The organism is Streptomyces sp. NPDC036813 (genome assembly GCF_055609245.1).
The window spans coordinates 78,787-287,269 of record NZ_JBVJPV010000013.1 but is presented as its reverse complement, the minus strand read 5'-3'; the positions used below and the strand labels follow the sequence as shown (position 1 = coordinate 287,269).

Here is a 208,483-nt window from a genome sequence, read left to right as displayed (position 1 = left end):
CCCTGCCGGCTCAACGTCGACGCCAGCGCCCCGCCCCAGCCCACCGTCGACAGTGACGTCTTCCCCGAAGCCACCCCGGACGGGCAGACCTGGTCGAAGGTGAAGTTCGGCAGCACCGGCGCGGTCACCTTCACCTCGCCCGGCGCAGCCAAGTTCCGCTGGTCCATCGAAGGCAACAACCCCGTCGACGTGACCGCCGCCAACGACACCGCCACCGTCAGCGCGCTGCCCCCCGCTCACGCCGGCCCCAACACACTCCAGGTGTATGCCTACGACGCCTCGGGCAACGCCAGCAAGCGCACCGACTACACCTTCTACGTGCCGCCGCGCGACACCGCCGACGGCCCGATGGACGCCACCGGTGACGCCAAGCCGGACCTGGTGATCGTCGACGCCAACGGCAACCTGCGAAACTGCGTCGGCGGTGACGACGGCGACCTCTACAACTGTCTGGTCGCCTCCTACGACGCCGACAAGAAGACCGACCCGGCCGGCTACTGGTACGACGCCGCCACCGGCAAGGCCGCCCTGATCACGCACTACCAGGACACCTACCCCGGCGACGGCTCCACCGACCTGTTCGCGGTCGCCCCCGACGGGCACTTCTACCTCTACCCCGGCGACGGCTACGGCAGCTTCGACGTCAGCCAGCGCCTCGAGGTCCGCCTCCCCTCCAACGCCCCCGCACCCTCCACCTGGACCCAGATCAAGGCCGTCGGCGACATCACCGGCGACAAGCTCCCCGACCTCGTCCTGCGGGCCGGCCCCGCGTTCTGGACGCTGTCCGGCTACACCGGCGCCACCTTCCAGACCGCCACCCTCATGGAAGGCACCGCCTGGGCCCGCCGCGAGATCGTCAACGTCGCCGACATCAACGGCGACAACACCCCCGACCTTCTCTGGCGCAACCTCGACAACGGCAACATGTACCAGCGCGACGGCAAGCCCGGCACCGTCGCCGGCAGCACCGACCTCGAATCCATCAAGGTCGCCGCCAACAGCCTGACCGGCAAGGACGAGGCCTACGGCACCAGCTGGACCGACGCCAACGTGCCCACCGCCATCGGCATCCCCGACGTCAACAACGACGGCATCCCCGACATCTGGGCCCGCCTCGCCTCCGACGGCTACACCCGGATCTACCACCCGTCCCGGACCAACACCAACGCACCCGTACGCGTCGTCCTGTCCGTGGACTGGAACGCGATCAAGGCCTTCGGCTGATCGACAGGAGCACCGCGCCACAATGACCGGGCCCCGGCCACCCCTTCAGGGCGGCCGGGGCCCGGCCGTTGGTCAGTGCACCCGCAGCAGCAGCACCGACCGCCCGGGCACGGTGATCGCCGTGCCCGCCGGGTGCGTCACCTCCGGCGCCCGCGCCTGCTCCTCCCGCGCGGTGTCCACGACCACCTCGTACCGCTCCGCCCACGGCGGCCCCGGCAGCACGAACTCCACCGGGCCCTCCCCGGCGTGCAGCACCGCGAGGAAGCTGTCGTCGAGGATCGGCGCCCCCCGCTCGTCGCGGCCCGGGATGTCCCGCCCCGAGAGGTACATGCCGAGGGTCGCGGCCGGCGCGTACCAGTCCCGTTCGGTCATCTCGGTGCCGCGCGCGGTGAACCAGGCCAGGTCCCGCAGCCCGTCCGCCGCCTGCGGCCGGCCGGAGAAGAAGGCCCGCCGGCGCAGCACCGGATGCCGGTGGCGCAGGGCGATCAGCCGGGAGGTCAGGTCGAACAGCGCCTTCCAGCCTGGCTCGTCCAGCAGCCGCCAGTCCACCCAGCCCAGCTCGTTGTCCTGGCAGTAGGCGTTGTTGTTGCCGCGCTGGGTGCGCCCCATCTCGTCGCCCGCGACCAGCATGGGCACACCGGTGGACAGCAGCAGCGTGGTCAGCAGGTTGCGCAGCTGCCGTCTGCGCAGGGCGAGGATGCGGGGGTCGTCGCTCTCGCCCTCCGTCCCGCAGTTCCAGGACCGGTTGTCGTCGCTGCCGTCCCGGTTGCCCTCGCCGTTGGCCTCGTTGTGCTTGCGCTCGTAGCTGACCAGGTCGCGCAGGGTGAAGCCGTCGTGTGCGGTGATGTAGTTGACCGACGCGTACGGCCGCCGCCCGCCCCAGGCGTACAGGTCGCTGGAGCCGGACAGCCGGTAGCCCATCTCCCGCACGTCGGGCAGGGCGTGCCGCCAGAAGTCCCGCACGGCGTTGCGGTAGCGGTCGTTCCACTCCGTCCACAGCGGCGGGAAGGCGCCCACCTGGTAGCCGCCGGAACCCACGTCCCAGGGCTCGGCGATCAGCTTCACGCGCCGCAGCACCGGGTCCTGCGCGATGACCGCGAGGAACGGGGACAGCATGTCGACGTCGTGCATCGAGCGGGCGAGGGCCGCCGCGAGGTCGAAGCGGAAGCCGTCCACCCCCATCTCGGTGACCCAGTAGCGCAGCGAGTCGGTGATCAGGCGAAGCACGTGCGGCTGCACGACGTGCAGGGTGTTGCCGCAGCCGGTGTAGTCGGCGTACCGGCGCGCGTCGGACTGGAGACGGTAGTAGCCGCGGTTGTCGATGCCCTTCAACGACAGCGTCGGGCCGTACTCGCCGGCCTCGGCGGTGTGGTTGTAGACCACGTCGAGGATGACCTCGATCCCGGCCGCGTGCAGCGCACGCACCATCCGCTTGAACTCCCCGACCTGCTCACCGGTGGTGCCCGAGGCGGCGTAGGCGGCGTGCGGGGCGAAGTAGCCGATGGAGTTGTAGCCCCAGTAGTTGCGCAGGCCCCGCTTGAGCAGATGGTCCTCGTGGGCGAACTGGTGCACCGGCAGCAGCTCCACCGCCGTCACCCCGAGCCGGGTGAGATGCTCGACGGCCGCCGGGTGCGCGAGGCCCGCGTAGGTGCCGCGCAGTTCCTCGGGGATGCCCGGGTGCAGTTTCGTGAAGCCGCGCACGTGCAGCTCGTAGATCACCGAGTCGGCCCACGGCGTCTTCGGGCGCCGGTCGTCGGACCAGTCGTCGTCATCGTGGACGACGACCCCCTTCGGCACGTACGGCGCCGAGTCCCTCTCGTCGCGAACGGTGTCGGCGACGTGCTGGTCCGGCCAGTCCCGCACATGCCCGTACACCTCCGGCGGCAGTCGGCTGTAGTCGTTCCCCTTGGCTCCGTCCACCGCGCGGGCGTAGGGGTCGAGCAGCAGCTTCGCCGGGTTCCAGCGGCCGCCGGTCCACGGGTCCCAGCGGCCGTGCACCCGGAAGCCGTAGCGCTGCCCGGGCAGCACGCCCGGCACGAAACCGTGCCAGATCTCGTGGGTCAGCTCGGTCAGCTTCAGCCGCGTCTCGACGCCGTCGTCGTCGAAGAGGCACAGCTCGACGCCCTCCGCGCCGCCCGCCCACAGGGCGAAGTTCGTCCCGGCCACCCCGTCCGGGCCGACCCGGTAGCGGGCGCCCAGCGGCGTCGGCGCACCCGGCCACACGGGCAGGCGCTGCATCCCGTTCACAGCGGCGGCCGGGCGCCCCTGCTCAGCGGCGCGCCCTGCCGTCACCGCCTCCTGCTCGGCTGCGCTGGACACCGTTCAGCCTCCCGCGGCTCATGGCGAGACCCGTTCAGGGCGTACGGCGTCCCAGGCCGCTCCCCGTCGTGTCGTCGTCCTCCCCACAGTTCTGCCCAGACCGTGGCTCGCACTCACGTTTCCCCGGGGCGGCCCCGCTCGTTGGGCTGCTCGTGAGGCACGTACACGGGCGCGCGCGGCGCGCGGGGGCCGCGCTGGCCGCCGTACTGACATGGGCAGGACTGCTGGCGGGAGCCGCCGGCTGCACGTCGGACGGCTCCGGCGGTCCGGGCGGGATCTTCGGCAAACCGGGCGCGTCCGAGGACGCCATCCGCATCTCCCCGGACGACGGCAGCAAGGGGGTACGGCCCGAGCGGAAGCTGCGCGTCACGGTGCCCGACGGCCGGCTGGAGTCGGTCAAGGTGGTCGCCTCCCAGGACGCCCAGGACACCCCGGTGCCCGGCCGGGTCTCCGCCGACGGCCTGACCTGGCGCCCCGACGACGACCGGCTCGCCCTCGCCGCCCGCTACACCGTGGACGTGGTCGCCGTCGACGGTGACGGGGACCGCTCCGCCCGCCACGCCACGTTCACCACCTACGTCCCCGGCGAGCGCTTCATCGGGTACGTCACCCCGGAGAACCGCTCGGTCGTCGGCACCGGCATGATCGTGTCGATCCAGTTCAACCGTGAGCTGGAGAACCGGGCCGCCGTCGAGCGGGCCATTCGGGTGCGCGCCGAGCCGGCCGTTCAGATCCGCCCGCACTGGTTCGGCAAGGACCGCGTCGACTTCCGCCCCGAGCGCTACTGGCAGCCCGGCACCAAGGTCACCGTCGACCTGGCGCTGCGGGACGTGGAGGGGGCGCGCGGGGTGTACGGGCTGCAGTCCAAGTCGTTCTCCTTCACGATCGGCCGCAGCCAGGTGTCACTGGTGGACGCCGCCGACCACACCATGGAGGTGCGCCGCGACGGTGCGCTGCTGGCCACCGTGCCGATCACCGCGGGCTCGCCGAAGAACACCACCTACAACGGCAAGATGGTGGTGATGGAGATGCTCGAGGTCACCCGCATGAACGGGGCGACGGTCGGCTTCAAGAAGACCGACGGCAAGGGCGAGTACGACATCCCGGACGTGCCGCACGCCATGCGGCTGACCGACTCGGGCACCTTCCTGCACGGCAACTACTGGGCGGACGAGGACGTCTTCGGCCAGACCAACGTGAGCCACGGCTGTGTGGGCCTGCGCGACGCCAAGGGCGGCGGCTCCGACACCCCGGCGGGCTGGTTCTTCGACCGCAGCCTGATCGGGGACGTCGTCGAGGTGATCAACAGCAAGGACAAGACGGTGGCGCCCGACAACGGTCTCGGCGGCTGGAACCTGAGCTGGACCGAATGGAAGGCGGGTGGCGCGGTGCGCTGAGCGAGCCCGGTGGGAGTTGGGACGGAACGGTGACATTCCGAGGCCGTCGGCGCTCCTGACCGGGCAGTTAATATGCGCTTCATGCGCGCGCGGCGCGCGGGGCGTGTGGGCCTGGCACAGGCCCGGGGGAGGGAGAAACAACTTGAACATCCGGCCGATATCGGGGGCATCGGTTGCGGGGCGCGGGCGGGGCCGCGCGGGGCTCGCGCTGGTCGCGGGCGCCGTGCTGTTCGCCGTCACGGCGTGCGGCGGGGGCGGGGGCTCGAACGCCGAGGAGGGCAAGGGGGGTGACGCCTCGGCCGCCGCGGACAAGCAGTCCGAGGCGGTCGTCACCGTCGCGCCGAGGGACGGCGCCACGGCCGTCGACACCAGCGGCGCCCTCAAGGTCAGCGCGGCCAAGGGCAAGCTGACGGAGGTCGTGGTCAAGGACGCCAAGGGGACGAAGGTCGACGGGGCGATATCCGCCGACGGCTCCTCCTGGACGCCGGCCGCGCACCTGGCCGCCGCCACCCGTTACCAGGTGCACGCGGTCGCCAAGGACGCCGAGGGCCGTACGGCGGCCGAGGACTCCGCGTTCACCACGCTGACCCCGAAGAACACCTTCACCGGCACCTTCACCCCGGAGGACGGTTCCACCGTCGGGGTCGGCATGCCGTTCTCGCTGCGCTTCTCGCGGGGCATCACGCACCCGCAGGACGTGGAGAAGGCCGTCAAGATCAAGACCGAGCCGGCGGTCGACGTACAGGGCCACTGGTTCGGCAACGACCGCCTGGACTTCCGTCCCGAGCAGTACTGGAAGTCCGGCACCAAGGTCACCGTCACGCTGAACCTGGACGGCGTCGAGGGCCGCCCCGGCGTCTACGGCAAGCAGAAGAAGACGGTGTCCTTCACCATCGGGCGCAACCAGGTGTCCTACGTGGACGCCAAGAAGCACACCATGCAGGTCACCCAGGACGGCAAGGTCGTCAAGACCCTGCCCGTCACCACCGGCAAGCCCGGCTACGACACCTGGAACGGCCAGATGGTCATCAGCGAGAAGCTGACCGTGACCCGGATGAACGGCGAGACGGTCGGCTACGGCGGCGAGTACGACATCAAGGACGTCCCGCACGCCCTGCGCCTGACCACCTCCGGCACCTTCCTGCACGGCAACTACTGGGGCGGCGACGCCTTCGGCAACTACAACGCCAGCCACGGCTGCGTCGGCCTGCGCGACGTGCGCGGCGGCTACGACAGCTCGGTGCCGGCGGCGTGGTTCTTCAACCACTCGCTGATCGGCGACGTGGTGGTCGTGAAGAACTCCCACGACGAGACGGTCGCCCCGGACAACGGCCTCAACGGCTGGAACATGCCGTGGGCGGAGTGGACGAAGTAGACCCGCGGATCTGACGGGGCCCGGTGCTGTGACCTACGGCACCGGGCCCCTTGCCGTTGGTCCCCGCGCTGTGCTTCTCCGGGGGGCAACCCCCGGACCCCCGGCTTGGTGTGAGTGAGCGCATCTCTTCGGTTGCCGTTGGTTCCCGTGCTGTGCTTGCCCGGGGGGCAACCCCCGGACCCCCGGCCGGTGTGAGCGAGCGCACCTCTTCGGTTGCCGTTGGTTCCCGTGCTGTGCTTGCCCGGGGGGCAACCCCCGGACCCCCGGCCGGTGTGAGCGAGCGCACCTCTTCCGTTGCCGTTAGTCCCCGTTAACCTGCTGGCATGACCGTACATCTCGAAGTCGCCGAAGGCGTCGGCACGCTGCGCCTCGACCGCCCGCCGATGAACGCGCTGGACGTCGCCACGCAGGACAGGCTCAAGGAACTCGCCGAGGAGGCCGGCCGCCGCGACGACGTGCGCGCGGTCGTCGTGTACGGCGGCGAGAAGGTGTTCGCGGCGGGCGCGGACATCAAGGAGATGCAGGCCATGGACCACACCGCGATGGTCCTGCGCGCCCGCGCCCTGCAGGACGCCTTCACCGCCGTGGCCCGCATCCCCAAGCCGGTCGTCGCCGCGGTGACCGGTTACGCGCTCGGCGGCGGCTGCGAGCTGGCCCTGTGCGCCGACTACCGCATCGCCGGCGAGAACGCCAAGCTCGGCCAGCCGGAGATCCTGCTCGGCCTGATCCCCGGCGCGGGCGGCACCCAGCGCCTGTCCCGGCTGATCGGCCCGTCCAAGGCCAAGGACCTCATCTTCACCGGCCGCATGGTGAAGGCCGACGAGGCGCTGGCGCTCGGCCTGGTCGACCGGGTGGTGCCGGCTGCCGAGGTGTACACCGAGGCGCACGCGTGGGCGGCGAAGCTGGCCCAGGGCCCGGCGCTCGCGCTGCGCGCGGCGAAGGAGTCCGTCGACACCGGTCTGGAGACGGACATCGACACCGGCCTGGCGGTGGAACGCAACTGGTTCGCGGGCCTGTTCGCCACCGAGGACCGCGAGCGGGGCATGAAGAGCTTCGTGGAGGAGGGCCCGGGCAAGGCCAAGTTCCTCTGAACCCACCGGGGCCCGACCGGAGCGAAGTGTCCGCGAACACACCGCCACGCACTTGCAATTGACGTCGTGTCTGATGCGGGGTCCCTCGATGGGGCGGTTTATGGGAACCTTTGGGCAACCTTAAGCCTGCCTTGTCGAGGGAGCCTGTCGATTGCCTTCGGTCGAGCCGTCGCCGCAGGTCAGCGGGGCTGCGGCGGCCCCTGAAATGCCTGGCGCATATGCCGTTCGCCAGCGGTGGAACGGGGGCGCCAGGGGGGCGTATTCCAGCAGAACGGCCCCCGACGATCCCTCGGACGGCCATGATGGGGGCATGGCGGGGCTGGAGGGCATCGAACAGCCGCGGGGACACGGCCGTGCTGTGGCGGCGCGCTGGTCGCCTGCGGTGGAGGACGAACGAGCGCTCAAAGCAATGGAGTTGTTCGGCAACCCGGCGGAACAGGATGTGCCGTTGCCGTCCCGCCCCGAGTCCGCGGCCACCGCGCGCCGGCTGACCCAGGTGGTGATCCTGCGCCACTGGGGCCTGACCCCCAAGCTCGCCGAGGATGCCGTCCTGCTCGTCTCCGAACTCGTCGGCAACGCCGTCCGCCACACCGGCGCCCGCGTCTTCGGTCTGCGCATGCGCCGGCTGCGCGGCCGTATCCGCGTCGAGGTCCGCGACCCCTCCCGCGGACTGCCCTGTCTGATGCCTGTCCGTGAGACGGACATCAGCGGCCGCGGCCTGTTCCTGGTCGACAAGATCGCCGACCGCTGGGGTGTGGACCTGCTGCCCCGGGGCAAGACGACGTGGTTCGAGATGCGGGTGGGCGACCGCTAGGGCAGGCCCTGGGGGCCCGCCCGCGGTGCCCCTGCGAGGGGCGACGCGGCACGCCCGGAGGCGGACCGCCGGACCGTCACCCGGAGGCGGACCGCCGGACCGTCACCCGGAGGCGGACCGCCGGACCGTCACCCGGAGGTGTCCGTCCGGGACGGTGCCGGCGGCGACCCGCGCCCCCTGTGGCGACCGGGTGAATAGCCCGATTTTCGATGGTTCGCCCCTTTAAATGGTCACGTGACCGCACCCGACCGCCGCACGGCCCTGCGCGCCGGTACCGGCCTCCTCGCCGGCGCCGCACTCAGCTCCGCCTGCTCCCAGCCCGGCGGTGCCGTCCGGCCCGCCGCGGCCCGCCCCGCACCCCACTCGTCACCGGCCGCGGCCCCCGCCCCGCGCCGCTACCCCGGTGTGCCCGCCCAGATCACCCACGGCCCCCGCACCCGCCCCCGCGTCGCCCTCACCTTCCACGGCCAGGGCGATCCCGCGATCGCCCGCGCCCTGCTCACCGAGGCCGAGCGGCACGGCGCTCACCTCACCGTCCTCGCCGTCGGCACCTGGCTCGACGAGCACCCGGAGATGGCCCGCCGCATCCTCGACGGCGGCCACGACCTGGGCAACCACACCCAACACCACCTGGGCATCAACACGATGCCGGAGGCCGAGGCCCGCGAGGAGATCACCGCCTGCGCCGACCGGCTGAAGAAGCTCACCGGCTCCATCGGCACCTGGTTCCGCCCCTCGCGCGCCCCCCGGGCCTCCGCACTCGTCGCCCGTCTCGCCACCGAGGCCGGCTACCCGCACGTCCTGTCCTACGACGTCGACTCCCTCGACTACACCGCGCCCGGCGCCGCCGCCGTCACCCGCAAGGTCCTCGGCGAGGTCCGCGACGGATCCGTGGTGAGCCTGCACTTCGGCTACCCGGACACGGTCGCCGCGCTCCCCGCCGTCCTCGAAGAACTCGACCGCCGCGGTCTGCGCGCGGTCACCACCACGGAGCTGATCGGCTGATGCACCTGAAGCGAACGTCCCGCACCCTGCTCGCCGGCGCCGCCCTCGCCGCCCTCGCCGCCTGCGGCAGCCCGGGCGCCGGCCACGGCGCCGCCGAGACCACCAAGGCGGCCCTGCCCGCCCCGGCGAAGAAGCAGCACACCGTGCCCGGGCTGCCCGGCATGCCGCCCGTCCTCGACCCCAAGGACGTCTACGCCGCCGACCGCCCGAACAAGCTCTCCCCGGTCGTCAAGGACTTCCCGTCCCGGGTGTACGTGCCCAACACCGAGTCCAACACGGTGAGCGTCATCGACCCGAAGACGTACCAGGTGATCGAGACGATCCCGGTCGGCCGCCAGCCGCAGCACGTCGTGCCCTCCTGGGACCTGAAGACGCTGTGGGTCAACAACGACCGGGGCAACACGCTCACCCCCATCGACCCGCGCACCGGCAAGGCCGGCAGGACGGTCGACGTGCACGACCCCTACAACCTCTACTTCACGCCCGACGGCAAGTACGCCGTCGTCATGGCCTCCCTCGACCGGGAACTGGTCTTCCGCGACCCGCACACCATGAAGCGGATCAAGACCGTCCCCGTCTCCTGCTACGGCGTCAACCACGCCGACTTCTCCCTCGACGGCCGCTACTTCATCGTCTCCTGCGAGTTCAGCGGCGAACTGCTGAAGGTCGACACGGCGTCGATGAAGGTCATCGGACAGGAGAAGCTGCCGTTCCGCGGCGCGATGCCGCAGGACGTCAAGATCTCGCCCGACGGCAAGCGGTTCTACATCGCCGACATGATGGCCGACGGCATCTGGGTCCTGGACGGCGACAAGTTCACCAAGCCCACCCTGCTGCCCACCGGCAAGGGCGCCCACGGCCTGTACGTCAGTCGCGACTCCCGCGAGATGTACGTCTCCAACCGCGGCGAGGGCACCATCTCCGTCTTCGACTTCGAGCAGAACAAGCTCACCAAGAAGTGGCGCCTGCCCCAGGGCGGCAGCCCCGACATGGGCGGCGTCTCCGCCGACGGCAAGGTGCTCTGGCTCTCCGGCCGCTACAACGCCGAGGTGTACGCCATCGACACCCGCACCGGCGAACAGCTCGCCCGCATCAAGGTCGGCAGCGGCCCGCACGGCCTCGCCGTCTACCCGCAGCCCGGCCGCTACTCGCTCGGCCACACGGGCATCTTCCGCTGACGGCCTCTCACCGGGCCCGCAGCAGCGCCTCCGCGCCGACCTGCCGGTAGCCCGCCGCCTGGAACGCCCGCGCACTGCGGGCGTTCCCCGGTGAGACCTGCGCCCACAGCGGCTCCCCGGCCAGCTGCCGCGCCGCCGTCACCAGGGCCCGGCCCAGCCGCCGGTGCCGTGCGTCCTCGTCGACCTCCACGGACACCTCCAGCCGTCCGGCCACTCCCCGGCCCAGCACCACCACCCCGCCGTCCGCCGCCCAGGCGCGCACGTCGTCGCGGCGGCGGCGGGCGTAGGCGATGCGGGGGTGGTCGCCGGCCATCTCCTTCAGCGCGACCTCCGGCTCGCCCGGCAGCGGGGCGGCGACCAGCAGCGCGTCGATCGTCTCCGTGGTCCGTCCGGTGCGGCGCAGGAACGCGGCGAGGAAGAGCGGGTTCAGCGTCGCCGCCAGCGGGTCGCATCCCGTCGCCTCCAGGGCGGCGTACACCCAGGCCGGGTCCTCGTCGGTGAAGACCACCGAGTGCGCGGTGAAGGACAGCACCCCGGCGTCCCGGGCACCCTCCTGGGGCACGACCGTGGTGCCGCCGTCCGGCGGCGGGAAGACACCCCGCGCCGCCGCGTCGAGGATGTCCCGCAGGATTCCCATCACCGCTCCTTGAGTCTCCACCCGCTGGAAGGCCCACACTCCCAGACATGATCGAGAACGGCACCGGTCTTTTCACCATCGGAGCGCTGGCCCGCGCCACCGGCCTGACCGTGCGCACCATCCGCTACTGGTCCGACGAGGGTGTCCTGACCCCGGTGACCCGCTCGTCCGGCGGCTACCGGCTCTACGACGCCGAGTCCACCGCCCGCCTGGAACTGATCCGCACCCTGCGCGAGCTGGGCCTCGGCCTGGACGACGTCCGCACGGTGCTGGCCGGGGAGCGGACGGTCGCCGAGGTGGCGGCGGCGCACGTGGCGGCGCTGGACGCGCAGATCAGATCGCTGAAGGTGACCCGTGCGGTGCTGTCGACCGTGGCCCGCAGGGGCTCGAGCGCCAAGGAGACGACCCTGATGAACAAACTGGCCCGGCTGTCGGCGGCGGAACGGAAACGGATCGTCGACGATTTCATGGAGGAGATCTTCGACGGGCTGGACGCGGCGGACCCCGACATCCGGCGGCGCCTGCGCTTCATGACCGCCGACCTGCCCGACGACCCGACGCCGGAGCAGGTGGACGCCTGGGTGGAGCTGGCCGAGCTGATCCAGGATCCGGATTTCCGGGCGCTGATGCGCCGGATGGTGCAGTTCAACGCCGCCGACCGGGGCCCGGACGTCCCGGCGGGCACATCGCTGTGGTTCATGAGCCGTCTGGTGCAGCTCGCGGGGGAGGCGCGCGAGCGCGGCATCGCTCCGCAGGCGCCGGAGGCGGAGGACGTGCTGCGTTCACTGCTCGGCGACGCCGACCCCTCGGCGGTGCTCGACCGGCTGACCGCGGCCTCGAACGCGCGGGTGGCGCGCTACCGGGAGCTGTCGGCGATCGTGAACGGCCTGGGACCTCAGCCGTCGCACGAGGAGGACTTCGCCTGGGTGGTCGCCGCACTGCGTGCGCGCGCGGGCCGTTAATCTGACCTGCGGCACTACGCCGGCACGAGTAAGAAACGCGACAAAAAGGGGCGGATCGGTGGCGGACATCGAGGAAGCACGCAAGCAGTTCCAGCGGATCGACGCGGACGGTGACGGTTTCATCACCGCTGCCGAGTTCAAGAGCGCCCTCGCCCAGGAGGGTGACTGGAACGTCACCGAGTCGGTCGCCGAGGCCATCATCAAGTCCCGTGACCTCAACGGCGACAAGGTGCTGTCCTTCGACGAGTTCTGGGCGCACCTGAACAAGTGACGTGCACCACAAGGGGCGCCCGCCGGTCACCGGCGGGCGCCCCTTCGTCATGCACGGCACCGGATCCGCACACTCCAGCGGCCCTCGTGCCGCTGCGGAGCCAACGGCAGGTCGAAGCACTTGCCCGGCCGGTCGCCGGTGAGGGCCTCGTCCGCCGGACCCTGGTCGAGAGCGCGGTCGTCGCGCAGCAGCAGGGCGGGCGTGGTGGGGCCGCCGAGGCCGGCCCACCCGGCTGCGCCGGGCCGCGGTCACCGGCGTCTACGAGGTCCGCACCGCCGTGGAGGTGCACACCGCCCGCCTAGGACGCCCGCCTCCGGTAGGGCCCCGGCTGCTTGCGGTACTGCCCCGGTGCCACCCCGTACTCCCGCTTGAACGCCTTGGCGAAGGCGAACTCCGAGGTGTAGCCCGCTCGTTGGGCGACCTGGCGCAAGGGGAGGTCCTCCGCCCGCAGCAGCCGGCCCGCCGTCGTCATCCGCCACCACGTCAGATATGCGAGCGGGGGCGTGCCGACCAGCGCCGCGAACCGGCGGGCGAACGCGGCCCGCGACAGGCCGCCCCGCGCGCCCAGTTCCTCCACCGTCCAGGGGCGGGCCGGGTCGGCGTGCAGGGCGTGCAGCGCCGCAGAGACGGCCGGGTCGCTCAGCGCGGCCGCCCAGCCGCCCCGGTGGGCGGCGTCGCGCGGCTCGCGCTCCCACCAGGCGCGCAGGATGTACAGCAGCAGGGTGTCCAGCAGCGAGGTGACGATGGTGTGCGAACCGGGCCGGCACTCCGCCAGCTCCCGCCCCAGCAGCTCCACCGCCGCCCGCAGCGACCCGTGCACGCCGACCCGGGCGGGCAGATGAACCACCTCCGGCAGCTCGGTGAGCAGCGGGTGGGCGCGGCTGCGGTCCAGCAGATAGGCCCCGCACAGCATCAGGGTGTCCGGCTCGGGCGCACCGGGCGGCGGAGGCGGCGGGTCGGGCCAGCGGCCGTCGGCACCGAGGCCGACGTCCTCCAGGGGCGCGTCCAGCCCGCTCGCCAGCGCGTGTCCGCGTCCGTGGGCGAGGAAGACCACATCCCCGGGCCCGAGCGCCACGGGTTCCCCCTGCGCCGGCAGCAGCCACGCCGACCCGCGCAGCACCACGTGGAATCCGGCCCCGTCCGTGGCCCGGAAGCGGGTCCCCCAGGGGCCGTACTTGTACCGCAGGCCGGAGTGCGGCCGCCCGGTGCGCATCGCGGCGACGGCGTCGCTGAGTACGTCCATGCCCCGCACCGTAACGCCCCGCGGCCGCGGGCGAGACGTACGGACAGAAAACCGAGACAGACAGGCATGGATCGTCTCGCCGCATGGCCATAGCGTCGACGGCATGCCAACTCCCGCACTCAGCGTGCTCTTTCACGAGACCGGCGGTCCCGACGTCCTCGTCGTCGAGGAGACCGAACTGCCCGACCCCGGCCCCGGCGAGGTCCTCGTCCGCGTCGGAGCCGTCGCCCTCAACCGCGCCGAGGCCCTCCTGCGCTCGGGCGGCTACTTCTACCAGCCCACCCTGCCCGCCGCCCGCAACGGCTACGAGGCCTCCGGCACCGTCGAAGCGGTCGGCCAGGGCGTCACCGCCTTCGCGCCCGGCGACCCGGTGCTGACCGCGGCCAACTTCAGGCTCGACACCCACGGCGTCTACGGCGACCGCGTCCTGATGCCGGAGCACACCCTCGTCCCGCGTCCCGACGGCGTCGACGAGGTCACCGCCGCCGCGGCCTGGCTGACGTACACGACGGCGTACGGCGCGCTGGTCGAGCGGGCCGGGATGGCGCCCGGCGACCATGTGCTGATCACCGGGGCCTCCAGCGGCGTCGGCACGGCCGCGATCCAGGTCGCCCGGCGGGCCGGCGCGGTGCCCGTCGCCACCACCCGCACCGAGGCCAAGCGGCAGCGCCTGCTCGACCTGGGTGCGGAGCACGTGATCGTCACCGACGACGAGGACGTCGTGAAGGAGACCCGGCGGCTCACCGGCGGCAAGGGCGCCCGGATCGTCCTCGACGCGATCGGCGGCCCCGGCTTCGCCACCCTCGGCGCAGCGGCCGCCGAGGACGGCTACCTGATCTGCTACGGCTGGCTGGAGGGACAGCCCACGGTCCTGCCGATGCAGTGGCCCCTCACCGTCCACGGCTACAGCAACTTCACCCTCACCGAAACCGCCGAGGGCCGCCGCCGCGCCGCCCACTACCTGGGCTCCGGCCTCGCCGACGGCACGCTGCGCCCGGTGATCGGCGAGGTCCTCGACGGCCTGGAACGCATCCGCGACGCCCACCGGCTGATGGAGTCCAACCGGCACACCGGCAAGATCGTGGTACGGATCTGACGCCGCTCCCCGTTCGGCGCACAACCGGGAATAGCCGGAGGGAACGCACGGTTTCCGCCCCGAGACCGGACCATGCGCAGCATCTCAACCGAAGGGCTGAGCCATGAAGATCGGCATCATCGGCGCGGGCAACATCGGCGGCAACCTGACCCGGCGGCTCACCGCCCTCGGGCACGACGTGTCCGTCGCCAACTCCCGCGGCCCGCAGACGCTCACCGAGCTGGCCGAGGAGACCGGTGCGACGCCGGTGCGGGTGGAGGAGGCCGCACGGGACGCGGAGGTCGTCATCGTCACGGTTCCGCTGAAGGTGGTGCCGGACCTGCCGAAAGGGGTGTTCGACGAGGCCGCCGAGGGGGTCGCGGTCATCGACACCGGCAACTACTACCCGCAGCAGCGTGACGGCCGGATCGCGGCGATCGAGGACGAGGGCGTGACGGAGAGCCGCTGGGCCGAGCGGCAGCTCGGCCACCCGGTGATCAAGGCCTTCAACGCCACCTTCGCCCAGGACCTCCTGGAACGCCCGCGGCCGGCAGGCGACCCCGACCGCATCGCGCTGTCGGTCGCCGGGGACGACGCGGCGGCCAAGGCGAAGGTGAGGGCCCTGATCGAGGAGATGGGCTTCGACACCGTCGACACCGGTGGCCTCGACGACTCCTGGCGCCAGCAGCCCGGCACCCCGGTCTACGGCATGCGCGGCGACGTCGAGGCCGTGACGAGGGCGCTCGAGGCGGCGACCCCGGAACGCCCGGCGGACTTCCGCGGCTGAGCCCCGCTTCCTCTCAGACGATCTCCAGGGGCCGGTGCGGCCCGTCCGGCAGCTCGACCGCGACGCTGTCCCCGGGCCGCACCACACCCCCGGCGACGACGACGCCCATGATCCCGGACCTGAAGCGCGGCCGCCCGTCGGCCCCCCGCCCGACGACCTCCTTCAGCAGCCCCTTCTGGAAGCCGTCGATCTGCGCGCACGGATTGCGCAGCCCGGTCACCTCGACCACGGCGTCGTCCCCCAGCAGCAGCCGCGCCCCCGCGGGCAGCCCGAGCAGATCGACCCCACGGGTGGTGACGTTCTCCCCGAGCTGCCCGGCCGCCACCTCGAACCCGGCCGCCCGCAGCTCCTCGAACAGTTCCTCGTGCATCAGGTGCACCTGCCGCAGATTGGGTTGCGAGGGATCCTTCGCCATCCGGAACCGATGCTTCACCGTGGCCCCACCGTGCACGTCACCCTCCACCCCGAACCCGGCCAGCAACCGGACACTCGGGCGGTTGGGCTTGGTGAACGAGTAGACGCCGTTACTGCTGACCGCGGTGATGGTGCCGTTCATGTGGATCTCCCTAGGGTGTGGCCCAGTCACGCAGCGCCGCACGGCTGGTGAAGTTCGCCACGTCCTTGTCGTGCGGGTCGTCGGTGTACTGGTGGAAGCGCCACGCCGCCTTGATGCGCGGCTTTCCGGCGGTGACGTAGTCGGCGATCCAGAGGCCGTCGCCGGCGTACGAGGTCGTGTCGACCGTCAACCAGAAATGGCGGTTGCAGTAGAGCACGACCCGGTTGTGCGGGCGCATCTGCTTCAGGGTGCGCAGGAAACGGTCCTTCTCCGCGTTGCTCGCGTGGGTGCCCTCTCCCGTCGTCTCCCAGTCGACGGCCAGGATGTCGCCGGGCTTCTCCGGGGTCTTGCTCAGGAAGTACTCGGCCTGGGCCGTGAGGTTGCCGGGCCACAGGAAGTGGTAGAAGCCGACGACCAGGCCGGCGTCACGGCCGTGCCTGGTCTGCGCGGCGAGTTCGGGGTTGACGTACGAACGCCCCTCCGTCGCCTTGATGAAGACGAAGGAGAGGCCGTCCGTGCCGTAGGCGGAGGACTGGTAGGCGCTCACGTCGATGCCGCGCAGCATGGGGGCTCCCGACAGGTGTGGGGGGACGGGAGTTGTTGATGCCCCGGATCGGCACTCGCTCAACCGCCTGAGCGGAAGCGCTCGTTCAGCACTCGATGATGTTCACCGCGAGACCGCCGCGGGCCGTCTCCTTGTACTTCACGCTCATGTCCGCGCCCGTCTCCTTCATGGTCTTGATGACCTTGTCCAGGGACACCTTGTGCGAGCCGTCGCCGCGCAGCGCCATCCGCGCCGCGGTGACCGCCTTGACGGCGGCCATGCCGTTGCGTTCGATGCACGGGATCTGGACCAGGCCGCCGACCGGGTCGCAGGTCAGGCCCAGGTTGTGTTCCATGCCGATCTCGGCGGCGTTCTCCACCTGCTCCGGCGATCCGCCCATGACCTCGGCGAGCGCGCCCGCCGCCATCGAGCAGGCCGAGCCGACCTCGCCCTGGCAGCCGACCTCCGCGCCGGAGATCGAGGCGTTCTCCTTGAAGAGCATGCCGATCGCGCCCGCGGCCAGCAGGAAGCGGACCACGCCGTCCTCGTCGGCGCCCGGCACGAAGTTGATGTAGTAGTGCAGGACCGCCGGGATGATGCCGGCCGCGCCGTTGGTCGGGGCGGTCACGACCCGGCCGCCGGCCGCGTTCTCCTCGTTCACGGCCATCGCGTAGAGCGTGATCCACTCCATCGCCAGGGCCTTCGCGTCACCCTCGGAACGCAGCTTGCGGGCGGTGGTCGCCGCACGGCGGCGCACCTTCAGTCCGCCCGGCAGGATGCCCTCTCGGGACATGCCGCGCTCCACGCACTCCCGCATCACCCGCCAGATCTCCAGCAGCCCGGCGCGGATCTCGTCCTCGGTGCGCCAGGCCCGCTCGTTCTCCAGCATGAGGGAGGAGATCGACAGGCCGGTCTCCTTCGTCAGGCGCAGCAGTTCGTCGCCGGTGCGGAAGGGGTACTTCAGCACCGTGTCGTCCAGCTTGATCCGGTCCGCGCCGACCGCGTCCTCGTCGACGACGAACCCGCCGCCGACCGAGTAGTACGTCTTCGACAGCAGCTCCGTGCCGGCCGCGTCGTACGCCCAGATCGTCATGCCGTTCGCGTGGTACGGCAGGGCCTTGCTGCGGTGCAGGACCAGGTCGTCGTCGAAGGAGAAGTCGATCTCGTGCTCGCCGAGCACGTTCAGACGGCCGGCCGACTTGATCGCCTCGACCCGCTCGTCGGCCGTCTCGACGTCCACCGTGCGCGGGGAGTCGCCCTCCAGGCCGAGCAGGACGGCCTTCGGGGTGCCGTGGCCGTGCCCGGTCGCGCCGAGGGAGCCGTACAGCTCGCAGCGCACGGAGGCGACCGAGCCGAGCACGTCCTCGTTGCGCAGACGGCGGGCGAACATGCGTGCCGCGCGCATCGGGCCCACCGTGTGGGAGCTGGACGGGCCGATGCCGATCGAGAACAGGTCGAAGACCGAGATGGCCACGGGGTAACTCCTCAGAACGGGGGTGGTGCGGGGCGCGGGCACCGCGCACACCGGTACTCCCAGTGTGCGCGGTGCCCCGCGGGGCGTTACTTACTTGTTCAGACCCGGGTAGAGCGGGTGCTTCTCCACCAGTGCCCGGACCCGGGCCTTCAGCGCGTCCGCGTCGTAGGACGGCTTCAGCGCCTCGGCGATCACGTCCGCGACCTCGGCGAAGTCCTCGGCCGTGAAGCCGCGGGTCGCCAGGGCGGGCGTACCGATGCGCAGGCCCGAGGTGACCATCGGCGGCCGCGGGTCGTTCGGGACCGCGTTGCGGTTGACCGTGATGCCCACCTCGTGGAGGCGGTCCTCGGCCTGCTGGCCGTCCAGCTCGCTGTCGCGCAGGTCGACCAGGACCAGGTGCACGTCGGTGCCGCCGGTCAGGACGTTCACCCCGGCCTCACGGGCGTCCGGCGAGGTCAGCCGCTCGGCGAGGATGCGGGCGCCGTCCAGCGTACGACGCTGGCGCTCCTTGAAGTCCTCGGAGGCCGCCAGCTTGAAGGAGACCGCCTTGGCCGCGATCACGTGCTCCAGGGGGCCGCCCTGGAAGCCCGGGAACACGGAGGAGTTCAGCTTCTTGGCGAAGTCCTGCTTGGCGAGGATGATGCCGCCGCGCGGGCCGCCGAGCGTCTTGTGCGTGGTGGAGGTCACGACGTCCGCGAACGGCACCGGGTTCGGGTGCAGCCCGGCCGCGACCAGACCGGCGAAGTGCGCCATGTCCACCCACAGGTACGCCTCGACCTCGTCGGCGATCCGGCGGAAGGCGGCGAAGTCCAGCTGGCGCGGGTACGCCGACCAGCCTGCGATGATCACCTTGGGGCGGTGCTCCTTGGCGAGCCGCTCCACCTCGGCCATGTCGACCAGGCCGTCGTCGTCGACGTGGTAGGGGACGACGTTGAACTGCTTGCCGGAGAAGTTCAGCCGCATCCCGTGGGTGAGGTGGCCGCCGTGCGCCAGGTTCAGGCCCAGGATGGTGTCGCCGGGCTGGGCCAGCGCGAACAGCGCGGCCTGGTTGGCGGAGGCGCCCGAGTGGGGCTGGACGTTGGCGTACTCGGCGCCGAACAGCTCCTTGACCCGGTCGATCGCGATCTGCTCGGTGACGTCGACGTGCTCGCAGCCGCCGTAGTAGCGGCGGCCCGGGTAACCCTCGGCGTACTTGTTGGTCAGCACCGAGCCCTGGGCCTCGAGGACCGCCACGGGGGCGAAGTTCTCGGAGGCGATCATCTCCAGGGTGGACTGCTGACGGTCCAGCTCGGCGTCGACCGCGGCGGCCACGTCCGGGTCGAGCTCGTGCAGGGGCGTGTTCAGAAGCGACATGGGATTCCTGCGACCTCTCAGCCGGCGATGAAGGCGTCGTACTCGGCGGCGGAGAGCAGGTCGCCCGGCTCGCCCGTGACGCGCACCTTGAACAGCCAGCCGCCCTCGAAGGGGGCCGAGTTCACCAGCGACGGGTCGTTGACGACATCCTCGTTGACCTCGGTGATCTCACCGTTGACGGGGGAGTACAGCTCCGAGACGGACTTGGTCGACTCCAGCTCGCCGCAGGACTCGCCCGCGGTCACCGTGTCGCCGACCTCCGGGAGCTGGACGAACACGACGTCACCGAGCGCGTTGGCCGCGTGCTCCGTGATGCCGACCGTCGAGACGCCGTCCTCGGCGCCCGACAGCCACTCGTGCTCCTTGCTGTAGCGCAGCTGCTGGGGGTTGCTCATGGCCTGAATTCTCCTGTACGCGGGTCTGTGCTGATGAATGGGGGACTGCGAAGACGCGCGTGACCAGGGGCGATGTGCCCCATGTCACGTCGGAGGGCTTACGACAGTGTCACTTCTGCCGCTTGTAGAACGGCAGCGCCACGACCGCGTACGGCTCATGGGTACCGCGGATGTCCACGCCGACACCCGGCGTGCCCGGCGCGGCGTGCGCCGCGTCCACGTAGGCCATGGCGATCGGCTTGCCCAGCGTGGGGGAGGGGGCGCCCGAGGTCACCTCGCCGATGACCTTGCCGTCCGCGACGACCTGGAACCCGGCGCGCGGGACCCGGCGGCCCTCGGCGACCAGGCCGACCAGGACGCGCGGCGGGTCGGACTCGGCGCGCTCGGCGGCCGCGGCGAGTGCCTCGCGCCCGACGAAGTCACCCTCCTTCTCGAACTTGACCACCCGGCCCAGCCCGGCGTCGAAGGGGGTCAGGGCGGCGGTCAGCTCATGCCCGTACAGCGGCATGCCCGCCTCCAGGCGCAGCGTGTCCCGGCAGGACAGGCCGCACGGGACGAGGCCCACGCCCTCGCCGGCCTTGGTCAGCGCCTGCCACAGCTCGACGGCGTGCCCCGGCTTCACGAACAGCTCGAAGCCGTCCTCGCCGGTGTAGCCGGTGCGCGCGATCAGCGCGGGCACCCCGGCCACGGTGCCGGGCAGCCCGGCGTAGTACTTCAGGCCGTCCAGGTCGGCGTCGGTCAGGCTCCTGAGGATCCCCGGGGACTCGGGGCCCTGCACGGCGAGCAGCGCGTACGCGTCGCGGTCGTCGCGCACCTCGGCGTCGAAGCCCGCGGCGCGCTCGGTCAGCGCGTCGAGGACGACCTGGGCGTTGGAGGCGTTGGCGACGACCATGTACTCGGTCTCGGCGAGCCGGTAGACGATCAGGTCGTCCAGGATGCCGCCGTCGGCCTGGCAGATCATGGTGTAGCGGGCGCGGCCGGCCTTGACCGCGCCGATGTTGCCGACCAGCGCGAAGTCGAGGAGGGCGGCGGCCTGCGGGCCGGTGACGGTGATCTCGCCCATGTGGGAGAGGTCGAAGAGCCCGGCCTTCGTGCGGACGGCGTTGTGCTCGTCGCGCTCGGAGCCGTAGCGCAGCGGCATGTCCCAGCCGGCGAAGTCGGTCATGGTCGCGCCGAGCGAGCGATGCACGGCATCGAGCGCGGTGTGACGGAGTTCGGTACTGCTCATCGGTCGGTCGTCTCCCAGGGGAAGGACAGGGCGAGGAAGTTCCTCCCCATCTGTCATCGGAACCTGAGAGGTTCGCCATGACCGCGCGCGGTCCTGGCTTGCACCTTGGGTGGGGCCGCCGACGTGGACGGCCCGCTTTTCAGATGTGCCTCGCCCGCGCGGTAACGGGGCCTGAGAGATTCAAGGGAGGGACTTGCTCCTTCGGCGCCCCAGCCTTCGGCTGGGAACTCTCCCGCGCGGATTCAAACGGCCGGTATGCAGTTGGCGGGCTCATCATTGCACGCCGCGCCCGATGACGGCAGGCCGCATCTGTAACCGGGTTGTGGCGGTACGCACACGAAAACACGAGACAACCGGCATTACCTTCTCTTTACCTACGTTGGGCAGGTCTTCACCTGACCCCAGGGGAGGACGATGACGGTGGACAGGATCACGGCGTACGCGACGACCCCGGGCCTCACGCTGCCTTCGCAGCCGGGGGCGCCCGCCCTGGAGGCACAGCCCGGCCCGGTGGTGCGGGACCTGCGCGAGCGGGCCGGCCGCAGCCCGCACGCCCTGCTCTTCGGCCCGCGCGACCTGGTGGTCGTCACCGGGCTGCCCGGCTCCGGCAAGTCCACGCTCATGCGCCGCGCGGTGCCGGGCATACGCGTCGACTCCCAGGACACCCGGGACCGCTACGACGCCCGACTGCCCCGCCTGCTGCCCTACGCGCTCTACCGCCCACTGGTCCGCCTCGCCCACTACGCCGCCCTGCGCCGCGCGCTGGCGAGCGGCGAGGGCGTCGTCGTGCACGACTGCGGCACACAGTCCTGGGTGCGCGGCTGGCTGGCCCGCGCCGCCCGCCGCCGCGGCGGCACCCTGCACCTGCTGTTGCTCGACGTCGACCCGGACACCGCCCTGACCGGCCAGCGCGAACGCGGCCGCGGTGTCTCGCGGTACGCCTTCCACCGCCACCGCCGCGCCACGACCCGGCTGCTGTCCGCCGTCCAGCGGGGCGACCTGCCGGCCGGCTGCGACTCGGCGGTCGTGCTCGACCGGGACGCGGCAGACGCCCTGCGGCGGATCGCCTTCACCGGCTGAACCACCGTGCGGTTAGCCTTTCAGCCACAGCAGCGGTTCGAAGCACATGGTGGAGAGATGGACTTCCCTGCCGACCTTCCGGCGGACTTCCCGGCGCAGACGCACCCCCATCCGCACGGCGGATGGCCCGGCAACGAGCTGGAGGAGGTGCTGTCGGCCTCCCTCGGCGTGCCGGGAGCCGGCGGCCGGATCGTGGAGGTGCTCGGCCGCAGCTTCCTGTGGATCCCGCTGCCGGGCGGCGGCGGCCCGCACAGCGGCCCCCTCGACCTGCCCACCACCGAGATCGACGGCCAGGCCTACGTCCCCGTCTTCAGCTCCGAGGAGCAGTTCCGATCGGTCGTCGGCTCTCACATGTCGTACACCGTCGCGCCCGCCGTGGAGTTCGCGCGCGGGCTGCCCGCGCAGGTCGGCATCGCCGTGAACCCGGGCGGCCTGGTCGGCATCCCGCTGCCGCCGGACGCGGTGGCCGAGGTGTGCCGGGCCGGCCGCACCCCGCTGGACGGCCCAGCGAGCGGCGGCCGGGTCCGCCTGTACGAGCCGGACTGGCAGGACGACCCCGTCGACTTCCTCTCCACGGCCTCCGCCGAGTTCGAGGCGACCGGCACCGTCCTGACGGCCCGCCGCTGCCTCGCCGCGATCGAGACGGCCGACCCGGTGATGTTCGTCGGCGTCGAACTCTCCCAATGGGAGGGCGACCTGCGCAACGCCCCCCTGGACGCCCTGGGCCGGGCCCTCGGCACCACCCCGGCCCCCTGGCCGGTCAACCTGATCCTGCTGGACCTGGCGGGCGACGACCCGGTGGCGATCTGGCTCAGGGAGAAGGTGCGGCCCTTCTACACGAGGGGCGGCTGACCCGCCCGCGGTCGCGCATCGTTCTCCCCGGTCCTCCCCACGCACCACTTAACCTGGTTTCATAGCTCGGTCGAGGGTGTTGTACGAAAGGGCGATTCGAAGTGAGCGCGAGCGGCACGGCCGCGACCGGCCAGGTCGAGCACATGCTGCGCCAGGTGACGCCCGGGCGGTACGACGCCTACGAGGCGCTGCTGCGCGCGCTCGCCACCCCCGCCACCGGCCAGGTCTGGATGCTGCTGTGGCACGGCCAGGCCGGTTCCCCGGACGCCCAGTACGGCACGATGGAGGTCGACGGCCACGGCTACGCCCCCTGTGTCACCTCCGCCCAGGAACTGAGCGCCAGCGGCTGGAACCGCTCGTACGAGGTGGTCGACGGCCTCGAGGTGGCCCGTGCCCTCTACCCCGACCACCACGGCCTGTGGCTCAACCCGCACGCCCGCGGCGGCGGCCTCGGCATCCCCTGGCTCGACCTGCGCCGCATCGCCACCGGCCTGGACCGCCAGCCCGCCGGCCCGCTGCGCCTGACGGAACCGGCCATCGAGATCCCGCAGTTCTACGCCCTGCTCGCGCAGAACGCGCACCGCACCCCGCCCCTGCGCGCCCTGCGCCGCGCCTGGGTGCAGCCGGCGCTCGGCGCGCCGTACCTCGCCATCGGCCTGGACGTCTACGACACCTCGCCGGCCGCCGTCGACGCCGTACGGGCGATGATGCAGCAGTCTCTCGGCGCGGTGCCGGACGGGCTGCCGGTGTCGACCGTGGCGATGAGCGACGACCACGACCCGGTCGTGCTGTGGATGCGCGCCAACGCGCGTCCGTTCTACGACCGTGAGGCCCACGCGGCCGCCGCGCCCCCGGCGTCGGCGTCCGGCTACGGCTTCCCGCCCGCCCCCGGCCGGTACTGACACCCGCTCGGCTCGCCGCGCCCTCCGGCACACTTCTGCGCGCGTAGATCACGGCGTATGACCCCGACCTGCCCGAATTGCCCCAACTGGCCCCCGTCCGGCCCGCGCTACCCACTGTCCGGATAACGGAAGTCCCCAGACCGCATCACGTTTACGCATCCTTTCCTCACCAAGTCTGGCAACTGCTCGCCAATGCGTTGAAGACTCCCGCTCCAAGGGGCCGCTCGCCCCTGTGTACGACTTCGTACGACGGACTGACCATGCCGCCACAGCGGCAAGTGCGGGCCGGCTACCGCCGGTTGAGAGGGGTCCCTGCCAGATGACGGCACCATTGCACGAGCCGACCGCGGAAGCGGCCCCGAGCGCGGCCGAGGAAGCGGCGGTTGCGACCACCGGCGCCAAGGCCGTCCAGGGCCGGTCCCTGGGACGGATCGCCTGGGAGCGCCTGAAGCGGGACAAGCTCGCCCTCGCGGGCGGCGTCGTCGTGCTGCTCCTCATCGTCGTCGCCCTGCTCGCCCCGGTGATCACCAGCGTGGTGGGCCAGGACCCGAACGACTATCACGAGAACCTGATCGACCCGCTGTTCGGCACCCCCAAGGGGTCGCTGGGCGGCATGAGCGGGGACCACTGGCTGGGCGTCGAGCCCGTCAACGGCCGCGACATCTTCGCCCGCATCCTCTACGGCGCGCAGATCTCCCTGCTGGTCGGCTTCCTGTCCGCGATCGTCGCCGTCGTCCTCGGCACGGTCCTCGGCATCCTGGCCGGCTTCTTCGGCGGCTGGGTCGACTCGCTGATCAGCCGGGTGATGGACGGCCTGCTGGCCTTCCCGCAGCTGCTGTTCACCATCGCGCTGGTCTCCGTCATGCCGAACAACATGCTGGGCCTGTCCGGCACCGGCGTGCGCGTGTTCATGATGGTCGTGGTCATCGGATTCTTCGGCTGGCCCTACATCGGACGCGTGGTGCGCGGCCAGACGCTCTCGCTGCGTGAGCGCGAGTACGTGGAAGCCGCCCGATCGCTGGGCGCAGGGCGGCTGTACATCCTGTTCAAGGAACTGCTGCCCAATCTCGTGGCGCCGATCATCGTCTACACGACGATGATGATCCCCACCAACATCCTCACCGAGGCGGCACTCAGCTTCCTGGGCGTGGGCGTCAAGCCGCCCACGGCCTCCTGGGGCCAGATGCTCTCGAGCGCGATCGACTACTACGACTCGGACCCCATGTACATGGTGGTGCCCGGCGTGGCGATCTTCATCACCGTTCTTGCCTTCAACCTCTTCGGCGACGGCGTGCGTGACGCGCTCGACCCCAAGGGCTCCCGCTGAAGTGCCGTACCCCAAGCGACCCGTGGCAGCACCTGGCACGGGGTCTCTCATCAAAACCGGAGGATCCGAGATCGTGACTACGCAACGCACCTCAGGGCGGCACAAGCAGGCCATGGCCGCCGCCTTCGTGGTCGCCGGGCTGCTGACCACGGCGGCGTGCGGCGGCGGCGGCAGCGACGACGGGGGCTCGAAGTCCGGTGCCGCCGGCTTCGACGCCGCCAACAACAAGGTCGCCCAGGCCTCGCTGGCGAAGAAGGGCGGCACGCTGAGGTTCGGCGCCGCCCAGGACGCCGACTCGTGGGACACCACGCGCGGCTACTACGGCTTCATGTGGAACTTCTCCCGCTACTACAGCCGCCAGCTGGTCACGAACAAGCCGGCCCCGGGCAAGGAGGGCGCCACCCTCACCCCGGACCTCGCCACCGGTCTCGCCAAGGTCACCGACGACGGCAAGACCTACACGTACACGCTGCGCGACGGGATCACCTGGGAGGACGGCAAGCCGATCACCTCCAAGGACCTCAAGTACGGCATCGAGCGCATCTGGGCGCAGGACGTCCTCTCCGGCGGCCCGACCTACCTGAAGGACGTGCTCGACCCCAAGAACGAGTACAAGGGCCCGTACAAGGACACCTCCGCGGACCACCTCGGCCTGAAGGCGATCGACACGCCGGACGAGAAGACCATCGTCTTCCACCTGCCGAAGGCCAACTCGGACTTCGAGGAGATGCTGGCCCTCACCTCGGCCTCCCCGGTCCGCCAGGACATGGACACCAAGTCCAAGTACGGTCTGAAGCCGTTCTCCTCGGGCCCGTACAAGTTCCAGTCGTACAACCCGGGCAAGGACCTCACCCTCGTCCGCAACGCCAACTGGAAGCAGGCCTCGGACCCGGTCCGCAAGGCGTACCCGGACAAGATCACGGTCACGTTCTTCTCCAACGCCAACGAGCTGGACCAGCGCCTGATCAATGGTGACCTGGACCTGGACATCAACCAGACCGGCATGTCGCCGCAGGGCCGCCAGACGGCGCTCAAGCAGCACAAGGGCAACCTGGACAACCCGACGTCCGGCTACATCCGTTACGCGGTCTTCCCGCAGAGCGTGAAGCCGTTCGACAACATCCACTGCCGCCTCGCCGTGATCTACGGCGCCGACCACGTCTCCCTGCAGACCGCGCGCGGCGGCCCCCTGGCCGGCGGTGACATCGGCACCAACATGCTGCCGCCGTCCGTCGCGGGTGGCGAGGGCCAGAAGTACGACCCGTACCAGCTCGCCGGCGCCAACAAGAACGGCAACGCCGCCAAGGCCAAGGAAGAGCTGAAGGCCTGCGGTCAGCCGAACGGCTTCAAGACCACCATCGCCGTGCGCAACAACAAGCCGGTCGAGGTGGCCACCGCCCAGTCCCTGCAGGCGTCGCTGAAGAAGGTCGGCATCAACGTCGACATCGACCAGTACGACGGCTCGCAGACCACCGGCATCATCGGCAGCCCCTCGAACGTGCAGAAGAAGGGCTACGGCATCATCATCATGGGCTGGGGCCCGGACTTCCCGTCCGTGCAGGGCTTCGGTCTGCCGCTGTGGGACAGCAAGTACATCCAGCAGAGCGGTAACAACAACTACGCCCTGATCAAGGACAAGACGATCGACGGGCTGTTCGACAGCTACGTGAACACGCTGGACGACGCCGGCAAGACCAAGATCGCCACGGAGATCAACCACAAGGTGATGGAGGGCGGCTACTACCTGCCCTTCGTCTTCGAGAAGTTCATCAACTGGCGCGGCGACAACCTGGCGAACGTCTACACCACCGACGGCTACAGCGGTACGTACGACTTCGTCAACCTCGGTCTGAAGAACTCGAAGTAAACCCGGCACACCCGCCGTACGGCACGAAAGGCAGGTGAAGGCCGGCGCGGCGTGACCGCGGGCCCCCGGACGACCTCCGGGGCCCGCGGTCCCGCGGCGGGCCGTAAGCTGTGCTCGCTTACCTCATCAGGCGGTTGTTCGCCGCCGCAGTGATGCTCGTGGTCATCATCCTGGCCGTGTTCTGCATCTTCTTCCTGATCCCCAAGTGGGCGGGCGTCGACATCGCCCTGAGCTTCGTGGGCAAGCAGGCCGACCCGGCGGCCGTGGAGGGCGTGCGGGAGAAGCTCGGCCTCGGCGACCCGATCTACCTCCAGGTCTGGGACTTCTTCAAGGGCATCTTCGCCGGCCGCACCTACTCCGGCGGCGGCGACGTGATCCACTGCTCCGCACCGTGCTTCGGCTACTCCTTCCGCAGTGAGCAGGCCATCTGGCCGGTCCTCACCGACCGTTTCCCGGTCACCCTCGAGCTCGCCCTCGGCGCGGCCGTGCTGTGGCTGGTCTTCGGCATCGCGGCCGGTGTGCTCTCCGCGCTCAAGCGGGGCAGCCTGTGGGACCGCGGCGCCATGGTCGTCGCCCTCGCGGGTGTGTCCCTGCCGATCTACTTCACCGGTCTGCTCAGCCTGGCGATCTTCGCCTTCGGGCTCCATTGGATCGACGCCAAGTACGTGCCCATCGGCGAGAGTTTCACCGGCTGGTTCGGCGGCATGATCCTGCCCTGGGTCACCCTCGCCTTCCTGTACGCGGCCATGTACGCCCGTATCACCCGCGCCACCATGCTGGAGGTGCTGGGCGAGGACTACATCCGCACCGCCCGCGCCAAGGGCCTGGGCGAGCCGGTCGTCATCGGCAAGCACGCCATGCGCTCCACGATGACGCCCATCCTGACCATGCTCGGCATGGACCTCGGCGCCCTCATCGGCGGCGCGATCCTCACCGAGTCCACGTTCAACCTGCCCGGCCTCGGACGGGCCGTACTCGACGCGATCCGCAACGTCGACCTGCCGATCATCCTCGGAGTCGTCCTGATCACGTCCCTCGCGGTGCTGATCGCCAACCTCGTGGTCGACGTCCTGTACGCCGTGATCGACCCCCGAGTGAGGCTCTCATGACCGAACTGAGCAAGACCGCGGCGGCCGTGGGTGAGCCCACCCCCGCCTCGACGCCGCCGTCGGCCTTCCTCGAAGTGCGCGACCTGAAGGTGCACTTCCCGACCGACGACGGCGTGGTCAAGTCCGTCGACGGGCTCAGCTTCCAGCTGGAGAAGGGCAAGACCCTCGGCATCGTCGGCGAGTCGGGCTCCGGCAAGTCGGTGACCTCGCTCGGCATCATGGGCCTGCACACCGCCGGCCAGTACGGCAAGCGCAAGGCCCGGATATCCGGCGAGATCTGGCTGGACGGCACCGAGCTGCTCTCCGCCGACCCCGACCACGTGCGCAAGCTGCGCGGCCGGCAGATGGCGATGATCTTCCAGGACCCGCTGTCGGCGCTGCACCCGTATTTCACGATCGGTCAGCAGATCGTCGAGGCCTACCGGATCCACCACGACGTCGACAAGAAGACCGCCCGCAAGCGCGCGGTCGAGATGCTCGACCGGGTCGGCATCCCGCAGCCCGACAAGCGCGTCGACAACTACCCGCACGAGTTCTCCGGCGGTATGCGCCAGCGCGCGATGATCGCCATGTCGCTGGTCAACAACCCCGAGCTGCTCATCGCGGACGAGCCGACCACCGCGCTGGACGTGACCGTCCAGGCGCAGATCCTGGACCTGATCCGCGATCTGCAGAAGGAGTTCGGCTCCGCGGTCATCATCATCACCCACGACCTGGGCGTCGTCGCCGAGCTGGCCGACGACATCCTGGTGATGTACGGCGGCCGCTGCGTCGAGCGCGGACCCGCCGAGAAGGTGTTCTACGAGCCCCGCCACCCCTACACCTGGGGCCTGCTCGGCTCGATGCCTCGCCTGGACCGCGAGCAGCAGGAGCGCCTGATCCCGGTCAAGGGCTCCCCGCCCTCCCTCATCAACATCCCGTCCGGCTGCGCCTTCAACCCGCGCTGCCCGTACGCCGACGTCCCCAAGGACAACGCCACCCGCACCGTCCGCCCCGAGCTGGCCGAGGTCGGCAGCCGGCACTGGGCCGCCTGCCACATGAGCGCGGAGCAGCGGGAGCGTATCTGGACCGAAGAGATTGCGCCGAAGCTGTGAGCGAGAACTCCAAGGACACGGACGTGACCCTGCCCGCGCAGAGCGACGGCACCCAGACGAGGGCCGCCGGCGCGGCCACCCTCACCAAGGACGCCGAGCACGGTGACGTCCTGCTGAAGGTGACCGGGCTGCAGAAACACTTCCCGATCAAGAAGGGCCTCCTCCAGCGGCAGGTCGGCGCGGTCCACGCGGTCGACGGCATCGACTTCGAGGTGCGCCGCGGCGAAACCCTCGGCGTCGTGGGCGAGTCGGGCTGCGGCAAGTCGACCATGGGCCGGCTGATCACCCGGCTGCTCGAACCGACCGGCGGAAAGGTCGAGTTCGAGGGCAAGGACATCACGCACCTCGGGGTGACGGGCATGCGCCCGATGCGCCGCGACGTGCAGATGATCTTCCAGGACCCGTACTCGTCGCTGAACCCGCGCCACACCATCGGCACCATCGTCGGCGCCCCCTTCCGGCTCCAGGGCGTCACGCCCGAGGGCGGCATCAAGAAGGAGGTGCAGCGGCTGCTGTCGGTGGTCGGGCTCAACCCCGAGCACTACAACCGCTACCCGCACGAATTCTCCGGCGGCCAGCGCCAGCGCATCGGCATCGCCCGCGCGCTCGCGCTCAGCCCCAAGCTCGTGGTGGCCGACGAGCCGGTCTCCGCGCTGGACGTGTCGATCCAGGCCCAGGTCGTCAACCTGCTGGACGACCTCCAGCAGGAGCTGGGCCTGACGTACGTGATCATCGCGCACGACCTGTCGGTCGTCCGGCACGTCTCGGACCGGATCGCGGTGATGTACCTCGGCAAGATCGTGGAGCTGGCCGACCGCGAGCAGCTGTACCGGTCGCCGATGCACCCGTACACCAAGGCCCTGATGTCGGCGGTGCCGATCCCGGACCCGCGGCGCAGGAACGCCAAGAGCGAGCGCATCCTGCTCAAGGGCGACGTGCCCTCGCCGATCTCGCCGCCGAGCGGCTGCCGCTTCCACACGCGGTGCTGGAAGGCGACGCAGATCTGCGCGACGACCGAGCCGCCGCTGGCCGAGCTGCGGCCGGGGCAGCGGGTGGCGTGCCATCACCCGGAGAACTTCGAGGACCAGCAGCCGCAGGACACGGTCCTGCTGACCATCGCCAAGGAGGCGGCGGAGCTGGTGGCCGACGAGGTCCTCGCGGAGTCGGCGGCGACGTCGGCGGCGGTGGCGGCGGAGGTTGCGTCGACGGACGCTTCTGCGGACGGCGCCGAGGGGGTGTCGACGGACGCTCCTGCGGAGGCTGTTGAGGTGGCGTCGGCGGAGGCTTCGGCGGAGGACGCCGAGGTGGCGTCGGCTGAGGCTTCTGCCGAGGGCGCTGAGGCGGCGGAGGTTTCTGCCGGCAGTGCTGAGGCGGCGTCAGCCGGGGCTTCCGCGGAGAGTGCGGAGGCGGCCTCGACGGAGGAAGCTGCCGAGGGCACAAAGCAGCCGTCCGCCGGGAGTGCCGGGGGCACGGAGCCGGCGTCCGCCGGGAGTGCCGAGGCGGAGGAGCCCGCGGAGGCGTCGGCCGGCGCCGAGGAGCAGGACTCCCCGGACAGCTCCAAGAAGTAGCGGCTCGAGGGGCGTGGCCTGGCTTTGCCAGGTGCACGCCCCTCGAGACGTCAGAATGTTCGGGTGATCCCCCAGCTCTTCAGCCCCTCCGTCCAGCACACGCTCGACCTGGTCGGCATCTTCGTCTTCGCCATCTCCGGCGCGCTGCTGGCCGTGCGCAAGAACTTCGACGTCTTCGGCATCGGCGTCCTCGCCGAGGTCACCGCGCTGGGCGGTGGGCTGTTCCGGGACCTGATCATCGGCGCGGTACCGCCGGCCGCGTTCACGGACCTCGGCTACTTCGTCACGCCGCTGCTCGCCGCGCTCGTGGTCGTCTTCCTGCATCCGCACGTCGAGCGGATCCAGGCGGCGGTCCTCGTCTTCGACGCCGCCGGCCTCGGCCTGTTCTGCGTCGCCGGGACGACGAAGGCGTACGCCTACGGGCTCGGCCTGACCGCGTCGGTCACCCTCGGCCTCGCGACCGCGGTCGGCGGCGGCGTCCTGCGCGACGTACTCGCCAACGAGGTGCCGTCGCTGCTGCGCTGGGACCGCGACCTCTACGCGGTCCCGGCGATCGTCGGCTCCACCATGGTGGCCCTGTGCATCCGCTACGACGCGCTCACTCCGCTGGCCAGCGGCCTCGCCGCGCTGACGGCGTTCGTCCTGCGCCTGCTCGCGATGCGCTTCCACTGGCGCGCCCCACGAGCCTGGAACCGCCGCTCGACGGTACGCGAGGAGTGACCGACGACCGACGGTGCCGCGTCCCACCGGGGCCCGGAGCCGACGACCGACGCTGCCGTCCCCCCCACGGGCGCGGGGAACTGCGCGACCAGCCCCGACGCACCCGCAGACGACTACGGCCTCCTCGGCTCCCCCGCCGGAAGCACCCCGCGGCGAAACGATCCTTTTGCGCAGGCCTGCCGGAGGCTCACTGCTTGCGGCCCGTCGTGGCTCCCGAGGGGGCGCCGCTGGCCAGCTCGGCGCGGGTGGAACCCGTCTTCCGGGTGGCCGGGGGAGCGGAGGCGGTGGGGTCCTTCACGCCGTGCTTGCCCATCTGCACCGACAGCCAGCGGAAGACCGCGTCGACCTGCGGCTTCCACAGGGCCATCGTGTGCCCGCCCGCGGTGCGCGGCAGATAGACCACGTGGACGGTGGTGGGCGCCTTGGCGACCTGCTTCAGGGCCATGGCCGCCTCGTAGCCGTCGCGCGGCTGGCCGGACAGGTAGAGGGCGATCTGCGGCGGCACCTTCGCCTTGCGCAGCAGCATGTACGGGTTGTTCGCGTCGCGCAGCGCGCGGGTCTGTGCGGCGAGGGAGTTGCTCTCGCCGATCGGGTCGTTGTAACCCGACAGGCTCACGGCGGCCCGGTAGCGGTCGGGGTGGGCGACGGCCAGCTTGGCCGCGCAGTGCGCCCCGGCGGAGTAGCCGGCGACCGCCCAGCCGCCCGGCGCGGGCTGGGTGCGGAAGTTGTCCGTGACCATCTTCGGCACGTCGACGCTCAGCCAGGTGTCGGCGTTGACCGTGCCGGGGATGTTGGCGCAGCCGGTGTCCACGCCGGCCAGCAGGTTGGTGCGGGGCGCGACCAGGATGAACGGCGCGACCTCACCGGAGCGCATCAGCGGCAGCAACTGCTCGTGGGCCTTCATCGACCCGAACCAGGCCTTCGCCGAGCCGGGGTAGCCCGGCAGCACCTCGACGACCGGGAACTTGTAGTGCCGCCAGCCGGGCAGGTGGTACTGCGGCGGCAGCCAGACGTAGACCTCGGCGTCCACCCCGGACACCTGTCCCTTGAGCTGGGTGACCTGCACGCCGCCGGCGGCGCGCATGCCGGGTCCCGTCGCCGGGCTGAACTTCTGCTTGACCTTGGGCAGCTTGTCCAGCGCGATGTTGCCCGTGCCGTTCGCCCCGAGGTCGGCGGCCTGGTGGACGTGGTCGCCGGTGCCGAGCAGGTCGTCCCAGTTGTCGTACAGGTTGTTGGAATTGTTGACCAGGACGAACACCAGGGCGACGGCGGTGCCCTGGGCGAACAACAGCATCAGCAGCCGGGCCGCGGCGCGCAGGGCCTTCGGTCCGCGCAGCCGTGACCACAGGACCAGAGGAACGAGCACGGCCACGACGGCCAGCACGATCAAGAGGTAGAGGAACGGAGTCCCGGTGAGGCTCATATCCCTAGAGAGGGCGATAACGCCCACAAGGTTTACGGACCGATACGGACACTTACCGTTTAATTGCCGAAGCCTCACCTGGGCGGCGGTGCGCGCGGGGTCACAGAGCAGAAAAGCTACCGCTTAGTAGTTACCTGTTGTACCGTTCATGGCATGCCAGAAGCAGCTTCCGCAGCGGCCCGCCGGGCCGTGATCGGTGACAGCGAGTTCGACCGCGACACCGCCGTCACCCGCCGCGCCCCCGGTGTCTACGACATCGACCTCTCGGCCGGCTGGACGATCATCAACGCCGTCAACGGCGGCTACCTGCTGGCCGTCCTCGGCCGCGCCCTGGCCGACGCCCTGCCGCACCCCGACCCCTTCACCGTCTCGGCGCACTATCTCACCGCCTCCCAGCCGGGCCCCGCGGTGATCCGCACCGACGTCGTCCGCACCGGCCGCACCCTCTCCACCGGCCAGGCGTCCCTCTTCCAGTACGACGACGAGGGCCACGAGGTCGAGCGGATCCGCGTCCTCGCCTCGTACGGCGACCTGGCCGAGCTGCCCGACGACGTGCGCACCACGGCGAAGCCCCCGGCCATCCCGCCGATGGAGCAGTGCTTCGGCCCCCAGGACAGTCCCGCCCCCATCCCGGGCAGCTCCGCCATCACCGACCGGCTGATGATCCAGCTCGACCCGGCCACCCTGGGCTGGGCGCTCGGGCAGCCCTCCGGCAACGGGGAGATGCGGGCCTGGTTCGGCCTCGCCGACGGCCGCGACGCCGACCCGCTCTCCCTGCTGCTCGCGGTGGACGCCCTGCCGCCCACCGCCTTCGAAATGGGGCTCAAGGGCTGGGTGCCCACGGTCGAGCTGACCGTGCACGTGCGTGCCCGCCCGGCCGCCGGTCCGCTGCGGGTGGCCATCACCACGCGCAATCTCGCCGGCGGCTTCCTGGAGGAGGACGCCGAGGTCTGGGACAGTGCCGACCGACTGGTCGCCCAGTCCCGGCAGCTGGCCCGCGTCAGGCTCGGCTGAGGGGTTCGCGGCCCAGCCAGGCCGCGAGCCGGGTGTAGGCGTCCGCCCCCTCGGGGGCGGACCGCACCCGCTCGAACGGCGTGTCCCCGCCACGGCGCGTCGCGGGAAGCACGCGCTCGGCCGTGGCCAGGGCGAATTCGGCCAGTGGGGCGTCGAGGGGGAGCGGGTGGCCGAGCGCCTCGGACAGGTCCCAGGTGTGGGTGACGATCTCCATCACATATCCCGAGAGCGCCTGCCGCCCCGGCACCTCGCCCCACGGGACCCGCACCGGCGCGTCCATCCGCTCGTCGGACTCCCACGCCTTCAGCGCCCGGGTGCGGACCTCGTCGTACGCCTCGGGCCAGCCGGCATCCTCCACACCCTCCGCGAACGGCCGTACGGCCATGCCGTCGCCGCCCTCGCCGACCACCGCGATCCGCAGCGTGCCGCCGACCATGTGGCTCAGCAGCCGCCGTACGTCGAACTCGGTGCACGGGGTGGGCCCGTCCAGCTGCCGGGGCCGGACGGTCCGGATCAGGGCGGCGGCCTGCTCGGTGGCGCGGGTGTACACGGGGCGCGGGTCGATGGCGTTCATCGGGTACCTCTCTCTCGGTCGGTGCCCCGAGGTTCGGCCCATAACCTGACAGTTTCCGTCAACATTTGCACCGGGGTTTCCGGGGGCGCGATGCTGAGGCCGTGAAGTCCGACCGCCTGCTGTCGATCCTGCTGCTGTTGCAGACCCGCGGCCGTGTGCCCGCGCACGAACTCGCCGAGCGGCTGGAGGTGTCGGTGCGCACCATCTACCGCGACATCGAGGCCCTGTCCGCCTCCGGCGTCCCGGTCTACGCCGAACGCGGCCGGCACGGCGGCATCCAGCTCCTCGCCGGTTTCCGCACGGACGTGACGGGCCTGACCGCGGACGAGTCGCGCGCCCTGTTCATCCTGGCCGCCGAGGGCGCGCACGCAGCGCTGGGGCTGGACGCCGCGCTGGGTTCGGCCCTGCGCAAGGTGATGGCGGCGCTGCCCGCCCCGTACCGCCCGGCCGCCGAGGTGACCAGCCGGCGCATCCTGGTCGACGCCACCCGCTGGCGCGGCGGCCCCCGGCCGGCCGTCGACCTGGACGTGCTGCAGGACGCCGTCTTCGCCGACCGCCGCCTGAGGCTGCGCTACCGGCACAGCGGCGAGCCCGAGCCGCGCACCTACACCGTCGACCCCTACGGCCTGGTCTCCAAGGCCGGCGTCTGGTACCTCGTCGCGGACCGGCGCGGCCGGCCGCGGCTCTTCCGCGCCGACCGGGTGCGCTCGGCGAAGCTGCTCGACGAAGAGGTTCGGCGCCGGCCCGGGGTCGAACTCGCCGACGCCTGGGAGGTGCTGCGCCGTCAGGTCGAGGAGCGGCCCGGCGCCCTGGAGGTGGTGGTGCGCGTCCGGCGCGACCGGCTCGACATGTTCCAGCGCATGATGGCGTCCACGCTCGTCGGGCTCCCCGGCGACGACGGCCACGGCGACTGGGTGACCGCCCGTCTGTCGTACGGCGTCGTCGCCGAGGCCCGCCAACTGCTCGCGTTCTCCGACCGCGTCGAGGTGCTCTCCCCGCCCGAGGTGCGCGAGGAGCTGGCCCGCGCGGCCGCGTCCGTCGCGCAGCTGTACGCGCCCGGATGAGGCGGCTCAGTCGAGCCAGTGGTGGCGGCCGACGCTGATCAGCCGCATCTGCCGGGTCGCCACCTGGGTGACCCGCTCACGCTCCGCCTGCGACGCCTCCAGGGACTCCAGGAAGAGCGAGGCGGTGATGAGCATCTGGTCGACGTAGAGCGTGGCGAGCATCAGCAGGTCGTCCTCGCTCCAGCCCGCGGAGACCGGGTCCTTGGCCAGCTCGGCCTTCACCTCGGCGGCGAACCGGGCCAGCTGCTCGCGGATCGCCTCCCGCACCGGCTGCACCCCGCCATGTCGCTCCCGCGCGATGAACCGGACGTGTGCGGGGTACGCGTCAACATGACGGGCGATCAGTTCGACGGCGCGCACGATGCGTTCCTCGTGGTCGCCCGCCGTGGACACCGTCGTCCTGATCATCGGGTGCAGGCTGCCCAGCGCCTCCTCGACCAGCGCCACGCCCAGATCCTCGATGGAGCGGAAGTGGCGGTAGAAGGCGGTCGGGGCGACGCCGACCGCGCGGGTGACCTCGCGCAGACCCAGACTGCTCAGGCTCTGCCCCTCCAGCAGGCCGAGCGCCGCGTCCAGGAGGGCTTGGCGGGTCTTGAGTTTCTGGGCCTGCCGGACGCCGAGGGTGTGACTCATACCATGCAGTTAACAACTGTTCTCCGGAATTGAAAAGCCGTGGAGCGCGCTAGACTGGGTAGTCAGTGAACAAGTGTTGCTACAACCGTTCACCCAAACTTCACGAGAGCATCTCGGAGGGGGCTTCATCCCATGCTCTTCCTCGTCGCCGCACTTCTGCTGCTCGGTGTCGTCATGGGCACCGTGGCCCACGCGCCGCTGTCCTTCACGGCGATCGCGGCTGTCGTCATCGCCGTCTGGCTGGCCGTCTTCGCCGTCCGCGAGCGCCACGCCCGCCGGCGCGGCACGCCGGCCCGGTGACCGCCCGCACGTCCCACCACGACTTCGACCGTCGGGAGCCGACCATCATGCAACTGACCGCACCGGCCAACCGCCGCACCGGACTGCGCGACACCGACGGCATGGCCGTCGCCTCGTTCATCCTCGGCCTGCTGGGCCTGCTCGTCCTCAACCTCTTCCTCGGCCCGATCTCCATCGCCCTGGCCTCCGTCGCCCTGTGGCGCGGCACGGCCCGCCGCGGCCGCGCGTACCTGGGCCTGGCACTGGGTGTGGCCGACCTGGTCGTCCTGTTCGGGTTCATGCAGGCGGACCACTCGGTCTCCTGGAGCTTCTGAGGGGGCATGGTCGCGCCCCGCAGCTGTGGAGGGGTACGGCCGCTCGTGCCGCCGTGGGCGGGCGTGGGGTGATCCGGCGGACCTGGAGCCGAGGGCGCCCGCACGGGCCCCGTAGAATCGGCACACCATGGCTTACCTCGACCACGCGGCGACCACGCCGATGCTCCCGGAGGCGGCAGAGGCCCTGACCGCCCACCTGGGCGTCACCGGCAACGCCTCGTCCCTCCACGCATCCGGCCGCAGGGCACGCCGCACCGTCGAGGAGGCCCGCGAGACCCTTGCCGAAGCGCTCGGCGCCCGCCCCAGCGAGGTGGTCCTCACCTCCGGCGGCACCGAGGCCGACAACCTCGCGGTCAAGGGCCTGTACTGGTCCCGCCGCGACGCCGACCCGGCCCGCACCCGGGTTCTGGCCAGCCCCGTCGAGCACCATGCCGTCCTGGACGCCGTCCACTGGCTCGGCGAGCACGAGGGCGCCACCGTCGAGTACCTCCCCGTGGACCGTCACGGCCGGGTCCACCCCGACGCCCTGCGCGAGGCGATCGCCCGCGACCCCGGCGACGTCGCGCTGGCCACCGTCATGTGGGCGAACAACGAGATCGGGACACTGCAGCCGGTCCGGGAACTCGCCGAAGTGGCCGCCGAGTCCGGCGTCCCGCTGCACTCCGACGCGGTCCAGGCCTTCGGTCAGGTCCCCGTCGACTTCGCCGCATCAGGCCTCGCCGCGATGACCGTCTCCGGCCACAAGATCGGCGGCCCCTACGGCATCGGAGCCCTGCTTCTCGGCCGTGAGTACAGCCCCGTACCCGTCCTGCACGGCGGCGGCCAGGAGCGTCACGTCCGCTCCGGCACCCTCGACGTCCCCGCGATCGCCTCCTTCGCCGTCGCCGGCCGTCTCGCCGCCGAACAGCGCGAGTGGTTCACACGCGAGATCGGCGCCCTGCGCGACCAGCTCGTCGACGCGGTCCGTGCTGCCGTGCCGGACGCGATCCTCGGCGGCGATCCCGCGCCCGAGGGCCGGCTTCCGGCCAACGCGCACTTCACCTTCCCCGGCTGTGAGGGCGACTCCCTGCTGCTCCTGCTGGACGCCCAGGGCATCGAGTGCTCCACCGGCTCCGCCTGCACCGCGGGCGTCGCCCAGCCCAGCCACGTCCTGCTCGCCACCGGCGTCGACCCCGACCTGGCCCGCGGCACACTGCGCTTCTCCCTCGGCCACACCTCCACCGAGGCCGACGTCGAGGCCCTGGCCAAGGCCATCGGCCCGGCGGTCGAGCGGGCCCGCGCGGCGGGACTGACGTAGGGCAGACGGCCTTCGGCGTACAGGGCGGCCCTGCAACCGCGGGGGCGCACAGAAGGGACCTACGAAGCGGGTTCCCTTCGCCGGCATGGTCCGGATCAGGTACTGGGGGTCGCCTTCCGGCCGTGAACTGCACCTTCCGGCCTCTCAGCCCGACCGTCGACGTCGGCCTCAGCGGAAGCCGGGGCTTCTCGCTCAAGTCGGCTACTCCGGTCGAACTCCCTCACTCGCCTCGTAGGCCTGTAACCAGGATAGAACGCGTGTACCGGGAGGGAAGGGGGCAATCCTAGATTTTTGCCTCAGGCCGGTGCCGTCAGCGCCCGCCGGACCAGAGCCAGGTAGCGGTCCCAGTCCCAGTGCGGTCCCGGGTCGGTGTGGTCCGTGCCCGGCACCTCGACATGGCCGATGATGTGCTCCCGGTCGACGGGTATGCCGTACCGCCGGCAGATCCCGGCCGTCAGCCGCGCGGAGGCCGCGTACATCGCCGCCGTGAAGTCGCCCGGCCGGTCCACGAACCCCTCGTGCTCGATGCCGACACTGCGCTCGTTGTACTCCCGGTTGCCCGCGTGGAAGGCCACGTCCAGCTCGCGGATCATCTGCGTCACGTGCCCGTCCCGCCGGACGATGTAGTGCGCCGCCGCCCTGTGACCCGGGTCCTGGAACACCTTCACGGCGCTGCGGTAACTGCCCTGCGTGACATGGACGACCACCCGGTCGATCGGGTAGTCGTCGGGCCGGTCGGCCCTGCGGTAGTTCGCCGTGGAGGCCGCCACCCACAGCGCGCCCCGGAAGTCGACCGCGCCCGCCACCCGCGGTCTCTCCACGCCTGGCAGCCGCCACCACAGATGCGCCAGCTCGTCACGGGCCAGCACGGCCGTGCCCGCGGCGGCCGCCGCACCGCCGATCAGCAGGGCGCGGCGCCCGATCCGCCGGTCCGCGTCACTCTTCGCATCCCCCATGTGGTCGTCAACGCATATCCAGCGGTCCCGGTTCCCGCGCCCCGTACCCTGGAAGGGCTATGACTGACACCCCGCAGCGCTCCCGCCCCCTCCGCGTCCTCGCCGCCATGTCGGGCGGCGTCGACTCCGCCGTCGCCGCGGCCCGCGCCGCCGAGGCGGGCCACGACGTGACCGGCGTCCACCTCGCGCTCTCCGCGAACCCCCAGTCCTTCCGCACGGGCGCGCGGGGCTGTTGCACCATCGAGGACTCCCGGGACGCCCGCCGCGCCGCGGACGTCATCGGCATCCCGTTCTACGTGTGGGACCTCGCCGACCGCTTCCGCGAGGACGTCGTCGAGGACTTCGTGGCCGAGTACGAGGCCGGGCGCACCCCGAATCCGTGCCTGCGCTGCAACGAGAAGATCAAGTTCGCGGCGCTGCTCGACAAGGCGCTCGCCCTGGGCTTCGACGCGGTCTGCACCGGTCACTACGCCAAGGTGATCGTGCGCGAGGACGGCTCCCGCGAGCTGCACCGCGCCTCCGACATGGCCAAGGACCAGTCGTACGTCCTCGGTGTGCTGGACGAGCAGCAGCTCGCGCACGCGATGTTCCCGCTCGGCGACACGGTCACCACCAAGGAGGAGATCCGCGCGGAGGCCGAGCGGCGCGGGCTCGCCGTCGCCAAGAAGCCCGACTCGCACGACATCTGCTTCATCGCCGACGGTGACACCCAGGGCTTCCTCGCCCGGCGCCTCGGCAAGGCGGAGGGCGACATCGTCGACGAGGCCGGCAACCGGGTCGGCACGCACGAGGGCGCGTACGGCTTCACCATCGGCCAGCGCAAGGGCCTGCGCATCGGCACCCCGGCCCCCGACGGCAAGCCGCGCTACGTCCTCGACATCTCCCCGGTGACCAACACCGTCACCGTCGGCCCGGCCGCCGCCCTGGACGTGACCGCCCTGACCGCGATCAAGCCGCGCTGGTGCGGCACGGCGCCGGCGGGCCCCGGCACCTACACCGCCCAGCTGCGCGCCCACGGCGACGAGACCGAGGTCACCGCCGAACTGAGCGACGGCGAGCTGCGCGTGACCTTCACCGAACCGGTCCGCGGCGTCGCCCCCGGCCAGGCGATCGTCCTGTACGACGGCACGCGCGTGGTGGGCTCGGCGACGATCGCGACGACCACGCGCGTGACGGCGAGCGTGGCCTGAGCCGGGGGGCGCCTCACCCCAAAAGGATCGAGCGCCCCTCACCCCCGGAAGACCCGAGCGCGCCTCACCCGCAGAAGACGTCCGTCAGCACGGGGCCCAGGACGTCCGGCTCCACCATGTGGGTCTGCCCCTCCAGAACCCGGTGGTCGCTGCGCGGCGCCGCCTCGGCGACCGCCCTGTTCGCGTCCAGCATCCACGCCGGGCTCGCCCCGCCGGCCACCACCAGCAGCGGCACGGAGATCGCGGCGACCCGCGCGCGGGGCAGCAGTCCGTCGCCCATCACCGCCGCGTCGTACGCCAGGCTGGGGGCCACCGCCTCCATGCCGGCCCACATGGGGGACTGGCGCGCGCCCCGGATCACCTCCTCGCCGAGCCCGGTCAGGCGCAGGAACAGCTCCACGGCGTCCCCGCGCCGGTCTTCGGCGAGCGCCGCGGTCAGGTTCCGCACATAGGTGGCGTGCCACTCGGCGCCGTCCGCCAGGAAGTCCGCGTACGGCACCTCGTACACGCCCGCCTGACGGACCGGCAGGCCGCTCGCCGCCGCCTCGAGCACCAGAGCGCCGCCCGAGGAGACGCCGAACAGGGCCGCCTCACCGCCCACCGCGTCGATCAGCGCGGCCAGGTCCTCGACCTCCCGCTCCACCGCGTACGGCGCCGTGTCACCGCTCTCGCCGCGGCCCCGGCGGTCGTACACCACGGCCGTGCAGTGCCCGGCGAGCCGCTCGGCCAGCGGGGCCAGCGTGCCACCCGTGGACATCGCGCCGCTCACCAGGATCACGGGCGGACCGTCGCCGTGGCGCGTACCGGCGATGCGGGTGCCGTCCCGCGACACCACCGTCAGCCTGCTGTGACCGTCCTGCTTCTCCTGCTTCTCCATGGCAGAGCAGACTGCCGCAGATGACGCGGCGGAGCGGTCACGACACTTCCACCTCGTAGAAGCAGAGGTGGTTCTTGATCTGCGCGACGTCCGGCTTCGGGTCCGGATACGACCACACCAGGTCGGGGGCGCCGGGCAGCGACCAGTAGGACGCCGTGCCCTTGAACGGGCAGTGGGTGTGCGTGTCGGAAGGGGTGAGGAGTTCGAGCCGCACGTCCTCGGCGGGCAGGTAGTAGCGAGGCGGACAGCCCGTCTCGTGCAGGACGAGCGGGCGGTCGCTCGCGGCCAGGACCTGACCGTCGTGCACCACGCGCACGTGCCGGTCGCTTCGCTCGACGGTGATGGTGTGTCCTCGGGTCATGTCCGGGAACAGCGTTTTCCGGGCGCCGGTTCTTCCCGCGTACGGTGGCGTCATGCGTATCTGTGTCTTCCTCTCCGCCGCCGACCTCGACGACCGCTACACCCGTCCCGCGCGCGAGTTCGCCGAGCTGCTCGGCAAGGGCGGCCACACGCTCGTCTGGGGCGGCTCGGACGTCGGCCTGATGAAGGTCGTCGCGGACGGCGTGCAGGAGGCCGGCGGACGGCTGTGCGGGGTCTCGGTGGACTTCCTGGCGGCCAAGGTCCGCCCGGGCGTCGACGACATGGTGATCGCCAAGGACCTCGCCGAGCGCAAGAGGCTGCTGCTGGAGAAGGCCGACGCGGTGGTGATCATGGTGGGCGGCACGGGCACGCTCGACGAGGCCACCGAGATCCTGGAGCTGAAGAAGCACGGCCACACCGACAAGCCGGTGGTGCTGCTGAACACCGCAGGCTTCTACGACGGCCTCAAGGAGCAGTTCCGCCGCATGGACGACGAGGGCTTCCTGCCCCGCCCGCTCACCGACCTGGTGTTCTTCGCCGAGGAGCCGGTGGGCGCGCTGGCCTACCTGGAGGAGAGCCAGGGCATCGTCTGACCCTGCGGTGATGCGAGCATGGCGGGCATGGCTACACATGTGATCACCGGAGCCGGTTCCGGCATCGGCGCGGCCGTCGCCCGCCGTCTGCACGCGCGCGGGGACGACCTCGTGCTGCACGCGCGCGACGCGGGCCGCGCGAAGGAGCTGGCCGCCGAGTTCCCCGGCGCGCAGACCCTGGTCGGCGACCTCGCGGACCCCGACAAGCTGTCCTGGGCGCTGTCCCACCAGTCGCTGCCGGACCGCGTGGACTCGCTGCTGCACATCGCGGGCGTCGTCGACCTCGGTCCGGTCGGCGACCTGACCCCGAAGTCCTGGCGCCACCAGCTCAACGTCAACCTGATCGCGCCCGCCGAGCTGACCCGCCTGCTGCTGCCCCAGCTGCGCGTCGCCCGCGGTCACGTGGTGTTCGTCAACTCCGGCGCCGGCCTGAACGCGCACGCCGAGTGGGCGGCGTACGCCGCGTCCAAGCACGGACTGAAGGCCCTCGCCGACTCCCTGCGCCAGGAGGAGCACGCGAGCGGCGTCCGCGTCACCTCCGTCTACCCGGGCCGCACCGCCAGCCCCATGCAGGCCAAGGTCCACCAGCAGGAGGGCAAGGAGTACGACCCGTCCCGCTGGATCGACCCCGAGTCGGTCGCCACGACGATCCTGATGGCGATCGACCTTCCCGAGGACGCGGAGGTCAACGACCTGACGGTGCGGCCGGGGCGCTGATCCCCCGCGCGGGGTCCGCGCGGACGGCGCCGGGGCGACCGGCGACCGGCAGTCGGCGACGGACCCCCGGTGAGCCTTACGTAGGCTTCAGGCGTGAGCGAAAACAGCCAGTTCAGGTTCGGGAGCGCCACCGGGGTCGGGTCGATGCCCGGAGGTGACGCCCGGGAGGCCGCCAAGACCGTCACCGGGTCCTTCGAGGACTTCCCGTTTCTGCCGGAGCTGCCCGCCCGCGGTCCCGGCGCGGACATGATCGGCCGGACCGCCGGCATGCTCGTCGAGCTGTACGCGCGCGTGGAGCCCAGCGGCTGGCGGCTCGGCGACCGGCCGGGCCGCGACACCAAGCGGGCCCGGTCCTGGCTCGGTGAGGACCTCGACGCGCTGGAGGAGTTCACACAGGGCTACACCGGGCCGCTGAAGGTGCAGGCGGTCGGGCCGTGGACGCTCGCCGCGAGCGTGGAGCTGAGGAACGGCGAGGCCGCTCTCTCCGACGCGGGCGCCTGCCGCGACCTCGCCGCCTCCCTCGCCGAGGGGCTGCGCCTCCACCTCGCCGAGGTGCAGCGGCGCGTCCCCGGCGCGCAGCTCGTCCTCCAGCTCGACGAGCCGTCCCTCACCGCGGTCCTGCGCGGACAGGTGAGGACGGCCAGCGGCTACCGCACCCACCGCGCCGCCGACCGTCAGGTCGTGGAGGCCACCCTGCGGGACACCGTCGCGGTGCACACCGGCGGCCCCGTCGTGGTCCACTCCTGCGCGCCCGACGTGCCCTTCGCGCTGCTGGGCCGGACCGGCGCGGCAGCCGTCTCCTTCGACTTCTCCCTGCTCACGGAGCGTGACGACGACGCGATCGGCGAGGCCGTGGAGGGCGGCACCCGGCTGTTCGCCGGTGTCGTGCCGGGCACGGACGTCCCGTTGTCAGACCCTGCCGGTAGCGTCATGGGTGTCAGGACGCTGTGGCGCAGGCTGGGCCTGCACCCGGGGCTGCTCGCTCAGGCGGTCACGGTGACGCCGGCGTGCGGGCTCGCGGGCGCCTCCCCGGCGTACGCGCGCCAGGCGCTCGCCCATTGCGTCCAGGCGGCGAGATCCCTCGCGGACAACCCAGAGTAACGGGAGGACAACACGGTGGCCGGCGACAAGCAGCAGGCGGAGACGGCAGTGCCCGCCGAAGCACGTGAGAAGCACGCGCAGCTCGCTGAGCAGATCGAGGAGCACCGCTTCCGGTACTACGTGAAGGACGCTCCCGTCATCAGCGACGCCGACTTCGACAAGCTCCTGAAGACGCTGGAGGCGCTGGAGGAGCAGTATCCGGAGCTGCGCACCCCGCAGTCCCCGACGCAGAAGGTCGCGGGGTCCTACGCGACGGAGTTCACCGCCGTCGAGCACCGCTCCCGCATGCTCTCCCTGGACAACACCTTCAACGACGACGAGCTCGCGGGCTGGGCCGACCGCATCGCGCGCGAACTGGGCGAGCAGAAGTACCACTTCCTGTGCGAGCTGAAGGTCGACGGCCTCGCCGTGAACCTCACCTACGAGCACGGCCGCCTCGTCCGCGCGGCGACCCGCGGTGACGGCCGCACCGGCGAGGACATCACCCCCAACGTGCGCACGATCGCGGAGATCCCGGACCGCCTCGACGGGGACGAGGTCCCCGACCTCGTGGAGATCCGCGGCGAGGTCTACTTCCCCGGGGAGAAGTTCGAGGAGCTGAACGCCCGCCTGGTCGAGGCGGGGGACAAGCCCTTCGCCAACCCGCGCAACGCCGCCGCCGGCTCGCTGCGCCAGAAGGACCCGCGCGTCACCGCCACCCGCCCGCTGCACATGGTGGTGCACGGCATCGGCGCCCTGGAGGGCTTCGAGGGCCTCACCCGCCTCTCCCAGGCGTACGACCTGCTGAAGACCTGGGGCCTGCCCACCTCCCGGCACAACAAGGTGGTCGACGACCTCGACGGCGTCCGCGAGTTCATCGCCTACTTCGGCGAGAACCGGCACTCGGTGGAGCACGAGATCGACGGCGTCGTCGTCAAGCTCGACGAGATCCGGCTCCAGGGCCGCCTCGGCTCCACCGCGCGGGCGCCGCGCTGGGCCATCGCGTACAAATACGCGCCGGAGGAGGTCAACACCAAGCTCGTCAACATCCGCGTCGGCGTCGGCCGCACCGGCCGCGTCACGCCGTACGCCCAGGTCGAGCCGGTGACAGTGGCCGGCTCGGAGGTCGAGTTCGCCACGCTGCACAACCAGGACGTCGTCAAGGCCAAGGGCGTCCTCATCGGTGACACGGTGGTGCTGCGCAAGGCCGGTGACGTCATCCCCGAGATCCTCGGGCCCGTGGTCGACCTGCGCGACGGCAGTGAGCGCGAGTTCGTGATGCCGAGCGAGTGCCCCGAGTGCGGCACGCCGCTGCGGCCCATGAAGGAGGGCGACGTCGACCTGCGCTGCCCCAACGCCCGCACCTGCCCGGCCCAGCTGCGTGAGCGCCTGTTCTACCTCGCGGGCCGCAAGGCCCTCGACATCGAGCACTTCGGTTATGTCGCCGCGGCCGCCCTCACCAAGCCGCTGGAGCCGGCGGACCCGCCGCTGAAGGACGAGGGCGACCTGTTCGACCTGACCGTCGAGCAGCTGCTGCCCATCAAGGCGTACGTCCTCGACCAGGACAGCGGTCTGCCCAAGCGGGACCCGAAGACAGGCGAGGAGAAGATCGTCACCGTCTTCGCCAACCAGCAGGGCGAACCGAAGAAGAACGCCCTGGCCATGCTGGAGAACATCGCGGCGGCCAAGGAGCGCCCGCTCGCCCGCATCCTCACCGGCCTGTCGATCCGGCACGTCGGCCCGGTCGCGGCCGAGGCGCTCGCCCGGGAGTTCCGCTCCATCGACCGCATCGAACAGGCCGACGAGCTGGAGCTGGCGAACACCGACGGCGTGGGAGCGATCATCGCCGCCTCGCTCAAGGAGTGGTTCGCCGAGGAGTGGCACCAGGAGATCCTGCGCAAGTGGAAGGCCGCCGGCGTCCGCATGGAGGAGGAGAGCACCGGAGAGGACGAAGGACCCCGCCCGCTGGAAGGGCTTACCGTCGTCGTCACCGGCACCCTGGAGCACTTCACCCGGGACGGGGCCAAGGACGCCCTGCAGAGCCGCGGCGCCAAGGTGACCGGTTCGGTGTCGAAGAAGACCTCGTTCGTCGTTGTGGGGGACAACCCCGGATCGAAATACGACAAGGCGATGCAGCTCAAGGTGCCCGTCCTGAACGAGGAGGGCTTCAACGTCCTGCTCGACCAGGGACCCCAGGCCGCGGCGGACGTCGCTCTTTCGGCCGAGGAGTAGCGGTTGAAGGCCACCCGATCGGCGCATATCAGATGCATAGGGGTGGCCGGGGCGCATTCGGGCAACCGTCGGCGACCGCTGCCCGAGGAAGGCGTCCGCGGCCTACTGTTGAGATATGCGCCTGCCGTGCCCAGCTGCGGTCGGGGCATCCTCGTGCTCGCGCATGAGCAGGGGGAAGGGTTTTCCGACGCGGAGCCGTTAAGGGAAGTCGGGCATCGGGCCGCGAGGCGTGGGCACCGCCGGCTGTGAGAGGGACGGGAATGGAACCGACCGAGAGCACCGCCCCCGGCTCACGGCTGCGCCTGCGCCGTGTGGCGGGCGCGTGGCGGGGGAGCCGGTGGGTGACACGCGTGACAGGGCGCGGCGGCGTACGCGAGCGGGCCCTCCCTGTGTACCCCGGCGCCGACGGCATGGACTCCGCCCGGCTGAGCGCCGGCCTGACGGGGGCCGACGGGCACGACGCCACCCGGCTCGACGCCGGGCTGGGCCGCCCCGACGGACTCGGTCCCTCCCGCCCCGCCACGGCCCTGCCCGGCGCCGACCACGAACGCCATCTGTCCTGGCCCCCGCTGCCCGCCGCGGTCGTCGCGGCCGCCGGGTTCGTGCTGGGCGCCGGCTTCTACCGCGCCTTCACCGGCGGCCAGGCCCTCTTCCCGTCCGGCACGGTCGGCTGGTCGCTGGCCCTGCTCACCGGCATCATCGTCGGCCACCTCGTCATGCTGGGCCGCGCCCGCTGGTGGGGCGGCACCGGCTCCGGCGCCGCCCTCACCCTCGCCGTCCTGCTGCTCTACGGCTGGGTGCCGGCCGGCATGGTCAGCCTCACCGTCGTCGTCCTGGTCGGCATAGCCCGCCGCCACCGCTGGCGGCAAGGCGTGCTGCACGGCTCTGTGGACCTGCTCGGCATCGGCGCCGGCGCCCTGGTGCTGGCCGCCTTCGGCGCAGTACCGACCGTCGAGGCGCCCTCCGACCCCGGCGGCTGGACCTTCTACACCGCCCCCGAGGTGGTGCTCGTCGCGGTCGCCTATCTCGCCGTGACCCGGATCCTGCTGTGGTACCTGCACGCGCCGCGCGCCGGCGGGCTGCCCACGGTCGCGCGGACCGCGCTGGTCAGGCAGGGCCTGGTGGCCGTCGCCCTGCTCGGCATAGCCCCGCTGGTGTGCGTGGTGGCCACCGCCAAGCCGGTGCTGCTGCCGCTGTTCTCCATCCCGCTGATCGCCCTGGACTCCACCCTGTGGATAGCCCGGGCCCGGGCGGAGGAGCAGCTGCGCGACCCGCTCACCGGGCTGCCCAACCGCCAGTGGCTGCTGGAACGCATCTGGACCGCGCTGGACGACGCCGAGCGCATCGACGCCCGCGCCGCCCTCGTGCTGATCGACCTGGACCGTTTCCGATCGGTCAACGACACCCTCGGTCATCTCGCCGGGGACCGGCTGCTGCTCCAGATAGCCGACCGGCTGCGGCTCGCCCTGCCGCGCGGCGCGGAGGTGGCGCGGCTGGGCGGTGACGAGTTCGCCGTGTTACTGCCGGTCGCCGACTCCACGACCTCCGCGATGCGCGTCGCCCGTGGCCTCGTCGCCGACCTCAGCTCCCCGCTCGACCTCGACGGGCTCACCCTGGTGCTGGAGGCCAGCGCCGGCGTCGCCGTCTTCCCCGACCACGCGCTGGAGGCCGAGGGCCTGCTGCGCCGCGCCGACGTGGCGATGTACCAGGCGAAGCGGGACCGCACCGGCGTCGAGGTCTACGAGTCCAAGCGCGACTCCAACACCCCCGACCGGCTCGGCCTCCTCGGCGATCTGCGCCGGGCGCTGGACGCCCACGAGGTCCAGCTGCACTACCAGCCCAAGGTCCGCTTCGACGGCCAGGTGGCCGGGCTCGAGGCGCTGGTGCGCTGGGTGCATCCCGAGCGCGGCAAGGTCCCGCCGGACGAGTTCATAGCGATCGCCGAGTCCTCCGGCCTGATGCCGCACCTCACCGAGTACGTCCTGGACACCGCGCTCGCCCAGGTCGCCGTGTGGCGCTCGCAGGGACTGTTCGTGCCGGTCGCCGTCAACGTCTCCCCGCGCGACGTGCACACCCCTGGCTTCGCCGGCTCCGTCGCCGCCCGGCTGGCCCGGCACGGGGTCCCGGCCGGGTCGTTGCAGCTGGAGATAACGGAACACGTCCTGCTGGAGGACCCGCAGCGCGCCGCCGACACCCTCGCGGGACTCACCGGCCACGGCGTGAAGATGTCCCTGGACGACTTCGGCACCGGCTACTCCTCCCTGGTGCACCTGCGCCGCCTCCCGGTCAGCGAGCTGAAGATCGACCGCTCCTTCGTGGCCCGGCTCGCCGTGGACACCGAGGACGCCGAGATCGTGCGCTGCACCGTCGACCTCGCCCATTCGCTGGGTCTGCTGGTCGTCGCCGAGGGCGTCGAGGACGACGAGACCTGGGAGCGTCTGCGCGACCTGGGCTGCGACGCCGTCCAGGGGTGGCTGGTCGCCGCCGCGATGCCGCCGGAGGAGACGACCGCCTGGCTGCGCGCCCGCGGCTCCCGAGGCTGGCAGCGCCCCGCGGCGGCCCTCCCCGCCGCCACGGTGGACGACCCGGGCCGGGTCAGCTAGGGCCCGTGGCCCGGCACACAGTCACCTGACGGCGAGCGGCCACGTGATCGTCACGCCGCGTCGTCGAGCCGCCGTGTCGTCGTACCGCCGTGTCGTCGTCAGCCGCGCAGAAGTCACCGGGATGTCGGCACTTTGCCCAGGTACGGCCGGGGTCGCGATCCCGTTGAAGTCGTCGGGAGCGCCCCCACCTGAAGCGACGCGAGCCGTCCGCCCCACAGTGAAGCGACGCGAGTCACCGCCCCACGGTGAAGCGACGCGAGTCACCCACCCCGCCGTGAGGCGCCGAGCGTCGTCCCCCGCCGTGAGGCGGCCGAGGCGTCGTCACCCCGCGGCGAAGCGGCCGGAGTGTCGCCCTCCAGCCTCGACGTGGCCGGGGCTGTCTCACGCCGCCGTGATGTGGCCGATCAGCAGGGACAGCCGCCGCTCGTGTGCCTCCGCCGGCAGGCGGCCGCTGCGCATCAGTGTCACCAGACCGTGCAGGCTCGCCCAGAACGTCTCCGTGAGCAGGCCGGGGTCGTCGTCCTCGCCCGCGATCGGCTCGACGGCACCCAGCAGCTCGCCGAAGGCCTCCTGGAGCGCCGCCGGCGCCTCGGGCGTGGCGAACGGCAGGTCCACGGCGTGCGTGAACATCGCGTCGTACAGCGCGGGCCGCCGCCGCGCGAAGGCGGTGTAGGCCGCGCCCACGGCCGCCAGCGCCTCCCGCGCACCGCCCGCCGCCGCGCGGGCGGTGCGCAGCTCCGCGGCGAGATCCGCGCAGCCCTGCACCGCGACCGCGGCCATGATCGCGTCCTTGCCCTTGAAGTGGCTGTAGAGGACCGGCTGGCTGTACTCGATCTCGGCCGCGAGCCGCCGGGTCGTCACCGCGTCCCAGCCCTCGGCCTCGGCCAGCTCCCGGGCGGCCGTGACGATCAGCCGCTCACGCTCCGCTCGGTGGCGCTCCCGGCGCGTCTGGATCGTCACAGCAGGGATTCTAGCATCGCTAGCTAATCTGTCGGCGTTCGTGCTAGCGTGGCTCTTGTTCCTAGCGCTGCTAGAAATCCATCTCGGGGGGATTCCATGACCATCACCGCCTACAGCCTGGCCGTCCTGCTCGACCTGTTCTGTGTCTTCCTCGGCTACCGCTTCTGGTTCCGGCCCGCCTCCGCGGCGGCCGGCTACGGCGTCCCGGCGGACGCGCACGGCGACGCCCGCGCCTATCTGTCGGTCAAGGGGCTCAGGGACGGCACCTTCGGACTGATGGGCCTGGCCCTGCTCGCGTTCGCCGGAGCCCGCGCCGAGGCCTGGTTCATGGTCTGCGTGGCGCTCGTCCCGCTCGTGGACACGCTGATCGTGCTGCGCAACGGCGGTGCGAAAGCCGTCGCTTTCGGGATCCACTTCGCCACCGCGATCGTTGTACTGATCAGTGCCGCGCTGCTCTTCGCGGTCTGAGCACTCCGAGCACTCCGAGTGCTCCGAGTACAGAGAAAAGAGGGGGGTACGTCATGTCGCTGTTCGTGCCGAAGTTCGACGAGACCGTGCTGGTCCGGGACACCGAGGCGGAGGTCGTCGGGGGTGACCCCGTCGCCGTCAAGCTGCTCGCCGACAGCAGCGCCAGCGGCGGCGCGCTGTCCACCGTCCGCGTGACGCTCGCCGAGGGCGCCGACGGCGCCAAGCCGCACGTGCACCACCACTCCGCGGAGATGTTCTACCTGCTCGACGGCGCCCTGGACGTCCTGTCCGGCGACGACGTCGTCACCGCCGAGCGTGGCGACCTGATCATCGTCCCGCCGGACCGCCCGCACGCCTTCGCCGCCGTCCCCGGAGCGTCGGCGGACCTGCTGATCGTCATCACCCCGGGAGTCGAGCGCTTCGAGTACTTCCGCCACCTGCAGCGCATCCGGCTCGGCGAGGTCCCGCTGGGGAGCATCCTCGAGGTGCAGGAGACGTACGACAACCACTTCCTGCACAGCGAGGCCTGGGAGAAGCGCCGCAGCTGACCCGGTGCGGGGCCGCCTCGCGCGGCCCCCCGGCAAACCGTTTAACAGGCACGGCCCGCTGCCCCATAGGATTGGGCCAAACCACACACACTCACCCCAGAGGATCGCTGCATGCCTGGCATCACGCGCGAGGAGGTCGCCCACCTCGCCCGGCTGGCGCGTCTGGAGCTGAAGCCCGAAGAGCTCGACCACTTCGCGGGACAGCTGGACGACATCATCGGCGCGGTGGCCCGCGTCAGCGAGGTCGCCGACCAAGACGTACCGCCGACCTCGCACCCGCTCCCGCTGACGAACGTCATGCGGCCGGACGAGGTCCGTCCCTCGCTCACCCCCGAGCAGGCGCTCTCCGGCGCCCCGGCCCAGGAGCAGCAGCGTTTCAAGGTGCCGCAGATCCTGGGGGAGGAGTGACCACCATGACGGACAACATCATCAAGCTCACGGCCGCGCAGATCGCCGAGAAGATCGCCTCCGGCGAACTCACGGCCGTCCAGGTCACCGAGGCCCACCTGGCCCGGATCGAGGCCGTCGACGAGAAGGTGCACGCCTTCCTGCACATCGACCGCGAGGGCGCGCTCGCCCAGGCGCGTGCCGTGGACGCCAAGCGCGAGCGCGGCGAGAAGCTCGGCCCGCTGGCCGGCGTCCCGCTCGCGCTGAAGGACATCTTCACCACCGAGGGCGTGCCCACGACCGTCGGTTCGAAGATCCTCGAAGGCTGGATCCCGCCGTACGACGCGACCGTCACGCGCAAGCTGAAGGCCGCCGACGTCGTCATCCTCGGCAAGACCAACATGGACGAGTTCGCCATGGGGTCCTCCACCGAGAACAGCGCCTACGGCCCGACCGGCAACCCGTGGGACCTCACCAAGATCCCCGGCGGCTCCGGCGGCGGTTCCTCCGCCGCGCTCGCCGCCTTCGAAGCCCCGCTCGCCATCGGCACCGACACCGGCGGCTCCATCCGCCAGCCGGCCGCCGTCACCGGCACCGTCGGCGTGAAGCCGACCTACGGCGCGGTCTCCCGCTACGGCATGGTCGCCTTCTCCTCCTCCCTCGACCAGGGCGGCCCGTGCGCCCGTACGGTCCTGGACGCGGCCCTGCTGCACGAGGTGATCGCCGGTCACGACCCGCTGGACTCCACCTCCATCGACGCCCCGGTGCCGCCGGTCGTCGAGGCCGCCCGCAACGGCAGCGTCGAGGGCATGCGCGTCGGCGTCGTCAAGCAGTTCCGCGGCGAGGGCTACCAGCCGGGCGTGATCCAGCGCTTCGACGAGTCCGTCGCGCTGCTGAAGGACCTGGGTGCCGAGATCGTCGAGCTGGACTGCCCGTCCTTCGACCTCGCGCTGTCGGCGTACTACCTGATCGCGCCGTCCGAGTGCTCCTCCAACCTGGCCCGCTTCGACGGCCTGCGCTACGGCCTGCGCACGGGCGACGACGGCAGCCACTCGGCGGAGGAGGTCACCTCCTTCACCCGCGAGGCCGGCTTCGGCCCCGAGGTCAAGCGCCGCATCATGCTGGGCACGTACGCGCTGAGCTCCGGCTACTACGACGCGTACTACGGCTCCGCGCAGAAGGTCCGCACGCTGATCAAGCAGGACTTCGACAAGGCCTTCGAGCAGGTCGACGTGATCGTCTCCCCGACGACCCCGACCACCGCCTTCGCGATCGGCGAGCGCGCCGACGACCCGATGGCGATGTACCTCGCGGACCTGTGCACCATCCCGACCAACTTGGCGGGTAACGCGGCCATGTCCCTGCCCTGCGGTCTCGCCCCGGAGGACAACCTCCCGGTCGGCCTGCAGATCATCGCCCCGGTGATGAAGGACGAGCGCCTGTACAAGGTGGGTGCCGCGGTCGAGGCCGCCTTCGTGGAAAAGTGGGGGCACCCGCTCCTGGAGGAGGCTCCGTCGCTGTGAGCAAGCTGTCCAAGGCCAAGGACTTCAAGAAGTCCAAGTCCGGTACGTACCTGTCGATGGCCACCACCGCGTTCGGCGCGCTCGGTGTCGCCAAGCAGATCAAGAAGGCCCGCGCCGAGCAGGACACGCTGCGGCTGATCGACGCCACCGTCTCCGCGGTCGCGATCGTCACCGGCCTCGCCATCCTGTACCGCGAGCTGAAGCGGCTGGGCGACGACGACGTCCTGCTGGGCTGAGAGGGAAGTTTCACCGTGACCACCACGACCGACCTGGTGTCGTACGAGGACGCGCTGGCGTCGTACGACCCCGTCATGGGCCTCGAGGTCCATGTCGAACTCGGCACCAAGACCAAGATGTTCTGCGGCTGCTCGACCTCGCTCGGTGCCGACCCGAACAGCCAGACCTGCCCGGTCTGCCTCGGTCTGCCCGGCGCGCTCCCGGTCGTCAACGCGACCGGCGTCGAGTCCGCCATCAAGATCGGCCTCGCGCTGAACTGCGAGATCGCCGAATGGTGCCGCTTCGCCCGGAAGAACTACTTCTATCCGGACATGCCGAAGAACTTCCAGACCTCCCAGTACGACGAGCCGATCGCCTTCAACGGCTACCTCGACGTGCAGCTGGAGGACGGCGAGACCTTCCGCGTGGAGATCGAGCGCGCCCACATGGAGGAGGACACCGGCAAGTCGACGCACGTCGGCGGCGCCACCGGCCGTATCCACGGCGCGTCCCACTCCCTGCTGGACTACAACCGCGCCGGCATCCCGCTCATCGAGATCGTCACCAAGCCGATCGTCGGCGCGGGCGAGCGCGCGCCCGAGGTGGCGAAGGCGTACGTGCGTGAGCTGCGCGAGGTCATCCGTGCCCTCGGCGTCTCCGAGGCCCGCATGGAGATGGGCCAGATGCGCTGCGACGTGAACCTGTCGCTGCGCCCGAACGGCACCGAGAAGTTCGGCACCCGCAGCGAGACCAAGAACGTCAACTCGCTGCGCTCGGTGGAGCGTGCGGCCCGCTACGAGATCATGCGCCACGCGGCCGTGCTCTCCTCCGGCGGCACGATCGTCCAGGAGACCCGCCACTTCCACGAGGACACCGGGTCCACGACCTCGGGCCGCGTGAAGGAGGAGGCCGAGGACTACCGGTACTTCCCGGAGCCCGACCTGGTTCCGGTCGCGCCCTCGCGCGAGTGGGTCGAGAAGATCCGCGCGGCCCTGCCCGAGATGCCGCTGGCCCGCCGCACCCGGCTGCTCACCGAGTGGGGCATCACCGCCACCGACATGCAGGCGATCCTCAACGCCGGCGCGCTGGACCTGATCGTCGCCACCATCGACGCCGGTGCCGACGCGGCCTCCGCCCGCAAGTGGTGGATGGGTGAGCTGGCCCGCAGCGCCAACGAGTCCGGCACCTCGCTGGACGAGCTGGCGATCACGCCGCAGCAGGTGGCCCGGGTGACCGAGCTGGTCGCCAAGGGCGACCTGAACGACAAGCTCGCCCGTCAGGTCATCGAGGGCGTCCTCGCCGGCGAGGGCACGCCGGACGAGGTCGTCGACAAGCGCGGTCTGAAGGTCGTCTCCGACGAGGGCGCGCTCACCGCCGCCGTCGACGAGGCCATCGCCGGCAACCCGGCCATCGCGGACAAGATCCGCGGCGGCAAGGTGGCCGCGGCCGGCGCCCTGGTCGGCGCCGTCATGAAGGCCACGCGCGGCCAGGCCGACGCGGCCCGGGTCAAGGAGCTGATCCTCGACAAGCTGGGCGTCAGCGAGGGCTGAGCACCGCACGGCGCACACGGCAGGCCCCGGGGACGACGTCCCCGGGGCCTGCCGCATGTGAGTGACGCCACAACAGGTGACAGAGTGCCGCCGACTGTCCTGTGACCTCGCTCCCAACACCTGTGAACAAGGCCACGAAAGCCGCAAAGGATCTTTTCCGCCTGTAAGAGTGGCTAGGCGTTGCTCATGCGTTCTTTGCGGGCTGTTCGGTTAATGGACCACTGTTCCCGGTCAAAGATCCACAATTCAGTCACTCTGGGAGCAGGTTCGTGGCAGCCCTTGCACGCTGGTGTGTCCGACGGCGCCTGATCGCCGTACTGCTGTGGCTCCTCGCCTTCGGCGGGGTCACCGCTGCCGCCGCCGTGACCGGCTCCGCCTACTCCAACGACTACGACGTCCCCGGCACGCAGGCCGGCCACGCCGCCGAACTGCTCGCCGAAGGCTTCCCCGGAATGAGCGGCGACAGCGACACCGTCGTCTGGCACACCACCTCCGGCACCGTCCGGGCCGCCGACGTCGAGCAGACCATGACCCGCACGCTCGAGAAGATCGACGACCTGCCCGGCGTGGTGGCCGTCAGCGGCCCCTACAGCGGCCAGGGCGCCGGCCGGATCAGCGCCGACGGACACACCGCGTACGCCACCGTCACCTTCGCCGACACCGTCGAGCACATCACTCCCGCCGAGGCGCAGGCCGTGGTGCACACCGCCAAGTCCGCCGAGGGCGACGGGCTCCAGGTCGAGCTGGGCGGCAGCGCCATCGCGCTGACCAAGACCTCCGGCGGCCACCTGGCCGAGGTGGTCGGCGTCCTCGTCGCCGCGGTCGTCCTCTTCCTCGCCTTCGGCTCGCTCGCCGCCTCGCTGCTGCCCATCGCCACCGCCCTGGTCGGCGTCGGCACCGCCTACGCGGGGATCGAACTGCTCGGGCACGCCATGACCGTCGCCGACTTCGCGCCCATGCTCGGCATGCTCATCGGGCTCGGCGTCGGCATCGACTACGCGCTGTTCATCGTCACGCGCCACCGGCGCGGACTCAAACGCGGGCTCAGCGTCACCGAGGCGGCCACCAACGCCGTCGCCACCACCGGACGCGCCGTCGTCTTCGCGGGTGCGACCGTGTGCATCGCCCTGCTCGGCATGCTGATCCTGCGCCTGAGCTTCCTCAACGGCGTCGCCATCGCCGCCTCGCTGACCGTGGTGCTCACCGTCGCCGCCTCCGTGACCCTGCTGCCCGCCCTGCTGTCGTTCATCGGCATGCGCGCCCTCAGCCGCCGCGAACGGCGCCGGCTGGCCGAGCACGGCCCGCAGCCGGAGCTGCCGACCGGGTTCGCCGCCCGGTGGTCGGCGTTCGTCGAGCGCCACCCCAAGAAGCTCGGCGGCCTCGCCGTCGCCGTCATCGCCCTGCTCGCACTGCCCACGCTCTCCCTCCACCTGGGCACCTCCGACCAGGGCAACGACCCGCAGACCACGACCACCCGCAAGGCCTACGACCTCCTCGCGGACGGCTTCGGCCCCGGCGTCAACGGCCCTCTGACCCTGGTGACGCGCGTAGAGGGCGCCCAGGACAGACTCGCCCTGGACAACCTCGACACCACCCTGCGCGGCACCCACGGCGTCGCCTCCGTGACCCCCGCGACCTACGGCCCCGGCGGCGACACCGCGTACCTCACCGTCGTCCCCGAATCCGCCCCGCAGTCGCAGGCCACCAGCGACCTCGTCGACCGGCTGCGCACCGACGTGCTGCCCCGCGCCGAGGGCGGCACCTCCCTCGACGTGTACGTCGGCGGGGTCACCGCCTCCTACGACGACTTCGCCGGGGTCATCGTCGGCAAGCTGCCCCTCTTCGTCGGCGTGGTCATCGGCCTGGGCTGCCTGCTGCTCCTGCTCGCCTTCCGGTCCGTCGGCATCCCGCTCAAGGCCGCCGTGATGAACATCGCCGCCGTCGCCGCCGCGTTCGGCGTCGTCGTGGCGATCTTCCAGTGGGGCTGGGGCAGCGAACTGCTCGGACTGGGCCGCGCGGGCCCCATCGAGCCCTTCCTCCCCGTGATCATGGTGTCGGTCCTCTTCGGGCTCTCCATGGACTACCAGGTCTTCCTGGTCAGCCGGATGTACGAGGAGTGGCTGGAGACCGGGGACAACCGACGCGCGGTGCGCATAGGGCTCGCCGAGACCAGCCGGGTGATCAACTCCGCGGCGGTCATCATGATCTCCGTCTTCCTCGCCTTCGTCCTCAGCGGCGACCGGGTCATCGCCATGTTCGGCATAGCGCTGGCCTCCGCCGTCGCCCTGGACGCCTTCGTCCTGCGCACCCTGCTGGTGCCCGCCCTGATGCACCTGCTCGGCGCCGCCAACTGGTGGCTGCCGCGCAGCCTGGACCGTGTCCTGCCCCGCATCAGCATCGAGCCGCCCGAGTGCCGGGCCGCCCATGAGAGGCTGGCCGCTGCGACGGACGCCGAGGTGGCGGACGTACTGGCGAAGGAGCAGCAGCAGGATGTACGCGATATCCCTGGGTGACGACGGAGCGCAGTTGCGGCCGCTGGAGCCCTGGCACGCCGAGGAGTTCCTGGCGCACCTGGAGCGGGGACGCGACTTCATCAACCAGTACGTCCCCTTCGGCTCCAAGGCCGTCGACGTCCCCACGGCGCGCGAGGCCCTCCAGCGCTACGCCGACATGCGCGCCGCCGGCACGGCCTCACTGCACGGACTGTGGCTGGACGGCACGCTCGTCGGCGGCGTCCTCACGCTGAACTTCGACGCCGAGAACGGCACCTGCGAGGTCGGCTGCTGGCTGGAGCCGGCGGCGACCGGGCGCGGGCTGATCACCCGGGCGATGCGGGTGCTCATCGACTGGGCCGTCGAGGAGCGCGGCATCCACCGCGTCGAGTGGGTCGCCTCCGCCGGCAACGTCCCCAGCATCAACGTCGCCCGCCGCCTCGGCATGACCCGCGACGGGGTCAGGCGCGCGGCCTACCTCCACCACGGGGAACGGCACGACCTGGAGATCTGGTCGGTGCTCGCCCCCGAATGGCGCGCCGCACGCGCGTGACGCACGCCGGCGGCCCGTGACGATCATTAAGGGACCTCTCAGACTCCGTCCGTACGGTGCGGAGCATGGCTACCAAGACTGAGCACGAGGCCGCGGCGACGCAGGCCGACGAGGCGACCGGGACCGAGGAGGAGACGCAGACCGAGCAGGACACGCAGGCCGGGCAGGAGACGCCCGAGGCGGAAGCGCGGGAGGCCGAGCAGCAGGAGGGCGGTCCCTCGGGGGTCGGCCAGGGCGCCGGCGCCGTCGTCGCCGCCGGGCTGGGCGTCGTCTCGCTCACCGGCAGCTGGACCGGCACCGTGGCCTCCGCGCGCGAGTCGCTCATCGGCCAGCTGCACACCTCGTCGTCCTCGAGCGTCGCGACGATGGTCAAGGAGGGCTACGGCGACGCCTGGCAGGCCACCGCATTGTGGGCCGGCCTGTTCGCGCTGGCGGCGCTGGTCGTGGGCGTGGTCGTGCTCGCCCGGCCCGCGTTCGGCGCACCCGGCCGGCCGCAGGCACCGTGGATCAAGTCGGTCGCCTGGGCGGGCGTCTCGCTCGGCGTGATCGGCCTGCTCCTGGCCGTCCTGAAGTACACGGACGTACTGCTGGGCCTGCCCGCCACGAGCTGAACGACCGCCGGTCCGCGCGGGCCGTCGTAGGTCCCGCGAGGAGTCTTCTTAGCTCCGGCGGTCGTCTTAGGCCCCCCGCGCGGTGCCTTACGGCGGACCCGGGGATCCCCGACCGGCGTCTAAGGCCCCCCACCGCGCGCAAGATGCGGAAGTCTCCCGATGTGGCGGACCCCCCTGGGAGACGAAAGTAAAGGCATCGCAGAAAGCGAGACCTCGACTCTCTTCCCGCAGGGGGACCACATGTACGAGTACGACGTCCAGCAGGCCCGCACCGCCGAGCTCATCCGCCGGGCCGACCAGGAGCGCCTGGCCCTTGAGGCCGTCCGCGCCGACCGCGCCGCCCGCCGTGAAGCCGCCGCACGCACCAGCGAGGCCGAGGCGCATACCGGCCGCCCGCGCCGCCGTTGGTCCACCCGGGCCGCGTGAGCGGCGCGGCGCCGGGTGCGGGGAACGGCCGTACGGGGGTCGGCCGCCCGCACCCGTCGACATCGACGCCGAAGAAGGCATCCGGCACCACCGACACCGGCCTCCCGACGGGGCCGGTGTCCGGCTTTCCGGCGCCGGAGCGGACGGTGCCCGCGGGGCCGAAGGAGCTGTCCGTGCGGGCGTCCGGACCGGTCAGCGCGGCCGCTCCCGTCGTGGTTCTCCCCCTTCCGGCCGAGGACACCGCGAGCCCCACCGCCGGCGCGGTCGCCGCCTCGCCGGCCGGCCCCGGCGGCCCGGCGGCCGCTCTGCCCCCGGCGAAAACCGGTGCCCCGTTGTCAGAGCCCCGTGCGATGCTCTCCGGCGTGGAGACCAGGTCCGTCAGTCCGGTGTTCGTCGGTCGCGCCGACGAGTTGGAGGCATTGCACGACGCGCTCGCCCGCGCCGCCACGGGCGAGCCGCAGGCGTTGCTCATCGCGGGGGAGGCCGGCGTGGGCAAGACGCGGCTGGTGGAGGAGTTCGCCACCGCCGCAAGCCGGCGGGGCGCCGTCGTCGCGCTCGGCGGCTGCGTCGAGATCGGCGCCGACGGCCTGCCGTTCGCCCCGTTCTCCGCCGCCCTGCGCGCGCTGCGCCGCGAACTGCCCGCCGACGTCGCCGCAGCGGCCGCCGGCCAGGAGGACGAACTGGCCCGGCTGCTGCCCGAACTGGGTGAGGCCGGCCCCGGCCGGCACGACGAGGAGGGCATGGCCCGGCTCTTCGAACTCACCGCCCGCCTGCGCCAGCAGATCGCCGCCGAGCGGACCGTCGTCGTCGCCCTGGAGGACCTGCACTGGGCCGACGCCTCCACCCGTCACCTCCTCGCCTACCTGCTGCGCACCCTGCGCGCCGGGCGCCTCGTCGTCCTCGGCACCTACCGCTCCGACGACATCCACCGCCGCCACCCGCTGCGCCCCCTCCTCGCCGAACTGGACCGGCTGCGCACCGTCCGCCGCCTGGACATCGCCCGCTTCACCCGCGACGAGGTCTGCCGCCAGGTCGCCGGCATCATCGCCGGTGAACCCGACCCGGACCAGGTCGACGACATCTTCGAACGCTCCGACGGCAACGCCTTCTTCGTCGAGGAACTCGCCGTCGCCGCCCACGCGGGCTGCTGCACCGGCCTCACGGACACCCTGCGCGATCTGCTCCTGGTCCGCGTCGAGGCGCTGTCCGAGAGCGCCCAGCGGGTCGTCCGGGTCGTCGCCGAGGGCGGCTCCACCGTCGAGTACCGGCTGATCGCCGCCGTCGCCTCCCTCGCCGAGGACGACCTCATCGAGGCGCTGCGCGCCGCCGTCAACGCCAGCATCCTCATCCCCACCCCGGCCGGCGACGGCTACCGCTTCCGTCACTCCCTGGTCCGCGAAGCCGTCAGCGACGACCTGCTCCCCGGCGAGCGCTCCCGCCTCAACCGCCGTTACGCCGAGGCCCTGGAGAGCGACCCCACCCTCGTCCCCGTCGATCAGCGCGTCATGCGCCTGGCCAGCTACTGGTACCACGCGCACGACCCCGCCAAGGCGCTTCCCGCCGTCCTGGACGCCTCGGTCACCGCCCGCCGCCGTCACGCCTACAGCGAGCAACTCGGCCTGCTGGAGCGCGCGATGGAGCTGTGGGAGGCCGTCCCCGAGGACGTACGGGCGCGCCTGCGGCCGCACGACCACGCCGAGGCCTATCCGGCATGCGGCTGCGACCCCGCCGCCACGCCCCTGCGCTACCTCGACCTGATGGCCGAGGCGGCGGTGGCCGGACGCCTCTCCATGGAACGCGAACGGGCCCTGAAGATCACCAAGCGGGCGCTGCGGCTGCTGGAGGACGACCCCGACCCGCTGCGCGCGGCCTGGTTCTGGAGCCAGCGCTCCCGCCTGGTGCAGTCCCTCGCCCGAGGCGACGGCTGGGCCGAACTGGCCACCGCGCAGGAACTGGTGCGTGGCCTGCCGCCGTCCACCGTGCACGCCGAGGTGCTCACCGCCGTCGCCGGCTGGTCGATGCTGCACCAGCCGGGCGCCGAGGCGCTCGCGGCCGCCGAGAGGGCGGTGGAGTACGCGCGCATGGTGGACGCCCGGTCCATCGAGCTGAACGCCCGGCTCACCCTCGGCGGGCTCATGGTCGACTCCGGAGCCGTCGAGGACGGCCTCGCCGAGATGCGCCAGGTCTTGGAGCGGGCGATCCAGGAGGGCGTGCCACCCGTCGCCGGCCGCGCGTACATCAACCTGCCCTCCGAACTGGAGTCGGTCGGCCGCTCCCGGGAAGCCGCCGCCGTACTGCGCGAAGGGACCGCCTACGCCCGGAAGTTCGGGCTGCTGGACTCCGAGTCGTGGGTGTGGGGCAACCTCTCCGACTCGCTGTACTCGCTGGGGGAGTGGGACGGCGCCGCGCAGGCCGCGGAGAACGCCCTGCGCCGCGGACAGAGCGCCAAGCCGCAGGGCACGGGCGCGCTGTGTCTGGCCCGTCTCGCGCTCGCCCGGGGGGATCTGGCCGAGGCGGAACGCCAACTGGACGCGTCCCGCGGCCACTTCGGTTCGCACGACCCGATGCCCCAGCAGCGGCTGCCGCTGGCCCGCATCGCCCTCGGAGTGGCCGCGGCCCAGGGCCGCCTCCTCGACGCCCGCGCGGAACTCGAAGGCGCCCTGGACGCCGGGACGCCGCCCGGCACCCAGCGCTACGCCTGGCCCCTGCTGCTGGCGGCCGCCACCGCCGAGGCGGACGCGCTCCCCTCACCCGCGGCCGAGCAGGGCCGCGAGCGGACCCTCGCCCGCATCCTCCAGGCCGTCAAGAAGCTCACGACGGCGGCCCCGATCTGGCACGCCCACGAGCAGTGGGTGCGCGCCGAAGTGCTGCGTGCCGAGGGCCGGGCCACCCCGGACACCTGGTCACCGGTCGTCGCCGCCTTCGAGGCCCTGGAACGCCCCTACGACCTCGCCCGTGTCCGCCACCGCCTCGCCGAGGCCCTGGTCACCGCCGGCGGCGACGACGAGCGTGCCCGGGCCACCGAGCTGCTCCGCCTGTCCCACGCCGTCGCCGACCACCTGGGCGCCCGCCCGCTGGCCGACGCCACCGCCCTGCTCGCCCGCCGCGCCCGGCTGTTCCTGACCGGCCCCGCACAACCGGACGGGGATTGCGTCGACCCGGTCGAGGCCCTCGGCCTCACCACCCGCGAACGGGACGTACTGCGGCTGGTCTCGGCCGGCCGCACCAACCGCCAGATAGCCGAGGAACTGTTCATCTCACCGAAGACCGCCAGCGTCCACGTGTCCAACATCCTTGCCAAGCTGGGCGTCTCCGGACGCGGAGAGGCGGCGGCCGTGGCACACCGGCTGGGCCTGTACGCCGAGGCCCTCCCTGTGCGGGCCGGGCGCTGAGACGTAGGGTGGAAGGAACCGGCAGCGGGGAGGGGCGATGTTCAACGTCTTCGAGGAAGTGTTCGCGCCCGGCCGCAAGCACACCCGCGACGAGCAGAACCGGCTGGAGCTGACCCGGGAGGACGTCGGCGACGGCGACCCCGGGCGCGGCCCGATAGACCTGGCGTCCGGCAAGGTGGTCGTCCGGCCGCCCAGCCCGGAGCAGGACGAGGAGTGAACCCCCTCAGCCGACCCGCACCTCCAGGATCCGGTCGTCCCCGCTCTTCGGCTCACCGCGGCCGTCGGTGTTGCTGGTGGTGACCCACAGCCTGTCCCCACCGGCCGCGACCACCGTGCGCAGCCGCCCGTACGCACCCCGCAGGAAGTCCTGCGGCGCGGCGGACGCCTGCGTGCCCTTGAGGGGGATCCGCCACAACCGCTCCCCCTTGAGCGCGGCCATCCACACACAGCCGTCCGCGTAGGCGATGCCGCTGGGCGAGGCGTCGTCGGTGTGCCACTGAGCGATCGGATTCACAAAGGCACGATCACCGGACCGCCCCTCGGCGCTCGGCCACCCGTAGTCGCCCCCCGGCTTGATCACATTCAGCTCGTCCCAGGTGTCCTGCCCGAACTCCGAGGCGAACAGCCGCTGCTTGCCGTCCCAGGCGAGCCCCTGCACGTTGCGGTGCCCGTACGAGTACACGGGGGAGTCGGGGAACGGATTCCCCGGCGCCGGCTCGCCCTCCGGCGTGATCCGCAGGATCTTCCCGCCCAGCGACTTCCGGTCCTGCGCGAGCCCCCGCTCGCCGGTCTCGCCGGTACCGGCGTACAGCATCCGGTCCGGTCCGAAGGCGATCCGGCCCCCGTTGTGAACGACACCCTTCGGAATGCCCTTGAACACCGTGTCGGGCGCCCCCAACTGGTCGCCCGCCGGCTTCTTGGCGTCGTAGATCATGCGGGCGATGCGGTTGTCCGAGGCGGAGGTGAAGTACGCGTAGATCATGTGGTCCGAGGCGTAGTCCGGGGACAGCGCGATGCCCAGCAGGCCGCCCTCGCCCTCCGCGGCGACCCCGGACACCTCGCCCAGCTCGGTCTTCTTCCCGGTCCTGTCGTCGACCCGGCTGATTGTCCCCTTGTCCCGCGACGCCACCAGCAGACCGCCGTCCGGCAGCGGAGCGAGCCCCCACGGCGAGTCCAGCCCGGTCGCGACGGTACGCACGACCGTGACGGTGCCCTTCGCGGGCGCGGCGGACTCCCCGGGCGCCGTCGGCGACGCCACCGCGCGGCTCGGCGAGGCGGCCGTCTCAGGCGATCCCCCACCGGAGGAACAACCGGCAGCCCCCACGATCACGACGGTGCCCAACAGAGCCGCCCCAACTCGCCCCTGCACGCTCCACTCCCTTCACCGCCCCATAGTTCCTACGCGGCCCACCCGTCCAAGGTTCCCGCACCCAGGAACTGAACGCGTGAGTTCGACCAGAAAGCGATCTGACTGGCCCGCCGCAGGTACGGCAGCACGGCGGCCGTACCACGGCGCTCCCGCACCCGCGTACGGCGGGAAGGGCCGGGGTGGGGGGTGTCCGCCCGCAGCGTCCGGCACCGGGCAACAGCACCGGCGTCGGAAACGGGCGGCCGGACCGAGGACGGACACCCCCCACCCCGGCCCGACCCACAACGCACCGCAGGCGCGCACCGCAACCGACCACGCACCGCAACGGGCCGCCGCAGGCACCAAAGGGGCGCGGGGAACTGCGCGACCGGCCGGCCACCGGGCCCGCGGGCAACACTCACCCGCGTCGCGCGACCGGCCGGCCACCGGGCCCGCGGGCAACACTCACCCGCGTTCGCGCGACCAGCCGGCCAGAGGCCCCGCAGGCAACACTCACCCTCGTCCGAACAGCTCTCCATACGACGGCCACCCACCCACCGACTCGGCCGCCCGCACCGCCCGCACGATCGCCCGCGTCACCACATCCGCCCCCGCCGCAAGCAGCGCGTTCAACGCCAGCGGATCCCCCGCCGGCAACGCACGCGCGCCCGTGGCCAACGCGAACACGCTGTCCCCGTCGTTGAGCAGATGCACCGGCCGCACGGCCCGCGCGATCCCGTCATGCGCGGTCCCCGCCACCTTCTGCGCCTGCGCCTTCGACAGCACCGCATCCGTGGCGACCACGGCCAACGTCGTGTTCATCGGCGGAGCCATCCGCACAGCCGACAGCTCCCCCAGACGCGCCCGCGCCGCCTCGGCCACCTCCGTCGGCGGATACGCCACCCGCCGCCCCCCGAACAACTCCGCGTACATCTCCCCGTACAGCACCCCCGTCCCCGGATCCACCACCGATCCCGCCGCGTTCGCCACGACCAACGCCCCCACCGTGACCCCGCAGTCGAGCACCACGCTCGCCGTCCCGATCCCGCCCTTCAGCAACCCCACGGCCGCCCCCGTCCCGGCCCCCACGCACCCCTCCGCGACAGCCGCCCCGACCGCACTGTCCGCCGCCGCCTCGACCGCGGCCCGCCCCATCGCCGCGTCCGGCCGCGCCCGGAAGTCACCACCGCGCCCGAGGTCGAACACGCACGCCGCCGGTACGACGGGCACGACATGCGTGGGATCCGGCCCCACCCGCACCCCCCGCCCCCGCTCCTCCAGCCACGCCATCACCCCGGACGCCGCGTCGAGCCCGTACGCGCTGCCCCCGGTGAGCACCACGGCCTCGACCTTCTGCACGAGGTTGCGCGGATCGAGGGCGTCGGTCTCCTTCGTCCCCGGCCCGCCGCCGCGCACGTCCACGGCGGCCACGGCGCCCCCCTCCGGAGCGAGGACGACGGTGGTCCCGGTCAGCCACCCGTCACCACGGCGCGTAGCGTGCCCGATCCGCACCCCGATGACATCCGTCAGAGCGTCAACTGTCATGCGCCCCAGTGTGACCCGCCATCGCGCCACCCACCCGTGCCACCCGAATCCGCGCCGCCGTGCCACCCGCCCGCGCCACCCGACACCGCGCCACCCCCACCCCCCGCCACCCGATCCACTGCCCCCACCCGCACCCCCACCCCCACCCCTGGCACCCGTGCGCGCAGCGCGCTCCCATCACCCGACCCCATGCGCGGAGCGCGCCCGCGCTGTCAGCGTCACCCCGACCGCCACCGCGAGCCCCGACACGATCCCCGCCGCGAGCACCGCCCACTCGCCGAGGAAGGTGCAGCAGATCACGAGCAGCGCGGTGACCGGCAGGACCATCTGCTGTGCGATGCCGACCTTGAAGTGACGGGCGTGCAGCGCCCATACGGTCAGCAGATACAGCGCCGTCGGCAGCGTCACCGCCGCCGAAGCGGCCGTCGTGGAGATGTGCGCCGAACCGACCGCCTGCTCGACGGCCACCTCCAGCCCCGCGCCGATCGCCGCAGCGGAGGCGAAGATCAGGTAGTGCCCGTAGCCCCACACGAACGCCTGCCGGCTGGAGCGCAGGTGCCCGTGGATCGGTACCACGAAGTAGATCCACCAGGCGGCGAACACGATCAGCAGCCCGCCCGCCGCGATGGGCAGCAGCTCACCGAGGGCGTCGTGCTCGTCCACGGCCGACTTGACCGCGACCGTGGCCGCGGCGATCGTCTCGCCGAGCACGATGATCGTGAACAGTCCGTAGCGCTCTGCGATGTGGTGCGGATGCCAGGCCGTGGTGAAGGACCTCTCCGCGATCAACGGCACCGACAGCTCGGCGAGCACCATCACCAGGAACACCCAGGGCCGCGCGGGCTCCGGCAGCACGATCAGGCCGACCCACCCGACCTGGCAGAGCAGCACCCCGCAGGCGTACCGCACCGCCGCGGTCCGCTCCGCGTCCTCGGCCGATCTCGCGGCGCGCAGCCACTGTGCGACCAGGGCCAGCCGCATGATGACGTAGCCGAGCCAGACGACGAAGAAATCGTGTTCGTCGAAGGCCCGTGACACCCCCGCCGCGAGCACCAGGACACCGGCGATCTGCAGGAGGGTGACGACCCGGTACAGCACGTCGTCGTTGTCGTACGCGGAGGCGAACCAGGAGAAGTTCATCCAGGCCCACCAGATGGCGAAGAAGACCATCGCGTAGTTGAGGATGCCCTGGCCCGCGTGCCCGTCGGCGAGGAAGTGCACCAGCTGGGCGCCGGCCTGGGCGATCGCCACGACGAAGCACAGGTCGAAGAGGAGTTCCAGCGGTGAGGCGACGCGATGGGCCTCGTCGCGGCCGCGGGCCGTGAGCCTGCGCAGGGGCCGGTGTCGGGCAGGCGCGTCGGAGTGCGCGTCGGAGTGCGCGGGGGACTGGCTGGAACTCGGCGTCATAGGTCCCAGCACACCAGATAACCGGACGAAAATCTTCGGGCCGAGGCCGCGGCGTAACCTGGAGACATGAGCACCGCTTCCGCCCCCGAGCCGCGTGACCCGAAGGCCGCGCTGGTCTTCGACGACCCGCTCGAGCTCCAGTCCTCGGACGACACCGACGGCGGGTGGGGCGAGCGTCCCGCGACGACCGGCGACAGCGCTGCCGACCTGAAGCGCTTCCTGGACGAAAAGCCGCCCCACCACATCTGACCAGCGGGGCAGCCCGAGCGGCCGGACCGGCCCGAGCCCGCCCGACCATCCGAGCTCACGGAGCCGGGCCCCGCCGGACCATCCGAGCTCACGGAGCCGGGCCCCGCCCGACCACCCGAGCCCACGGGGCCGGGCCGCCACCGCGGTCGGCTCCGCCCTCCGGTGAACGGCTCCCCGCGCGGCTTCCCCCGCCGCTCCTACTCGCCGCGCCCCGCGGTCCGCTGGGCGACCAGCGTGTCGCGGATCTCCTTGAGCACTTCCAGCTCGCTGACCTCGACGATCTCCTTCGTCCCCTCCCGGGCTGCCTTGCGGTCCGCCTGGCGGGCCAGGTACTTCGCCATCGGCAGGACCATCAGGAAGTAGACGACCGCGGCGGTGATCAGGAAGTTCAGCGTCGCACCGAGGACGGAGCCCCACATGATGCGGATGCCCTCGTCCTTCGTGCAGCTCGCCGTCAGGCAGGAGCTGTAGTTGTCCAGGCTCTGGGTGCCGATCGCCCCGACCACGGGATTGATCACGCCCTTCACCACCGAGTTCACGATGCTGGTGAAGGCGGCGCCGATGACCACCGCTACTGCCAGATCGACGACATTCCCGCGCATCAGGAAGGCCTTGAAGCCCTCCCAGACACTCGGCGCCTTCTTCTCGCTCACCTCGAGGCCTTTCCTCGTCCGTACGGCATGTGGAGTAAATCGCTCCGCAACCTACGTCAGGCCAAGGGAGGCATGTCCAATCCGGTAACTCGATCGTGCCACTTGACAAACGATCGCTCAGACGCCGTGTCACGCGGCTCACCCCACCGTCACCGCGAGCCGTGCCGTCGCGCTCGCCCCGACGAGCCGCGCCGCCGTGGCCCGCGGCACCGACAGCACGACGAGGGTGCCGCCGCCCGGGACGTCGTCCGTGACCTCGGGCAGCCGGGCCACGCGGGCACCGCGGGCCACGACCCGCGCATCCCCGCCGCCCGTGCCGTCCTCCGCGGCGATGACGTCCACCCGGTCGCCCGGCCGCAGCAGGCGCACCGTGCCGGCGTCGGCGATCCGCACCGGCGCCGCGACCGTCCCTCCACCCGCGCGGCCCGGCGGATGCCCGCGGACCCGGTCGTGCCCGGTGGTCTCCCGTGGCCCCGCCGCCACCAGCGCGGCCGCGGTGACGACCAGACCGGCGGCGACAGCCCGCCTGCGGTACCGGGCGAGCCGGTGCACCAGATGGCGGACCCCGCTCACCCGCACCGGCGCGAAGTGCGGCACCTCGCACGTGGGCGGCACGTCGTCGCCGGGTGGCCGCGGACACGACAGCGAGGGAGCGGAAGCGGCGGGGACGGACACCGGGACGGGGACGGGGACTGCGCCGGGCGCGGGACAGGGCACCGGGACGGAGAGGGACACGGACACAGGACCACCACCTGCGACGAGGGCTTCGGCTTGCGCACCCCACGATGAGCCCTCGCGCCGCAGCCCGCGGACGCCCGTGGACTACCCACGGGTTGTGGAAAACCCCGTCACCCGTGCAGGACGCGCTCCCACGCCGGCGACCCCCTCACGGCCGCGCAAACCCCCTCAACGCCGCGCGACCCCCGTCACCGCAGCGCGACCCGCCCCGGCAGCGCGACCCGCCCCGGCAGCGAGCGCACCCCCCGTCACGGCAGCGTGAACCCCGGATCCATCCCCCCGAGCGCCGACGTGCACAGGCAGTCCCGATCCTCGTTCGCCGGCAGTGCCGCCACCGCGTCGAAGAGCACCCCCCGCATCCGGTCCACGTTGGCCGCGAACACCCGCAGCACCTCGTCGTGGGAGACGCCCTCGCCGGTCTCGGCGCCGGCGTCCAGGTCGGTGACCAGGGTGAGGGAGGAGTAGCAGAGCTCCAGCTCACGGGCGAGCGCAGCCTCCGGATGACCGGTCATGCCGACCACCGACCAGCCCTGCGCCTGGTGCCACAACGATTCGGCGCGCGTCGAGAAGCGCGGCCCCTCGACCACGACGAGCGTGCCGCCGTCCACCGGCTCCCAGCCGCGCCCCCGCGCCGCCTTCAGCGCGACCGCGCGCCCGACGGGGCAGTACGGATCGGCCAGCGACACGTGCACGACGTTCGGGACGGTGCCGTCGGGCAGCGGCAGCCCGTCGAAGTAGGAGTTCGCCCGGGCCTTCGTACGGTCCACGAGCTGGTCCGGCACCAGCAGCGTGCCCGGACCGTACTCGGGGCGCAGCCCGCCCACCGCGCAGGGCCCGAGGACCTGGCGCACGCCGACCGAGCGCAGCGCCCACAGGTTGGCTCGGTAGTTGATGCGGTGCGGCGGCAGGTGGTGGCCGCGCCCGTGCCGGGGCAGGAACGCGACCCGGCGGCCGGCGATCTCACCGAGGAAGAGGGAGTCGCTGGGCGGACCGTAGGGGGTGTCGACCTGGACCTCGGTCACGTCGTCCAGGAACGAGTAGAAACCGGAGCCGCCGATGACGCCGATCTCTGCGTTCGCCTTGTTCGCCATGCCCGCACCCTAACCGGCGGCGCACATGCCGAGGACCCTGGCGTCGGGTGACGACAGGGTCCGGCGAGAGTTCGTGGAGCAGCGCGCCTCAGGCGGCGGTGGTGCTGCTGCTCGAAGAGCCGCTGGAGCTCGACGAGGAGCCCGCGTCCGAGGAGGACGAGGAGGAGGTCGTCGTGGAGGACGAGGACGACGACTTCGACGACGCCGGCGAGCTGCTCGACGAGGAGCCGCGGCTGTCGTTGCGGTAGAAGCCGGAGCCCTTGAAGACGATGCCGACCGCGGAGAACACCTTCTTGAGGCGGCCCTGGCAGTTGGGGCACTCGGTCAGGGCGTCGTCGGTGAACTTCTGCACCGCCTCGAGGCCCTCGCCGCACTCGGTGCACTGGTACTGGTAGGTGGGCACTGTCTTCCTCCTGGCACTCTCACTCGATGAGTGCTAACGACGAACCATAGTGACGTATTCCCGGGCGTCAGTCCACTGTCACCGGCACGCGGTGACCCACGCCACGCGCGACGGTACGGCCCCGGGCGGGCGACACCAGCCGGGAGCGCAGCGCCAGCAGGGTCACCAGGGCGAGCAGCGTGCCGCCCATCGGCACCAGGAATCCGGCGCCGCCCCAGAAGCGGTCCTCCAGCTGGCCGGCGATCGTGACGGCCGCGGCTTGGCCGAGGGCGACCGCGCCGGTCAGCCAGGTGAACGCCTCGGTGCGGGCACCGGCCGGGACCAGGCCCTCGACGAGGGTGTAGCCGGTGATCAGGGCGGGCGCGATGCACATGCCGACCAGCAGCCCGAGCGCGGCGAGCAGCAGCACCGAGTGGGCGGTCCACAGCGCGGACGCGGCCAGCGCGAGGGCGGTGTAGCCGACGACCAGGCGGCGCTGCGGGGCGACCTTCCAGGCGATGGCACCGCAGACGACGCCGGAGATCATGTTGCCCGCGGCGAAGACGCCGTAGAGCACGCCGTTCAGGCCGGGCTCGCCGATCGACTCGGTGAACGCGGCCAGCGAGACCTGCATGCCGCCGAAGACGGAGCCGATGCCCAGGAACGTCACGATCAGCACCCGCACGCCGGGGACGCGCAGTGCGGAGGCGTGCTGCACGCGTGTGTGCTCGCCGCCGGTGTGGATCTGGGGCTGGGTGCTCTTCTGCGCGGCGAAGAGCAGACCGCCGATCAGGGTCAGTGCTGCCTCGGTCACCAGACCGGCGGCGGGCGCCACCGCGGTGCACAGGGCGGTCGCCAGCAGCGGGCCGACCACGAAGGTCAGCTCGTCGGTGACGGACTCGAAGGCGGCGGCGGTGCTCATCAGCGGGGAGCCCTTGAGCTTCACGCCCCAGCGGGCCCGCACCATGGGCCCGACCTGCGGCACCGAGGCGCCCGTTGGTACGGCCGCCACGAACAGCGCCCACAGGGGGGCGTGCGCGAGGGCGAGCGCGGTGAAGGTGAGACCGGACAGGGAGTGCACGATCACGCCGGGCAGCAGAACGGCGCGCTGGCCGTACCGGTCGGCGAGGCGGCCGCTGTAGGGAGCGAACAGGGCCATCGACACGCCGGTGACGGCCGCCGCGGCGCCGGCCGCGCCGTAGGAGCCGGTGGTGTGCTGCACGAGCAGCACGATGGAGAGGGTCAGCATCGCGAACGGCTGTCGTGCCGCGAAGCCGGGGAGCAGGAAGGTCCAGGCGCCGCGGGTGCGCAGCAGCTGCCCGTAGCCCGGGCGGGCGGCAGTCGCCGCCTTCTTCTTCTCCGAGGTGACCGTGGACGCCACGGCCCGTGCCTTTCTGCCGCCTGGTAGCGCGGCGCCCTTGTAAGGGCACCGTGCGCCGAGAGCTGTCCTCTTGCGCGGACTGCGGTAGATGCCGGGGCCCGCGGTGGGGGGCTGCTCGGCCGCCATACGGTCGCGCCAGCTCTGCGTCAGGCAGAGTTGGTTCGATCAGGGGTGCGCCTTTATCGTACAGGGTTTCCGCAAGGCGACCCTGTGAAAACGAGCACCATCAGCTTGGTCACCTGTGATTGGCCGGGGCGGCGGAGCGCGGTCGTGTCGCTGTCACCGCCCCCGGGCCCAGCCGGTCGGCCGTCACCGCTCCTCGCCCCCCGGGCCCAGCCGCCAGTCGGCCGTCACCCCTCCTGGCCCCCCGAGCCCAGCCAGTCGGCCAGCTTGCCGCCCTGGGCCACCGCGCGCAGCCTGCGCTCGGCCGCGTCGCGCACCGGGTCGGTGGTGACGACGAGCAGTTCGTCGCCGCGTCGCAGCACGGTCGTGGGCAGCGGCACGAAGGAGGTGCCCTCGCGCACCACGAGGGTGACCGCCGCGCCCGGCGGCAGGCGCAGCTCGTTGACCTCGACGCCGTGCATCCTGGAGCCCTCGGGGATGTTCACGGACAGCAGGTGGCCGCGCAGCCGTTCCAGGGGCGCGGACTCGATGCCGAGGTCGGCGGTCTCGGTGCGGTCGCCCAGCCGCAGCAGACGGGCGAGCCAGGGCAGGGTCGGGCCCTGGAGCAGGGTGTAGACGACGACCAGGACGAAGACGATGTTGAAGACGCGGCGGCTGCCCGCGACGCCGTTCACCATGGGGATGGTCGCCAGGATGATGGGGACGGCGCCGCGCAGTCCGGCCCACGACATCAGCGTCTGCTCCCGCCAGGGCACCCGGAACGGTGTGAGGCACAGCACCACGCTCAGGGGCCGCGCCAGCATGGTCAGCACCAGCCCGATGACGAGCGCGGGCCACACGTCGTCGCCCAGCTCGTGCGGGGTGACCAGCAGGCCGAGCAGGACGAACATGCCGATCTGCGCGATCCAGCCGAGCCCTTCGGCGAAGCCGCGGGTGGCGGGCCAGTGCGGCAGCTTGGCGTTGCCGAGCAGCATCGAGGCGAGGTAGACGGCGAGGAAGCCGCTGCCGTGGGCGAGGGCGCCGGCCGCGTAGGCGGAAACGGCGATGGCCATCACGGCGATCGGGTACAGACCGGAGGCGGGCAGGGCGACGTGCCGCAGGCCCCAGGAGCCGACCCAGCCCACCGCCAGCCCGACGGCCGCGCCGATGGCCAGCTCGAGGGCTATCTCGCCCACCAGGACGTACCAGTGCTCGACCGGGCCGGCCGTGGAGAAGGCGACGACCAGGATGACGACGGGGGCGTCGTTGAATCCGGACTCCGCCTCCAGCATGCCCGTCACGCGCGCGGGCAGCGGGATCCTGCGCAGCACGGAGAACACCGCCGCCGCGTCCGTGGAGGACACCACCGCACCGATGATCAGTGCCTGGCGCCACTCCAGGCCGACGAGGTAGTGCGCGCCCGCGGCCGTCACCCCCACGCTCACCGCGACCCCGGCCAGCGCCAGCGCGGAGGCGGCCGGCAGGACCGGTTTGATCTCCTTCCACTTCGTGCCGAGTCCGCCTTCGGCCAGGATCACGACCAGGGCGGCGTACCCGATGACCTGGGTCAGCGCGGCGCTGTTGAAGTGGATGTGTCCGACGCCGTCCTGGCCCATGAGGATGCCGATGCCCAGGTAGACGAGCAGGCTGGGCAGCCCGCTGCGCGAGGAGATCCGGACTGCTGCCACGGCGACGAGCAGGACGAGCGAGCAGACGAGCAGGAGCTGGTTGAGGTGGTGAACAGTCAGCGGCCGTTCCTTCCTGCGATCTTCCGATTACTTCGTTACCTTACCTAACTCTTGACGATTTCTTGACGCTGGGCGAGGCAAGATCGATCGCCTGCCCCGGCTGGTTGCAGACTCCGCGTCAAGTGCCACCGGGCCCTGCGCCTATGGTTGCTCCAGCGCTCAGTTAAAAGCACAGCCGAACCTGCCGCTCGCGTTAGGACAGCAAGGACAGCGATGCCCCCGAACACCACCGCCACAACGGGTCACAAGCCCGGCAAGTCCGGCAGGAAGAAGGGGCGCAAAGCCCGTCTTATCGTGCTCGTCCTGGTGCTGGCGGTCATCGGCGGCATCGGCTGGGGCGGGTACTGGTCGGTCAGCACCGTCCGGGCGTCGTTCCCGCAGACCAAGGGGTCGATCACGCTGCAGGGCCTGTCCGGCCCCGTCGACGTCAAGCGCGACGGCTACGGCATCCCGCAGATCTACGCCTCCTCCGACGCGGACCTGTTCATGGCGCAGGGCTTCGTCCAGGCGCAGGACCGGTTCTACGAGATGGACGTGCGCCGGCACATGACCTCCGGCCGCCTGTCGGAGATGTTCGGCAAGAGCCAGGTCGACAACGACGCCTTCCTGCGCACCCTGGGCTGGGACCGCGTCGCCAAGCAGGAGTACGACACCAAGCTGTCCGCCTCGACGAAGAAATACCTCCAGGCGTACGCCAAGGGCGTCAATGCCTACCTGGCGGGCAAGGACGGCAAGGACATCTCCCTGGAGTACGCGGCGCTGGGCTTCAGCAACGACTACAAGCCCGCGCAGTGGACGCCGGTCGACTCCGTCGCCTGGCTGAAGGCGATGGCCTGGGACCTGCGCGGCAACATGCAGGACGAGATCGACCGCGCCCTGATGACCAGCCGCCTGGGCCCCCAGCAGATCGCCGACCTCTATCCGCAGTACCCCTACGACCGCAACAAGGCGATCGTGCAGGAGGGCGGGTACGACGAGGCGACCCACTCCTTCGGGCAGGGCAGCGGCTCGGGCGGCGGCAGCGGCTCCGGCGCCTCGCTCAACGGCACTGGCAGCAGCAGCACCGGGAGCGGGACCGGTACGGGTACGGGCACGGGGACCGGCACCGGTGGCGGCACCTCCTCCGGCGCCGGTCTGCAGAGCCAGCTCGCGGGCCTGTACAAGGTCCTGGACGACGTCCCCACGGCCGTCGGCGTCAACGGCAACGGCATCGGCTCCAACTCCTGGGTCGTCGGCGGCGACCACACCATCACCGGCAAGCCGCTGCTCGCCAACGACCCGCACCTGTCGGCCTCGCTGCCCTCCGTCTGGTACCAGATGGGCCTGCACTGCCGCAGCGTCTCCAGCGCCTGCCGGTACGACATCACCGGCTACACCTTCGCGGGCATGCCCGGCGTGGTCATCGGCCACAACAAGGACATCGCCTGGGGCATGACCAACTCCGGCGTCGACGTCACCGACCTGTACCTGGAGAAGGTCACCGGCGACGGCTATCTGTACGGCGGCAAGGTGAGGCCGTTCGTCACGCGCGAGGAGACCATCAAGGTCGCCGGCGGCGAGACCAAGAAGATCGTCGTCCGCCAGACCCAGGACGGCATGCCCCTGCTGTCCGACCGCGACGACGAACTGGTCAAGGTCGGCAAGAAGGCCACCGTCGACACCGCGGCGCCCGACCGGGGCGACGGTTACGCCATCGCCCTGAAGTGGACCGCCCTGCAGCCCGGCACCTCCATGGACGCCGTGTTCGCGATGGACAGGGCGGCGAGCTGGAAGGACTTCCGCGACGCGGCGAAGCTGTTCGACGTGCCGTCGCAGAACCTGGTCTACGCCGACAGCAAGGGCGCCAAGGGCGACATCGGCTACCAGCTCCCCGGCAAGATCCCCACGCGCGGCAAGGGCGACGGCTCGCTCCCCGCGCCGGGCTGGGACCCGAAGTACCGCTGGACCGGGTACATCGACTTCGACAAGCTGCCCTACGAGTACAACCCCGAGCGCGGCTACGTCGTCACCGCCAACCAGGCCGTGGTCGAGGCGGACAAGTACCCCTACACGCTGACCACCGACTGGGGCTACGGCACCCGCAGCCAGCGCATCGCCGACCTGATCGAGTCCAAGATCAAGGGTGGCGGCAAGATCTCCACCGACGACATGCGCCAGATGCAGCTGGACAACAGCAGCGAGATCGCCAAGCTGCTCGTGCCGACGCTGCTGAAGATCGACGTCGGCGACAAGGACGTCCGCCAGGCGCAGGAACTGCTCGAGGGCTGGGACTACACCCAGGACGCCGACTCGGCGGCCGCCGCGTACTTCAACGCCGTGTGGCGCAACGTCCTGAAGCTCGCCTTCGGCAACAAGCTGCCCAAGGAACTGCGGGTCGAGGGCCAGTGCCTGTGGGTCGACCCGGTCAGCACCACCGGCCCGGTGGACGACACCGACAAGGTGCGCGAGTGCGGTCAGCGCGACGCCGACCAGGCGCAGCCCGACGGCGGCGACCGCTGGTTCGAGGTCGTGCGCACCCTGATGGACAAGCCGGACAGCGACTGGTGGAAGGCGCCGAGGTCCGGCACGCGCCCGGCGGCGCACAACCGCGACGAGCTGTTCAAGCGGGCCATGATCGACGCCCGCTGGGAGCTGACCGCCAAGCTCGGCAAGGACATCGACACCTGGAGCTGGGGCCGGCTGCACCGCCTGTTCCTGAAGAACCAGACGCTCGGCACCGAGGGCCCCGACGTCCTCAAGTACGTCCTCAACCGCGGCCCGTGGAAGCTCAGCGGCGGCGAGGCGGCGGTCAATGCCACCGGCTGGAACGCCGCCGGCGGCTACGGCGTCATCTGGGTGCCCTCGATGCGGATGGTGGTCAACCTCGACAACCTCGACAAGTCGAAGTGGATCAACCTCTCCGGCGCCTCCGGTCACGCCTACAGCGCCCACTACACCGACCAGACGGACAAGTGGGCCAAGGGCGAACTGCTGCCGTGGTCGTTCTCGCCGAACGCGGTCGACCAGAGCACCAGCGACACGCTCGTCCTGAAGCCGTGACCGGCTGAGCAGAAGCGAAGGGCCCTCCACGCGCGTGGAGGGCCCTTCGGCGTCCGCGGGCCGGTCCTGCGGCCTGCGCCGCTCAGGGCGCCGAGAAGCGGCGCACCCCGGACGGGGTCACCACCGCGTGCACGGGCCGGTCGTGCGGCTCCTCGGGCACGCGCGTGACGACCTCCGTGTCGTACAGCAGCACCACCAGCGCGGGCCGCGCGCCCGCCCGCTCCAGCCGGGCGAGCACCCGGTCGTAGGAGCCGCCGCCGCGCCCCAGGCGCATCCCGCGCGCGTCGACCGCGAGTCCCGGCAGCAGGACGACGTCGGCGCCGGTCACGGCCTGCGGGCCGAGCCGCTCGCCGGCGGGTTCCAACAGAGCCATCTTTCCGCCATGTTGCACGCGCGCGAGGGAGTCCTCGCCGCTGTACTCGCCCCAGTCCAGGTCGTTGTCGTCGAGCAGAGCGGGGAGCAGGACGCGCACGCCCCGCGCGCGCAGCGCGTCGAGCAGCGCGAGGGTGCCGGGTTCGGTGCCCACGGAGACGTACGCCGCGACCGTGCGCGCGTGCGCCAGCTCCGGCAGGTGCAGGGCGCGTTCGGCGAGGGCGGACGCGGCATTCGTCACATCGGCCGGGGTCAGGGCGCCCCGGGCCGCCAGGAATCGCCGTCGAACGGCCCGCTTGTCCGGCTCCATGACCGGCCCGATTTCGCCCACTTGTCGCTCCCGTACCGTTCTCTTGTGCTCATATGAGCGCTGATGTCCGGGAGTCGCGGGCCGCCCCTCACACACCGGTTAAGGTGGCGGGCATGACCCAGTCGCACCCCAGGATCAACAAGGCTGTCATCCCGGCGGCAGGCCTCGGCACCCGGTTCCTGCCGGCCACCAAGGCCACTCCCAAGGAGATGCTGCCGGTGGTCGACAAGCCGGCGATCCAGTATGTGGTCGAGGAGGCCGTCACCGCGGGCCTCGACGACGTCCTGATGATCACGGGCCGCAACAAGCGCCCGCTCGAGGACCACTTCGACCGCAACTACGAGCTCGAGTCCGCGCTCGCCGCGAAGGGCGACACGGACCGGCTCGCCAGGGTGCAGGAGTCCCAGGACCTCGCGACGATGCACTATGTGCGTCAGGGCGACCCCAAGGGCCTCGGTCACGCCGTGCTGTGCGCGGCCCCGCACGTCGGCAACGAGCCGTTCGCCGTGCTCCTCGGCGACGACCTGATCGACCCGCGCGACCCGCTGCTGCAGCGGATGATCGAGGTCCAGGAGCAGTGCGGCGGCAGTGTGATCGCCCTCATGGAGGTCGCGCCCGAGCAGGTCCACCTCTACGGCTGCGCCGCCGTCGAGGCCACCGAGGACGGCGACGTCGTCAAGGTGACCGGCCTGGTCGAGAAGCCCGACCCGGCCGACGCCCCGTCGAACTACGCGATCATCGGCCGCTACGTCCTCGACCCGGGCATCTTCGACATACTGCGCAAGACCGAGCCGGGCCGCGGCGGCGAGATCCAGCTCACCGACGCCCTCCAGCAGCTCGCCGAGGACGAGAAGGCCGCCGGCCCCGTGCACGGCGTCGTCTTCAAGGGCCGCCGCTACGACACCGGCGACCGCGGCGACTTCCTGCGGGCCATTGTCCGACTGGCGTGCGAACGTGAGGACCTGGGCCCGGACTTCCGGACCTGGCTCCGCAGTTACGTCACCGAGGAGATGTAGCCACCTTGAGCAGCGCCGCGTCCCGCACCCCGGGCCCCGACCACCTGTGGTCGGTGGACGAGCACCTGGAGGACGTCCTCACCACCGTGCGCCCCCTGGAGCCGATCGAGCTGCAACTGCTCGACGCCCAGGGCTGTGTCCTGGTCGAGGACGTCCCGGTGCCCGTGTCCCTGCCGCCGTTCGACAACAGCTCGATGGACGGCTACGCGGTGCGGGTCGCGGACGTGGCGGGCGCGAACGAGGAGTTCCCGGCGGTCCTGGAGGTCGTCGGGGACGTCGCGGCGGGCCAGGCCGACCTGCTCCATGTCGGCCCCGGCCAGGCCGCCCGCATCATGACCGGCGCCCCGCTGCCGCCGGGCGCCGAGGCCGTCGTCCCGGTGGAGTGGACCGACGGCGGGCTCGGCGAGGGCCCCGTGACCGGCATGCGCGCCCGCGCGCTCGCCCCGGAGGGCGCCGAGGGGCACGTACGCGTGTACCGGCCCGCCGAGGCACGCGCGCACGTGCGCGCGGCCGGCAGCGACGTCCGGGCCGGGGACCGCGCCCTGGCGGCGGGCACCGTGCTCGGCCCGCCGCAGATCGCCCTGCTCGCCGCCATCGGCCGCGGCACGGTCCGTGTGCGCCCGCGCCCGCGCGTGGTCGTGCTGTCCACCGGCAGCGAACTGATCCAGCCCGGTGAGCAGTTGGCGCCGGGCCAGATCTACGACTCCAACAGCTTCGCCCTCACCGCCGCCGCCCGCGACGCCGGCGCCATCGCCTACCGGGTGGGCGCCGTCGCCGACGACGCCGAGACGCTGCGCTCCACCATCGAGGACCAGCTGGTGCGCGCCGACCTGATGGTGACCACCGGCGGGGTGAGCGTCGGGGCGTACGACGTCGTCAAGGAGGCGCTGTCGCACGTCGCCGACCAGGACGAGGCGGGCGGCGGTGTGGAGTTCCGCAAGCTCGCCATGCAGCCCGGCAAGCCCCAGGGCTTCGGCTCCATCGGCCCCGACCACACCCCGCTGCTCGCCCTGCCGGGCAACCCGGTGTCGTCGTACGTCTCCTTCGAGCTGTTCGTCCGGCCCGCCATCCGCACCCTGATGGGACTTCAGGACGTGCACCGGCCGAAGGCGACGGCGACGCTGTCCGCGCAGAAGCCGCTCACCTCCCCGAAGGGCCGCCGGCAGTTCCTGCGCGGTGCCTACGCCGACGGCACGGTCACCCCCGTGGGCGGCACCGGCTCGCATCTGATCGCGGCCCTCGCGCACGCCAACGCCCTGATCGTGGTGCCCGAGGACGTGGAGTCGGTCGCGCCCGGCAGCGAGATCGAGGTCGTCCTGCTCGGTTGAGTCCTGTCGGCCCGAGGTACCGTGTCGCGCACAACACAGGCCCGCGCGCCGCACCGCGCCGGGCCCGGACCGGGAGCGCCACCACCATGACTGTGCCCAACCGGGGGGAGACCCCCGGACAGCCCGTGCAGGACCGCCTGACGCACATCGACGACGCGGGTGCCGCCCGTATGGTCGACGTGTCCGGCAAGGAGGTGACCGCGCGCACCGCCCGCGCCAGCGGCCGCGTCCTCGTCTCGCCCCGTGTGATCGAGCTGCTGCGCGGCGAGGGCGTCCCCAAGGGCGACGCCCTGGCCACCGCGCGGATCGCCGGGATCATGGGAGCCAAGCGCACCCCCGATCTGATCCCGCTGTGCCACCCGCTCGCGGTGTCCGGTGTGAAACTGGACCTGTCGGTCGCGGACGACGCCGTGGAGATCTCGGCCACGGTGAAGACGACGGATCGTACGGGCGTCGAGATGGAGGCCCTCACCGCGGTCTCCGTCGCCGCGCTCACCGTGATCGACATGGTCAAGGCGGTCGACAAGGGAGCGGTCATCACGGACGTGCGGGTGGAGCACAAGACGGGCGGCAAGTCGGGCGACTGGAGCCGGGCATGAGCTACCGGGCGCTGGTCGTCACGGCCTCCAACCGGGCCGCCGCGGGTGTCTACGAGGACCGGGGCGGGCCGTTGGTCGCCGACGGCCTGAAGCGGTTCGGCTTCGACGTCGACGGCCCGCGCGTGGTGCCCGACGGCGACCCGGTGCGCGATCAGCTGAGGGCGGCCGCCGAGGACGGCTACGACGTCGTGGTGACCACCGGAGGCACCGGGCTCTCGCCCACCGACCGCACGCCGGAGGCCACGCGCGCGGTGATCGACTACGAGGTGCCGGGCATCGCGGAGGCGATCCGTGCGTTCGGCCGGGGCAAGGTGCCGACCGCCGCGCTGTCGCGCGGACTGGCCGGTGTCGCCGGGCGGACCCTGATCGTCAATCTGCCGGGATCGACGGGCGGCGTGAAGGACGGCCTCGCGGTCCTGCAGCCGCTGCTGGTGCACGCCGTCGACCAGATCCGCGGCGGCGACCACCCCAGACCCGACGCCGGAAGTGGGGGTGCGAGCTGAACGGCTCATCCTGGCCCGTGGTGCTGGCCGAGGGCGATGTCGTCCTGCGGCCCATAAGGATGCGCGACCAGAGCGCCTGGCGCGAGGTCAACCGGCGCAACCGGGACTGGCTTCGGCCGTGGGAGGCGACCATCCCGCCGCCCACGCCGACCGGGCCGATCGCGCACCGGCCGACCTACCGGCAGATGGTGCGGCACCTGCGCAGGGAAGCGCGCGCGGGCCGGATGCTGCCGTTCGTCCTCGAGTACCAGGGCCGGCTGGTCGGGCAGTTGACGGTCGCCGGGATCACCTGGGGATCGATGTGCTCGGGCCATGTCGGCTACTGGGTGGACGAGGCGGTGGCCGGCCGTGGCGTGATGCCGACGGCCGTGGCGCTCGCGGTCGACCACTGTTTCCGCAACGTCGGCCTGCACCGCATCGAGGTGTGCATTCGCCCCGAGAACGTGCCCAGCCGCCGGGTGGTGGAGAAACTCGGATTCCGCGAGGAGGGACTGCGGCCCCGCTATCTGCACATCGACGGTGCCTGGCGCGACCATCTCGTCTTCGCGCTGACGGCCGAGGAAGTCCCGGAGGGGCTGCTCGCCCGCTGGCGGCGCATCCGGACCCGGAACGGCTCGTCGCAGCGCCCGCAGAACACCCCGGGCAATCACGGTTAGGCCGGAGGAAACGCGGCTGGTCTCCCTCGCCCGGGAAATTGAATATATGTTCGAAATTGATCGCACGATGACCGTCTCGGGACGCTGAATTCCGCCTCGGAGTGGCCCGCTGATCGCATCGATCACAAAAAAAGTTCGAAATATCAGCCAGATCGTGCGACACACCGGCCCAATTGGCGGATGGCCTCACGCAAACCCCTCTACCGTGTGAGACGTGAGCAGCAGCGGCCTCATCTACGCAGTCATTGTCGGGGCCTGGGCCGCCTACTTGGTGCCGATGTGGCTCCGTAGGCAGGACGAGCTGAACGAGGCCCGTCCGACGGAACGCTTCAGCACCGCCATCCGGTTGCTGTCCGGACGGGCGGGCATGGAGCGCCGATACGCCAAGGACCTGCGGGCGCGCTCCGCCGACGAGGAGGAGCCCGACCTCGCTGACCCGGACGCCGTCACCGACACGGTGGACGTCCGGGCCTTCGCCGTGCCTCCGACCCGCCGGCACACCCAGGCGGCGGCCCGGGCGCAGGCGTACGAGCACGACGAACCGGAGCACGAGCCGGAGAGTGAGCCGGTGCACGAGCCCGAGCTCGCACCGGCGCGCGGCCGGGTACCGCAAGCCCGGCGCGCGCCGTCCGCCGAGGCGGCCGCCGCACGCGCCCAGCGCTCCAAGGTCCTCGCCCGCCGTCGGCGCACCACGGTGATGCTCTTCCTCGCCTTCACCCTCGGCGCGATCGTCGCCGCGGTGGGCGGGCTCGCGCTGCTGTGGGCGCCCGGCGTACCCGCCGTCATGCTCAGCGCGTACATCGTCTACCTGCGCCGGCAGGAGCGCCGCCGCTTCGCCTACCAGATGGACCGCCGCCGGGCCGAGGTCGCGGCCCAGCGGCTGCGCGAACGCCAGCCGCGCCGGCGCACGCCCGTCGGTACGGGCGCGCCCGCCGACGCAGAGGAGCCGGACGCGGGGCACGACACCGACCCCGGACTGTCGGCGCTCGCTGCGGACCGGCGCGCCCTGGTGGAGCAGACCGACCACGCCGAGTGGGTCGACCAGCAGCGCGAGCGGCAGCGGCGCCCCGGCCACGGCGACAGCTGGGACCCGGTGCCGGTGCCCCTGCCGACCTATGTCACCGCGCCGGTCGCCCCGCGCGCCACGGCGGACGTCGACCTCGGCGCCCCGGACGCGTGGAGCTCGGCCCGCTCCAGCGCGGTCGCCCCGGAACTGCGGGACGAACAGCCCGCCGCGCAGGACGCACCCGCCGGTCCGGAGGACCGGTCGGCGGACGACGGCCGCAGCGACGCGCGCCGTGCGGCCTCCGCGCGCCGGGCCCGCGAGCGCGGGCGCACGCCCCTCTTCGACCAGTACGAGGACGGCGAGCGGCCCCGCGCGGCCAACGAGTGACCCCGGCGCTCGCCCTCCCGGAGCGGATTTCCGAGCACGCCGTGGGGGATGCTAAAGTTTCACTCGTTGCAAGGGCCTGTGGCGCAGTCCGGTAGCGCACCTCGTTCGCATCGAGGGGGCCAGGGGTTCAAATCCCCTCAGGTCCACGCAATGAGGGCCCCGGCGATCATCAGATCGCCGGGGCCCTCGATCATTCTCCGGGCCCTGTGCCCCGGCTCCTGCTCTCACCGCCGCAGCTGCTCTCAGCGCCGCAACGCCGCCATCGCCGTGGCCGTCGACGACACCACCGCGAGCAGCGCGCACCCGGCCGTCGCCGCGCCCAGCGCCGGCCATGCCATCACGAGCCGCACCGGCGCCGACAACAGCCCCAGAGCGGCGCCCGTCCCGGCCGACGTGACGAAGGTCACCAGCACCCCGAGCAGGGCGCCCGCCGCCACCACCGTCAGCGACTCCAGCGCCGCCAGCCGCAGAAGCTGTCCGCGCGTGGCACCCGCCAGCCGCAGCGCCGTGAACTCCGCGGCCCGGCCGGACGTCGACATGGTCAGGGTGTTGGCGAGCGACAGACCCGTGTAGAGCAGGGCGATGCCGAGTACCAGGAAGAGACCGAGGCGGGTCGTCCCGGTCGTCCCCGGCCGGGACGCACGCAGCCACTGCGCGCGCGTGAGGACCTGTACGCCGTCCCCGGGACGGGCCGTGGCGCGCAGGGCCTTCGCGACCGCGGCCGGGTCGGCGCCCGCCCGCACCCGGACGTCGAGCCGTTCCACCGGCGCGCCGGGGGCGTTGGCCGGGGTGACCCACACGCCGTTGTCACCGGTGCCGGTGGCCAGGACGGCGGCGATACGCAGCGTCCTGCGCGTGCCGTCGCCGAGCCAGACGGTGACCCGGCGGCCGACGGTGTGCTCGTCCCACTCCTCGTTGACGACGATCGACGCGTCGTCCAGGCCGGCGATCCGGCCGGCCGTCACCGGCAGCCGTACGGTCGCGGCCAGCAGCCGAGGATCGGCGGCGCGGGCGTCGGAGGTGACGAGCGCGACGCCGTCCTCCAGGGTGTGGACGGCTGTGCCGCGGACGGGGGAGACGGTGACGCCCGCAAGCGACCGCAGCCGGTCCACCGTCGCCGTACCGATCCCGGCGGAGGCGTCCACGCGCGCGTGGCCCTCCGGCACCACCACGAAGTCCGCCACCGCCGCCCGGCCCGCCTCTGCCGCCCGCGCCTGCTCCAGCGCCGCCGGGGTGCCCAGCAGACAGCCCGTCAGGGCCACCGTGGCCAGCACCGGCGCGGCGACGGCGGCCGTGCGGCGCAGACCCGTCGCGGTGTTCTCCCGGGCCAGCATCCCGAGGGCGCCGGGCAGCCGGGCGGGCAGCCAGGCCAGCAGCCGCACCAACGGCCGCAGCAGCGCGGGGCAGAGCAACGCGAACGCGCCGATCAGCAGCAGCGGGCGGCTGACGTAGGTCTTGCGGTGCAGCAGGTCGCCCGGGTCGGTGAGCAGCGTGTGGGCGAGCGTCGCGGCGGCGGTGAGCAACAGCGCCGTACCGCACACTCGGCGCCCCCACGTCAGGGCGCGGCCGTCCACCGTCGCCTCGCGCAGCGCCTGCGTCGGCGCCGTTCGCCCCGCCCGCCAGGACGCGGCGGCCGCCCCGCTCAGCGCGACCAGCAGCCCTGTCCAGAAGGCCAGTTGGTACGGCCACGCGTGCCAGGGCAGATCGGCGAGGGCGAACCAGCCGGGTGCCAGGCCGCCCTCGACCACGCGCGTGACGAGCAGCGGCGCGCCGTACGCCCCGAGCGCGCAGCCTGCCGCCGAGGCAGCGGTGCCCACGAGCAACGCCTCCGCCAGCACGGTGCGCCGCACCTGTCCCGGTGTCGCTCCCGCGGCGCGCAGCAGGCCGAACTCCCGGCTCCGCTGGGCGGCCGTGAAGGCGAAGGTGGACGCCACGACCAGCACGGACACGAAACCGCTGACGCCGCCGGCCGTGCCGAACAGGGCGTTCAGCGCCGTCAGCGCGCGGGCGTCGCGGCCGGGGTCCGGGTCCGCGAGCCGCCGCGCGTCACCGGTCAGCACCCGCACGCCCTCCGCACCGCCCACCGCCCGCCGTACGGCCGCCGGGTCGGCGTCGGCGACCAGCTGCACGACGCCGGGGGCGAGGCGGGCGGCACGCGCGTCGGTGAAGAACACCGGGTTCTCGGTGCCACGGCCGCGGACCGTGCCGACCACCCGCAGCGTGCCCCGGTCGCTGCGCAGGTGCCGGCCCACGGCCGTCCAGCTGCCGGAGGCGACCACCTCGTCGGCGGCGCGGGGCGCGCGTCCGGCGGCCAGCCGGTACGGCGCGAACCGGGCGACCGGCCACGGGTGCCCCACCAGATCGCCGGGGCCGCCCTCGACGCGTACGGCGAAGGAGCGGTCCTCGACGACGTCACCGACCGTGCGCAGCGCGGCCACCGTCGCCGCCGGCAGCGCCCGTGGCGAGGTGAGCGGGCGGGTGCGCACGCCGGCCGGGGTCCGCACCCGCAGCGTGTCCTGACCGCGGACCACCGCCGGCGCGGCGGGGAAACGCTCCGGGCGCTGGGGCGGGCCGTCGAGCGTGGCGTCGAGGGCGAGGCCCATCACCGTGAGCAGCGCCGTGCCGAGGCAGAGGGCGAGGAAGCTGCCGACGAAGGACACCCAGCGGCTGCGCAGCGTGCACACGGCGAGACTCAGCACGGGAACACCCCCGGCACGCACGCGTGCGGCCGGCGGCCTGCTTCGGCGCCCACGCGTGCGTGCGGCGCGCCCTCGGCAGGGGTGCCCGCCTCCGCCTCCAGGCCCGCCAGGTGCGCGGCGATGTCGCCCGCCGGCGCCCCGCTCAACTCGCCGTGCACGCGGCCGTCGACCAGGAAGACGACCCGGTCGGCGTAGGAGGCGGCCACCGGGTCGTGCGTGACCATGACCATGGTCCGGCCCTGCGTGTCGACCATGCCGCGCAGCAGCCGGAGCACCTCGCGACTGGTGCGCGAGTCCAGCGCGCCGGTCGGCTCGTCCCCGAACAGGACCTCGGGGCGGGTGATCAGGGCGCGGGCCAGGGCGACGCGCTGCTGCTGCCCGCCCGACAGCTCCGACGGCCGGTGCCGGGCCCGTGCGCCGAGGCCGACCTCCTCCAGAGCCGCACGCACGCGTGCCGCGGAGGGGCGACGGCCGGCCAGCCGCAGCGGCAGCGCCACATTCTGGGCCGCGGTCAGGGACGGCAGCAGGTTGAACGCCTGGAAGACGAAACCGATCCGCTCACGGCGCAGCAGCGTCAGCTTCCGCTCACTCAACGCGGTCAGCTCCGTCCCGCCGAGCCGGACCGAGCCCGAGGTGGGCCGGTCGAGTCCGGCGGCGCACTGCAGCAGCGTCGACTTGCCGGAGCCCGACGGGCCCATCACGGCGGTGAACGTGCCGTGCCGGAAGGCAAGCGTCACCTGCTCCAGCGCCGCCACGCCGTCGGCCGGTGTGCCGTATCGCCTGCTCACGGCGGTCAATTGGATCGCGTCGGTGGTCATCTGCCCTTCCGTCCCCACTCGTTCGAATCGCACAGGGACCAGCCAACCCGGGGAGGGCGTCCGGGTCGGTCGGGCGGGGGCGAGACTTGGGGTAGGGCCAGGCATACCCCCCGCCCACCCGCTGGACCGATGGCGGCGACAGGCCCGTCGCTCCTACCGTGACCGGCATGCAGCCCCGCACTCTCTGGCAGGCCCTGGCCCGCCCCCGCTATCTGCTGACGCCGTGGCCGTGGCGTGCCGCCGCCTACCTGGTGTCGGGCGTGGCCCTCGGGGTCGCCGTACTCGTGTCGCTGGTGACCCTGCTCGCGGTCGGCGGCGTCCTGGCACTCGTCATGGTCGGGCTGCCCCTGCTCGCCGTCGTCGCACTGGCCGGGCTGCCCGTGGCCGCGCTGGAACGGCACCGGCTGCGCCTGGTCGCCGACGGCCCGGCCCCGCCAGGACACCCCGCACCCCCCGAGCCCGGGCTGCGCAGCTGGCTGACCACCCGGTTGCGGGAGCAGGCCACCTGGCGCGAACTCGGCCACGCGCTGCTGTGCGCGGCGCTGCTGTGGCCGGCCGAGGCGCTGGTGGTGACTGTGTCGCTCCTCTTCCCGGTCGCGATGGCGGCCACCCCGCTGCTGATGGCGACCACCGGCGACGGCCGGGAGGCGAAGGTGCTCAAGACGTGGACGGTGACCGGCTGGCCGGCCGCGTGGGGCGTGGCCGTCCTCGGCGTGCTGCTGCTCGCCGCCGGCGCGTACGTCCTCGGCACGGCGGCCGGCGCCCGGGCCGGCCTCACCCGGCTTCTGCTGGCACCCCGCGAACCGGAACTCGGCGCTCGCGTCGCCGAACTGGCCCGCTCCCGCAGCCGGCTGGTCGACGCGTTCGAGGCAGAGCGGCGCCGCATCGAGCGGGACCTGCACGACGGGGCGCAGCAGCGGCTGGTGGCGCTGACGATGACCCTGGGCCTGGCCCGCCTCGACGCGCCGCCCGGCCCGCTCGCCGAGCAGCTGGCCCGGGCGCACGAACAGGCGGGCGCCGTCCTCGCCGAACTGCGGGAGCTGATCCACGGCATCCACCCCAAGGTCCTCGCGGACTACGGCCTTCAGGCGGCCGTCGCCGACGCCGCAGACCGCAGCCCGGTTCCCGTGGAGGTGCGCTTCGACCTGCCGGAACGGCTGCCCGGGGCGGTGGAGGCCGCCGCGTACTTCGTGGTGTGCGAGGCCCTCGCCAACGTCGCCCGGCACAGCGGGGCGGACCGCGCCGAGGTGCGCGGCGGGCACAGCGGCGGACGGCTCACCGTCGAGGTGCGCGACGACGGCCGCGGCGGCGCGGACGCGGCCCGCGGCAGCGGGCTGACCGGTCTCGGGGACCGGTTGTCAGTGGTCGATGGAAGACTTCTCCTGTCGAGCCCGCCGGGCGGAGGGACGGTGCTGCGCGCGGAGATTCCGTGCGCGGTACGCCCGGCCGCCCCGGAAAGCGGGACGGCCGCACGGGTGGCCTGGGGGTGCGACCCGGGTGAGGGGCGGGGCGGACGGGGACGGGGGACGTGATGGGTGAGCACAGGGGCGGCCGGGCGCTGCGGGTGGTCCTGGCCGAGGACAGCGTGCTGCTGCGGGACGGGCTGACCGCCCTGCTCACCCGGTTCGGGCACCGGGTGGCGGCGGCCGTCGGGGGCGCGGACGCGCTGCTCGCCGCGGTCGCCGAGCACGAACCGGACGTGGTGGTCACCGATGTGCGGATGCCGCCGGGCCAGTCCGACGAGGGCCTGCGCGCGGCGGTCCGGCTGCGCACCGAGCGGCCGGGGCTGCCGGTGCTGGTGCTCAGCCAGTACGTGCAGCGGGCGTACGCCGCCGACCTGCTCGACTCCGGGGACGGCACCGGGGTCGGCTATCTGCTCAAGGACCGGGTGGGGCAGGTCGAGCAGTTCGTGGACGCCCTCGCCGAGGTCGCCGCCGGCGGCACGGTGGTCGACCCTGAGGTCGTACGGCAGTTGCTGCGCCGCCGCCGGGATCCGCTGGCGCGGCTCACCCCGCGCGAGCGGGAGGTGCTGGCGCTGGTCGCGGAAGGCAGATCCAACGGCGCGATAGCCCGGCAGCTGGTGGTCTCCGAGGCGGCGGTCGGCAAGCACATCGGCTCCATCCTCACCAAGCTGGACCTGCCGCCGGCCGAGGACGTGCACCGCAGGGTGCTGGCGGTGCTGGCCTTCCTGCGGGAGTGAGCGAGAACACAGGGTTCCGTCGCGGCCGGCCGCTACAGCGTCTTTGCGAAGCAGCGACTCTCCTCGTGAAAGCGGTAGTAGCCGAACTTCTCGCAGGGCTCGTAGCCGCAGGAGGTGTACAGGGCGATGGCCTCGGGCTGCTTGGTGCCGGTCTCCAGGACCATGCGGACACGGCCTGCCGCGCGGGCGTCCTCCTCCAGGGCGGCCAGCATCTGCCGCGCCAGCCCCCGACCGCGCATGTCGGCGACCACGTACATCCGCTTCAGCTCGGCGTCGCCGTCCCGGTTGCCCTCGTGGTTCGCGTCCTGACGGCGCCAGCCGCCGGTGGCGACGGGTCGCTCGTCGGCGTCGTACACGATGAAGTACACGCCGTTCGGCGGCTCGAAGTCGGCCGGGTCAAGGAGTGTGGCGTCGCCGCCGTCGCCATAGCGCTCGTGGTACTCGGCCTGGACCTCGTCGTTGAGCTTGACGGCGTCGGGGTGGTCGAAAGGGACGCGACGTATAAACATGTTGAATATTGTACTTCTATGCAGGAGGTGGGGTCTCCGGTTTTGAAGACTCCGACCAGTGTGCCGGTATCGTGCCGGGGTGCTGACTGTGACCACGGTGAACGTGAACGGGCTCCGAGCCGCCGCCAAGAAGGGCTTCGTGGAGTGGCTCGCCCGGACGGAGGCGGATGTCGTGTGCCTCCAGGAGGTGCGCGCCGAGCCGCACCAGCTGCCCGAGGAGGTCCGGCAGCCCGAGGGCTGGCACGTCGTGCACGCGCCGGCCGCCGCCAAGGGCCGCGCCGGTGTCTCCCTGTACACCCGCCGGGAGCCCGACCGGGTCCGCGTCGGCTTCGGCTCGGAGGAGTTCGACGGCAGTGGCCGCTATGTCGAGGCCGACCTGCCCGGCGTCACGGTCGCCTCCCTCTACCTGCCCTCGGGTGAGGTCGGCACCGAGCGGCAGGACGAGAAGATCCGCTTCATGGGCGAGTTCCTGGCGTATCTCAAGGAGCTGCGCGAGCGGGCCGCCGCCGACGGCCGTGAGGTCCTGGTCTGCGGCGACTGGAACATCGCCCACCAGCAGGCCGACCTGAAGAACTGGCGCGCCAACCAGAAGAACTCCGGCTTCCTGCCGGAGGAGCGCGAGTGGCTGGGCCGCGTCCTCACCCCGACCGACGGCGGCTACGTGGACGTGGTCCGCACCCTGCACCCGGACGCCGAGGGTCCCTACAGCTGGTGGTCGTACCGGGGGCGGGCCTTCGACAACGATTCGGGATGGAGGATCGACTACCACCTGTCGACGCCGGGGCTCGCGGACCGGGCGGTCAAGGGGTTCGTCGAGCGGGCCGCCACGCACGCCGAGCGCTGGTCGGACCACGCGCCGGTGACGGTGGTGTACGACCGCTGAGTGGCGGTTAGTCCCGCTTGTTGAGCCGTCGGTCCAGGGCCAGGGACAGTTCCGCTTCCACCACGCTGCGGGCCAGGGGGCGTAGGCGGTGCAGGCCCTCCTCGCCCGTGTGGCGTTGGATCAGGGTGGCGAAGAGTTCGGCGAGGGCGTCGGCGTGTTCGCGGACCTGGGCGCCGGCCGCCAGGACCTCGGCGAGCGGGATGCCCTCGCGCACCAGGGCGGAGGAGACGTCCAGCAGGCGCCGGCTGATGTGGACGATCTCGTCGCCGTCGGTGCCCAGGTAGCCGAGGTCCATGGCGGCGGCGAGGTTCTCGGGGGTGACCTCGCCCTCGAAACGGGCGGCCAGCTCCTCCGGGGTGAGGCGGACCGGCTCCTCCTCGGTGGGGGTGCCGCCGACGCCGATCAGGTCGGCGACGTTGCGGCCCTGGTCGAGGGCCTCGGCGAGTTCCGCGATGCCGTTCAGGGTGTGGCCGCGCTCCAGCAGGGCGGCGATGGTGCGCAGCCGGGCCAGGTGGTGGTCGTCGTACCACGCGATACGGCCCTCGCGGCGGGGTGGCGGCAGCAGTTTGCGTTCGCGGTAGAAGCGCAGGGTGCGCACCGTGATGCCGGCCAGCTCTGCCAGCTCCTCCATGCGGTATTCACGCTTCTCGGCCACGGGAGGAGCCTATGGTCTACCGCCGGTAACTTTCCTCGCCCACCCCCTACCCATCGGTAGGCCGCTCCTCTACTCTCCCCATTGCGCCAGTGTTCACTGGCAGAGTCTGACCGGGACCGGCAGAGTCCAACAGCGATGCGCGGAGGCTTCGGATGGCCCACGAACACGAGCATGTACGGGTGGCGGTGATCGGATCCGGATTCGGCGGGCTCGGCGCCGCCGTGCGGCTGCGCCGCGAGGGGATCACGGACTTCGTCGTCCTGGAGCGGGCGAGCGGCGTCGGCGGCACCTGGCGCGACAACAGCTACCCCGGGTGCGCCTGCGACGTGCCGTCCCATCTGTACTCCTTCTCCTTCGCGCCGAAGCCCGACTGGCCGCGCACCTTCTCCGGGCAGGAGCACATCCGCGCCTACCTGGAGCACGTGACGGACACCTTCCGGCTGCGCCCGCACATCCGCTTCGACTCCGAGGTGAAGCGGATGACCTGGGACGCCGAGCAGTTGCGGTGGCGTATCGAGACCGCGTCCGGTGATCTCACGGCCGACGTCGTCGTCTCCGCCACCGGGCCGCTGTCCGACCCGAAGATCCCGGACATCCCGGGCCTGGACACCTTCCCCGGCAAGGTCTTCCACTCCGCCCGCTGGGACCACGACTACGACCTCACCGGCAAGCGCGTCGCGATGATCGGCACCGGCGCCTCCGCCATCCAGATCGTGCCGTCCATCCAGCCGAAGGTCGGCCGGCTCACGCTTTTCCAGCGCACCCCGGCCTGGGTGATGCCCCGCGTCGACCGGGCCATCAGCGGCGCCGAGCGGTGGCTGCACCAGCAGCTGCCGTTCACCACCAGGGCCCGCCGCGGCCTGCTGTGGGGCATCCGCGAGCTGCAGGTGCAGGCGTTCACCAAGCACCCGAACGAACTCGGCTTCGTCGAGCAGCTCGCCAAGCGCAACATGGCCCGCGCCGTCAAGGAGCCGGCGCTGCGCGCCAAGCTCACCCCCGACTACCGCATCGGCTGCAAGCGCATCCTGCTCTCCAACACCTACTATCCGGCGCTCGCGCAGCCCAACGTCGATGTCGTCGCCAGTGGGCTCAGCGAGGTCCGCGGGTCCACCGTCGTCGCAGCCGACGGCACCGAGACCGAGGTCGACGCGATCATCTTCGGCACCGGGTTCCACGTCACGGACATGCCGATCGCCGAGCGGGTGGTGGGCGCCGACGGGCGCACCCTCGCCGAGCACTGGAAGGACGGCATGCAGGCGCTGCGCGGCGCCTCCGCGGCCGGGTTCCCGAACTGGATGACGATCATCGGGCCCAACACGGGCCTCGGGAACTCCTCGATGATCCTCATGATCGAGTCCCAGCTGAACTACCTGGCCGACTATCTGCGCCAGCTCGACGTCCTCGGGGGCCGCGCCGCCCTCGACGCCCGCCCGAGCGCCGTGCACGCCTGGAACCGCCGGGTGCAGGAGCGGATGAAGCGCACGGTGTGGAACACGGGCGGCTGCACCAGCTGGTACCTGGACGCGAGCGGCCGCAACACGACCATCTGGCCGGGCACGACCAGCGAGTTCCGCCGGGCCACCCGACGGGTGGACCTCGCCGAGTACGCCGTCCTGCGGCCCCCGGCGACCGAGGCCGCGGCGAAGGCGGAGGCCGCACCGGAGACGGAGGCCGCGCCGGATACCGAGACCGCACCGAAGACGGAGGCCGCGCCGCACACCGGGGCCGCCCCGGTGACCGACGCCGCGGAGGTGACCGCGTGAGCCGTCCCGCGCACGTCACCTCCGGCCCGTACGCCCCGCCCGCTCCCGCCCGCACTCTCACCGTCACCTCGGCCGACGGCGCGCGCCTCCACGTCGAGGTGCACGGACCGGACGAGGCCCCGGCCGTGGTCCTCGCCCACGGCTGGACCTGCTCGACCGCCTTCTGGGCGGCGCAGATCCGGGCGCTCTGCGGCGATCACCGCGTCATCGCCTACGACCAGCGCGGTCACGGCCGCAGCCCGGTGAGCGAGGCGTGCGGGACCGACGCCCTCGCCGACGACCTCGAAGCGGTCCTCGAGGCGACCCTCGCGCCCGGCGAACGCGCGGTGATCGCCGGGCACTCGATGGGCGGCATGACGGTGATGGCGGCGGCCGGCCGGAAGAAGTTCCGCGAGCACGCGGCGGCCGTCCTGCTGTGCAGCACCGGCAGCTCCCGGCTGGTCGCCGAGTCCACCGTCGTACCGATCCGGGCCGGGCGGCTGCGGACCTGGCTGACCGGGCGCGTCCTCGGCTCCCGGGCCCCGCTCGGCCCGGTCACGCCGCTCGCGCTGCGGATCCTCAAGTACGGGACGATGGGCCCCGGTTCGGCCCCGCACATGGTCGAGGCGTGCGCGCGGATCGTGCACGGCTGCCCGCGCAAGGCCCGGTACGCCTGGTCACAGGTGCTGGACCTGCTCGACCTCGACCACGGCGTGCGGGAGTTGCGGGTCCCGACCGAGATCGTCGCCGGCACCGCCGACCGGCTCACCCCGCCGGTGCACGCCCGGTCCCTGGCCGCCGCGCTGCCCGACTGCGCCGGGCTCACCGAGCTGCCCGGCATCGGCCACATGACCCCGATCGAGGCGCCCGACCTGGTCACCACCAGGATCCGGGAACTGGCCGCCGCCCACGTCACCGCACCCGCGACACTGGAGGAGAGCGCATGAGCAAGGTGAGCCTGGAGGGACAGGTCGCGGTCGTCACCGGTGCCGCGCGCGGGGTCGGCGAACTGCTCGCCCGCAAGCTGTCCGTGCGCGGCGCGAAGGTGGCCCTGGTCGGTCTGGAGCCTCAGGCCCTGAAGGAGGTCTCCGAGCGGCTGCACAGCGAGAGCGCCTACTGGCACGCCGACGTCACCGACCACGAGGCGATGGCGCGGGTCGCGCAGGAGGTCAAGGAGCGGTTCGGCAAGGTCGACATCGTGGTCGCCAACGCCGGTGTGGCGACGGGCGGTCCGTTCGCCGACTCCGACCCGGACGCCTGGCGCCGGGTGATCGAGGTCAACCTGATCGGCTCGGCGGTCACCGCCCGCGCCTTCCTGCCGGCGCTGATGGCGAGCCGCGGCTATCTGCTCCAGGTCGCCTCGCTCGCCGCGATCACGCCGGCGCCGATGATGACGGCGTACTGCGCGTCCAAGTCGGGCGTGGAGGCGTACGCGCACAGTCTGCGCGCCGAAGTCGGCTACCGGGGTGTGCGGGTGGGTGTCGCCTACCTGTCGTGGACCGACACCGACATGGTGCGCGGCGCCGACCAGGACGAGGTGATGCGGGAGTTGCGGCAGCGGCTGCCATGGCCGTCCAACAAGACCTATCCGCTGGGCCCGGCCGTGGACCGGATCGTCGACGGGATAGAGCGCCGCTCCAGCCATGTGTACGGGCAGTGGTGGCTGCGTGGCATGCAGGGCGTGCGCGGGTATCTGCCGGGGCTCATCGGCACGGTGGGGCAGCGTGAGATGCGACGGTTCGGCGACCGGCTCCAGGGCATGCGCTCGGGCCTCGTCGGCGCAGGTGGCGCGGCCGATGAGCAGGAGCGCACCACGCTGCGTAACTGATCGACATGCGCAGCGTCACGGCCCATGTGAATCTGGTCGAGGCCCCCTCAGGGGGGCGACTGAATCACCCACCACAGGAGTGAACCCACATGGGCATGAAGGACAAGTTCCAGGACCAGGCCGAGCAGTGGCAGAACCAGGCTCGCGACAAGGGCGAGCAGGCCCGCGAGAAGCTGGGCAACCGCGGCTCGCAGCAGCCGCAGGACCGCTCCCAGCGTGAGCGCGGCCGCCAGGGCATGGAGGACGCGGAGCAGGAGCTGGACGAGCGCTTCGACCGCGACGAGGACATGATCTGACCTCGGCCTGACCGGTACGGCGTGGGGTGCCCGAGCTTCCTCGGGCACCCCACGTGCGCGTGCGCGGCCCATCGCCCTCCCCGGGCGGCGCGGTCGCCCTTCCCTGGCGGCCTCATGGCCCTGCCCTCCCGGGCGGCCTCGGCGCCCACCCCGGACCGCCGCGCCTGCGCTCACTGCCGTGGCTCACCGCCGTGCGCTCACTGCCGTGGCGGCAGCTTCGGACGGGCCCGGTTGGGGACGTTCCGGTAGTCCGGCGGGGACGCGGGCGGGTGGGTCTGCAGCAGGTCCAGGGCCAGCCGGACGGCGTCGTCGAGTTGGGCGTAGCGGCCCTCCGCCCAGTCCAGCGGGGTGCGCAGCGCCTCGACGTCGGGGATGACCCCGTGGTTCTCGATGGACCAGCCGTAGGCGTCGAACCAGGCCGCGTTCATCGGTACGGTGATCACCGAGCCGTCGCCCAGGCGGTGCCGGCCGGTCATGCCGACCACGCCGCCCCAGGTGCGCTGGCCGACCACCGGCCCCAGCTTCAGCAGCTTGAACGCGGCCGTGATCATGTCGCCGTCCGAGGAGGTCGCCTCGTCGCACAGGGCCACGACCGGTCCGCGCGGGGCGTTGGAGGCGTACGACACGGGCTGGGCGTTGCGGGTGAGGTCCCAGCCGAGGATCGTGCGGGTGAGCTTCTCCACGACCAGTTCGCTGATGTGGCCGCCGGCGTTGCCGCGCACGTCCACGATGAGCGCGGGCCGGGACATCTCCATGCGCAGGTCGCGGTTGAACTGGGCCCAGCCGGAGCCGCCCATGTCGGGGATGTGCAGATAGCCGCACTTGCCGCCGCTCAGCTCGCGCACGACCTCGCGGCGCTTGGCCACCCAGTCCTGGTAGCGCAGGGGGCGTTCGTCGATCAGCGGGACGACGGCCACGCGCCGGGAGTGCGCCTCCTCGCCCTCCTCTCCTTCCGCGACGCTGAACGTGAGTTCCACGGTCGTCCCGCCCGCCCCCGCGAGCAGCGGGTACGGGCCCGCCACCGGGTCCACCGGGCGGCCGTCGACATGGGTGAGGGCGGCGCCCTCGCGGATGCCGGTGCCGGCGAGCGGGGAGCGGGCCTTGGAGTCGGAGGAGTCGCCGGGCAGGATGCGCTTGATCCGCCAGGTTCCGTCGCGGCACACGATGTTGGCGCCGAGCAGGCCCTGCCAGCGCTGGTAGTGCGGGGGGCCCTCGTTGCGGCGGGCGGCGGTGACGTAGGCGTGCGAGGTGCCGAGTTCGCCGAGCACCTCGCGCAGCAGGTCGGCAAACTCGTCGGGGGAGGCGACCCGTTCGACCAGCGGGCGGTACTGCGCGAGCACGCCGTCCCAGTCGATGCCGCTCATGCCGGGGTCCCAGAAGTAGGCGCGGATGAGCCGGCCGGCCTCCTCGAAGGACTGGCGCCACTCGGCGGGCGGGTCGACCTCGTGCAGGATGCGGCGCAGGTCGATCCACACCGTCGTGTCGCTGTCGCCGGCCTCGGTGGAGGGCACTGCCCGCAGTTCGCCCTCGTCGACGACGACGAGCCGGGTGCCGTCGCCGCTGACCGCGAAGTGGTCCAGGTGGCCGACGAGTTCGGACTTCTTCGCCTTGGCGAGGTTGAAGTACTCCAGGGTGGGGCGGCCGGTGGTGTCGTCGGGGTTGACGAAGGTCTCGCCGAGCGCGCCGGAGATCGGCCAGCGCAGCCACACCAGACCGCCGCCGGCGACCGGGTGCAGCGCGGAGTACTTGGAGGCGATCACCGGGAAGGGCACGACCCGGTTCGCCAGCCCCTCCACCTCGACGGTCACCTGCCCGTCGCCCTCGTCCTCGACCGGGTCCAGGCCCCCGGCGGCCGGCCGGCCCTCGGGGCTCAGCGCGAAGGGGGAGGGGGTGGCCGACGACAGCGGCACGAGGTAGGGGCGGCAGCCGAGCGGGAAGGACAGATCGCCGGTGTGCACGTCGTACACGGGGTCGAAGCCGCGCCAGGACAGGAAGGCGAGGTAGCGGCCGTCGCGGGTGAAGACCGGGTTCTCGTCCTCGAAGCGGCCGTTGGTGACGTCGACGATCAACCGGTCACCCTGTCCCATGCGGGAGATACGGGCCATCTTGATCTGCCGCAGGGAGCGGCCGATCCCGGGGTGGGACCAGGTCAGCCACGCCCCGTCGGGGGAGAAGGACAGGTCCCGCACGGGGCCGTTGACGGACCGGATCAGCTCGGTGACCTCGCCGTCGGCGTCGTCGCCCGCGTCCAGGAGTAGCAGCCGTCCGTCGTGCGAGGCGATCGCGAGCCGTTCGCCGTCGGGGTCGGCGACCATCTCCAGCACCCGGCCCAGCGCGCCCGAGGCCAGCCGGCGCGGGGCGCGCTCGCCGGTCGTGCGCGGCAGGTAGGCGATCTCGATCGCGTCCTCGCCCTCGGCGTCGGTGACGTAGGCGACCTGCCCGCCGGAGCCGAGCATCTCCGGCAGCCGGACGCGCTCGCCGGGGGTGTCGGCGATGGTGCGGGCGGGTCCGTCGCGGTGGGTGAGCCAGTACAGGCTGCCGCGTACGACGACGGCGCTCGCGCGGCCCGTCTCGTCCACGCTCAGCCCGTCCACGTGCTGGGCGGCCGGCACCTGGTAGGGCCGCCGTCCGGTGCGCGGGCCGCTGAGGCGGACGTCGAGGCGGCGCGGCTCGGAGTCGGCGGAGAGGTCGTCGACGATCCACAGCTCGCCCGCGCACTGGTAGACGACGCGGGTGCCGTCGCTCGCGGCGTTGCGGGCGTAGAAGGCGTCGTGGTCGGTGTGGCGGCGCAGGTCGGAGCCGTCGTGCGCGCAGGAGTAGAGGTTGCCGACGCCTTCGTGGTCGGAGAGGAAGGCGATGCGGTCGCCGACGAACATCGGGGAGGCCAGGTGGCCGCCGATGTCGGCGAGCAGCCGGCGCCCGTGCAGCCACAGCCGGCCCATGGCGCCGCCCCGGTACCGCTTCCAGGACGCCGGTTCGTGCGGCGGGGTGCCGGTGAGCAGCAGCGACTTGCGTTCCCCGGCCAGGTCGGCGACCTGGACGTCGGTGACCGGGCCCCAGGGGAGTTTGCGGCCGGGGTCGCCCTCGGTCGTCACCTTGTAGGCCCAGGTGAAGTAGGAGAACGGCTCGCCGTGCGAGGCGACCGCGAGGATGTCGCCGTCGGGGGTCCAGCCGGTCACCCGGGTGTCGGAGCTGCCCCAGTAGGTGAGCTGGCGGCTGGTGCCGCCGTCCACCGGTTCCAGGTGGATCTCCGGGTCGAGGGTGCGCCAGCTGGTGTAGGCGACGACGCTGCCGTCGGGCGAGAAGCGGGGGTGGCCGGCCTTGGTGCGGTCGGCGGTCAGCCGCCAGGCGCGCTCCCGTCCGTCGAGGGGGGCCAGCCACAGGTCGTCCTCGGCCACGAAGCACAGCAGATCGCCGTGGAGGTGGGGCATGCGCAGATAGCTCACCTCCCCATGCTTTTCCGCTCGGGGGGCCCGGGCAACTTGTGCGGCGGCCCGGCACGGGACCTTTATACGGTCCTCACGACCGTGACCCACAACACGAACGAAACCGTTTCGTTTCGCTTGTGCCGTGCGGTACCGTCGGACGTGTACGAAACCGTGTCGTTCGGAGCGCAGAAGCAGGAGGGGTGGTGACCGGGATGACCGAGGTCGCGGCGGCGCGTCGCAGCCGTATCACCCCCGAGCGCGAGGCCGAGCTGTACGAGGCCGTGCTCGACCTGCTCCGCGAGGTCGGTTACGACGCCCTCACCATGGACGCCGTCGCCGCCCGCACCCGCTCCAGCAAGGCCACGCTCTACCGCCAGTGGGGCGGCAAGGCCGAACTGGTCGTGAAGGCCATCCGCCACACCAAGCACGGCCGGCTCGACGAGATCGACACCGGCTCCCTGCGGGGTGACCTGCACGCCCTGGTGCGGCTGGAGGACGACTGCACCATCCAGCAGAACTCCGCGCTCATGCGGGGCGTCGCCATGGCGATGCACCACAACGCGGACCTGCGGGAGGCGTTCCGGGCCCAGCTCGTCGAACCCGAGATGTCCGGCTTCCATCAGGTGATCCAGCGGGCGATCGACCGCGGCGAGGTCCGTGCGGACTGCCCCGCCCTCGACTTCCTGCTGCACATGATGGTCGGCGGCTTCGCCACCCGGGCGCTCCTCGACGACCAGCCGCCCACCCAGGCCTTCCTCACCTCGTACATCGACGCCGTGGTCCTCCCCGCCCTCGGCGTCCCCATCCCCTGACAGTCCCCTCCCAGCAAGCCCACCCCTGACGTCTCCGCTCACGTCGTCGGGCTGATCATCCCTGCCCTGAAACCACGACTTGACCGGGAGTACGCCCTCGTGGCCACGTTCCTCTACAAACTGGGCCGCCTCGCCTTCAGGCGACGGCACTTCGTCGCCCTGATCTGGGTGGCGCTGCTGACCCTCGCCGGTGTCGGCGCCGCCTCCGCGCCCGCCGCGGGCTCCACGTCCTTCTCGATACCCGGCACGGAGGCCCAGAAGGCCTTCGACCTGCTGGAACAGCGCTTCCCCGGGATGAGCGCCGACGGCGCCACCGCCCGGGTCGTCTTCAAGGCACCCGCCGGGCACAAGGTCACCGACGCCGCCACCAAGGCCACCGTCGAGAAGACCGTGAACGAGCTGGCCACCGGCTCCGAGGTCGACTCCGTCGCCGACCCGTACAAGGGACACGCCGTCAGCAAGGACGGCACGATCGCGTACGCCTCGGTGAAGTACAAGGTCTCCGGCATGGAGCTGAAGGACACCTCGCGGGACGCCCTGAAGACCGCCGCGCAGCACGCGCGGGACACCGGGCTGACCGTGGAGATCGGCGGTGACGCACTGACCGCGGCGCCCGAGACCGGGGCCACCGAGGTCATCGGCATCGGCATCGCCGCCGTCGTTCTCGTCATCACCTTCGGCTCGCTGCTCGCGGCCGGGCTGCCGCTGCTCACCGCGATCATCGGCGTCGGCATCGGCGTCTCCTCGATCACCGCGCTGGCCAGCACCCTCGACCTCGGCTCCACCACCTCCACGCTGGCGTCGATGATCGGTCTCGCGGTCGGCATCGACTACGCCCTGTTCATCGTCTCCCGCTACCGTGCGGAACTCGCCGAGGGCCGCACCCGTGAGGAGGCCGCCGGCCGGGCCGTCGGCACCGCGGGCTCCGCGGTGGTCTTCGCCGGCCTGACCGTCCTCATCGCCCTGGTCGGCCTGTCGGTCGTCAACATCCCGATGCTGACCAAGATGGGCATCGCCGCCGCGGGCACGGTCGCCATCGCCGTCCTCATCGCCCTCACCATGATCCCGGCGCTGCTCGGTTACGCCGGCCGCCGGATCAAGCCGGCCGGCGAGAAGTCGAAGCTGCTCGGCGGCGGCCGCGCCAAGGACAAGAACACGGCCGAGGCCGCCTCCGGCAAGCCGAACATGGGCACCCGCTGGGCCAGCTTCGTCGTACGCCGTCCGGTCGCCGTCCTGCTGCTCGGCGTCGTCGGCCTCGGCGCGGCGGCCGTCCCCGCGGCCTCTCTGGAACTGGGCCTGCCCGACGACGGCTCCCAGCCGGTGTCGACGACCCAGCGGCGGGCGTACGACCTGCTCTCCGAAGGCTTCGGACCCGGGTTCAACGGGCCGCTGATGGCCGTCGTCGACGGCAAGGACGCGGGCGCACCGGGCAAGGCGTTCGACAAGGTCGCCGCCGAGATCAAGGGCATGAAGGACGTCGCGGCGGTCGTCCAGGGCAAGCCGAACAAGGCGGGCGACACGGCCACGATCACGGTGATCCCGGCGTCCAAGCCGTCGTCCACGCAGACCGAGGACCTGGTCCACGCCATCCGTGACGAGGGCGCGGACATCAAGTCCGACACCGGCGCCGAGGTGCTCGTCACCGGCTCCACGGCGATGAACATCGACGTCTCGCAGAAGCTGAACGACGCCCTCGTGCCGTATCTCGTGCTGGTCGTGGGCCTCGCGTTCCTGCTGCTGATCGTGGTGTTCCGATCGATCCTGGTCCCGCTGAAGGCGGCCCTCGGGTTCCTGCTCAGCGTGCTCGCGGCCCTCGGCGCCGTCGTCGCGGTCTTCCAGTGGGGCTGGCTGTCCGGCCTGATGGGCGTCGAGCAGACCGGCCCCGTCATGTCGATGATGCCGATCTTCATGGTCGGCGTGGTCTTCGGCCTCGCGATGGACTACGAGGTGTTCCTCGTGACCCGGATGCGGGAGGCGTACGTCCACGGGGAGAAGCCCAGTCAGGCCGTCGTGACCGGCTTCAAGTACGGCGCGCGGGTCGTCACCGCGGCCGCCGTCATCATGATCGCCGTGTTCTCCGGGTTCATCGGCTCCAGCGAGTCGATGGTGAAGATGATCGGCTTCGGCCTGGCCGTCGCGGTCTTCTTCGACGCCTTCATCGTCCGGATGGCGCTGGTCCCGGCGGTGCTGGCGCTGCTGGGCAAGCGGGCCTGGTGGCTGCCGAAGTGGCTGGACCGCGCGCTGCCCAACGTGGACGTCGAGGGCGAGGGCCTGCGCGCCGCGGACGACGCCGGGCACGGGGACAAGGAACTGGTGCGCGCCTGACGCGCCGCGCCTGACCAGAGCCGCCGGTGAGGGTTCCGTGGGGACGGGGCGCCCTCACCGGCTTCCTTGTGCCGCCGGGCCGCTCGGAGCCTGCGGCACCACCCCGGTGACCTGGGCCATAACCGGTCGCGTGCCCGCTACACGCACTACTAGCGTGCGGGGCATGACGACGACAGCCGCCACTGACGCCGACGGCGCCGGAGACTCCGGGGCCCACCCCTTGTTCGCCCAGGCCCTGCTCGCGATGGGCCTCACCGACCTGCACCCCCGGATCCGCCGCTTCCCGGACGCCACCCGCACCGCCGCCGAGGCCGCCGCGGCGATCGGCTGCGAACTGAGCCAGATCTGCAAGTCCCTCGTCTTCGCCGCCGACCGGGAGCCGGTCCTCGTCCTGATGGACGGCGCGTCCCGCGTGGACGTGGACCGCGTGCGCGCCGAGCTCGGCGCCGAGCGGGTCACGCGGGCCCAGCCCGACGTCGTCCGGCAGACCACCGGGTACGCCATCGGCGGGGTGCCGCCGTTCGGGCACCGCACCCGCACCCGGGTCCTGGCCGACCGCTCGCTGCTCGCGCACGACGTCGTCTGGGCCGCCGCCGGGACCCCGCACACCGTGTTCCCGATGGCGCCGGGCGACCTCGTCGCGCACGCCGGCGCCACCCTCGGGGACGTGCGCGAGCGCACCTCGTGACCCCGGTCGTCACCGCGGCCGTCCTGCTCGCCGCCGTCACGCACGCCGGCTGGAACGCCATCGCGCACAAGATCACCGACAAGCTGGTCGGGTTCACGCTCATCGCCGGCGGCGGGATGCTCATCGGGCTCGCCCTGACCCCGTTCACGCCCGTCCCGGCGGCCGCGGCCTGGCCGTATCTGGTGCTGTCCGCGGTCGTCCACGTCGCCTACTACGTGCTGCTGATGCGGTCCTTCCGGCTCGGGGACTTCGGGCAGGCCTACCCGATCGCCCGCGGCTCCGCGCCGCTGGTGGTGACCGTGCTCGCCGCGCTCTTCGCACACGAGGTGCCGGACGGCTGGGCCGCCGCCGGAGTCGCGGTGTCCTGCGCGGGCCTGTGCGGGGTCGCCCTGTGGGGGCTGCGCGGCCGCCGGCCGAACTGGGCGGCGATCGGCGCGGCCCTCGCCACCGGCCTCACCATCGCCGGGTACACCGTCGTCGACGGGCTCGGGGTGCGGGCCTCCGGGTCCTCCCTCGGATACATCGCCTGGCTGATGGCGCTGGAGGGCGTGGCCGTCCCCGCGTACGCGGTGCTGCGCTGGCGCGGCCGGACGGCGGCGGTGCTGCGGCCGTACGCCGCGCTCGGCCTGCTCGGCGCCGCGCTGTCCGTCTTCGCCTACGGCCTCGTCCTGTGGGCGCAGACCAAGGCGGCCCTCGCTCCGATCGCGGCTCTGCGCGAGTCGTCCATCATCGTGGGCGCGGCGATCGGCGCGCTGTTCTTCAAGGAGCGCTTCGGCGCACCCCGGATCGCCGCGGCGGGTCTGCTGGTGGTCGGGATCGGTCTCATGCTGCACGCCGGGTAGGGCCGCGCCCGGCTGGATGCGTCCCGGCGTCGTGAGGAGCACCCTGGAAGCAGATGTTCCGGAGGTGATCGTCATGACCGTGCACACCGCTGTGGGATGGCACGTGGAACTGGAGTTCAGTGAGGACGACCAGCACACGCGCGCGGCGGCGATGGTGCGGCTGCCCGACGGTTCGGAGGTACGGGCCCACGGCAGCGCCACCCGCCACCGCACGGACTCCAATCAGCCGCGCGTCGGGGAGGAGATCGCCGGTGCGCGGGCGCTGAACGAACTGGCCATGCGGCTGCTGACGAAGGCGCACGACGAGATCGACGACGCGTCGGGCCGGACGTCGCACCCGATCCACGTGTGAGCGCCGACGCCGGGGAACGGCCGGTCAGGCGAGCGCGCCGCGCACCGCGCGCACCAGGGCCTGAGCCCTCGGGTCCGCCGTCACGGTCTTCCGGAACCCGTTGGTGACATAGCCGAAGGCGATGCCCGAGGCGGGGTCGGCGAACCCGAGGGCGCCACCGCGGCCGGGGTGGCCGAAGGAGCCGTCGGCGAGCAGCGGGGAGGCGCTGCCGTGCAGCATGTAGCCGAGCCCGAAGCGGGTGTTCACGACCAGCACCCGGTCCGGGCCGGCCGACTGCTCGCCGCGCGCCAGTTCCACGGTCGCCGGGGTGAACAGGCGCCGGCCGCCGTCCACGTCGCCGATCAGCGCGGCGTAGACGCGGGCCAGGCCGTCGGCGGTGGCGATGCCGGTCGAGCCGGGCAGAGCGGCCGCGTGGTAGGCGGGGTCGTTCTCGTCGGGAGAGGGGGCGATCGCCCCGAAGGCCCGCAAGGTCAACGACGCGGGGTCCGCGTAGGCGTCGGCGACCGCGCGCTTGGGCCGGGTCTTCAGCCCGCCCGCCTCGGGCGCCGTGACGGGCCCGACGCGGCCCACGCGCGCGTGCGCGTTCTCCGGCAGCCCGAGCCAGAAGTCCGCGCCCACCGGGGCCGCGATGTCGTCGGCGATCCACTCGCCGATCGTCCGCCCGGTGACGCGCCGCACCAGCTCGCCCGTGAGCCAGCTGTAGGTGTGCGCGTGATACCCGTGGTCGGTGCCCGGCTCCCACACGGGCGCTTGCGCCGCGACCGCCGCCGCGGCACGGTCCGGGTCGGCGGCCTCGGCCAGGGTCAGCGGGCGGTCCAGGACGGGGACTCCGGCCCGGTGCGCGAGCAGGTGCCGCACCAGGGTGCGCTCCTTGCCGGCCGTCTTGTACTCGGGCCAGTAGGAGCCGACCGGCGCGTCCAGGTCCAGCTCGCCGCGCTGGTGCAGCAGCAGGAGGACGGCCGCGGCAACGCCCTTGGTGGCCGAGCGGACGATCTGCGCGGTGCCCTGCTCCCAGGGCGCGCCGCCGTCGACGTCCCGGGTGCCGCCCCACAGGTCGACGACCTTGTGCCCGTCCCGGTAGACGGTCACCGCTGCGCCCTTCTCCCCGAGCGCCGCGAAGTTACGGGCGAACGCCTCCCTGACCGGCTCGAAGCCCTCGGCCACCGCTCCGTGCACGTCCACGTCCGCACTTCCCTTTCGACTCGCCTGCGACGCTGCGGGTAACCCCGCCGGACGGCCTGCGATTCCTTCGCCGGGATCCCCGCGCAGGATCGTTACATCGATGTTGCCGGGGGACGGCTTCGGCGGAGGAGCACCTACGCGCCCCGCCGGGGACGGCTTCCGCGGAGGGGTGCCTACGCGCCCAGCGACACCGAGCGCGGGTCGAAGCCGAAGGGCAGCTCCAGCCGGTGGGCGCGCATCAGCTCCTCGTCCGCGAGCAGCTCGGCCGTCCTGCCGTCCGCCGCGATCACGCCGTCGCTGAGGATCAGCGAGCGCGGGCACAGCTCCAGGGCGTACGGCAGATCGTGGGTGACCATCAGCACCGTCACGTCCAGAGAGCGCAGGATGTCGGCCAGCTCACGGCGGGAGGCGGGGTCGAGGTTGGAGGACGGCTCGTCCAGGACCAGGATCTCCGGCTCCATGGCGAGCACGGTCGCCACTGCGACCCGGCGGCGCTGACCGAAGGACAGGTGGTGCGGCGGGCGGTCCTTGAAGGCGAGCATGCCGACCCGCTCCAGCGCCCGGTCCACGCGCTCCTCCAGCGCGGCGCCCTTCAGCCCGGCGGCGGCCGGCCCGAACGCGACGTCCTCGCGGACCGTCGGCATGAACAGCTGGTCGTCGGGGTCCTGGAAGACGATGCCGACCTTGCGCCGGATCTCGGCCATGTTCCGCTTGTCCACGCATCGCCCGGCGACCTTCACGGTCCCGGCCCCGCCGGACAGGATGCCGTTGAGGTGCAGCACGAGGGTCGTCTTGCCGGCGCCGTTCGGCCCGAGCAGCGCGACCCGCTCGCCGCGCGCGAGGGTGAAGTCCACGCCGAACAGGGCCTGGTGCCCGTCGGGGTACGCGAAGGCCAGACCGGCCACGTCCAGTGAAGGTGTCACAGGAACCATCCCAGCAGACAGACGACCAGAGCCGAACAGGGGAGGGCGAGGGCGTGACGCCACTGCGCCCGCGAGGCGGTCACCTCGTCGATCACCGGCATGGAACCGGCGTATCCGCGGCTGACCATCGCCAGGTGCACCCGCTCCCCGCGCTCGTAGGAACGGATGAACAGCGCGCCCGCCGACTTCGCGAGCACCCCCCAGTGCCGCACGCCCCTGGCCTCGAAGCCGCGGGACTCGCGGGCGATGCGCATGCGGCGCATCTCGTCGGTGATGACGTCGCCGTAGCGGATCATGAAGGACGCGATCTGCACCAGCAGCGGCGGCAGCTTGAGACGCTGGAGTCCGAGCAGCAGCTCGCGCAGCTCGGTGGTGGCGGCGAGCAGTACGGACGCGGCGACGCCGAGCGTGCCCTTGGCGAGCACGTTCCACGCGCCCCACAGGCCGTTGACGCTCAGCGACAGCCCGAGGACGTCGACCCGCTCGCCCTCGGCCACGAACGGCATGAGCACCGCGAACGCTACGAACGGCACCTCGATCAGCAGCCGTTTCAGCAGGAACCCCGCCCCCACGCGAGCGCGGTACGCGACCACGCCGAGCAGGGCGGCGTACAGGGCGAACGCCCACATCGCCTCGCGCGGCGTCGACACGACGACGACCACGAAGGCGAACACGGCGGCGAGCTTGGTGTGCGGCGGCAGCGCGTGCACCGGGGTGTGCCCGTGCCGGTAGAGCCGGTGCGCGTGCCCGGCGCCCATGTCAGACGTTCTCCACGGCAGTGGACGCCGGCGACACGTCGTCGCTGCGGCGCCGGCGCACGGCCCAGAACACCGCGCTGCCCGCGACGACGGTCACACCGACGCCGATCACACCGGCGAGACCGCCGGACAGCCGGGCGTCGCTGATGTCCTTCACGCCGTAGTCGGCGAGCGGCGAGTCGGAGGCGGCGTGCTGCCTGGCCTTCTTGTCGATGCCCTGGTCGTGGGCGACCTTCTCCAGGCCGTCGGGGCTGGCCGAGGCGTAGAAGCTCACGAAGCCGGCAAGGACGACGGAGGTGACCAGTCCGGTGATCCACACCGTGCGCCGCGAGGTGCGCGTCGCGGCGGGCACGGTGACCGGTGCGGGGGCGTCCACCAGCTCCCCGTTCACCTTGAGCTTCAGCCGTTGCCGCAGCCCGCGCGCCCCGTACACGAGGTCCGGGCGTACGGCGATGACGGCGCCGACGGTCAGCGCGGTGATCGCGGCCTCGCCGATGCCGATGAGGACGTGCACGCCGATCATCGCGGTGGCGACCTTGGACAGGGACACGTCGGTGGTGCCGCCGAGGGCGTAGATCGCGGTGAAGGCGACCGCGGCGGCCGGCACTGACAGCAGCGCGGCGGCGAAGGCGGCGACGGTGACCGAGCGGCGCCTGCGGGGCAGCACCTTCACCAGGCCGCGGAAGACGGCGTAGGCGACGACGGTCGTGACGATCGCCATGTCGGTGATGTTCACGCCGAGCGCGGTCAGGCCGCCGTCGGCGAAGAGGATGCCCTGCATGAGCAGGACGACCGAGACGCACAGCACGCCGGTGTAGGGGCCGACGAGGATGGCGGCGAGCCCTCCGCCCAGCAGGTGGCCGCTGGTGCCGGCCGCCACGGGGAAGTTCAGCATCTGCACCGCGAAGATGAACGCGGCGACCAGGCCGGCCAGCGGCGCGGTGCGTTCGTCCAGCTCACGGCGGGCGCCGCGCAGGCTCACGGCGATCGCGCCGGCCGCGACGACGCCGGTCGCCGCGGAGACCGGGGCGTTGATGAATCCGTCAGGTACGTGCACCGTTCGATGATAGTGGCTTAATGCGAACGAGTTGCAAGAGCGAGTCGCTGGTCGTCTCGGACGTTCACGTCAGATGTGAGATGGCGCTCAACAGGGCGTGAGCCGCCTCATGTGGGACATTGGTAAGGGAAGCGGATTTACGGCTTTCATATAGGTCACTGAGGGTAAGGGGCCGTCCGATGTCTGTAGTCGAGCAGTATGCGCGAGCCCACATCGTCACGGACGCGGACGCCGAGGACGAGGACACGGCGATACCGGTCGTCCTGCGCTACGACCCCGAGGCCGACCCGCGCTCGGTGTGCGTCGGCCTGCCGGGCACCGCCGAATGGACCTTCTCCCGCACCTTGCTCGAACAGGGACTGCGCGCCCCGGCCGGCACCGGCGAGGTCCGGGTGTGGCCGTGCGGTCGCGTCGGCGCCGTCGTGGAGTTCCACTCCGCGCGGGGCGTCTCCGTCGTCCAGTTCGAGACGAAGACGCTGCTCCGCTTCCTGCGGCGCACCTATCTGGCCGCCGTCTGATACTGCGGCCGGGCGCTCAGCCCATCCTCAGCAGCGCCGCCACGATCGGCCCGGCCGTGTCACCGCCGTGCCCGCCCGCCTGCACCACACCGGCCGCCGCCAGATCGCCCTTGTACGCCGTGAACCAGCCGTTCGGCTTGTCCTGGCCGTCGACCTCCGCCGAACCCGTCTTCGCGCCGTAGTCCGGGCCGAGCCCGGACATCGCCTCGGCCGCCGTACCGGCCGCCGCCGTGTACCGCATCAGCTCCCGCAGCTGCGCCAGCGTCGACGGCGACAGCGTGCGCGAGGCGTGGGCGAGGCTGCGCCCGTCCACCTCGGGTGAGACCAGATAGGGCTGGTGGAAGGAGCCGGACTGCACGGTCGCCGCGACCGACGCCATGTTCAGCGGGTTCATCCGCACCCCGCCCTGCCCGATCAGCGAGGCCGCCTTCTGTGCCGCCGACTGCACCGGCACCGCGCCGTCGAAGGACGGCACACCGAGCGACCAGTTGTTCATCGACAGCCCGAACACCTGCTGCGCCTGCCTGGTCAGATCGTCGTTGCCCAGCTTGCCGGCCTGGCTGATGAAGGCCGTGTTGCAGGAGCGGGCGAAGCTCGCCTTGAACGTGCCGTTCTTGATCTCGAACTCGTCGTCGTTCTGGAACTTCCAGCCGCCGTAGGAGAAGTACTTCGGGCACGGGTGCTGCTTGTCGACGGAGGCCAGGCCCTTGTCGATCAGCAGCGACGACGTGATGATCTTCATGGTGGAGCCGGGCGCGAGCGAGCCCTGGAGCGCGGTGTCGAAGCCGTGGCCGTTGTTGGCGACGGCGAGGATCTCACCGGTCGAGGGGCGCAGCACGACCACGGAGGCCCGCGCCCGCTTCGCCACCTGCTGCTCGGCCGCCGCCTGCAACCGCGGGCTGAGCGTCGTCTTCACCGTGCCCGGCGTGCCCTTGCGCAGCTCCAGCAGCGTCTTGTCGGAGAGCTTCTTAGCCTTCGACGCCGTACCGCGTACCACCCGCAGTTCGATGCCCGCCTTGCCGCCGGCCTTCTTGCCGTACTTCTCGCGCAGCCCGTCCAGGACCGAGCCCAAAGACGGGTACTTCGCCGCGGTGATCTCGCCGCCCGCGCGGTCCAGCGCCTTCACCGGCGGCGTACCCGACTCGCCGGTGACCAGGGTGTCGCCGTCCGCCAGGTCCGGGTGGACGACGGAGGCGTGCCAGTCGACGTACGGCTTGCCGTCCTCGGCGCGGCGCACCACGGTGAGCGCGCTGCTGTAGGCGAGGGGCTTGCTGACGCCCTGGTAGGACACCGTGCCCTTGACGGTGAACGGCACCTTGTCGCCCTGCGGCACGCCCGGGGTCACGGTGACGCCCTGGATGTGGGCGTCCTTGGTGTAGCCGGTCAGCAGGGCGGCCGCGGCCTGGGCGTCGGAGGTGGCGGCCGCGGCCTGGGGCAGCCGGCCCTGCTGCCAGGACGTCAGGAAGGTCCGGGCGGTGGTGGTGACCTCGGCCGCGGAGAGCGGGCCGGTCTTGACGGCCTTCTTGTGGGCCGCCGCCTGCGTCGCCGTGTTGTCCTCGGCCGCCGCGCCGCCCCCGTACAGCGCGTACGCGCCGATCCCGGCGCCGCCGACGACCACCGCGATCATGCCACCGACCACGGCGGGCCCGGTCCTGCGTCGCTCGGCGACGCGTCGTCTCTTGCCCACTGCTCCCTGTTCCTCCGCGCGTTCCCCAGGACGCCTCCAGGCCCCTGGCCCCACTGCCCTCGTCGCCCTCACACACCCCAACGACGGCGACCAGCCTAGAGTCCCGTCCGCTGCGGGTGACGTCAGCCGCCCACCCGTAGCACGCTTGCGACAATCGGCCCGGCCGCGTCGCCGCCATGTCCGCCCTCCTGGGTCATCGCCGCGGCCGCGACATCGCCCCGGTAGCCGGTGAACCAGCTGTTGGACTTCGCCTGCCCGTCGACCTCCGCCGAGCCGGTCTTGGCGCCGATCCGGCCACTCAGAGCGGCCATCGCGTGGGCGGCCGTGCCACTGGTCGCGGTGCGGTTCATCATGGCGCGCAGCTGGCGGACGGTGTCCGGCGACAGCCCACGTGCCTGGGCCAGTTCACGGTCGTCCAGGCTCTGCGGCACGATCACCGGCTGATGGAAGGCGCCGGTCATCGCGGTCGCCGTGACCGAGGCCATGTTCAGCGGGCTCATCTGCACCTGGCCCTGGCCGATGAGGCCGGCCGCCTTGTCGGGGCCCTCGACGGCCGGGACGGAGCCGTCGAAGGACGGGATGCCGGTCTGCCAGTTGTCCTGCCCCAGACCGAAGGCGCCGGCGGCCTCCTGGTTCAGCGAGTCGTTCTTCAGCTGCTTGACGTACTTGATGAAGGCGGTGTTGCAGGAGCGGGCGAAGCTGTCGGCGAGCGTGGCGCCGGGCTGCGCCTTCATGCCCTTGAGGTTGTGGAAGGTCTGGCCCTCCCACATGACGTCGTCCGGGCAGGGCGCCGGCCCGTTCGCCGTGGTCAGGCCGTTGTCGATCAGCGTGGCCGCGGTGACGATCTTCATCGTGGAGCCGGGGGCCAGCTTGCCGAGGAAGGCCGCGTTGAAGCCGTCGCCCCGGTGATTGGCGACGGCCAGCACCTCGCCGGTGCTCGCCTTGACGGCGACCACCGAGGACTCGGCGTAGTCGCGCACCGCCTTCTCGGCGGCGGCCTGCACGCTCGCGCTCAGCGTGGTCGTCAGCCTGCCCGCCTTGCCCTCGGCGAGGGTGAGCAGGGTGGTGTCGGCGCTGCCGGCGTCGGCGTGGTGGACGCTCAGCTCGACGCCGGGGGTGCCGCCCGCCTGCTCGCCGTACTTGGCGCGCAGCTCGTCCAGGATCGGGCCGAGCGAGGGGTACTTCTGCGCGGTCAGGACCACGCCGTGGCGGTCCACCGCCTCGACGGGCGGCGCGGTCGCCTCGCCGGTGACCAGGAGGTCGTCCATGCCGGTGAGCTTCGGGTGCACCACGGACGGCTGCCAGTCCACCAGCGCCCGGCCGCTGTTCAGCCCGCGCACCACCGTGAGGCGGCTGCTGTAGTCCAGCGGCCTGCTCCTGCCGCCGAACGACACCGTCGCCTTCACGGTGAACGGCACGGTGGCGCCGCTCGCCGCACCCGGCGTGATCCGCACCCCGGTGATGTGGGCCGCCTCGCCGTAGGAGGTCAGCAGCGGCTCGGCCTTCGCCGCGTTGTTCGTGTACGACGCCGCCTCGGCCGCCTGCCCCTTGGCCCAGGCCGCGAAGAAGTTCCGCGCGGTCTCCTGGACCTCGTCGCCGCTCGGCGGCCCGCTCTTCACCGACGCGGGCCCGCTCGCCCCGCCCCCGCCGGTGTCGTTGAGCGCCGAGACGAAGTTGTAGGCCCCGTACCCCGCTCCGCCCGCCATGGTGACCAGCACCGCGGTGACGATGCCGGCCTTCACCCCCGTACGCATGACGCGTCCCTCCCCGTGTCTCCCCTCGGAGCCCTCGACCACGCGTAATTGAACGTGTTCAAAGACTGTTCCGTCCCGCACTGTATGCGGACCGGGGGCCGGGTGTGGCCTCAGTTTCCGGAAGTTGTCCGAAGAGAGACGCCAAGCGCTCAGTCAATCCGTGTCATACCCACGTATCCAGCCACATCCGGGAGCGCCACTGGTCGATGGGGATCGCGGTGCCCGTGAACAGGGGCCAGAAGTAGATGAAGTTCCAGGCGATCAGGAGGACCAGGACGCCGGCGCTCGTGGCGCCTGCCACGCGGCGGGTGTCGCTCGCGCCCGGGGAGCCGACGATCGCGCCGAGCAGCATCGCCACCGCCAGGCACAGGAACGGTACGAAGACGACGGCGTAGAAGAGGAAGATCGTGCGCTCCTGGTACAGGAACCACGGGAGGTAGCCGGCCGCGACGCCGCAGGCGATCGCGCCCGCCCGCCAGTCGCGGCGGAAGAACCAGCGCCACAGCACGTACAGGAGGGCGAAACAGGCCACCCACCACAGCAGCGGCGTGCCGATCGCCAGCACCTCCCGCGCGCACTTCTCGCCCGCGTCCGCCGGGCAGCCGTCCTTGCCGGGCGCCGGGGACTCGTAGAAGTACGACACCGGGCGGCCCAGGACGATCCAGCTCCAGGGGTTGGACTGGTAGGTGTGCGGCGAGTGCAGGTTGAGGTGGAACTCGTACACCTCGTGCTCGTAGTGCCACAGGCTGCGCCACCAGTCCGGGAACAGCCACGACCAGCTGCTGTTCCTGCCGTCGGTGGCGGCCCAGTTGCGGTAGTAGCCGCCGCTGCCGTCGGTGGGGGAGAGGATCCAGCCGGTCCAGGACGCGAGGTAGGTGACGACCGCCACCGGCACCGTCGCCACGAACGCCAGCCCCAGGTCGTGCTTGAAAGCGGCCGCGTACGGGTGGCGGGCGCCGGCCACCTTGCGGGAGCCGACGTCCCACAGCACCGTCATCACACAGAACGCCGCCAGCACGTACAGGCCGTTCCACTTGGTGCCGATCGCCAGGCCCAGCATCAGACCGGCCAGCCAGCGCCAGGGGCGCCATCCCAGGCCCGTCGTGTCCGCGATGCGCGCGTGCGGGCGCACCCGGCCGTCGGCGTCCACGGGCAGCGCCGCAGCCAGCCGCTCGCGCGCCCTGTCCCGGTCGACCACCAGACATCCGAACGCGGCCAGCACGAAGAACATCAGCACCCCGTCCAGCAGCGAGGTGCGGCTCATCACGAAGTGCAGGCCGTCCACCGCCATCAGCGCGCCCGCGAGGCAGCCGAGGAACGTGGAGCGGAACAGCCGGCGCCCGATCCGGCACAGCATCAGCACGCTGAGCGTGCCGAGCAGCGCCGTCATGAACCGCCAGCCGAACGGGTCGAAGCCGAAGACCAGCTCGCCGAGCCCGATGACGTACTTGCCGACCGGCGGATGCACCACGTAGGCGGGATCCGTCGGGACCGGGACGTGGCCGTGCGCCGAGAGGATCAGATCGTTGGCGTTCTTGTCCCAGTTGACCTCGAAACCGCGGTGGACGAGCGCCCAGGCGTCCTTGGCGTAGTACGTCTCGTCGAATATCACCGCCTTCGGGCTGCCCAGGTTCCAGAACCGGATCACGCCCGCCATCAGCGTCACCAGCAGCGGACCGCCCCAGCCGGACCAGCGCCGGATCCGGTCCGCGAACACCGGCGGCACGCCCAGCACCTGCCACAGCCGCGGGCTCGGCGCGGCGTACGGCGGCACCAGCCGGTCGTGTACGTCGGCGGCGGGCCGTTCCACGTAGCCGAAACGGCGCAGCCGCTGCTGCCACGACGGCCGCTGGTCGTGCGGTGCCCGGTCCTGCCGGGTGTCCGTGGAGGACGCGGTACTGGTCACCGCGCCATCGTAGGGAACGGCGCTGTGTGAGTCCCGCGCATGGCCGGGATGCCTCCCCTCGCGGCGCGTCCTGGGAGGATGGGGGTGTGACTGGAACCCTTGTTTTGGCGGGCACCCCCATCGGCGACATCGCGGACGCCCCTCCCCGACTCGCGGAGGAACTGGCCGCAGCGGACGTCGTCGCCGCCGAGGACACCCGGCGGCTGCGGCGCCTCACCCAGGCGCTCGGCGTGACCCCCAAGGGGCGCGTGGTGTCGTACTTCGAGGGCAACGAGTCCGCCCGCACCCCGGAGCTGGTCGAGGAGCTGGTGGGCGGCGCCCGGGTGCTGCTGGTCACCGACGCGGGCATGCCGTCCGTGTCCGACCCGGGCTACCGGCTGGTCGCCGCCGCCGTCGAGAAGGACATCAAGGTCACGGCCGTTCCGGGCCCGTCCGCCGTGCTGACCGCGCTCGCGCTCTCGGGGCTGCCGGTGGACCGGTTCTGCTTCGAGGGGTTCCTGCCGCGCAAGGCGGGCGAACGGCTGTCCCGGCTGCGGGAGGTCGCCGAGGAGCGGCGCACGCTGGTCTATTTCGAGGCTCCGCACCGGCTCGACGACACCCTCGCCGCGATGGCCGAGGTGTTCGGCGCCGAGCGGCGTGCGGCCGTGTGCCGGGAGCTGACCAAGACGTACGAGGAGGTCAAGCGCGGTCCGCTCGGCGAGCTGGCGGCGTGGGCGGCCGAGGGCGTGCGCGGGGAGATCACCGTCGTCGTGGAGGGGGCGCCCGAGCGGGGCGCGCAGGAGGTGAGCTCCGAGGAACTGGTGCGCCGGGTGCGGGTGCGCGAGGACGCCGGGGAGCGCCGTAAAGAGGCGATCGCGGCGGTCGCGGCCGAGGCCGGGCTGCCGAAGCGGCAGGTGTTCGACGCCGTGGTGGCGGCGAAGAACGCGGGGCCCGTCGGCGGCGGGGCGTGAACCCGTGGCGCGGGGGCGTACACCCCCTCTGAGCAGGGCGCATCTCCGCTGAGCGTGCGCCCCATGGCCGGGTAAACGTCCGTCACCGATGGCAAAGCCGAAACGGACCGAACGGGTCACTTTCGGCAAGGAAGCTCCAAATCGGGTCCAACACTCGACAGGACCCGTGCGTTCGCGGTCGCGGAAGCGTCCACTGGGTGAAGGGACGCATCCGTCCCTGTCCAGCGGACAACAGGAGCTGGCATGAGTGAGATCACCGGACAGCCCGGGCTGCGCAACGGCGCGACGGCCGTCGTCCACGAGTCGTACTCCTTCGCCTGCATGCGCTGCGGCACCGGCTGGGAGCAGTCGTACGAGATAGAGCACCACACCGACGCCGACGGCAACGCGTTCGTGCTGTACGTCGCCGACGGGCGCGTCGTGCCCTCGCCGCTGCAACGGCCCCGCTGCCAGAGCTGCGACAGCCACGTGATCCGCATCATGCGGCCGGGGCGCGTGGCCTCGGTGCGCGGCGCGCACGACATGCACCGGGTGCCGCCGGCCGGACCCCTGGAGGTGCCGCAGGTGCCCTCGGCGTCCGGAGCGGCCGCGCCGGGCCTTGCCGCCGAGCGGCGGCACTGGCACCTGTCCGACCTCCTGCACGCCCTCCACCTCCACCGCAAGGCGAGCTGAGGGCAGCGGCGCCTTCCCCGCAGGGGGCGAGCGCCCGGGATTCCCTCCCGGCGGAGGGCCGAGCGCCCGGGATGCCGTCCCCGCCGGTGGCCACGGGCCTCGCCCGGGATGCCGTCCCCGCCGGTGGCCACGGGCCTCGCCCGGGATGCCGTCCCCGCCGGTGGCCACGGGCCCAGGGCGCTCCTCAGGGCGACGTGACTCGGTGCCCGGGGGCCCTCCCCGCAAAGGGGGTCAAGGGCCCGGGGCCCCTTCCCGCAGAGGGCCGAGCCCGGCCGGGGGTGCTCCTCAGAGCGATGTGAGCCGGTGCCCGGGGGCCCTCCCCGCAAAGGGGGTCGAGGGCCCGGGGCCCCTTTCCGCCGAGGGCCGAGCCCGGCCGGGGGTGCTCCTGAGGCCGACGTGAGCCGACGCCCGGGATGCCCTCCCCGCAGGGGGAGGAGCGCCCGCGACGCCCGTCCCCGCAGGGGGGTGCCCGCGACGCCCGTCCCCCGCAGGGGGCGCCCGCGACGCTCTTCCGTGTGATGTGCGCCCGAGCGCCCGCGTCGCCGTGGACGGAACGGACGGCAGGCCCCTTTCGTAGGATCGGGGGCATGCCTGCGAACGCCCCCGACCCGGCCGACCCGCGCGACAAGAACGCCGCGCCGCCCCTCCCGGAACCCCTGAGGGTCCCCGTCGCCGACTCCCACACCCACCTCGACATGCAGTCCGGCACCGTGGCCGAGGCGCTCGCGAAGGCCGCCTCCGTGGGCGTGACGCACGTCGTCCAGGTCGGCTGCGACCTGGCCGGATCCCGCTGGGCGGCCGAGACGGCGGCCGCGTACGACACCGTGCACGCGACCGTCGCCCTGCACCCCAACGAGGCCCCGCGCATCGTCCACGGCGACCCCGACGGCTGGTCCCGGCAGGGCGCGCGCACCCCCGGCGGCGACGCCGCCCTGGACGAGGCGCTCGCCGAGATCGACCGGCTCGCCGCGCTGCCGCAGGTCAAGGGCGTCGGTGAGACCGGCCTCGACTACTTCCGCACCGGCCCGGAGGGCAAGGCGGCGCAGGAGCGGTCCTTCCGCGCCCACATCGAGATCGCCAAGCGGCACGGCAAGACCCTCGTCATCCACGACCGCGACGCCCACGCGGACGTGCTGCGGGTGCTGAAGGAGGAGGGCGCCCCCGAGCGGACCGTCTTCCACTGCTACTCCGGCGACGCCGAGATGGCACGGATCTGCGCGAGCGCCGGCTACTACATGTCGTTCGCCGGCAACGTCACCTTCAAGAACGCCCAGAACCTGCGCGACGCCCTCGCCGTCGCCCCGCCGGAGCTGATCCTCGTCGAGACCGACGCGCCCTTTCTGACGCCGGTGCCCTACCGCGGCCGGCCCAACGCGCCCTACCTCGTGCCGGTCACCGTGCGCGCGATGGCCGCCGTACGCGGCACCGACGAGGACACGCTGGCGGCCGCCCTCGGCGCCAACACCGCCCGGGCCTTCGGCTACTGACCGTCTGTTCGCCACCCTCGGTAGCCGCGCCGCTTTGGAGAGTGAGCGCGGCTCCGCTAGGTTCTGGGCCCGATCCGGACCCCTTCGGAACTGGAGTGGCGGCGTGAACAACTCCCCGTACGCGTACCCGCAGTACTCGCCGTATCAGCCGCAGCCGCAGCGGGAGGACGCGGAGCCCCAGCAGTGGGAGGACGCGGCGCCCCGGCCGCGCCGGCAGGACACCGAGCCGTATCCGCCGCAGGGGCGGTACGCCGAGCCGCAGCCGCTGTATCCGCCGTGGCACCCCGCCTTCGACCCCTACACGGCCGAGACCCTGGGGTACGGCGAGGTGTACGAGCCCCCGACGGCGCCCGCCCCCGCCCCGGTAACGGTGCCACCCGCACCCGCCCCGGCCCCGCGAACGGTGGCGCACCGCCGGGTCGCGCGCCGGCGCAGAGCGCGCTACGCCGAGCGCGCGGACGGCTCCGTGCGCCGCCTGCTGCCGCAGGCCCTCGTGGTCGCCTTCCTGGCCGGCGGGACCACCGCCTTCGTCGCCGAGGACAAGGCCGTCGAGCTGAGCGTCGACGGCGGCCGGCCGCGCACCCTGCACACCTTCGCCGACGACGTGAGCGACCTGCTCGCCCAGGAGGGCATCGAGGTCGGGGCGCACGACGTGGTGGCACCCGGTCGAGGCGCCCACCTGGAGAACGGCGACGAGGTCGCGGTCCGCTACGCGCGCCCCGTACGGCTCACGATCGACGGACAGTCGCGCGAGGTGTGGACGACCGCGCACACCGTCGAGGAGGCGCTGGAACAGCTCGGCGTGCGCGCGGAGGGCGCCTACCTGTCCCTCGCGCGCTCCCAGCGCATCGGACGGGCCGGGCTCGCCGTCGACGTGCGCACCGAACGTGCCGTGACCGTCATGGCGGACGGGCAGGCCCGCACCATCCGCACCAACGCGGCGACCGTGCGCGAGGCCGTCGAGCAGGCCGGCTTCACGCTGCGCGGCCAGGACACCACCTCCGTCGCGCCGGGCAGCTTCCCGCGCGACGGGCAGACCGTCACCGTGCTGCGGATCAGGGGCGCCAAGGAGGTACGGGAGGAACCGATCCCGTTCCCCGAGCAGCGCACCGACGACCCGTCCCTCTTCCGGGGGACGGAGGTCGTCGAGCAGCAGGGCCGGCCCGGCCTGCGCCGGGTGACGTACAGCCTGCGGACCGTCAACGGCGTACGGCTCAAGCCGCGGCGCGAGCAGACCGAGGTGGTGCGCCGGCCGCGCACCCAGATCGTGCGGGTGGGCACCAGAGCGCTGCCGAACTCCGTCCACGGCGCCGACCACCTGAACTGGCAGTCCCTCGCCGTCTGCGAGTCCGGCGGCCGGCCCGACGCCGTCGACCCGTCGGGGACGTACGGCGGGCTGTACCAGTTCGACACCCACACCTGGCACGCCCTCGGCGGCACCGGCCGCCCGCAGGACGCGCCCGCGGCGGAACAGACGTACCGGGCGAAGAAGCTGTACACGCGCAGCGGCGCGAGCCCCTGGCCGCACTGCGGGGCGCGGCTGCACGGCTGAGCGGCCCCGGCCGTCGCGCCCCGCGCGCCCCCGTACCCTTGTTCCGTGAGCAGCCCCACCCCGGACGCCCTGCTGGGCCCCGCCGACATCCGTGAACTCGCGGGCGCCCTCGGCGTCCGTCCCACCAAGCAGCGGGGACAGAACTTCGTCATCGACGCCAACACGGTCCGCCGGATCGTCCGCACCGCCGGCGTCCGGCCCGACGACGTGGTCGTCGAGGTCGGCCCGGGGCTGGGCTCGCTGACCCTGGCGTTGCTGGAGGCCGCCGAGCGGGTGACGGCCGTCGAGATCGACGACGTGCTGGCGTCCGCGCTGCCCGCGACGATCGCCGCGCGGATGCCGGAGCGCGCCGAGCGGTTCGCGCTGGTGCACTCCGACGCCATGCACGTCACCGAGCTGCCGGGCCCGCCGCCCACCGCGCTGGTCGCGAACCTGCCGTACAACGTGGCCGTGCCGGTCCTGCTGCACATGCTCGACACCTTCCCGAGCATCGAGCGCACCCTGGTGATGGTGCAGGCGGAGGTCGCCGACCGGCTCGCCGCGGGCCCCGGCTCGAAGGTGTACGGCGTGCCGTCCGTGAAGGCCAACTGGTACGCCGAGGTCAAGCGGGCCGGCGCCATCGGCCGCAACGTCTTCTGGCCCGCGCCGAACGTCGACAGCGGGCTGGTCTCCCTGGTGCGGCGCACCGAGCCGATCAGGACGTCGGCCTCCAAGAAGGAGGTCTTCGCGGTGGTCGACGCGGCCTTCGCCCAGCGCCGCAAGACGCTGCGCGCGGCCCTCGCCGGCTGGGCCGGGTCGGCGGCGGCCGCCGAGGCGGCGCTTGTCGCGGCGGGTGTCTCGCCGCAGGCCCGCGGGGAGGCGCTGACCGTCGAGGAGTTCGCGCGGATCGCCGAGCACAAGGAGCAGGCTTAAGTGAGCGTCACCGTCCGCGTCCCCGCCAAGGTCAACGTGCAGCTCGCGGTCGGCGCCGCACGCCCCGACGGCTTCCACGACCTGGCCAACGTCTTCCTCGCCGTCGGCCTGTACGACGAGGTCACCGTCACCGAGGCCGACGAGCTGCGGGTGACCTGCGCGGGAGCGGACGCCGGGCAGGTCCCGCTGGATCGCACGAACCTCGCGGCCCGCGCGGCCGAGGCGCTCGCGGCGCGGTACGGCATCGAGCCGGCCGTCCGTCTGCACATCGCCAAGGACATCCCCGTCGCCGGCGGCATGGCGGGCGGCAGCGCGGACGGCGCGGGCGCCCTGCTGGCCTGCGAGGCGCTGTGGAACACGGGCGCCACCCGTGAGGAGCTGCTGGAGATCTGCGCCGAGCTGGGCAGCGACGTGCCGTTCAGCCTGGTCGGCGGGGCGGCGCTGGGCACCGGGCGGGGCGAGAAGCTCGAGCCCCTCGAGGTCGGCGGCACCTTCCACTGGGTATTCGCGATGGCCGAGCGGGGGCTGTCGACGCCGGCGGTGTTCCGCGAGTTCGACCGGCTGGCGCAGGGCAGGGACATCCCCGGGCCGCAGGCCTCGCGGGCGGTTCTGGAGGCGCTGGCGAAGGGCGACGCGGACGCGCTGGCCGCGGCCGTCACCAACGACCTGGAGCCGGCCGCGCTGTCCCTCTACCCCGAGCTGGCGGACACCCTGGCGGTGGGCCGGTCGGCGGGCGCGCTGACGGCGCTGGTGTCGGGGTCGGGCCCGACGACGGCGTTCCTGGTCCGGGACGGGGCGGGTGCCGAGGAGGTCGCGCAGGCGCTGCGGACGTCGGGCAGCTGCCGGAGCGTGCGCATCGCGTCAGGACCGGTGGCCGGGGCGACGGTCATCGACTAGGGCTCGTCCCGTTTTAACCCGTTATCGCTGTTTTTTGCTCTTGACGGCGAGAGTTCCGGTGGGCACAGTAGGGACGTATACGACGTAAGCGTACATAGGTCACTGACACGGCACTCTTACGTCTGAGGGGCTCAAAGCGAGGAGGGCCCGCGATGAGCGCACCAGACATCCCTGTTTTCCCGGCGCCCAGCGGCCGGAAGTGGTCGGGCGACGGCCCGGTGAAGCTCTCCATCCTGATGGCGGCGTACAACGAGGAGAGGACGATCGCCGCAGCGGTCGACTCGGTGCTCGCTCACGAGTACCCGTGCGAGATCGAACTGATCGTCGTCGACGACGGCAGCAGCGACCGCACTCCGCTCCTGCTGGCCCAGCACACGAGCCCCCTGGTGATCACGCACCGGCACGCGCACAACCTCGGCAAGGGCGCCGCCCTGCTCACGGCCGGGAAGCTGGCCACGGGAACGCACATTCTTCCGTTCGACGCCGATCTGGAGTATTCGCCGGACGACATCCCGCGGCTTTTGGAACCCGTCCTCCAGGGGCGCTGCGACGTCGTCTACGGGGCGCGGCTCTTCGGACAGAACACCGTCTACCAGTCGTACCGCTACGCCCTGGGAAACGAGCTGATGACGCTCGTGGCCAATGTGCTCTTCGACGCGCACCTCGCCGACATGCACACCTGCCTGAAGCTGATTCCGCTGTCCCTCTTCCGCTCCCTGCACCTGCACGCGCGGGGTTTCGGACTGGACACGGAGATCACCGCCTGTCTGCTCCGTATCGGCGTCCGCCCCTTCGAGGTGCCGGTGAGCTATTACAGCCGGTCGCACGCCGAGGGCAAGAAGATCAGCTGGCAGGACGCCGTCGACTGCTTCCGCATTCTGGGCAGGGTCCGTTGCATGCGCAGGGAGCGTGTCGGCCCCGGCGCCTCGGCCCCGCGGGCGCTGCCGGCCCGGCTCCCCGATTTCCAGGCCGAGCACGGCGTCACCGGCCGGTGGGCTGCGGGCCGGCACGACGTCCGCAGACCGTCCCAGCGTTGATCGCGGGGTCGCGGTGGCCGGCGGCGCTCCGAAGGAGAAAGCAGCATGAGCCCCTTCCTCGACAGCCTCAAGAAGCCGTCGCAGCAGGAAACGGCACCCGCCGGCGAGGCGAGTGGCGAACACCGGCGTCGCCGCCGCCTCGTGTTCGTGGTGCTGCTCGTCCTGGTCGTCGCCGTGGTGGGCGTCCTGGTGACCCCGGCCGCCCGCCGTGAGCTGCGGGCATCGTTCACCCAGCTGCCGACCCACTACACGGAGCTCTACTTCACGAGCGCGCCGTCCGTCCAGCACGCCCAGGTCGTCGTTCCGGTGGCGGTCGTCCGCCACGGTGACGGCAAGGGGAGCGACCGGCTCCATGTCTGGCTCGCGTCGTCCGCCGGCCGTACCACGGCGTCGTCCATCACCACGCTCCCGAACCGGCCGGACGGCCGCACGGCGACGATCACGCGGCTGCCGCTGCGCGCGGGTGCCCAGGTGGTCCATGTCGCGCTGCTCGGCCACCCCGAATCGCTGCACTTCCGTCTGGGACCCGGCAGCGCCGAGAACACCAAGGGCTCACCATGACCGCCGTCGCCCTCCTGGCGGGGCGGGTGGCAGGACGCCGCGCGCTCCTCGGAGGCACCGCCCTCGCCGCCCTCATCGAACTCCTGCCCGGCGCTCCCACGGGGCTGCTGACGCTCGCGGGTCTCTGGCTCCTCCTCGGCGCCCCGACGGTGCTCTGGTACGGCATCGCCGGACGCGTCGTGTCGACCCGGGACGGCCGGGCGCTGGTCGCCGTCGGCCTCAGCGTTCTCACCGCCATGGTCGTCGCCCTGCTGGTGAACACCGCCCTGCCGGCCGTCGGCATCGGGCAGCCGCTCGCCCGCGTCCCCCTCGCGCTCGCCTCCACGCTGGCCGTCGCCGTCCTCGCGCTCGCCGTGGATCCCCCCGCCGAGCGCCTCGCCGACGTCCTCACCCGCTGGCGTGAGGCGAGCACCCGGAACCTGCCGCCGGGCCTCGTCGCGGTGTCGGCCCTCGGCGCCCTCACCCTCCTCCTGTCCGTCGCCGGCCCGATCCGGCTGAACAACGAGGCGGGTTCGGGCGTCAGCTTCACCGCGATGATCGCCGTGGCGGCGCTGCTCGGGCTCCTGATGTGGCGGCGCCGGCGCTACGGGGCCCCCGTCATCGCCCTGGGCCTGTTCTGCGCGGCGGCGGGACTCCTGCTGCTCACCTCGCTGCGCGGGTGGTACATCACCGGCCACGACATCCGGCAGGAGTTCCAGGTCTTCCAGCTGACCGCCTCCGCGAACCACTGGGACATGACCGCCTACCGCAACGCGTACAACGCCTGCATGAGCATCACCTTGCTGCCGACGTCGCTGGTACGGCTGACGGGGATCTCCGGCGTCTACGTCTTCAAGGTCCTCCTGCCGCTGCTCTTCGCCCTCACCCCGGCTCTGGTCTACCGCGCGGTGCGCAACGTCGCGCCTCAGCTCGTGGCGTTGCTGTCGGCCGTCTTCTTCATGACGTTCCCGACGTTCTTCACGGACATGGCGTTCCTGGCACGTCAGGAGATCGCCTTCCTCCTGCTCGGCTGCGCCATGGTGGTGCTGACCGACGGCGGCCGCTCCCTGCGCAGCCGGCGGGTCGCCTTCACCGTGCTGGCCATGGGCGTCGTCCTCGCCCACTACTCCACCACCTACATCATGGTGCTGACCCTGGCGCTGGCGTTCGCCACCGACCTCCTGTGGCGGATGGGCACACGGCTGAGGAAGGGAACACCGCGGATCGGTGCTCAGCGAAGCTTCCTCGTCTGGTGGATCGTCGTCGCCACCGCCGCCGCCGCTGTCGTCTGGGCCGGCCCCGCCACCCACACCGGCGGGCAGCTGCGGGAGACCATCAGCGCGACCGTGCACGATCTGCGCACCGGCCAGGTGGGGAACCGGTCGTCGGACGTGCGGTACAGCCTCATCGGCGGGAACAAGGTCAGTGCGGCTCAGCGTCTGAGCGAGTACCGCACCCACACGGTGCAGCTCAGGCAGGCGGCTTCCGCGGGCGGTGAGTTCCTGCCGTTGAGCGTGGTCGACGACTATCCCGTGCGAGCCGCGAAGGAGCAGCTCCAGCCGCTCACACCGGCCGGCCGTGCGCTGCAGGCCACCGGTGTCGACGTGCAGGCGGCGAACAGCGGCTTCCGCACGCTCGCCGCGGTGCTGCTGCAACTGCTGCTGTTCGCCGGTGTCGTGACGACCCTGTGGGGGCGGCGGAAGGCGTTCCGCCCGACGCGTGATCAGGTCACGCTGACCGTCGCGGCCGGCGTCGTGATCGGAATGCTCACGGTCCTGCCGCAGGTGTCCGTCGACTACGGGGTGCTGCGGGCTTTCCAGCAGGGCCTGATCATCTTCGCCCCGTTCGTCGCGGCCGGCCTGGTGTGGGTGTGCCGGTGGGCCGGGCGGCGGCGGGCGGCCCCCCTGGCGTGCGCGGTGGCGCTGGTGCTCTTCCTCGACCTCGCCGGTGCCGTGCCGAAAGTGCTCGGCGGCTATCCGCCGGTGCTGAACCTGGACAACGCCGGGCGCTACTACGACAACTACTACATCCATCCCCAAGGGCGCACGGCGTTCGCGTACCTCCTGACCCGCATCCCGGGACAGCACGTGAACGTGCAGCCGCAGGACCAGACGGACCGCGCCGCCTACACCCGGCTGGAGGACCGCTTCGGCACCCAGGGGCTGAACAGCGTCTACCCGACGCTCATCAGGAAGGACGCCTACGTCCTTCTCGGCTGGACCGCGGTCCGCAAGGGCCAGGCGACGGTCTACTACGGCGGCGACGGCGTGCCCTATCGCTATCCGACCGCCTTCCTGGACGCGACCAAGAACAAGATCTACAGCAGTGACGGGGCGGAGATCTTCCGATGATCCGCGGCCCCTCGGGCTCCGGATGATCCGCGGCCCCTAGGGCTCCCGGCACGACGGCACCGGCAGGAGGCTTCCATGACGGCCCGCACCGTCCTGCTCGCGGTGGAGCACAGCGAGCAGGACCTCGGCGACGTGGAGCACTACGTGGGGCAGCTCGCGCGGTCCCTGCGGTCACGGCACGACTGCCGTGTGGTGATCGCGACGACGGCGGGTGACGGGACGGCATCGGGACGGTACGCAGGTCTCAGCGGTGTCCCGGTGTACCGTCTCGCGGCGCCCTGGCCGACGGCGCGCACCTCCCTGGGGCTCAACTGGCGGCGGGGTCTGCGCCGGATCATCGAGGCGGAACGGGTCGATCTGGTCGACGCGCACGCGTCCGTGCCGTCACCGCTCTTCGCCGAGGCCGCCGCACGCGCCGGTGACGGCCTTCCGTACGTGCTGACGTGTCATCACACGGGCACGAGCGGCGAGGGCCGGGCGGTGACCGGTCCGCTGTCCGCCGGGCACGGGCGCACGGTGCTGGCCCGGGCCGTGCGCCGGGCGCAGGAGGTGGTGTGCTCGTCGGACGCCGCCGTCACCGACCTGCCCGAGCTCCTCGTGGGGCGCTCGACCGTGCTTGCCCCGGGCGTCGATCCGGGGTGGTTCACCCCGAGCCCGGTGCCGGGCGCGCCGCGCATCGTCTTCTGCGGGGCGCCGCCGGAGCGGGACGCCGATCACCGGGAACTGTCCGATCTGCTGCGGGCGATGACCGTGCTGTCCCGCACGGTTCCCGATGTGCGGCTGGAGATCGTGCACCACGATTGTTCGGGGCGGGTGTGGGAGGAGCGCGCGCGGCGGCTGGGGCTGGACGGCAGGGTGACCTTCACCGGACGGCCGACGGACGACCAACTGACCGCGGCCTACCGGCGCGGACGCGTCCTGGTCCTGCCCGCTCACCCCGAGGGCGCGGCCGCCGAGGCGATGGCCTGCGGACGCCCGCTCGTCAGCACCTCCGGCGGCGGTGCCTCCCCGCTCCTCGCGCACGGCGACCACGGTCTGTGCGTCGCGCCGGGGGACGTGACGGGGCTGGCCGAAGCGCTCGGCTCGGTGCTGCGGGACGACGCACTCGCCCGGCGCCTGGGCGTGGCGAGCCGCACGGAGGCGGTCCGTGAACTGTCGTGGGACCGGCAGGCGGACCGGACCGTCGAGGTGTTCGACCGTGCCGCGGACCCCGGCCGCCGGATCCACACGGTCGCCGTCGTCGCTCCCAACTACTTCCCGAAGATCGGCGGCGTCGAGAATTACGCCAGGCGCGTCGCCCACGCGGTCGCCGGCGACCCCGCGATGCGGGCCGTCGTCATCACCGCGCACCCGACCCGGCGGCGCACCTCGGTCGGGTCCGACGGCGACGTGCCCGTGGTCCGTCTCGGAACGTGGGCGCGCCATCTCAACACCCCCGTCAATCCGCTCTGGTTGTGGCAGATGGGCCACTGGCTGCGCCGACTCGGCGTCGACCTCGTCAACGCCCACGCCCCGGTGCCCGGGCTCGGGGATCTCGCGGTCGTCGTGTCCGGGCACCGCCCGGCCGTGCTGACCTACCACGCCGGCTCGATGGTCCAGGGGCACAAGGACGTCGACCTGCTGGTCAACGCCTACGAGCGGTACGTCCTGCCCCGGGTGTTCGCGCGGGCCCGTGCGCTGGTCGCAAGCTCACCGGTCTCGTTCGCCTACGGCCGTCCGGGCGCCCTCGAGATCACACCGGGTGTCGACGTGGAACGGTTCACGCCGGGTCCGCCGGCGTCGACGCGGCCACGCACCGTCCTCTACGTCGGGCGGCTGGACCGGGCGTCGCCGTGGAAGGGCATCGACGTCCTGCTGCGGGGGTTCGCGGCCTTGGCCGACCTGCCCGACGTCCGGTTGCGGCTGGTGGGCGGCGGGGACGCCCTCCCCGATCACATGGCTCACGCGCGACGGCTCGGGATCGCCGACCGCGTGGAGTTCGCCGGCCGGGTCCCCGCCGACGCCCTGCTGGACGCCCTGCGGACCGCAGCCGTGCTGGTGCTGCCCTCGCAGACCGACGCGGAGTCCTTCGGGACCGTGCTGGTCGAGGCGATGGCCTGCGGCACACCCGTGGTGGGCTCCGACGCGGGAGGGCCCCGGCACGTGATCACGCCGGGCGTCACGGGGCTGCTGTTCCCGCACGAAGATCCCGTCGCGCTGGCCGCGGCCTGCAGACGGCTGCTGCTCGACGGGGAGCTGGCCGACCGTATGGGCGACGCCGGCCGGCGGTGCGCCGTCGAACGCTATGCCTGGCCGGCCCTGACCGAGCGCTGTCTTGCGCTCTTCCGGTCACTTCTGCCCGCCGGACCGGCACCGGACGCGGTGGTGAGGCCGCGTGCGGGGCTGCGGGAACGCGTGCGGGGCTGAGAGAAGAGATGTGAGGCGATGGCGATGAAGAGCGCCGGGGAGCGTGAGGCGATGAAGAGCGCCGGGGAGCGTGGGGCGACGAAGAAGGCCGGGGAGCGTCCGTCCGACCGTCCGGCCGCGGCACCCGGGCCGGCCGGGGAAGCCGGCCGGGGCCGGGTGCGCACCGTTGCCGTCGTCACGCCGTACTACCCGCCGCACCTCGGAGGTTCGGAGAACTACGCCGCCATGGTCGCCCGCGCCGTCAACGGCGACCCGGCGATGCGGGCCGTGGTGATCACCACCAACCCGACGGGCTGGCGCACCACGTTCGGGGTCGACGAAGGGGACGTCCAGGTCGTCCGGCTGGGCACCTGGGCGCGCTGGTCCAACACGCCGCTGAACCCGCTGTGGCCGCGGCAGCTGCGGTACTGGCTGGACCTGCTGAAGGTCGACCTCGTCCACGCGCACGCCCCGGTCCCCGGCCTGGGCGATCTCGCGGTTGCGCTGTCCGGACCGCGCCCGGCCGTGCTGACGTACCACGCCGGATCGATGAGCAAGGGGCGCCGCAGCGTCGACCTGCTGATCCGCTGGTACGAGCGGCACATCCTGCCCCGGGTGTTCGCCCGGGCCGGCGCGGTGGTCGCCGTGGCACCCGTCTCGCTCGCCGCCGGCCGTCCGGGGGCCGTCGAGATCACCCCGGGTGTCGACCTGGACCGGTTCACACCGGGCCCGCCGCCGTCGACACGGCCGCGCACCGTCGTGTACGTGGGCCGCATGGACCGCACGTCGCGGTGGAAGGGCGTAGAGGTCCTGCTGCGGGCGTTCGCGGGGCTGGGCGACCTGCCCGAGGCACGGCTGCGTCTGGTGGGCGACGGGGACGCCGTCCCCGACCTGGCGGCGCTGGCCGGGCGGCTCGGCATCGCCGACCGGGTGGACTTCACCGGTGCGCTGACCGGGGACACGCTGGTCGCGGCGATGCGGGGGGCCGCACTGCTCGTGCTGCCGTCCCTGACGGAGGCCGAGTGCCATCCCATGGCCCCGATGGAGGCGATGGCCTGCGGCACGCCGGTGGTGGGCTCCGACGTGGGCGGCATCCCGTACGTCGTCGCGCCGGATGTCACGGGGCTGCTGGTCCCGCCGGGCGACGCCGAGGCGCTGGCCGCCGCCTGCCGGCGGCTGCTGCGGGACGGCGCGCTCGCCGACCGCTTGGGCGCGGCCGGCCGGCGGCGCGCGGTCGAACGGTACGCCTGGCCGGCCCTGACCGAGCGCTACCTCCAGCTCTTCCGGACCCTTCTCGCGGAGACCGTTCTCCGGCCCCCTCACCACGGCCTTCCTGCGGCTGGGCCGTCCCTTGACGACCCCACGGACCCTCCCTAACATGGACATTTACACCGTAAATATACGTTGTTCGAACGCCGGAAGGGGGTGCCGGGCATGCCCACACGACCCGGCCGAGGACCGGACGCTCCCGCCGTCACGCCGCCGGTCAGCGCGTCCCTCGCGGCGCGCCGGGCACTGGGCGCGGTCCGCTCCGTCGGGCGGGCCGTCCACCGCTCCCGGTTCGGGTTCCTCATGACTCCCCTGGCACGGCAGGGCCGCACCCGTACGGCACCCGCCGCCGACGTCCTCGCCGTGCTCGACGCGTTCCGCCGGGCCGATGTACGGGGGTGGCTGGCGGGCGGCTGGGGCGTGGACGCCCTGCTGGGCCTGCAGACACGACGGCATGCCGACATCGACGTCCTGATCGACTGGGAGGACGGCGTCGAGGAGAGGGCCAGGCGCGCCCTGGCCGGACTGGGTTTCCGGCGGCTGCAGGACGAGCTCATCACCGACGGCCGTCCGCTGTCGGTGCGCTGGGTGGTGGAGGACGGGCTGGTCGCCGTCGACATGCTCCCGGTCGATCTCGCCCGCTGGCCGTTCGTGGGGCTGCTCGGCGGGCGGGCCGAGGCCGCCGCCGCCCGGTCCGCCGCCCCGGCCGATCCGCTGCTCGACGACTCCGGAGTGGTCGCGGGACACCCGGTGCCCTGTGTGCCGCTCCGTCTCCAACTGGTGCTCCACCAGGGATATCCCATGCGCAAGTCGGACCTGCACGACTTCGCCCTTCTCGAGGACCTGTTCGTGCAGCGAAGGAGCGCGCCATGAAGAGCCGTGTCCGCTCGCTGCCCCGGAACCTGGCCGGCGCCGCGCTGCGTGTGCTGCGGCCCGGGAGCATCCTCCTGGTCCCCGCTCCCGAAGCGGCGCCGGCCCTGCGGGCATGGCAGGGCACGGAAGTGCTCCCCGGCGGGGTACCGGCCCATGTCACGGTGATGTACCCCTTCCTGCCGGCTCGCGCCGTCGACAGCGGCGTGGAGGCGGACCTCGCCCGCATCGCCGCCTCAATCCCGGCGTTCGATTACCGGCTCACCGAGGTGGGGCGGTTCCCGGGCGTGCTGTACCTGCGCCCGGTGCCTGCCGAGCCGTTCGCGGAACTCGTCCACCTCGTGACGCGGCGCTGGCCCGCCTACCAGCCGTACGGGGGCCAGTTCGCCGAGTTCGTCCCGCACGTCACGATGGCCCAGGACGGCGCGGCCCGCGGGGACACCGAGCGGCTGGACCGGATGCTGCCGATCGCCTGTCGGGCCACAGAAGTACTCCTGATGACGGAGAACGCACGAGGATGGCACACCAGAAGCCGATTCCCGCTGCGCGGAACCGTGCGGTGAGGACGTGGCGCAAGGTTCCTGCTGCCGGGGAGCAGTCCGGTGGCACCACCGGGGTGCGCCCACCCTCGAAGACTGCGGCGAGTCTCCACGCCAACGTGGGGGCCATGGCCACCGGCCGACTCGTGAAGTCGGCATTCCTGTGGGCCGCGGCGCTGATCGTCGTGCGTTCCCTGTCGCCCGACGACTTCGGCAAGTTCACCTTCATCTTCAGCGTCCTCGGCATGCTGAGCATCGTCACGGACCTGCAGATAGGGCGGATCGCCGTGGTCCGCCTCTCCAGCGACCTGCACGACCCGGGGAGTTTCGGCGGCACCTACATCCTGCTGCGGCTGGCCCTCGGCGTGGTCGGCTACGCGGTGGCCGTCGGCTTCGTCCTCGCCGCCGGATACCCGGCGGACGTCGTCCGGGCGACCGCTGTGGCCGCCGTGGTCGTCGTGGTGGCGACGCCGGCCAACGCCTACGACGCCGTGTTCGAGTCCTCGATGCGGCTGCGCCCCATCGCCGTCGCCGGCGCCTTCGGCGCACTCGGCAACCTGGCCCTGACCGCGGCGATCGCGTCGGCCGGCGGAACCCTCCTGCTGTTCGCCATTCCCGCGGTGGTGGCCGAGTTGCTGGGGATCGCCTGGAGGGCGTCGGCAGCGCACCGCGTCCTGCCCCTGCGGTACCGGGTCGACCTGCGCGAGTGGGGGGCGCTGGTCCGGGAGGCCGTGCCGCTGTCGGTCGGAGTCGGCCTGATGCTGGCCTACTACCGGATCGACTCGGTGATGCTGACCAAACTGGACTCGTTCACGGCCGCGGGCCAGTACGGGGTGGCGTACAAGTTCGTCGACCTGGCGCACTCCGTGTCGCTGTACGTCGCCATGGCCGTCCTGCCGCTGCTGGTGCGGGCCTGGCCGCACGAGCCCGCGGCGTTCCGGGCGGCCGCGGGACGCGCCGCGTCCCTGCTGGCCGTGGCCGGCGGCCTGCTGGTGTGCGAGTTCACGGTCTTCGCGCGGCCGGTGATCCACCTCCTGTACGGGGCGGCCTACGCCCCCGCGGCCGATGCCGCGCGCATCGTCGTGGCGTCCGAGTGCATCGCCTTCTTCACCCTCCTGGCCTTCAACTGCCTGGTGGCGGCCCGACGGCACCGCCGCTACCCCCTGGTCGCCCTGCTCGGCCTGATCGTCAACGTGGGGCTGAACCTCCTGCTCATACCCCGCTGGGGGTACATGGGCGCGGCGGTCAACACCCTGGTGACGGACGTCATGGTCTGCACCCTGATGCTGCTGTTGCTGCGCCGGGTGCCGGGGATGCGCCCGCTGCCCCTGTGGTCGTGGCGGAGCGCGCTGTGCGCCGCCGTGTGCGGGGCGGCCGCGGGCTGGACCGTCGCCCGGTTCTCCGTCTGGCCGCTCGGGGCGCTGGTGACCGCCCTCGTCTACGTGGCGGTCCTCAGAGCGCTGCGGGCGGTGGGACACCAGGACGGTGACCCCCGGCGCCCCGACGACACCTCACCCGCACCCGAGCGGGGCTGGGAGCAAGAACGATGAGAGTGCTGTTCATCAACGAAAACCTCGGCGGGCACACGACCATGCACCTTCATCTGCGGCAGGCGCTGCGCCAGGGTCACCCGGAGATCGAGGGGTACTTCCTGGACGTACCGCGGCGCTCGGTGCTCCGGATGATGGCGGCCGCCCCGGTGCCGCTCCTGTTCCGTCTCGACCTGGATCTGCAACCCCTCAGATTCCAGCTCGCGACCAGCGCCTGGGTCCGCAGCCGCCTGCGCGCACTGGAGGCGGAGTTCGACGCGATCCACGCCTACACCCAGAACACCATGCTGCTCAGCACGGCAACACTGCGCCGCAAGCCGTCCGTGGTGGGGCTTGACACCACGAACCTCCGCAACGCGTACATGCTGCCCTACCGGGAACCCACTCGCTGGACAGGGCCCATGCTCCGCCCCACCCTCCACCTGGAGACGGCGGTCTTCCGGTCGGCCGGCGCGATCGTGGCGAAGACCGAGTCGGCCGCGGCGTCGGTCCGCGAGCACTACGGCGTCGCAGGCAGCCGCCTGCGGGTCATCAGGCCCGGCATCATGCCCCACGAAGCCGACCCGCCCGCAGCTCCGGGGACGCTGCGCCGGCACCTCCCACGGATCGTGTTCGTCGGGGCACAGCTGGCACGCAAGGGCGGTCACCAACTCCTCGCAGTGCACCAGCGCCACCTCGCCGACCGATGCCAACTGGTGCTGATCACCCCGGAACACGTTCCCCCCGGCCGGAACGTCACGGTCGTCGACGACATCCGTCCCGGTGACCCCCGGCTCTGGGAGATCCTGCGCTCGTCCGCCGTCTTCGCCTTTCCCAGCCGTATCGATGCCTTCTCGATCGCCGTCCTGGAGGCCATGGACGCCGGACTGCCGGTCGTCGCCTGCGCGGTGAACGGCGTCCCGGAACTGGTGGCGGACGGCCAGACCGGCCTGCTGGTGGAGCCCGGTGACGACGGTCAGCTGCACGCGGCCCTCAGCGCGCTGCTCGACGCCCCGCTCCGGCGGGCGAGCATGGGAGCGGCCGGCCGGGCCCGTCTGCTGGAGAAGTTCGACGCCCGCCGGGAGGCGGCCGAGGAAGTGGCGGCCCTGCACGAGGTGGTGGCCCGCCACCGGGCCGCAAGCGTCGCGGGACGGAGCCCGGCATGATCCGCATTCCCATCCTCAACTACCACTGCGTCTCGGACTGTCCCGCGCCGTGGATCGCCGACTACACGGTGACGCCCGCCGACTTCCACCGCCAACTCGACCTGATCGTCGCCGGTGAGCGGACCGTCGTGCCCGTCTCCCGCCTCGCCGACGCGGCCGCCCGCCGCCGCCCCCTGCCGCGCAACCCTCTCGTCATCACGTTCGACGACGGATTCGCCGACTTCGCGGACGCCGCCGTCCCCGCCCTCACCGATCGTCACCTGCCCTGCACCCTCTACGCCGCCACCGGCTCCCTGGAGGGCCGGCGACCGCGCGAGACGGTCTTCCCGCCGCACCCGATGGTCAGCTGGAGCCGGCTGCCCGAGCTGGAGGAGCAGGGCGTGGAGATCGGATCCCACTCGCACACCCACCGCGACCTCGACCTGGCCGACCCCGGCGTGGCCGCGGACGAGATCGTCCGCAGCAAGGAGCTGCTCGAGGACGCCCTGGGGCACGCGATCACCACCTTCGCCTACCCCTACGGTCACTTCACGGCGCGGCTGCGCCGGACGGTCGCGCACAGCGGCTACGACTCGGCGTGCGCGGTGCGCGGCAGGCTGAGCCGGGTCGGCGACGACCTCTTCGCCCTCGCCCGGCTGCAGCTGCGCGCCGCCACCACCGTCGAGGACGTCGCCGCGTGGGTGGCCGGCCGGGGCGCCCGCGTCGCCTCGGCCCGGGCGGACACCCTCGGCATCCGCGCCGACCGGCTGCTGCGGCGCGCCCTGCGGCTGCCGGTGCTGGCCGAGGACGGCCTCGCCGATCCCCTCCCCGGGGACGGCCCCACCGGCCTCGGCCCCCGGGCCGCCGGCGCCGTCCCCGCCGACCCGATCCCCATTCCGGTACGACGACGGGAGTCGCGATGAACCACGAGGTGCCCGCGCTGCTGGTCAGGGTGGTCCACGCTCCGCAGCAGCACGGAGGTCTGGGTGTCCTCAGAACCCTGGGCAGGCTCGGCGTGCCGGTGTACGCCATGGTCGAGGACGCCTTCACGCCGATGGCCGTCTCGCGGCACCTGGCGGGCCGCTTCCTCATCCCGCCGGCCGTGGTGGACGACCCCCGGGAACTGCCCGACCTGCTGCTGCGCTTCGGGCGGGCCATCGGCCGCAGGGCGGTCGCCGTGGCGGCGGACGACGAGTCCGCCGTGCTGCTCGCCGAGCATGCCGAAACCCTGTCCGGACCGTTCCTGCTGCCTGGTGTGGATCCGACGCTGCCCCGCAGGCTGACCAGCAAAGAGGGCCTGTTCCGTATCTGTGTCGACCACGACGTGCCCGCGCCGCGGTCCCGCGCACCTGCCGATCGGGCGGAACTCCTCGCCCTCGGCCGTGACTGGGGCTACCCGCTGGTGCTGAAGAACCGGGAGGCGTTCACCCGGCTGAGCGCCCCCGTCGTCGAGCACACCACCGTGATCCGCAGCGAAGAGGACCTGCTCGCCTGCCTGGGCGCGCGGCAACGACCCTCCGTGCTCGCCCAGGAGTACATCCCGGACGAGGTGGCCGAGGACTGGATCACCCACCTGTACTGCGACCGCCGCGGCGTGCCGCGGGTGGTGTTCACCGGCTACAAGGTCCGCTCCTGGCCGCCGTACGAAGGAGCGACCACGCGCGCGTGGAGCCGCCCGAACCCGCCGCTCGCCGAGCTCGCCGCCGGACTGTGCCGGAAGATCGGCTATCGCGGCATCGCGGATCTCGACTGGCGGTTCGACCGGCGCGACGGCCGCTACAAGCTCGTCGACTTCAACCCCCGGATGGGAGCGCAGTTCCGGCTGTTCGAGACCGTGGAGGGCACCGACGTGGTCCGGGCGATGTACCTGGACCTGACCGGCCGGCCGGTCCCGGCGGGGCCGCAGCGAGTGGGCCGGATGTTCGTCCTCGGACAGGCCGATCTGCCCTCGGCCGTCGTCAGCGCCCGGCGTGAGCACAAGGTGCCCGAGGCGTTGCTGCCGCGGCGGGGCACGGAGCGGGCCTGGTGGTGCCGGGACGATCCGCTGCCGGCGCTCGCCGAAGCGGTGCGCTTCGCCGGCAGCGTCACCCGGCGCCTGGCCCGGGCCGGCGCCGACGCGCTGGACAAGCATCCGGTTCGTCCGCCTCTGACGGATATCCACCACCCTTAACATACGAGATGTGGTGAAAAACCAGCGGCGTCACAAGCTGTTCGCCGCCCTGGCGGCATTGGTCATGATCGAGATCGTGGGCACGGCCTGTACGAAGCACGGGCCGGACCCCCGGCCGGTCGGCGAGTCCCGGCACCTGCAGCTCGGTATCGCGTACGGCCACAGCCTCCTCGCGATGTCCGACGACGAGCTCGGCGCCGCTCTCGACGTGGCCGTCGAGGTGGGGGCCCGATGGGTGCGGGCCGACCTGTCGTGGCCGAGCGTCCAGCCCGACGGGCCGGACCAGCACCGGTGGACGAAGTTCGACCGGATCGTGAACGCGGCCACCGAACGTCACCTCAGCGTGCTGCCCATTCTCGGCTACACCCCCGAATGGGCGCGGCCCGAGGGATGCGACGACGAGAAGTGCCATCCCGCCCACCCCGAGGCCTTCGCGGACTTCGCCGCGGCAGCCGCGAAACACTACGGGCCGTCAGGCATCCACACCTGGGAGATCTGGAACGAGCCGAACCTGCCCGACTTCTGGAAGCCCCAGCCCGCTCCGACCGCCTACACGGAGCTGCTCCGGGCGACCAGCCGGGCGCTGCGCCGTCAGGACCCGTCGGCGTACGTCGTCCTCGGCGGGCTCGCCTCGGTGCACACGGGAGGCCCGAGGATCTCGGCGGTGGACTTCCTCTCGGTGGTGTCCGCACGCGGCGGCAACAAGTACATCGACGCCGTCGGCTACCACCCGTACACCTATCCGTACCTGGCGAGCGCCGACAAGCCGGGCGGCAACCCGTGGAAGCGCATCGACGGTACGCCGGACAGCCTGGAGGGCGTGCTGGCCGCGCACGGCACACCCGGCCTGCCCGTGTGGATCACCGAGTACGGAGCGCCCACCAACGGCCCCGGGATGGCGTCCGACGGGCGGCGTGAGACGATCACCGCGACGACGACCCACGTGACCGAGGGGCAGCAGGCCGCCATCGTGAAGGACGCGGTGCGCACCGCCGTCGCCACTCCGCACGTGGAGGCACTCTTCTGGTATTCCGGACGCGACCTCGGCACCGACACCTCCACGCGGGAGAACTTCTTCGGACTGCGCCGTGCCGACGGCAGCGCCAAGCCCGCCCTCGCCGCCCTGCGCCACGCCATCGCCGCACTCTCGGGAAGGTGACCGGCTCATCCGTCACGGCAAGGCCCTGACCTGCGGCGCTCCGGCCACCCACCCGCGCGCATTAGGCTGGGAGGCTGATCGACCCCCCTGTCAGGAGTGAGATGGCCGTCAACCTGGTCAATGTCGAGAACGTCAGCAAGGTGTACGGCACCCGTGCCCTGCTGGACGGTGTCTCGCTCGGCGTGTCCGAGGGGGACCGGATCGGGGTCGTCGGACGCAACGGCGACGGCAAGACCACCCTGATCCGGATGCTCGCCAGGCTGGAGGAGGCCGACACCGGCCGGGTCACCCACTCCGGCGGACTGCGCATCGGCGTGCTCACGCAGCACGACTCCCTCGACCCGGAGGCGACCGTCCGGCACGAGGTCATCGGCGACATGGCCGACCACGAGTGGGCGGGCAACGCCAAGGTCAGGGACGTGCTGACCGGACTGTTCGGCGGGCTGGACCTGCCCGGCTTCCCCAAGGGCCTCGACACCGTCATCGGACCGCTCTCCGGTGGTGAGCGGCGCCGTATCGCGCTCGCCAAGCTGCTCATCGAGGAGCAGGACCTGCTCGTCCTGGACGAGCCCACCAACCACCTCGACGTCGAGGGCATCGCCTGGCTCGCCGAGCACCTGCGCGCCCGGCGCTCGGCGCTGGTGTGCGTCACCCACGACCGCTGGTTCCTGGACCAGGTCTGCACCCGCATGTGGGACGTGCAGCGCGGCGCCGTCTACGAGTACGAGGGCGGCTACTCCGACTACGTCTTCGCGCGCGCCGAGCGTGAGCGCATCGCCGCGACCGAGGAGGCCAAGCGGCAGAACCTGGTCCGCAAGGAGCTGGCCTGGCTGCGGCGCGGCGCGCCCGCCCGCACGTCCAAGCCCCGTTTCCGCGTCGAGGCCGCCAACGAGCTGATCAAGGACGTGCCGCCGCCCCGCGACAGCAGCGAACTGATGAAGTTCGCCTCCTCCCGGCTCGGCAAGACCGTCTTCGACCTGGAGGACGTGACCGTCCAGGCCGGTCCCAAGGTGCTGCTCAAGCACGTCACCTGGCAGCTCGGCCCCGGCGACCGCATCGGCCTCGTCGGCGTCAACGGCGCCGGGAAGACCTCGCTGCTGCGTGCGATGGCCGACGCCGCCCGCACCGGGGGCGAGGCGCAGCCGGCCGGCGGCCGGGTCGCCGTCGGCAGGACCGTCAAGCTCGCCTACCTCTCCCAGGAGGTCGCCGAGCTGAACCCGAACACGCGGGTGCTGGAAGCCGTGCAGGAGGTCCGTGAGCGCGTCGACCTCGGCAAGGGCCGCGAGATGACCGCCGGTCAGCTGTGCGAGACGTTCGGCTTCGGCAAGGAGAAGCAGTGGACGCCCGTCGGCGACCTCTCCGGCGGTGAGCGCCGCCGCCTCCAGCTCCTGCGGCTCCTCATGGACGAGCCCAACGTCCTCTTCCTCGACGAGCCCACCAACGACCTCGACATCGAGACCCTCACCCAGCTCGAGGACCTCCTCGACGGCTGGCCCGGCTCGATGATCGTCATCTCCCACGACCGGTTCTTCGTCGAGCGCACCACCGACCGCGTCTTCGCGCTGCTCGGCGACGGCACCCTCAGGATGCTGCCGCGCGGCATCGACGAGTACCTGGAGCGGCGCCGGCGCATGGAGGAGGCGGTCGCCGCGCAGGTCACCGCCGCGGCGCCCAAGCCGGCCGGCACCGAGAAGAGCGCCGCCGACCAGCGCGCCGCGAAGAAGGAACTGCAGAAGGTCGAGCGGCAGCTCGACAAGGTCTCCGAGCGGGAGGCCAAGCTCCACGCCCAGATCGCCGAGAACGCCACGGACTTCGCGAAGGTGGCCGAACTCGACGCCGAACTGCGGGAGCTGGCCGGCCAGCGCGAGGAGCTGGAGCTGCGCTGGCTGGAACTGGCCGAGGACGCCTGACCGTTCGGGCGCATGCGCCCCGCGCGCACGTCACGTGAAGGGGGCGTGAAGGCGCGTAACGAGGGCATCACGGGCCGGTCCTCCGTTGGGTACAGGCCCGGCCTCACTCCGGTGGACCGTCGGCGGCGGGTGATAGAAAGGGCCGTCTGAGAACTGTCTGTCGAACGACTCTGGGTCCATCGCGTACCTCAGGGCGTGGGTGAAAATCAGTGAGGTAGGGGGAGACGCTGATGACTCAGCCGCCCAACCAGCCGCCGCCGCAGGGCGGGTTCGGACCGCCGCAGGACCAGCCGCCGCAGCCCGGTGGCGGGTTCGGCGCTCCGCAGAACCCGCCGCCACCGCAGAGTCCGCCGCCTGCGCCGCCCGGCGCACCGCAGACGCCGCCGCCTCCGCAGACCCCGCCCGCCGGCCCCCCGCAGCCGGGGTACGGCTACCCGCAGCAGCCCGGGCCCTACGCCCAGCCGAGCGGCCCCTACGCGCCCCCCGGCACGCCCGCGCCCGGACCCTACGGCCAGCAGCCGGGCCCGTACAGCCCGCCGCAGCAGCCCGGCCCCTACGGCCAGCCGCAGCCCGGCTACGGCTACCCGCAGCAGCCCCAGTTCCCCGGCGCGCCCGGCACCCCGCCGCCCGCAGCCCCCGGCGGCCGCGGCCCGTTCAAGGGCAAGCCGCTCGCCGTCATCGGCGCCGCCGTCGCCGCGCTGCTCGTCATCGGCGGCACGGTGTGGGCGCTCAGCGGTGACGACGACCCGAAGAAGACGCCGGTCTCCCAGCAGAGCGACGACCCGAAGCCGACCGGATCCGAGAGCCCCACGGGCGACCGCGGCGGTCACGACGCCGAGGACCTCAACGCCGGCCGCCAGCCCGGCGAGGCGAAGGTGCTGTGGTACCAGTCGGCGCCCGACGCGCCCAAGGGCGGTGCGGACGCCCCCGGGCTGTGGATCACCGACAAGGTCACCGTCAAGGCGGCCTACAAGCAGGTCTTCGGCTACAACATCTCCGACGGCAAGCCCGCCTGGACCCCCATCACCTTCGCGTCGAAGATCTGCGCGGCCACCCGTGAGAAGACGGCCGACAACAAGATCGTCGTCGCCTACATGGACGGCACCAGCGAGCGCGCCAAGTGCAATCAGCTCCAGGAGATCGACCTCGCCACCGGCCAGAAGGGCTGGACCGGAGCGATCGACGACGGCGCCCTGTTCGACAGCGCCCTCAACGTCGAGCTGACGCTCGCCGGTGACACGCTGATGATCGGCCGCTCCCAGTCCGGCGTGGCCCTCGACGTGCACAGCGGCCACAAGCTGTACGACAAGAAGCGCTACGGCTCGGCCTGCTTCCCCTCCGCCTTCGCCGGCAGCACGGCCAAGCTGATCCAGGTCGCAAGCTGCGGCGCCATGACGTCGAACGAGCACGAGGAGCTGCAGGGCCTCAACCCGAAGACGGGGGCGGTGCTGTGGACCCAGCCGCTGGAGAAGGGCTGGGAGGTCAAGAAGGTCTTCTCCATGGACCCGCTGGTCGTCTACCTCACCAATGAGGACAAGAAGGTCTGGGACATGGTCGTCCTCCAGGCCAACGGCAAGCTGCGCACCCACGTCAACGTCAACGAGAAGTTCGACTTCCAGTGCGGCTGGAGCATCTTCCAGCGCGACCTGCAGGGCTGCCTCGGCACCGCCGCCGGCGGCGACACGCTGTACCTGCCCACCGACGCCACCACCGGTGCCAACGAGGTCGTCGCCATCAGCCTCGCCAACGGCAAGGAGAAGTGGCGCGTGAAGTCCCCTGCCGACGAGTCGATGCTGCCGATGCGCGTCGACGGCAACCAGCTCGTCGCCTACGTCCAGCCGTCGTACGACGCGGGCGGCCAGGTGGTGTCCGTGCCGACGGCGGGCACCGCGCACCAGCCGGCCAAGCTGCTGCAGATGCCCGCGTCCACCGCGGAGATCGAGAACGGCTTCTTCTCCAAGACCTACGACTGGGTCGACGGACGCTTCTACATCGCGACCACCCGGCTGGGCGGCGGCGATGACGCGAAGGAGAAGCTGATGCTCGCCTTCGGCAAGTGAGCCCGCTGCGGGGCCCGTTGCCGGGCCCCGCTCCCGCGTGCGCTTCCCTCCCCGCCCGCCCCGCCGACGACACGGTCGTCCGACCCGAGGTACCCACGTCATGACCCAGCCGCCCCCGCCCCCGAACCAGCCCCCGCAGCAGGGGGGTGGCTTCGGCCCGCCGCAGGACCAGCCGCCGGCGCAGCCCGCGCAGCAGCCGGGTGGCTACGGCACCCCGCAGCCCCCGCAGCAGCCGGGTGGCTACGGAACCCCGCAGCCCGCCCAGCCGCCGGCCGCCCCGCAGACTCCGCCGGCCGCTCCGCCGACCCCGCCGGGTCCGGCCGCGGCGCCGAGCCTGAACAAGGCCCCGCAGCCGGCCCCCGGTTACGGCTACCCGCAGCAGCCGCAGGGCGCCCCGCACACGCCTCCGGCCCCGCAGACGCCCCCGCCGCCGATGCCGGGGCAGCAGCCCGCGCCCGGTTACGGCTACCCGCAGGCAGGCCAGCCCCCGACCCCTCCGCAGCCCGGTTACGGTTACCCGGGCCAGCCGCAGGCGCCGTACGGGCAGCAGCCCGGCTACGGCCACCCGCAGCAGACGGCGCCCCAGCCGCAGGCCACGCCGTCGTCCGGCGGCGGACGCAAGGTCAACCCGCAGGTGGCGATCATCGTCGCCGCCGTCGTCGCGTGCGCGCTGATCATCGGCAGCGGCGTCTGGTACTCCCACTCCAAGGGCGGCAAGGACGAGACGGCCAGCTCCGCGGGTCCCACCGGCGGCGGCAAGGACGGCGACACGCCCGCCGGCGGTGGCGGCAGCGAGAAGGTGCCGGACAACCCCGCCTCGCAGGTGCTGTTCCAGGTGCCCATGCCGCCGGTCACCGACGACAGCAGCGTCAGCGTCAACGGCTCCTGGCTCACCGACAAGGTGTACGCCAAGACCGGCAACGCCGAGATCGTCGGCTACGACCCGGCCAAGGGCACCAAGATGTGGTCGATCCCGCTGCCCGGCCCGGTGTGCACGGCCAGCAAGTACGCCTCCGCCGACGGCAAGGCGGCCGTGGTGTTCGAGCCCGCGATGCCGACCAAGGACAAGCCGTCCCACGGCTGCAGCCAGGTCGCCTCGATCGACCTGACGACCGGCAAGAAGCTGTGGACGCAGACGGCCAAGAACGGCGACGAGCTGGCCACGTTCGACAACGTCACCCTCAGCGGCGGCACGGTCGCCTCCGGCGGCCTGGACGGCGGCGCCGCGTGGGACGCCACCTCCGGCAAGTCCCTGTGGGCCCCGAAGGCGGCCGACACCTGCGAGGACGCCGGGTACGGCGGCGGGGAGAAGCTCGTCGCGGTGCGCAAGTGCGGGTCGTACGACAACCCCGTGGTGCACATCCAGACCATCGACCCGAAATCCGGGAAGGTGTTCTCCGACTACAAGATGTCCGCGGGCATCGACGACGCGGCCATCGTCTCCAGCAACCCGCTCGTCGTCGGCGCCGACGTCGGTGACACCGGCAACGGCAGCGGGGTGTCCGACATCTTCTCCATCGACAACGCCACCGGACAGCTGAAGGCGCGCATCTCCCTGTCCGGCGACGGCTACACGGAGACCTGCGACACCCTCGACGAGGTCGAGAACTGCCACGGCCTGGTGGTCGGCAACGGCAAGCTGTACGTCTCCACCGCGGAGCACGACAGCACCGGCGACCACGGCAAGACCAACGAGATCGTCGCCTTCGACCTGGCCACCGGCAAGCAGACCGGCCAGCGCGCCGACGCCGGCGACGGCTACACCTACACCCCGCTGCGCATGGACGGCTCCAACGTCATCGCGTACAAGCGGCCGCCGTACGACAAGGGCGGGCAGATCGTCAGCATCGACGGCGGCAGCTTCAAGGCCACGACGCTGCTGGAGAACCCGGCGACGCGGTCGGTGCGGGACGTGGAGACCAGCATGCTCCCGGACCACGCGGAGTTCATCTTCGCCGGCGGCCGGCTGTACATGGCGGACACCTTCGCCCGCAAGCCGATGGCGGGCGAGAGGGAATACCTCGCGATCGCCTTCGGCACGCGGTGACGTCCGGCTGATCCGTGCCCTGTGGCCCCGTCCCCGTTCAGGGGGCGGGGCCACTTTTCGTCGCGTAGGGGGCGCGCGATGTCGTACAAGCGTGTAGCTTCCGGGAGCAATGGATCGGGGGGACTGGGGGGTTCTCTTGGGAGTGCGGCTGATGGTGGTCGACGACCACCGACTGCACGCGGAGGCGCTGGCCTCGGCGTTGAAGCTGCGGGGGCACCGGGTGCTCGCCGCGACGGCGCCCGTCGCGGGGGCGGCGGAGCTGGTGATCTCGCGGGCGCCGGAGGTGTGTCTGCTGGGGACGGCGGCGCCGGCGCAGCCGGGGGTGTTCGATCCCGTGGCGCGCATCCGGCGGGAGCGGCCGCAGGTGGCCGTGCTGGTCCTGGGCCCGGTGCCGAGCCCGCGCGGCATCGCGGCCGCGTTCGCGGCGGGGGCGTGCGGCTATGTACGGCACGACGAGCGGATCGAGGGCGTCGAGCGGGCCCTCATGAAGGCGCGCACGGGGGAGGCGGCGGTGGCACCGGCCCTGCTGCAGCAGGCGTTCGGCGAGCTGCTCAACCCCGCGGTCCAGCCGGACGACGAGGGCCGGCGCCTGCTGTCGATCCTCACGCCGCGGGAGGTGGAGGTCCTGGTCCGGGTCGCGGACGGCGAGGACACGAGGGTGATCGCGGCGGGCATGGGCATAGCACCGTCGACCGCCCGCACCCACGTGCAGCGAGTACTGATGAAACTCGGCGTGGGCTCCCGCCTGGAAGCGGCGGCACTCGCCGCGCGAACGGGCCTGCTGGAGAGGGCGGGCAACTCCACGCCTGACGGCATGGCAACGCCCTGAAGGGGCGCGGGGCTGTGTTCGATATGCGGCTCCGCCGCGTGGGCGCGACCGGCCACGACCGACCCGCACCCGGCAACGTGCCCGCGGCCCCGACGGCGTCACTCCGCACTGCCGCCGGCCGCGGGCACCCGCACCCGCGCCCCGACGGAGTCACTCCACGCGACCCTCCGGAGGAACCGGCGCCGCAGGCCGCAGCTTCAGCCACACCAGGAAGAACACCCCCAGGGCCAGCATCCCCAGCCCCGTCCAGAGGTTGATATTGACACCCTGCGCCTTGTCGATCGCCGCGTCGGAGTCCGTCAGCCCCGTGATCGTGACGATGACGCCGTAGACGACGAACAGCCCGCCGATGATCCGCCGGATGTCGAACAGCCGCGCCGCGGTCGCCGACTTCCCCTGAAGTTCGGTGACTTCGCGCTGCACATCCCGCTCGGAGTACTCACGGTGCTCGCGGTGCCCGGGATTCTCACTCATGCTTTCTCACACTCCTGACTGACAGGCCCTCAGAACGAGAACGGGATGTAGCAGGCGGCTGCCAGCACGACGGCGCCCCAGCCCAGCAGCGCCGGCCGGCGGTACCACGCGTCGTCCCCGGCGGCGGGCGGCTCGGACATCCCGGGGGAGCGGGTGCCGTACACGAGGCCCTGGAGCTCCTCCACCGGCTTGGGCTTGGTGAACAGGGACACCGCCACCATCACCACCGCCCCCGCGACGAAGCCCGCGATCGCGGAGACGAAGTTGGCGCCCTGGTCGGAGGGGATGTCGATGACGCCCTGCTTGTAGATCCAGAAGTAGTTCAGCATCGCGACCGTGGTGCCCGCGAGCAGGCCCCAGAAGCCGGACTTGACGGACGCCCGCTTCCAGAACATGCCGATGATGAAGACGACGAACATCGGGACGTTGAAGAACGAGAACAGCGTCTGCAGATACGCCATGATGTTCGAGAACGACGAGGCGAGGAACGCGGTGCCGATCGAGGCGAGCACGCCGATCGCGGTGATGAGCCGGCCGAAGCGCACGTAGTAGGAGTCCTCGCGGTCCGTCACCACGTACTTGGCCCAGATGTCGGTGGTGAACACGGTGTTGAAGGACGACACGTTGGCCGCCATGCCGGCCATGAACGCGGCCAGCAGACCGGTCACGGCGATGCCGAGGACACCGTTGGGCAGCAACTGCTCCATCAGGTACGGGATGGCGTCGTTGTACTGCAGGTCCGAGCCCGCGGTGCCGATCTTCGGCACGAGGACGGCGGCGACCAGACCCGGGATCATCACCAGGAAGACGATGAAGATCTTCGGGAACGCGGCGATCAGCGGGGTGCGCTGGGCCGCGGAGAGGTTCTTCGCGGACAGGGCGCGCTGCACCTCGGCGAAGTTCGTCGTCCAGTAGCCGAAGGAGAGCACGAAACCGAGGCCGAGCACGATCGTCAGCCAGTTGGCGCCCAGCGGGTTGGCGTGGCCGATGCCGGTGCCGCCCCAGGAGGTGAGGAAGTCACCGCCGTGGCTCTTGGTCAGGGAGTCGGACAGGCCGTCCCAGCCGCCGACCTTCTTCAGGCCGAGCACGGTGATCGGGATGAGGGCGGCGAGGATCACGAAGAACTGCAGCACCTCGTTGTAGATCGCCGAGGACAGGCCGCCGAGCGTGATGTAGGCGAGGACGAAGAAGCCGGCGACCACGATCGCCACCCACTGCGGCCAGCCGAGCAGGGCCTCGACGACGATCGCGAGGGCGTACAGGTTGACGCCCGCGATCAGGATGGCCGCGAGGGCGAACAGGATCGAACTCAGCAGATGCGCCCACTTGTCGAAGCGCAGCAGCAGGAACTCGGGGACCGAGCGGACCTTGCTGCCGTAGTAGAAGGGCATCATCACCAGGCCCAGGAAGACCATGGCCGGGATGGCGCCGATCCAGTACCAGTGGGTGGTGTACACGCCGTACTGCGCGCTGTTGGCGGCCATGCCGAGGATCTCGGTGGCGCCGAGGTTGGCCGCGATGAACGCCAGGCCCGTCACCCACGCGGGCAGTGAGCGCCCGGACAGGAAGAAGTCGAGACTCGTCTTCACCGACCGGCGGGCGGCGAAGCCGATGCCCAGCACGACCAGGAAGTAGATCGCGAGGATCGTGTAGTCGAGCCAGTTCGTGGGGAGCCGTAGCCCGGCGGCCAGATATGTGGCGGTTGTGGGGGTCTGCATTAAGCACTCGCTTCGTTGCGCGAACTGATCCTCAGCGGAACCTACGCGTCCGCGTTTAGAAAATGAACACTTCTGGTGATGGTCTTTGTTGGATTGTGATGTGCAGGGCTCTGGTGGGTTGTGACGTGTTATGTTTGATTGTGTTGAGTCATAGCAGTGCTTCGGTCCCCCAGCAGGCGCTCGGGTGAGGACAGAGGGAGTCCGGCGTGAAGAAGACCTCGACCCGGCTGGCCGACGGTCGTGAGCTGATCTACTACGACCTGCGCGACGACACGGTGCGGGGCGCGGTCGACCGGCGCCCGCTGGAGCGGACCGTGACCACCTCCGAGATCCGCCACGACCCGCTGCTCGGCGACGCCGTCGCGATCGCCTCGCACCGCCAGGGCCGCACCTACCACCCCCCGGCCGACGAGTGCCCGTTGTGCCCGTCCGAGGGTGAGCGGCTCAGCGAGATCCCGGACTCGTCCTACGACGTCGTAGTCTTCGAGAACCGCTTCCCCTCGCTCGCCGGCGACTCCGGCCGCTGCGAGGTGGTCTGCTTCACCTCCGACCACCGGGCGTCCTTCGCCGATCTGACCGAGGAACAGGCGCGGCTGGTCCTGGACGCCTGGACCGACCGCACGTCGGAGCTGTCGCATCTGCCCTCCGTCGAGCAGGTGTTCTGTTTTGAGAACCGCGGCGCCGAGATCGGCGTGACCCTCGGCCACCCTCACGGGCAGATCTACGCCTACCCGTTCACCACCCCGCGCACCGCGCTGATGCTGCGCCAGGTGGCGGCGTACAAGGAGGCGAGCGGCGGCGAGAACCTCTTCGACGCCGTCGTGGAACGCGAGCTGGCCGGCGAGCGGGTCGTCCTGGAAGGCGAGCACTGGGTGGCGTTCGTGCCGTACGCGGCGCACTGGCCCTACGAGGTGCACCTGTACCCGAAGCGGCGGGTGCCGGACCTGCTGGCGCTGGACGAGGGGGCCCGCACAGAGTTCCCCCAGCTCTATCTGGAACTCTTGAGGCGCTTCGACCGGATCTTCGGAAGTGGTGAACCGCCCACGCCGTACATCGCCGCCTGGCACCAGGCGCCGTTCGGCCCGCTGGTGGAGCCCGACGGCGTCACCCGTGACGACTACGCGCTCCACCTGGAGCTTTTCACCATTCGCCGGACGTCGGGCAAGCTGAAGTACCTCGCGGGCTCCGAGTCCGGCATGAGCGTGTTCATCAACGACGTGCCCCCGGAGCGCGCGGCCGAGCGACTGCGAGAGGTAGCGAGTTCATGAGCGGTAAGTACCTGGTGACGGGCGGTGCGGGGTACGTCGGCAGTGTGGTGGCCCAGCATCTGCTGGAGGCCGGCCACGAGGTCGTCGTCCTCGACAACCTCTCCACGGGATTCCGGGAGGGTGTCCCGGCGGGCGCCGCGTTCATCGAGGGCGACATCCGCGACGCCGCCAAGTGGCTGGACTCCTCCTTCGACGGCGTGCTGCACTTCGCGGCGTTCTCGCAGGTCGGCGAGTCGGTGGTGAAGCCGGAGAAGTACTGGGACAACAACGTCGGCGGCACCATGGCCCTGCTCGGCGCCATGCGCGAGGCGGGCGTGCGCACGCTCGTCTTCTCCTCCACGGCCGCGACCTACGGCGAGCCGGAAGAGGTCCCGATCGTCGAGAGCGCCCCGACGAAGCCCACCAACCCCTACGGCGCCACCAAGCTCGCCGTCGACTTCATGATCACCAGTGAGGCGAACGCGCACGGCCTGGGCGCGGTCTCCCTGCGCTACTTCAACGTCGCCGGCGCCTACGGCGCCTACGGCGAGCGCCACGACCCCGAGTCGCACCTCATCCCGCTGGTGCTCCAGGTCGCCCAGGGCCGCCGCGACGCGATCTCGGTCTACGGCGAGGACTACCCGACGCCGGACGGCACCTGTGTGCGCGACTACATCCATGTCGCGGACCTGGCCGACGCGCACCTGCTGGCGCTGCGGGCCGCCCGGCCGGGCGAGCACCTGATCTGCAACCTCGGCAACGGCAACGGCTTCTCCGTCCGCGAGGTCATCGAGACCGTGCGCAAGGTCACCGGCCACCCGATCCCCGAGGTGGTCGCCCCGCGCCGGGGCGGCGACCCGGCGGTCCTGGTCGCCTCCGCGGACACCGCTCGTGAGCGCCTCGGCTGGCAGCCGCGCCGCGCGGACCTCGCCGGGATCGTGGCGGACGCCTGGGAGTTCGCGCAGAACCGCGCAAAGTAACGCACTTTCGAGCAGAAGGTACGAAAGGTCAGGGTCAGGGATGAGCGAGGCCGTCGCCGGCGCCGTAGCCGAGCGGTTCGAAGAGCTGTACGGAGCCGAGCCGGAAGGGGCGTGGGCGGCGCCGGGCCGCGTCAACCTCATCGGCGAGCACACCGACTACAACGACGGCTTCGTCATGCCGTTCGCGCTGCCGCACACCGCGCTCGCCGCGGTGCGCCGGCGTGAGGACGGCCGGCTGCGCCTGCACTCGGCGGACATCGAGGGCGGCGTCGTCGAGCTGCGCGTCGAGGACCTCGCCCCCGAGTCGGACAAGGGCTGGACGGCCTACCCGTCGGGCGTGGTGTGGGCGCTGAGGGAGGCCGGCCACCCGGTGACCGGCGCGGACATCCATCTCGCCTCCACCGTCCCGGCGGGCGCGGGCCTGTCCTCCTCGGCGGCGCTGGAGGTCGTCGTCGCCCTGGCCCTGAACGACCTGTTCGGTCTCGGCCTGCGCGGCTGGCAGCTGGCCCGGCTGTGCCAGCGCGCGGAGAACGTCTACGTCGGCGCCCCGGTCGGCATCATGGACCAGACCGCGTCGGCCTGCTGCCAGGCCGGCCACGCCCTGTTCCTCGACACCCGCGACCTGTCCCAGCGGCAGATCCCCTTCGACCTCGCGGCCGAGGGCATGCGCCTGCTGGTCGTGGACACGCAGGTCAAGCACGCGCACAGCGAGGGCGAGTACGGCAAGCGGCGCGCCGGCTGCGAGAAGGGCGCCGCCCTGCTCGGCGTCGACGCCCTGCGCGACGTGCCCTACGCGGACCTGGACGCGGCGCTGGCCCGGCTCGGGGACGAGGAGGAGGTCGTCCGCCTGGTCCGGCACGTCGTCACCGAGAACCACCGGGTCGAGCGGGTCGTGGCGCTGCTGGAGTCCGGCGACACCCGAGCCATCGGCCCGGTCCTCGTCGAGGGCCACACCTCCCTGCGCGACGACTTCCGCATCTCCTGCCGCGAGCTGGACCTGGTCGTCGACACGGCGCTGGCCTCCGGCGCCCTCGGCGCCCGCATGACCGGCGGCGGCTTCGGCGGCTCGGCGATCGTCCTGGCCGACATCTCCGACGTGGACACCATCACCAAGACGGTCGAGGAAGCCTTCGCCACGGCGGGCCTGACCGCCCCGCGCGTGTTCGAGGCGGTCCCCTCCGCGGGCGCGCGCCGGCTCAGTCGATCCGCTTGACCAGCGTGTACTCCGTGATCCCCGGCGGATAGTCGGGGATCACGCACACCACCTCATAACCCTGCTTGAGGTAGAACCCGGGCGCCTGGAAGTCCCAGGTCTCCAGGCGTACGGCGGTGCAGCCGCGCTCCGTGCGGGCGAGGCGCTCGGCCCGCGCGAGCAGGCGCGAGCCGAGGCCGGCGCCGCGCTGCCGCTCGTCCACCCAGAGATGATCGACGTGCAGCCAGCCGGCCCAGGTCCGCCCGACCAGGCCGCCCGCGAGATCCCCGGCGCCGTCCAGGGCCCACAGATGCAGGGCTGCGTCCCGTGCGCCGGGGGTGCCGCGCAGGGCGCGCAGCACGGGGGAGGCCGCGGTGTTCGCCTCCCGGAGGCGCGAGCGCAGCAGATGGCGTCGCTCTTTGTCCACTCGTGCCTCAATACGGAACATGCGGCTCACCCTAAACGCCGGGATCCGCCAGTTCTGCAATTCTCCTTGCCCTGCCCGGCTGCGGCCCTACCCTGTGAACAGCACCGGTGGGGGCCGGTGTTCGTTCAGGGGGCGAGTGAAGCCGGGTACGGCGCTCGGCGGGGGGAAGCGGTCCGGTACGGCGGCGGCCGTACGGTTCGCCCGACCCCTCGGGCGCCGTGTCCGCGCCGGTCGTCGTGGCGAGGCCTGGGGGTCATCCGTGGTGCGCATCCGAGTCCTGGTCGTCGACGACCACCGCATCTTCGCCGAGTCGCTGGCCGCGGCGCTGGCCGCGGAGCCGGACGTCGAGGTCGCCGCGGCCGGCAGCGGCCCGGCCGCACTGCGCTCGCTGGAGCGGGCGGCCGCCGAGGGACGCCGCTTCGACGTGGCGCTCGTCGACGCCGACCTGGGGGCGATGCCGCCCGGGATACGGCCCGCGCCGCCCGTGCCGCAGGGCGGTGACGACGGTGTCGTCGACGGGATCTCCCTGGTCGCCGGCGTACGCACGGCGCAGCCGCACGTACGGATCGTGGTGCTCGCGGAGAAGGACGACCCGAGGCGCGCGGCACTCGCCCTGCAGGCCGGGGCCTGCGGCTGGGTCGCCAAGGACTCCTCGCTGTCCCGGCTGCTGACCGTGATCCGCGGGGTGCTGCGTGACGAGACGCATCTGCCGCCCGCCCTGCTGACCGGCGTCCTGCGCGAGCTGACGGCCGCGCGCAAGCACCGCACCGAGAGCGAGCGGCTGGTGGAGTCCCTCACCCCGCGCGAGCGGGAGGTGCTGCGCTGCATGGTCGCCGGGCTCGGCCGCAAGGCGGTCGCCGAGCGGCTGTTCCTCTCCCCGCACACCGTGCGCACCCATATGCAGAACGTGCTGGGCAAGCTGGGCGTGCACTCCACCCTCGCGGCCGTGGCGCTGGCCCGCCGCGCCGGTGTGGGGCCGGCCGACCTGACCGGCCCGTCAGCCGGGGATGTTGTCGAACGGGGCGGTCAGCTGGCGTAGGAGCCCGGCCAGTTCACCGCGCTGGGCGCGGGACAGCTCGGCGAGGATCGCCCGCTCCTGGTCCAGCAGCCCGGCCAGCGCCTGGTCGGCGCGGTCGCGGCCCTCGTCGGTCAGGCGCACCAGCACACCGCGCCGGTCGCTCGGGTCGGGCAACCGCTCCACCAGGCCCTTCTTGGCCAGGCGGTCGATCCGGTTGGTCATCGTCCCGGACGTCACCAGCGTCTGGGTCAGCAGCTGCCCGGGGGAGAGCTGATAGGGGGCGCCCGCACGCCGCAGGGCCGTCAGCACGTCGAACTCCCAGGGCTCAAGACTGTGCTCGGAGAAGGCAAGACGACGTGCCCGGTCCAGGTGCCGGGCCAGTCTGCTCACCCGGCTGAGCACCTCGAGCGGTTCCACGTCGAGGTCCGGACGCTCCCGGCGCCACGCTGCGACCAGCCGATCGACCTCGTCCTCCATGGCGATCAGTGTAGTGGTTGTGTCGATATTAAGTCTCTTGAGATCGAGTCTCTTGACATCAAGATAAATGCGCGGGGACAGTGGAGACATGACCAAGCCGACCTGGGACCCGGACCAGTACCTCCGCCACGCCGGGCACCGCGCCCGTCCCTTCGCCGACCTGCTGGCCCGTATCCCCAGCCCGCCCGGTGACTGGCCCCGCATCGCCGACCTCGGCTGCGGCCCCGGCAACGTCACCGCCCTGCTCGCCGAGCGCTGGCCCACCGCCCACATCACCGGCTACGACAACGCGCCCGAGATGCTGGACGCCGCCCACGCCGGCCACGAGGGCCCGACAGCGGGAGGCGGACACCTCGACTTCGCGCACGCCGACGTCCGCGACTGGACGCCCAGCGAGCCGTACGACGTGATCGTCTCCAACGCCACCCTCCAGTGGGTGCCGGGGCACGCGGACCGGTTCGCCGACTGGATCGCCGCCCTGCGGCCCGGCGGCACCCTCGCCTTCCAGGTCCCCGACAACATCGACGCCCCGCTGCACGCCCTGATGCGCGACCTCGCCGGCACCCCCCGCTGGCGCTCCCGCCTCGGCGGCGTCCTGCGCCGCACCGACTCCGTGCACACCCCCGGCGCCTACCTCGACCGGCTGGCCCGGCTCGGCTGCACCCCGGACGTGTGGCAGACGACGTATCTCCACGTCCTGCCCGGCACCGACCCGGTGCTGGACTGGGTCAAGGGCACCGGCCTGCGTCCCGCCCTCACCGCCCTCGCCGACGACCCCGAGGCCCGCGACGCCTTCCTCGCCGAATACCGCGACCTGCTGCGCGAGGCCTACCCGAGCGCGCCCTACGGCACCGTCCTGCCCTTCCGCCGCCTGTTCGCCGTAGCGGTCAAGGAGACCCGAGGATGATCGCCGCGATCGACCACGTCCAGCTCGCCGCCCCGCCCGGCAGCGAGGACGCCCTGCGCGCCTTCTACACCGGGGTCCTGGGCATGACCGAGATCCCCAAGCCGCCGGTGCTCGCGGCCCGCGGCGGCTGCTGGTTCCAGGCCGGCGCCGTCCAGCTGCACCTCGGTGTCGAAGACGACTTCCGTCCCGCCCGCAAAGCACACCCCGGGCTGCGCGTCACCGGCATCGAGGCGTACGCCGACCGTCTCACCGCCCTCGGCGCCCGGGTGACGTGGGACGGCAACCTCCCAGGTCACCTGCGTTTCTACGCCGAGGATCCCGTCGGCAACCGGCTGGAGTTCCTGGAGCCCACGTTTGAGCGGCCCGGATCGGGTCACCCGGTGTGAGGTAACCCCCCGCAGACCTGACTGGGAGTGATCAGCCGTGGCAGGCGAGCAGAAGGCCAAGGGCAAGAAGGAACAGCTCAAGGGCAAGGCCAAGGAAGCGGTCGGCCGCACCGTCGGCAACGAGCGCATGACCGCCGAGGGCGAGGCCGACCAGATGAAGGGCGACGCCCGCCAGGCCAAGGAGAAGACGAAGGACGTCTTCAAGCACTGAGCGCGCCGGCGTACAGGCAGTCGCGCCCGCAGCGATCGATGAGGGCCCCCGGAGCAATCCGGGGGCCCTCATCCCTGTGTGTCAGCTCTTGCGGTGACCTATCAGCCGCGGCTTCGGCTCGAGCCCGTCCAGCCCGTGCCACGCCAGGTTCACCAGATGGGCGGCGACCTCCGCCTTCTTCGGGCGGCGCACGTCCAGCCACCACTGCCCGGTCAGCGCCACCATGCCGACCAGCGCCTGCGCGTACAGCGGGGCCAGCTTCGCGTCGAAGCCGCGCGACTTGAACTCGCGCCCCAGGATGTCCTCCACCTGGGTGGCGATGTCCGAGATCAGCGAGGCGAAGGAGCCCGTCGACTGGGGGATGGGGGAGTCACGGACCAGGATGCGGAACCCGTCCGTGTATTCCTCGATGTAGTCCAGCAGCGCGAACGCGGCCTGCTCGCACAGCTCACGCGGATGGCCGGCCGTCAACGAGCTCGTCACCATGTCCAGCAGCCGCCGCATCTCACGGTCCACGACGACCGCGTACAGCCCTTCCTTGCCGCCGAAATGCTCGTACACCACCGGTTTGGACACCCCGGCCTTCGCCGCGATCTCCTCCACCGACGTGCCCTCGAAGCCCTTCGCGGCGAACAGGGTCCGACCGATCTCCAGCAGCTGCTGGCGGCGCTCGGCACCGGTCATCCGGGTGCGACGCACACGCCGCGGCTTGTCATTGCTGGAGGTGCTGGAGTCGGTCGCCACGGCGTCCATCATGCCGCGTCGGCGCTCACCTTCCGCCTCCGGGAGCGGTCATCTTCGCTGCTGCGACGAGAATCGATACGCGAGCGTGACGGCCAGCGCACGTCGTACGCCCAGCCCAGCATCTCGAACCAGCGGATGATCCGCGCCGAGGAGTCGATCTGGCCGCGCATCACACCGTGCCGCGCGGAGGTCGGGTCGGCGTGGTGCAGGTTGTGCCAGGACTCGCCGCACGACAGGATCGCCAGCCACCACACGTTGCCCGAGCGGTCCCGCGACTTGAACGGCCGCTTGCCCACCGCGTGGCAGATGGAGTTGATCGACCAGGTGACGTGGTGCAGCAGCGCCACCCGGACGAGTGATCCCCAGAAGAACGCCGTGAAGGCGCCCCACCAGGACATCGTCACCAGTCCGCCGATCACCGCCGGCAGCGCCAGCGACAGGGCCGTCCACAGCACGAACTGCCGGGAGATGGCCCGCATCGTCGGGTCCTTGACCAGGTCCGGGGCGTACTTCTCCTGCGGGGTCTGCTCCTCGTCGAACATCCAGGCGATGTGCGCCCACCACAGGCCCTTCATCAGCGCCGGCACGGTCTCGCCGTACCGCCACGGCGAGTGCGGGTCCCCCTCGGCGTCGGAGAACTTGTGGTGCCGGCGGTGGTCCGCCACCCAGCGCACCAGCGGCCCCTCCACCGCCATCGACCCGGCGATCGCCAGCGCGATCTTCAGCGGGCGCTTCGCCTTGAACGAACCGTGCGTGAAGTGCCGGTGGAAGCCGATCGTGATGCCGTGGCAGCCGAGGTAGTAGAAGAAGACCAGCAGGCCGAGATCCAGCCAGCTCACGCCCCATCCCCAGGCCAGCGGCACCGCCGCCACCAGCGCGAGGAACGGAACAGTGATGAACAACAGCAGCGCGATCTGCTCGATCGAACGCTTCTGCTCGCCGCCGAGGGTGGCGGGCGGTACGGGCGTGTCGTCCGGCGCCTTACGAGCGTCTGCGATCACATCGGAGGAGCTAGTGGTCATACGCGTCCCCTGTGGGGTCGAGGGTCTGGGCGATGCCGGGCTTCGGGACCCGATTCTCTTTCCTACGGTTCCGTAACCTACGGCATCGTAAGTATGGCAGCGTGTTGCCCGGCGGCAAGAGCCCATGGGCCTGCGCGTTCCGGCGGCACCTATCCTGGAGTCGGTCGGACAGCGCGGTCCGCTCTGAAGTTTTTCCCGGACGTCCGGCACGCAATCGGTGCCCGTCGCTCGAGACGCTCGTCCGGGTTCCCCTCCCAGACGAGCTTCAACACTGCAAGGAGCCGCACCTGTGAGCAGTGCCGACGACCAGACCATCACCACGAGCAGTGAGCTGCGCGCCGACATCCGCCGGCTGGGCGATCTCCTCGGCGAGACCCTCGTCCGCCAGGAAGGCCCCGAGCTCCTCGACCTGGTGGAGAAGGTCCGCCGCCTCACCCGCGAGGACGGCGACGCCGCCGCCGAACTGCTGCGCGGTATCGAACTGGAGACCGCGGCCAAGCTGGTTCGCGCCTTCTCCACCTACTTCCACCTGGCCAACGTCACCGAGCAGGTGCACCGCGGCCGCGAACTGCGCGCCAAGCGCGCCGCCGAGGGCGGTCTGCTCTCCCGTACGGCCGACCGGCTCAAGGACGCCGACCCCGACCACCTGCGCGAGACCGTTCAGCACCTGAACGTCCGCCCCGTGTTCACCGCGCACCCCACCGAAGCCGCGCGCCGGTCCGTCCTCAACAAGCTCCGGCGTATCGCCGCACTCCTCGAAGAGCCCGTCCTCGACTCCGACCGGCGCCGCCACGACACCCGCCTGGCCGAGAACATCGACCTCGTCTGGCAGACCGACGAGCTGCGCGTCGTACGCCCCGAACCCGCCGACGAGGCCCGCAACGCCATCTACTACCTCGACGAACTGCACGCCGGCGCCGTCGGCGACGTCCTCGAGGACCTCACCGCGGAACTCGAGCGCGTCGGCGTCAAGCTCCCCGACGACACCCGCCCCGTCACCTTCGGCACCTGGATCGGCGGCGACCGCGACGGCAACCCCAACGTGACCCCCCAGGTCACCTGGGACGTGCTCATCCTCCAGCACGAGCACGGCATCAACGACGCCCTCGACATGATCGACGAGCTGCGCGGCCTGCTGTCCAACTCCATCCGCTACACCGGCGCCACCGACGAGCTGCTCGACTCGCTCAAGGCCGACCTCGACCACCTCCCCGAGATCAGCCCCCGCTACAAGCGCCTCAACGCCGAGGAGCCCTACCGGCTCAAGGCCACCTGCATCCGGCAGAAGCTGGAGAACACCAAGCAGCGTCTGGCCGCCGGCACCCCCCACGAGAGCGGCCGCGACTACCTCGGCACCAGTGAACTCCTCGCCGACCTGCGCATCATCCAGAACTCCCTGCGCGCGCACCGCGGCGGCCTGTTCGCCGACGGCCGCCTCGCCCGCACCATCCGCACCCTGGCCGCCTTCGGCCTCCAGCTCGCCACCATGGACGTCCGCGAACACGCCGACGCCCACCACCACGCCCTCGGGCAGCTCTTCGACCGCCTCGGCGAGGAGTCCTGGCGCTACGCCGACATGCCGCGCGAGTACCGCACCAAGCTCCTCGCCAAGGAGCTGCGCTCCAGAAGGCCGCTCGCGCCCAGCCCCGCCCCCGTCGACGCGGCCGGGCTGAAGACCCTCGGCGTCTTCCAGACCGTCAAGCGGGCCCTGGAGGTCTTCGGACCCGAGGTCATCGAGTCGTACATCATCTCCATGTGCCAGGGCGCCGACGACGTCTTCGCCGCCGCCGTCCTCGCCCGCGAGGCCGGACTGATCGATCTGCACGCCGGCTGGGCCAAGATCGGCATCGTGCCGCTGCTGGAGACCACCGACGAGCTGAAGGCCGCCGACACCATCCTGGAGGAGATGCTCTCCGACCCCTCCTACCGGCGCCTGGTCTCCCTGCGCGGCGACGTCCAGGAGGTCATGCTCGGCTACTCCGACTCCTCCAAGTTCGGCGGCATCACCACCTCGCAGTGGGAGATCCACCGCGCCCAGCGCCGCCTGCGCGACGTCGCCCACCGCTACGGCGTGCGCCTGCGCCTCTTCCACGGCCGCGGCGGCACCGTCGGCCGCGGCGGCGGCCCCTCCCACGACGCGATCCTCGCCCAGCCCTGGGGCACCCTGGAGGGCGAGATCAAGGTCACCGAGCAGGGCGAGGTCATCTCCGACAAGTACCTCATCCCGTCCCTGGCCCGGGAGAACCTGGAACTGACGGTCGCGGCCACCCTGCAGGCCTCCGCCCTGCACACCGCCCCCCGCCAGTCCGACGAGGCCCTCGCCCGCTGGGACGCCGCCATGGACGTCGTCTCCGACGCCGCCCACGCCGCCTACCGCCGCCTCGTCGAGGACCCGGACCTGCCGACGTACTTCCTCGCGTCGACGCCGGTGGATCAGCTCGCCGACCTGCACCTGGGCTCCCGGCCCTCCCGCCGCCCCGGCTCCGGCGTTTCGCTCGACGGCCTGCGGGCCATCCCGTGGGTGTTCGGCTGGACCCAGTCCCGGCAGATCGTCCCCGGCTGGTTCGGCGTCGGCTCCGGCCTCAAGGCACTGCGCGAGGCCGGCCTCGACACCGTGCTCGACGAGATGCACCAGCAGTGGCACTTCTTCCGCAACTTCATCTCCAACGTCGAGATGACCCTCGCGAAGACCGACCTGCGCATCGCCCAGCACTACGTCGACACCCTCGTCCCCGACCACCTCAAGCACGTCTTCGACACCATCAAGGCCGAACACGAGCTGACCGTCGCCGAGGTGCTCCGCGTCACCGGCGAGAGCGAACTCCTCGACGCCCAGCCCGTCCTGAAGCAGACCTTCGCCATCCGCGACGCCTACCTCGACCCGATCAGCTACCTCCAGGTCACCCTGCTCAAGCGGCACCGCGACGCCGCCGCGGCCGACGAGCAGCCCGACCCGCTGCTCGCCCGGGCCCTGCTGCTCACCGTCAACGGTGTCGCGGCCGGCCTGCGCAACACCGGCTGACCGCCCTCCCCGGACAGACGACGGCATACGACGGTGCCCCCGAGCCGCACGGCTCGGGGGCACCGTCCTGTGCTCACCGCAGCAGATCAGCCGCGGGCCGCCTTCCGGCGCCGCAACGCGAGGAAACCGCCGCCGGCGACCAGCGCCGCCGCGACACCCGACAGCACACCCACCGGCGCGCTGTTCCCGGTCTCCGCCAGGTCACCCCCGGCCGCACCGCCGGCCGACGGCGACGAGGACGCCGACGGGGCAGCGCCACCGGCGGACGCGGACGCCGACGGGGCGGGCCCGCCGGCGGAGGCGGAGGCGGAGGACGACGGAGCCGGCGACGCGGACGACCCGGCCGACGCCGACGCCGACGCCGAGGCGGACGCGGAGGCCGACGGCGCCCCGCCGCCCTGCGCCGGCGAGCAGTCCGTCCAGAACACCTTGTGCTTCGCCGCCTTGCTCTTCTCACCGGCGAAGTTCCAGAACAGCTTGTAGTGCCCGTCCGGCAACGACAGGTCCTCCGTACGGCCATGACCCGCGCCGTCCAGAGCGATCGCACCGGACTTCACCGTCTCGCCCTTCACGTCGGCCGTCGGCGCCCAGGACTCGATGTGCCAGGACACCTGCTGACCGCCGTCAAAACCGAAGGCGTCGAGGTAGAACGTGCAGACGTGCGGCTCGTTGCGGCGCAGCTCCTCGCCGGTCGAGGCATCGTGGATCTTGACCGTGCCGTTGTCTCCGGGCGCGGTCGCATGAGCGGCGGGCGCCGTGAACACGGCAGCCGCGGCGAGGGCGCACACGGCGCCGACGCGGGTGGGGGTACGCATGGGCAGTCCATCTTCGAGAAGCGAACGGGAAGATGTGGAGGGGGCGGCTCAGCTTCCTGCCACCCCGCAGACCAGGTCAATCACGAACAGGCAACACTCGGAGTCTCCACAACCCGGAGAACGGCGATAACCGTCAGACCGTCACGAACCCCACGCCGATCCGTCGACGAACGCCCCCGCGCCGATCCGTCGACGAACGCCCCCGCGCACCTCCGGCGCCCGTGCCCTACGGGCCAGGAACGCCCCCGCGTTCACACCGCCAGGAAAGCCCCGGTCAGCAACGCGATCCCCGACCCCGCCAGCACCCACGCCGCCCGCGTCCACCGCAGCCCGCCCGCCACGACCACCGACGCCAGCAGCAGCGCCCCGCCCAGCGGCACCCACGCGTACAGGATCCCGGCCGGCCCCGAGCGCACGACCTCGTCACTGCCCGGCTTCACCACCACGGCGTACGTGCCGCCCTCCCGCACCGCGACCGGGTCGTCGATCACCACGCTGCGCCGCGCCGTCGACCCCGCCGACGCCGGTGTGTACGGCCCGCTGCACGTGTCCTCACCGCACCGGGTCACCACGACCGTCCCGTGCTCACGGCCCTTGGTCAGCATCACGTGCTGCGCCGTCCCCCAGGACGCCCACACCCCCGCGACCAGGATCAGCGCCGCGACCGTACTCATCGCGGCGAGCCGCCCGAGCCGCAGCGCGGCGAGCGAGACCTGACGGGACCGGAGGGCTGTGGCAGGCATGGCCGGGATCATTGGCCATACCTGTACACCCGGTCAACTCACGTAAGGGACAAGTCAGGAGTTGTACGCGCTCTGCGCCCGCTCCAGACCTTCCGACACCAGACACTCCACCGCGTCCGCCGCCCGGTCCACGAACCAGTCCAGCTCCTTGCGCTCCGCCGACGAGAAGTCCTTCAGCACGAAGTCCGCCACCTGCATACGCCCCGGCGGCCGCCCGATGCCGAACCGCACGCGGTGGTACTCCCGCCCCATCGCCTTGGTGATCGACTTCAGCCCGTTGTGACCGTTGTCCCCGCCGCCCAGCTTCACCCGCAGCGTGCCGTAGTCGATGTCCAGCTCGTCGTGCACCGCGACCACGTGTCCGAGCGGCACCTTGTAGAACTCCCTGAGCGCGTTCACCGGACCGCCCGACAGGTTCATGTACGACATCGGCTTCGCCAGCACCACCCGCCGGTTGGCCGGCCCGGGCGGACCGATGCGCCCCTCGACGACCTGCGCCTGCGCCTTGCCGGCCCGCTTGAAGCGGCCACCGATCCGCTCCGCGAGCAGATCCGCCACCATGAACCCCACGTTGTGCCGGTTCATCGCGTACTCCGGCCCGGGATTGCCCAGCCCGACGATCAGCCAGGGGTCGTTGGCGGATGTGGTCACGTCCGTGTCTCCTCACGTGCGACAGCCGCTGCTCCCCCGGCCGGGGAAGCAGCGGCTGGAAAAGCTACCGCTGTGGGCAGTCGTACCGCAGAGCGATGGATCAGGCCTCGGCGGCCTCTTCGCCCTCACCCTCGGCGCCCTCGACGGCCTCCTCGGCCTGCGCGGCCAGGACCTGGATGACGACCGTGTCGTCCTCGACGGCCAGCTTGACGCCCTTGGGCAGGGTGATGTCCTTGGCCAGGACGGAGGCGCCGGCCTCCAGGCCCTCCACGGACACCGTGACGGCCTCGGGGATGTGCGTGGCCTCGGCCTCGACCGGCAGGGCGTTCAGCACGTGCTCGAGCAGGTTGCCACCGGGGGCCAGCTCGCCCTCGGCGTGCACCGGGATCTCGACCGTGACCGTCTCGCCGCGCTGGACCAGCTGAAGGTCCACGTGCTCCAGGAAGCCCTTCAGCGGGTCGCGCTGCACGGCCTTCGGGATCGCCAGCTCGTTGCGCTGACCGTCGATGTCCAGCGCGATCAGGACGTTCGGCGTACGCAGCGCCAGCAGCAGCTCGTGGCCCGGCAGGGTCAGGTGCAGCGGGTCGGAACCGTGACCGTACAGAACACCGGGAACCTTGTTGTCGCGGCGGATACGACGCGCGGCACCCTTGCCGAACTCGGTGCGCGTGACGGCGGCGAGCTTCACCTCGGACATATGGATCACTCCTCGTAGAAAGCGGAAAACGGGCGGGGTTACCCGGCCAACGAACGGCCTGCTACGAAGAGCGCGTCGATTACGGACCGCCGCACCAGACAGGTACGGCCTCCCTCGCCGAGCAACTGCAGCAGTCTACTCGGACAGGGAGGCCGTACCCAAAACGATCAACAGCCCGCGGGCTGCAGAACCCTTACTGCTCGTCGAACAGGCTCGTCACCGAACCGTCCTCGAACACCTCACGCACCGCCGACGCGATCGTCGGCGCGATCGACAGCACCGTGATCTTGTCCAGCTCACGGTTCAGCTCACCCGGCGTCGGCAGCGTGTTCGTGAACACGAACTCACTCACCCGCGAGTTCTTCAGCCGGTCCGCCGCCGGACCCGACAGCACACCGTGCGTCGCCGTCACGATGACGTCCTCCGCACCGTGCGCGAACAGCGCGTCCGCGGCCGCGCAGATCGTGCCACCGGTGTCGATCATGTCGTCCACCAGCACACAGACCCGGCCCTTGACCTCACCCACGACCTCGTGGACGGTCACCTGGTTCGCCACGTCCTTGTCACGCCGCTTGTGCACGATCGCCAGCGGCGCACCCAGACGGTCACACCAGCGGTCCGCCACCCGCACCCGGCCGGCGTCCGGAGACACCACCGTCAGCTTCGACCGGTCGACCTTGCGGCCCACGTAGTCCGCCAGCAGCGGCAGCGCGAACAGATGATCGACCGGGCCGTCGAAGAAGCCCTGGATCTGATCCGTGTGCAGATCCACCGTCAGGATGCGGTCCGCACCCGCCGTCTTCATCAGGTCCGCGATCAGACGCGCCGAAATCGGTTCACGACCCCGGTGCTTCTTGTCCTGCCGCGCGTAACCGTAGAACGGCACGATCACCGTGATGGAGCGGGCCGACGCACGCTTCAGCGCGTCGATCATGATCAGCTGCTCCATGATCCACTTGTTGATCGGAGCCGTGTGGCTCTGGATCAGGAAGCAGTCCGCACCACGAGCAGACTCCTGATAACGGACATAGATCTCACCATTCGCGAAGTCGAAGGCCTTCGTCGGGACGACCCCGACACCCAGCTGCTGGGCGACCTCCTCGGCAAGCTCGGGGTGGGCGCGGCCGGAGAAGAACATCATCTTCTTCTCGCCGGTCGTCTTGATCCCGGTCACAGCACTGTCTCCTCAGAGGTGTTCTCAGCTGGGTGTCGAGAGACCTCGCCGCTGGGGCGCGGCGGCAGGCCGTCTCAGCTGGTGGGGGTGCGGGTGTGTGCACTTATCACGGTACGCCGTCTTCGACGCACCTGTTTCGGTCAGCCCTCGCTGCCCGACTCCCGGGACGCCGCCTCGGCCGCCTTCGCCGCCGCGCTCCCGGGACGCTTGCGCGCCACCCAACCCTCGATATTCCGCTGCTGACCACGGGCCACGGCCAGCGAACCGGGCGGCACATCCTTGGTGATCACAGAGCCGGCCGCCGTGTAGGCACCGTCCCCGACCGTGACAGGCGCCACAAACATGTTGTCCGATCCGGTACGGCAGTGCGACCCGACCGTCGTGTGGTGCTTCTTCTCACCGTCGTAGTTCACGAACACACTCGCGGCACCGATGTTCGTGTACTCACCGATCGTCGCGTCACCGACGTAACTCAGGTGCGGAACCTTCGTCCCCTCACCGATCTCGGCGTTCTTCGTCTCCACATACGTGCCGATCTTGCCCTTGCGACCCAGCCGCGTACCGGGCCGCAGATACGCGAACGGACCCACGGACGCCTCCGGCCCAACCTCCGCACCGTCCGACACGGTGTTGTCCACCCGCGCCCCCGCACCCACCCGGGTGTCGTGCAGCCGGCTGTTCGGACCGACCTCCGCGCCCTCCGCCAGGTGCGTGGCACCCGTCAGCTGCGTCCCCGGATGCACCACCGCGTCCTGCTCGAAGGTGACCGTCACATCGATCCAGGTGCTGGCCGGGTCCACCACGGTGACCCCGCCGAGCATGGCCGCCGTCAGCAGCCGCTCGTTCAGGACCCGCCGGGCCTCCGACAACTGCACGCGGTTGTTGATCCCCGCGATCTCCCGGTGATCGGCGGCCACGGACGCCCCGACCCGATGCCCGGCCTCGCGCAGGATGCCCAGCACATCGGTCAGGTACTCCTCACCCTGACTGTTGTCCGTCCGCACCTGCTTCAGCGCGTCCGCCAGCAGCGCCCCGTCGAACGCGAACACCCCGGAGTTGATCTCCCGGATCTCCCGCTGCGTCCCGGAGGCGTCCTTGTGCTCCACGATCGCCGTCACCGCGCCGGAGTCGTCCCGCACGATCCGCCCGTACCCCGTCGCATCCGGCATCTCGGCCGTCAGTACGGTCACCGCGTTGCCGTCGGCGGAGTGCGTCGCCGCGAGCCGCTTCAGCGTGTCACCGGTCAGCAGGGGAGTGTCCCCGCACACCACGACCACGGTCCCGTCGACGCTCCCGCCCAGCTCCTGCAGCGCCATCCGTACGGCGTGCCCGGTGCCGTTCTGCTGCTCCTGCACGGCGGTGCGGACGCCGGGGTCGATCTCGGCGAGGTGCGCGGTGACCTTCTCCCGCGCGTGCCCCACCACGACGACCAGGTTCTCGGGGTCCAACTGACGAGCGGAGGCCAGCACATGGCCGACGAGGCTGCGACCGCAGATCTCGTGCAGCACCTTCGGTGTGGCCGACTTCATACGGGTGCCCTCACCCGCTGCGAGTACGACGACGGCGGCCGGGCGGATGACGCTCACGGGGGTGCCCTTCGGCTGGTGGTGGGGTGGGGGTGGACATCCGCAGGATACCGGGGCGTTTGGTGGGGGAAATGAGTGCGGGCCCTGACGGTGATGTCACCGGTCAGGACCCGAACCCCTGTTTTGCGTGTGAGGAGCTCCCCCGCAAGGATTCGAACCTTGTCCTGCTGGTACCAAAAACCAGTGTGCTGCCAGTTACACCACGGGGGACAGCGCCTCAGACCTTACCGGAGGCGTGCCTGCCCTTGGGCGACGATTCCCTCCCACCAGCCCTCGATGCGGTTGTAGAGCCCGGCGCTGCGGGACACACCGACGACCAGGCAGCCGTGGTAGTCGTCGCCGGTGTTCTTGCGCACGGTCTTCGGGTTGTGCTTCTTGAGCGTCGGCTTGGCGAAGACTGAGACGTCCGCATCGACGATGTCCGCCCAGTAGCTCTGGGCCGCTTCGACATCGGCCGATTCGTGGATCAGCACTCGGAAACTCAGCCGTTCACGGTCGACGTCGAGCAGGTCGAGCCACGCGAGGTAGACCTGGATCACACCCGGGTCGCTGTTCACGAAGATTGCGCGCTCTCGCCGGTCGTACGGCTTGCTCTTGGCTCCCTCCGCCCAGTACAGGGCGACGCCTGCCATGAACAGTTCACGGTCGGTGAGTTTGCCGATCTCGGTGCGGGCCGAGAACTTGGTCTTCGCGTGTTCCCGCCGGTCCGCTGCGCGGCGCCTGGCCAGGCCCTCTTGCATGAGGGCCCGATGCTCCTCGGGTGTGTAGCGCGGCTCCGGCCTCGGCAGGTCCCGTACCCACAGTGAGATCGAGCTCTTGGAGCAGCCGAGCTCGACCTGGATCTGGTCGTAGGTCCAGCCCTGCAGTCGTAACTCGCGGGCCTTGGTCTTCAGGTCGTCCTTGGCGTTCGGGCGCTTCGTCCATTCCGGAGGCGGCTCCCCTTCCAGGAGCCGGTTGAGGATGTCGTTGTTGTCGATGTGGAGCCTGTCGCGGATCTGGCGTCGGCTGAGGCCGCCCCGTCGCAGGGCCACTGCCTGTTCTCGCAGGCATTCGAAGTCCGCGTACTTGCCAGGGGTATGTGTCATATCCGTACCGTCCGGGCGGAATGGAGGATTCAGGAGGGAAACGGGTGTACGTTCACCTGTTCGAGGGATGTCGTTCGGGGGTCGAAACTCGCCGGAAATGGCCCGGGGGGCGCCCGTAGGCTGGAGGCATGACCACGACGGGGGAAGAGCACGCGGCGGCCGGGACCGGGCCGTGGTGGTGGGTGCGGTGGCGTTCCGCGGTGCTGGACTGGGGGCTCGCGGCGGTGTCCGCCGTCGAGTGTGCGGTGGAGGGGATTCCGTTCGCGCGGGATGCCGGGGTTCCGGTGTCCGTGGGGGTCGTGTTCGGCTTTCTCGCCGGGGCCGTGCTGCTGGTGCGCCGGCGCTGGCCGATCGCCGTGGTGCTGGTGTCGATCGCGGTCACGCCCGCCCAGATGGGGTTCCTGATGGGCGTGGTCGGGCTGTACACGCTCGCCGCGTCCGAGCTGCCGCGGCGGATCATCGCCTCGCTGGCCGGGATGTCGCTGGTGGCGATGCTGATCGTGACGTTCGTGCGGTTGCGGCAGGCCGCGGACAGCGGTGACGTGGGGGGCTGGTTCGTTCCGTTCGCGTCCATCGCCATGGCGCTCGGGATGACGGCTCCGCCGGTGCTGCTGGGCCTGTACGTGGGGGCGCGGCGGAGGCTGATGGAGAGCCTGCGGGAGCGGGCGGACTCGCTGGAGCGGGAGCTTCAGCTGCTGGCGGAGCGTGCGGAGGAGCGCGCGGAGTGGGCGCGGGGCGAGGAGCGGACGCGGATCGCGCGGGAGATGCATGACGTCGTCGCGCACCGGGTGAGTCTGATGGTGGTGCATGCGGCGGCGTTGCAGGCGGTGGCGCGCAAGGATCCCGAGAAGGCGGTGCGGAACGCGGCGCTGGTGGGGGACATGGGGCGGCAGGCGCTGACGGAGTTGCGGGAGATGCTGGGGGTGCTGCGCAGTTCCGATGGTGGGGGTGACGCGAGGCGGGCGTCTGTGCCGCTTGCGGCTGTCGGGGTGGCCGCCGCCGCGGCTGCTTCCCGGGCCGCTGACAACGATGTGGTGGCCGAGGGGCCGTGTCTGGCGGAGATCGAGGAGTTGGTCGGGCAGTCGGCGGCCGCCGGGATGGTGGTGGATCTGTCGGTCGAGGGGGAGGCGCGGTCGTGTGCGTCGGAGGTGGAGGCGACGGCGTACCGGGTGGTGCAGGAGGCGCTGACGAACGTCCACAAGCATGCGGCGGGTGCGAAGACGTATGTGCGGCTGGCGTACCGGGGGGCGGAGATCGCGATGCAGGTGGAGAACGAGCCGCCGCCGGAGGTGGGGTCGGCGTCGTCGGCGCGGTTGCCGTCGGGGGGCAATGGCCTGGTCGGGATGAAGGAGCGGGTCGTGGCGCTGGGCGGGGTGTTCGTGTCGGGGCCGACGGACGCGGGGGGTTTCCGGGTGTCGGCGGTGCTTCCGGCGCCGTAGGGCCCGACAGGGGCGGCGGGGTTTGGCGCCGGTGCGGTGTTCAGCCGGTGGTGAGGCGTGCGGGCGGGGTGCCGGTGACGAGGGCGGTGAGGGCCTGGTCGATGTCGGGGCCGAGGTACCAGTCGCCGGTGTGGTCGAGGGCGTAGACGCGGCCGGTGCTGTCGATGGCGATGAGGGCCTGGGTGTCGGTTTCGGTGCCGAGGGGGCTGACGTCGGTGTCGAGGGCGCGGCCGAGGTCGCCGAGGGTGCGGGCCATGTGGAGGCCGTGCAGGGGGTCGAGGTGGAGGGCGGCGGGGGCGATCTGGCGGCCGGGGCCGCCGGGGGTGATGGTGAGTCCGCCGAATTCGGCCCAGGCTTCGACGGCGGCGGGGAAGACGGTGTGGCGGTGGCCGGCGGGTGAGGTGTGTTCGCGCAGGGTGTCGGCCCAGATCTCGGCTTGTTTGATGTCCCAGCGTCCGGGTTGCCAGCCGGCGGCGCGCAGGGCGGCGTCGACGGGGGCGGGGAAGCGGGATGGGGGTGTGCCCTGCTCGAACGGGGTTGAGGGCTTGGGGGAGGAGGTGCGGTTGGTGTGCATCTGCCCTGGTTCGTGGGTGCGGTGGTGTGCGGGCGTGGTCAGTTCTCTGCGGCGGGGTCGACGATGCGGACGCCGAAGTGGGCGCTGAGGGCGGTGCACGCGCGGCAGGGTTCGGCGAAGGTGCCGTGGAGGGGGTCGCCGTCCTCGCGGATGCGCCGGGCGGTGAGTTTGGCGTGTTTGAGGGCTTTGCGGGCTTCGCCGTTGGTCATGGGTTTGCGGGCGGCGCGTTTGCTGCGGGCGGCGTCGGCGGTGGTGAGGTGCCGGGAGATGAGGATGGTCTCGGCGCAGCGTCCGGTGAAGCGGTCGCGCTGGGAGCTGGTGAGGGCGTCGAGGAAGTCCTGGACGAGGGGGTGCAGGGCGGGGGGCTGGTCGCCGCGGGCGGCGGTGCCGGTGAGGGTGGCGCCGCGTACGGACAGCGCGGCGGCGACGGTGGGGAGTATGCCGTCGCGGCGGTGGCGGAGGGCGGGCGGCAGGCCGGTGTCGGTGCTGCTCCAGCCGATGCGGGGGTCGCCTGTGGGGGTGGCGGCGGTGTGTGGTCCCGTCTGCGTGGCGTTCATGATCGTCTTACCCTCCCGTGCATCCCCCGAAGGACTCAGAGTGCCAAATGGTGTGGTGGGTGCGGAAGCTGGGGCGGGGTGACACGCCAGGGCCGGGGTGTGCTGTGACGGTGCGGTGACAGGGGCGTGACGGCTGGTCACGGAAAGCGGAGGGGTGGCTGCCGGTGCGGGGCCGGTGCCGGTGACCGGGGTCGTCGTACCGCATAGGCTGTCGGCACCGCGATGGGCGCTCAGCGTGCCCAGGACCGTTGAGACAGTCGGATACGGGCCGTAGTGGGCCAAGGTGGTCATACGGGTCGTACAGAGTGCCGCAGGGGGCAACCGCCATGACGACAGGTCGGCTCGGGCAACAGGCCGCGCCGCCGAACGCGGCATACGCCGGGCAGGTCGTGCACTTCCCGGATCCGGTTCGGGCCGCTCGTCATCCCAGAGGGGTGCGGGTGGACGAGCGGGGTTACCCCGACTTCTCGCCCTATGCGCGAGCGGCCGCGGAGGTCGCGGAGCCGCCGGAGGGTTTCGGTGTCGACGAGTTGCGGCTGACGGACTACGTGTCGGCGAACGCGGCGCTGGCGGCGAGCGGGCACGAGCTGTGGGACACGGTGCCGAGTGTGGCGACGCCCCACGGGTGGACGTGGCATCACGTGGTGGGCTCGCGCCGTCTCGAGCTGGTACCGGTCGAGGTGAAGGCGCTGCTGCGGCACCACGGGGGGATCGCGACCGCCCTGGTCGACCACGACAAGCGTGGTACGCGGCCGTTGCAGGAGACGCGGCCGGCGCACTTCGGGCTGCCGAAGTCGGGTGTGGCGGTGACGGAGCAGCAGGTGCAGGGGGTCGAGGAGGACCTGGGGTACCGGCTGCCCGGCGCGTATCGCTCGTTCTTGAAGGCGGCGGGCGGGTGCGCGCCGGTGGGGACGGCGCTGGACGCGGAGTTGGGGCTGCTGGTGGACCAGCCGTTCTTCACGGTGCGGGACGAGGCGGCGGTCAACGACCTGGTGTACGTGAACAAGTGCCTGCGGGACCATCTGACGAAGGACTATCTGGGCGTGGGTTTCGTCCAGGGCGGTCTGCTGGCCGTGAAGGTGAAGGGTGAGCGGATCGGTTCGGTGTGGTTCTGCGCGTTCGACGACGCGCGGGACGTGGATCCGTCGTGGCCGCCGGCGGAGCGGGTGGAGCGGTTGCTGCTGCCGTGCGGGGACGACTTCGACGTCTTCCTGTCGCGACTGGCGGGTTCTCCGCCGGAGTTGGAGACCGTGGCGAATCTGATGGTGGACGGCGGGTTCGCGCGTGCCGTTCCGGTTTCTTCCGCGGGAGAGTGAGTTCGCGATGGTGACGTTCGCGCAGGCGCAGGAGCGCGCGGAGGAGTGGCTCAACGGGGACGTGCCCGCGTACCAGCATCGTGAGGTGCGGGTGCGGGAGTTCGACCTCGGGTTCGTGGTGTGGGGCGAGGACCGGGCGGACGGTCCGCGCTCGGACGGCGGCGGGCAGCGGCTGGTGATCGCCCGGGACAGCGGGGAGGCCACGCTGTGGCCGGCGCTGCCGGTGGGTGAGGTGATCCGCCGCTACGAGGAGGAGTACGGCCGCGCGGACACGGCGGCCGAACCGGCGCCGGCGCCCGCGGCCCGGGTGGACCTGAACCAGACGTCGTTCCTGCTGACGCCGCCCGAGTGGTTGCAGGAGGCGGCGGACAAGCTGGGCATTCCGGATCACCGCAGGGAGGGTTCGCAGGGGGCGGACGGCTCCGGGGGGTCGGAGGGGGCCGGCGTGTCCGCCGTTCCCGCGATGTCGGACACGCCCCCTGGTGAGGGCGCGTCCGCCGAGACGCGGGCCGGGGTGCCGGGTGCGCGGGACGCGGCCGCCACGCCGGGCGCGACGGCTGCGCCGGGCGCCGCCGGGACGCCGGGTGCGGCGCGGGTCGCCGAGACGCCGGGTGTGCCGGTCGGGGCCACGCCGTGGGCGGGGACGGACACCAACGCGGAGGCCGGTGAGGACCGTTCGGTGCCGTTGCCGGAGACGGTGTTCGCGCCGCCGTTGAGCGACGTGGGCGAGGACCGGCGGCCGGTGGCGCCGCCGGAGGCCAAGACCGCGCTGATGTCGGGCGGCAGTGGGCTCCCGCGGACGACGGTCGCCCCGGCGATCACGGAGCCGGGCGGGTCGGCACAGGGCAGCACGCCGCCTCCGCCGTCCGGCAGCACACCGCCTCCGCAGTCCGGCAGTACGCCGCCTGTGCCGCCGGGTGCGCCGTCGTACGGCTATCCGCAGGGTCCGGGCGGACCGGCCGTCACGCCTCCGCCGCCGGGGGACGCCCCCTCGTACGGGTATCCGCGGGGGGGCGGTACGCCGCCTGTGCCGCCAAGTGCCGCGTCGTACGGCTATCCGCAGGGGCCCGGGGCTCCGGGTGCGCCGGCGGGTTCCGGCGCTCCGGGTGCTCCGGGTGGCCCCGGTGCTCCGGGTGGGTCTGCCACGCCGCACGCCGGTGCCGGTGCGCCGTCGGTGCCGTCGAGCCCCGGTGACATCGCGGACGCCGCGACCAGCAAGGCGGCGCCGCCTCCACGACGTGGGCGGGGTGCGACCCCGCCGCCTCCGCCGGGTGCCCCCGGGGCTCCGGGCGCACGGGCGGGCGCCGGGCCGGTGCCGCCGGCCGCGCCCGCGGCGCCGGGTGCCGAGGCGGGCGGGTACGTGCCGACGCAGATGGTGTCCTCGCTCGGCCCGGAGGGCCCGCAGCCGGCCGCGCCCGGCACCCCGCAGCCCCCCGCCGCTCCGGGGACGCCCGGTGGCACCCCGCCGGGCGGTGTGCACCATGCCGCGACGATGTTCGCCGACCCGGGCCGTCCGGGCGCTCCGCAGCCTCCGGGCGCGCCGGGTGTCCCGGGTGCTCCCGGCGCTCCGGGCACCCCGCCGGGCGGTGTGCACCATGCCGCGACGATGTTCGCCGACCCGGGCCGTCCGGGTGCCCCGCAGCCTCCGGGCGCGCCGGGTGTCCCGGGTGCCCCGACGCCGCCCGGTGCTCCCGGCGCGCACCCCTCGGCGGGTGGCGCGCGCGGTGCCGTGCACCACGCGGAGACCATGCTGGCCGCGCCCCCGGTGTCCGGCCCCGGCGCGCCTCCGCCACCGCCGCCCGCCCCCGGTGCCCCCGGCATGGCGCCGCCCGGAGCGCCGCAGCCGATGCCGCCCGGTGCGATGCCCCCGCCCGGTGGCCGGCCGGTGCCCGGCTTCCCGCAGCCGGTCCCCGGTCAGCCGACCGTCGGCCCCGGCTACCAGGCCGTTCTGCGCTACCGGGCGCAGGACGGCTCGGAGCAGCAGCTGATCCGGCGTTCGGCGCCGGGCACCCCGCACCCGGAGTGGCAGATCTTCCACGAGCTGCGCGCCATGAACGTGCCGCCGGCGAACGTGCTGGAGCTGCACACGGAGCTGGAGTCGTGCGAGCTGCCGGGCGCGTACTGCGCGCGGATGATCCGGGAGCAGTGGCCGCAGGCGCGAATCACGTCGATCGCGCCGTACGGCACGGATCACGCGAGCCGGCAGCAGGGCATGCAGCAGTTGCTCGCCCATCAGGGTGAGTTGCACCAGGTCGCGGACGGCCCGGCGCGGCCGGCGCCGGTGCGGGCGCCGCTGCAGCCGGTGCAGCCGGTGCCGCCGATCCCGCCGGAGGGGATCGCGCAGGAGCTGGCGGCGGCGTTCGGGCCGGGGATCTTCCGGTTCGAGCAGCAGGCGGTGTCCCGGCAGGGGGTGCCGCCGATCGTGGCGCACTCGCTGGTGGTGGCCGGTCTGCCGGTGGACATCGGCCCGTTCTTCTGGGCGCAGGCCCAGCCGGGGCGGCCGGTGCCGACGCTGGCGGAGCTGGCGGCCGAGCGCGGGGTGCAGCCGGCGTCGGACGCGGGCTCGTACCTGGTGATGGGCACCGACTTCGGCCGGGCGCTGTGTGTGCAGTACGGCACCGCGAACATCGTGGCCGTGCCGGTGGAGGCGGGTCCGGGCGGGGCGCCGGTGCCGCCGCAGTTCGTGAACACGGGGCTGCCGGAGTTCCAGCGGTGCCTGGCGCTGCTCGGGCGGATGTGGCGGCTGCGGTTCGGGCTGAACCAGGAGCAGGCGGGCCGCTGGACGGTGGACTTCCAGGCGCAGCTGGCGGCGCTGGACCCGGCGGCGCTGGCGTCGCCGGAGAGCTGGTGGTCGGTGCTGCTGGAGCAGATGTGGGACGGACTGCTCTGACGCTGCGTCAGTAGTGTGCCGGCTTCGGCCGGATGGGCCGGTTCTGATCGAAAGATCGGGACCGGCCCTTTTCTGTTCTTTCGACGACCGTGACGTTTGTCCGGAGTGTCGCGTTATGAACATTTCTGCGCAGTACCTCAAGATGTGCGCCACATCATCATTTTTCGGCTCCGTTCGGCGGAGAGAGGTTCCGGGATGAGCAGCACATCGTCGTCGCCGTACGGCTTCGTGACCGTCAAGGGGCGGGGGTACCGCCCTGAACAGGTCGACGCGTTCGCCGCGGCGATCGCCGAGGACCGGGACGCCGCGTGGGAGCGGGCGGCCCGGCTCACGGTGCTCGCCAAGGAGATGGAGGGCGAGGCGCTGCGGCTGCGCGAGACGGTCGCCGCGCTCCAGCCGCAGACGTACGAGGCCCTGGGGGAGCGCGCGCACCGGGTGTTCCAGCTCGCGGCCGAGGAGGCGGCGGCCGTGCGGGAGGGCGCGCGGCGCGCGGCGCAGGAGGAGGTCGCGCGGGCCGAGGCGCACGCCGAGGAAGTGCTCAGGGCGGCGCGGGAAGAGGCGGACGCGGTGCGCGAGGACGCCGACGAGCAGGCCCGGCAGCGCCTTCTCGCGGCCCGTGCCCAGGCCGGGGAGATCCGCGTGCTGGCGCGCCGCACGCTCAAGTCCGCCCGCGGCGGGGAGCTGTCCGCGCTGCGCGAGCAACGACAGCGCGCCGCCGTCATGCTCGCCGAGCAGGAGCAGGGACACATCGAACGCTGGGAGCGGGCCGAGCGGGAGGCCGCCGAGCGGGCGGCGGCGCTGGACGCCCATCACGCGACCCTCGTCGCCCGCGCCGAGGCGGCGCTCGAGGAGGCCCGTCAGGCGCTCGTCGACGCCGAGCCCGCCGCGCGCCGCTGCCAGGACGCGGCCCGCGTGCGAGCGGCGGAAGTGCTGGCCGAGGCCCGCCTGGAGGAGGAGCGCATCGCGCACGAGACCGAACAGGTCCTGCGCGAGCACGGGGAGCACTGGGACGCCGTGTGCGCCCACATGGACCGCATGCGCGAGAGCCTCAACGCCCTGACGGGCCGGCTGGTGGAGTAGGCCGCGGGCGGGCGTCCACGCAAGGCCGGACGGGGGCCGGGCCGGTGGGCGCCCTCCTCACCTGCCGGATTGTCATGCACCAGGCGTCCGGGGGCGGGTATTGTTCCCCGGCCGCGCCGTGTCGCGGCACGTTCCGTCGACACCTCGCCCGGGGGGGCCTGCCACACCATGTCCGTCCAACCTGAACTGCACCTGCGCCCTCCGTTGCCCGGCGCGGCGCGCCCGTCCTCGTGGGGCCCGCTGATCGCCGCCGTGGCGGGGCTGGCCGCCGTCGCCCTGTGCGATGTGTTCAGCCTCGTTGCCGCCGCCCGCCTGCGCGGCGTGATCAGCGGCGACAGCGGTTTCCTCATCGCCGGCCGGCAGGACCTGCTGGACGCCTACGACCTGTACAGGACGGCAGACCGGTGGCAGGTCGAGGCCTACCTGCCCTGCGCCGTGGCGTTCGTGGTCTGGTTCTTCCTGATGCGCCGGGCCACGGCTCCCCTCGGCCCGGACCGGTTCCGCAACGGACCGGGCTGGGCGATCGGGGCGTGGGCGGTGCCGGTGGCCAACCTGTGGCTGCCGTATCGGGTCGCCGTCGACATGTGGAACGCCGCGACCCGGCTGCCGGCCGACGGGGAGCCGTACCGGGTGCGGATCTGGCCGGTGAGCCTGTGGTGGAGCCTGTTCGTGGCCGGCACCCTCGTCGACCGGTTCTCCGCCGTCCGGTACCACGGGACCGAGAACCTCGCGCAGCTGCGGGGCGCGATCGGGCAGTACATGATCGGCGACGTGCTGAACATCGCCGCCGCGGCCGCCGCCGTGTACTTCGCCGTCCAGCTGACGACGATGCAGCGCCGCAAGGCGAGCGAGGCCGGGCACGCCGCCGCCTGAGGGCCCCTCAGCCTCCCCGGCGGACCGCGCCGGCCAGGATCCAGCCCTCCACGGCCTCGTACTGGTGGCGCTGTTCCTGTGCCGTGCGGCGGCCGGACAGCAGGGTGCCGGCCCAGCCGAGGGCGAAGCCCAGGGGGATGGTCACCAGGCCGGTCGTGGTGAACGGGAACCAGTTGAAGTCCGCCTCGGGGAAGGCGGCGACGGGGGAGCCGGAGACCAGGTTGGTGCCGGGCATCAGCAGCAGGACCGACAGGGTGCCGCCGATGAGCGTGGCGAGCAGTCCGGCGCGGGTGTAGCGGCGCCAGAAGAGGCTGTAGACCAGGGCCGGGGCCAGCGCGGAGGCGCCGATGCAGAAGGACAGGGTGACCAGCGGCTGCAGGCTGCGGTGCTGGACCTGGGCGGCGAGCAGGATCGCCGGGACGCCGACGCCGAGCGCGGACAGGCGGGCCAGCAGCATCTCGCGGCGCGGTGACATCTCCCGCACGCGCGTGGCGAAGACGTCGTGCGCGAGGGAGTTGGCGCAGGCGAGGATCATCCCGGCGACGGAGGCGAGCACCGTCAGGAAGATCGCCGTGGTGACGGTGGTGAACAGCAGGGTCTCGGCGTAGGAGGCGTCCGCGCCGAACACCGCGCGTGAGCCCAGCAGATAGGCCGTGTTGCCGCGCGGGTCGGCCCCGGCGATCGCCGCGCGGCCGAGCAGGGCCGTCGCGCCGACCCCGACGATCGTGACCACCAGCACGAACAGCACGACGCACGACACGGCCCAGGACATCGAGCGGCGCACCTGGCGGGCGCTGGAGGCGGTGTACATGCGCATGGTGATGTGCGGCAGGCACGCCCCGCCGAGGACCACCGTCAGCTCCGAGGTGATCATGTCGAGGCGGGGGCTCGCCCCGCCCGCGAACTGCAGCCCGGAGTGCAGGAAGGCGGGCCCGACCCCGCTCTTGGCGGCCGCCGCGTCGAACAGTGCGGCCAGGTTCCAGTCGAAGCGGTTCAGGACCAGCAGGGCCACCACCGCGCCGGAGCCGAGCAGCATCACGATCTTCAGGATCTGGATCAGGGCGGTGCCCTTCATCCCGCCGATCGCCGCGTAACTGATCATCAGCGCGCCCAGCCCGATGATGACGCCGGTCTTCAGCGCGTCGCTGGAGAAGCCCAGGATGAACGCCAGGAGCTGCCCGGTGCCGGCGAGCTGCACCAGCATCAGCGGCAGCAGCGCGGCGAGGGTCACCAGGCTCGCCGTGACCCGTACCGCGCGTCCCGGCATGCGGCGGGCGAGCGCGTCGCCCATGGTGAACCGGCCCGCGTTGCGCAGGGGTTCGGCCAGCAGGAACATCAGCAGCATCAGGGACAGCGCGGTGGCGAGGGCGAGGACGATGCCGTCGTAGCCGCACAGCGCGATCACACCGCCGGTGCCGAGGACGCTCGCCGCGGAGATGTAGTCACCGGCGATGGCCAGGCCGTTGCGCAGCGGGGAGAGCGAGCCGTAGCCGGTGTAGAACTCGTCGAGGTCGTCGCCGTCGGGGCCGGTCATCACGCACAGCAGGAGCGTGACGGTGGCGACGGCCGTGAAGGCCAGCAGGGACATCGTCTGCGCGTTGCCGCTGAAGTGGGTCATCGCGCCGCCTCCCGCTTGGCGTCCACGTCGGCCTGCAGGCGGATGCGGTCCACGAGGGGGTCGACATGGCGCCGGGCGGTGCGTTCGTAGACGGCCACCGCCAGCCAGGTGACGGGAAGCTGGACCAGGGCGAGCAGCAGCCCGGCGGGCAGGCCGCCGGCGACGGTGCGCGTCATGAACGAGGGCGCGAACGCCGACAGCAGGAGGAAGAGCGTGAAGTAGCCGAGCGCGGTCAGCGTGGCGGTGCGCCGCTGCCAGCGGTAGGCGCTGCGCAGCACCCGCAGGTCGCTGTGGTGGCCGAGGGGCCGGTGTGCGGGCTGCTGGGACGGCGGCGGGGCGGGCCGCCAGGGGTGGGGGCTGTACGACGGGGACGGGTCGTAGGACATCCCGGTGCTCCTTGCGTGGCTCGGGTCCGGGCGGCGGACCGCAGGGAGTGGGGTGGAGCGGGGGACGCACGTTACTAGCGCGTAGTCCGGAACGCTGCTGTTTCGCCAAACTGGGCGGTCGGTATGCGCTTACCCGTACGCGCTGTCACGGATCTGTGACAGGGAGCGGACGCGTCCGGGGCCTCTTGATCCGTAATGTGGACGTCACAGCCACCCCGTTCGCAGCGGCCTCACCCGACCGAGCAGGCGGCATCCGGCTCTCCTCCACCTCCCACCGGCGCCCTTCGCGCCCCAGCTCCACTGGAGTCGTCATGCGCACCGCCCTCCGTACCGCCGTCGCCACCGTCGCCCTCCTCGGCGCGGTCGCGCTGCCCGCCTCCGCCGCCTTCGCGGCCGGCTCCCACGCGGTCACCACCGCGTCGGCGCGGACCGCCACCCCGGCCCCGACCAGCGGCGACGCCCGCTACGACGGCTACAAGCTGTACGTCGCGCCGGGCACCCTCGCCGTCCTGCGCAACGTCCCCTCCGACGGCGGCCCCGAGGTCTGGCTGCGCGCGGTGTCCACCAAGTGGCAGCAGACCGACGGCTGGGCGGGCCGCGTCCTCGCCAAGCTCGACCGGGGCCACACCACCGCCGCGCTGGGCGGCCGCACCTACCGGCTGACCGGCGCCGGTACCGCCCGGCCGATGCTGGAGATCGCGACCAAGGGCGGTGTCGAGAAGCACCGGCTGCCCGAGAAGGGCGAGGTCGGCACGCTGGTCCGCACCGTGAAGGCCGTCGACGGCTCGTACCTCAAGGTCTACCGCATCACCGCCCGCGACTACCGCGGCGAGGACGTCCACCGCCGGGACTCCCTCGGCACGCTGCACGCCAAGGGCGCCACCGCCGGCAGCCAGCACAACGGCGTCTACTTCGCCCTCACCCCGGACGGCAAGGCCTACAGCTGGAGCGGCAACGTCAACGCGCAGAAGAAGACCGGCACCTACAAGCTGCGAAACGGCGTCCTCGCCAAGCTCTCCAAGAAGGGCGGCGTGTGGGCCGTGCAGCTGGTGCGCGCCGGCCACCCCGGCCCGGTGCGCTCCGTCGCGGACGGCAGCGCCGCCACGGCCGCGCAGGACGGCGACACGATCGTCGTGCTGAACGGCGACGGCACGTTCAGCAACCACGTCGTGGGCGCGGCCAAGCAGGCACCGGGGGTCTACCTCGGCGCCTGACGGTGACCTGAACACACGGGCGGGCGGCGGCGACCTCGGCGGTCGCCGCCGCCTTCTTCGCCCCGCGGGTCGCCCGGGCGGTCAGTCCGTCAGCACCGGGAAGCGGCGCGGCGCGACGAACAGCAGGACCAGGAAGGCCAGTGCCGCCGCGCACGCCGCGCCGACGTACACGGCGTGGACGGCGTCGGCGATGGCGTGCCGTACCGCGTCCGGTGCCCTGCCCGCCTCCCACGCGCGCGTGACGGAGTCCAGGTCCCCCGCGCCGCCGAGGCGGGCGGCGAGCACACCGTTGGCGACCGCGCCGAAGAGGGAAGCGCCGAGGGTCTGGCCGGTCTGCCGGCAGAACAGCACGGAGGCGGTGGTGGTGCCGCGCTCCGCCCAGCCCACGGTGGACTGCACGCCGACGATGAGCGGCAGCTGGAACAGGCCGAGGGCCGCGCCGAGGGTCAGCATCAGCAGGGTCGGCTGCCAGGCGGCGCCGGGATACGGCAGGAGCGGGAACGCCAGCAGGATCAGCGTGGCGGCGCCGATGCCGAGCATGGCGGTGTTGCGGAAGCCGATCCGCCGGTACACGTGCTGGCTGAGGGCCGCCGACATCGGCCAGGTCAGCGTCCACACGGAGAGCACGAACCCGGCGGCGACAGGACCGAGCCCGAGCACCGACTGGGCGTAGGTGGGCAGGAAGACGGACGGGGCGACCATCAGCAGGCCCAGCGCCCCGAGGGCGAGGTTGACCGCGGCGATGGTGCGGCGCCGCCACACCCAGCCCGGGATGATCGGCTCGGCGGCGCGGCGTTCGACGAGGACGACGACCATGGCGAGCGTGAGCCCCGCCGCGAACAGGGCGACGGACGGCGGGGACAGCCAGGGCCAGGCCACACCGCCCTGCACCAGCGCGGTCAGCAGCACCCCGCCGCACCCGAAGACGGCTAGGGCGCCCGCCCAGTCGACACGCGCGCGTGGCCTCATCTCGCGCTGCGGCTCGTGCAGATGACGCACGATCAGCCACAGCGCGACCGCGCCGATGGGCAGGTTGATCAGGAAGATCCACCGCCAGTCGGCGTACGCGGCGAGCACACCGCCGAGAGCCGGCCCGGCGATCGCGGACACCGCCCACACCGTGGACAGCTTCGACTGGATCCTCGGGCGCTCCTTCAGCGGGTACAGATCGGCGGCCAGCGTCTGCACGGTGCCCTGCAGGGCGCCGCCGCCCAGGCCCTGCACAATGCGGAAGGCGATCAGGGCGCCCATGTTCCAGGCGAAGGCGCACAGCAGGGAGCCGAGCAGGAACACCACGGCGCCGGCGACCAGGACGGGCTTGCGCCCGAAGGTGTCGGACAGCTTGCCGTACACCGGCAGGGTGACCGTCACGGCGAGCAGGTAGCCCGAGAACAGCCAGGAGAAGACGGAGAAGCCGCCGAGGTCGCCGACGATCTGCGGTACGGCGGTGGCGACGACGGTGGAGTCCAGGGCGGCCAGCGCCATCGCCAGCATCAGCGCCGCCACCACCGCCGCCCGTTGCCCGGTGCCCGGCCGCCGGACGGCGCCGTCGCGTATCGCAGGTCTCGCAGTGTCCACCGGGTGCCCCTTCGCCGTGCCACGTGTCCGTGCCCCTTGCAGCTATCTGCCGGGGACAGCTTCCCACTTGACCCTGACGCGACGGGAGGGCGCAGCCTGGGTGCACCGGAGGGTGGAGAGCGACCCCCAGGGGCACTCCACCCGGCGGTGGAGTGCCCCTAGGGGTTCCTCCGTACTACGGCCCGGGGAGGGTTCGTCCCGCCGGAGGACGAGCGGGCCGGGCTGCCGTCCTTAGTCTGGCTTCACGCCGCCGGGGAGCGGCTGACCGAACCGCGGGGGTGGGGTTTTCCCCCGCCCGAAGACGGGGCCCCACACCAGCGCGCGGCACCCCTGCCGCCCGCGAGACTCAGACCCGTAACCGCACAGGGCCGGACGCGACGTACCGGACACCCTTGTCGATACTGCCGACCGATATAGGAGACATACCGTGACTTCGGCTGTGACCATTCCCAGGCACGGGGGCACTGGAGGGACAACGGCCGTCGCCGCACGGGCGCGACAGGTCGTCAAGGCATATGGGGCGGGGGAGACCCGGGTCGTCGCGCTGGACCACGTCGACGTGGACATCGCCCGCGGGCAGTTCACCGCGATCATGGGCCCGTCGGGGTCCGGCAAGTCCACGCTGATGCACTGCCTCGCCGGGCTCGACACCGTGACGTCGGGGCAGATCCACCTGGACGAGACCGAGATCACCGGGCTGAAGGACAAGAAGCTCACCCAACTGCGCCGGGACCGCATCGGGTTCATCTTCCAGGCGTTCAACCTGCTGCCGACGCTGAGCGCGCTGGAGAACATCACGCTGCCGATGGACATCGCCGGCCGCAAGCCCGACCAGCAGTGGCTGGCGCGCGTGGTGGACACCGTCGGGCTCGCCGGGCGCCTCAAGCACCGGCCCAACCAGCTCTCCGGCGGTCAGCAGCAGCGCGTGGCCGTCGCACGGGCGCTCGCCGCCCGGCCGGAGATCATCTTCGGTGACGAGCCGACCGGGAACCTCGACTCGCGCGCCGGCGCCGAGGTGCTGGGCTTCCTGCGGCGCTCGGTCACCGAACTGGGCCAGACCATCGTCATGGTCACCCACGACCCGGTCGCCGCCTCCTACGCGGACCGGGTGCTGTACCTCGCCGACGGCCGCATCGTCGACGAGATGTACCAGCCGACGGCCGACCAGGTCCTCGACCGCATGCTGCGTGTTTCCGGGGGACACCCCCAGACGCCCGACTCCGACGGGCGGGGGCGCACGTCATGACCGTGTTGAAGACCTCCCTGCGCAACTTCTTCGCGCACAAGGGCCGCATGGCGCTGTCGGCGGTGGCGGTGCTGCTGTCGGTGGCGTTCGTGTGCGGGACGCTGGTGTTCACGGACACGATGAACACCACCTTCGACAAGCTGTTCGCCGCGACCTCCTCGGACGTCACCGTCACCGCCAAGGGCGCGTCGGACACCGGCGAGACCACGTCCGACAACGGCAAGCCGCCGGTCATGCCGGCCTCCGTGCTCGACAAGGTGCGCCGCGTCCACGGCGTCAAGGCCGCCGAGGGCACGGTGTTCTCCACCTCGGTGACCGTCGTCGACGCCGACAAGGAGAACCTGTCGCCGTCCTCCGGCGCCCCGACCATCGTCGGCAGCTGGAACGGCCAGGACGCCCGCACGATGAAGATCACCCAGGGGGCGGCGCCCCACGGGCCCGGCCAGGTCATGGTCGACGAGGACACCGCCGACAAGCACCACCTGAAGCTCGGTGACGACATCGGCGTCATCAGCGCGGTCGGCACGCACACCGCGAAGGTCTCCGGCGTCGCCGCCTTCCAGGTCACCAACCCCGGCGCCGCGATCTTCTACCTGGACACCAGGACCGCGCAGGACACGCTCGTCGGGCAGCGCGGTGTCTACACCAACGTGAACGTCACCGCCCGGCCCGGGGTCAGCGACGACCAGCTGAAGAGGGACGTCGCGGCCGGCCTCGGCGGCGGATACAAGGTGCAGACCGCCAAGGAGGTCGCCGACGCCAACCAGAAGAGCGTCGAGAGCTTCCTGAACGTCATGAAGTACGCGATGCTCGGCTTCGCCGGGATCGCCTTCCTCGTCGGCATCTTCCTGATCATCAACACCTTCTCCATGCTGGTCGCCCAGCGCACCCGGGAGATCGGCCTGATGCGCGCCATCGGCTCCTCCCGCAGGCAGGTCAACCGCTCGGTGCTGATCGAGGCGCTGCTGCTCGGCGTCGTCGGCTCGGTGCTCGGCGCGGCGGCGGGCGTGGGCATCGCCGTCGGGCTGATGCAGCTGATGGGCCGGATGGGCATGCACCTGTCCACCGACGACCTCACGGTCGCCTGGACCACTCCGGTGGTCGGCCTGGTGCTCGGCGTGGTGGTCACGGTCGTGGCCGCCTACCTGCCGGCCCGGCGCGCGGGGAAGATCTCGCCCATGGCCGCACTGCGCGACGCGGGCACGCCCGCCGACGTCAAGGCCGGCCTGGTGCGCGGTGTGCTCGGCGTCGTGCTGACCGGTGCGGGCGGGGCGAGCCTGTACGTCGCCGCCCACGCGGACAAGGCGAGCGAGGGCTCGCTGTGGCTGGGGCTCGGCGTGGTGCTGAGCCTGATCGGGTTCGTGGTCGTCGGCCCGCTGCTCGCCGGCGGTGTGGTGCGCGTCCTCGGCGCGGTGCTGCTGCGGATCTTCGGGCCGGTCGGGCGGATGGCCGAGCGCAACGCGCTGCGCAACCCCCGGCGCACCGGGGCGACGGGCGCCGCGCTGATGATCGGGCTGGCGCTGGTCGCCTGTCTGTCGGTGGTGGGCTCCTCCATGGTGGCCTCCGCGACGGACGAACTCGACAAGAGCGTCGGCACGGACTTCATCGTCCAGTCCGACAGCGGGCAGCGGATCACCGCCCAGGCCGTCGAGGCGGCGAAGTCCGTGCCGGGTCTCGAGCGGGTCACCGAGTACAAGGTCCTCGACGCCACGCTGACCACGCCCGACGGGGTGACGACGAAGAAGGAGACCATCAACGCCGCCGATCCGACCTATGCGCAGGACGTGCGCACCAAGACGGTCGCCGGCCGCCTCGAGGACGCCTACCGGCCCGGCTCGATGTCCGTCTTCGAGGGGTTCGCCAAGGACCACGGCGTCAAGCTCGGCTCCACGGTCGCGGTCGCCTTCCGGGACGGCACGACGGCCCGGCTCACGGTCCGCGCGATCACCAGCGAGGACGTGGTGATCGACAAGGGTGCGATGTACGCGTCGATCGCGACGGTGTCGAGGTACGTGCCGGCCGAGAAGATGCCGCTGGACATGCTGCTCTTCGCCACCGCCAAGGACGGGCAGCAGGACACCGCATACAAGGCGCTGAAGTCGGCGCTGCACGACTACCCGCAGTACACGGTGCGCGACCAGACCGACTACAAGCAGGCGCTGAAGGACCAGATCGGGCAGCTGCTCAACATGATCTACGGCCTGCTGGCCCTGGCGATCGTGGTCGCGGTCCTGGGGGTCGTGAACACCCTGGCGCTGTCGGTGGTCGAGCGGACCCGTGAGATCGGCCTGATGCGGGCCATCGGCCTCTCGCGCCGCCAGCTGCGGCGGATGATCCGCCTCGAGTCGGTGGTGATCGCCCTCTTCGGCGCGCTGCTCGGCCTGGGGCTGGGCATGGGCTGGGGCGCGACGGCGCAGAAGCTGCTCGCCCTGGAGGGGCTGAAGGTTCTGCAGATCCCCTGGCCGACGATCACCGCGGTCTTCATCGGCTCGGCCTTCGTCGGCCTGTTCGCCGCCCTGATCCCGGCCTTCCGGGCGGGCCGCATGAACGTCCTGAACGCCATCGCGACGGACTGACACGAACGGCCACCGTGGACGGGGGTCACGGGGGCGATCAGCCGGCGCCGGGAAGCCTTGGGGGGCTTCCCGGCGCTGGCGTGCGACATGGCGTCGCCCCCCACGGCACCAGGCGTTGTCCACAGCCCCCGGCGTTCGGTGCGGCCAAGTCGTACGCTGGACACCCCCGGCCGCTCACCGCGCCGGGCTGCTTGCGTTGCCCACCCCAGGACGGAAAGCCCCCTCCATGAGCCTGCACGGTCTGCTCGACGCCGTCGTCAAGGACCCCGCCCTCGCGGAAGCGATCTCGGCGGCCGCCGACGGCAACCGCATGCACGTCGACCTGGTGGGCCCCCCGGCGGCCCGCCCCTTCACGATCGCCGCGCTCGCCCGCGAGGCCGCCCGTCCGGTCCTCGCGGTGACCGCGACCGGGCGTGAGGCGGAGGACCTGGCGGCCGCGCTGCGCTCCCTGCTGCCGTCCGAGGGCGTCGTGGAGTACCCCTCCTGGGAGACCCTGCCGCACGAGCGGCTCAGCCCGCGCAGCGACACCGTCGGCCGCCGCCTCGCCGTCCTGCGCCGCCTCGCCCACCCCCGCCCCGACGACCCCGAGACCGGCCCGGTCTCCGTCGTCGTCGCCCCCGTGCGCTCGGTGCTGCAGCCGCAGGTCAAGGGCCTCGGCGACCTCGAGCCGGTGGCCCTCAGAACCGGGCAGAGCGCCGACCTCAACACCGTCGTCGAGGCGCTCGCGGCGGCGGCGTACGCCCGCGTGGAGCTGGTGGAGAAGCGCGGTGAGTTCGCCGTGCGCGGCGGCATCCTCGACGTCTTCCCGCCCACCGAGGAGCACCCCCTGCGGGTGGAGTTCTGGGGCGACGACATCGAGGAGATCCGCTACTTCAAGGTCGCCGACCAGCGCTCCCTGGAGGTCGCCGAGCACGGCCTGTGGGCGCCGCCCTGCCGTGAGCTGCTCCTCACCGAGGACGTCCGGGCCCGCGCGCGTGCCCTCGCCGAGGCACACCCGGAACTCGGCGAACTGCTGAACAAGATCGCCGAGGGGATCGCGGTGGAGGGCATGGAGTCCCTCGCCCCGGTCCTCGTCGACGACATGGAACTGCTGCTCGACGTGCTGCCCAAGGGCTCGATGGCCGTCGTCTGCGACCCCGAGCGGGTGCGCACCCGTGCCGCGGACCTGGTGGCGACCAGCCAGGAGTTCCTGCAGGCGTCCTGGGCCGCCACCGCCGGCGGAGGCGAGGCGCCCATCGACGTCGGCGCGGCCTCCCTGTGGTCCATCGCGGACGTGCGCGACCGGGCCCGCGAGCTGGACATGATGTGGTGGTCGGTGTCGCCGTTCGCCGCCGACGCGGAACTCGACGCCGACACCCTCAAGCTCGGCATGCACGCCCCCGAGGCCTACCGCGGCGACACCGCGCGGGCGCTCGCCGACACCAAGGGCTGGCTCGCCGACGGCTGGCGCACGGTGTACGTCACCGAGGGCCACGGCCCCGCCGCCCGTACGGTCGAGGTGCTCGGCGGGGAGGGCATCGCCGCCCGCCTCGACGCCGACCTCGGCGAGCTGTCCCCGTCCCTGGTGCACGTGGCGTGCGGCTCCATCGACAACGGTTTCGTCGATGCTTCCCTGAAGCTGGCCGTGCTCACCGAGACCGACCTGACCGGGCAGAAGGCGGCCGGCAAGGACGGCGCCCGCATGCCCGCGCGGCGCCGCAAGACCATCGACCCGCTCACCCTGGAGGCGGGCGACTACATCGTCCACGAGCAGCACGGCGTCGGCCGCTACATCGAGATGGTGCAGCGCACGGTGCAGGGCGCCACGCGCGAGTACCTGGTCGTCGAGTACGCGCCCGCCAAGCGGGGCCAGCCCGGCGACCGGCTGTACATCCCCACCGACCAGCTGGAGCAGATCACCAAGTACGTCGGCGGCGAGGCACCCACGCTGCACCGCCTGGGCGGCGCCGACTGGACGAAGACCAAGGCGCGCGCGAAGAAGGCCGTCAAGGAGATCGCCGCCGACCTGATCAAGCTGTACAGCGCCCGCATGGCCGCCCCCGGGCACGCCTTCGGCTCCGACACGCCCTGGCAGCGCGAGCTGGAGGACGCCTTCCCCTACGCCGAGACCCCGGACCAGCTCACCACCATCGCCGAGGTCAAGGAGGACATGGAGAAGACGGTCCCGATGGACCGCCTGATCTGCGGCGACGTCGGCTACGGCAAGACCGAGATCGCGGTGCGGGCCGCGTTCAAGGCCGTCCAGGACGGCAAGCAGGTCGCCGTCCTCGTCCCGACGACTCTGCTGGTGCAGCAGCACTTCGGGACGTTCTCCGAGCGGTACGCGCAGTTCCCGGTGAACGTGCGGGCGCTCTCCCGCTTCCAGACCGACACCGAGGCGAAGGCGACCCTGGAGGGCCTGAGGGACGGCTCGGTGGACATCGTCATCGGCACCCACCGGCTGTTCTCCTCCGAGACCAAGTTCAAGGACCTCGGCCTGGTCATCGTCGACGAGGAGCAGCGCTTCGGCGTCGAGCACAAGGAGCAGCTGAAGAAGCTGCGCGCGAACGTCGACGTGCTGACGATGTCCGCGACCCCGATCCCGCGCACCCTGGAGATGGCGGTCACCGGCATCCGCGAGATGTCGACGATCACCACCCCGCCGGAGGAGCGGCACCCGGTGCTCACCTTCGTCGGGCCGTACGAGGAGAAGCAGATCGGCGCGGCGATCCGGCGTGAACTGCTGCGCGAGGGCCAGGTCTTCTACATCCACAACCGGGTGGAGTCCATCGACCGGGCTGCGGCCCGCCTGCGTGAGATCGTGCCCGAGGCGCGGATCGCGACCGCGCACGGGCAGATGTCGGAGGCGGCGCTCGAGCAGGTCGTCGTCGACTTCTGGGAGAAGAAGTTCGACGTGCTGGTCTCCACGACGATCGTCGAGTCCGGCATCGACATCGCCAACGCCAACACGCTCATCGTGGAACGCGGCGACACCTTCGGCCTGTCGCAGCTGCACCAGCTGCGCGGCCGCGTCGGGCGTGGCCGGGAGCGCGGCTACGCGTACTTCCTGTACCCGCCGGAGAAGCCGCTGACGGAGACCGCGCACGAGCGGCTCGCCACCATCGCGCAGCACACGGAGATGGGCGCGGGCATGTACGTGGCGATGAAGGACCTGGAGATCCGCGGCGCGGGCAACCTGCTGGGCGGCGAGCAGTCCGGGCACATCGCGGGCGTCGGTTTCGACCTGTACGTGCGCATGGTCGGCGAGGCGGTCGCCGACTACCGCAGGCAGCTCGAGACGGGGGAGATCGAGGAAGAGGCGCCGCTGGAGGTCAAGATCGAGCTGCCGGTCGACGCGCACGTCCCGCACGACTACGCGCCCGGCGAGCGGCTGCGCCTCCAGGCATACCGGGCCATCGCCTCCGCCAACAGCGAGGAGGACGTCAGGCACGTCCGCGAGGAGCTCACCGACCGCTACGGCAAGCTGCCCGAGCCCGTGGAGAACCTGCTGCTGGTCGCCGGTCTGCGAATGCTCGCGCGGGCCTGCGGGGTCGGCGAGGTCGTGCTCCAGGGCGCGAACATCCGGTTCGCGCCGGTGGAGTTGCGCGAGTCGCAGGAGCTGCGTCTGAAGCGGCTCTACCCGGGCAGCGTCATCAAGCCGGCCACGCACCAGGTGCTGGTACCGCGCCCGAAGACGGCCAAGGTCGGCGGCAAGCCGCTGGTCGGACGCGAACTGCTGGCGTGGGTGGGCGAGTTCCTGACGTCGGTGCTGGACTCCTGACCGGGGCGGCTCAGGCCACCGGCCGGATGCGTCCCCCGGTGGCCCGGCGCAACGCGTCCGCGAGCCGGTCGCGCACCGCGACCTGTGCCGCGATCCGCTCGTCCATGGCGCGCAGCCGCCGGAGCGCCACCTCCAGCGTGCGTCCGGTAGGCGGGGACGCCGTCACGTCCCCGTCCAGACACGGCAGGAACACGCGTACGTCGTCCAGGGTCAGCCCCGCGTCCACCAGGTGCCGGATGTTGCGGACCCGGACGACGGCGCCCGGGCCGTACAGCCGGTAGCCGTTCGCGGCGCGCTCCGACGTGAGCAGGCCCGCCTGCTCGTAGTGGCGCAGGGCGCGCGGCGAAGCTCCGGTGGCGGCGGCGAGTTCGCCGATACGCAAGTCACGCTGCATGCGCGCCAGTCTCATGCGACGACCGCGCCGCCGTCCACCGGCAACACCACGCCCGTCACGAACGCGGCCTCGGCGGACGCCAGTTGCCGGATCGCCCAGGCGACCTCCGCGGCGCGGCCCACGCGTCCCAGCGGGGTGTGCGCCAGTTGCCAGGCGCGGATCGCGGCGCGCTGCTGCGCGGTGTAGCCGGAGTGGTCGGCGATGGGTGTGTCGATCGCGCCGGGCGCCACGGCCGCGACCCGGATGCCGAGCGGTGCCAGTTCGACGGCCCAGCCGCGGGTGAGGACCTCCAGGGCCGCCTTCCCCGCGGCGTACAGGGAGTTGCCGGGCCAGCCGCGCTGCCCGACGGACGTCGACACGTTCACGATCACGCCCCGGCTCTCCTCCAGGGCGGGCAGTGCCGCCTGGGCGAGCAGGACGGGGGCGAGCAGGTTCGTGGTCAGCTGGGCCTGCATGGCGGGACGGGTGTAGGTGCGCAGGGACGACGTGTCCACGACGGCCGCGTTGTTGACGAGGACGTCGAGGCGGCCGTAGCGCTCGAGGGCGGCGTCGACCGCGGTGCGCGGGCCGTCCTCGTCGGTGATGTCGCAGGCCAGAGGTGTGATGCGGTCCGGTGCGTGGGCGGCGGTCTCGGCGAGGGGCGCCGGGCGGCGGCCGACGGCGACGACGTGTGCGCCCTCGTCGGCGAACGCGTGCGCGGTGGCGCGTCCGATGCCGGTTCCGGCACCGGTGACGAGGACGGTGCGAGGGGTGCGGGCAGGGGTGTCGGCGTTGCTGGTCATGCCGGGATCGTCGGACCCTGACGCCGGTGTCAAGGTCAAGCGCGCCGGGCGGGAACGGGCGAAGCCGCCCGGCGAAGAGGGGTTTTCGTGGGCGGCTTCGGCCTCGGTCGGGGGGCCTACTGCTGGTCGGGGCGGTCGCGGTCCATGCCGAGGCGCTGCTCGGCCTGGCGCTGCGCGGCGTCGACCTGGTCCTCGTACTTGCCGCCAGTCTTGTCGTTGGCCATTTTTTCGCCGGCGTCGGACATCTGCCCTGCCTTGTCCTGTGCCTGCTTGTTCTGGCGGAACCTGTCCAAGAGGCCCATGCGGAAGCTCCTTCCGGTGAGAACTCCCTTCCGACGATACGCCCGAGATGCGTGGAATGCTCAAGTAAGCAGCGATATGGTCTGAACCTCTGTGCGGTTACCGTGTGTACACGGGGGCCGTGCGGGAAGACTCGCGGGTGCGGGGCGGAACCGGTCGAGCAAGGGGAGGGACGCACCGTGAGGTGTGTGAGGGGCGGGGCGGCAGTCGCCGCCGTGCTGGCGCTGGGCATCACCGGCTGCACGCAGCAGACGCCGGGATCGTCGGGACCGGAGCGGTCCGCCGGTGACGGGCACGCGGTCAGTCCGCTGGACAATCCCGACGGCACGAAACCCGGGCTGGCGCCCGTCACCGACGCGGCCGGCCGCGCCGAGGCCCGCGCTCTCATCCAGAAGGTGGCGACCAAGGGGCGCGGCCCGAAGACCGGGTACGAGCGGGACAAGTTCGGCTACGCCTGGATGGACGCGGTGCCCGGTGACGTGCCCTACGCCCACAACGGCTGCGACACCCGCAACGACCTGCTCAAGCGCGACGGTCAGGACGTCCGCTTCCGCAAGGGCTCGAACTGCGTGGTCGTCTCCATGACGCTGCACGACCCCTACACCGGCAAGACCATCGCGTGGACCAAGTCCCGTGCCACCACGGTGCAGATCGACCACGTCATGCCGCTGTCGTACGACTGGCAGATGGGCGCCTCGCGCTGGGCCAAGGACAAGCGGGAGGCCATCGCCAACGACCCGCTCAACCTCGTTCCGGTGGACGGGCCCACCAACGGCGCCAAGAGCGACTCCGGTCCGGCGACCTGGCTGCCGCCGGACAAGGGCATCCGGTGTGCCTACGTGGTGCGCTTCGCGCAGGTGTCGCTGAAGTACGCCCTGCCCGTCACCGCCGCCGACAAGCAGATGATGCTGCGTCAGTGCGGCTGAGGGGCGCAGGTGACACCTGCGCCCCTCGCCCCCCCTCGGACCGTCGGTCAGGAGGCCCCGCCGGCCTTGCGCAGCGACTCCACCAGGTGTGTCGTCAGCTTCTTGGCCGACGCCGCGCCGTTCCCGGAGCCGGCGGTGGACATGACCGTGATGACCGACCTGCCGACCCGGGCGGCGACCAGCGTGGTGCCGTTCTCCCAGGTGGGGCTGGTGAGCGTGAGCGTGTAGCCCTCGTCGCCGAGCCCGTCGGTGGACTTGGCCCCGACCCGCACCTTCACGTGCTGGGCGGTGTCGGTGAACGTGGCGCACTCGGACGCCACGCTGCGGATCCGCTCCATCACGGCCTGCGCGGTCGTGCCCTGGAAGGCGTCGATCTCCTGCGTCATCTCCTCGCTCCGGTCCTGGTTGGCGTAGTCGGACTGCGCGAACGACACGCCGCCCTTGTAGCCGGTGACGTCGAGCCAGGCGGTGGTCTCCAGCTTGGTGCAGTCCGTCTTGGCAGTGCTGCGGCTGCTCGGCGCCAGGAAGTCCTTGCCGCTGTCCGCCGCCCCGTCGGCGACCGGGGTCAGCCCGGCCGGGAAGACCGACGCCGGGGCCAAGGCCTGCTTGAGCTGGGCGCCCGTGAGCAGATGGGCGTTGGGGTCCTGGGCCTTCGCCGGTGCGCCGGAGGCGGCGGCCGGCTTGCCGTCGGCCGTGTCCTGGCCGGACTGGCAGCCGGTCAGGGCCGCGGCGGTCGCGGTGACCAGGCAGAGGGTGGTGGCGGCGAGAGCAGTGCGACGCATGGGGGTTCCTTGGTGGAGATGGTTGGAGTGCGGGTGTGGTGCCCGCCGGATGCGGGTCGGTCCGGGTGGGGCCCGCAGGTGCGGGTGGGTCCGGGTGGGGGGTCCGGGACGCCGGCCGGGGCCGATCAGCCGGACTTCTTCCAGTCCTTGCAGCCGGCGGTCTTGAAGTAGGCGTCCGAGGCGCTGATGGTCACCACGGCCGAACCGCTCACGTTGTTGTTCGCGATGATCGACTCGATGGAGTGGCCGGCGTCCTTGGTGCGCTCCCAGTAGCAGGAGTCGTCGGTGTTGCCGGTGGACCGGTAGGTGCCGGGGGCGATGTCGGTGCCGACCTTGAACATGCCGCCGTCGCCCTTCATCGCGGTGGCGGGCGTGCCCTTGGCCCCCGCGTCGACCCCCGCGTCGACGGCCTCCCAGTCGTGGCAGCCGGTGGACTTGAACAGCTTGTCGCCGGGCTTGACCGTCACGTAGCTGGTGCCGGTGACGTTGTCGTTGGCCAGGATCGCGCCGGTCTCGCCGGAGGCGTCCTTGGCCCGCTCCCAGTAGCACATGCCATCGCTGTTGCCGCTGGTGCGGTAGGTGCCGGGCTTGATGTCGGAGCCGACCTGGAACTCGCCGTCCCCGTCGAACGCGGCCTTCTTCTCCTCGGCCGCCTCGGCCCCGGGCTTCTGCGCGCCGGACCCCTTGCCCCCCGCGCTCTGCCCGGCGGAGGCCGACGACCCCTTGCCCTTGCTGCCGGAGTCGCCGCCGTCGCTGCCGGCGTTCGCCGACACGGCTCCGATGACGACGATCCCCACCACGGCGCCCAGCGCGACCTTGGCCTTCGTGCCCATGACTGTGTCCCCCCTCGGACGGTGTGACCGCCCCTCGTGGGGCGGCCGTTCGTTCGCTGGGTCAATAAGAGCATGCGCTGTGAACCGAGTCAACACGATTCACGGCGTGAGTCGTGTACACGACTGTTAAGCGTTGGATCTTGCGTTCGTCGGTATCCTCGGCGTCACAGGCGTGGCCGTACGGGGCGGTCGCGCAGCGTGGACGAGGGGAGCGCGGCCGGTGCGGGACAAGGCGGCAGACGACGAGACGAGCGGGGCCGGCGGACGCACACCAGCGCCGTCCGCAGGGGCGGCCCACATCGCCGACAGCGCCACCGAGGTGACCGCCGCCGGCATCGCGCGCCTCGCCGGCGTCGGCCGCGCCGCCGTCAGCAACTGGCGCCGCCGGCACGCCGACTTCCCCAAGCCCGTCGGCGGCACCGAGACCAGCCCGTCCTTCGCGCTGGCCGAGGTCGAGGGCTGGCTGCGCCGTCAGGGCAAGCTCGCCGAGGTCCCGCTGCGCGAACGCGTCTGGCAGCAGCTCGCCGGCCATCCCGAGGGCCCCGTCGCCGCCCTCACCCACGCCGGCTGCGCCCTGCTCCTCCTCCACGACCGCCCCACCGTCTGGCTGGACATCAGCGCCGGCTCCGACGAACGCCTGGCCGCGATGCTGCCGCCGGCCCTGGAGCAGGTCCTCACTCCGCGCTTCACCGGCCCGCAGAGCCCCGCGCCCGCGGTGCGCACCCCCACCGCCCCCCAACTGCTGCCCTCCATGCCCCTGTTGCGGGGCGCCGCGGAACTCGCCGCCGAACTCGGCGCCCGGCATACCTTCGAGTTCCTGCTCGGCCGGCACCTCGACGCCAACCCGCGCCAGTACACGCTCACCCCCGCCGAACTGGCCTCCCTCATGGCCGACCTGGCGGGCGGCGCCCGCACCGTCCTCGACCCGGCCTGCGGCACCGGCGCCCTGCTGCGCGCCGTCACGGCGCGCCCCGGGCAGGAGCTGTACGCCCAGGACAGCGCCCCCGAGCTGGCCGCGCTCACCGCGCTCCGGCTCGCCCTGCACTCCCCGGCCGCGGTGCGCGCCGCCGCCGGCGACACCCTGCGCGCCGACGCCCACCCCGCGGTGCGCGCCGACGCGGTGCTCTGCCATCCGCCGTTCAACGAACGCAACTGGGGCCACGACGAACTCGCCTACGACCCGCGCTGGGAGTACGGCTTCCCGGCCCGCGCCGAGTCCGAGCTCGCCTGGGTGCAGCACGCGCTGGCCCGGTTGCGCGACGGCGGCATCGCGGTGCTGCTGATGCCGCCCGCCGCCGCCTCCCGCCGCTCCGGGCGCCGCATCCGCGCCGACCTGCTGCGGCGCGGCGCGCTGCGGGCCGTGATCGCCCTGCCGGTGGGCGCGGCACCGCCGTACAACATCCCGCTGCACCTGTGGCTGCTGCGCCGGCCCGCCGCCGTGACCGCGCAGCCCGAGGTGCTGCTCGCCGACGCCGGGCAGTTCGCGGGGGAGGGGCGCGGCGGACCCGACTGGCAGGCCGTACGCGAGGCGGTGCTGGACGTGTGGGCCGCCTTCGACCGCGCGGGCGGCCTCGAGGAGCGGCCCGGTCTGGCCCGCTCCCTGCCCGTCATCGACCTCCTCGACGACGACGTGGACCTGGCGCCCGCCCGCCATCTGCCGCCCGCGACGCCGGCCGACGGCGCGGGGGCGCTCGCGGCGGTGGGGGAACGCCTCGGCGAGACGCTGCGCCTGGTCGGGGAGCTCACACCCGCGCCCGTCGACGCGCCCCGGCGTACGCGCTGGCCGCTCACCACCGTGGGGGAGCTCGCACGCGGCGGCGCCCTGGAGATGCGGACCGGCGGCAACGGCGGCCCCACGCGCGTGCGGGTGCTCACCGACCACGACGTGCTCGCCGGGACGGCACCCTCGGGCTCCCTGCCGGAGAGCGACGAGGAGGCGGTGCTGACGGAGCCGGGTGACGTGGTGGTGCCGGTGGTCGGCGGCGGCGCGGTGGCGCGCGTCATCGACGAGGAGACCCGGGGCGCCGCCCTCGGCCGCAACCTGGTCCTGCTGCGCCCCGACCGGCAGGCGCTCGATTCGTGGTTCCTCGCCGGGTTCCTGCGCGGCACCGCCAACAACCGCCAGGCGAGCAGCTACGCCTCCACCGCCACCCGGCTCGACGTGCGCCGCCTGCAGCTGCCCCGGCTGCCGCTGGAGGAACAGCGGCGCTACGGCGAGCGGTTCCGCGCCCTCGAGGAGTTCGAGCGGGCGCTCAGGCACGCGAGCCGGCTCGGCGAACAGCTCGTGCGCGGCATGTACGACGGGCTGACGGACGGCACGGTCGCGCCGGAGTGATCAGTGTGACAACGGTTCGGTACAACCCGTGCCGTGTTGTCCGTGTCGGCCTATACGCTCGGACCGGAACCGCGTTTGTCCCCACCAGGCCTTCAGGAGCAGCCATGCCGGGCCACGGCTATGCCCCGCCATCTTCCCGTCGACCCTCGACCGGGGTGCTGGTCCTGCTGCGCGTGCTCTTCGTGGCGGTGGCGGTCCTCAGTATCGGATTCCTCGCGTGGGTGGCGCCGTTGCGTGCGGCGATCGTGACCCGCAAGCGGGGCGACTGGTGGGTCTTCGCGGGCTCGGTGGCCGTTCTGGTCCTCTGCTTCAGCCTGTTCGCCACCGACCACACGGATGACTTCAGCACGCCCAAGGGCACCGCCGGCATGATCATCCTGCTGCTCAACATGGCGGCCTGCGCGGGCTACTACCTGTACGCCGACATACGTCACCACCGGCCCCACCCCACCGGCCATCCCGTGCCCCCGGCGCCCGCCGTGAACTACGGCTACCCGCAGCCCCCGTCGCCGTACGCGGTGACGCTCCCGCAGACGCCCGCGGCGCCCCTCGCCACCCCGACCCCGCCGCTCCCGCAGACGCCCGCGGCGCCCCTCGCCACTCCCACCCCGCCGCCCCCGCAGCGCCCCGCGCCCGCCCGGATCGACCAGGTGCGCGCCGAACTCGACGAGCTCAGCGACTACCTGCGGCGCGGTGACGGCCACGGCGAGGGCGGAAGGTGACCGTGACGACGGGGCGGATGATCGCCGGCCGTTACGAACTGGCCGCTCTCCTCGGCCAGGGCGGCATGGGCCAGGTGTGGACGGCCTACGACCGCAGGCTCGACCGGCGCGTGGCCGTGAAGCTGCTGCGCCCCGACAAGGTCGCCGGTCAGGAGGCCGACGAGCTGCGCCGCCGGTTCCTGCGCGAGTGCCGGGTGACCGCGCAGGTCGACCATCCGGGCCTGGTGACCGTGCACGACGCGGGCAGCGAGGGCGAGGAGCTGTTCCTCGTCATGCAGTACGTCGACGGCGCCGACCTCTCCGACCACCTCGCCGAGCACGACCCGTACCCGTGGCCGTGGGCCGTCGCCGTGGCCGCGCAGCTGTGCGCCGTGCTGAGCGCCGTGCACGCGGTGCCGATCGTCCACCGCGACCTCAAGCCGCGCAACGTGATGGTCAAGCAGGACGGCACGGTCACCGTGCTCGACCTGGGCGTGGCCTCCGTGATGGACAGCGACACCACGCGCCTGACCCACACCGGCTCACCCATCGGCTCGCCCGCCTACATGGCCCCCGAGCAGGCGATGGGCGGCGCGGTCGGGCCGTACACCGACCTGTACGCGCTCGGCGTGCTGCTGCACGAACTGCTCAGCGGGAACGTCCCGTTCGCCGGTTCCACCGCGCTCGGCGTGCTGCACCGGCACCTGTACGAACCGCCGGTGCCGGTGCGCCGGTTCCGCCCCGAGGTCCCCGAGGCACTGGAGACGCTGGTGCTGCGGCTGCTCGCCAAGGACCCGTTGCACCGGCCCGCGTCCGCGCAGGAGGTGTACGAGCAACTGGTGCCGCTGCTGCCCGGGCGCGGCATCCCGAGCGGGGCGCCGCTGGACCCCACGCGCCCCTTCCTGCGTCCGCACGCCCCCTGGCCGGACCGTGCCCGTACCCCCGCGCCGCGGCCGTCCCCGGCCGCCGATCCTCCCGTCGCCGGGAAGCCCGATGTGGCCGCCGCCGTCGACGAGGTCAAGCGCCTGCTCGGGCAGGGCCGCATCACGCAGGCCGTCGACATCCTCGGCGCGATCCTGCCCGTCGCGGCCGGGGAACACGGCGAGCACTCGCCGGTCGTACGGACCCTGCGCAAGCAGTACGCCGCCACGCTGATGGACGACGGCCAGTACCGGCGAGCACTGCCCGAACTGCGCCGCCTGGCCGACGAACGCGCCGCCGAGGCCGGGGCGTCCGACCCGCAGTCCCTGCGCTTCCGCTACGACGCGGCCCAGTGCCTGGAGCAGCTCGGCGAACCGGGGGCCGCCCTCGCCGAGTACCGGGCGCTGCTGCCGTACTACGAGAACCAGTACGTCTCCGGCGACCCCGCGCTCGCCCACGAGCTGCGCCGCCGCATCGGCCATCTGCTGCTCGCCCTCGGCGACCGGCCCGCCGCGCACGACACGCTGATGCGCCTGCTGCACGACGTGGAGCGGCTCCACGGCCCAGGGCATCCGCTGGCCGCGGACGTGCGCCGCACCCTGCAATGGCTGGGGCAGGTGCGGGGCTAGGCGCGGCACGGGTTACCGTACGAGCCGCTCGTGGGTGTCGGGGACACCGAGCGGTCACGTACATCGAAGGGGTGGGTTCAGCCGTGTCCAGCCATCGTCAGTCCAAGAAGCGCAGATACCTCTCGTGGGCGGTGGCGGGTGCCGCCGTCGTCGCCGGGGGCGGGATAGCCGCCCAGCAGTCCATGGCGGCCACCGCCTGGCCCGCGCAGAAGACGTACACCGGCCGGGCCTTCGACACCTGCACCGCGCCCTCGCTCAGCGCGATGAAGGCCTGGCGCGCCGACGGCTACTACGGCGGCGCCGCCGTCTACATCGGCGGCAAGAACCGCGGCTGCAGCCAGCCCAACCTCACCGCGTCCTGGGTCAAGTCGGTGAACGCCCAGGGCTGGAAGCTCATCCCCCTCTACGTCGGCGCCCAGCCGCCCTGCCAGACCAGCCGCAACCCCGAGAAGCTGACCGCCGCCACGGCCGCCTCCCTCGGCGCGAGCGACGCGGGCGACGCCGTGGCCAAGGCCGCCGCGCTCGGCATGAAGGCCGGCAGCGCGATCTACCTCGACATGGAGCCGTACGACATCACGAACAAGTCGTGCAACGACGCCGTGCTGACGTACGTGCGCGCGTTCACGAAGGGGCTGCGGGCCAAGACCTACCGGGCCGGTTTCTACGGCTTCACCAGCTCCAGCGCCAAGGCGATCGCCACGGCCGCGAACAAGACGGACCTGCCGGGCAACCTCTGGTACGCGCTGTGGGACAAGAAGGAGACCACCACCGCGGACTGGCCGTGGGGCGCGTCGCAGTTCACCGACCACAGCCGCGGCCACCAGTACCTGGTGAACAGCAAGGAGACCCGGCGCGGCTACACGATCACCGTGGACCGCGACGCGTGGGACGCGCCGGTGGCCATCGTCGGCTGACCGCCTTGGCCCGGGGAGCGCGCGGCGGTGCCTGAAGTGGCGGTGAATCGTTGGTCGAATGGGTTGGCCTCAGCAGCCCCACTGCCTACCATCGATCACCGCAAGACTTTGTGCGCCCGCCCGTCGCCCGACCACCACCCCTGGTGGAGGCGCTGCGCGCCGCACCTGTTATTGCAATCTCCTCGGGAGGTTCCCTTGCACCGCCGCCGTCGCACCGCGCTCCTGCTGTCCGCCGCGATCGCCGCGGCCCCTTTGCTCACCGCATGCGGAAGCGACTCGCATCCGGGTGCGGCGGCCGTCGTCGGTGGCCGGAAGATCACGGTCTCGCAGCTCGAGGACCGGGTGAACGAGGTCCGGGCGGCGCAGCGCGCGGCGGCGGGCGACCAGGCGAACTACGCGCGCGTGGTGTCCGGATCCGGCAACCTCACCCGGCAGACCCTGCACAGCATGGTCCTGGACCAGGTGCTGCACCGCGCCGCGCAGGACGAGGGTGTCGCCGTCACGCGACACGACGTGCAGCAGCTGCGCGCAGGCGTGGAGCAGCAGCTCGGCGGGGCCAAGGCGCTGGAGACGACCTGGCTGCGCGAGTACGGCATCCCGCCGCAGCGCGTCGACGACAACCTGCGCCTTCAGGTCGAGGCCCAGAAGCTCGCCGCGAAACTGGGCACCGACACCAACCAGCCGGCGTTCTGGAAGGCCCTGTCGACGGCGTCGCGGGAACTGGGCGTCGACCTCAACCCGCGCTACGGCACCTGGGACGCCCAGAAGGTCGGCCGCGTGGACGCGAAGACCCCGTGGGTCAAGGACGTGACGGCGGCGGCGCCCCAGCAGCCTGCGTAACGGCCCCTTCCCCGACCCTCTCCGGGCGGATCATCACACCGCGACCCCACCCTGTGGACAACCGACGGAGACATCTCCCGGCGCGCGGTACGTTCGAAGCGTGAACGCACCGCGCCCCGAAGACTCCGCCGCCCCCGGCCGTATCGTCCTGCTCACCACCAGCCACCGCGTTGCGCCGGGTCTGCTGTCCTGGCCCGCCTGGCAGGCGCTGCGGGAGGCCGACCGGGTGCTGTGCGCCGACGCCTCCCACCCCCAGCTGCCGTACCTGCGGGAGGCGGGCGTCGTCGTCGAGGAGGCCGCGCCCGGCGCCGACGAGCTGCTGGACGCCTGCGCCGGCGGTCGTACCGTCGTGGTGGTGGCCGGCGGCGAGGGCGAGCCGGCGCTGACCGACGGCCTGGCCCGGCTCGCCGGCTCCGGCCGCGTCACGATGCCGGAGCTGGAGCTGCTGCCCGCCTCCTACGACCTGCCCGGCGCCCGCCTGCTCGACCTCGTCCAGGTCATGGACCGCATCCGCGTCGCCTGCCCGTGGTCCTCCCGGCAGACCCACGAGGGCCTGGCGAAGTACGCCATGGAGGAGGCGTACGAGCTGGTCGAGGCCATCGAGGACGGCGACCGCGACGAGCTGCGCGAGGAGCTGGGCGACGTGCTGCTCCAGGTGGTCTTCCACGCCCGCATCGCCGAGGAGGACCCCGAGGCCCCCTTCTCCATCGACGACGTGGCCGGCGGCATCGTCGCCAAGCTCATCCACCGCCACCCGCACGTCTTCGGGGACGCCACCGCCACCACCCCCGAGGAGGTCAAGGCGCACTGGCTGCGCACCAAGGCGCAGGAGAAGCGGCGCGCCTCCGTCACCGAGGGCATCCCGCTGCACCAGCCCGCCCTCTCCCTGGCCGCCAAGCTCGCCGCCCGCACCCGCACGGCCGGCCTGGACGTCCGGCTGCCGCAGGGCGACGGCATCGGCTACCAGCTCCTTGCGCTCGCCGCGCGCGCCGAGACGGAGGGCGTCGACCCGGAGACGTCGCTGCGCGCGGCGGCCCGCGCCTACCGCGACGCGATCCGCGAGGCGGAGGGCGTCGCCCCCGGCGCGTCGGCCGCGGTGCCCGCCGCCCACCGCGACGCGGAGGCCCACCCGGATCCGGATACGGTCGAGGAGTGACCGAGCAGCTCCGCCCCGACGAGACCGCCCCCGAACTCTTCACCTGGGAGTTCGCCGCCGACCCCTACCCCGCGTACGCCTGGCTGCGCGAGCACGCGCCCGTGCACCGCACCCGGCTGCCCAGCGGGGTGGAGGCCTGGCTGGTCACCCGGTACGCCGACGCCCGGCAGGCCCTCGCCGACCAGCGCCTGAGCAAGAACCCGGCGCACCACGACGAGCCGGCGCACGCCAAGGGCAAGACCGGCATCCCCGGGGAGCGCAAGGCGGAGCTGATGACGCACCTGCTGAACATCGACCCGCCGGACCACACCCGGCTGCGTCGGCTGGTCAGCAAGGCGTTCACCCCTCGCCGGGTCGCCGAGTTCGCGCCGCGCGTGCAGGAGCTGACCGACCACCTCATCGACGGCTTCGCGCAGCGCGGCTCCGCCGACCTCATCCACGAGTTCGCCTTCCCGCTGCCCATCTACGCCATCTGCGACCTGCTCGGCGTGCCCCGTGAGGACCAGGACGACTTCCGGGACTGGGCCGGGATGATGATCCGGCACGGCGGAGGGCCCAGGGGCGGGGTCGCCCGGTCGGTGAAGAAGATGCGCGGTTACCTCGCCGAACTGATCCACCGCAAGCGGCAGGCCCTGCCCGCCGAACCCGCACCCGGCGAGGACCTCATCTCCGGCCTGATCCGCGCCTCCGACCACGGCGAGCACCTCACGGAGAACGAGGCGGCGGCGATGGCGTTCATCCTGCTGTTCGCCGGTTTCGAGACCACCGTCAACCTCATCGGCAACGGCACCTACGCCCTGCTGACCCACCCCGGACAGCGGCACCGGCTGCAGGACTCCCTCGCCCGGGGCGAGCGCGCGCTGCTGGAGACGGGCGTGGAGGAGCTGCTGCGCTACGACGGCCCCGTGGAGCTGGCGACCTGGCGGTTCGCCACCGAGCCGCTGACCGTCGGCGGGCAGGACATCGCCCCCGGCGATCCCGTGCTCGTCGTCCTGGCCGCCGCCGACCGCGATCCGGAGCGCTTCCCCGAGCCGGACCTGCTGGACCTCGCCCGCCGTGACAACCAGCACCTCGGCTACGGTCACGGCATCCACTACTGCCTGGGCGCCCCGCTGGCCCGCCTGGAGGGTCAGACCGCCCTCGCCACCCTGCTCACCCGGCTGCCCGACCTCCAACTGGGCGCCGAACCAGCCGACTTGCGCTGGCGCGGTGGACTCATCATGCGGGGTCTGCGGCAGTTGCCCGTGACGTTCACGCCCGCGCCCGCACAGAAAACTGACACATCTTCAACTATGTGATCTTCACGTGATCTGCGCGGCATGAACTTGTGACTGGCGATCGTCTGCCGATACGTTCACTCGTCAGCGCGACGCCGGTGCCTCAAGGCGCCGCGCCGGTCAGTGCTGTCTCGCGAAAGGTCACCGCATGCTCTCCGGGAACGGTCGACACCGTCGCCCCCGTCAGGCTCCGGCCCTCCTCGTCACGGCCGGAGTGACCGGCTCCGCCATCGCCATCCCTCTGCTCGGCGCGGCGAGCGCCCACGCGGCCGACGGCGCGACGTGGGACAAGGTGGCCGAGTGCGAGAGCGGAGGCCGCTGGAGCGACAACCCCGGGATCGGGCTCTACGGCGGCCTGCATCTGTCGCAGGAGGACTGGGAGGGGCACGGCGGCCTGGAGTACGCGGCCCGGCCCGACCTCGCGAGCCGTTCGCAGCAGATAGCCGTGGCCGAGAAGGTCCTCGCCGACCAGGGTGTCGGCCACTGGACGCTGTGCGGGCTGACCTCGGGCCTGTCCGGCGACACCTCCGCACCGGACGTCGACACGGGGGTCGCGGGCGACACGTCGGGCGGCGGCTCGGCGGCCGGCGGCTCCACCACCGGCTCGGGCTCCTCCGGTCCGACCGGGACCAGCACTCCGTCCGACTCATCCGCTTCGGCCGGTACCTCCGGATCCACCGGTACCTCCGGATCATCCGGTTCGGTGGACTCGCCCGGCTTGCCCGACTCCTCCGGTGCGCCGTCCGGGACGCCCTCCACGGGCACCCCCGCGCAGCCCTCTGACGGGTCGTCGTCCGCCACCCCGTCCACGGGGGGCGCGGCCGAGTCCGGCGCGCCCGGAACGTCCGGGCCCGGCACCTCGCAGCCGTCCGGCAGCGCGTCCGCAGGTGACGCAAACACCGACGATCCGGACAACCTGCGCCAGATCGTCGGGGATTCGGGGCTCGTCGACACCGGTGCGGTGGACGGCGGCGGCCGCCACCGCGGCGCCAGCGCCACGGAGGACGCCGCCGAAGTGAGCGCGGCGCCCGCCTCGGGCCGGCATGCCTCGCGCTACACAGTGCGCGACGGGGACAGTCTGACGTCCATCGCCGACTCCCTTGGCGTCGAGGGCGGGTGGCGCGCGCTGTACGCGGAGAACCGGGACGCGATCGGGGCCGACCCGGGCCGCATCGTCCCCGGTCAGACCCTGCTTGTCGGTGGCGAAACGGGCGAAAAGTAGCGGGAGTTGACGCCCCGTTTTGAGACTGATGTCCGCTTTGGTGAAAGTGTGGGATGAGTCTCAGAAGCCGTGATCGTCTTTGAAATTCGGCCGATCGCCTGTCTACGGTCATGACCGCTCGCCATCGCGAGCCCCGGCCGGCCGCAACGCCGAATCCTGCCAGCGGCCGCACGGGAACAGTCGTCGCTCAACGCGCCGCAGGCAGGAGCGGGGGACCCAAGGTAAGCGCCGTGCCCGGCAGTTGAGCCGGAGCGGCTAGGGGTGAAGCCACGCCTCCCAGGGGAGGGGTGGCCGGGCAACTCAACCGGCCCGAACCCGACAGCTCACCTCGCAGGCGTCGGTGAGGGGATCCACCATGCTGTTTTCCGGCAAGGGCAAGCACCGTCGTCCCTCCAAGACCACCCGTGTCATCGCGCTCGCCGGTGTCACCGGCGCGGCCGTCGCCGCCCCGCTGATGGCGGCCGGCAACGCCTCCGCCGCCACCACCTCCGAGTGGGACGCGGTCGCCCAGTGCGAGTCCGGTGGCAACTGGTCCATCAACACCGGCAACGGTTACTACGGCGGCCTGCAGTTCTCCGCCTCCACCTGGGCCGCGTACGGCGGCACCGCCTACGCCCCGCAGGCCAACCAGGCCAGCAAGTCCCAGCAGATCGCCGTCGCCGAGAAGGTCCTCGCCTCCCAGGGCAAGGGCGCCTGGCCGGTCTGCGGCACGGGCCTGTCGAACACCCCGAACAACGGTGGCGGCTCCTCCAGCTCCTCCCAGAGCGGCGGCTCGTCCTCCCAGGGCACCACCACGACGCGCTCCAGCGAGCAGCAGAGCGCCTCCCGCTCCAGCGAGCGCCCGGCGCAGACGCCGAAGAAGCAGAGCACCAAGACCGTCACCACCCCGACCGGCAAGAAGGTCAAGAAGGGCGACGGCGAGTACAAGGTCGTCACCGGTGACACCCTCAGCTCCATCGCCGAGAAGCACCACGTCGCCGGCGGCTGGAAGAAGCTGTTCGACCTGAACAAGGACATCGTCGCGGACGCCGACCTCATCTACCCGGGCCAGCAGCTGCACCTGAAGTAAGCGGCAGCGGGCCGGCCAAGGGCCGCTCCCCGTCCCCACGGGCTCCCCGTCCCGGTGCGTGTTCCCCCGTACGCACCGGGACGGGGTTTTTTCTGCCGTCCGTTCTCCGGACGTTCAGCCGGAACGCCACCCCCCTTTGTTCCGACGGTGAACAATGGGTACGGTCTGTCTGTCCACGGGCCGGGCGGTCGGCTGGCCGATGGCCCCGGGGCGGTTAGGCTCTAGTCGCAAGGCTCACCAGCCCCGCACTTTCAGCGTCACATCCACGAAGGAGATGCTCGTGCCGTCCATCGACGTCGTCGTAGCCCGGGAAATCCTGGACTCCCGAGGCAACCCCACGGTCGAGGTCGAGGTCGGCCTCGACGACGGCAGCACCGGGCGTGCCGCCGTTCCGTCCGGCGCCTCGACGGGCGCCTTCGAGGCCATCGAGCTCCGCGACGGCGACTCCAGCCGTTACCAGGGCAAGGGCGTCGAGAAGGCCGTGCTGGCCGTCATCGAGCAGATCGGCCCGGAGCTGGTCGGCTACGACGCCACCGAGCAGCGCCTGATCGACCAGGCCATGTTCGACCTGGACGCCACCGACAACAAGGGCTCCCTCGGCGCCAACGCCATCCTCGGCGTCTCGCTCGCCGTCGCCCACGCCGCCTCCGAGGCCAGCGACCTGCCGCTGTTCCGCTACCTGGGCGGTCCGAACGCGCACCTGCTGCCGGTGCCGATGATGAACATCCTGAACGGCGGCTCGCACGCCGACTCCAACGTGGACATCCAGGAGTTCATGATCGCCCCGATCGGCGCGGAGTCCTTCTCCGAGGCCCTGCGCTGGGGCGCCGAGGTCTACCACACCCTGAAGAAGGTCCTGAAGTCCAAGGGCCTGTCCACCGGCCTCGGCGACGAGGGCGGCTTCGCCCCGAACCTCGGCTCCAACCGCGAGGCCCTCGACCTCATCCTCGAGGCGATCAAGGAGGCCGGCTACACCCCCGGCGAGCAGATCGCCCTGGCCCTCGACGTGGCCGCGTCCGAGTTCTACAAGGACGGCTCCTACGTCTTCGAGGGCAAGAACCGCTCGGCCGAGGAGATGACCGAGTACTACGCCGAGCTGGTCGAGGCCTACCCGCTGGTCTCCATCGAGGACCCGCTGTTCGAGGACGACTGGGCCGGCTGGAAGACCATCACCGCCAAGCTCGGCGACAAGGTCCAGCTCGTCGGTGACGACCTGTTCGTCACCAACCCCGAGCGTCTCCAGCGCGGCATCGACGAGGGCGCCGCCAACGCGCTGCTCGTCAAGGTCAACCAGATCGGCTCGCTCACCGAGACCCTGGACGCCGTCGAGCTGGCCCAGCGCAACGGCTACAAGTGCATGATGTCCCACCGCTCCGGCGAGACCGAGGACGTCACCATCGCCGACCTCGCTGTCGCCACCAACTGCGGCCAGATCAAGACCGGCGCCCCGGCCCGCTCCGAGCGCGTCGCCAAGTACAACCAGCTGCTGCGCATCGAGGAGATCCTCGACGACGCCGCGGTGTACGCCGGCCGCAGCGCCTTCCCCCGCTTCCGCGGCACGGTCTCCAAGGGCTGAACAGACGGCTGAGCCCGAGGCCGGCCCCGAAGGCTGGGCCAACCTGGCGTAAGGCTTAGCCAGTCGTACGTACGTCCCCGTACTCGGTCCCGTACCGTGTCCGGGGACGTACGCGCGTGTGAAACGGGAGGATGGCCATGGCGGTGAAGGACCGGGACCGTTTCTCCACCGCGACCAGGATCCGGCTGCTCGGCGAGCAGACCGCGGCCCGCGTCTACCGTTCCCAGACCAAACGGCAGGCCCGCCGCTCCCGGCTCACCGGCCGCGCGGCGCTGCTCGCGCTGGTGGTGTGCACGCTGATCGTGGCGCTCGCCTACCCCATGCGCCAGTACGTCTCGCAGCGCGCCGAGATCGCCGACCTGGAGCGCCAGAAGCAGCAGGCCGCGCAGCGTGTGGAGCAGCTGCGCGACCTCAAGGCGCGCTGGCAGGACGACTCCTTCGCCGAGCAGCAGATCCGCAAGCGGCTGCACTATGTGCTGCCGGGGGAGACCGGTTACGTCGTGGTCGACCCGGACGCGGCCACGCAGGCCCACACCGACGCCGGCTCGACGGACCGCCCCTGGTACTCCAACGTCTGGGACGGGGTCGACAAGGCCGACGCCTCCGACCAGTAATTCGACAAGAGAGAACTTCGTAGTGGAAACGCCCCCGCCGTCCACCCCGCGCACCGAGCCCACCGACGCGGACGTCGAGGCCTTCAGGCAGCAGCTCGGCCGGCCGCCGCGCGGGCTGCGCGCGATCGCCCACCGGTGCCCCTGCGGGCAGCCCGATGTCGTGGAGACCGCCCCGCGCCTGCCGGACGGCACGCCCTTCCCGACGCTGTACTACCTGACCTGCCCCCGGGCCGCCTCCGCGATCGGCACCCTGGAGGCCGAGGGCGTGATGAAGGAGATGACCGAGCGGCTGCAGACCGACCCGGAGCTGGCCGCCGCCTACCGCGCCGCCCACGAGGACTACATCCGGCGCCGGGACGAGATCGAGGAGCTGACCGGCTTCCCGAGCGCCGGCGGCATGCCGGACCGCGTGAAGTGCCTGCACGTGCTGGTCGCCCACTCCCTGGCCGCCGGACCGGGCGTCAACCCGCTGGGCGACGAGGCCATCGCGATGCTGCCCGAGTGGTGGCGCAAGGGTCCGTGCGTGACGTCGGCACAGGACGGCGCCGAGACCGAGGAGGACGCCAAGTGACCCGTGTCGCCGCCATCGACTGCGGTACGAACTCCATCCGCCTGCTGGTCGCCGACTGCGACCCGAAGAGCGGCGAACTGGTCGACCTGGACCGCCGTATGACGATCGTGCGGCTCGGGCAGGGCGTCGACCGCACCGGCCGGCTCGCCCCGGAGGCGCTGGAGCGTACCTTCGCCGCGTGCCGGGAGTACGCGGAGATCATCAAGGAGCACGGTGCCGAGCGGCTGCGCTTCGTGGCCACCTCCGCCTCCCGAGACGCGGAGAACCGCGACGAGTTCGTGCGCGGCGTGATGGACATCCTCGGCGTGGAGCCGGAGGTCATCACCGGTGACCAGGAGGCGGAGTTCTCCTTCACCGGCGCGACCAGGGAGCTGGCCGAGCACGAGCACCTGGACCGTCCCTTCCTGGTGGTGGACATCGGCGGCGGCTCCACGGAGTTCGTCGTCGGCGAGGAACACGTGCGCGCGGCCCGCTCGGTGGACGTCGGCTGTGTGCGGATGACGGAGCGGCACCTGGTGGCCGGCGGGGCGGTCACGGACCCGCCCACCGAGGAGCAGATCGCGGCCATGCGGGCCGACATCGAGGCCGCCCTCGACCTCGCCGAGGCAAGCGTGCCGCTGCGCGAGGCGCGGACGCTGGTCGGGCTCGCCGGGTCGGTGACGACCGTGTCGGCGATCGCCCAAGAGCTGCCCGAGTACGACTCGGCGCGCATCCACCACTCCCGGATCTCCCGCGACAAGGTCCGCGAGATCACCGAGTGGCTGCTGCACTCCACGCACGCCGAGCGCGCGGCTGTGCCGTCCATGCACCCCGGGCGGGTGGACGTGATCGCGGCGGGCTCCCTGGTGCTGCTGTCGATCATGGACCGGATCGGTGCCGAGGAGGTCGTGGTGAGCGAGCACGACATCCTGGACGGCATCGCCTGGTCCGTGGCGTGACGACAGAACACTGATGTGCACAGAGGGCACTTACGAAAAGTATGTGCCCTCTGTTGCTGTTGGTTTGTTTCGCCCTTTTTGTGATGGTGAACCCGCCAGGGGAGTCGCTCCGCGAGAAGGGTGAGACAAACATGATCACCAGAGAGCAGATCCCCTCGGTCCTGGACCACCCGGTCCTCGGTGAGGACGGGAAGAAGATCGGCGAAGCCAAGCACGTCTTCCTCGACGACACGACCGGTGCGCCGGAGTGGGTTTCGGTCAAGACCGGCCTCTTCGGCAGCAGCGAGTCCTTCGTACCGATCCGTGACGCCGCGGTGGTGGACGGGCACACGGAGGTCCCGTACTCCAAGAGCAAGGTCAAGGACGCCCCGCACGTCGACGTCGACGGCGGCGGCCACCTTTCGGAGGACGAGGAGCACCGGCTCTACGACTACTACGGCCTCGACTGGGACGAGTCCTGGTCCCGCGCCAACCGGCCCGGCGAGGGCGGCTGGGCCCACCAGGCGGGCACCGCGGGCGCGGCAGGCGCCGCGGGTGCGGCAGGCGCCGCGGGTATGGCGGGTGCCGGGGGCGCGGCGGGTGCCGCCGGCGCGGCGGAGGGCCGTGCGGCAGCCGGTGCGCGCAGGGGCCCGGACGACGACGCGATGACGCGCTCCGAGGAGCACATGCACGTGGGTGTCGAGCGCCGTGAGGCGGGCCGCGCCCGGCTGCGCAAGTACGTCGTCACCGAGGAGGAGGAGCGCGTCGTACCGCTGCGGCACGAGGAGGTGCGCGTCGAGCGGGAGCCGATCACCGAGGCGAACCGCGACGCCGCGCTGTCCGGGCAGGAGATCGGCGAGGCCGAGCACGAGGTGGTGCTGCACGAGGAGCGGCCGGTCGTGGAGACCGAGGCCGTGCCGGTGGAGCGGGTGCGCCTGACCACCGAGGAGCACACCGGGCAGGAGACCGTGCGCGGACAGGTGCGCAAGGAGCGCATCGAGAGCAGCGCCGAGGAGGCCGACGAGCCCCGCGACCGCATGGGCCGCGACGACAGCGGCGGCATGGGCCCGGGCCACCGGTAGGGATCCGGCGCCGGAAACCGCCCGGGGTGCCGGCGGGCAACGGCCGCCGGCACCCCGGGGGCGCCGTGGCGAGGGCCGGCCTCCGCTGGGTGCGGCCGCGACAACGCCCCCGGGGGCGCGGGGAACCGCGCGACCGGCCCCGGCCGGCCCGCACCCGCACCCGCCGACATCCGCACCCGGCAGACGCGCCGGCGTCTCCCGGGCGCTCCCGCAGGACGCGATCACTCCTGGTCAGCGTCCTCCCCTGAGCGTCCGCGGCCACGCCTGAGCGGCCCAGGAGAACCGTCGGATGACACCTCGTCGGGAAAGTTCGTGAAGTTCTTCACAAGGAATTCCGTTCCGCAAGCCCCCTGAACGCCTTCGGATCACCCCTCCGGGGGCCGAACTCGCCTTTGAACATGTTCAGAAGGGGTGGACGACGCGCCTTCGGATCACGCGTCCCGCAGGGCCTGACACCTCGCTCACCGTGCCGTCCGACGCCCAGAGAGGCAGCTCACGCGGCATTGACAACGGGTTGTACCGGACAACGGTTCCCGTCGCCCGGCATGACCTGCGTCACGCGGGCCGCGGAGTGTAGCACAGGTACCGTCGGAGCTTGTGAAGGGGCGCACGAGCCACCCCCCCAAGCGGGTGGATACTCGATGCCATGAGCACCACGGAGCGTCCCAGGATCCTCGTAGTAGGCGGTGGGTACGTAGGCCTGTACGCAGCTCGGCGCATCCTCAAGAAGATGCGCTACGGAGAGGCGACCGTCACGGTCGTCGACCCCCGGTCGTACATGACCTACCAGCCCTTCCTCCCCGAAACCGCCGCCGGCAGCATCTCCCCGCGCCACGTCGTCGTCCCGCTGCGACGTGTGCTTCCCAAGGCGGAGGTCCTCACCGGCCGGGTCACCACCATCGACCAGGACCGCAAGGTCGCCACGATCGCCCCGCTGGTGGGCGAGGCGTACGAGCTGCCCTTCGACTACCTGGTCATCGCGCTCGGCGCGGTCTCCCGCACCTTCCCGATCCCCGGCCTCGCCGAGCAGGGCATCGGCATGAAGGGCATCGAGGAGGCCATCGGCCTGCGCAACCACGTGCTGGAGCAGCTCGACAAGGCCGACTCCACGACGGACGAGGAGATCCGCCGCAAGGCGCTCACCTTCGTCTTCGTCGGTGGTGGCTTCGCCGGCGCCGAGACCATCGGCGAGGTCGAGGACATGGCCCGGGACGCGGCCAAGTACTACACCAACGTCTCCCGCGAGGACATGCGGTTCATCCTCGTCGACGCCGCCGACAAGATCCTTCCCGAGGTCGGACCGAAGCTCGGCCAGTACGGCAAGGAGCACCTCGAGTCCCGCGGTGTCGAGGTCTACCTGTCCACCTCCATGGACTCCTGCGTCGACGGCCACGTGGTGCTGAAGAACGGCCTCGAGGTCGACGCCAACACGATCGTGTGGACCGCCGGCGTCAAGCCCAACCCGGTCCTGGCCCGCTACGGCCTGCCGCTGGGCCCGCGCGGTCACGTCGACTGCGCGCCCACGCTCCAGGTGCAGGGCACCGACTACATCTGGGCCGCCGGCGACAACGCCCAGGTCCCGGACCTCGTCGGCCGCAAGGCCGGCAACGAGAACGCCTGGTGCCCGCCGAACGCCCAGCACGCGCTGCGCCAGGCCCGGGTGCTCGGCGACAACGTCCTCTCCGGCCTGCGGGGCTTCCCGCAGAAGGAGTACAGCCACGCCAACAAGGGCGCGGTGGCGGGTCTCGGCCTGCACAAGGGCGTCGCGATGATCGTCATGGGCAAGATGAAGATCAAGCTCAAGGGCCGTCTCGCCTGGTACATGCACCGCGGCTACCACGGTCTGGCGATGCCGACCTGGAACCGCAAGATCCGGGTCTTCGCCGACTGGACCCTCGGCATGTTCCTCAAGCGCGAGGTCGTCTCCCTCGGTGCGCTGGAGTCCCCGCGCGAGGAGTTCTACGAGGCCGCCAAGCCGGCCCCGGCTCCCGCCCCGGCCGCCGTGAAGACCGAGGAGAAGGCCAAGGCCTCCTGACCCTCGCGGTCGAGCCGCCTGACCCTCCCGGTCAGCTGCTGAACACCTCGAAGGGGCCGCCCGCCATCCGTGGTGCGGGCGGCCCCTTCGGCGTTCCGGGACATGATCACTCGTTGTGATGACGTCGGCCGATCTCCACGGCTACCGTGGACGGGCAGGCCGAGAATCCCGTCCATGGGAGGAATCATGACCGCCGAGCCCGTTGCCGAGCCGACCTCCGCGCCCGGCCGCCGCTGGCCGGTGCCGCCCCGGGACGGATACACCGTGGACGACCTGTTCACGTTGCCCGACCTCCCGCCGCACACCGAGCTGATCGACGGGAGCCTGGTCTTCGTGAGTCCGCAGCGGCGTTTCCACGCCAAGATGATCGAACTGCTGCTGAACGGCCTGCGCCGAACGATCCCGGACGACCTCAAGGTCGAGCGCGAGATGACCGTCGTCCTGGACCGCCGCAACGGCCCTGAACCCGACCTGTGTGTCGTGCGCGCGGATGCCGTCACCGACGAGCTGGAGCAGACCCGTTTCGAGGCCGCCGACCTCGTCCTCGCCGTCGAGGTCGTCTCCCCGGACTCCGAGGCACGTGACCGCGACACCAAGCCCCACAAGTACGCCGCCGCCGGCATCCCGCACTTCTGGCTGGTCGAGGCCTCCGGCGCGGGCAAGCACCCCGTCGTGCGCACCTACGAACTCGACCCGGTGTCCAAGACGTACGCGCTCACCGGCACGCACCGCGAGCAGCTCAAGCTCGCCGTGCCCTACGACGTCGAGATGGACATCACCCTCGACGCGCTCCGGGAGCTCTGACGACCCGCCCCTTAGGAGGGTTTACCCAGCCGTGACGCGCGTGGGGGACTGCGGCGCCGCCGCGTAGGTGTTTACGTGGTGCACGACATTCCGGGATCGCTTGTCACGGAGGTGTTGCACATGGCCGACGCCGCGCTGCGGCTCACGCGCCTGCTCGAGCAGTTGCTGGGAGTGCCGCTCCCGGTCCGTATCCGCGCCTGGGACGGCTCACAGGCCGGTCCTCCCGGCGCCCCGACGCTGGTCGTGCGCAACCGTCGCGCGCTGCGCCGGCTGCTGTTCAAACCGGGCGAACTGGGCCTGGCCCGCGCCTGGGTGGCCGGCGACCTGGAGATCGAGGGCGATCTGTACGCCGCGCTCGACCTGCTCGCCGAACTGATCTGGGACCGCGGCGAGGACGCGAGAACCCTCGGCGATGCCCTGCGCGATCCGTCCGTACGCCAGGCCGTGCGCGGCCTGGTGAAGCTCGCGGGGCCGCCGCTGCCGCCCGCGCCGCCCCCCGAGGAGGTCCGCCGGCGCCGCGGCCATCTGCACACCCGCCGCACCGACAAGAAGGCCATCAGCCACCACTACGACGTCGGCAACGACTTCTACGAGCTGGTCCTCGGCCCGTCCATGGTGTACTCCTGCGCCTACTGGCCTGCCCCCGACGCGTCGTTGGAGACCGCCCAGCGCGACAAGCTCGAACTGGTCAGCCGCAAGCTCGCCCTGAAGCCGGGTCAGCGGCTGCTCGACGTCGGCTGCGGCTGGGGTTCCATGGCGCTCCACGCGGCCCGTGAGCACGGGGTGAGCGTCGTCGGCATCACGCTCTCCCAGGAGCAGGCCGCCTACGCCCGCAAGCGGGCCGCCGACGAGGGCCTGACCGACCGGGTCGAGATCCGGGTGCAGGATTACCGGGACGTCCAGGACGGGCCCTACGACGCGATCTCCTCCATCGGCATGGCCGAGCACGTCGGCGCCGAACGCTATCTGGAGTACGCCCAGAGCCTGCACGCCCTGCTCAAGCCCGGCGGCCGGCTGCTCAACCACCAGATCGGCCGCCGCCCGCAGCGCGACGAGGGCGCGTACGACGTGGACGCCTTCATCGACGCCTACGTCTTCCCCGACGGCGAGCTGCAGCCCATCGGCACCACGGTCACGCAGCTGGAGCGGGCCGGTTTCGAGGTGCGCGACATGGAGTCGATCCGGGAGCACTACGCGCTCACCCTGCGCGGCTGGGTCGCCAACCTGGAGGCGCAGTGGGACCGCGCGGTCCGGCTGACCAGCCCGGGCCGGGCCCGGGTGTGGCGGCTGTACATGGCCGCCTCGGCCCTGGCCTTCGAACACAACCGGATCGGCGTCAACCAGGTCCTCGCCGTGAAGACCCCCGACTCCGGCGCCTCCGGGATGCCGCTGCGCGCCCGCACCTGGAACTGACCCGGCGCAAGGGCCCCGCTTTCGGAAGGAAGCGGGGCCCCGCGGTGTCGTACCCGCTACTCCGCCTTGATGGCCTGCAGCATGTTCAGGCGGGCCGCGCGGCGGGCCGGCCACAGGGCCGCCAGGACGCCCACCAGGGCGGCTCCCGCCAGGAACAGCGCCATCCGCGCCCACGGCAGCACCAGCTCGTACGTCGGCATCTTGGTGCCGAGCAGCTCACCGGCCGCCCAGCCGAAGAAGACGCCGAGGCCGATGCCGAGCACGCCGCCGAACAGGGAGATCACCAGGGACTCCAGGCGGACCATCCGCTTGATGCCCGAGCGGTCCAGGCCGATCGCACGCAGCATGCCGATCTCCTGCGCACGCTCGAAGACGCTCATCGCCAGGGTGTTGACGACCCCGAGCACCGCGACGATCACCGCCATGCCGAGCAGGCCGTAGAGCATGTTCAGCATCAGTGTGAAGATCTGCGCGATCTCGTCGGAGACGTCCTGCTTGTCCTGGATCCTGATCGCCGGGTTGTCGCCCAGCGCCTTCACCAGGCGGTCCTTGGTGCCGGCCGACGTGCCGTCGGCCGTCTTCACCATGACCTGCATGTCACCGGCGCCGGCCGGCTGGTGCGGGGCGAGGGCGGCGGTGTCGAGCATGATCCCGTGGAGCATGTCGTTGCCCTCGTACACCCCGGCGACCGTCAGCCGCTGCGCCTTGCCGTCCTCGTAGTGCGCGGTGAAGCCGGAACCGGCGCGCCAGCCGTGGTCCTTGGCGGTGTCCTGGTCGACGACGACCTTGTCGCCGCCGACCGTGAAGGAGCCGTCCTCGGTCTTCAGATCGGTGAGCTTGCCGATCGCGGCGCCATTCACGCCGGTCAGGTACTCGGTCCGCCCGTCGATGCGCGAGGGCGCGTTGCGCAACGGGCTGACGTCCGTGACGCCTTCGGTCGTGCGCAGTGTCTTCTCGACGCCCGGGGACAGCTCGTTGCCGTTCGCCATGGAGACGACGTAGTCGGCGCGGATCGCCGCCGAGGCCATCTTGTCGATGGACGTCTGCAGGCTGCCCGCCATCACCGTCATGCCGGTGATCAGGGTGAGCCCGATCATCAGCGCGGAGGCCGTGGCGGCGGTACGGCGCGGGTTGCGCACCGAGTTCTGCCGGGCGAGCTTGCCCGACACCCCGAACACGCGCAGCACCGGCGCGGCCGCCGCGATCAGCGGGCGGGACAGCAGCGGGGTGAGCACGAACACGCCGATGATCAGCAGCACCGCGCCGATCCCCATGGCGGCCTGGGCGGCGTCGGCGTCCATCGAGGTGGCCGCGAGCACCACCGCGACGCCGGCCGCGGCGAACAGGGCGCCGATGGTGTTGCGCAGCACCAGCGACTTGGTGGACGCCTTGGCGTGCACGCTGCTCATCGCCGCCACCGGCGGGATCTTCGCGGCACGCCGTGCGGGCAGCCAGGCGGCCAGCATGGTCACCACGACGCCGACGACGAGCGCGGCGGCCACGGTGCCGGGGGAGATCACCAGCGGGCCGTCCGGGACGGTCGCGTCGAACGCGCCCATCAGGGACCTGAGCCCGGCGCCGATGCCGATGCCCGCGACGAGACCGGCGACCCCGGCCACCGTGCCGACCACCAGCGCCTCGATCAGCACCGAGCGCGTGACCTGCCGGCGGGAGGCGCCGACGGCGCGCAGCAGCGCGAGTTCCTTGGTGCGCTGGGCGACCAGCATGGTGAAGGTGTTGGCGATGATGAAGGTGCCGACGAACAGGGCGATGCCGGCGAAGACCAGCAGCGCCTGCTGCATCCCGCCCATCTGCGCGGAGATCATCTGCGCCTGGTCGTCGGCGAGCTGCCTGCCGGTGGTGGTCTCCACGGCGTCCTTCGGCAGCGCCTTGTCCAGCGCGGCCCGCAGCGCGGTCTGGGAGGTGCCGGGGGCGGCCTTGACGTCGACCTCGTCGTAGGTGCCCGCCTTGCCGAACAGCCGCTGCGCGGTCGCCGTGTCGAACAGGGCGAGGCTGCCGCCGGCGGCGACGTTGCCGTCGTCGGTGGAGAAGATGCCGGTGATCAACGGGGTCAGGACCGGGCCGTCGACCGAGATGCGCACGGTGTCGCCGACCTCGTAGCCGGCCCGCTCGGCGGTCTTCTCGTCGATGAGGACCTGGTCCTTGCCGGCGGGCGCGTGGCCCTCGACGAGCGGGTAGCGCGGGTCCTTGGTGCCCCAGTAGTTGCCGCCCTCGGAGCGGAAGCCGCCGCCGATGAGCTTGCCGTGCTGGTCGGCGATGGCGGTGAAGCCCTGGACGACGCCGATCGCAAAGGCGGCGCCGGGCACCTTGGCGCTGGTCTCCAATTGCGCCTGGGTCAGCTCGGGACGCTTGCCGACGGTGTTGCCGGTGTCGGCCTTCGAGCGGGGCTCGACGGCGACGTCGACGTGGTCGAAGCCCTTGGCGGAGCTCTTCTTGTAGGCGTCGGAGACGGTGTCGGTGAAGACGAGGGTGCCGGAGACGAACGCCACGCCGAGCATCACGGCGAGGACGGTCATCAGCAGGCGGGCCTTGTGCGCGAGGACGTTGCGCAGCGCGGTGCGGAACATCAGCTGGTGCGGCCCTTCGTGTCGAACTCGGCGGTCCGGGGGTTGCCCCCGGGAAGGACACGCATGTAGTCGAGGACGGCGTCCGCGGTGGGGCGGATCATCTCATCGACGATGCGGCCGTCGGCGAGGAAGACGACACGGTCCGCGTAGGCGGCGGCGACCGGGTCGTGGGTGACCATCACGACGGTCTGGCCCAGTTCCCGCACGGAGTTGCGCAGGAAGCCGAGGACCTCGGCGCCGGCGCGGGAGTCGAGGTTTCCGGTCGGCTCGTCACCGAAGATGATGTC

Annotated in this window: 184 protein-coding genes, 2 tRNA genes and 3 riboswitches (1 of these 189 cut by a window edge); of the genes, 122 read left to right on the top strand and 64 right to left on the bottom strand. The window is 72.1% G+C overall.

All coding sequences use genetic code 11. From position 1 onward, the window contains the following. A partial coding sequence (locus tag ACZ67Q_RS26765) for an FG-GAP repeat domain-containing protein (RefSeq protein ID WP_471186789.1) occupies positions 1 to 1,224 on the top strand: 1,224 nt, incomplete at its 5' end. A 72-nt stretch (positions 1,225 to 1,296) separates the two neighbouring features. Here ACZ67Q_RS26765 and glgX read toward each other — a convergent pair. Further along, on the bottom strand, positions 1,297 to 3,543 hold the full coding sequence (gene glgX / locus ACZ67Q_RS26760; protein WP_471186786.1) for a glycogen debranching protein GlgX: 2,247 nt from the start codon (positions 3,541 to 3,543) through the stop codon (positions 1,297 to 1,299). 152 nt (positions 3,544 to 3,695) lie between these two features. Between glgX and ACZ67Q_RS26755 the strand changes: the two genes are divergently transcribed. The 6 genes from ACZ67Q_RS26755 (at position 3,696) to ACZ67Q_RS26730 (ending at position 10,403) form a co-directional block, all read left to right on the top strand. Then, the gene (locus tag ACZ67Q_RS26755; RefSeq protein ID WP_471186783.1) at positions 3,696 to 4,940 is read left to right on the top strand and encodes a L,D-transpeptidase; all 1,245 of its coding nucleotides are present in this window, start codon (positions 3,696 to 3,698) and stop codon (positions 4,938 to 4,940) included. 142 nt (positions 4,941 to 5,082) lie between these two features. Continuing rightward, a complete protein-coding gene (locus ACZ67Q_RS26750) occupies positions 5,083 to 6,315 on the top strand; it encodes a L,D-transpeptidase (RefSeq protein WP_471186780.1) in 1,233 nt (410 codons plus the stop codon). 323 nt (positions 6,316 to 6,638) lie between these two features. After that, positions 6,639 to 7,406 (top strand): enoyl-CoA hydratase/isomerase family protein, encoded by a 768-nt coding sequence (locus ACZ67Q_RS26745; protein WP_361627997.1) that lies wholly within the window; start codon positions 6,639 to 6,641, stop codon positions 7,404 to 7,406. A 205-nt stretch (positions 7,407 to 7,611) separates the two neighbouring features. Further along, positions 7,612 to 8,220, top strand: coding sequence for an ATP-binding protein (locus tag ACZ67Q_RS26740; RefSeq protein WP_471186776.1), 609 nt, complete (start codon positions 7,612 to 7,614; stop codon positions 8,218 to 8,220). A 234-nt stretch (positions 8,221 to 8,454) separates the two neighbouring features. Then, complete coding sequence (locus ACZ67Q_RS26735) at positions 8,455 to 9,225, top strand: polysaccharide deacetylase family protein (protein ID WP_471186773.1); 771 nt, start codon at positions 8,455 to 8,457, stop codon at positions 9,223 to 9,225. Further along, positions 9,225 to 10,403, top strand: a complete 1,179-nt coding sequence (locus ACZ67Q_RS26730) for a YncE family protein (RefSeq protein WP_471186770.1) — start codon at positions 9,225 to 9,227, stop codon at positions 10,401 to 10,403. The genes ACZ67Q_RS26735 and ACZ67Q_RS26730 overlap by 1 nt, the downstream gene beginning before the upstream one ends. Before the next feature lie 7 nt (positions 10,404 to 10,410). Here the strand turns inward: ACZ67Q_RS26730 and ACZ67Q_RS26725 are convergent, their stop codons facing one another. After that, a complete protein-coding gene (locus ACZ67Q_RS26725) occupies positions 10,411 to 11,040 on the bottom strand; it encodes a GNAT family N-acetyltransferase (protein WP_471186767.1) in 630 nt (209 codons plus the stop codon). A gap of 47 nt (positions 11,041 to 11,087) precedes the next feature. Between ACZ67Q_RS26725 and ACZ67Q_RS26720 the strand changes: the two genes are divergently transcribed. Next, positions 11,088 to 12,002: a helix-turn-helix domain-containing protein gene (locus tag ACZ67Q_RS26720; protein ID WP_471186764.1), complete on the top strand. Its 915-nt coding sequence runs from the start codon at positions 11,088 to 11,090 to the stop codon at positions 12,000 to 12,002. Between the two features lie 58 nt (positions 12,003 to 12,060). Beyond that, positions 12,061 to 12,273 (top strand): EF-hand domain-containing protein, encoded by a 213-nt coding sequence (locus ACZ67Q_RS26715; RefSeq protein ID WP_361627979.1) that lies wholly within the window; start codon positions 12,061 to 12,063, stop codon positions 12,271 to 12,273. 298 nt (positions 12,274 to 12,571) lie between these two features. On the opposite strand, the gene ACZ67Q_RS26710 is transcribed toward ACZ67Q_RS26715, so the two are convergent. Next, entirely contained in the window at positions 12,572 to 13,516 is a 945-nt protein-coding gene (locus ACZ67Q_RS26710; RefSeq protein ID WP_471186761.1) for an AraC family transcriptional regulator, read from the bottom strand. A 103-nt stretch (positions 13,517 to 13,619) separates the two neighbouring features. Here ACZ67Q_RS26710 and ACZ67Q_RS26705 point away from each other — a divergent pair, with 103 nt between their 5' ends. Both ACZ67Q_RS26705 and ACZ67Q_RS26700 read left to right on the top strand, forming a co-directional pair. Further along, on the top strand, positions 13,620 to 14,612 hold the full coding sequence (locus ACZ67Q_RS26705; RefSeq protein ID WP_471186758.1) for a zinc-dependent alcohol dehydrogenase family protein: 993 nt from the start codon (positions 13,620 to 13,622) through the stop codon (positions 14,610 to 14,612). Positions 14,613 to 14,715: 103 nt separating this feature from the next. Next, positions 14,716 to 15,378 carry an NADPH-dependent F420 reductase gene (locus ACZ67Q_RS26700; protein WP_471186756.1) on the top strand — a complete coding sequence of 221 codons (663 nt, stop codon included), beginning with the start codon at positions 14,716 to 14,718 and terminating at the stop codon, positions 15,376 to 15,378. 13 nt (positions 15,379 to 15,391) lie between these two features. Here ACZ67Q_RS26700 and ACZ67Q_RS26695 read toward each other — a convergent pair whose 3' ends face one another. From ACZ67Q_RS26695 to gcvT, 6 genes are all read right to left on the bottom strand, one after another. Beyond that, positions 15,392 to 15,934, bottom strand: coding sequence for an MOSC domain-containing protein (locus ACZ67Q_RS26695; RefSeq protein ID WP_471186753.1), 543 nt, complete (start codon positions 15,932 to 15,934; stop codon positions 15,392 to 15,394). 10 nt (positions 15,935 to 15,944) lie between these two features. Then, positions 15,945 to 16,499, bottom strand: coding sequence for a glycoside hydrolase family 25 protein (locus ACZ67Q_RS26690; RefSeq protein WP_471186750.1), 555 nt, complete (start codon positions 16,497 to 16,499; stop codon positions 15,945 to 15,947). 85 nt (positions 16,500 to 16,584) lie between these two features. After that, positions 16,585 to 17,952, bottom strand: a complete 1,368-nt coding sequence (locus ACZ67Q_RS26685; RefSeq protein ID WP_471186748.1) for an L-serine ammonia-lyase — start codon at positions 17,950 to 17,952, stop codon at positions 16,585 to 16,587. A 90-nt stretch (positions 17,953 to 18,042) separates the two neighbouring features. Beyond that, positions 18,043 to 19,305 (bottom strand): serine hydroxymethyltransferase, encoded by a 1,263-nt coding sequence (locus tag ACZ67Q_RS26680; RefSeq protein WP_471186745.1) that lies wholly within the window; start codon positions 19,303 to 19,305, stop codon positions 18,043 to 18,045. Positions 19,306 to 19,322: 17 nt separating this feature from the next. Next, positions 19,323 to 19,700: a glycine cleavage system protein GcvH gene (gene gcvH / locus ACZ67Q_RS26675; protein ID WP_391688123.1), complete on the bottom strand. Its 378-nt coding sequence runs from the start codon at positions 19,698 to 19,700 to the stop codon at positions 19,323 to 19,325. Between the two features lie 109 nt (positions 19,701 to 19,809). Beyond that, complete coding sequence (gcvT, locus tag ACZ67Q_RS26670) at positions 19,810 to 20,928, bottom strand: glycine cleavage system aminomethyltransferase GcvT (RefSeq protein WP_471186742.1); 1,119 nt, start codon at positions 20,926 to 20,928, stop codon at positions 19,810 to 19,812. 40 nt (positions 20,929 to 20,968) lie between these two features. Beyond that, a riboswitch (glycine riboswitch) is annotated at positions 20,969 to 21,077 on the bottom strand. Then, positions 21,078 to 21,173, bottom strand: a riboswitch (glycine riboswitch). It abuts the riboswitch before it with no gap. Positions 21,174 to 21,342: 169 nt separating this feature from the next. Between gcvT and ACZ67Q_RS26665 the strand changes: the two genes are divergently transcribed. From ACZ67Q_RS26665 to ACZ67Q_RS26625, 9 genes are all read left to right on the top strand, one after another. Then, positions 21,343 to 22,008, top strand: a complete 666-nt coding sequence (locus ACZ67Q_RS26665) for an AAA family ATPase (protein ID WP_471186739.1) — start codon at positions 21,343 to 21,345, stop codon at positions 22,006 to 22,008. A gap of 57 nt (positions 22,009 to 22,065) precedes the next feature. After that, positions 22,066 to 22,860, top strand: coding sequence for an enhanced serine sensitivity protein SseB (locus ACZ67Q_RS26660; RefSeq protein WP_471186736.1), 795 nt, complete (start codon positions 22,066 to 22,068; stop codon positions 22,858 to 22,860). Between the two features lie 101 nt (positions 22,861 to 22,961). Then, a complete protein-coding gene (locus ACZ67Q_RS26655; protein WP_471186733.1) occupies positions 22,962 to 23,762 on the top strand; it encodes an enhanced serine sensitivity protein SseB C-terminal domain-containing protein in 801 nt (266 codons plus the stop codon). 319 nt (positions 23,763 to 24,081) lie between these two features. Then, positions 24,082 to 25,089, top strand: a complete 1,008-nt coding sequence (locus tag ACZ67Q_RS26650) for an ABC transporter permease (protein ID WP_361627931.1) — start codon at positions 24,082 to 24,084, stop codon at positions 25,087 to 25,089. 73 nt (positions 25,090 to 25,162) lie between these two features. Further along, positions 25,163 to 26,956: an ABC transporter substrate-binding protein gene (locus ACZ67Q_RS26645; RefSeq protein WP_471186730.1), complete on the top strand. Its 1,794-nt coding sequence runs from the start codon at positions 25,163 to 25,165 to the stop codon at positions 26,954 to 26,956. A 110-nt stretch (positions 26,957 to 27,066) separates the two neighbouring features. After that, the gene (locus tag ACZ67Q_RS26640; RefSeq protein WP_471186727.1) at positions 27,067 to 28,065 is read left to right on the top strand and encodes an ABC transporter permease; all 999 of its coding nucleotides are present in this window, start codon (positions 27,067 to 27,069) and stop codon (positions 28,063 to 28,065) included. After that, positions 28,062 to 29,159: an ABC transporter ATP-binding protein gene (locus ACZ67Q_RS26635; protein ID WP_471186724.1), complete on the top strand. Its 1,098-nt coding sequence runs from the start codon at positions 28,062 to 28,064 to the stop codon at positions 29,157 to 29,159. The genes ACZ67Q_RS26640 and ACZ67Q_RS26635 overlap by 4 nt, the downstream gene beginning before the upstream one ends. Before the next feature lie 23 nt (positions 29,160 to 29,182). Beyond that, on the top strand, positions 29,183 to 30,727 hold the full coding sequence (locus ACZ67Q_RS26630) for an ABC transporter ATP-binding protein (protein WP_471186823.1): 1,545 nt from the start codon (positions 29,183 to 29,185) through the stop codon (positions 30,725 to 30,727). Positions 30,728 to 30,790: 63 nt separating this feature from the next. Then, complete coding sequence (locus tag ACZ67Q_RS26625) at positions 30,791 to 31,447, top strand: trimeric intracellular cation channel family protein (RefSeq protein WP_471186721.1); 657 nt, start codon at positions 30,791 to 30,793, stop codon at positions 31,445 to 31,447. Positions 31,448 to 31,634: 187 nt separating this feature from the next. Here ACZ67Q_RS26625 and ACZ67Q_RS26620 read toward each other — a convergent pair whose 3' ends face one another. Continuing rightward, complete coding sequence (locus ACZ67Q_RS26620; RefSeq protein WP_471186717.1) at positions 31,635 to 32,870, bottom strand: alpha/beta hydrolase; 1,236 nt, start codon at positions 32,868 to 32,870, stop codon at positions 31,635 to 31,637. 153 nt (positions 32,871 to 33,023) lie between these two features. Here ACZ67Q_RS26620 and ACZ67Q_RS26615 point away from each other — a divergent pair, with 153 nt between their 5' ends. Further along, the gene (locus ACZ67Q_RS26615; RefSeq protein ID WP_471186714.1) at positions 33,024 to 33,884 is read left to right on the top strand and encodes a thioesterase family protein; all 861 of its coding nucleotides are present in this window, start codon (positions 33,024 to 33,026) and stop codon (positions 33,882 to 33,884) included. On the opposite strand, the gene ACZ67Q_RS26610 is transcribed toward ACZ67Q_RS26615, so the two are convergent. Then, positions 33,871 to 34,458 carry a TIGR03086 family metal-binding protein gene (locus ACZ67Q_RS26610; protein WP_471186711.1) on the bottom strand — a complete coding sequence of 196 codons (588 nt, stop codon included), beginning with the start codon at positions 34,456 to 34,458 and terminating at the stop codon, positions 33,871 to 33,873. The genes ACZ67Q_RS26615 and ACZ67Q_RS26610 overlap by 14 nt on opposite strands. A 101-nt stretch (positions 34,459 to 34,559) precedes the next feature. On the opposite strand from ACZ67Q_RS26610, the gene ACZ67Q_RS26605 reads away from it, so the two are divergent. After that, entirely contained in the window at positions 34,560 to 35,522 is a 963-nt protein-coding gene (locus ACZ67Q_RS26605; protein WP_471186708.1) for a helix-turn-helix transcriptional regulator, read from the top strand. A gap of 6 nt (positions 35,523 to 35,528) precedes the next feature. On the opposite strand, the gene ACZ67Q_RS26600 is transcribed toward ACZ67Q_RS26605, so the two are convergent. Then, a complete protein-coding gene (locus ACZ67Q_RS26600) occupies positions 35,529 to 36,155 on the bottom strand; it encodes a TetR family transcriptional regulator (RefSeq protein WP_471186705.1) in 627 nt (208 codons plus the stop codon). Positions 36,156 to 36,287: 132 nt separating this feature from the next. On the opposite strand from ACZ67Q_RS26600, the gene ACZ67Q_RS26595 reads away from it, so the two are divergent. The 3 genes from ACZ67Q_RS26595 (at position 36,288) to ACZ67Q_RS26585 (ending at position 38,066) form a co-directional block, all read left to right on the top strand. After that, positions 36,288 to 36,455: a hypothetical protein gene (locus ACZ67Q_RS26595; protein WP_361627903.1), complete on the top strand. Its 168-nt coding sequence runs from the start codon at positions 36,288 to 36,290 to the stop codon at positions 36,453 to 36,455. A 47-nt stretch (positions 36,456 to 36,502) separates the two neighbouring features. Further along, positions 36,503 to 36,769 (top strand): DUF4190 domain-containing protein, encoded by a 267-nt coding sequence (locus ACZ67Q_RS26590; RefSeq protein ID WP_471186820.1) that lies wholly within the window; start codon positions 36,503 to 36,505, stop codon positions 36,767 to 36,769. 127 nt (positions 36,770 to 36,896) lie between these two features. After that, a complete protein-coding gene (locus tag ACZ67Q_RS26585) occupies positions 36,897 to 38,066 on the top strand; it encodes a cysteine desulfurase family protein (protein ID WP_471186701.1) in 1,170 nt (389 codons plus the stop codon). A 296-nt stretch (positions 38,067 to 38,362) separates the two neighbouring features. On the opposite strand, the gene ACZ67Q_RS26580 is transcribed toward ACZ67Q_RS26585, so the two are convergent. Next, entirely contained in the window at positions 38,363 to 39,022 is a 660-nt protein-coding gene (locus ACZ67Q_RS26580; RefSeq protein ID WP_471186698.1) for an N-acetylmuramoyl-L-alanine amidase, read from the bottom strand. A gap of 59 nt (positions 39,023 to 39,081) precedes the next feature. Here ACZ67Q_RS26580 and mnmA point away from each other — a divergent pair, with 59 nt between their 5' ends. After that, positions 39,082 to 40,212 (top strand): tRNA 2-thiouridine(34) synthase MnmA, encoded by a 1,131-nt coding sequence (gene mnmA, locus ACZ67Q_RS26575; protein WP_471186695.1) that lies wholly within the window; start codon positions 39,082 to 39,084, stop codon positions 40,210 to 40,212. A gap of 64 nt (positions 40,213 to 40,276) precedes the next feature. On the opposite strand, the gene ACZ67Q_RS26570 is transcribed toward mnmA, so the two are convergent. Beyond that, positions 40,277 to 41,089 (bottom strand): alpha/beta fold hydrolase, encoded by an 813-nt coding sequence (locus tag ACZ67Q_RS26570; protein ID WP_471186693.1) that lies wholly within the window; start codon positions 41,087 to 41,089, stop codon positions 40,277 to 40,279. Positions 41,090 to 41,126: 37 nt separating this feature from the next. Continuing rightward, positions 41,127 to 41,450 carry a DUF427 domain-containing protein gene (locus ACZ67Q_RS26565; RefSeq protein ID WP_471186690.1) on the bottom strand — a complete coding sequence of 108 codons (324 nt, stop codon included), beginning with the start codon at positions 41,448 to 41,450 and terminating at the stop codon, positions 41,127 to 41,129. A gap of 52 nt (positions 41,451 to 41,502) precedes the next feature. Here ACZ67Q_RS26565 and ACZ67Q_RS26560 point away from each other — a divergent pair, with 52 nt between their 5' ends. From ACZ67Q_RS26560 to ACZ67Q_RS26540, 5 genes are all read left to right on the top strand, one after another. After that, positions 41,503 to 42,042 carry an LOG family protein gene (locus ACZ67Q_RS26560; protein WP_363262320.1) on the top strand — a complete coding sequence of 180 codons (540 nt, stop codon included), beginning with the start codon at positions 41,503 to 41,505 and terminating at the stop codon, positions 42,040 to 42,042. A gap of 18 nt (positions 42,043 to 42,060) precedes the next feature. Continuing rightward, entirely contained in the window at positions 42,061 to 42,759 is a 699-nt protein-coding gene (locus tag ACZ67Q_RS26555; protein ID WP_471186686.1) for an SDR family oxidoreductase, read from the top strand. Between the two features lie 93 nt (positions 42,760 to 42,852). Continuing rightward, positions 42,853 to 43,860, top strand: a complete 1,008-nt coding sequence (locus ACZ67Q_RS26550; RefSeq protein ID WP_471186683.1) for a methionine synthase — start codon at positions 42,853 to 42,855, stop codon at positions 43,858 to 43,860. Between the two features lie 15 nt (positions 43,861 to 43,875). Beyond that, positions 43,876 to 46,071, top strand: a complete 2,196-nt coding sequence (ligA, locus tag ACZ67Q_RS26545) for an NAD-dependent DNA ligase LigA (protein ID WP_471186680.1) — start codon at positions 43,876 to 43,878, stop codon at positions 46,069 to 46,071. Positions 46,072 to 46,331: 260 nt separating this feature from the next. Further along, entirely contained in the window at positions 46,332 to 48,674 is a 2,343-nt protein-coding gene (locus ACZ67Q_RS26540; RefSeq protein WP_471186677.1) for a putative bifunctional diguanylate cyclase/phosphodiesterase, read from the top strand. Between the two features lie 381 nt (positions 48,675 to 49,055). Here the strand turns inward: ACZ67Q_RS26540 and ACZ67Q_RS26535 are convergent, their stop codons facing one another. Beyond that, positions 49,056 to 49,634, bottom strand: a complete 579-nt coding sequence (locus tag ACZ67Q_RS26535) for a TetR/AcrR family transcriptional regulator (protein WP_471186674.1) — start codon at positions 49,632 to 49,634, stop codon at positions 49,056 to 49,058. A gap of 96 nt (positions 49,635 to 49,730) precedes the next feature. Here ACZ67Q_RS26535 and ACZ67Q_RS26530 point away from each other — a divergent pair, with 96 nt between their 5' ends. The 12 genes from ACZ67Q_RS26530 to ACZ67Q_RS26475 all read left to right on the top strand — a co-directional run bounded on the left by ACZ67Q_RS26530 (position 49,731) and on the right by ACZ67Q_RS26475 (position 62,017). Next, entirely contained in the window at positions 49,731 to 50,102 is a 372-nt protein-coding gene (locus ACZ67Q_RS26530) for a DUF4267 domain-containing protein (protein ID WP_471186671.1), read from the top strand. Between the two features lie 53 nt (positions 50,103 to 50,155). Then, entirely contained in the window at positions 50,156 to 50,650 is a 495-nt protein-coding gene (locus ACZ67Q_RS26525; RefSeq protein ID WP_471186668.1) for a cupin domain-containing protein, read from the top strand. Between the two features lie 111 nt (positions 50,651 to 50,761). After that, positions 50,762 to 51,058, top strand: a complete 297-nt coding sequence (gene gatC / locus ACZ67Q_RS26520) for an Asp-tRNA(Asn)/Glu-tRNA(Gln) amidotransferase subunit GatC (protein ID WP_004925108.1) — start codon at positions 50,762 to 50,764, stop codon at positions 51,056 to 51,058. Positions 51,059 to 51,063: 5 nt separating this feature from the next. Beyond that, on the top strand, positions 51,064 to 52,560 hold the full coding sequence (gatA, locus tag ACZ67Q_RS26515) for an Asp-tRNA(Asn)/Glu-tRNA(Gln) amidotransferase subunit GatA (protein WP_471186665.1): 1,497 nt from the start codon (positions 51,064 to 51,066) through the stop codon (positions 52,558 to 52,560). After that, the gene (locus ACZ67Q_RS26510; protein ID WP_103782893.1) at positions 52,557 to 52,796 is read left to right on the top strand and encodes a hypothetical protein; all 240 of its coding nucleotides are present in this window, start codon (positions 52,557 to 52,559) and stop codon (positions 52,794 to 52,796) included. Before gatA ends, ACZ67Q_RS26510 begins: the two co-directional genes overlap by 4 nt. A gap of 15 nt (positions 52,797 to 52,811) precedes the next feature. Next, positions 52,812 to 54,326, top strand: coding sequence for an Asp-tRNA(Asn)/Glu-tRNA(Gln) amidotransferase subunit GatB (gatB, locus tag ACZ67Q_RS26505; protein ID WP_471186662.1), 1,515 nt, complete (start codon positions 52,812 to 52,814; stop codon positions 54,324 to 54,326). Between the two features lie 269 nt (positions 54,327 to 54,595). Beyond that, positions 54,596 to 56,839, top strand: a complete 2,244-nt coding sequence (locus ACZ67Q_RS26500) for an MMPL family transporter (RefSeq protein ID WP_471186659.1) — start codon at positions 54,596 to 54,598, stop codon at positions 56,837 to 56,839. Further along, the gene (locus ACZ67Q_RS26495; protein WP_471186656.1) at positions 56,817 to 57,371 is read left to right on the top strand and encodes a GNAT family N-acetyltransferase; all 555 of its coding nucleotides are present in this window, start codon (positions 56,817 to 56,819) and stop codon (positions 57,369 to 57,371) included. The genes ACZ67Q_RS26500 and ACZ67Q_RS26495 overlap by 23 nt, the downstream gene beginning before the upstream one ends. Before the next feature lie 65 nt (positions 57,372 to 57,436). After that, positions 57,437 to 57,982 carry a hypothetical protein gene (locus tag ACZ67Q_RS26490; protein ID WP_471186653.1) on the top strand — a complete coding sequence of 182 codons (546 nt, stop codon included), beginning with the start codon at positions 57,437 to 57,439 and terminating at the stop codon, positions 57,980 to 57,982. A gap of 240 nt (positions 57,983 to 58,222) precedes the next feature. Further along, entirely contained in the window at positions 58,223 to 58,408 is a 186-nt protein-coding gene (locus ACZ67Q_RS26485; RefSeq protein WP_471186650.1) for a hypothetical protein, read from the top strand. Positions 58,409 to 58,758: 350 nt separating this feature from the next. Then, the gene (locus ACZ67Q_RS26480; RefSeq protein WP_471186818.1) at positions 58,759 to 61,800 is read left to right on the top strand and encodes a helix-turn-helix transcriptional regulator; all 3,042 of its coding nucleotides are present in this window, start codon (positions 58,759 to 58,761) and stop codon (positions 61,798 to 61,800) included. Positions 61,801 to 61,837: 37 nt separating this feature from the next. Then, a complete protein-coding gene (locus tag ACZ67Q_RS26475; RefSeq protein ID WP_361627844.1) occupies positions 61,838 to 62,017 on the top strand; it encodes a DUF6191 domain-containing protein in 180 nt (59 codons plus the stop codon). 6 nt (positions 62,018 to 62,023) lie between these two features. Here the strand turns inward: ACZ67Q_RS26475 and ACZ67Q_RS26470 are convergent, their stop codons facing one another. The 3 genes from ACZ67Q_RS26470 to ACZ67Q_RS26460 form a co-directional block, all read right to left on the bottom strand. Beyond that, positions 62,024 to 63,169, bottom strand: a complete 1,146-nt coding sequence (locus ACZ67Q_RS26470; RefSeq protein WP_471186647.1) for a PQQ-dependent sugar dehydrogenase — start codon at positions 63,167 to 63,169, stop codon at positions 62,024 to 62,026. Positions 63,170 to 63,661: 492 nt separating this feature from the next. Then, on the bottom strand, positions 63,662 to 64,693 hold the full coding sequence (locus ACZ67Q_RS26465) for a P1 family peptidase (protein ID WP_471186644.1): 1,032 nt from the start codon (positions 64,691 to 64,693) through the stop codon (positions 63,662 to 63,664). Positions 64,694 to 64,870: 177 nt separating this feature from the next. Beyond that, a complete protein-coding gene (locus tag ACZ67Q_RS26460; RefSeq protein ID WP_471186641.1) occupies positions 64,871 to 66,100 on the bottom strand; it encodes a low temperature requirement protein A in 1,230 nt (409 codons plus the stop codon). 66 nt (positions 66,101 to 66,166) lie between these two features. Between ACZ67Q_RS26460 and ACZ67Q_RS26455 the strand changes: the two genes are divergently transcribed. Continuing rightward, the gene (locus tag ACZ67Q_RS26455; RefSeq protein WP_471186638.1) at positions 66,167 to 66,349 is read left to right on the top strand and encodes a hypothetical protein; all 183 of its coding nucleotides are present in this window, start codon (positions 66,167 to 66,169) and stop codon (positions 66,347 to 66,349) included. A gap of 197 nt (positions 66,350 to 66,546) precedes the next feature. Here ACZ67Q_RS26455 and mscL read toward each other — a convergent pair whose 3' ends face one another. The 6 genes from mscL to ACZ67Q_RS26425 form a co-directional block, all read right to left on the bottom strand. Further along, on the bottom strand, positions 66,547 to 67,002 hold the full coding sequence (mscL, locus tag ACZ67Q_RS26450) for a large conductance mechanosensitive channel protein MscL (RefSeq protein WP_471186635.1): 456 nt from the start codon (positions 67,000 to 67,002) through the stop codon (positions 66,547 to 66,549). 138 nt (positions 67,003 to 67,140) lie between these two features. Further along, positions 67,141 to 67,737, bottom strand: a complete 597-nt coding sequence (locus ACZ67Q_RS26445; protein WP_471186632.1) for a hypothetical protein — start codon at positions 67,735 to 67,737, stop codon at positions 67,141 to 67,143. 251 nt (positions 67,738 to 67,988) lie between these two features. Beyond that, positions 67,989 to 68,831, bottom strand: a complete 843-nt coding sequence (locus tag ACZ67Q_RS26440) for an S-methyl-5'-thioadenosine phosphorylase (protein ID WP_471186630.1) — start codon at positions 68,829 to 68,831, stop codon at positions 67,989 to 67,991. Between the two features lie 88 nt (positions 68,832 to 68,919). Next, positions 68,920 to 69,234 carry an FmdB family zinc ribbon protein gene (locus ACZ67Q_RS26435; protein ID WP_471186627.1) on the bottom strand — a complete coding sequence of 105 codons (315 nt, stop codon included), beginning with the start codon at positions 69,232 to 69,234 and terminating at the stop codon, positions 68,920 to 68,922. Between the two features lie 67 nt (positions 69,235 to 69,301). Beyond that, complete coding sequence (locus ACZ67Q_RS26430; RefSeq protein ID WP_471186624.1) at positions 69,302 to 70,594, bottom strand: MFS transporter; 1,293 nt, start codon at positions 70,592 to 70,594, stop codon at positions 69,302 to 69,304. Positions 70,595 to 70,944: 350 nt separating this feature from the next. Then, positions 70,945 to 72,444, bottom strand: coding sequence for a potassium/proton antiporter (locus ACZ67Q_RS26425; protein ID WP_471186817.1), 1,500 nt, complete (start codon positions 72,442 to 72,444; stop codon positions 70,945 to 70,947). A gap of 213 nt (positions 72,445 to 72,657) precedes the next feature. Between ACZ67Q_RS26425 and ACZ67Q_RS26420 the strand changes: the two genes are divergently transcribed. Further along, the gene (locus ACZ67Q_RS26420) at positions 72,658 to 75,483 is read left to right on the top strand and encodes a penicillin acylase family protein (RefSeq protein ID WP_471186621.1); all 2,826 of its coding nucleotides are present in this window, start codon (positions 72,658 to 72,660) and stop codon (positions 75,481 to 75,483) included. Between the two features lie 82 nt (positions 75,484 to 75,565). Here the strand turns inward: ACZ67Q_RS26420 and ACZ67Q_RS26415 are convergent, their stop codons facing one another. After that, complete coding sequence (locus tag ACZ67Q_RS26415) at positions 75,566 to 76,165, bottom strand: 5-formyltetrahydrofolate cyclo-ligase (RefSeq protein ID WP_471186815.1); 600 nt, start codon at positions 76,163 to 76,165, stop codon at positions 75,566 to 75,568. Between the two features lie 113 nt (positions 76,166 to 76,278). Here ACZ67Q_RS26415 and galU point away from each other — a divergent pair, with 113 nt between their 5' ends. From galU to ACZ67Q_RS26380, 7 genes are all read left to right on the top strand, one after another. After that, complete coding sequence (galU, locus tag ACZ67Q_RS26410; protein WP_471186619.1) at positions 76,279 to 77,181, top strand: UTP--glucose-1-phosphate uridylyltransferase GalU; 903 nt, start codon at positions 76,279 to 76,281, stop codon at positions 77,179 to 77,181. A gap of 5 nt (positions 77,182 to 77,186) precedes the next feature. Then, the gene (glp, locus tag ACZ67Q_RS26405) at positions 77,187 to 78,509 is read left to right on the top strand and encodes a molybdotransferase-like divisome protein Glp (protein ID WP_471186616.1); all 1,323 of its coding nucleotides are present in this window, start codon (positions 77,187 to 77,189) and stop codon (positions 78,507 to 78,509) included. An 86-nt stretch (positions 78,510 to 78,595) separates the two neighbouring features. Then, positions 78,596 to 79,108 (top strand): cyclic pyranopterin monophosphate synthase MoaC, encoded by a 513-nt coding sequence (moaC, locus tag ACZ67Q_RS26400; RefSeq protein ID WP_471186613.1) that lies wholly within the window; start codon positions 78,596 to 78,598, stop codon positions 79,106 to 79,108. Then, complete coding sequence (locus ACZ67Q_RS26395; protein ID WP_471186611.1) at positions 79,105 to 79,611, top strand: MogA/MoaB family molybdenum cofactor biosynthesis protein; 507 nt, start codon at positions 79,105 to 79,107, stop codon at positions 79,609 to 79,611. Before moaC ends, ACZ67Q_RS26395 begins: the two co-directional genes overlap by 4 nt. A gap of 20 nt (positions 79,612 to 79,631) precedes the next feature. Then, complete coding sequence (locus ACZ67Q_RS26390) at positions 79,632 to 80,267, top strand: GNAT family N-acetyltransferase (protein ID WP_471186609.1); 636 nt, start codon at positions 79,632 to 79,634, stop codon at positions 80,265 to 80,267. A 214-nt stretch (positions 80,268 to 80,481) separates the two neighbouring features. Beyond that, positions 80,482 to 81,660, top strand: a complete 1,179-nt coding sequence (gene sepX / locus ACZ67Q_RS26385; protein ID WP_471186606.1) for a divisome protein SepX/GlpR — start codon at positions 80,482 to 80,484, stop codon at positions 81,658 to 81,660. A gap of 72 nt (positions 81,661 to 81,732) precedes the next feature. After that, positions 81,733 to 81,806: transfer RNA gene (locus ACZ67Q_RS26380), tRNA-Ala, on the top strand. A 96-nt stretch (positions 81,807 to 81,902) separates the two neighbouring features. Here ACZ67Q_RS26380 and ACZ67Q_RS26375 read toward each other — a convergent pair. Further along, a complete protein-coding gene (locus ACZ67Q_RS26375) occupies positions 81,903 to 84,359 on the bottom strand; it encodes an ABC transporter permease (RefSeq protein ID WP_471186603.1) in 2,457 nt (818 codons plus the stop codon). Next, complete coding sequence (locus ACZ67Q_RS26370) at positions 84,353 to 85,177, bottom strand: ABC transporter ATP-binding protein (RefSeq protein WP_471186600.1); 825 nt, start codon at positions 85,175 to 85,177, stop codon at positions 84,353 to 84,355. The genes ACZ67Q_RS26375 and ACZ67Q_RS26370 overlap by 7 nt, the downstream gene beginning before the upstream one ends. Positions 85,178 to 85,344: 167 nt before the next feature. Here ACZ67Q_RS26370 and ACZ67Q_RS26365 point away from each other — a divergent pair, with 167 nt between their 5' ends. Continuing rightward, the gene (locus ACZ67Q_RS26365; protein ID WP_471186597.1) at positions 85,345 to 86,709 is read left to right on the top strand and encodes a sensor histidine kinase; all 1,365 of its coding nucleotides are present in this window, start codon (positions 85,345 to 85,347) and stop codon (positions 86,707 to 86,709) included. Continuing rightward, positions 86,709 to 87,377 carry a response regulator gene (locus ACZ67Q_RS26360; protein WP_471186594.1) on the top strand — a complete coding sequence of 223 codons (669 nt, stop codon included), beginning with the start codon at positions 86,709 to 86,711 and terminating at the stop codon, positions 87,375 to 87,377. The genes ACZ67Q_RS26365 and ACZ67Q_RS26360 overlap by 1 nt, the downstream gene beginning before the upstream one ends. A 32-nt stretch (positions 87,378 to 87,409) precedes the next feature. Here ACZ67Q_RS26360 and ACZ67Q_RS26355 read toward each other — a convergent pair whose 3' ends face one another. After that, positions 87,410 to 87,886, bottom strand: a complete 477-nt coding sequence (locus ACZ67Q_RS26355) for a GNAT family N-acetyltransferase (protein ID WP_471186591.1) — start codon at positions 87,884 to 87,886, stop codon at positions 87,410 to 87,412. A gap of 79 nt (positions 87,887 to 87,965) precedes the next feature. Here ACZ67Q_RS26355 and ACZ67Q_RS26350 point away from each other — a divergent pair, with 79 nt between their 5' ends. Further along, positions 87,966 to 88,769: an exodeoxyribonuclease III gene (locus ACZ67Q_RS26350; protein WP_471186588.1), complete on the top strand. Its 804-nt coding sequence runs from the start codon at positions 87,966 to 87,968 to the stop codon at positions 88,767 to 88,769. Between the two features lie 7 nt (positions 88,770 to 88,776). Here the strand turns inward: ACZ67Q_RS26350 and ACZ67Q_RS26345 are convergent, their stop codons facing one another. Beyond that, positions 88,777 to 89,424: a MerR family transcriptional regulator gene (locus ACZ67Q_RS26345; RefSeq protein ID WP_471186585.1), complete on the bottom strand. Its 648-nt coding sequence runs from the start codon at positions 89,422 to 89,424 to the stop codon at positions 88,777 to 88,779. 152 nt (positions 89,425 to 89,576) lie between these two features. Here ACZ67Q_RS26345 and ACZ67Q_RS26340 point away from each other — a divergent pair, with 152 nt between their 5' ends. From ACZ67Q_RS26340 to ACZ67Q_RS26325, 4 genes are all read left to right on the top strand, one after another. Further along, positions 89,577 to 91,187 carry a flavin-containing monooxygenase gene (locus tag ACZ67Q_RS26340; protein ID WP_471186582.1) on the top strand — a complete coding sequence of 537 codons (1,611 nt, stop codon included), beginning with the start codon at positions 89,577 to 89,579 and terminating at the stop codon, positions 91,185 to 91,187. Then, positions 91,184 to 92,113, top strand: a complete 930-nt coding sequence (locus tag ACZ67Q_RS26335) for an alpha/beta fold hydrolase (RefSeq protein WP_471186580.1) — start codon at positions 91,184 to 91,186, stop codon at positions 92,111 to 92,113. Before ACZ67Q_RS26340 ends, ACZ67Q_RS26335 begins: the two co-directional genes overlap by 4 nt. Next, positions 92,110 to 92,994, top strand: coding sequence for an SDR family oxidoreductase (locus tag ACZ67Q_RS26330; protein ID WP_471186577.1), 885 nt, complete (start codon positions 92,110 to 92,112; stop codon positions 92,992 to 92,994). Before ACZ67Q_RS26335 ends, ACZ67Q_RS26330 begins: the two co-directional genes overlap by 4 nt. Before the next feature lie 89 nt (positions 92,995 to 93,083). After that, positions 93,084 to 93,290, top strand: a complete 207-nt coding sequence (locus ACZ67Q_RS26325; protein WP_471186574.1) for a hypothetical protein — start codon at positions 93,084 to 93,086, stop codon at positions 93,288 to 93,290. Positions 93,291 to 93,487: 197 nt separating this feature from the next. On the opposite strand, the gene ACZ67Q_RS26320 is transcribed toward ACZ67Q_RS26325, so the two are convergent. Beyond that, positions 93,488 to 96,736 carry a S41 family peptidase gene (locus ACZ67Q_RS26320; RefSeq protein WP_471186571.1) on the bottom strand — a complete coding sequence of 1,083 codons (3,249 nt, stop codon included), beginning with the start codon at positions 96,734 to 96,736 and terminating at the stop codon, positions 93,488 to 93,490. A 194-nt stretch (positions 96,737 to 96,930) separates the two neighbouring features. Here ACZ67Q_RS26320 and ACZ67Q_RS26315 point away from each other — a divergent pair, with 194 nt between their 5' ends. The 5 genes from ACZ67Q_RS26315 to ACZ67Q_RS26295 all read left to right on the top strand — a co-directional run bounded on the left by ACZ67Q_RS26315 (position 96,931) and on the right by ACZ67Q_RS26295 (position 101,737). After that, positions 96,931 to 97,530: a TetR/AcrR family transcriptional regulator gene (locus ACZ67Q_RS26315; protein WP_471186812.1), complete on the top strand. Its 600-nt coding sequence runs from the start codon at positions 96,931 to 96,933 to the stop codon at positions 97,528 to 97,530. Between the two features lie 99 nt (positions 97,531 to 97,629). Beyond that, on the top strand, positions 97,630 to 99,855 hold the full coding sequence (locus ACZ67Q_RS26310; RefSeq protein ID WP_471186568.1) for an MMPL family transporter: 2,226 nt from the start codon (positions 97,630 to 97,632) through the stop codon (positions 99,853 to 99,855). 163 nt (positions 99,856 to 100,018) lie between these two features. Beyond that, on the top strand, positions 100,019 to 100,543 hold the full coding sequence (locus tag ACZ67Q_RS26305) for a YbaK/EbsC family protein (protein ID WP_471186565.1): 525 nt from the start codon (positions 100,019 to 100,021) through the stop codon (positions 100,541 to 100,543). Continuing rightward, entirely contained in the window at positions 100,540 to 101,385 is an 846-nt protein-coding gene (locus ACZ67Q_RS26300) for an EamA family transporter (RefSeq protein ID WP_471186562.1), read from the top strand. The genes ACZ67Q_RS26305 and ACZ67Q_RS26300 overlap by 4 nt, the downstream gene beginning before the upstream one ends. A 73-nt stretch (positions 101,386 to 101,458) precedes the next feature. Beyond that, positions 101,459 to 101,737 (top strand): DUF1876 domain-containing protein, encoded by a 279-nt coding sequence (locus ACZ67Q_RS26295; protein ID WP_471186560.1) that lies wholly within the window; start codon positions 101,459 to 101,461, stop codon positions 101,735 to 101,737. Positions 101,738 to 101,761: 24 nt separating this feature from the next. Here ACZ67Q_RS26295 and ACZ67Q_RS26290 read toward each other — a convergent pair whose 3' ends face one another. From ACZ67Q_RS26290 to ACZ67Q_RS26275, 4 genes are all read right to left on the bottom strand, one after another. Then, a complete protein-coding gene (locus ACZ67Q_RS26290; protein ID WP_471186557.1) occupies positions 101,762 to 102,919 on the bottom strand; it encodes a serine hydrolase domain-containing protein in 1,158 nt (385 codons plus the stop codon). 173 nt (positions 102,920 to 103,092) lie between these two features. After that, positions 103,093 to 103,851, bottom strand: coding sequence for an energy-coupling factor ABC transporter ATP-binding protein (locus tag ACZ67Q_RS26285; RefSeq protein ID WP_471186555.1), 759 nt, complete (start codon positions 103,849 to 103,851; stop codon positions 103,093 to 103,095). Further along, a complete protein-coding gene (cbiQ, locus tag ACZ67Q_RS26280; protein ID WP_471186552.1) occupies positions 103,839 to 104,600 on the bottom strand; it encodes a cobalt ECF transporter T component CbiQ in 762 nt (253 codons plus the stop codon). The genes ACZ67Q_RS26285 and cbiQ overlap by 13 nt, the downstream gene beginning before the upstream one ends. Before the next feature lies 1 nt (position 104,601). After that, positions 104,602 to 105,657 carry an energy-coupling factor ABC transporter permease gene (locus ACZ67Q_RS26275; RefSeq protein ID WP_471186549.1) on the bottom strand — a complete coding sequence of 352 codons (1,056 nt, stop codon included), beginning with the start codon at positions 105,655 to 105,657 and terminating at the stop codon, positions 104,602 to 104,604. Between the two features lie 179 nt (positions 105,658 to 105,836). On the opposite strand from ACZ67Q_RS26275, the gene ACZ67Q_RS26270 reads away from it, so the two are divergent. Then, positions 105,837 to 106,175, top strand: coding sequence for an SsgA family sporulation/cell division regulator (locus ACZ67Q_RS26270; RefSeq protein ID WP_471186546.1), 339 nt, complete (start codon positions 105,837 to 105,839; stop codon positions 106,173 to 106,175). 16 nt (positions 106,176 to 106,191) lie between these two features. Here ACZ67Q_RS26270 and ACZ67Q_RS26265 read toward each other — a convergent pair whose 3' ends face one another. From ACZ67Q_RS26265 to ACZ67Q_RS26255, 3 genes are all read right to left on the bottom strand, one after another. Then, complete coding sequence (locus tag ACZ67Q_RS26265) at positions 106,192 to 107,862, bottom strand: penicillin-binding transpeptidase domain-containing protein (RefSeq protein WP_471186543.1); 1,671 nt, start codon at positions 107,860 to 107,862, stop codon at positions 106,192 to 106,194. A 122-nt stretch (positions 107,863 to 107,984) separates the two neighbouring features. Beyond that, positions 107,985 to 109,616 carry a penicillin-binding transpeptidase domain-containing protein gene (locus ACZ67Q_RS26260; protein WP_471186540.1) on the bottom strand — a complete coding sequence of 544 codons (1,632 nt, stop codon included), beginning with the start codon at positions 109,614 to 109,616 and terminating at the stop codon, positions 107,985 to 107,987. Between the two features lie 163 nt (positions 109,617 to 109,779). Continuing rightward, the gene (locus ACZ67Q_RS26255) at positions 109,780 to 111,522 is read right to left on the bottom strand and encodes a dolichyl-phosphate-mannose--protein mannosyltransferase (protein ID WP_471186537.1); all 1,743 of its coding nucleotides are present in this window, start codon (positions 111,520 to 111,522) and stop codon (positions 109,780 to 109,782) included. Positions 111,523 to 111,608: 86 nt separating this feature from the next. Between ACZ67Q_RS26255 and rsmI the strand changes: the two genes are divergently transcribed. The 22 genes from rsmI (at position 111,609) to ACZ67Q_RS26145 (ending at position 139,832) form a co-directional block, all read left to right on the top strand. Next, the gene (gene rsmI, locus ACZ67Q_RS26250; RefSeq protein WP_471186533.1) at positions 111,609 to 112,472 is read left to right on the top strand and encodes a 16S rRNA (cytidine(1402)-2'-O)-methyltransferase; all 864 of its coding nucleotides are present in this window, start codon (positions 111,609 to 111,611) and stop codon (positions 112,470 to 112,472) included. Positions 112,473 to 112,715: 243 nt separating this feature from the next. After that, positions 112,716 to 113,144, top strand: coding sequence for a hypothetical protein (locus ACZ67Q_RS26245; RefSeq protein ID WP_471186530.1), 429 nt, complete (start codon positions 112,716 to 112,718; stop codon positions 113,142 to 113,144). A gap of 587 nt (positions 113,145 to 113,731) precedes the next feature. Beyond that, positions 113,732 to 114,631, top strand: coding sequence for a TatD family hydrolase (locus ACZ67Q_RS26240; RefSeq protein WP_471186527.1), 900 nt, complete (start codon positions 113,732 to 113,734; stop codon positions 114,629 to 114,631). Between the two features lie 103 nt (positions 114,632 to 114,734). Next, positions 114,735 to 116,183, top strand: a complete 1,449-nt coding sequence (locus ACZ67Q_RS26235) for a ubiquitin-like domain-containing protein (RefSeq protein ID WP_471186524.1) — start codon at positions 114,735 to 114,737, stop codon at positions 116,181 to 116,183. 45 nt (positions 116,184 to 116,228) lie between these two features. Then, positions 116,229 to 117,095 (top strand): 16S rRNA (adenine(1518)-N(6)/adenine(1519)-N(6))-dimethyltransferase RsmA, encoded by an 867-nt coding sequence (gene rsmA / locus ACZ67Q_RS26230; RefSeq protein ID WP_471186522.1) that lies wholly within the window; start codon positions 116,229 to 116,231, stop codon positions 117,093 to 117,095. Next, a complete protein-coding gene (locus ACZ67Q_RS26225; protein WP_471186519.1) occupies positions 117,096 to 117,992 on the top strand; it encodes a 4-(cytidine 5'-diphospho)-2-C-methyl-D-erythritol kinase in 897 nt (298 codons plus the stop codon). It begins immediately after the preceding gene. A 152-nt stretch (positions 117,993 to 118,144) separates the two neighbouring features. Next, positions 118,145 to 119,029: a glycosyltransferase family 2 protein gene (locus ACZ67Q_RS26220; protein WP_471186516.1), complete on the top strand. Its 885-nt coding sequence runs from the start codon at positions 118,145 to 118,147 to the stop codon at positions 119,027 to 119,029. Between the two features lie 45 nt (positions 119,030 to 119,074). Further along, complete coding sequence (locus tag ACZ67Q_RS26215) at positions 119,075 to 119,590, top strand: hypothetical protein (RefSeq protein WP_471186513.1); 516 nt, start codon at positions 119,075 to 119,077, stop codon at positions 119,588 to 119,590. Further along, positions 119,587 to 121,920 carry a hypothetical protein gene (locus tag ACZ67Q_RS26210; RefSeq protein ID WP_471186510.1) on the top strand — a complete coding sequence of 778 codons (2,334 nt, stop codon included), beginning with the start codon at positions 119,587 to 119,589 and terminating at the stop codon, positions 121,918 to 121,920. Before ACZ67Q_RS26215 ends, ACZ67Q_RS26210 begins: the two co-directional genes overlap by 4 nt. 75 nt (positions 121,921 to 121,995) lie before the next feature. Continuing rightward, on the top strand, positions 121,996 to 124,326 hold the full coding sequence (locus ACZ67Q_RS26205; RefSeq protein WP_471186508.1) for a glycosyltransferase family 4 protein: 2,331 nt from the start codon (positions 121,996 to 121,998) through the stop codon (positions 124,324 to 124,326). A gap of 18 nt (positions 124,327 to 124,344) precedes the next feature. Beyond that, positions 124,345 to 125,682, top strand: a complete 1,338-nt coding sequence (locus tag ACZ67Q_RS26200) for a glycosyltransferase family 4 protein (protein ID WP_471186505.1) — start codon at positions 124,345 to 124,347, stop codon at positions 125,680 to 125,682. Between the two features lie 57 nt (positions 125,683 to 125,739). Beyond that, positions 125,740 to 126,447: a nucleotidyltransferase domain-containing protein gene (locus tag ACZ67Q_RS26195; protein WP_471186503.1), complete on the top strand. Its 708-nt coding sequence runs from the start codon at positions 125,740 to 125,742 to the stop codon at positions 126,445 to 126,447. Beyond that, on the top strand, positions 126,444 to 127,007 hold the full coding sequence (locus tag ACZ67Q_RS26190; protein ID WP_471186500.1) for a 2'-5' RNA ligase family protein: 564 nt from the start codon (positions 126,444 to 126,446) through the stop codon (positions 127,005 to 127,007). The genes ACZ67Q_RS26195 and ACZ67Q_RS26190 overlap by 4 nt, the downstream gene beginning before the upstream one ends. A 104-nt stretch (positions 127,008 to 127,111) precedes the next feature. Further along, a complete protein-coding gene (locus ACZ67Q_RS26185) occupies positions 127,112 to 128,533 on the top strand; it encodes an oligosaccharide flippase family protein (RefSeq protein WP_471186497.1) in 1,422 nt (473 codons plus the stop codon). Further along, positions 128,530 to 129,678 (top strand): glycosyltransferase family 4 protein, encoded by a 1,149-nt coding sequence (locus tag ACZ67Q_RS26180; protein WP_471186494.1) that lies wholly within the window; start codon positions 128,530 to 128,532, stop codon positions 129,676 to 129,678. The genes ACZ67Q_RS26185 and ACZ67Q_RS26180 overlap by 4 nt, the downstream gene beginning before the upstream one ends. After that, on the top strand, positions 129,675 to 130,580 hold the full coding sequence (locus ACZ67Q_RS26175) for a polysaccharide deacetylase family protein (protein ID WP_471186491.1): 906 nt from the start codon (positions 129,675 to 129,677) through the stop codon (positions 130,578 to 130,580). Before ACZ67Q_RS26180 ends, ACZ67Q_RS26175 begins: the two co-directional genes overlap by 4 nt. Then, positions 130,577 to 131,827, top strand: coding sequence for a carboxylate--amine ligase (locus ACZ67Q_RS26170; protein WP_471186488.1), 1,251 nt, complete (start codon positions 130,577 to 130,579; stop codon positions 131,825 to 131,827). The genes ACZ67Q_RS26175 and ACZ67Q_RS26170 overlap by 4 nt, the downstream gene beginning before the upstream one ends. 10 nt (positions 131,828 to 131,837) lie before the next feature. Beyond that, complete coding sequence (locus ACZ67Q_RS26165) at positions 131,838 to 132,986, top strand: cellulase family glycosylhydrolase (protein WP_471186485.1); 1,149 nt, start codon at positions 131,838 to 131,840, stop codon at positions 132,984 to 132,986. 101 nt (positions 132,987 to 133,087) lie between these two features. Further along, positions 133,088 to 134,896: an ABC-F family ATP-binding cassette domain-containing protein gene (locus ACZ67Q_RS26160; RefSeq protein ID WP_471186482.1), complete on the top strand. Its 1,809-nt coding sequence runs from the start codon at positions 133,088 to 133,090 to the stop codon at positions 134,894 to 134,896. 230 nt (positions 134,897 to 135,126) lie between these two features. Next, complete coding sequence (locus ACZ67Q_RS26155; protein ID WP_471186479.1) at positions 135,127 to 136,956, top strand: outer membrane protein assembly factor BamB family protein; 1,830 nt, start codon at positions 135,127 to 135,129, stop codon at positions 136,954 to 136,956. A gap of 100 nt (positions 136,957 to 137,056) precedes the next feature. Beyond that, the gene (locus ACZ67Q_RS26150; RefSeq protein ID WP_471186476.1) at positions 137,057 to 139,003 is read left to right on the top strand and encodes an outer membrane protein assembly factor BamB family protein; all 1,947 of its coding nucleotides are present in this window, start codon (positions 137,057 to 137,059) and stop codon (positions 139,001 to 139,003) included. A 136-nt stretch (positions 139,004 to 139,139) separates the two neighbouring features. Continuing rightward, positions 139,140 to 139,832: a helix-turn-helix transcriptional regulator gene (locus tag ACZ67Q_RS26145; RefSeq protein ID WP_471186473.1), complete on the top strand. Its 693-nt coding sequence runs from the start codon at positions 139,140 to 139,142 to the stop codon at positions 139,830 to 139,832. Between the two features lie 150 nt (positions 139,833 to 139,982). Here the strand turns inward: ACZ67Q_RS26145 and ACZ67Q_RS26140 are convergent, their stop codons facing one another. Together ACZ67Q_RS26140 and ACZ67Q_RS26135 are read right to left on the bottom strand one after the other, a co-directional pair. Next, positions 139,983 to 140,306, bottom strand: a complete 324-nt coding sequence (locus tag ACZ67Q_RS26140) for a hypothetical protein (RefSeq protein ID WP_471186470.1) — start codon at positions 140,304 to 140,306, stop codon at positions 139,983 to 139,985. A 29-nt stretch (positions 140,307 to 140,335) separates the two neighbouring features. Continuing rightward, positions 140,336 to 142,024, bottom strand: coding sequence for a sodium:solute symporter family protein (locus ACZ67Q_RS26135; RefSeq protein ID WP_471186467.1), 1,689 nt, complete (start codon positions 142,022 to 142,024; stop codon positions 140,336 to 140,338). 206 nt (positions 142,025 to 142,230) lie between these two features. Between ACZ67Q_RS26135 and galT the strand changes: the two genes are divergently transcribed. Genes galT through galK form a run of 3 tightly spaced genes read left to right on the top strand, consistent with a single transcriptional unit; the run spans position 142,231 to position 145,464 of the window. Then, complete coding sequence (galT, locus tag ACZ67Q_RS26130) at positions 142,231 to 143,292, top strand: galactose-1-phosphate uridylyltransferase (RefSeq protein ID WP_471186464.1); 1,062 nt, start codon at positions 142,231 to 142,233, stop codon at positions 143,290 to 143,292. Then, positions 143,289 to 144,251 (top strand): UDP-glucose 4-epimerase GalE, encoded by a 963-nt coding sequence (gene galE, locus ACZ67Q_RS26125; RefSeq protein ID WP_471186461.1) that lies wholly within the window; start codon positions 143,289 to 143,291, stop codon positions 144,249 to 144,251. The genes galT and galE overlap by 4 nt, the downstream gene beginning before the upstream one ends. A gap of 40 nt (positions 144,252 to 144,291) precedes the next feature. Continuing rightward, complete coding sequence (gene galK, locus ACZ67Q_RS26120; RefSeq protein WP_471186458.1) at positions 144,292 to 145,464, top strand: galactokinase; 1,173 nt, start codon at positions 144,292 to 144,294, stop codon at positions 145,462 to 145,464. Here galK and ACZ67Q_RS26115 read toward each other — a convergent pair. Continuing rightward, positions 145,448 to 145,891, bottom strand: coding sequence for a GNAT family N-acetyltransferase (locus ACZ67Q_RS26115; RefSeq protein WP_471186455.1), 444 nt, complete (start codon positions 145,889 to 145,891; stop codon positions 145,448 to 145,450). The genes galK and ACZ67Q_RS26115 overlap by 17 nt on opposite strands. A gap of 238 nt (positions 145,892 to 146,129) precedes the next feature. Between ACZ67Q_RS26115 and ACZ67Q_RS26110 the strand changes: the two genes are divergently transcribed. Continuing rightward, positions 146,130 to 146,909, top strand: a complete 780-nt coding sequence (locus ACZ67Q_RS26110) for a LuxR C-terminal-related transcriptional regulator (RefSeq protein WP_471186452.1) — start codon at positions 146,130 to 146,132, stop codon at positions 146,907 to 146,909. On the opposite strand, the gene tamR is transcribed toward ACZ67Q_RS26110, so the two are convergent. Continuing rightward, positions 146,868 to 147,365 (bottom strand): MarR family transcriptional regulator TamR, encoded by a 498-nt coding sequence (gene tamR / locus ACZ67Q_RS26105; RefSeq protein ID WP_361628401.1) that lies wholly within the window; start codon positions 147,363 to 147,365, stop codon positions 146,868 to 146,870. The two genes, ACZ67Q_RS26110 and tamR, sit on opposite strands and share 42 nt — an antisense overlap. A gap of 88 nt (positions 147,366 to 147,453) precedes the next feature. Between tamR and ACZ67Q_RS26100 the strand changes: the two genes are divergently transcribed. From ACZ67Q_RS26100 to ACZ67Q_RS26090, 3 genes are read left to right on the top strand one after another with little or no spacing between them, the layout of a single operon-like run. After that, on the top strand, positions 147,454 to 148,272 hold the full coding sequence (locus tag ACZ67Q_RS26100; RefSeq protein ID WP_471186448.1) for a trans-aconitate 2-methyltransferase: 819 nt from the start codon (positions 147,454 to 147,456) through the stop codon (positions 148,270 to 148,272). After that, positions 148,269 to 148,658, top strand: coding sequence for a VOC family protein (locus ACZ67Q_RS26095; RefSeq protein WP_471186446.1), 390 nt, complete (start codon positions 148,269 to 148,271; stop codon positions 148,656 to 148,658). The genes ACZ67Q_RS26100 and ACZ67Q_RS26095 overlap by 4 nt, the downstream gene beginning before the upstream one ends. Positions 148,659 to 148,695: 37 nt before the next feature. Then, the gene (locus tag ACZ67Q_RS26090; protein ID WP_361628410.1) at positions 148,696 to 148,869 is read left to right on the top strand and encodes a CsbD family protein; all 174 of its coding nucleotides are present in this window, start codon (positions 148,696 to 148,698) and stop codon (positions 148,867 to 148,869) included. Between the two features lie 81 nt (positions 148,870 to 148,950). Here the strand turns inward: ACZ67Q_RS26090 and ACZ67Q_RS26085 are convergent, their stop codons facing one another. Further along, the gene (locus tag ACZ67Q_RS26085) at positions 148,951 to 149,625 is read right to left on the bottom strand and encodes a TetR/AcrR family transcriptional regulator (RefSeq protein WP_361628412.1); all 675 of its coding nucleotides are present in this window, start codon (positions 149,623 to 149,625) and stop codon (positions 148,951 to 148,953) included. Beyond that, entirely contained in the window at positions 149,622 to 150,635 is a 1,014-nt protein-coding gene (locus ACZ67Q_RS26080) for an acyl-CoA desaturase (protein WP_471186441.1), read from the bottom strand. The genes ACZ67Q_RS26085 and ACZ67Q_RS26080 overlap by 4 nt, the downstream gene beginning before the upstream one ends. 289 nt (positions 150,636 to 150,924) lie before the next feature. Here ACZ67Q_RS26080 and ppc point away from each other — a divergent pair, with 289 nt between their 5' ends. Then, positions 150,925 to 153,657 carry a phosphoenolpyruvate carboxylase gene (gene ppc, locus ACZ67Q_RS26075; protein ID WP_471186438.1) on the top strand — a complete coding sequence of 911 codons (2,733 nt, stop codon included), beginning with the start codon at positions 150,925 to 150,927 and terminating at the stop codon, positions 153,655 to 153,657. An 86-nt stretch (positions 153,658 to 153,743) separates the two neighbouring features. Here the strand turns inward: ppc and ACZ67Q_RS26070 are convergent, their stop codons facing one another. From ACZ67Q_RS26070 to ACZ67Q_RS26035, 8 genes are all read right to left on the bottom strand, one after another. Continuing rightward, positions 153,744 to 154,472, bottom strand: coding sequence for an LPXTG cell wall anchor domain-containing protein (locus tag ACZ67Q_RS26070; RefSeq protein ID WP_471186436.1), 729 nt, complete (start codon positions 154,470 to 154,472; stop codon positions 153,744 to 153,746). A gap of 251 nt (positions 154,473 to 154,723) precedes the next feature. Beyond that, positions 154,724 to 155,227, bottom strand: coding sequence for a hypothetical protein (locus ACZ67Q_RS26065; protein ID WP_471186433.1), 504 nt, complete (start codon positions 155,225 to 155,227; stop codon positions 154,724 to 154,726). Between the two features lie 42 nt (positions 155,228 to 155,269). Beyond that, positions 155,270 to 155,866 carry an aminoacyl-tRNA hydrolase gene (pth, locus tag ACZ67Q_RS26060; protein ID WP_471186430.1) on the bottom strand — a complete coding sequence of 199 codons (597 nt, stop codon included), beginning with the start codon at positions 155,864 to 155,866 and terminating at the stop codon, positions 155,270 to 155,272. A 100-nt stretch (positions 155,867 to 155,966) separates the two neighbouring features. Next, the gene (locus ACZ67Q_RS26055; protein WP_471186427.1) at positions 155,967 to 156,563 is read right to left on the bottom strand and encodes a 50S ribosomal protein L25/general stress protein Ctc; all 597 of its coding nucleotides are present in this window, start codon (positions 156,561 to 156,563) and stop codon (positions 155,967 to 155,969) included. A 193-nt stretch (positions 156,564 to 156,756) separates the two neighbouring features. Continuing rightward, positions 156,757 to 157,737, bottom strand: a complete 981-nt coding sequence (locus ACZ67Q_RS26050; protein WP_361628432.1) for a ribose-phosphate diphosphokinase — start codon at positions 157,735 to 157,737, stop codon at positions 156,757 to 156,759. 140 nt (positions 157,738 to 157,877) lie between these two features. Further along, positions 157,878 to 159,323 (bottom strand): bifunctional UDP-N-acetylglucosamine diphosphorylase/glucosamine-1-phosphate N-acetyltransferase GlmU, encoded by a 1,446-nt coding sequence (gene glmU / locus ACZ67Q_RS26045; protein WP_471186424.1) that lies wholly within the window; start codon positions 159,321 to 159,323, stop codon positions 157,878 to 157,880. A gap of 137 nt (positions 159,324 to 159,460) precedes the next feature. Then, positions 159,461 to 159,533: transfer RNA gene (locus ACZ67Q_RS26040), tRNA-Gln, on the bottom strand. A 14-nt stretch (positions 159,534 to 159,547) separates the two neighbouring features. After that, positions 159,548 to 160,408 carry a hypothetical protein gene (locus tag ACZ67Q_RS26035; RefSeq protein ID WP_471186421.1) on the bottom strand — a complete coding sequence of 287 codons (861 nt, stop codon included), beginning with the start codon at positions 160,406 to 160,408 and terminating at the stop codon, positions 159,548 to 159,550. A gap of 128 nt (positions 160,409 to 160,536) precedes the next feature. On the opposite strand from ACZ67Q_RS26035, the gene ACZ67Q_RS26030 reads away from it, so the two are divergent. Continuing rightward, the gene (locus ACZ67Q_RS26030; protein WP_471186418.1) at positions 160,537 to 161,847 is read left to right on the top strand and encodes a sensor histidine kinase; all 1,311 of its coding nucleotides are present in this window, start codon (positions 160,537 to 160,539) and stop codon (positions 161,845 to 161,847) included. Between the two features lie 40 nt (positions 161,848 to 161,887). Here the strand turns inward: ACZ67Q_RS26030 and ACZ67Q_RS26025 are convergent, their stop codons facing one another. Beyond that, positions 161,888 to 162,421, bottom strand: coding sequence for an SUKH-3 domain-containing protein (locus ACZ67Q_RS26025; RefSeq protein ID WP_471186415.1), 534 nt, complete (start codon positions 162,419 to 162,421; stop codon positions 161,888 to 161,890). Between the two features lie 38 nt (positions 162,422 to 162,459). Further along, the gene (locus ACZ67Q_RS26020; RefSeq protein WP_471186412.1) at positions 162,460 to 162,978 is read right to left on the bottom strand and encodes a YwqJ-related putative deaminase; all 519 of its coding nucleotides are present in this window, start codon (positions 162,976 to 162,978) and stop codon (positions 162,460 to 162,462) included. Positions 162,979 to 163,304: 326 nt separating this feature from the next. Between ACZ67Q_RS26020 and ACZ67Q_RS26015 the strand changes: the two genes are divergently transcribed. The 4 genes from ACZ67Q_RS26015 (at position 163,305) to ACZ67Q_RS26000 (ending at position 169,137) form a co-directional block, all read left to right on the top strand. Further along, positions 163,305 to 164,294, top strand: a complete 990-nt coding sequence (locus tag ACZ67Q_RS26015; protein WP_361628450.1) for an SMI1/KNR4 family protein — start codon at positions 163,305 to 163,307, stop codon at positions 164,292 to 164,294. A 7-nt stretch (positions 164,295 to 164,301) separates the two neighbouring features. After that, positions 164,302 to 167,184: an SUKH-4 family immunity protein gene (locus ACZ67Q_RS26010; RefSeq protein WP_471186409.1), complete on the top strand. Its 2,883-nt coding sequence runs from the start codon at positions 164,302 to 164,304 to the stop codon at positions 167,182 to 167,184. Positions 167,185 to 167,379: 195 nt separating this feature from the next. After that, positions 167,380 to 168,264 carry a cellulose-binding protein gene (locus ACZ67Q_RS26005; RefSeq protein ID WP_471186406.1) on the top strand — a complete coding sequence of 295 codons (885 nt, stop codon included), beginning with the start codon at positions 167,380 to 167,382 and terminating at the stop codon, positions 168,262 to 168,264. Between the two features lie 168 nt (positions 168,265 to 168,432). Continuing rightward, positions 168,433 to 169,137: a DUF4328 domain-containing protein gene (locus ACZ67Q_RS26000; RefSeq protein ID WP_471186403.1), complete on the top strand. Its 705-nt coding sequence runs from the start codon at positions 168,433 to 168,435 to the stop codon at positions 169,135 to 169,137. Positions 169,138 to 169,144: 7 nt separating this feature from the next. On the opposite strand, the gene ACZ67Q_RS25995 is transcribed toward ACZ67Q_RS26000, so the two are convergent. Continuing rightward, positions 169,145 to 170,755: a sodium/solute symporter gene (locus ACZ67Q_RS25995; RefSeq protein WP_471186400.1), complete on the bottom strand. Its 1,611-nt coding sequence runs from the start codon at positions 170,753 to 170,755 to the stop codon at positions 169,145 to 169,147. Next, positions 170,752 to 171,141, bottom strand: a complete 390-nt coding sequence (locus ACZ67Q_RS25990) for a DUF485 domain-containing protein (protein ID WP_471186397.1) — start codon at positions 171,139 to 171,141, stop codon at positions 170,752 to 170,754. Before ACZ67Q_RS25990 ends, ACZ67Q_RS25995 begins: the two co-directional genes overlap by 4 nt. Before the next feature lie 311 nt (positions 171,142 to 171,452). Here ACZ67Q_RS25990 and ACZ67Q_RS25985 point away from each other — a divergent pair, with 311 nt between their 5' ends. Continuing rightward, positions 171,453 to 172,355, top strand: a complete 903-nt coding sequence (locus ACZ67Q_RS25985; protein WP_471186395.1) for a hypothetical protein — start codon at positions 171,453 to 171,455, stop codon at positions 172,353 to 172,355. Between the two features lie 81 nt (positions 172,356 to 172,436). Here the strand turns inward: ACZ67Q_RS25985 and ACZ67Q_RS25980 are convergent, their stop codons facing one another. Next, positions 172,437 to 173,933, bottom strand: coding sequence for an MFS transporter (locus tag ACZ67Q_RS25980; RefSeq protein ID WP_471186392.1), 1,497 nt, complete (start codon positions 173,931 to 173,933; stop codon positions 172,437 to 172,439). A 427-nt stretch (positions 173,934 to 174,360) separates the two neighbouring features. On the opposite strand from ACZ67Q_RS25980, the gene ACZ67Q_RS25975 reads away from it, so the two are divergent. The 3 genes from ACZ67Q_RS25975 (at position 174,361) to mfd (ending at position 181,515) form a co-directional block, all read left to right on the top strand. Then, positions 174,361 to 175,179 (top strand): ABC transporter ATP-binding protein, encoded by an 819-nt coding sequence (locus ACZ67Q_RS25975; protein ID WP_471186390.1) that lies wholly within the window; start codon positions 174,361 to 174,363, stop codon positions 175,177 to 175,179. Then, positions 175,176 to 177,755, top strand: coding sequence for an ABC transporter permease (locus ACZ67Q_RS25970; RefSeq protein WP_471186387.1), 2,580 nt, complete (start codon positions 175,176 to 175,178; stop codon positions 177,753 to 177,755). Before ACZ67Q_RS25975 ends, ACZ67Q_RS25970 begins: the two co-directional genes overlap by 4 nt. 226 nt (positions 177,756 to 177,981) lie before the next feature. Continuing rightward, positions 177,982 to 181,515, top strand: coding sequence for a transcription-repair coupling factor (gene mfd, locus ACZ67Q_RS25965; RefSeq protein WP_471186384.1), 3,534 nt, complete (start codon positions 177,982 to 177,984; stop codon positions 181,513 to 181,515). A 10-nt stretch (positions 181,516 to 181,525) separates the two neighbouring features. On the opposite strand, the gene ACZ67Q_RS25960 is transcribed toward mfd, so the two are convergent. The 3 genes from ACZ67Q_RS25960 to ACZ67Q_RS25950 all read right to left on the bottom strand — a co-directional run bounded on the left by ACZ67Q_RS25960 (position 181,526) and on the right by ACZ67Q_RS25950 (position 182,993). Beyond that, positions 181,526 to 181,897 (bottom strand): MerR family transcriptional regulator, encoded by a 372-nt coding sequence (locus ACZ67Q_RS25960; protein WP_471186810.1) that lies wholly within the window; start codon positions 181,895 to 181,897, stop codon positions 181,526 to 181,528. Positions 181,898 to 181,920: 23 nt separating this feature from the next. Beyond that, positions 181,921 to 182,691: an SDR family NAD(P)-dependent oxidoreductase gene (locus tag ACZ67Q_RS25955; RefSeq protein WP_471186381.1), complete on the bottom strand. Its 771-nt coding sequence runs from the start codon at positions 182,689 to 182,691 to the stop codon at positions 181,921 to 181,923. Between the two features lie 116 nt (positions 182,692 to 182,807). Further along, positions 182,808 to 182,993 (bottom strand): antitoxin, encoded by a 186-nt coding sequence (locus tag ACZ67Q_RS25950; protein ID WP_469812465.1) that lies wholly within the window; start codon positions 182,991 to 182,993, stop codon positions 182,808 to 182,810. 228 nt (positions 182,994 to 183,221) lie between these two features. Between ACZ67Q_RS25950 and ACZ67Q_RS25945 the strand changes: the two genes are divergently transcribed. Beyond that, positions 183,222 to 183,917: an HNH endonuclease family protein gene (locus tag ACZ67Q_RS25945; RefSeq protein WP_471186807.1), complete on the top strand. Its 696-nt coding sequence runs from the start codon at positions 183,222 to 183,224 to the stop codon at positions 183,915 to 183,917. Between the two features lie 47 nt (positions 183,918 to 183,964). Here ACZ67Q_RS25945 and ACZ67Q_RS25940 read toward each other — a convergent pair whose 3' ends face one another. Continuing rightward, the gene (locus tag ACZ67Q_RS25940) at positions 183,965 to 184,699 is read right to left on the bottom strand and encodes a hypothetical protein (RefSeq protein WP_471186377.1); all 735 of its coding nucleotides are present in this window, start codon (positions 184,697 to 184,699) and stop codon (positions 183,965 to 183,967) included. Positions 184,700 to 184,824: 125 nt separating this feature from the next. Then, positions 184,825 to 185,532 carry a hypothetical protein gene (locus ACZ67Q_RS25935; protein WP_471186374.1) on the bottom strand — a complete coding sequence of 236 codons (708 nt, stop codon included), beginning with the start codon at positions 185,530 to 185,532 and terminating at the stop codon, positions 184,825 to 184,827. 298 nt (positions 185,533 to 185,830) lie between these two features. Between ACZ67Q_RS25935 and ACZ67Q_RS25930 the strand changes: the two genes are divergently transcribed. The 17 genes from ACZ67Q_RS25930 to ACZ67Q_RS25850 all read left to right on the top strand — a co-directional run bounded on the left by ACZ67Q_RS25930 (position 185,831) and on the right by ACZ67Q_RS25850 (position 205,608). Further along, positions 185,831 to 187,867: an N-6 DNA methylase gene (locus ACZ67Q_RS25930; RefSeq protein WP_471186804.1), complete on the top strand. Its 2,037-nt coding sequence runs from the start codon at positions 185,831 to 185,833 to the stop codon at positions 187,865 to 187,867. 104 nt (positions 187,868 to 187,971) lie between these two features. After that, positions 187,972 to 188,589: a hypothetical protein gene (locus ACZ67Q_RS25925; protein WP_471186372.1), complete on the top strand. Its 618-nt coding sequence runs from the start codon at positions 187,972 to 187,974 to the stop codon at positions 188,587 to 188,589. Positions 188,590 to 188,606: 17 nt separating this feature from the next. Beyond that, positions 188,607 to 190,118: a protein kinase domain-containing protein gene (locus ACZ67Q_RS25920; RefSeq protein ID WP_471186801.1), complete on the top strand. Its 1,512-nt coding sequence runs from the start codon at positions 188,607 to 188,609 to the stop codon at positions 190,116 to 190,118. Positions 190,119 to 190,201: 83 nt separating this feature from the next. Beyond that, positions 190,202 to 191,032, top strand: a complete 831-nt coding sequence (locus tag ACZ67Q_RS25915; protein ID WP_471186369.1) for a glycoside hydrolase domain-containing protein — start codon at positions 190,202 to 190,204, stop codon at positions 191,030 to 191,032. A 195-nt stretch (positions 191,033 to 191,227) separates the two neighbouring features. Next, a complete protein-coding gene (locus ACZ67Q_RS25910; RefSeq protein WP_471186366.1) occupies positions 191,228 to 191,872 on the top strand; it encodes a SurA N-terminal domain-containing protein in 645 nt (214 codons plus the stop codon). A 100-nt stretch (positions 191,873 to 191,972) separates the two neighbouring features. Further along, a complete protein-coding gene (locus ACZ67Q_RS25905; RefSeq protein ID WP_471186364.1) occupies positions 191,973 to 193,028 on the top strand; it encodes a nucleoside triphosphate pyrophosphohydrolase in 1,056 nt (351 codons plus the stop codon). After that, positions 193,025 to 194,326, top strand: a complete 1,302-nt coding sequence (locus tag ACZ67Q_RS25900; RefSeq protein WP_471186361.1) for a cytochrome P450 family protein — start codon at positions 193,025 to 193,027, stop codon at positions 194,324 to 194,326. The genes ACZ67Q_RS25905 and ACZ67Q_RS25900 overlap by 4 nt, the downstream gene beginning before the upstream one ends. 127 nt (positions 194,327 to 194,453) lie before the next feature. Continuing rightward, positions 194,454 to 195,527 (top strand): transglycosylase family protein, encoded by a 1,074-nt coding sequence (locus tag ACZ67Q_RS25895; protein WP_471186358.1) that lies wholly within the window; start codon positions 194,454 to 194,456, stop codon positions 195,525 to 195,527. A gap of 183 nt (positions 195,528 to 195,710) precedes the next feature. After that, a riboswitch (cyclic di-AMP (ydaO/yuaA leader) is annotated at positions 195,711 to 195,879 on the top strand. A 3-nt stretch (positions 195,880 to 195,882) separates the two neighbouring features. Further along, positions 195,883 to 196,596 (top strand): transglycosylase family protein, encoded by a 714-nt coding sequence (locus ACZ67Q_RS25890; RefSeq protein ID WP_471186355.1) that lies wholly within the window; start codon positions 195,883 to 195,885, stop codon positions 196,594 to 196,596. Positions 196,597 to 196,876: 280 nt separating this feature from the next. Beyond that, the gene (gene eno / locus ACZ67Q_RS25885; RefSeq protein ID WP_471186352.1) at positions 196,877 to 198,172 is read left to right on the top strand and encodes a phosphopyruvate hydratase; all 1,296 of its coding nucleotides are present in this window, start codon (positions 196,877 to 196,879) and stop codon (positions 198,170 to 198,172) included. A 137-nt stretch (positions 198,173 to 198,309) separates the two neighbouring features. Then, positions 198,310 to 198,786, top strand: a complete 477-nt coding sequence (locus tag ACZ67Q_RS25880; protein WP_471186350.1) for an FtsB family cell division protein — start codon at positions 198,310 to 198,312, stop codon at positions 198,784 to 198,786. Positions 198,787 to 198,808: 22 nt separating this feature from the next. After that, positions 198,809 to 199,357: a DUF501 domain-containing protein gene (locus ACZ67Q_RS25875; RefSeq protein WP_471186347.1), complete on the top strand. Its 549-nt coding sequence runs from the start codon at positions 198,809 to 198,811 to the stop codon at positions 199,355 to 199,357. Then, positions 199,354 to 200,295 (top strand): Ppx/GppA phosphatase family protein, encoded by a 942-nt coding sequence (locus ACZ67Q_RS25870; RefSeq protein WP_471186344.1) that lies wholly within the window; start codon positions 199,354 to 199,356, stop codon positions 200,293 to 200,295. The genes ACZ67Q_RS25875 and ACZ67Q_RS25870 overlap by 4 nt, the downstream gene beginning before the upstream one ends. 131 nt (positions 200,296 to 200,426) lie before the next feature. Continuing rightward, a complete protein-coding gene (locus ACZ67Q_RS25865; RefSeq protein ID WP_471186342.1) occupies positions 200,427 to 201,356 on the top strand; it encodes a PRC and DUF2382 domain-containing protein in 930 nt (309 codons plus the stop codon). A 646-nt stretch (positions 201,357 to 202,002) separates the two neighbouring features. Then, complete coding sequence (locus ACZ67Q_RS25860; RefSeq protein WP_471186339.1) at positions 202,003 to 203,391, top strand: NAD(P)/FAD-dependent oxidoreductase; 1,389 nt, start codon at positions 202,003 to 202,005, stop codon at positions 203,389 to 203,391. Positions 203,392 to 203,565: 174 nt separating this feature from the next. Further along, complete coding sequence (locus tag ACZ67Q_RS25855; RefSeq protein ID WP_471186336.1) at positions 203,566 to 204,195, top strand: Uma2 family endonuclease; 630 nt, start codon at positions 203,566 to 203,568, stop codon at positions 204,193 to 204,195. Positions 204,196 to 204,315: 120 nt separating this feature from the next. After that, complete coding sequence (locus ACZ67Q_RS25850) at positions 204,316 to 205,608, top strand: class I SAM-dependent methyltransferase (RefSeq protein ID WP_471186334.1); 1,293 nt, start codon at positions 204,316 to 204,318, stop codon at positions 205,606 to 205,608. Between the two features lie 56 nt (positions 205,609 to 205,664). On the opposite strand, the gene ACZ67Q_RS25845 is transcribed toward ACZ67Q_RS25850, so the two are convergent. Continuing rightward, positions 205,665 to 208,196, bottom strand: a complete 2,532-nt coding sequence (locus ACZ67Q_RS25845) for an ABC transporter permease (protein ID WP_471186332.1) — start codon at positions 208,194 to 208,196, stop codon at positions 205,665 to 205,667. Beyond that, positions 208,196 to 208,483, bottom strand: the final stretch of a protein-coding gene (locus ACZ67Q_RS25840) for an ABC transporter ATP-binding protein (RefSeq protein ID WP_471186329.1). Its footprint extends 516 nt past the window's final position; the window shows 288 of its 804 coding nt (coding positions 517-804); its start codon lies beyond the right edge, outside the window; the stop codon is at positions 208,196 to 208,198. The genes ACZ67Q_RS25845 and ACZ67Q_RS25840 overlap by 1 nt, the downstream gene beginning before the upstream one ends.

What these genes read in the sequence shown, in the direction of transcription:
- ACZ67Q_RS26180 (WP_471186494.1), top strand. Translation starts at nt 128,530, where the DNA reads ATGAGAGTGCTGTTCATCAACGAAAACCTCGGCGGGCACACGACCATG.
- ACZ67Q_RS26465 (WP_471186644.1), bottom strand. Translation starts at nt 64,693, where the DNA reads ATGACAGTTGACGCTCTGACGGATGTCATCGGGGTGCGGATCGGGCAC.
- ACZ67Q_RS26680 (WP_471186745.1), bottom strand. Translation starts at nt 19,305, where the DNA reads ATGTCGCTTCTGAACACGCCCCTGCACGAGCTCGACCCGGACGTGGCC.
- ACZ67Q_RS25855 (WP_471186336.1), top strand. Translation starts at nt 203,566, where the DNA reads ATGGGAGGAATCATGACCGCCGAGCCCGTTGCCGAGCCGACCTCCGCG.
- ACZ67Q_RS26240 (WP_471186527.1), top strand. Translation starts at nt 113,732, where the DNA reads ATGCCTGCGAACGCCCCCGACCCGGCCGACCCGCGCGACAAGAACGCC.
- ACZ67Q_RS26660 (WP_471186736.1), top strand. Translation starts at nt 22,066, where the DNA reads ATGGACTTCCCTGCCGACCTTCCGGCGGACTTCCCGGCGCAGACGCAC.
- ACZ67Q_RS25865 (WP_471186342.1), top strand. Translation starts at nt 200,427, where the DNA reads ATGATCACCAGAGAGCAGATCCCCTCGGTCCTGGACCACCCGGTCCTC.
- ACZ67Q_RS26720 (WP_471186764.1), top strand. Translation starts at nt 11,088, where the DNA reads ATGATCGAGAACGGCACCGGTCTTTTCACCATCGGAGCGCTGGCCCGC.
- ACZ67Q_RS26175 (WP_471186491.1), top strand. Translation starts at nt 129,675, where the DNA reads ATGATCCGCATTCCCATCCTCAACTACCACTGCGTCTCGGACTGTCCC.
- ACZ67Q_RS26615 (WP_471186714.1), top strand. Translation starts at nt 33,024, where the DNA reads ATGCCAGAAGCAGCTTCCGCAGCGGCCCGCCGGGCCGTGATCGGTGAC.
- ACZ67Q_RS26055 (WP_471186427.1), bottom strand. Translation starts at nt 156,563, where the DNA reads ATGTCCGAGGTGAAGCTCGCCGCCGTCACGCGCACCGAGTTCGGCAAG.
- ACZ67Q_RS26455 (WP_471186638.1), top strand. Translation starts at nt 66,167, where the DNA reads ATGAGCACCGCTTCCGCCCCCGAGCCGCGTGACCCGAAGGCCGCGCTG.
- ACZ67Q_RS25985 (WP_471186395.1), top strand. Translation starts at nt 171,453, where the DNA reads ATGCGCACCGCCCTCCGTACCGCCGTCGCCACCGTCGCCCTCCTCGGC.
- gcvH (WP_391688123.1), bottom strand. Translation starts at nt 19,700, where the DNA reads ATGAGCAACCCCCAGCAGCTGCGCTACAGCAAGGAGCACGAGTGGCTG.
- ACZ67Q_RS26100 (WP_471186448.1), top strand. Translation starts at nt 147,454, where the DNA reads ATGACCAAGCCGACCTGGGACCCGGACCAGTACCTCCGCCACGCCGGG.
- ACZ67Q_RS26705 (WP_471186758.1), top strand. Translation starts at nt 13,620, where the DNA reads ATGCCAACTCCCGCACTCAGCGTGCTCTTTCACGAGACCGGCGGTCCC.
- ACZ67Q_RS26285 (WP_471186555.1), bottom strand. Translation starts at nt 103,851, where the DNA reads ATGGTTCCTGTGACACCTTCACTGGACGTGGCCGGTCTGGCCTTCGCG.
- ACZ67Q_RS25925 (WP_471186372.1), top strand. Translation starts at nt 187,972, where the DNA reads ATGCCGGGCCACGGCTATGCCCCGCCATCTTCCCGTCGACCCTCGACC.
- galK (WP_471186458.1), top strand. Translation starts at nt 144,292, where the DNA reads ATGAGCGAGGCCGTCGCCGGCGCCGTAGCCGAGCGGTTCGAAGAGCTG.
- ACZ67Q_RS25935 (WP_471186374.1), bottom strand. Translation starts at nt 185,532, where the DNA reads ATGGGCACGAAGGCCAAGGTCGCGCTGGGCGCCGTGGTGGGGATCGTC.
- ACZ67Q_RS26690 (WP_471186750.1), bottom strand. Translation starts at nt 16,499, where the DNA reads ATGCTGCGCGGCATCGACGTGAGCGCCTACCAGTCCTCCGCCTACGGC.
- ACZ67Q_RS26395 (WP_471186611.1), top strand. Translation starts at nt 79,105, where the DNA reads ATGAGCTACCGGGCGCTGGTCGTCACGGCCTCCAACCGGGCCGCCGCG.
- ACZ67Q_RS26220 (WP_471186516.1), top strand. Translation starts at nt 118,145, where the DNA reads ATGAGCGCACCAGACATCCCTGTTTTCCCGGCGCCCAGCGGCCGGAAG.
- ACZ67Q_RS26115 (WP_471186455.1), bottom strand. Translation starts at nt 145,891, where the DNA reads ATGTTCCGTATTGAGGCACGAGTGGACAAAGAGCGACGCCATCTGCTG.
- ACZ67Q_RS25890 (WP_471186355.1), top strand. Translation starts at nt 195,883, where the DNA reads ATGCTGTTTTCCGGCAAGGGCAAGCACCGTCGTCCCTCCAAGACCACC.
- ACZ67Q_RS26155 (WP_471186479.1), top strand. Translation starts at nt 135,127, where the DNA reads ATGACTCAGCCGCCCAACCAGCCGCCGCCGCAGGGCGGGTTCGGACCG.
- ACZ67Q_RS26325 (WP_471186574.1), top strand. Translation starts at nt 93,084, where the DNA reads ATGGGCATGAAGGACAAGTTCCAGGACCAGGCCGAGCAGTGGCAGAAC.
- ACZ67Q_RS25950 (WP_469812465.1), bottom strand. Translation starts at nt 182,993, where the DNA reads ATGGGCCTCTTGGACAGGTTCCGCCAGAACAAGCAGGCACAGGACAAG.
- ACZ67Q_RS26585 (WP_471186701.1), top strand. Translation starts at nt 36,897, where the DNA reads ATGGCTTACCTCGACCACGCGGCGACCACGCCGATGCTCCCGGAGGCG.
- ACZ67Q_RS26560 (WP_363262320.1), top strand. Translation starts at nt 41,503, where the DNA reads ATGCGTATCTGTGTCTTCCTCTCCGCCGCCGACCTCGACGACCGCTAC.
- ACZ67Q_RS26420 (WP_471186621.1), top strand. Translation starts at nt 72,658, where the DNA reads ATGCCCCCGAACACCACCGCCACAACGGGTCACAAGCCCGGCAAGTCC.
- ACZ67Q_RS25850 (WP_471186334.1), top strand. Translation starts at nt 204,316, where the DNA reads ATGGCCGACGCCGCGCTGCGGCTCACGCGCCTGCTCGAGCAGTTGCTG.
- ACZ67Q_RS26015 (WP_361628450.1), top strand. Translation starts at nt 163,305, where the DNA reads ATGACGACAGGTCGGCTCGGGCAACAGGCCGCGCCGCCGAACGCGGCA.
- ACZ67Q_RS26415 (WP_471186815.1), bottom strand. Translation starts at nt 76,165, where the DNA reads ATGGAGCCGGACAAGCGGGCCGTTCGACGGCGATTCCTGGCGGCCCGG.
- mfd (WP_471186384.1), top strand. Translation starts at nt 177,982, where the DNA reads ATGAGCCTGCACGGTCTGCTCGACGCCGTCGTCAAGGACCCCGCCCTC.
- ACZ67Q_RS26170 (WP_471186488.1), top strand. Translation starts at nt 130,577, where the DNA reads ATGAACCACGAGGTGCCCGCGCTGCTGGTCAGGGTGGTCCACGCTCCG.
- gcvT (WP_471186742.1), bottom strand. Translation starts at nt 20,928, where the DNA reads ATGAGCAGTACCGAACTCCGTCACACCGCGCTCGATGCCGTGCATCGC.
- ACZ67Q_RS26295 (WP_471186560.1), top strand. Translation starts at nt 101,459, where the DNA reads ATGACCGTGCACACCGCTGTGGGATGGCACGTGGAACTGGAGTTCAGT.
- ACZ67Q_RS25995 (WP_471186400.1), bottom strand. Translation starts at nt 170,755, where the DNA reads ATGACCCACTTCAGCGGCAACGCGCAGACGATGTCCCTGCTGGCCTTC.
- ACZ67Q_RS26260 (WP_471186540.1), bottom strand. Translation starts at nt 109,616, where the DNA reads ATGCGTACGGGGGTGAAGGCCGGCATCGTCACCGCGGTGCTGGTCACC.
- ACZ67Q_RS26650 (WP_361627931.1), top strand. Translation starts at nt 24,082, where the DNA reads ATGACGGCACCATTGCACGAGCCGACCGCGGAAGCGGCCCCGAGCGCG.
- ACZ67Q_RS25860 (WP_471186339.1), top strand. Translation starts at nt 202,003, where the DNA reads ATGAGCACCACGGAGCGTCCCAGGATCCTCGTAGTAGGCGGTGGGTAC.
- ACZ67Q_RS25845 (WP_471186332.1), bottom strand. Translation starts at nt 208,196, where the DNA reads ATGTTCCGCACCGCGCTGCGCAACGTCCTCGCGCACAAGGCCCGCCTG.
- cbiQ (WP_471186552.1), bottom strand. Translation starts at nt 104,600, where the DNA reads ATGGGCGCCGGGCACGCGCACCGGCTCTACCGGCACGGGCACACCCCG.
- ACZ67Q_RS26360 (WP_471186594.1), top strand. Translation starts at nt 86,709, where the DNA reads ATGGGTGAGCACAGGGGCGGCCGGGCGCTGCGGGTGGTCCTGGCCGAG.
- ACZ67Q_RS26140 (WP_471186470.1), bottom strand. Translation starts at nt 140,306, where the DNA reads ATGAGTGAGAATCCCGGGCACCGCGAGCACCGTGAGTACTCCGAGCGG.
- ACZ67Q_RS25940 (WP_471186377.1), bottom strand. Translation starts at nt 184,699, where the DNA reads ATGCGTCGCACTGCTCTCGCCGCCACCACCCTCTGCCTGGTCACCGCG.
- ACZ67Q_RS26270 (WP_471186546.1), top strand. Translation starts at nt 105,837, where the DNA reads ATGTCTGTAGTCGAGCAGTATGCGCGAGCCCACATCGTCACGGACGCG.
- ACZ67Q_RS25895 (WP_471186358.1), top strand. Translation starts at nt 194,454, where the DNA reads ATGCTCTCCGGGAACGGTCGACACCGTCGCCCCCGTCAGGCTCCGGCC.
- ACZ67Q_RS26600 (WP_471186705.1), bottom strand. Translation starts at nt 36,155, where the DNA reads ATGAGTCACACCCTCGGCGTCCGGCAGGCCCAGAAACTCAAGACCCGC.
- ACZ67Q_RS26215 (WP_471186513.1), top strand. Translation starts at nt 119,075, where the DNA reads ATGAGCCCCTTCCTCGACAGCCTCAAGAAGCCGTCGCAGCAGGAAACG.
- ACZ67Q_RS26490 (WP_471186653.1), top strand. Translation starts at nt 57,437, where the DNA reads ATGGCTACCAAGACTGAGCACGAGGCCGCGGCGACGCAGGCCGACGAG.
- galU (WP_471186619.1), top strand. Translation starts at nt 76,279, where the DNA reads ATGACCCAGTCGCACCCCAGGATCAACAAGGCTGTCATCCCGGCGGCA.
- gatA (WP_471186665.1), top strand. Translation starts at nt 51,064, where the DNA reads ATGACGGACAACATCATCAAGCTCACGGCCGCGCAGATCGCCGAGAAG.
- ACZ67Q_RS26475 (WP_361627844.1), top strand. Translation starts at nt 61,838, where the DNA reads ATGTTCAACGTCTTCGAGGAAGTGTTCGCGCCCGGCCGCAAGCACACC.
- moaC (WP_471186613.1), top strand. Translation starts at nt 78,596, where the DNA reads ATGACTGTGCCCAACCGGGGGGAGACCCCCGGACAGCCCGTGCAGGAC.
- ACZ67Q_RS26620 (WP_471186717.1), bottom strand. Translation starts at nt 32,870, where the DNA reads ATGAGCCTCACCGGGACTCCGTTCCTCTACCTCTTGATCGTGCTGGCC.
- ACZ67Q_RS26495 (WP_471186656.1), top strand. Translation starts at nt 56,817, where the DNA reads ATGTACGCGATATCCCTGGGTGACGACGGAGCGCAGTTGCGGCCGCTG.
- ACZ67Q_RS25970 (WP_471186387.1), top strand. Translation starts at nt 175,176, where the DNA reads ATGACCGTGTTGAAGACCTCCCTGCGCAACTTCTTCGCGCACAAGGGC.
- tamR (WP_361628401.1), bottom strand. Translation starts at nt 147,365, where the DNA reads ATGGAGGACGAGGTCGATCGGCTGGTCGCAGCGTGGCGCCGGGAGCGT.
- mnmA (WP_471186695.1), top strand. Translation starts at nt 39,082, where the DNA reads ATGACTGACACCCCGCAGCGCTCCCGCCCCCTCCGCGTCCTCGCCGCC.
- ACZ67Q_RS26160 (WP_471186482.1), top strand. Translation starts at nt 133,088, where the DNA reads ATGGCCGTCAACCTGGTCAATGTCGAGAACGTCAGCAAGGTGTACGGC.
- ACZ67Q_RS25990 (WP_471186397.1), bottom strand. Translation starts at nt 171,141, where the DNA reads ATGTCCTACGACCCGTCCCCGTCGTACAGCCCCCACCCCTGGCGGCCC.
- ACZ67Q_RS26700 (WP_471186756.1), top strand. Translation starts at nt 14,716, where the DNA reads ATGAAGATCGGCATCATCGGCGCGGGCAACATCGGCGGCAACCTGACC.
- ACZ67Q_RS26725 (WP_471186767.1), bottom strand. Translation starts at nt 11,040, where the DNA reads ATGGGAATCCTGCGGGACATCCTCGACGCGGCGGCGCGGGGTGTCTTC.
- galE (WP_471186461.1), top strand. Translation starts at nt 143,289, where the DNA reads ATGAGCGGTAAGTACCTGGTGACGGGCGGTGCGGGGTACGTCGGCAGT.
- ACZ67Q_RS26480 (WP_471186818.1), top strand. Translation starts at nt 58,759, where the DNA reads ATGCTCTCCGGCGTGGAGACCAGGTCCGTCAGTCCGGTGTTCGTCGGT.
- ACZ67Q_RS26710 (WP_471186761.1), bottom strand. Translation starts at nt 13,516, where the DNA reads ATGGACGTACTCAGCGACGCCGTCGCCGCGATGCGCACCGGGCGGCCG.
- ACZ67Q_RS26020 (WP_471186412.1), bottom strand. Translation starts at nt 162,978, where the DNA reads ATGAACGCCACGCAGACGGGACCACACACCGCCGCCACCCCCACAGGC.
- ACZ67Q_RS26135 (WP_471186467.1), bottom strand. Translation starts at nt 142,024, where the DNA reads ATGCAGACCCCCACAACCGCCACATATCTGGCCGCCGGGCTACGGCTC.
- ACZ67Q_RS26330 (WP_471186577.1), top strand. Translation starts at nt 92,110, where the DNA reads ATGAGCAAGGTGAGCCTGGAGGGACAGGTCGCGGTCGTCACCGGTGCC.
- ACZ67Q_RS26195 (WP_471186503.1), top strand. Translation starts at nt 125,740, where the DNA reads ATGCCCACACGACCCGGCCGAGGACCGGACGCTCCCGCCGTCACGCCG.
- ACZ67Q_RS26185 (WP_471186497.1), top strand. Translation starts at nt 127,112, where the DNA reads ATGGCCACCGGCCGACTCGTGAAGTCGGCATTCCTGTGGGCCGCGGCG.
- ACZ67Q_RS26200 (WP_471186505.1), top strand. Translation starts at nt 124,345, where the DNA reads ATGGCGATGAAGAGCGCCGGGGAGCGTGAGGCGATGAAGAGCGCCGGG.
- ACZ67Q_RS26210 (WP_471186510.1), top strand. Translation starts at nt 119,587, where the DNA reads ATGACCGCCGTCGCCCTCCTGGCGGGGCGGGTGGCAGGACGCCGCGCG.
- ACZ67Q_RS26590 (WP_471186820.1), top strand. Translation starts at nt 36,503, where the DNA reads ATGCAACTGACCGCACCGGCCAACCGCCGCACCGGACTGCGCGACACC.
- ACZ67Q_RS26460 (WP_471186641.1), bottom strand. Translation starts at nt 66,100, where the DNA reads ATGACGCCGAGTTCCAGCCAGTCCCCCGCGCACTCCGACGCGCACTCC.
- ACZ67Q_RS26565 (WP_471186690.1), bottom strand. Translation starts at nt 41,450, where the DNA reads ATGACCCGAGGACACACCATCACCGTCGAGCGAAGCGACCGGCACGTG.
- ACZ67Q_RS26070 (WP_471186436.1), bottom strand. Translation starts at nt 154,472, where the DNA reads ATGCGTACCCCCACCCGCGTCGGCGCCGTGTGCGCCCTCGCCGCGGCT.
- ACZ67Q_RS26610 (WP_471186711.1), bottom strand. Translation starts at nt 34,458, where the DNA reads ATGAACGCCATCGACCCGCGCCCCGTGTACACCCGCGCCACCGAGCAG.
- ACZ67Q_RS26000 (WP_471186403.1), top strand. Translation starts at nt 168,433, where the DNA reads ATGTCCGTCCAACCTGAACTGCACCTGCGCCCTCCGTTGCCCGGCGCG.
- ACZ67Q_RS26355 (WP_471186591.1), bottom strand. Translation starts at nt 87,886, where the DNA reads ATGTTTATACGTCGCGTCCCTTTCGACCACCCCGACGCCGTCAAGCTC.
- ACZ67Q_RS26010 (WP_471186409.1), top strand. Translation starts at nt 164,302, where the DNA reads ATGGTGACGTTCGCGCAGGCGCAGGAGCGCGCGGAGGAGTGGCTCAAC.
- ACZ67Q_RS26085 (WP_361628412.1), bottom strand. Translation starts at nt 149,625, where the DNA reads ATGATGGACGCCGTGGCGACCGACTCCAGCACCTCCAGCAATGACAAG.
- ACZ67Q_RS26025 (WP_471186415.1), bottom strand. Translation starts at nt 162,421, where the DNA reads ATGCACACCAACCGCACCTCCTCCCCCAAGCCCTCAACCCCGTTCGAG.
- ACZ67Q_RS26365 (WP_471186597.1), top strand. Translation starts at nt 85,345, where the DNA reads ATGCAGCCCCGCACTCTCTGGCAGGCCCTGGCCCGCCCCCGCTATCTG.
- ACZ67Q_RS26370 (WP_471186600.1), bottom strand. Translation starts at nt 85,177, where the DNA reads ATGACCACCGACGCGATCCAATTGACCGCCGTGAGCAGGCGATACGGC.
- ACZ67Q_RS26740 (WP_471186776.1), top strand. Translation starts at nt 7,612, where the DNA reads ATGCCTGGCGCATATGCCGTTCGCCAGCGGTGGAACGGGGGCGCCAGG.
- ACZ67Q_RS26035 (WP_471186421.1), bottom strand. Translation starts at nt 160,408, where the DNA reads ATGACACATACCCCTGGCAAGTACGCGGACTTCGAATGCCTGCGAGAA.
- ACZ67Q_RS26525 (WP_471186668.1), top strand. Translation starts at nt 50,156, where the DNA reads ATGTCGCTGTTCGTGCCGAAGTTCGACGAGACCGTGCTGGTCCGGGAC.
- ACZ67Q_RS26305 (WP_471186565.1), top strand. Translation starts at nt 100,019, where the DNA reads ATGACGACGACAGCCGCCACTGACGCCGACGGCGCCGGAGACTCCGGG.
- ACZ67Q_RS26150 (WP_471186476.1), top strand. Translation starts at nt 137,057, where the DNA reads ATGACCCAGCCGCCCCCGCCCCCGAACCAGCCCCCGCAGCAGGGGGGT.
- ACZ67Q_RS26095 (WP_471186446.1), top strand. Translation starts at nt 148,269, where the DNA reads ATGATCGCCGCGATCGACCACGTCCAGCTCGCCGCCCCGCCCGGCAGC.
- ACZ67Q_RS26440 (WP_471186630.1), bottom strand. Translation starts at nt 68,831, where the DNA reads ATGGCGAACAAGGCGAACGCAGAGATCGGCGTCATCGGCGGCTCCGGT.
- ACZ67Q_RS26030 (WP_471186418.1), top strand. Translation starts at nt 160,537, where the DNA reads ATGACCACGACGGGGGAAGAGCACGCGGCGGCCGGGACCGGGCCGTGG.
- ACZ67Q_RS26580 (WP_471186698.1), bottom strand. Translation starts at nt 39,022, where the DNA reads ATGGGGGATGCGAAGAGTGACGCGGACCGGCGGATCGGGCGCCGCGCC.
- ACZ67Q_RS26205 (WP_471186508.1), top strand. Translation starts at nt 121,996, where the DNA reads ATGACGGCCCGCACCGTCCTGCTCGCGGTGGAGCACAGCGAGCAGGAC.
- ACZ67Q_RS26695 (WP_471186753.1), bottom strand. Translation starts at nt 15,934, where the DNA reads ATGAACGGCACCATCACCGCGGTCAGCAGTAACGGCGTCTACTCGTTC.
- ACZ67Q_RS26080 (WP_471186441.1), bottom strand. Translation starts at nt 150,635, where the DNA reads ATGACCACTAGCTCCTCCGATGTGATCGCAGACGCTCGTAAGGCGCCG.
- ACZ67Q_RS25880 (WP_471186350.1), top strand. Translation starts at nt 198,310, where the DNA reads ATGGCGGTGAAGGACCGGGACCGTTTCTCCACCGCGACCAGGATCCGG.
- gatC (WP_004925108.1), top strand. Translation starts at nt 50,762, where the DNA reads ATGCCTGGCATCACGCGCGAGGAGGTCGCCCACCTCGCCCGGCTGGCG.
- ACZ67Q_RS26745 (WP_361627997.1), top strand. Translation starts at nt 6,639, where the DNA reads ATGACCGTACATCTCGAAGTCGCCGAAGGCGTCGGCACGCTGCGCCTC.
- ACZ67Q_RS26245 (WP_471186530.1), top strand. Translation starts at nt 112,716, where the DNA reads ATGAGTGAGATCACCGGACAGCCCGGGCTGCGCAACGGCGCGACGGCC.
- ACZ67Q_RS26190 (WP_471186500.1), top strand. Translation starts at nt 126,444, where the DNA reads ATGAAGAGCCGTGTCCGCTCGCTGCCCCGGAACCTGGCCGGCGCCGCG.
- ACZ67Q_RS26340 (WP_471186582.1), top strand. Translation starts at nt 89,577, where the DNA reads ATGGCCCACGAACACGAGCATGTACGGGTGGCGGTGATCGGATCCGGA.
- ACZ67Q_RS25920 (WP_471186801.1), top strand. Translation starts at nt 188,607, where the DNA reads ATGATCGCCGGCCGTTACGAACTGGCCGCTCTCCTCGGCCAGGGCGGC.
- ACZ67Q_RS26315 (WP_471186812.1), top strand. Translation starts at nt 96,931, where the DNA reads ATGACCGAGGTCGCGGCGGCGCGTCGCAGCCGTATCACCCCCGAGCGC.
- ACZ67Q_RS26065 (WP_471186433.1), bottom strand. Translation starts at nt 155,227, where the DNA reads ATGATCCCGGCCATGCCTGCCACAGCCCTCCGGTCCCGTCAGGTCTCG.
- ACZ67Q_RS26485 (WP_471186650.1), top strand. Translation starts at nt 58,223, where the DNA reads ATGTACGAGTACGACGTCCAGCAGGCCCGCACCGCCGAGCTCATCCGC.
- ACZ67Q_RS26555 (WP_471186686.1), top strand. Translation starts at nt 42,061, where the DNA reads ATGGCGGGCATGGCTACACATGTGATCACCGGAGCCGGTTCCGGCATC.
- ACZ67Q_RS25955 (WP_471186381.1), bottom strand. Translation starts at nt 182,691, where the DNA reads ATGACCAGCAACGCCGACACCCCTGCCCGCACCCCTCGCACCGTCCTC.
- ACZ67Q_RS26570 (WP_471186693.1), bottom strand. Translation starts at nt 41,089, where the DNA reads ATGGAGAAGCAGGAGAAGCAGGACGGTCACAGCAGGCTGACGGTGGTG.
- ACZ67Q_RS26665 (WP_471186739.1), top strand. Translation starts at nt 21,343, where the DNA reads ATGACGGTGGACAGGATCACGGCGTACGCGACGACCCCGGGCCTCACG.
- ACZ67Q_RS26595 (WP_361627903.1), top strand. Translation starts at nt 36,288, where the DNA reads ATGCTCTTCCTCGTCGCCGCACTTCTGCTGCTCGGTGTCGTCATGGGC.
- ACZ67Q_RS26635 (WP_471186724.1), top strand. Translation starts at nt 28,062, where the DNA reads ATGACCGAACTGAGCAAGACCGCGGCGGCCGTGGGTGAGCCCACCCCC.
- ACZ67Q_RS26730 (WP_471186770.1), top strand. Translation starts at nt 9,225, where the DNA reads ATGCACCTGAAGCGAACGTCCCGCACCCTGCTCGCCGGCGCCGCCCTC.
- ACZ67Q_RS26530 (WP_471186671.1), top strand. Translation starts at nt 49,731, where the DNA reads ATGACCATCACCGCCTACAGCCTGGCCGTCCTGCTCGACCTGTTCTGT.
- ACZ67Q_RS26540 (WP_471186677.1), top strand. Translation starts at nt 46,332, where the DNA reads ATGGAACCGACCGAGAGCACCGCCCCCGGCTCACGGCTGCGCCTGCGC.
- ACZ67Q_RS26005 (WP_471186406.1), top strand. Translation starts at nt 167,380, where the DNA reads ATGAGCAGCACATCGTCGTCGCCGTACGGCTTCGTGACCGTCAAGGGG.